Source organism: Kribbella sp. NBC_00382 (assembly GCF_036067295.1).
In the GTDB taxonomy this organism is placed as follows: Bacteria; Actinomycetota; Actinomycetes; order Propionibacteriales; family Kribbellaceae; genus Kribbella.
In genome coordinates, this window is the sequence record NZ_CP107954.1 from 7,783,195 (window position 1) to 8,012,266 (window position 229,072).

At 66.7% G+C, this 229,072-nt stretch carries 207 protein-coding genes and 3 rRNA genes (2 of these 210 running past the window's edge); 96 read left to right on the forward strand and 114 right to left on the reverse strand.

The features are described from left to right. Positions 1-2,275 carry the 3' portion of an ABC transporter permease gene (locus OHA70_RS36510; protein WP_328325835.1) on the forward strand. 503 nt of this gene lie to the left of the window's left edge, so 2,275 of the gene's 2,778 nt are visible here — the last part of the coding sequence; the start codon falls outside the window, past its left edge; its stop codon occupies positions 2,273-2,275. Between the two features lie 293 nt (positions 2,276-2,568). Next, entirely contained in the window at positions 2,569-4,356 is a 1,788-nt protein-coding gene (locus OHA70_RS36515; RefSeq protein WP_328325837.1) for a glycerophosphodiester phosphodiesterase family protein, read from the forward strand. On the opposite strand, the gene OHA70_RS36520 is transcribed toward OHA70_RS36515, so the two are convergent. After that, on the reverse strand, positions 4,353-5,408 hold the full coding sequence (locus OHA70_RS36520) for a carboxylate-amine ligase (protein ID WP_328325839.1): 1,056 nt from the start codon (positions 5,406-5,408) through the stop codon (positions 4,353-4,355). The genes OHA70_RS36515 and OHA70_RS36520 overlap by 4 nt on opposite strands. 88 nt (positions 5,409-5,496) lie before the next feature. On the opposite strand from OHA70_RS36520, the gene OHA70_RS36525 reads away from it, so the two are divergent. Together OHA70_RS36525 and OHA70_RS36530 are read left to right on the forward strand one after the other, a co-directional pair. Continuing rightward, positions 5,497-6,234, forward strand: a complete 738-nt coding sequence (locus OHA70_RS36525; protein ID WP_328325841.1) for a HipA family kinase — start codon at positions 5,497-5,499, stop codon at positions 6,232-6,234. Next, the gene (locus OHA70_RS36530) at positions 6,231-6,638 is read left to right on the forward strand and encodes a DUF3037 domain-containing protein (RefSeq protein WP_328325842.1); all 408 of its coding nucleotides are present in this window, start codon (positions 6,231-6,233) and stop codon (positions 6,636-6,638) included. The genes OHA70_RS36525 and OHA70_RS36530 overlap by 4 nt, the downstream gene beginning before the upstream one ends. Positions 6,639-6,647: 9 nt before the next feature. Here OHA70_RS36530 and OHA70_RS36535 read toward each other — a convergent pair whose 3' ends face one another. The 3 genes from OHA70_RS36535 to OHA70_RS36545 form a co-directional block, all read right to left on the reverse strand. Then, positions 6,648-7,067 carry a GNAT family N-acetyltransferase gene (locus OHA70_RS36535; RefSeq protein ID WP_328325844.1) on the reverse strand — a complete coding sequence of 140 codons (420 nt, stop codon included), beginning with the start codon at positions 7,065-7,067 and terminating at the stop codon, positions 6,648-6,650. A gap of 30 nt (positions 7,068-7,097) precedes the next feature. Beyond that, positions 7,098-8,720, reverse strand: a complete 1,623-nt coding sequence (gene pgm / locus OHA70_RS36540; protein WP_328335284.1) for a phosphoglucomutase (alpha-D-glucose-1,6-bisphosphate-dependent) — start codon at positions 8,718-8,720, stop codon at positions 7,098-7,100. A gap of 75 nt (positions 8,721-8,795) precedes the next feature. Continuing rightward, positions 8,796-10,292, reverse strand: coding sequence for a fused MFS/spermidine synthase (locus tag OHA70_RS36545; protein ID WP_328325846.1), 1,497 nt, complete (start codon positions 10,290-10,292; stop codon positions 8,796-8,798). Between the two features lie 74 nt (positions 10,293-10,366). Here OHA70_RS36545 and OHA70_RS36550 point away from each other — a divergent pair, with 74 nt between their 5' ends. Together OHA70_RS36550 and OHA70_RS36555 are read left to right on the forward strand one after the other, a co-directional pair. Then, positions 10,367-11,056: a maleylpyruvate isomerase N-terminal domain-containing protein gene (locus OHA70_RS36550; protein WP_328325848.1), complete on the forward strand. Its 690-nt coding sequence runs from the start codon at positions 10,367-10,369 to the stop codon at positions 11,054-11,056. Between the two features lie 54 nt (positions 11,057-11,110). Beyond that, positions 11,111-12,097: a hypothetical protein gene (locus OHA70_RS36555; protein WP_328325850.1), complete on the forward strand. Its 987-nt coding sequence runs from the start codon at positions 11,111-11,113 to the stop codon at positions 12,095-12,097. Here the strand turns inward: OHA70_RS36555 and OHA70_RS36560 are convergent. The 4 genes from OHA70_RS36560 to OHA70_RS36575 form a co-directional block, all read right to left on the reverse strand. Continuing rightward, positions 12,062-12,427, reverse strand: coding sequence for an MmcQ/YjbR family DNA-binding protein (locus OHA70_RS36560; RefSeq protein ID WP_328325852.1), 366 nt, complete (start codon positions 12,425-12,427; stop codon positions 12,062-12,064). The two genes, OHA70_RS36555 and OHA70_RS36560, sit on opposite strands and share 36 nt — an antisense overlap. A gap of 68 nt (positions 12,428-12,495) precedes the next feature. Next, the gene (locus tag OHA70_RS36565) at positions 12,496-13,158 is read right to left on the reverse strand and encodes a response regulator transcription factor (RefSeq protein ID WP_328335286.1); all 663 of its coding nucleotides are present in this window, start codon (positions 13,156-13,158) and stop codon (positions 12,496-12,498) included. After that, on the reverse strand, positions 13,158-14,915 hold the full coding sequence (locus OHA70_RS36570) for a histidine kinase (protein ID WP_328325854.1): 1,758 nt from the start codon (positions 14,913-14,915) through the stop codon (positions 13,158-13,160). The genes OHA70_RS36565 and OHA70_RS36570 overlap by 1 nt, the downstream gene beginning before the upstream one ends. 572 nt (positions 14,916-15,487) lie before the next feature. Next, complete coding sequence (locus tag OHA70_RS36575) at positions 15,488-16,009, reverse strand: hypothetical protein (protein WP_328325856.1); 522 nt, start codon at positions 16,007-16,009, stop codon at positions 15,488-15,490. A 473-nt stretch (positions 16,010-16,482) separates the two neighbouring features. On the opposite strand from OHA70_RS36575, the gene OHA70_RS36580 reads away from it, so the two are divergent. Beyond that, positions 16,483-17,052 (forward strand): hypothetical protein, encoded by a 570-nt coding sequence (locus OHA70_RS36580; protein WP_328325858.1) that lies wholly within the window; start codon positions 16,483-16,485, stop codon positions 17,050-17,052. A gap of 247 nt (positions 17,053-17,299) precedes the next feature. On the opposite strand, the gene OHA70_RS36585 is transcribed toward OHA70_RS36580, so the two are convergent. Together OHA70_RS36585 and OHA70_RS36590 are read right to left on the reverse strand one after the other, a co-directional pair. Further along, complete coding sequence (locus tag OHA70_RS36585) at positions 17,300-17,803, reverse strand: hypothetical protein (protein ID WP_328325860.1); 504 nt, start codon at positions 17,801-17,803, stop codon at positions 17,300-17,302. Between the two features lie 153 nt (positions 17,804-17,956). Continuing rightward, positions 17,957-18,508, reverse strand: a complete 552-nt coding sequence (locus tag OHA70_RS36590) for a YceI family protein (RefSeq protein ID WP_328325862.1) — start codon at positions 18,506-18,508, stop codon at positions 17,957-17,959. Positions 18,509-18,649: 141 nt separating this feature from the next. Here OHA70_RS36590 and OHA70_RS36595 point away from each other — a divergent pair, with 141 nt between their 5' ends. The 3 genes from OHA70_RS36595 (at position 18,650) to OHA70_RS36605 (ending at position 20,354) form a co-directional block, all read left to right on the forward strand. Beyond that, a complete protein-coding gene (locus tag OHA70_RS36595) occupies positions 18,650-19,051 on the forward strand; it encodes a hypothetical protein (protein ID WP_328325864.1) in 402 nt (133 codons plus the stop codon). A gap of 185 nt (positions 19,052-19,236) precedes the next feature. Next, the gene (locus OHA70_RS36600) at positions 19,237-19,500 is read left to right on the forward strand and encodes a hypothetical protein (RefSeq protein ID WP_328325866.1); all 264 of its coding nucleotides are present in this window, start codon (positions 19,237-19,239) and stop codon (positions 19,498-19,500) included. 5 nt (positions 19,501-19,505) lie between these two features. Next, positions 19,506-20,354, forward strand: coding sequence for a class I SAM-dependent methyltransferase (locus OHA70_RS36605; RefSeq protein ID WP_328325868.1), 849 nt, complete (start codon positions 19,506-19,508; stop codon positions 20,352-20,354). On the opposite strand, the gene OHA70_RS36610 is transcribed toward OHA70_RS36605, so the two are convergent. The 4 genes from OHA70_RS36610 to OHA70_RS36625 all read right to left on the reverse strand — a co-directional run bounded on the left by OHA70_RS36610 (position 20,351) and on the right by OHA70_RS36625 (position 23,509). Continuing rightward, on the reverse strand, positions 20,351-20,758 hold the full coding sequence (locus OHA70_RS36610; RefSeq protein ID WP_328325870.1) for a cysteine/serine endopeptidase inhibitor: 408 nt from the start codon (positions 20,756-20,758) through the stop codon (positions 20,351-20,353). The genes OHA70_RS36605 and OHA70_RS36610 overlap by 4 nt on opposite strands. Before the next feature lie 36 nt (positions 20,759-20,794). After that, positions 20,795-21,541: a thaumatin family protein gene (locus OHA70_RS36615; protein ID WP_328325872.1), complete on the reverse strand. Its 747-nt coding sequence runs from the start codon at positions 21,539-21,541 to the stop codon at positions 20,795-20,797. A 123-nt stretch (positions 21,542-21,664) separates the two neighbouring features. Next, positions 21,665-22,183 (reverse strand): orotate phosphoribosyltransferase, encoded by a 519-nt coding sequence (gene pyrE / locus OHA70_RS36620; RefSeq protein WP_328325874.1) that lies wholly within the window; start codon positions 22,181-22,183, stop codon positions 21,665-21,667. A gap of 45 nt (positions 22,184-22,228) precedes the next feature. Continuing rightward, positions 22,229-23,509: an exonuclease domain-containing protein gene (locus tag OHA70_RS36625; protein ID WP_328325876.1), complete on the reverse strand. Its 1,281-nt coding sequence runs from the start codon at positions 23,507-23,509 to the stop codon at positions 22,229-22,231. 166 nt (positions 23,510-23,675) lie between these two features. On the opposite strand from OHA70_RS36625, the gene OHA70_RS36630 reads away from it, so the two are divergent. Further along, positions 23,676-24,338, forward strand: a complete 663-nt coding sequence (locus tag OHA70_RS36630) for a DUF6308 family protein (RefSeq protein ID WP_328325878.1) — start codon at positions 23,676-23,678, stop codon at positions 24,336-24,338. Positions 24,339-24,341: 3 nt separating this feature from the next. On the opposite strand, the gene OHA70_RS36635 is transcribed toward OHA70_RS36630, so the two are convergent. Next, a complete protein-coding gene (locus OHA70_RS36635; RefSeq protein WP_328325880.1) occupies positions 24,342-24,977 on the reverse strand; it encodes a hypothetical protein in 636 nt (211 codons plus the stop codon). A 17-nt stretch (positions 24,978-24,994) separates the two neighbouring features. Here OHA70_RS36635 and OHA70_RS36640 point away from each other — a divergent pair, with 17 nt between their 5' ends. Continuing rightward, positions 24,995-25,150, forward strand: coding sequence for a hypothetical protein (locus OHA70_RS36640; RefSeq protein ID WP_328325882.1), 156 nt, complete (start codon positions 24,995-24,997; stop codon positions 25,148-25,150). Here OHA70_RS36640 and OHA70_RS36645 read toward each other — a convergent pair. After that, positions 25,147-25,638 carry a metallophosphoesterase family protein gene (locus OHA70_RS36645; RefSeq protein ID WP_328325886.1) on the reverse strand — a complete coding sequence of 164 codons (492 nt, stop codon included), beginning with the start codon at positions 25,636-25,638 and terminating at the stop codon, positions 25,147-25,149. The genes OHA70_RS36640 and OHA70_RS36645 overlap by 4 nt on opposite strands. A 4-nt stretch (positions 25,639-25,642) precedes the next feature. Then, on the reverse strand, positions 25,643-26,626 hold the full coding sequence (locus OHA70_RS36650; RefSeq protein WP_328325888.1) for an oxidoreductase: 984 nt from the start codon (positions 26,624-26,626) through the stop codon (positions 25,643-25,645). Positions 26,627-26,799: 173 nt separating this feature from the next. On the opposite strand from OHA70_RS36650, the gene OHA70_RS36655 reads away from it, so the two are divergent. Next, positions 26,800-27,108 (forward strand): hypothetical protein, encoded by a 309-nt coding sequence (locus OHA70_RS36655; RefSeq protein ID WP_328325890.1) that lies wholly within the window; start codon positions 26,800-26,802, stop codon positions 27,106-27,108. Positions 27,109-27,159: 51 nt separating this feature from the next. Here the strand turns inward: OHA70_RS36655 and OHA70_RS36660 are convergent, their stop codons facing one another. Together OHA70_RS36660 and OHA70_RS36665 are read right to left on the reverse strand one after the other, a co-directional pair. After that, a complete protein-coding gene (locus OHA70_RS36660; protein ID WP_328325892.1) occupies positions 27,160-27,522 on the reverse strand; it encodes a hypothetical protein in 363 nt (120 codons plus the stop codon). Continuing rightward, complete coding sequence (locus OHA70_RS36665; RefSeq protein WP_328325894.1) at positions 27,519-27,737, reverse strand: hypothetical protein; 219 nt, start codon at positions 27,735-27,737, stop codon at positions 27,519-27,521. The genes OHA70_RS36660 and OHA70_RS36665 overlap by 4 nt, the downstream gene beginning before the upstream one ends. A gap of 290 nt (positions 27,738-28,027) precedes the next feature. Between OHA70_RS36665 and OHA70_RS36670 the strand changes: the two genes are divergently transcribed. Both OHA70_RS36670 and OHA70_RS36675 read left to right on the forward strand, forming a co-directional pair. Next, the gene (locus OHA70_RS36670; protein WP_328325896.1) at positions 28,028-28,675 is read left to right on the forward strand and encodes an RNA polymerase sigma factor; all 648 of its coding nucleotides are present in this window, start codon (positions 28,028-28,030) and stop codon (positions 28,673-28,675) included. Continuing rightward, positions 28,672-29,775: a CU044_5270 family protein gene (locus tag OHA70_RS36675; RefSeq protein WP_328325898.1), complete on the forward strand. Its 1,104-nt coding sequence runs from the start codon at positions 28,672-28,674 to the stop codon at positions 29,773-29,775. Before OHA70_RS36670 ends, OHA70_RS36675 begins: the two co-directional genes overlap by 4 nt. Positions 29,776-29,788: 13 nt before the next feature. On the opposite strand, the gene OHA70_RS36680 is transcribed toward OHA70_RS36675, so the two are convergent. The 8 genes from OHA70_RS36680 to OHA70_RS36715 all read right to left on the reverse strand — a co-directional run bounded on the left by OHA70_RS36680 (position 29,789) and on the right by OHA70_RS36715 (position 36,524). Further along, complete coding sequence (locus OHA70_RS36680; protein ID WP_328325900.1) at positions 29,789-30,250, reverse strand: hypothetical protein; 462 nt, start codon at positions 30,248-30,250, stop codon at positions 29,789-29,791. 34 nt (positions 30,251-30,284) lie between these two features. Next, positions 30,285-30,776: a hypothetical protein gene (locus OHA70_RS36685; protein WP_328325902.1), complete on the reverse strand. Its 492-nt coding sequence runs from the start codon at positions 30,774-30,776 to the stop codon at positions 30,285-30,287. Then, positions 30,763-32,070: a hypothetical protein gene (locus tag OHA70_RS36690; protein WP_328325904.1), complete on the reverse strand. Its 1,308-nt coding sequence runs from the start codon at positions 32,068-32,070 to the stop codon at positions 30,763-30,765. The genes OHA70_RS36685 and OHA70_RS36690 overlap by 14 nt, the downstream gene beginning before the upstream one ends. A 5-nt stretch (positions 32,071-32,075) precedes the next feature. Further along, positions 32,076-32,336: a hypothetical protein gene (locus OHA70_RS36695; protein WP_164592782.1), complete on the reverse strand. Its 261-nt coding sequence runs from the start codon at positions 32,334-32,336 to the stop codon at positions 32,076-32,078. 13 nt (positions 32,337-32,349) lie between these two features. After that, positions 32,350-33,030, reverse strand: coding sequence for a hypothetical protein (locus tag OHA70_RS36700; protein ID WP_328325908.1), 681 nt, complete (start codon positions 33,028-33,030; stop codon positions 32,350-32,352). Continuing rightward, positions 33,027-35,792 carry an FtsK/SpoIIIE domain-containing protein gene (locus OHA70_RS36705; RefSeq protein ID WP_328325910.1) on the reverse strand — a complete coding sequence of 922 codons (2,766 nt, stop codon included), beginning with the start codon at positions 35,790-35,792 and terminating at the stop codon, positions 33,027-33,029. The genes OHA70_RS36700 and OHA70_RS36705 overlap by 4 nt, the downstream gene beginning before the upstream one ends. Positions 35,793-35,905: 113 nt before the next feature. After that, a complete protein-coding gene (locus OHA70_RS36710; protein WP_328325912.1) occupies positions 35,906-36,304 on the reverse strand; it encodes a VOC family protein in 399 nt (132 codons plus the stop codon). 7 nt (positions 36,305-36,311) lie between these two features. Beyond that, on the reverse strand, positions 36,312-36,524 hold the full coding sequence (locus OHA70_RS36715; RefSeq protein ID WP_328325914.1) for a hypothetical protein: 213 nt from the start codon (positions 36,522-36,524) through the stop codon (positions 36,312-36,314). 162 nt (positions 36,525-36,686) lie between these two features. Here OHA70_RS36715 and OHA70_RS36720 point away from each other — a divergent pair, with 162 nt between their 5' ends. The 3 genes from OHA70_RS36720 (at position 36,687) to OHA70_RS36730 (ending at position 44,224) form a co-directional block, all read left to right on the forward strand. Beyond that, the gene (locus OHA70_RS36720; protein ID WP_328325916.1) at positions 36,687-39,809 is read left to right on the forward strand and encodes a PD-(D/E)XK nuclease family protein; all 3,123 of its coding nucleotides are present in this window, start codon (positions 36,687-36,689) and stop codon (positions 39,807-39,809) included. Further along, positions 39,802-43,419 carry a UvrD-helicase domain-containing protein gene (locus OHA70_RS36725; RefSeq protein WP_328325918.1) on the forward strand — a complete coding sequence of 1,206 codons (3,618 nt, stop codon included), beginning with the start codon at positions 39,802-39,804 and terminating at the stop codon, positions 43,417-43,419. Before OHA70_RS36720 ends, OHA70_RS36725 begins: the two co-directional genes overlap by 8 nt. Positions 43,420-43,591: 172 nt before the next feature. Next, positions 43,592-44,224 carry a LysE/ArgO family amino acid transporter gene (locus OHA70_RS36730; protein WP_328325920.1) on the forward strand — a complete coding sequence of 211 codons (633 nt, stop codon included), beginning with the start codon at positions 43,592-43,594 and terminating at the stop codon, positions 44,222-44,224. Positions 44,225-44,659: 435 nt separating this feature from the next. Here the strand turns inward: OHA70_RS36730 and OHA70_RS36735 are convergent, their stop codons facing one another. Then, entirely contained in the window at positions 44,660-44,857 is a 198-nt protein-coding gene (locus tag OHA70_RS36735) for a hypothetical protein (RefSeq protein WP_328325922.1), read from the reverse strand. 222 nt (positions 44,858-45,079) lie between these two features. On the opposite strand from OHA70_RS36735, the gene OHA70_RS36740 reads away from it, so the two are divergent. Then, on the forward strand, positions 45,080-45,706 hold the full coding sequence (locus OHA70_RS36740; protein WP_328325924.1) for a DUF6308 family protein: 627 nt from the start codon (positions 45,080-45,082) through the stop codon (positions 45,704-45,706). Here the strand turns inward: OHA70_RS36740 and OHA70_RS36745 are convergent, their stop codons facing one another. After that, on the reverse strand, positions 45,707-47,335 hold the full coding sequence (locus OHA70_RS36745) for an LLM class flavin-dependent oxidoreductase (protein ID WP_328325926.1): 1,629 nt from the start codon (positions 47,333-47,335) through the stop codon (positions 45,707-45,709). Between the two features lie 91 nt (positions 47,336-47,426). On the opposite strand from OHA70_RS36745, the gene OHA70_RS36750 reads away from it, so the two are divergent. After that, complete coding sequence (locus OHA70_RS36750) at positions 47,427-47,858, forward strand: MarR family winged helix-turn-helix transcriptional regulator (protein ID WP_328325928.1); 432 nt, start codon at positions 47,427-47,429, stop codon at positions 47,856-47,858. 4 nt (positions 47,859-47,862) lie between these two features. Continuing rightward, positions 47,863-48,786, forward strand: a complete 924-nt coding sequence (locus OHA70_RS36755; RefSeq protein ID WP_328325930.1) for a PLP-dependent cysteine synthase family protein — start codon at positions 47,863-47,865, stop codon at positions 48,784-48,786. Here OHA70_RS36755 and OHA70_RS36760 read toward each other — a convergent pair. Then, positions 48,763-51,831: a BTAD domain-containing putative transcriptional regulator gene (locus OHA70_RS36760; protein WP_328325932.1), complete on the reverse strand. Its 3,069-nt coding sequence runs from the start codon at positions 51,829-51,831 to the stop codon at positions 48,763-48,765. The two genes, OHA70_RS36755 and OHA70_RS36760, sit on opposite strands and share 24 nt — an antisense overlap. A gap of 109 nt (positions 51,832-51,940) precedes the next feature. Here OHA70_RS36760 and OHA70_RS36765 point away from each other — a divergent pair, with 109 nt between their 5' ends. From OHA70_RS36765 to OHA70_RS36785, 5 genes are all read left to right on the forward strand, one after another. Then, positions 51,941-52,516 (forward strand): NADPH-dependent FMN reductase, encoded by a 576-nt coding sequence (locus OHA70_RS36765; protein WP_328325934.1) that lies wholly within the window; start codon positions 51,941-51,943, stop codon positions 52,514-52,516. Between the two features lie 27 nt (positions 52,517-52,543). Beyond that, on the forward strand, positions 52,544-53,080 hold the full coding sequence (locus OHA70_RS36770) for a dihydrofolate reductase family protein (RefSeq protein ID WP_328325936.1): 537 nt from the start codon (positions 52,544-52,546) through the stop codon (positions 53,078-53,080). Positions 53,081-53,179: 99 nt separating this feature from the next. Then, positions 53,180-53,752, forward strand: a complete 573-nt coding sequence (locus OHA70_RS36775; RefSeq protein WP_328325938.1) for a hypothetical protein — start codon at positions 53,180-53,182, stop codon at positions 53,750-53,752. After that, complete coding sequence (locus OHA70_RS36780; protein WP_328325940.1) at positions 53,749-54,444, forward strand: hypothetical protein; 696 nt, start codon at positions 53,749-53,751, stop codon at positions 54,442-54,444. The genes OHA70_RS36775 and OHA70_RS36780 overlap by 4 nt, the downstream gene beginning before the upstream one ends. A gap of 102 nt (positions 54,445-54,546) precedes the next feature. Further along, entirely contained in the window at positions 54,547-55,275 is a 729-nt protein-coding gene (locus OHA70_RS36785) for a class I SAM-dependent methyltransferase (RefSeq protein ID WP_328325942.1), read from the forward strand. On the opposite strand, the gene OHA70_RS36790 is transcribed toward OHA70_RS36785, so the two are convergent. Next, a complete protein-coding gene (locus OHA70_RS36790; protein ID WP_328325944.1) occupies positions 55,272-56,642 on the reverse strand; it encodes an FAD-binding oxidoreductase in 1,371 nt (456 codons plus the stop codon). The genes OHA70_RS36785 and OHA70_RS36790 overlap by 4 nt on opposite strands. 269 nt (positions 56,643-56,911) lie before the next feature. On the opposite strand from OHA70_RS36790, the gene OHA70_RS36795 reads away from it, so the two are divergent. After that, positions 56,912-57,469: a dihydrofolate reductase family protein gene (locus OHA70_RS36795; RefSeq protein ID WP_328325946.1), complete on the forward strand. Its 558-nt coding sequence runs from the start codon at positions 56,912-56,914 to the stop codon at positions 57,467-57,469. A 34-nt stretch (positions 57,470-57,503) separates the two neighbouring features. On the opposite strand, the gene OHA70_RS36800 is transcribed toward OHA70_RS36795, so the two are convergent. After that, complete coding sequence (locus OHA70_RS36800) at positions 57,504-58,073, reverse strand: flavodoxin family protein (RefSeq protein WP_328325948.1); 570 nt, start codon at positions 58,071-58,073, stop codon at positions 57,504-57,506. A gap of 94 nt (positions 58,074-58,167) precedes the next feature. Between OHA70_RS36800 and OHA70_RS36805 the strand changes: the two genes are divergently transcribed. Continuing rightward, positions 58,168-59,199 carry an alpha/beta hydrolase family protein gene (locus OHA70_RS36805; RefSeq protein ID WP_328325950.1) on the forward strand — a complete coding sequence of 344 codons (1,032 nt, stop codon included), beginning with the start codon at positions 58,168-58,170 and terminating at the stop codon, positions 59,197-59,199. A 3-nt stretch (positions 59,200-59,202) separates the two neighbouring features. Beyond that, complete coding sequence (locus OHA70_RS36810) at positions 59,203-59,880, forward strand: DUF429 domain-containing protein (protein WP_328325952.1); 678 nt, start codon at positions 59,203-59,205, stop codon at positions 59,878-59,880. 52 nt (positions 59,881-59,932) lie between these two features. Here the strand turns inward: OHA70_RS36810 and OHA70_RS36815 are convergent, their stop codons facing one another. Together OHA70_RS36815 and OHA70_RS36820 are read right to left on the reverse strand one after the other, a co-directional pair. After that, complete coding sequence (locus OHA70_RS36815; RefSeq protein ID WP_328325954.1) at positions 59,933-60,628, reverse strand: hypothetical protein; 696 nt, start codon at positions 60,626-60,628, stop codon at positions 59,933-59,935. Further along, on the reverse strand, positions 60,625-60,978 hold the full coding sequence (locus OHA70_RS36820) for a hypothetical protein (protein ID WP_328325956.1): 354 nt from the start codon (positions 60,976-60,978) through the stop codon (positions 60,625-60,627). The genes OHA70_RS36815 and OHA70_RS36820 overlap by 4 nt, the downstream gene beginning before the upstream one ends. A gap of 167 nt (positions 60,979-61,145) precedes the next feature. Here OHA70_RS36820 and OHA70_RS36825 point away from each other — a divergent pair, with 167 nt between their 5' ends. Both OHA70_RS36825 and OHA70_RS36830 read left to right on the forward strand, forming a co-directional pair. Next, positions 61,146-63,281 (forward strand): sensor histidine kinase, encoded by a 2,136-nt coding sequence (locus tag OHA70_RS36825; RefSeq protein WP_328325958.1) that lies wholly within the window; start codon positions 61,146-61,148, stop codon positions 63,279-63,281. Next, the gene (locus tag OHA70_RS36830; RefSeq protein ID WP_328325960.1) at positions 63,278-63,925 is read left to right on the forward strand and encodes a response regulator transcription factor; all 648 of its coding nucleotides are present in this window, start codon (positions 63,278-63,280) and stop codon (positions 63,923-63,925) included. Before OHA70_RS36825 ends, OHA70_RS36830 begins: the two co-directional genes overlap by 4 nt. A gap of 4 nt (positions 63,926-63,929) precedes the next feature. On the opposite strand, the gene OHA70_RS36835 is transcribed toward OHA70_RS36830, so the two are convergent. Beyond that, positions 63,930-64,895 (reverse strand): helix-turn-helix transcriptional regulator, encoded by a 966-nt coding sequence (locus OHA70_RS36835; protein WP_328325962.1) that lies wholly within the window; start codon positions 64,893-64,895, stop codon positions 63,930-63,932. Between the two features lie 60 nt (positions 64,896-64,955). Here OHA70_RS36835 and OHA70_RS36840 point away from each other — a divergent pair, with 60 nt between their 5' ends. Continuing rightward, on the forward strand, positions 64,956-66,107 hold the full coding sequence (locus OHA70_RS36840; RefSeq protein ID WP_328325965.1) for an epoxide hydrolase family protein: 1,152 nt from the start codon (positions 64,956-64,958) through the stop codon (positions 66,105-66,107). 44 nt (positions 66,108-66,151) lie between these two features. Here the strand turns inward: OHA70_RS36840 and OHA70_RS36845 are convergent, their stop codons facing one another. Together OHA70_RS36845 and OHA70_RS36850 are read right to left on the reverse strand one after the other, a co-directional pair. After that, positions 66,152-69,187 carry a caspase, EACC1-associated type gene (locus tag OHA70_RS36845; RefSeq protein WP_328325967.1) on the reverse strand — a complete coding sequence of 1,012 codons (3,036 nt, stop codon included), beginning with the start codon at positions 69,185-69,187 and terminating at the stop codon, positions 66,152-66,154. Positions 69,188-69,190: 3 nt separating this feature from the next. Beyond that, positions 69,191-69,526, reverse strand: a complete 336-nt coding sequence (locus OHA70_RS36850) for an effector-associated constant component EACC1 (RefSeq protein ID WP_328325969.1) — start codon at positions 69,524-69,526, stop codon at positions 69,191-69,193. A gap of 232 nt (positions 69,527-69,758) precedes the next feature. Between OHA70_RS36850 and OHA70_RS36855 the strand changes: the two genes are divergently transcribed. The 4 genes from OHA70_RS36855 to OHA70_RS36870 all read left to right on the forward strand — a co-directional run bounded on the left by OHA70_RS36855 (position 69,759) and on the right by OHA70_RS36870 (position 75,188). Beyond that, complete coding sequence (locus tag OHA70_RS36855; RefSeq protein ID WP_328325971.1) at positions 69,759-70,112, forward strand: hypothetical protein; 354 nt, start codon at positions 69,759-69,761, stop codon at positions 70,110-70,112. Further along, the gene (locus OHA70_RS36860; protein WP_328325973.1) at positions 70,109-70,735 is read left to right on the forward strand and encodes a hypothetical protein; all 627 of its coding nucleotides are present in this window, start codon (positions 70,109-70,111) and stop codon (positions 70,733-70,735) included. The genes OHA70_RS36855 and OHA70_RS36860 overlap by 4 nt, the downstream gene beginning before the upstream one ends. Before the next feature lie 316 nt (positions 70,736-71,051). After that, on the forward strand, positions 71,052-71,966 hold the full coding sequence (locus tag OHA70_RS36865; protein ID WP_328325975.1) for an HNH endonuclease: 915 nt from the start codon (positions 71,052-71,054) through the stop codon (positions 71,964-71,966). A gap of 123 nt (positions 71,967-72,089) precedes the next feature. After that, positions 72,090-75,188 (forward strand): DUF3427 domain-containing protein, encoded by a 3,099-nt coding sequence (locus OHA70_RS36870; RefSeq protein WP_328325977.1) that lies wholly within the window; start codon positions 72,090-72,092, stop codon positions 75,186-75,188. Positions 75,189-75,215: 27 nt separating this feature from the next. Here OHA70_RS36870 and OHA70_RS36875 read toward each other — a convergent pair whose 3' ends face one another. Next, positions 75,216-75,971 (reverse strand): DinB family protein, encoded by a 756-nt coding sequence (locus OHA70_RS36875; protein ID WP_328325979.1) that lies wholly within the window; start codon positions 75,969-75,971, stop codon positions 75,216-75,218. A gap of 146 nt (positions 75,972-76,117) precedes the next feature. Here OHA70_RS36875 and OHA70_RS36880 point away from each other — a divergent pair, with 146 nt between their 5' ends. Together OHA70_RS36880 and OHA70_RS36885 are read left to right on the forward strand one after the other, a co-directional pair. Then, complete coding sequence (locus OHA70_RS36880; protein WP_328325981.1) at positions 76,118-77,092, forward strand: aldo/keto reductase; 975 nt, start codon at positions 76,118-76,120, stop codon at positions 77,090-77,092. A 103-nt stretch (positions 77,093-77,195) separates the two neighbouring features. Further along, positions 77,196-77,747 (forward strand): hypothetical protein, encoded by a 552-nt coding sequence (locus OHA70_RS36885; RefSeq protein WP_328325983.1) that lies wholly within the window; start codon positions 77,196-77,198, stop codon positions 77,745-77,747. A 237-nt stretch (positions 77,748-77,984) separates the two neighbouring features. Here the strand turns inward: OHA70_RS36885 and istB are convergent, their stop codons facing one another. The 9 genes from istB to OHA70_RS36930 all read right to left on the reverse strand — a co-directional run bounded on the left by istB (position 77,985) and on the right by OHA70_RS36930 (position 85,175). Continuing rightward, positions 77,985-78,704: an IS21-like element helper ATPase IstB gene (gene istB / locus OHA70_RS36890; RefSeq protein WP_328325985.1), complete on the reverse strand. Its 720-nt coding sequence runs from the start codon at positions 78,702-78,704 to the stop codon at positions 77,985-77,987. An 83-nt stretch (positions 78,705-78,787) separates the two neighbouring features. Then, positions 78,788-79,591, reverse strand: coding sequence for a Mu transposase domain-containing protein (locus OHA70_RS36895; RefSeq protein ID WP_328325987.1), 804 nt, complete (start codon positions 79,589-79,591; stop codon positions 78,788-78,790). A gap of 14 nt (positions 79,592-79,605) precedes the next feature. Continuing rightward, the gene (locus OHA70_RS36900; protein ID WP_328325989.1) at positions 79,606-79,911 is read right to left on the reverse strand and encodes a hypothetical protein; all 306 of its coding nucleotides are present in this window, start codon (positions 79,909-79,911) and stop codon (positions 79,606-79,608) included. A gap of 192 nt (positions 79,912-80,103) precedes the next feature. Next, a complete protein-coding gene (locus tag OHA70_RS36905; RefSeq protein ID WP_328325991.1) occupies positions 80,104-80,916 on the reverse strand; it encodes an alpha/beta fold hydrolase in 813 nt (270 codons plus the stop codon). 48 nt (positions 80,917-80,964) lie between these two features. Then, the gene (locus OHA70_RS36910) at positions 80,965-81,387 is read right to left on the reverse strand and encodes a DoxX family protein (RefSeq protein ID WP_328325993.1); all 423 of its coding nucleotides are present in this window, start codon (positions 81,385-81,387) and stop codon (positions 80,965-80,967) included. A gap of 80 nt (positions 81,388-81,467) precedes the next feature. Next, positions 81,468-82,313: an ABC transporter permease gene (locus OHA70_RS36915; RefSeq protein ID WP_328325995.1), complete on the reverse strand. Its 846-nt coding sequence runs from the start codon at positions 82,311-82,313 to the stop codon at positions 81,468-81,470. After that, complete coding sequence (locus OHA70_RS36920) at positions 82,310-83,275, reverse strand: ATP-binding cassette domain-containing protein (RefSeq protein ID WP_328325997.1); 966 nt, start codon at positions 83,273-83,275, stop codon at positions 82,310-82,312. The genes OHA70_RS36915 and OHA70_RS36920 overlap by 4 nt, the downstream gene beginning before the upstream one ends. 105 nt (positions 83,276-83,380) lie before the next feature. Next, positions 83,381-83,974: a PadR family transcriptional regulator gene (locus tag OHA70_RS36925; protein WP_328325999.1), complete on the reverse strand. Its 594-nt coding sequence runs from the start codon at positions 83,972-83,974 to the stop codon at positions 83,381-83,383. Positions 83,975-84,239: 265 nt separating this feature from the next. Continuing rightward, complete coding sequence (locus OHA70_RS36930; protein ID WP_328326001.1) at positions 84,240-85,175, reverse strand: LysR family transcriptional regulator; 936 nt, start codon at positions 85,173-85,175, stop codon at positions 84,240-84,242. A gap of 133 nt (positions 85,176-85,308) precedes the next feature. On the opposite strand from OHA70_RS36930, the gene OHA70_RS36935 reads away from it, so the two are divergent. The 5 genes from OHA70_RS36935 (at position 85,309) to OHA70_RS36955 (ending at position 88,469) form a co-directional block, all read left to right on the forward strand. Beyond that, positions 85,309-86,235, forward strand: coding sequence for an SEC-C domain-containing protein (locus OHA70_RS36935; protein ID WP_328326003.1), 927 nt, complete (start codon positions 85,309-85,311; stop codon positions 86,233-86,235). A 392-nt stretch (positions 86,236-86,627) separates the two neighbouring features. Further along, a complete protein-coding gene (locus OHA70_RS36940; RefSeq protein ID WP_328326005.1) occupies positions 86,628-87,035 on the forward strand; it encodes a hypothetical protein in 408 nt (135 codons plus the stop codon). A gap of 24 nt (positions 87,036-87,059) precedes the next feature. Beyond that, entirely contained in the window at positions 87,060-87,446 is a 387-nt protein-coding gene (locus tag OHA70_RS36945; RefSeq protein WP_328326007.1) for a VOC family protein, read from the forward strand. Between the two features lie 170 nt (positions 87,447-87,616). Continuing rightward, positions 87,617-87,787, forward strand: a complete 171-nt coding sequence (locus OHA70_RS36950; protein ID WP_328326009.1) for a hypothetical protein — start codon at positions 87,617-87,619, stop codon at positions 87,785-87,787. 130 nt (positions 87,788-87,917) lie between these two features. Continuing rightward, positions 87,918-88,469 (forward strand): L,D-transpeptidase, encoded by a 552-nt coding sequence (locus tag OHA70_RS36955; protein WP_328326011.1) that lies wholly within the window; start codon positions 87,918-87,920, stop codon positions 88,467-88,469. Here the strand turns inward: OHA70_RS36955 and OHA70_RS36960 are convergent. From OHA70_RS36960 to OHA70_RS37010, 11 genes are all read right to left on the reverse strand, one after another. Then, positions 88,454-90,139, reverse strand: a complete 1,686-nt coding sequence (locus OHA70_RS36960) for a SulP family inorganic anion transporter (protein WP_328326013.1) — start codon at positions 90,137-90,139, stop codon at positions 88,454-88,456. The two genes, OHA70_RS36955 and OHA70_RS36960, sit on opposite strands and share 16 nt — an antisense overlap. Further along, entirely contained in the window at positions 90,136-90,477 is a 342-nt protein-coding gene (locus OHA70_RS36965) for an ArsR/SmtB family transcription factor (RefSeq protein WP_328326015.1), read from the reverse strand. The genes OHA70_RS36960 and OHA70_RS36965 overlap by 4 nt, the downstream gene beginning before the upstream one ends. Before the next feature lie 5 nt (positions 90,478-90,482). Next, positions 90,483-90,677: a hypothetical protein gene (locus OHA70_RS36970; RefSeq protein ID WP_328326017.1), complete on the reverse strand. Its 195-nt coding sequence runs from the start codon at positions 90,675-90,677 to the stop codon at positions 90,483-90,485. 71 nt (positions 90,678-90,748) lie between these two features. Further along, on the reverse strand, positions 90,749-92,152 hold the full coding sequence (locus tag OHA70_RS36975) for an amidase (protein WP_328326019.1): 1,404 nt from the start codon (positions 92,150-92,152) through the stop codon (positions 90,749-90,751). Between the two features lie 76 nt (positions 92,153-92,228). Next, positions 92,229-92,999 (reverse strand): SDR family NAD(P)-dependent oxidoreductase, encoded by a 771-nt coding sequence (locus OHA70_RS36980; protein ID WP_328326021.1) that lies wholly within the window; start codon positions 92,997-92,999, stop codon positions 92,229-92,231. A gap of 27 nt (positions 93,000-93,026) precedes the next feature. Then, complete coding sequence (locus OHA70_RS36985) at positions 93,027-94,571, reverse strand: aldehyde dehydrogenase family protein (RefSeq protein ID WP_328326023.1); 1,545 nt, start codon at positions 94,569-94,571, stop codon at positions 93,027-93,029. After that, complete coding sequence (locus OHA70_RS36990) at positions 94,568-95,491, reverse strand: ATP-binding cassette domain-containing protein (RefSeq protein ID WP_328326026.1); 924 nt, start codon at positions 95,489-95,491, stop codon at positions 94,568-94,570. The genes OHA70_RS36985 and OHA70_RS36990 overlap by 4 nt, the downstream gene beginning before the upstream one ends. Next, complete coding sequence (locus OHA70_RS36995) at positions 95,484-96,446, reverse strand: ABC transporter ATP-binding protein (protein ID WP_328326028.1); 963 nt, start codon at positions 96,444-96,446, stop codon at positions 95,484-95,486. The genes OHA70_RS36990 and OHA70_RS36995 overlap by 8 nt, the downstream gene beginning before the upstream one ends. Next, a complete protein-coding gene (locus OHA70_RS37000) occupies positions 96,443-97,261 on the reverse strand; it encodes an ABC transporter permease (protein ID WP_328326030.1) in 819 nt (272 codons plus the stop codon). Before OHA70_RS37000 ends, OHA70_RS36995 begins: the two co-directional genes overlap by 4 nt. After that, on the reverse strand, positions 97,258-98,205 hold the full coding sequence (locus OHA70_RS37005; protein WP_328326032.1) for an ABC transporter permease: 948 nt from the start codon (positions 98,203-98,205) through the stop codon (positions 97,258-97,260). The genes OHA70_RS37000 and OHA70_RS37005 overlap by 4 nt, the downstream gene beginning before the upstream one ends. A 13-nt stretch (positions 98,206-98,218) precedes the next feature. Continuing rightward, a complete protein-coding gene (locus OHA70_RS37010) occupies positions 98,219-99,727 on the reverse strand; it encodes an ABC transporter substrate-binding protein (protein WP_328326035.1) in 1,509 nt (502 codons plus the stop codon). A gap of 170 nt (positions 99,728-99,897) precedes the next feature. Between OHA70_RS37010 and OHA70_RS37015 the strand changes: the two genes are divergently transcribed. After that, positions 99,898-100,647 (forward strand): FadR/GntR family transcriptional regulator, encoded by a 750-nt coding sequence (locus OHA70_RS37015; RefSeq protein ID WP_328326037.1) that lies wholly within the window; start codon positions 99,898-99,900, stop codon positions 100,645-100,647. On the opposite strand, the gene OHA70_RS37020 is transcribed toward OHA70_RS37015, so the two are convergent. The 7 genes from OHA70_RS37020 to OHA70_RS37050 form a co-directional block, all read right to left on the reverse strand. After that, complete coding sequence (locus OHA70_RS37020) at positions 100,648-101,658, reverse strand: hypothetical protein (RefSeq protein ID WP_328326039.1); 1,011 nt, start codon at positions 101,656-101,658, stop codon at positions 100,648-100,650. Positions 101,659-101,783: 125 nt separating this feature from the next. Further along, positions 101,784-102,284 carry a hypothetical protein gene (locus OHA70_RS37025; RefSeq protein WP_328326041.1) on the reverse strand — a complete coding sequence of 167 codons (501 nt, stop codon included), beginning with the start codon at positions 102,282-102,284 and terminating at the stop codon, positions 101,784-101,786. Positions 102,285-102,411: 127 nt separating this feature from the next. Then, a complete protein-coding gene (locus tag OHA70_RS37030; RefSeq protein WP_328326043.1) occupies positions 102,412-104,037 on the reverse strand; it encodes an amidase in 1,626 nt (541 codons plus the stop codon). Then, on the reverse strand, positions 104,034-104,333 hold the full coding sequence (locus OHA70_RS37035; protein WP_328326045.1) for a hypothetical protein: 300 nt from the start codon (positions 104,331-104,333) through the stop codon (positions 104,034-104,036). Before OHA70_RS37035 ends, OHA70_RS37030 begins: the two co-directional genes overlap by 4 nt. A gap of 151 nt (positions 104,334-104,484) precedes the next feature. After that, complete coding sequence (locus tag OHA70_RS37040) at positions 104,485-105,222, reverse strand: hypothetical protein (protein ID WP_328326047.1); 738 nt, start codon at positions 105,220-105,222, stop codon at positions 104,485-104,487. Positions 105,223-105,343: 121 nt separating this feature from the next. Beyond that, positions 105,344-105,661 carry a hypothetical protein gene (locus OHA70_RS37045; protein ID WP_328326049.1) on the reverse strand — a complete coding sequence of 106 codons (318 nt, stop codon included), beginning with the start codon at positions 105,659-105,661 and terminating at the stop codon, positions 105,344-105,346. A 237-nt stretch (positions 105,662-105,898) separates the two neighbouring features. Beyond that, entirely contained in the window at positions 105,899-108,571 is a 2,673-nt protein-coding gene (locus OHA70_RS37050) for an MXAN_6230/SCO0854 family RING domain-containing protein (RefSeq protein ID WP_328326051.1), read from the reverse strand. 458 nt (positions 108,572-109,029) lie between these two features. On the opposite strand from OHA70_RS37050, the gene OHA70_RS37055 reads away from it, so the two are divergent. Then, positions 109,030-110,283: an MFS transporter gene (locus tag OHA70_RS37055; RefSeq protein ID WP_328326053.1), complete on the forward strand. Its 1,254-nt coding sequence runs from the start codon at positions 109,030-109,032 to the stop codon at positions 110,281-110,283. Between the two features lie 72 nt (positions 110,284-110,355). Here OHA70_RS37055 and OHA70_RS37060 read toward each other — a convergent pair whose 3' ends face one another. Then, the gene (locus tag OHA70_RS37060; protein ID WP_328326055.1) at positions 110,356-110,541 is read right to left on the reverse strand and encodes a DEAD/DEAH box helicase; all 186 of its coding nucleotides are present in this window, start codon (positions 110,539-110,541) and stop codon (positions 110,356-110,358) included. A gap of 117 nt (positions 110,542-110,658) precedes the next feature. On the opposite strand from OHA70_RS37060, the gene OHA70_RS37065 reads away from it, so the two are divergent. Continuing rightward, positions 110,659-111,996 (forward strand): GGDEF domain-containing protein, encoded by a 1,338-nt coding sequence (locus OHA70_RS37065; RefSeq protein ID WP_328326057.1) that lies wholly within the window; start codon positions 110,659-110,661, stop codon positions 111,994-111,996. 95 nt (positions 111,997-112,091) lie between these two features. Here the strand turns inward: OHA70_RS37065 and OHA70_RS37070 are convergent, their stop codons facing one another. Further along, complete coding sequence (locus OHA70_RS37070; protein ID WP_328326059.1) at positions 112,092-113,066, reverse strand: zinc-binding dehydrogenase; 975 nt, start codon at positions 113,064-113,066, stop codon at positions 112,092-112,094. 129 nt (positions 113,067-113,195) lie between these two features. On the opposite strand from OHA70_RS37070, the gene OHA70_RS37075 reads away from it, so the two are divergent. Next, positions 113,196-116,036: a DEAD/DEAH box helicase gene (locus tag OHA70_RS37075; protein WP_328326061.1), complete on the forward strand. Its 2,841-nt coding sequence runs from the start codon at positions 113,196-113,198 to the stop codon at positions 116,034-116,036. Positions 116,037-116,238: 202 nt separating this feature from the next. Next, positions 116,239-117,351, forward strand: coding sequence for an SWIM zinc finger family protein (locus OHA70_RS37080; protein ID WP_328326063.1), 1,113 nt, complete (start codon positions 116,239-116,241; stop codon positions 117,349-117,351). Here OHA70_RS37080 and OHA70_RS37085 read toward each other — a convergent pair. Further along, positions 117,334-117,687, reverse strand: a complete 354-nt coding sequence (locus OHA70_RS37085) for an iron chaperone (protein WP_328326065.1) — start codon at positions 117,685-117,687, stop codon at positions 117,334-117,336. The two genes, OHA70_RS37080 and OHA70_RS37085, sit on opposite strands and share 18 nt — an antisense overlap. Before the next feature lie 112 nt (positions 117,688-117,799). Here OHA70_RS37085 and OHA70_RS37090 point away from each other — a divergent pair, with 112 nt between their 5' ends. Together OHA70_RS37090 and OHA70_RS37095 are read left to right on the forward strand one after the other, a co-directional pair. Further along, entirely contained in the window at positions 117,800-120,733 is a 2,934-nt protein-coding gene (locus OHA70_RS37090) for an AfsR/SARP family transcriptional regulator (RefSeq protein WP_328326067.1), read from the forward strand. Positions 120,734-120,859: 126 nt separating this feature from the next. Then, positions 120,860-121,822 (forward strand): glycoside hydrolase family 6 protein, encoded by a 963-nt coding sequence (locus OHA70_RS37095; protein ID WP_328326069.1) that lies wholly within the window; start codon positions 120,860-120,862, stop codon positions 121,820-121,822. Positions 121,823-121,833: 11 nt separating this feature from the next. On the opposite strand, the gene OHA70_RS37100 is transcribed toward OHA70_RS37095, so the two are convergent. The 6 genes from OHA70_RS37100 to OHA70_RS37125 form a co-directional block, all read right to left on the reverse strand. Next, positions 121,834-122,808 (reverse strand): GDSL-type esterase/lipase family protein, encoded by a 975-nt coding sequence (locus OHA70_RS37100; RefSeq protein WP_328326070.1) that lies wholly within the window; start codon positions 122,806-122,808, stop codon positions 121,834-121,836. Positions 122,809-122,904: 96 nt separating this feature from the next. Beyond that, complete coding sequence (locus tag OHA70_RS37105) at positions 122,905-125,802, reverse strand: CBM35 domain-containing protein (RefSeq protein ID WP_328326072.1); 2,898 nt, start codon at positions 125,800-125,802, stop codon at positions 122,905-122,907. Between the two features lie 44 nt (positions 125,803-125,846). After that, on the reverse strand, positions 125,847-126,722 hold the full coding sequence (locus OHA70_RS37110) for a carbohydrate ABC transporter permease (protein ID WP_328326074.1): 876 nt from the start codon (positions 126,720-126,722) through the stop codon (positions 125,847-125,849). Beyond that, complete coding sequence (locus OHA70_RS37115; protein WP_328326076.1) at positions 126,719-127,603, reverse strand: carbohydrate ABC transporter permease; 885 nt, start codon at positions 127,601-127,603, stop codon at positions 126,719-126,721. Before OHA70_RS37115 ends, OHA70_RS37110 begins: the two co-directional genes overlap by 4 nt. Positions 127,604-127,609: 6 nt before the next feature. Next, positions 127,610-128,968 carry an ABC transporter substrate-binding protein gene (locus OHA70_RS37120; protein WP_328326078.1) on the reverse strand — a complete coding sequence of 453 codons (1,359 nt, stop codon included), beginning with the start codon at positions 128,966-128,968 and terminating at the stop codon, positions 127,610-127,612. A gap of 12 nt (positions 128,969-128,980) precedes the next feature. Then, positions 128,981-130,579 carry a glycoside hydrolase family 13 protein gene (locus tag OHA70_RS37125; protein ID WP_328326080.1) on the reverse strand — a complete coding sequence of 533 codons (1,599 nt, stop codon included), beginning with the start codon at positions 130,577-130,579 and terminating at the stop codon, positions 128,981-128,983. A gap of 126 nt (positions 130,580-130,705) precedes the next feature. Between OHA70_RS37125 and OHA70_RS37130 the strand changes: the two genes are divergently transcribed. Then, positions 130,706-131,761 carry a LacI family DNA-binding transcriptional regulator gene (locus OHA70_RS37130; RefSeq protein WP_328326082.1) on the forward strand — a complete coding sequence of 352 codons (1,056 nt, stop codon included), beginning with the start codon at positions 130,706-130,708 and terminating at the stop codon, positions 131,759-131,761. Here the strand turns inward: OHA70_RS37130 and OHA70_RS37135 are convergent. Beyond that, positions 131,711-132,514, reverse strand: a complete 804-nt coding sequence (locus OHA70_RS37135; RefSeq protein WP_328326084.1) for a TrmH family RNA methyltransferase — start codon at positions 132,512-132,514, stop codon at positions 131,711-131,713. The genes OHA70_RS37130 and OHA70_RS37135 overlap by 51 nt on opposite strands. Positions 132,515-132,739: 225 nt before the next feature. Between OHA70_RS37135 and OHA70_RS37140 the strand changes: the two genes are divergently transcribed. From OHA70_RS37140 to OHA70_RS37170, 7 genes are all read left to right on the forward strand, one after another. Beyond that, entirely contained in the window at positions 132,740-133,726 is a 987-nt protein-coding gene (locus tag OHA70_RS37140; protein ID WP_328326086.1) for an ATP-binding cassette domain-containing protein, read from the forward strand. Then, a complete protein-coding gene (locus OHA70_RS37145; protein ID WP_328326088.1) occupies positions 133,723-134,547 on the forward strand; it encodes an ABC transporter permease in 825 nt (274 codons plus the stop codon). Before OHA70_RS37140 ends, OHA70_RS37145 begins: the two co-directional genes overlap by 4 nt. Before the next feature lie 140 nt (positions 134,548-134,687). Beyond that, a complete protein-coding gene (locus tag OHA70_RS37150; protein ID WP_328326090.1) occupies positions 134,688-135,878 on the forward strand; it encodes a hypothetical protein in 1,191 nt (396 codons plus the stop codon). Further along, the gene (locus OHA70_RS37155) at positions 135,875-136,774 is read left to right on the forward strand and encodes a hypothetical protein (RefSeq protein ID WP_328326092.1); all 900 of its coding nucleotides are present in this window, start codon (positions 135,875-135,877) and stop codon (positions 136,772-136,774) included. Before OHA70_RS37150 ends, OHA70_RS37155 begins: the two co-directional genes overlap by 4 nt. Then, positions 136,774-137,427, forward strand: a complete 654-nt coding sequence (locus tag OHA70_RS37160; RefSeq protein WP_328326094.1) for a hypothetical protein — start codon at positions 136,774-136,776, stop codon at positions 137,425-137,427. Before OHA70_RS37155 ends, OHA70_RS37160 begins: the two co-directional genes overlap by 1 nt. Next, positions 137,424-140,834, forward strand: a complete 3,411-nt coding sequence (locus OHA70_RS37165; protein ID WP_328326097.1) for a chromosome segregation ATPase — start codon at positions 137,424-137,426, stop codon at positions 140,832-140,834. Before OHA70_RS37160 ends, OHA70_RS37165 begins: the two co-directional genes overlap by 4 nt. A gap of 291 nt (positions 140,835-141,125) precedes the next feature. Then, positions 141,126-141,779, forward strand: a complete 654-nt coding sequence (locus OHA70_RS37170) for a hypothetical protein (protein ID WP_328326099.1) — start codon at positions 141,126-141,128, stop codon at positions 141,777-141,779. A 91-nt stretch (positions 141,780-141,870) separates the two neighbouring features. On the opposite strand, the gene rrf is transcribed toward OHA70_RS37170, so the two are convergent. The 5 genes from rrf to OHA70_RS37195 form a co-directional block, all read right to left on the reverse strand. Next, positions 141,871-141,988, reverse strand: a 5S ribosomal RNA gene (gene rrf, locus OHA70_RS37175). A gap of 154 nt (positions 141,989-142,142) precedes the next feature. Then, positions 142,143-145,264, reverse strand: a 23S ribosomal RNA gene (locus tag OHA70_RS37180). Positions 145,265-145,748: 484 nt separating this feature from the next. Further along, positions 145,749-147,264: ribosomal RNA gene (locus OHA70_RS37185) — 16S ribosomal RNA — on the reverse strand. Together the 16S, 23S and 5S rRNA genes form the textbook arrangement of a ribosomal RNA operon. A 795-nt stretch (positions 147,265-148,059) precedes the next feature. Continuing rightward, on the reverse strand, positions 148,060-149,376 hold the full coding sequence (locus OHA70_RS37190; protein ID WP_328335288.1) for a serine hydrolase domain-containing protein: 1,317 nt from the start codon (positions 149,374-149,376) through the stop codon (positions 148,060-148,062). 119 nt (positions 149,377-149,495) lie between these two features. After that, complete coding sequence (locus OHA70_RS37195; RefSeq protein WP_328326100.1) at positions 149,496-149,723, reverse strand: hypothetical protein; 228 nt, start codon at positions 149,721-149,723, stop codon at positions 149,496-149,498. A gap of 178 nt (positions 149,724-149,901) precedes the next feature. Between OHA70_RS37195 and OHA70_RS37200 the strand changes: the two genes are divergently transcribed. Continuing rightward, positions 149,902-150,225, forward strand: a complete 324-nt coding sequence (locus OHA70_RS37200; protein ID WP_328326102.1) for a hypothetical protein — start codon at positions 149,902-149,904, stop codon at positions 150,223-150,225. Positions 150,226-150,246: 21 nt separating this feature from the next. Here the strand turns inward: OHA70_RS37200 and OHA70_RS37205 are convergent, their stop codons facing one another. The 3 genes from OHA70_RS37205 to OHA70_RS37215 all read right to left on the reverse strand — a co-directional run bounded on the left by OHA70_RS37205 (position 150,247) and on the right by OHA70_RS37215 (position 152,051). Beyond that, positions 150,247-150,456 (reverse strand): KTSC domain-containing protein, encoded by a 210-nt coding sequence (locus OHA70_RS37205; protein WP_328326104.1) that lies wholly within the window; start codon positions 150,454-150,456, stop codon positions 150,247-150,249. Positions 150,457-150,508: 52 nt separating this feature from the next. Then, positions 150,509-151,462, reverse strand: coding sequence for a hypothetical protein (locus tag OHA70_RS37210; RefSeq protein ID WP_328326107.1), 954 nt, complete (start codon positions 151,460-151,462; stop codon positions 150,509-150,511). 202 nt (positions 151,463-151,664) lie between these two features. Next, positions 151,665-152,051 carry a helix-turn-helix domain-containing protein gene (locus OHA70_RS37215; protein WP_328326109.1) on the reverse strand — a complete coding sequence of 129 codons (387 nt, stop codon included), beginning with the start codon at positions 152,049-152,051 and terminating at the stop codon, positions 151,665-151,667. Positions 152,052-152,196: 145 nt separating this feature from the next. Here OHA70_RS37215 and OHA70_RS37220 point away from each other — a divergent pair, with 145 nt between their 5' ends. After that, a complete protein-coding gene (locus OHA70_RS37220; RefSeq protein WP_328326111.1) occupies positions 152,197-152,493 on the forward strand; it encodes a hypothetical protein in 297 nt (98 codons plus the stop codon). Between the two features lie 59 nt (positions 152,494-152,552). Here OHA70_RS37220 and OHA70_RS37225 read toward each other — a convergent pair whose 3' ends face one another. After that, entirely contained in the window at positions 152,553-153,371 is an 819-nt protein-coding gene (locus tag OHA70_RS37225) for a hypothetical protein (protein WP_328326113.1), read from the reverse strand. Positions 153,372-153,697: 326 nt separating this feature from the next. Between OHA70_RS37225 and OHA70_RS37230 the strand changes: the two genes are divergently transcribed. After that, a complete protein-coding gene (locus OHA70_RS37230; RefSeq protein ID WP_328326115.1) occupies positions 153,698-154,348 on the forward strand; it encodes a hypothetical protein in 651 nt (216 codons plus the stop codon). 272 nt (positions 154,349-154,620) lie between these two features. Here OHA70_RS37230 and OHA70_RS37235 read toward each other — a convergent pair whose 3' ends face one another. Then, the gene (locus tag OHA70_RS37235; protein ID WP_328326117.1) at positions 154,621-155,250 is read right to left on the reverse strand and encodes a hypothetical protein; all 630 of its coding nucleotides are present in this window, start codon (positions 155,248-155,250) and stop codon (positions 154,621-154,623) included. A 190-nt stretch (positions 155,251-155,440) separates the two neighbouring features. On the opposite strand from OHA70_RS37235, the gene OHA70_RS37240 reads away from it, so the two are divergent. Beyond that, entirely contained in the window at positions 155,441-156,271 is an 831-nt protein-coding gene (locus OHA70_RS37240; protein ID WP_328326119.1) for an aldo/keto reductase, read from the forward strand. Positions 156,272-156,298: 27 nt separating this feature from the next. Here the strand turns inward: OHA70_RS37240 and OHA70_RS37245 are convergent, their stop codons facing one another. From OHA70_RS37245 to nrdR, 3 genes are all read right to left on the reverse strand, one after another. Next, positions 156,299-156,724 carry a hypothetical protein gene (locus OHA70_RS37245; RefSeq protein ID WP_328326121.1) on the reverse strand — a complete coding sequence of 142 codons (426 nt, stop codon included), beginning with the start codon at positions 156,722-156,724 and terminating at the stop codon, positions 156,299-156,301. Between the two features lie 204 nt (positions 156,725-156,928). Continuing rightward, a complete protein-coding gene (locus tag OHA70_RS37250; RefSeq protein ID WP_328326123.1) occupies positions 156,929-159,841 on the reverse strand; it encodes a vitamin B12-dependent ribonucleotide reductase in 2,913 nt (970 codons plus the stop codon). 98 nt (positions 159,842-159,939) lie between these two features. Beyond that, the gene (nrdR, locus tag OHA70_RS37255; protein ID WP_328326125.1) at positions 159,940-160,419 is read right to left on the reverse strand and encodes a transcriptional regulator NrdR; all 480 of its coding nucleotides are present in this window, start codon (positions 160,417-160,419) and stop codon (positions 159,940-159,942) included. A 326-nt stretch (positions 160,420-160,745) separates the two neighbouring features. Between nrdR and OHA70_RS37260 the strand changes: the two genes are divergently transcribed. The 4 genes from OHA70_RS37260 (at position 160,746) to OHA70_RS37275 (ending at position 164,585) form a co-directional block, all read left to right on the forward strand. Next, positions 160,746-161,696, forward strand: a complete 951-nt coding sequence (locus OHA70_RS37260) for a nucleoside hydrolase (RefSeq protein WP_328326127.1) — start codon at positions 160,746-160,748, stop codon at positions 161,694-161,696. Positions 161,697-161,787: 91 nt separating this feature from the next. Continuing rightward, entirely contained in the window at positions 161,788-163,113 is a 1,326-nt protein-coding gene (locus OHA70_RS37265; RefSeq protein WP_328326129.1) for a Gfo/Idh/MocA family protein, read from the forward strand. Positions 163,114-163,219: 106 nt separating this feature from the next. Further along, positions 163,220-164,416, forward strand: coding sequence for a serine hydrolase domain-containing protein (locus tag OHA70_RS37270; RefSeq protein WP_328326131.1), 1,197 nt, complete (start codon positions 163,220-163,222; stop codon positions 164,414-164,416). Positions 164,417-164,426: 10 nt separating this feature from the next. Continuing rightward, positions 164,427-164,585: a GNAT family N-acetyltransferase gene (locus OHA70_RS37275; RefSeq protein ID WP_328326133.1), complete on the forward strand. Its 159-nt coding sequence runs from the start codon at positions 164,427-164,429 to the stop codon at positions 164,583-164,585. Here the strand turns inward: OHA70_RS37275 and OHA70_RS37280 are convergent. After that, positions 164,582-165,151, reverse strand: coding sequence for an SMI1/KNR4 family protein (locus OHA70_RS37280; protein ID WP_328326135.1), 570 nt, complete (start codon positions 165,149-165,151; stop codon positions 164,582-164,584). The genes OHA70_RS37275 and OHA70_RS37280 overlap by 4 nt on opposite strands. A gap of 45 nt (positions 165,152-165,196) precedes the next feature. Then, positions 165,197-165,712: a LysM peptidoglycan-binding domain-containing protein gene (locus tag OHA70_RS37285; RefSeq protein WP_328326137.1), complete on the reverse strand. Its 516-nt coding sequence runs from the start codon at positions 165,710-165,712 to the stop codon at positions 165,197-165,199. Positions 165,713-166,100: 388 nt separating this feature from the next. On the opposite strand from OHA70_RS37285, the gene lexA reads away from it, so the two are divergent. The 3 genes from lexA to OHA70_RS37300 all read left to right on the forward strand — a co-directional run bounded on the left by lexA (position 166,101) and on the right by OHA70_RS37300 (position 169,986). Continuing rightward, the gene (gene lexA / locus OHA70_RS37290) at positions 166,101-166,874 is read left to right on the forward strand and encodes a transcriptional repressor LexA (RefSeq protein WP_328326138.1); all 774 of its coding nucleotides are present in this window, start codon (positions 166,101-166,103) and stop codon (positions 166,872-166,874) included. A gap of 48 nt (positions 166,875-166,922) precedes the next feature. After that, positions 166,923-167,435 (forward strand): glutathione peroxidase, encoded by a 513-nt coding sequence (locus tag OHA70_RS37295; RefSeq protein WP_328326140.1) that lies wholly within the window; start codon positions 166,923-166,925, stop codon positions 167,433-167,435. Positions 167,436-167,691: 256 nt separating this feature from the next. Further along, a complete protein-coding gene (locus OHA70_RS37300; RefSeq protein ID WP_328326142.1) occupies positions 167,692-169,986 on the forward strand; it encodes a hypothetical protein in 2,295 nt (764 codons plus the stop codon). A 55-nt stretch (positions 169,987-170,041) separates the two neighbouring features. Here the strand turns inward: OHA70_RS37300 and ligD are convergent, their stop codons facing one another. The 3 genes from ligD to secD form a co-directional block, all read right to left on the reverse strand. Next, on the reverse strand, positions 170,042-171,103 hold the full coding sequence (gene ligD / locus OHA70_RS37305) for a non-homologous end-joining DNA ligase (protein ID WP_328326144.1): 1,062 nt from the start codon (positions 171,101-171,103) through the stop codon (positions 170,042-170,044). Positions 171,104-171,108: 5 nt separating this feature from the next. Next, on the reverse strand, positions 171,109-173,085 hold the full coding sequence (locus tag OHA70_RS37310) for an ATP-dependent DNA helicase (RefSeq protein WP_442913915.1): 1,977 nt from the start codon (positions 173,083-173,085) through the stop codon (positions 171,109-171,111). Positions 173,086-173,262: 177 nt separating this feature from the next. Continuing rightward, positions 173,263-175,560, reverse strand: coding sequence for a protein translocase subunit SecD (secD, locus tag OHA70_RS37315; protein WP_328326146.1), 2,298 nt, complete (start codon positions 175,558-175,560; stop codon positions 173,263-173,265). A 263-nt stretch (positions 175,561-175,823) separates the two neighbouring features. Between secD and OHA70_RS37320 the strand changes: the two genes are divergently transcribed. Beyond that, positions 175,824-177,011 carry a S8 family peptidase gene (locus OHA70_RS37320; RefSeq protein WP_328326148.1) on the forward strand — a complete coding sequence of 396 codons (1,188 nt, stop codon included), beginning with the start codon at positions 175,824-175,826 and terminating at the stop codon, positions 177,009-177,011. Between the two features lie 58 nt (positions 177,012-177,069). Here OHA70_RS37320 and OHA70_RS37325 read toward each other — a convergent pair whose 3' ends face one another. Both OHA70_RS37325 and macS read right to left on the reverse strand, forming a co-directional pair. Then, positions 177,070-177,699, reverse strand: coding sequence for a response regulator transcription factor (locus OHA70_RS37325; RefSeq protein ID WP_328326150.1), 630 nt, complete (start codon positions 177,697-177,699; stop codon positions 177,070-177,072). Then, positions 177,696-178,853, reverse strand: a complete 1,158-nt coding sequence (macS, locus tag OHA70_RS37330) for a MacS family sensor histidine kinase (protein ID WP_328326152.1) — start codon at positions 178,851-178,853, stop codon at positions 177,696-177,698. The genes OHA70_RS37325 and macS overlap by 4 nt, the downstream gene beginning before the upstream one ends. Before the next feature lie 238 nt (positions 178,854-179,091). Between macS and OHA70_RS37335 the strand changes: the two genes are divergently transcribed. Then, positions 179,092-181,470 (forward strand): immune inhibitor A domain-containing protein, encoded by a 2,379-nt coding sequence (locus tag OHA70_RS37335; protein ID WP_328326154.1) that lies wholly within the window; start codon positions 179,092-179,094, stop codon positions 181,468-181,470. A 75-nt stretch (positions 181,471-181,545) separates the two neighbouring features. On the opposite strand, the gene hflX is transcribed toward OHA70_RS37335, so the two are convergent. Beyond that, positions 181,546-183,036, reverse strand: coding sequence for a GTPase HflX (hflX, locus tag OHA70_RS37340; protein ID WP_328326156.1), 1,491 nt, complete (start codon positions 183,034-183,036; stop codon positions 181,546-181,548). 82 nt (positions 183,037-183,118) lie between these two features. Continuing rightward, on the reverse strand, positions 183,119-183,961 hold the full coding sequence (dapF, locus tag OHA70_RS37345) for a diaminopimelate epimerase (protein ID WP_328326158.1): 843 nt from the start codon (positions 183,959-183,961) through the stop codon (positions 183,119-183,121). Between the two features lie 30 nt (positions 183,962-183,991). Between dapF and OHA70_RS37350 the strand changes: the two genes are divergently transcribed. Next, a complete protein-coding gene (locus OHA70_RS37350) occupies positions 183,992-184,270 on the forward strand; it encodes a hypothetical protein (protein WP_328326160.1) in 279 nt (92 codons plus the stop codon). Between the two features lie 462 nt (positions 184,271-184,732). Next, positions 184,733-187,132, forward strand: coding sequence for an SIR2 family protein (locus OHA70_RS37355; RefSeq protein ID WP_328326162.1), 2,400 nt, complete (start codon positions 184,733-184,735; stop codon positions 187,130-187,132). 123 nt (positions 187,133-187,255) lie between these two features. On the opposite strand, the gene ggt is transcribed toward OHA70_RS37355, so the two are convergent. The 4 genes from ggt to miaA all read right to left on the reverse strand — a co-directional run bounded on the left by ggt (position 187,256) and on the right by miaA (position 191,413). Further along, entirely contained in the window at positions 187,256-189,130 is a 1,875-nt protein-coding gene (gene ggt / locus OHA70_RS37360; protein WP_328326164.1) for a gamma-glutamyltransferase, read from the reverse strand. Positions 189,131-189,229: 99 nt separating this feature from the next. After that, entirely contained in the window at positions 189,230-189,928 is a 699-nt protein-coding gene (locus OHA70_RS37365) for a hypothetical protein (protein WP_328326166.1), read from the reverse strand. Continuing rightward, the gene (locus OHA70_RS37370; RefSeq protein WP_328326168.1) at positions 189,916-190,452 is read right to left on the reverse strand and encodes a SigE family RNA polymerase sigma factor; all 537 of its coding nucleotides are present in this window, start codon (positions 190,450-190,452) and stop codon (positions 189,916-189,918) included. The genes OHA70_RS37365 and OHA70_RS37370 overlap by 13 nt, the downstream gene beginning before the upstream one ends. Continuing rightward, positions 190,439-191,413: a tRNA (adenosine(37)-N6)-dimethylallyltransferase MiaA gene (gene miaA, locus OHA70_RS37375; protein ID WP_328326170.1), complete on the reverse strand. Its 975-nt coding sequence runs from the start codon at positions 191,411-191,413 to the stop codon at positions 190,439-190,441. Before miaA ends, OHA70_RS37370 begins: the two co-directional genes overlap by 14 nt. Before the next feature lie 189 nt (positions 191,414-191,602). Here miaA and OHA70_RS37380 point away from each other — a divergent pair, with 189 nt between their 5' ends. From OHA70_RS37380 to OHA70_RS37395, 4 genes are all read left to right on the forward strand, one after another. Further along, positions 191,603-191,812 carry a hypothetical protein gene (locus OHA70_RS37380; protein WP_328326172.1) on the forward strand — a complete coding sequence of 70 codons (210 nt, stop codon included), beginning with the start codon at positions 191,603-191,605 and terminating at the stop codon, positions 191,810-191,812. A 76-nt stretch (positions 191,813-191,888) separates the two neighbouring features. Beyond that, positions 191,889-192,140 (forward strand): antitoxin, encoded by a 252-nt coding sequence (locus OHA70_RS37385; protein WP_328326174.1) that lies wholly within the window; start codon positions 191,889-191,891, stop codon positions 192,138-192,140. Between the two features lie 83 nt (positions 192,141-192,223). After that, positions 192,224-192,676, forward strand: a complete 453-nt coding sequence (locus OHA70_RS37390) for an NUDIX hydrolase (protein ID WP_328326176.1) — start codon at positions 192,224-192,226, stop codon at positions 192,674-192,676. 95 nt (positions 192,677-192,771) lie between these two features. Continuing rightward, positions 192,772-194,595 (forward strand): LamG-like jellyroll fold domain-containing protein, encoded by a 1,824-nt coding sequence (locus OHA70_RS37395; protein ID WP_328326178.1) that lies wholly within the window; start codon positions 192,772-192,774, stop codon positions 194,593-194,595. 108 nt (positions 194,596-194,703) lie between these two features. Here the strand turns inward: OHA70_RS37395 and OHA70_RS37400 are convergent, their stop codons facing one another. Both OHA70_RS37400 and miaB read right to left on the reverse strand, forming a co-directional pair. Next, a complete protein-coding gene (locus OHA70_RS37400; protein WP_328326180.1) occupies positions 194,704-195,471 on the reverse strand; it encodes a phosphotransferase in 768 nt (255 codons plus the stop codon). 1 nt (position 195,472) lies between these two features. After that, the gene (gene miaB / locus OHA70_RS37405; protein ID WP_328326182.1) at positions 195,473-196,954 is read right to left on the reverse strand and encodes a tRNA (N6-isopentenyl adenosine(37)-C2)-methylthiotransferase MiaB; all 1,482 of its coding nucleotides are present in this window, start codon (positions 196,952-196,954) and stop codon (positions 195,473-195,475) included. 101 nt (positions 196,955-197,055) lie between these two features. Between miaB and OHA70_RS37410 the strand changes: the two genes are divergently transcribed. From OHA70_RS37410 to OHA70_RS37430, 5 genes are all read left to right on the forward strand, one after another. Continuing rightward, entirely contained in the window at positions 197,056-198,600 is a 1,545-nt protein-coding gene (locus OHA70_RS37410) for an amidohydrolase family protein (RefSeq protein ID WP_328326184.1), read from the forward strand. Between the two features lie 122 nt (positions 198,601-198,722). After that, the gene (locus OHA70_RS37415) at positions 198,723-199,493 is read left to right on the forward strand and encodes an amino acid ABC transporter ATP-binding protein (RefSeq protein ID WP_328326186.1); all 771 of its coding nucleotides are present in this window, start codon (positions 198,723-198,725) and stop codon (positions 199,491-199,493) included. A gap of 64 nt (positions 199,494-199,557) precedes the next feature. Beyond that, the gene (locus OHA70_RS37420) at positions 199,558-200,478 is read left to right on the forward strand and encodes a glutamate ABC transporter substrate-binding protein (protein ID WP_328326188.1); all 921 of its coding nucleotides are present in this window, start codon (positions 199,558-199,560) and stop codon (positions 200,476-200,478) included. Positions 200,479-200,721: 243 nt separating this feature from the next. After that, entirely contained in the window at positions 200,722-201,372 is a 651-nt protein-coding gene (locus tag OHA70_RS37425) for an amino acid ABC transporter permease (protein ID WP_328326190.1), read from the forward strand. Then, positions 201,369-202,277: an amino acid ABC transporter permease gene (locus tag OHA70_RS37430; RefSeq protein ID WP_328326192.1), complete on the forward strand. Its 909-nt coding sequence runs from the start codon at positions 201,369-201,371 to the stop codon at positions 202,275-202,277. Before OHA70_RS37425 ends, OHA70_RS37430 begins: the two co-directional genes overlap by 4 nt. A 52-nt stretch (positions 202,278-202,329) precedes the next feature. Here the strand turns inward: OHA70_RS37430 and OHA70_RS37435 are convergent, their stop codons facing one another. Together OHA70_RS37435 and OHA70_RS37440 are read right to left on the reverse strand one after the other, a co-directional pair. Next, positions 202,330-202,701: a GntR family transcriptional regulator gene (locus tag OHA70_RS37435; protein WP_328326194.1), complete on the reverse strand. Its 372-nt coding sequence runs from the start codon at positions 202,699-202,701 to the stop codon at positions 202,330-202,332. After that, complete coding sequence (locus tag OHA70_RS37440; protein ID WP_328326197.1) at positions 202,698-203,549, reverse strand: hypothetical protein; 852 nt, start codon at positions 203,547-203,549, stop codon at positions 202,698-202,700. Before OHA70_RS37440 ends, OHA70_RS37435 begins: the two co-directional genes overlap by 4 nt. Positions 203,550-203,725: 176 nt before the next feature. Between OHA70_RS37440 and OHA70_RS37445 the strand changes: the two genes are divergently transcribed. The 6 genes from OHA70_RS37445 (at position 203,726) to OHA70_RS37470 (ending at position 208,501) form a co-directional block, all read left to right on the forward strand. Beyond that, the gene (locus OHA70_RS37445; protein ID WP_328326200.1) at positions 203,726-204,151 is read left to right on the forward strand and encodes a hypothetical protein; all 426 of its coding nucleotides are present in this window, start codon (positions 203,726-203,728) and stop codon (positions 204,149-204,151) included. Positions 204,152-204,171: 20 nt separating this feature from the next. After that, positions 204,172-204,600: a hypothetical protein gene (locus OHA70_RS37450; protein WP_328326202.1), complete on the forward strand. Its 429-nt coding sequence runs from the start codon at positions 204,172-204,174 to the stop codon at positions 204,598-204,600. Positions 204,601-204,613: 13 nt separating this feature from the next. Continuing rightward, positions 204,614-204,940 carry a hypothetical protein gene (locus OHA70_RS37455; protein ID WP_328326204.1) on the forward strand — a complete coding sequence of 109 codons (327 nt, stop codon included), beginning with the start codon at positions 204,614-204,616 and terminating at the stop codon, positions 204,938-204,940. A 455-nt stretch (positions 204,941-205,395) separates the two neighbouring features. Further along, positions 205,396-205,584, forward strand: coding sequence for a hypothetical protein (locus OHA70_RS37460; protein ID WP_328326206.1), 189 nt, complete (start codon positions 205,396-205,398; stop codon positions 205,582-205,584). A gap of 205 nt (positions 205,585-205,789) precedes the next feature. Continuing rightward, entirely contained in the window at positions 205,790-207,577 is a 1,788-nt protein-coding gene (locus tag OHA70_RS37465; RefSeq protein WP_328326208.1) for a sigma-54-dependent Fis family transcriptional regulator, read from the forward strand. 60 nt (positions 207,578-207,637) lie between these two features. Continuing rightward, entirely contained in the window at positions 207,638-208,501 is an 864-nt protein-coding gene (locus OHA70_RS37470) for an aminoglycoside phosphotransferase family protein (protein WP_328326210.1), read from the forward strand. Here the strand turns inward: OHA70_RS37470 and OHA70_RS37475 are convergent. Continuing rightward, positions 208,493-211,333, reverse strand: coding sequence for an ATP-binding protein (locus tag OHA70_RS37475; RefSeq protein ID WP_328326212.1), 2,841 nt, complete (start codon positions 211,331-211,333; stop codon positions 208,493-208,495). The two genes, OHA70_RS37470 and OHA70_RS37475, sit on opposite strands and share 9 nt — an antisense overlap. A gap of 191 nt (positions 211,334-211,524) precedes the next feature. Between OHA70_RS37475 and OHA70_RS37480 the strand changes: the two genes are divergently transcribed. Next, positions 211,525-214,455 (forward strand): S8 family serine peptidase, encoded by a 2,931-nt coding sequence (locus OHA70_RS37480; protein WP_328326214.1) that lies wholly within the window; start codon positions 211,525-211,527, stop codon positions 214,453-214,455. Positions 214,456-214,494: 39 nt separating this feature from the next. Here the strand turns inward: OHA70_RS37480 and OHA70_RS37485 are convergent, their stop codons facing one another. Further along, positions 214,495-215,868, reverse strand: coding sequence for a hypothetical protein (locus OHA70_RS37485; RefSeq protein ID WP_328326216.1), 1,374 nt, complete (start codon positions 215,866-215,868; stop codon positions 214,495-214,497). 42 nt (positions 215,869-215,910) lie between these two features. Further along, a complete protein-coding gene (locus tag OHA70_RS37490; RefSeq protein ID WP_328326218.1) occupies positions 215,911-217,200 on the reverse strand; it encodes an aspartate aminotransferase family protein in 1,290 nt (429 codons plus the stop codon). Between the two features lie 74 nt (positions 217,201-217,274). On the opposite strand from OHA70_RS37490, the gene OHA70_RS37495 reads away from it, so the two are divergent. Beyond that, positions 217,275-218,366, forward strand: coding sequence for an LOG family protein (locus tag OHA70_RS37495; RefSeq protein ID WP_328335292.1), 1,092 nt, complete (start codon positions 217,275-217,277; stop codon positions 218,364-218,366). 5 nt (positions 218,367-218,371) lie between these two features. Here OHA70_RS37495 and pdxY read toward each other — a convergent pair whose 3' ends face one another. After that, a complete protein-coding gene (pdxY, locus tag OHA70_RS37500) occupies positions 218,372-219,223 on the reverse strand; it encodes a pyridoxal kinase PdxY (protein WP_328326220.1) in 852 nt (283 codons plus the stop codon). Between the two features lie 95 nt (positions 219,224-219,318). On the opposite strand from pdxY, the gene OHA70_RS37505 reads away from it, so the two are divergent. The 5 genes from OHA70_RS37505 to dhaK all read left to right on the forward strand — a co-directional run bounded on the left by OHA70_RS37505 (position 219,319) and on the right by dhaK (position 224,455). Further along, the gene (locus tag OHA70_RS37505; RefSeq protein ID WP_328326222.1) at positions 219,319-221,100 is read left to right on the forward strand and encodes a hybrid sensor histidine kinase/response regulator; all 1,782 of its coding nucleotides are present in this window, start codon (positions 219,319-219,321) and stop codon (positions 221,098-221,100) included. Positions 221,101-221,185: 85 nt separating this feature from the next. After that, positions 221,186-222,046 (forward strand): class II fructose-bisphosphate aldolase, encoded by an 861-nt coding sequence (locus OHA70_RS37510; protein ID WP_328326224.1) that lies wholly within the window; start codon positions 221,186-221,188, stop codon positions 222,044-222,046. After that, on the forward strand, positions 222,043-222,819 hold the full coding sequence (locus OHA70_RS37515; RefSeq protein ID WP_328326226.1) for an HAD-IA family hydrolase: 777 nt from the start codon (positions 222,043-222,045) through the stop codon (positions 222,817-222,819). Before OHA70_RS37510 ends, OHA70_RS37515 begins: the two co-directional genes overlap by 4 nt. Before the next feature lie 2 nt (positions 222,820-222,821). Continuing rightward, a complete protein-coding gene (gene dhaL / locus OHA70_RS37520; RefSeq protein WP_328326228.1) occupies positions 222,822-223,463 on the forward strand; it encodes a dihydroxyacetone kinase subunit DhaL in 642 nt (213 codons plus the stop codon). Next, the gene (gene dhaK, locus OHA70_RS37525) at positions 223,460-224,455 is read left to right on the forward strand and encodes a dihydroxyacetone kinase subunit DhaK (RefSeq protein WP_328326230.1); all 996 of its coding nucleotides are present in this window, start codon (positions 223,460-223,462) and stop codon (positions 224,453-224,455) included. The genes dhaL and dhaK overlap by 4 nt, the downstream gene beginning before the upstream one ends. A 28-nt stretch (positions 224,456-224,483) precedes the next feature. Here dhaK and OHA70_RS37530 read toward each other — a convergent pair whose 3' ends face one another. The 4 genes from OHA70_RS37530 to OHA70_RS37545 all read right to left on the reverse strand — a co-directional run bounded on the left by OHA70_RS37530 (position 224,484) and on the right by OHA70_RS37545 (position 227,308). Then, a complete protein-coding gene (locus tag OHA70_RS37530) occupies positions 224,484-224,987 on the reverse strand; it encodes a DivIVA domain-containing protein (protein ID WP_328326232.1) in 504 nt (167 codons plus the stop codon). 4 nt (positions 224,988-224,991) lie between these two features. Beyond that, positions 224,992-226,113 (reverse strand): 23S rRNA (adenine(2503)-C(2))-methyltransferase RlmN, encoded by a 1,122-nt coding sequence (gene rlmN / locus OHA70_RS37535; protein WP_328326233.1) that lies wholly within the window; start codon positions 226,111-226,113, stop codon positions 224,992-224,994. 63 nt (positions 226,114-226,176) lie between these two features. Continuing rightward, positions 226,177-226,476 carry a SelT/SelW/SelH family protein gene (locus OHA70_RS37540; protein WP_328326234.1) on the reverse strand — a complete coding sequence of 100 codons (300 nt, stop codon included), beginning with the start codon at positions 226,474-226,476 and terminating at the stop codon, positions 226,177-226,179. 67 nt (positions 226,477-226,543) lie between these two features. After that, a complete protein-coding gene (locus OHA70_RS37545) occupies positions 226,544-227,308 on the reverse strand; it encodes a C39 family peptidase (RefSeq protein ID WP_328326236.1) in 765 nt (254 codons plus the stop codon). 260 nt (positions 227,309-227,568) lie between these two features. Between OHA70_RS37545 and OHA70_RS37550 the strand changes: the two genes are divergently transcribed. Next, complete coding sequence (locus OHA70_RS37550; RefSeq protein ID WP_328326238.1) at positions 227,569-228,603, forward strand: LLM class flavin-dependent oxidoreductase; 1,035 nt, start codon at positions 227,569-227,571, stop codon at positions 228,601-228,603. Here the strand turns inward: OHA70_RS37550 and OHA70_RS37555 are convergent. Beyond that, positions 228,593-229,072: the 3' portion of a GNAT family N-acetyltransferase gene (locus tag OHA70_RS37555; RefSeq protein ID WP_328326240.1), read on the reverse strand. Its footprint extends 129 nt past the window's final position; only the last 480 of its 609 coding nucleotides appear in the window; its start codon lies beyond the right edge, outside the window; it ends in the stop codon at positions 228,593-228,595. The two genes, OHA70_RS37550 and OHA70_RS37555, sit on opposite strands and share 11 nt — an antisense overlap.

Consider the following 229,072-nt stretch of genomic DNA (forward strand, 5'->3'; position numbering starts at 1 on the left):
GGCGCGCGGCGAGGTCCAGCCGATGCGGATCTCCGGGCTGGTCGAGTTCGGCGCGGTGTCCTCGATCGGCGGCGCGACGCTGGCCGGCTTCGAGCTACCGACCGCGCAGAAACTGTTCGACAAGCCGGGCAAGCTGGACCAGATCCTGTTGAAGGCCAAGAGCGGTACGTCACCGCAACAGCTCATCGACGCGGTGCAGAAGGTACTGCCCGAAGGCACGCAGGTGCGTTCCGCCGAGGACCAAGCCGCCAAGGACGCGGCCGGGACGAGCGGCTTCCTGGACTTCTTCCGGACCTTCCTGCTGGTGTTCGGCGGGATCGCCTTGTTCGTCGGCTCGTTCGTGATCGCGAACTCGCTGTCCATCACGATCGCCCAGCGCACGCGTGAGTTCGCGACCCTGCGCACGCTCGGCGCCTCGCGGCGTCAGATCCTCAACACCGTGGTGCTCGAGGCACTCCTGACCGGTGTGCTGGCCGCGGCGGCCGGGCTGTTCCTCGGCCTGGGGATCGCGACCGGGTTGTTCAAGATCTTCGACGCGGCCGGTTTGACGCTGCCCAACAACGGGCTGGTTTTCCGTGGCAGGACAGTCATCGTCGCGCTGGCGGTCGGCATCCTGGTGACCTTGCTGGCCAGCCTTCGGCCGGCCATGCGAGCGACGAGGGTTCCACCGATCGCGGCCGTTCGCGAAGGTGCTTCGTTGCCGCCGGGTCGCTTCCAGCGGTACCGCGGACTGGGCGCTGTGGTGCTGACGCTGGCCGGGGTCGCGCTGATCGTCGTCGGGTTGTTCGTCGACGGGCTGGCGACGGGTGCTCTGCTGACGTTGCTGGCTGTCGGAGTACTGCTGATCTTCATCGGGATCGCTCTGTTCGCGGCGCGATTGGTACGCCCGTTGGCGGCCGCGTCCGATCCGGTGGCTCGTGGGTCGGTGCTCGTGCTGACGATCCTCGCGTGGCCGCTGTTCTCCTTGCCCTATTGGCTTCTGCGGCGGGGGTACTGGGGTCCCGGGTCTATGTCGAAGCGGGTCGGCGGGTTCGTGCTGGGCGCAGTACTGAATCCGGTGCTGCTCGTGGTGGTGACGGCGATGGCGGTCCGGCGGCGGCTGAGTTCGTGGCAGCCCGAGTGGCCGGCCGAGTTCCCCGGCGTACTGATCGACGGGCCGGCGGCCGGCATCGGCGGGCAGAACAGCCGGCGCGATCCGCATCGGACCGCGTCCACGGCTGCCGCGTTGATGATCGGGCTGGCCCTCGTCACGCTGGTGGCGACGCTCGGCGCGGGCATCATCAAACCGTTCGAGGATGCCGTCGACCGGATCTTCAGCGGTGACTACGCGGTCGCGGCGCAGAACAACTTCAGCCCGCTGCCGCCGACGGTGGCCGCCGCGGTCGCCAAGGTGCCCGGAGTACAGGCGGCGTCGAGTGTGCGGGGCGGACAGGGCCAGGTGTTCGGCGACACGATCACGGTCACCGCGGTCGACGCGCAGGCGCCGTCGGTACTGCGCTTCGACTGGAAGAGCGGTTCCCAGGAGACGCTCGGGACGTTGGGCGCCGACGGCGCGATCATCAACGAGGACTACGCGGACGAGCACAATCTGCAGGTCGGCTCGACGCTCTCCATGACGACCGTTGGGGGCAAGACCCTGCCGCTGACCGTGCGGGGCATCTTCACCCCACCGGCGGGTGGCTCGCCGTTCGGCGACGTGACGATCTCGACGACATCCTTCGATGCGACCAACCCGCAACCGCTGAACATCTACACGTTCCTGAAGGTGGACGGCGGCGTGACGGCGGCGAACACCGCGGCACTCGAGAAGGCGCTCTCTGGTTTCCCGAACGCGAAGGCGCAGACGCGGGAGCAGTTCAAGGACGCCCAGTCGAGCGGCATCAAGAGCCTGCTCAACGTGCTCTACGTGCTGCTCGCCCTGTCGGTCCTGGTCAGCCTGTTCGGCATCGTCAACACGCTCGTACTGACCGTCTTCGAGCGGACCCGGGAGCTCGGCATGCTGCGGGCGATCGGCCTGACTCGTCGCCAGGTGAAGCGGATGATCCGGCACGAGAGCGTGATCACGGCGCTGATCGGAGCGGTCATCGGGATCATCCTCGGCCTCGGCCTGGCCTCATTGCTGGCTGCCCGGCTGGACGAGGTCGCCTTCGCGGTTCCGACCGGCCAGCTGCTCATCTTCGCCGTGGTCTCGGTGGTCGTGGGCATCTTCGCCGCCATCTGGCCGGCCCGCCGGGCAGCCCGGCTCAACCCGCTGGAGGCACTGCAGTACGAGTAGCAACCGGTGAGAGGCCGACGGCGAGTGCGCCGTGTCGGAGGTTCCGTTAGCGATAGCGGTGGTCAGGTGCGTGCCTCGTGGTGGCGCAGGGAAGGCCTCGATGTTTTTCCATCGTGGCCTTTTCTGCGCTGCCGCGAGGTGCGTGCCTGGGCGCCGGTAGCGCAACGGAACCTCTGACACGGCGCACTAGGGTCACCCGTCGGCCTCTTGTCGGCTACCTTCGCGAGGGCCGGGGTATCCCTGCAGCGGGAAGCATCGGCGCCATCCGCCCCTCCTACGCTAAGGAACCCGTCATGCGCCGCGCGCTGCTCTTTACTCTCGCCGCCGGACTGCTCGGCTCCTCTGTGGCCGCTCTGCCGGCCAATGCCGGTCCCACAGCCGGTCACCGTCGCGACTTCGACATCCAGGCTCACCGCGGCGGTCTCGGGCTGACCGTGGAGAGCACGATCGCGTCCTTCTCACGCGGCCTCGAGCTCGGCGTCAGCACGCTCGAGCTCGACGTCCAGATCACCGAGGACGGCTACGCGGTCGTCACCCACGACCGCCAGGTCACCGGCGCGAAGTGCAAGGACACCGCGCCCTACACGCCGGGCGATCCCGAGTACCCGTACGTCGGCAAGTTCATCAACACGCTGACCCTCAAACAGGTCAAGCAGCTCGACTGTGGCTCGCTGCCGCAGGCGGGTTTCCCCGGCCAGACGCCCGACCCGGGTGCGCGGATGCCTGAGCTGCGCGATGTCTTCGCGCTGGTCAAGCGCTTCCACGCCAACAAGGTCAAGCTCAACGTCGAGACCAAGGTCGAGGCGGGTTCGCCGACCCAGACGGCACCGCGCGAGCAGTTCGTCCAGGTGGTCGCTGCCGAGATCCGCAAGGCGCGGATCGGGCGGCAGGTGACGATTCAGAGCTTCGACTGGGGTTCGCTGATGCGGATGCGTCAGGTCGCGCCGTCGTTGCCGATCGTCGCGCTGACCAACTACGACTTCCTGCAGACCGGTCAGCCCGGCAAGTCGCCCTGGCTGGGCGGTCTCGACATCGACGACTTCGGTGGGGATCTGGTGAAGGCGGCAGCGTCGTTCGGTGCGGACGCGATCTCGCCGGTGCACGGGTTCCCGCAGGACGGGCGCGTGACGGATCCGGCGTACCGGCCGTATGTCACCGCGGATATGGTCCGGTCGGCGCATCGTGCTGGCATCAAGGTTGTGCCGTGGACTGTCGATGACCCGGCCACCATGCAGTCGCTGATCGACAAGGGTGTCGACGGGATCATCTCCGACTACCCGGACCGGGTTCGTTCGGTCGTCCGGTCGAACGGGTTCCGGCTGCCGGTCGCGTACGACGCTCCGGCGGTCCGCGCGCTGCCGTCGGCTCATGCGCACAACGACTACGACCACCGGCGGCCGCTGTTCGATGCGCTCGACCGTGGCTTCAACAGTGTCGAGGCGGATGTCTGGCTGGTCAATGGTGAGCTCCGGGTGGCGCACGATCTGCAGGACGCGGTGGCGGGTCGCAATCTCGAGAGTTTGTACCTTCGGCCGCTTGCTGACCGGGTTCGGGAGAACCATGGCGAGGTCTACCGGCACGGGCGCGACTTCCAGTTGCTGATCGACATCAAGAGCGACGGGCCTTCGACGTACGCGGCTGTCGATGCGGCACTGCGGAAGTACAAGCGGATCAGCACAGTCTTCGCCGGCGGGCGCACCTACCGCGGCGCCGTCACATCAGTGATCAGTGGCAACCGTCCGCTCGACGTGCTGAAGGCACAGAAGGTCCGGTACGCCGGGTACGACGGGCGACTCAGCGACCTGAACTCCAAGCTGCCCGCATCGCTGATGCCGTTGGTAAGCGACAACTGGTCGAACAACTTCACCTGGCGCGGTGTCGGGCCGTTCCCGGCGGCTGAACGCGCCAAGCTGCAGGAGATCGTCACTACCGCGCATGAGGCCGGCTACCGGGTCCGCTTCTGGGAGACGCCGGATGTGCCGGGCGCTGCCCGTGAAGCCGTCTGGTCGGAGCTGGTTGCCGCTGGCGTCGACAACCTCAACACCGATGACCTGCACGGGTTGGAGGACTTCCTCCGCTAGTCGGTCACTGCGGTGAGGGTGACGACGTCGAAGCCGTCCCTGACGGCCTGGCGTTGCTTGACGGCGCCGTTGCCCTCCCGGAGTACTCGCTGGATGGTCTCGGCGACCATGTCGGCCTCACCCAGCTGGTTGAGCGCCTTGGAGACATGGCGCTGCAGGAGGCCGAGTAGCTCTGACATGGGTAGCGGGCGGGCCTTCAAGACGTCCAGTCCGTTGTTGGTGATGCCGTCGCGTGCTGCGAGCCAGTAGGCGGCTCGTAGTACCTCCGGCTCCAGCTTCGGCCCTAGACCACCGTCCTCGAGTGCTGTCATCACCAGGGCGCGGATGAGAGTTGCCAGCAGCACCGTCTCGTCGACGGTCAGCGGTACGTCGCTCACGCGTACCTCGACTGTCGGAAGGTGGCTGGACGGCCGTACGTCCCAATAGACCATCCGCTCATCCATGATGCTGCCCGTCGCGACCTGCATGGCGACCAGTGCGTCGTAGTGCTCGGCGGACTCGAAGTACGGCGGCGGACCCGAGCAAGGCCAGCGCGACCACATGATCGACCGCCAACTGGAGAACCCCGTGTCGTGCCCCAGATAGACCGCACTGTTGGCCGTCAGCGCCAGCAGAGCGGGCAGCCAAGGCCGCAGATGGTTGCTGACGCGGATGGCCGCTTCCTTGTCCGGTACGTCGATGTGCACGTGACACCCACACACCGCCTGCTCACGAGCGAGCAACCCGTACCGGGCCTCCATCTCCTGGTACCGCGGCTTCCTGGTGATCAGCTGGGCGGCCAAGCCGACCGGAGGCGTGGCGATCGCCAGTAGCTGCGCACGCTCATCAGCGGCTGCCTCGGCGAGCTTCGAGCGGTCCCAGGTCAGCTGGACCCGCAGTTCATCAGCCGTTTGACACACTGGTGAGTTGATCTCGACCTGGGCCTGGGTGAGCTCCAGCTCGACGTCTACGCCTTCCGCCCCCGCGGCGACGGCCTTGCTGCGTGGCATCGGGTGACCACTGGCGGAGACCAGTAGCAACTCCTCCTCGACGCCCATGGACGGGTGGCTCAAGGTCTCTCCTCTATCGCTATGCCTTCGAGGTACCCGGCAGCTTCCCGGTGGAAACCAGGGCTGCCGGCCATGCACTAGGCTCGGGCGGGTGAGCCTGCCGATCGTGACTGCCACCAGGTATGTGTTGCCGTTACGTGAAGGTGGCTCGCTCCCAGGTGTTGTCGAAGGCAACGATCTCGGCACCTACGTGCTCAAGTTCCAGGGCGCCGGCCAGGGCCCTAAGGCGCTGGTTGCCGAGGTCATCGTCGGCGAGCTGTTCCGCCGGCTCGGCCTGCGGGTGCCGGAGCTCAAGCTGATGGAGCTCGACCCGGTGATCGGCAAGTCCGAGCCGGATCAGGAGATCCAGGACCTGATCGTGCGCAGCGCCGGCCTGAACCTCGCCGTCGACTTCCTGCCCGGCTCCTTCGGGTACGACGGCTCCAGCGGCAAACCCGACGAGGCCACCCAGGCGAAGATCCTCTGGCTCGACGCCTACGTCGCCAACGTGGACCGCTCCTGGCGCAACCCGAACCTGCTCGTCTGGCACAAGCAACTCTGGCTGATCGATCACGGAGCAGCGTTGTACTTCCACCACTCCTGGATGTCTGCGGAGAAGTTCACCGGGCTCGCGTACGACGCGCAGGACCACGTGTTCCGCGACGTGGCGCCTTCGGTACCGGCCGTTGACGCCGAGGTCGCGGCTGCGATCACTCCTGAGCTGCTGACCGAGGTGATCGCGCTGGTGCCCGACGAGTGGATCGGTCCCGACGACCGCGAGCGGTATCTGGGTCATCTGACCGCCAGACTCGCCGACCGGTCCGCCTGGCTGCCGGGTGGTGCGCGGTGAACCTAGCACCCTTCGACCCTGCACTGAACCTCGTGCCCTTCGACTACGTCATCCTGCGCGCGGCCCCCCGCATCCACCGCGGTGAGTTCGTCAACGTCGGCGCAGTGCTCTACTGCCGCTCGCTGGACTTCCTCGGCGCCTCCTGGGACGTCGACCCACTCCGCCTGCGCGCCCTGGACCCAGCGGTCGACGTAGACGTCGTCTGCGCCTCCCTGGAGCACCTCCGCGCGATCTGCGCCGGCGACCCAGCGGGCGGCCCCGCCGCCGCCACCCGAATCGGCGAACGTTTCCGCTGGCTGGCCGCACCTCGCAGTACGGTCGTCCACCCCAGCCCCATCCACAGCGGCCTGACCAACGACCCAGGCGCCGACCTGGACAGGCTGGTCGACGCCTTCGTCAGGTAGGGCTGCACGTCAGAGCGGATCCTTCGTCATGAACACCCGGCTGGTGCCGGGCGGGTCGCAGGGCACCTCGCCCACCACGCGCCAGCCGTGCTTGAGATAGAACCCAGGCGCCTGGAAGCTGATCGTGTAGAGCATGGCTGACCGGCACCCACGGCGTCGGGCCTCCTCTTCCGCTTGTCTCAGCACCTCACCACCGACGCCCTGCCCGCGCAGCTCCGCGGGCAGGTAGAAGAGATCGACGAACAGCAGCCCGAGCGAGGTCCGTCCGGTGAGGCCACCGATCACCCGATCCGTTCCCGGCTCGCGGACGAGCACGGTCAGCGGTCGCCGATCCTGGATCCCGGTCGCCTCGACATTGAACTCGTCGAGGCCGGCCGAGATGATCGCGGCTGCCGCAGGCTCTTCCAGGTCGGTGACGGAGATAATCATGCGGCCGACCGTAGCGACAGCCACCGACAATTAGGCCAGCGCTTGGGAGACCACCTCGCGGGCCTGGGCGAAGACCTCTTCGAGGTGGTCGGCACCCTTGAAGGACTCGCCGTAGATCTTGTAGAGGTCCTCGGTCCCCGACGGCCGCGCGGCGAACCACGCGGACTCCGTGGTGACTTTGAGCCCTCCGATCGCTGCACCGTTGCCGGGGGCGCTCGTCATCCGGTCGAGGATCGGCTCGCCCGCCAGCTCGGTCGCGGTCACCGCATCGGCCGAGAGCGCGGCCAGCTTGGCCTTCTGCTCCCGGCTGGCCGGCGCGTCCACCCGGCTGTACGCCGAGGCGCCGAACCTCTCCACCAGCTTCGCGTGCGCCTGCGACGGCGTCTCCCCGGTCACGGCGGTGATCTCGCTGGCCAGCAGGGCGAGCAGGATGCCGTCCTTGTCGGTCGTCCAGACCGTACCGTCGAAGCGCAGGAAGCTCGCGCCCGCGGACTCCTCGCCGCCGAAGCCGACCGAGCCGTCGATCAGACCGGGCACGAACCACTTGAACCCGACCGGCACCTCCCACAGCCGACGACCCATGTCGCCGACCACGCGGTCGATCAGCGACGACGAGACCAGCGTCTTGCCGACCGCGACCTCGGGTCCCCACTGCCGGTTCGCGAACAGGTACGAGATCGCGGCGGCCAGGTAGTGGTTCGGGTTCATCAGGCCGGCGTCGGGCGTGACGATGCCGTGCCGGTCGGAGTCGGCGTCGTTGCCCGTCGCGAGGTCGTACTTGTCCTTCTGCGCGACCAGCGAGGCCATCGCGTACGGGGACGAGCAGTCCATCCGGATCTTGCCGTCGTGGTCGAGCGTCATGAACGACCAGGCCGGGTCGATCCGCGGGTTGACCACGGTCAGGTCGAGGCGGTGCCGCTCGGCGATCGCGGCCCAGTAGTCCACACTCGCGCCGCCGAGCGGGTCGGCGCCGATCCGGACACCGGCACTCCGGATCGCATCGAGGTTGAGCACGGAGGGCAAATCGTCGACATAGTGACCGAGGAAGTCGTACTCCCCCGCCTGCGCCCGCGCCGCATCGAATTGAACCCGACGTACTTCGCGGTTGCCACCGGCGATCAACTCGTTAGCGCGGGCGGCGATCCAGCCGGTCGCGTCGGAGTCGGCCGGCCCACCGTGCGGCGGGTTGTACTTGATCCCGCCATCGCGCGGCGGGTTGTGGCTCGGCGTGATGACGATGCCGTCGGCACCTGCTCCCGCGCCGCGGTTGAGCCGCAGGATCGCGTGGGACACGCCAGGAGTCGGCGTCAGCCGGTCCGCGCTGTCCACCAGGGTCTGCACGCCATTGCCGGCCAGTACTTCGAGCACTGTCCGCCAAGCGGGCTCCGAGAGGCCATGGCTGTCCCGCCCGACCAGGAGTGGGCCACTGGTCCCCTCCCCTGCCCGGTACTCACAGATGGCCTGGGTGATGGCCAGGATGTGCGCCTCGTTGAAGGCGCCGTCGAGGGACGAGCCGCGGTGGCCCGACGTACCGAAGACGACCTTCTGGGCGGGGTTCTCGACATCCGGCGTGATCCCCTCGTACGCCGCGAGCAGCGCGTCGACGTCGACGAGATCCTCGGGCTGAGCGGGCTGGCCTGCGCGTGGGTGCATGTGCACATGCAACAAGCCTTCGGCGCGGATCACAACTCCACCCGTGGCGCGTCTCGCGGGACGGTTTTAACTGTCTCAGGTCGGGAAGGGCGTGAGGAGCTGGTCTACCGGCGCATAGTCATCGGTGAGCAACGGTGCGTCGCCGATGAACTGCCGCAACGCGTTGGGGTCGTCGATGTAGCCGCCAGCCGTGCCTAGCCGTTGCCGGATCGCAGTACCGGGCAACGGCTGGTCGGCGGCGAGCAGGACGAAGTTGCCGCCCTCCTGGCCGGAGAGTTCGGCCGGCTTGGCGATCAGTCCGACGTACGGGAATTCCGCGGCAACGGTACGAATTTCGGCCTTGAGGAATGCCTGCGGGCCGAAGTCGATGATGTTGATCAGCAGGAGCCCGTCCGGCTTGAGCATCCGGCGCTGGTCGGCGACGAACTCGCGGGTGGTCAGGTGCCAGGGCACGGCGACCCCGCCGAACGCATCCATCACGACCAGGTCCCGGCTGTCGTCGGGCTCGGACCGTACGCCGAGCCGCCCGTCGCGGATCTGGATGTCGAGCTCCGGGCCGGGCTTGGCGCCCAACTCGGCCTTGTCGAGCTCGATCACGCCGGGGTCGATCTCGTAGACCTTGTTGTTGGTCCCGGGCCTGGTCGCGGCGAGGTAGTGCGGCATGGTGAGCCCGCCGCCACCCACGTGCAGCGCCTGCAGCAGCCCTTTGTCGGGCCACCGGCTCTCGATCGCCGTCGCGAAGTCTTTCGTGTACTGGAACTGCAGGTAGGTGGGATCCGCGAGGTCGATGTAGGAGTGACGGAGCTGATCCAGGTAGAGGAGGCGGCCGCTCGCTCGCGCCGGGTCCTTCTCGATCCGGGCGCAGTGATAGGCCGTCTCGACCTCGCAGGGCCGTGGGGCGACCAGGGTCAGACCAGTACCGACCAGCGCCAGAGCCAGTGGGCGGGTAGCAGCCTTCAGACCGCGGAAGAAGATTGTGAGGGCGGCTCCAGCGAGGACCAGCAGGCCGCCGAGGCACAGCACGATCGTGCTCGTCGGGACCTTGGCCACGAACACGAACCCGGTCAGTACCGTGCCCGCGATCGCACCGACCGTCGCGTAGGCGGACAGGCGGCCGACGACCGTCCCTGTCTGGCTCAGCTTCGACAGTCTGAGCTTGGTCACCATCGGGGTCACCCCCGCGAGCAGTGAAGCCGGCAGGAACAAGGCGACTGCCAAGGCGAGGAAGACCGCCTCATTACCGCTACCGCGCAGCGCCTCGCCGGTCCATCGCACCACCGGCAGGATCAGCAGCACCAGCGCTCCGGCGAAAAGGATGATCGGCCCCAGCGTCCGAGTAGGAGGCGTGCTGTCGGCGAGCCGGCCGCCCATCGCGGCACCGGTCGCGATGGCCGCCAGGGCGACGCCGATGACAGCGGTGTTGGTCTCCAGAGTCAGGCCGAGGTACGGCGCCACCAGGCGCAGCGAGACGAGCTCGAGCACCATCACGGCGGCCGAACTGCCGAACGACAGGGCAATGGCGACTTTGTCGTTGATCGCCTTGGCGGGTGTCTCTAGGGCGGTCTCTTCCACTGCGCCACCCTAGCGGCCGTCGATTTCGTCGCCGACCGTTCGTCATCATGGAAAGATCCCCTTGAGGAGGACTCATGGACGCGACCACAAGTGTCGCCCTGTACGCCGGTACGCGGGCGCGGCTGACCGAGGCGATGCTGGGGTTCGGCCCCTCGGAGCTGACCGAACTCGTCCCTGCGTGCCCGGAATGGACCGTGCACAACCTCATCTCGCACCTGTCCGGCGCCGCCGCCGACTTCGTCTCCGGCAACCTCGAAGGCGCGCCTCGGCCTCCGTGGACCGCCGTCCAGGTGGACGGCCGCCGCTCGATGCCGCTCGCCGCTGTCCTGGAGGAATGGGCGACGACGACCGGGCCGGCGCTGGAGAAGCTGATCCTGAGCGGCGACACCACCCATCCGATGATCTGCAACCCGTACGTCGACGCCGGTACGCACGAGGCCGACGTCCACGGCCTGACCGGGATCGGGCGGCCGCCGCGGGAGATCTGGCTGGCGACGCTCGATTGGGTCTTCCCTGATCCGCGACCGGCGGACGACTCGCCTGGCACGCTGTCGACCGTGACGCCGGACGGTACGTATCAGCTGGGGGCCGGGGAGCCGGTGGCAGAGGTTCATACGGACACGTATGAGTTGTTCCGGGCAATCTTCGGGCGTCGTTCGGCGGCGCAGATCCAGGCCTGGCAGTGGACCACGCCGGCTGCGGCCGAAGCTTGGTCTTTGGAACTGCCGCGCTTGCGTCAGACCGAGGTCGATCTGATCGACTGATCTGCCTTGTGGATAAGGGCGAATCGGGCGCTCGGAACTCGTACCTTCCCTGGCATGAGCAAACGAATCGTCATCCACTGCGCAGACCAGATCAACTCCTCAGGCCCACTCTCCCCCGACGACCTGGCGCCAGCCGTGGCGGCGGCCGGCCTGACCAAATCGGGCAATCCGGCAGCCGCCGTCCGTGCTGCGCTGCGGCAGTCGCCCGTGATGGTGCAACTGCCCGACGGACGCTTCGACAGTGTCCGGCGAATGCTGGACGGCGCTGCTCTCACCCATCGGGTGCGCTATGCAACCAAGGGCCGGCAAGTCCTCTTCGCCGGCCCCGAGCTGGCACCACTCGACCTGCTACTAGTCCATGACGGTTCCTTGGCACTCTCCTCAGGCGATGCAGTCACAGCGTCCATCGGCGAGTTCGGCGGCTGGTGCGGCCCACCCGACTGGCTCCCCGACGTCCCCGCCGATTCCCTCCTAGCCTTCCGCCTCCGAAACGGCCGCCTCTGGGTCGAGCCGGTCCCCGACGAGCCTCCCCTCTCAAGCCCATCAACCGACCGCCTCCGGGTAGTCCTCAAGCGCCACCTGAGATCCACCGACGCCCTCGGCGAATGGCAAACCCGAAACACCCTGGCCACCCTCATCCTCCGCGTCCTGACCGAGATCCCAGACCTCCTCCTAGATCCCCTCCCACCCCTCGACGAAGTACTCCAACTAGGCCGCGAACACTGGCCCCCGACCTGGCGCCCCACCCCAACCAACCCGGCCGAGCCGCCCTACCCCGCCTCGCCCGGGTTTGCATCTAGTGGGCAGCGGATCGTGCTCGACGACCTGCCCGGCCCTCTGGTGGCGGCTCTGCGTCGGGACGCGAACAACCTCGGCGTCAGCCTCAGCGAGCTGACCATCTTGCTGTTGTCAGCCGCGACGTACCGAACCTCCATGCCGTGCCGCCATGACGCCGAGGAAGCCTGGACCTCGAGCCCGTCCTCCAGCGCACCGTCCAGCCGTGCGCTAGCTGCCGGCCTGATCGAGTCGAGCTACCAGTGACTTGGGGGCGACCTGGCGATAAGCGTCCTCGACGAGCTCGCCGAGCTGCAGCCAGTCGACGGCAGGAACGTCGAGGTAGACACCGAGCCAGCCGCGGTGCCCGACGTACGGCGGACGGAAGAAATGGTCCGGGTCGCTGGCGATCAGCGATTCTTGACTGCCTTCAGGGGCTGCGCACCAGAATCCAGTTCGGTCGTCGTGGTGCTGATCAGCGAACATCACGAACGTCTTCTTATCCCGGACAAACCACGTCGGCTCACCATGACTCAGCCGCTCCGTCGTCTCCGGCAGAGCCAGGCACAGTCCCCGCAATCGATCCAGCGCGTCCATTCCCGTCTCCTGTCCCTGTCCTACTCTCAGCGGCCGAACCCCGGCTCTCAGCGGCCCGGCCCTGGCTCTTAGCGACGAGGCCCTGGGGCGACCACGCCGGCTTCGTAGGCGTAGACGACTGCCTGGGCATGATCCCGCAGATTCAGCTTGGTGAGAATCCGGCTCACGTGAGTCTTCACGGTCTGCTCGGCAAGCACCAGGGTCGCCGCGATCTCCCGATTCGACTGTCCACGCGCCACCAGCCGCAGTACATCCGTCTCCCGAGGCGTCAACTCAGCCGCCGCCACAGGCAACACCGGCCGCACCTTCACAAAGTCTTCGACCAACCGCCGAGTGATCGACGGAGCCAGCAACGCATCCCCAGCCGCCACAATCCGGACCGCCGCCGCCAGCTCATCAGGCGAAGAATGCTTCAACAGAAACCCACTGGCCCCCGCCCGCAACGCCTCATACACATACTCATCAAGATCAAAGGTCGTCAACATGATCACCCGCGGCGGCTCCCCCGGCGCCACCCCGTCAAGAATCCGCCGAGTCGCCTCGAGCCCGTCCATCACCGGCATCCGCACATCCATCAACACCACATCCGGCCGAACCCGCCCCACCACCTCCACGGCTTCCGCCCCATCCCCTGCTTCCCCCACGACCTCCACCCCGTCCTGCGCCCCCAACAACGCAGCGAACCCACCCCGCACCACAGCCTGATCATCCACAACCACCACAGAAACCATCACCCCACGCCCTCCCCATCCGTCCGTTCTTCGGCGGACTGCTCGCCCAGCGGGAGCGCGACTTCTACCTGATATCCGCCGTCCGCGGTCGGTGCCGCGTGCACGCGACCGTCCAACAGGCCAACCCGTTCACGCATCCCCACCAGCCCGTGCCCACTCCCCGACGCGACCGTCCCCCGACCGCTAGCCACCGCCGCCCCCACACCGCCAGCCATCGGTCCATTCACCACGCTCACGATCAACTCCCCACCGACCCGTCGAACGCTCACGTCCACAACCCCTCCCGGCGCATGCCGCACCGCATTACTAACCGCCTCCTGCACCACCCGATACGCCGTCAACTCCACCGCAGGATCCACCCCCCGCCCAACCACACCACGTTCCCCCGCACCTCCTTCACCGGCACCCCGCCCGACCACACCGCCCTCACCCACGCCCCGCCCAAGCACCTCGTCCTCACCGGCGCTCTGCCCGAGCACCCCGCCCTCACCAGCGCCCCGCCCGACCGCATCGTCTGCACCTGCGCCCTGCCCGACCACACCGCCCTCACCAGCGCCCTGCGCCAGCACCCCGTCGGCACCCGTGCCCTGCCCGAGCACTCCGTCTGCACCGGCGCCTTGCCCAAGCACCCCGCCTTCACCGGCACCCTGCCTGAGGGCACCGTGACCACTCGCTGCGCCTCGGCGCGATCCACGCTCGCTCAGCGAAGTGTCTAGCTCCAACCGCACGTCGGCGCCGGCGCGCTGTGTTGCGGCGACCAGTTCTGGCAAGTCGGCCAGGCCTGGTTGCGGGCCTAGCTCGGCGCTTGCTCGTTCGCTGCCTGGGTCCTCTCGCAGCAAGCGAAGTACCCGCCTCATCTCCGTCAGCGAAGACCGGGCATCCTCGGCGATTCCGGCGAACTCGTCCCGCGCGTCATCCGCCAACCCGTTCAATCGATGCGGCGCGCTGTCCGCGCGAACCACGACCACCGACAAATGATGGGCAACGACATCATGCAGTTCGCGGGCGATCCGAGCCCGCTCCTGCAACCGAGCCCGTTGCCCCCGCTCAGCCGCGCTGATCTCCTCCTGCTCCACCAACTGCTGCCGCGCGACCGCGCGCGACCTCACCAAGTACGCCACCACCACAGCCACCGCCGACAACACAGCCATCGTCAGCAGCCCCGCCCACGACCCCCGCTCCGGCGCCAAAGCCATCCCCACCACACCAACCAACTGCGTAACCACCCACCACCCAGCCAACCCCCAGCGCGACGAGACCCAGCGCGCTGACGCCCAGCGCGTCGAGCCCCGGCCACCCCCGACCGTCAGCTCAGTGGCACCTCGCACACCGGTCAGGTCAACGGCACCTCGCGCACCGGTCAGGTCAGCGCCAGCGGCGCCTCGAGCACCGGACGTCAGGTCGGTGGCGCCTCGAGCGCTGGTCGTCAGGGCAGTGGCGCCTCGTGCGCCGGCGAAGGCCAGTACCAGTGAGTGGCCGAAGACTCCGGATACTGGCCAGGGCCACGCCTCGTCGAGGGATACCGGTACGCAGACGATTGCGGTCAGCACCGACGTGGCCAACGAAACCGGCAACGCCCACTGCGGCCGCAACCACACCAGGGCCAGCGCCAGCGCTCGCATCACCCCGAGCGCGAACGCGGCCCCGATCGGCAACTGATAGTGCTGCCCGAGGTCAGCGGTCGTCACCAGCAGCAACGCGCCGACCCCGACCGACGCCCAGATCCCACCTCGCCCTACCGGCCACCTCGAGCTCATCCCACGACCTTAATCACGATCCGGATCTGCATTCCTCCACGCGCCGACTCAAACCTGCTGCATCCCGCGCCCGGTCAGAACCACCAACTCCACCGCCGGCTTCACCTGCTACGTCCAACGCCTGCTCAACCTGCCGACTCCCAGGCCGGCTCACATCCTGCCGAGCCCAGCGTCTGCTTATGGATGTATCGCCAAACGGTGTTTCCGGTGCCTGCTGGTTGCACGGTTTCACTGCTGCTGCTTGCGGCAAGGTCGGTGGGGCGGCAAGTACTTCGGGAGTGGGCACGCTGGGAGGCTTTTACCCCCGGAACGGGCGATTTGGCTCCACGGACTCCGCGAAAACCCTCCCCGATAGGTGGGCCGAGGGTTGCCAGGTGGTGACCCGGCAGCAGTTCGAGGTCCCCGCAAGCGACTCGGGGTCGGCTGGCGGGTTGTTCAACCGCTGACGTGAAGCAGCAGGCCAGTGGTCAGATAACCCGCCACTGGCCAAGCGATACCTCAAGCAGGACGCTCGGGCAGCCCGTTGACGCGACCGCAAGTCGCCGGCTCCAACCTGCTACGTCCAGGAGTAGTCAGATCTGCTGGGTCCAGGAGTAGAAGAAGGCGGCGCCGGCGATGGCCAGCAGGATCGTTGCCGGGAGCACCAATCGGGAGGTGGCGGAGCCGTAGAGGCGGCGGATCGAGGCTGCTTGGAGGAGGGCCAGGCCGCGGAGCACGAAGGGGATCAAGATGATGATCGGGACGGCGACGGCGGCGTGTACTGCCCAAGCGCCGGCCTTGGTGGGGCCGCCCCACGTGTCCGGACCGAAGGGACCGTCCTCGACGAAGCCGAAGAACGGTCCGCGGACGACTGCGATCACCAGCATCATCAGCAGAAACCAGCTGAGCAGGCCGAGCACCAGGCTCACCAGTGCGTTCAGGACGGAGCCGGCAACTCCTGGCCGACGCAATCTGATCGGCTCCGCGGACCCCTGGAAGCCGGCGAGCTTTCGCCAGATCTGGTGAACCGCGTCAGCCCCGCCACCGAGCGACCAGACGATCGCCAGCAGGCTCACCGGCACGAGCCCAAGGTCGTACCCGATCGAACGGATCAACCGACTCACGATCGAACGACTCACGCTCGCGCGGCTGGCGGTCGTACGGCTCCCACTCGCGGAGCTCGCAGTCGCGGGGCTGGTGACCGCGTGGCTCGCTGTCGAGCGGCTGGTGGTCGCGGGGCTGGTGGTCGAGCGACTCGCGCTCGCGCGGCCCGTGGTCGAGGGGCTCGGGGGCGGGGTGGTTGGTGGGGTTGTCAAGGGTGGGCGACCGGATTCCGGTTCATCTGTGGTTGGTGCGGTGGGTCGGGCGGTGTCCGTCATGGCAGCTCCTCGGTCTCAGTAACTGAGATCGAGCCTAGAAATCAGCGGGCCCGGAAACATCCGGCCACGGAGCCAAACCGCTCCCCCTACCCCGGTATCGGGTCGACTGTGATCTAGGTCACAGTGACCACGGTCCGTGTCTCAGCGTTACACGGTCAGTGCCGGAGGGTGCGAGCGGCAGCGCCGCGCCGACAGGAGGTTCGAACAACATGCGCATTCGGAACCTGGCGGTGACCGCCACGCTGATCCCGGTCCTGATGCTCGCGGGCTGCGGCAACGACGACCCCACCGAGCTGGCAGCGTCGTCACCCGGCGCCCACAAGGCCGCCAAATCCGGCGTCGCCGACGCGGTGGCCAACGGCATGCAGCCGGCTGCCGAAGCGCCCGCCTCGACCGACCCGGTGGTCAACGCGTACTACGACTACCGCGTCGCGTTCGACGTGATGATGCGCAGCGGCGGCCGGTCCACCCAGCAACTCGCGCCGGTGATGACGCCGTCGATGTTCACCGCGATCGGCCAGCAGGCGAAGTACTTCCGCGCCAAGCGAATGCACAACACCGGCGTCACCAAGGTGCTGTGGGCCAAGCGCGTCCTGCTCTCCGACGGCGTGATCGTCCGCGCCTGCTACGACACCAAGCAAGCTCGAACGGTCGACAGCAAAGGCAAGAGCGTCCTTCCGGCCAGCACTCCGACGCGCTGGCTCGACCAGATGCGCGTCGAACTCATCCAAGGCCGCTGGGTCGTCGACGGCGGCAGCACCACGCCGCAAGCCTGCTGACTCCACGAGCAAGGGTCATCAGCAGCAGCCAACGACCCGAGCAAACGCAGGCAGTACCGCGGGCAGACATCTTCAACACCAGCTATCGCGCCGGATGAGCAGCGCCGGCGTCAGTTACCACTCGTACTACCCCGAAGACGTCTTCGGTCCGCTGCCTTCCTGGGCACACCTCGCGGTCCGGAGCCAACTCACAGCGCGGAGAGCAGCTACCTGCCCTCCGCGCTGTCTGTTTGCGAAGCCGCCCGGGTCAGGCGTGGCGGGTGGCTTGTTTGAGGAGTGATTCGACAGCCTCATAGAGGGCGTCATCGTCGGATGGGCCCGACCAGACGAGGACGCGAGCCTTGTCGCCGAGCTTGGCGGCGACCAGTTCCTGGGCCGGAGTGGGATCGCCTTGATTCAGGAGTACTACGAGCCGCCGGCCGTCTCGTTGCAACCGGTCGAGCAGCGGCGGCAGGGTGGAGCCCCGGAAGAGTCCCGGATCGCTCTTCACCTTCGTCTCGATCATCACGCCCCGGCCGCGGACCACCAGCAGGAAGTCGGCGCGATCGCGGGTGAACTCGCGATCGTGATAGACCCGCGCCTTCGGCCAGAGCCGTTCGAGGGCGGCATCCACCTCGGCGTCGTACCGGGCGGACAACCTGCTGACCTTGGAACTGGTACCGCGCGGCCGGAACTCCTCCGGCTCACGCAGACCTCGACGCCGGCGCCCGAACAGGGGCCTGAGCCAACGGTAGAACGGTGTGTCGATCATCGGCGGACCCCCTGGACCTGGATGACACTCAAGAAGAGTGTCCCCGGCCCCGAATGGGCCAACCACGCCCAGGCGGGGTCCGCCGATGATTGTGACAGCATTGCGACGAACCGGCAGGAGTGAGGGTGTCCGGCCGGCTGACGGCGCCGCGGATCAGGCGTTCTTGATCGCCGAGACCTCGATCTCGAGGGTGACCTTCTCGCTGACCATCACGCCGCCGCCCTCGATCACCGCGTTCCAGCTGACCCCGAAGTCCTTGCGGTTCAGCACGACCTTGCCCTCGAAACCGAGCCGGACGTTGCCGTAAGGGTCGACCGCGCGGCCGTTGTACTCGAAGTCGATGTCGACGGACTTCGTCACGCCCCGGATGGTCAGGTCACCGGTCACCGTGAAGGCGTCGTCGCCGGCCGGCGCGACCGCGGTGGAGACGAAGGTGATCTCCGGATGGTTGTCCATGTCGAGGAAGTCGTTGCTGCGCAGGTGCTCGTCGCGCTGGGAGTTGCGGGTGTCGATGCTCTTGGCCTGGATGGTGACCTGAGCGGTCGAGTTCTCCGGCTTGTCGCCGTCGACGTGCACCGAGCCCGTGAACTCGTCGAAGTTACCCCGGACCTTGGCGACCATCGCGTGCCGGGCGACGAAGCCCAGCCGGCTGTGCGCGGTGTCGATGGTGTAGTCGCCGGTGAGCTCGGAATAGTCAGTGGACATGCAGTCCGCCTCCAAATAGATAGTTCAAGTTTGCATATCAACACTGGCAGTATCGGGTTGATTCGTCAACCCGACTCACTGACCGGTTCGTAGCGGAGAATCGGCAGGCAGCCGAGACCCGTCGGCCGATCAGGAGGTCCAGTGAGTTCGACGCAGTGGAAGGTGCACTTCAAGTCGGCCCCGAGCGAGGTCTACCGGGCGATCAGTACGCCGCTGGGCCGGTCGCGATTCTGGGCGGAGTCGGCCAAGGAGTCCGACGGGGTGATCCATTTCGTCCTGCCCGGCGACCGTACCGACGACGCACCGATCGAGCGCGCCGTTCGCGAGCGGCTGTACGTCATCCGCCTCTTCGGTGAGCGCATCTCCTTCACCCTGAGCCCGGACGAGAGCCGCGGCACCGACCTCACCTTCACTCACGAAGGCGAGGCTGACCCCAGCACCTGGGTATCCCTGCTGCTCCGCCTGAAGGCCCACGTCGACTTCGGCGCCGACCTCCGCAACCACGACCCCGCCCGCACCGAGGGCTACCTGGATGGTTGCTAGAGGCAACTAAAAACGCCCTGGCCGGCTGATCTGAACCGACCGGGGCGCATCCGCACAGTCGAGCAACGCGGAAAACTGGCTTCCGGCTGCTGCATCAGTTGGCGGATTCGGGGCACTAAGCTCCTCAGCACGGGGCATACGCTGGACAGCAGGTCATGGGCAGGCCGCCACAGGGAGAGGTCGCGATGTCGGAGTTCAGAATCACCCACGAGATCCACGAGGTCCACCCGGACATCCGCGAGAAGCTCACCACCACGACGATCGAGGCGATCAACGAGTCCAGCTCGCGGTCGGCCGAGGACGCGGCCCTGGTCCTGCGCAACAAGCTCGGTGAGATCGGCGTCCACATGAGCGAGGAAGCCTGCCTCGCCGCCGTCGAGCGGATCCGCCAGGGCAAGACGCTGCGCTTCGAGATCGAACACGCGAACTCTGACGAGGCCGAGGCGTAGTACCGATGCCGAGTCCCGAGCAGATCCGGGACGGTCAGCGGGCAGCCTGGGCCAGGCTCTCCACCGGCTGGGAGAAGTGGGACTCGATCATCATGGACCAGCTCGGTCCGGCCGGTACGGCGATGATCGAGCGACTGGACATCGCCGCGGATCAGCAGCATCTCGACATCGCCTCGGGCACAGGTGAGCCGGGTCTGAGCATCGCGCGGCTGGCGCCGAAGGGACGCGTCGTACTGACCGACCTCGCTGCGGAGATGCTTGACGTCGCCGCGCGCCGAGCCGCAGCCCAGGGCGTCAGCAACATCGAGACGAAGGTGTGCAGCGCCGACGAGCTGCCGTTCGACGACGCCAGCTTCGACAGCGTCTCCGTGCGGTTCGGGTACATGTTCTTCCCCGACATGGCCAAGGCGACGGCCGAGTTCGCCCGCGTACTCAAGCCAGGCGGCCGTCTGGCCGCGTCGGTCTGGGTCAGCCCGGACGACAACCCCTGGACCTCGATCGCCATGCAAGCGATCACGACCGAGGTGGAGCTGCCGCCACCGGCGCCGGACGGACCGACCATGTTCCGCTGCGCCGCCCCGGGCTACGTCTCTGCCCTGTACGCCGACGCAGGGCTGCTCGACATCGCCGAGTGGGATGTCCCGCTCGAACTCGTGACGGATTCACCCGAGCAGTACTGGGAGATGATCAGCGAACATGTCTCCCTCGCCGTTGCCGCTCTGCAACAGGTCGACGACAAGGCGCGGGAGCGAATCCGCACCCACGCGATCGCGAACGTCACCGCCTTCGAGCAGGGCGCCAAAACCCGCGTACCGGGCCTGGCGCGCTGCATCGTGGGAACCAAGCGGGCCTAGGACCTGACGAACTTCCAGGTCAGCGGGATGTTGCCGAGGTTCGGATCAGCGAGTTGGCGGAAGGCCGGCTCGCTCAGGTCGATGTGGCCGGCGCCGCAGCTCGGGCACTTGTCGCGGACCGGGACCCGGATCGTCTTGCCGTTGTAGGTGACCTCGACGGAGACACCCGTGCACAACGGATCGTTGTTGGGGTTCGCCGTCGTCCAGTACGTGGACGAGACGGCCACCAGCAATTCGGTCGCGGCATTGATCTGGGTACCGCAGGCACCGTACCCGGCGTCGTTGTAGTAGGTCGCATTGCCCTGGATCGGCTGGTCGAAAGGAATGGCGTAGGCGGTTTGCGCAAAAGTCAGCGGAAGCACAATGGCACTGGCCAGGACGGCCAGTCTGGTCGGCATTCTCATGAACAGCTCCTGTCATCTTCGCGAAGCGGGCTGAGTTCAGACGGCATGGAAAGTCACGGTGAATCCGGTGCAATTGCGGCATTGTCGGACGGTTTGGTTGCCTTGCTCGGCATCCTGCTTCGACCAGGCATAGGCCTTGGGGCAATGCGAGCTCAGCGCGTCGCTGTATGGGGTGCGCGCGTCGCGGTTGAGATTCAGGCAATACGGCGTGACGCCGTTCGTACCGACGCGTTTGTTGGCCTGCGGGCAGTACGGCAACAGGTTCTCCGGGAAGCCCATCGTCTCGCACTCGGGTGAGCCTGGCGGAGCCTGTGGATTGTTGGCCCGGATGGTGATCGGCAGCGCGAAGGCGTTGACGTAGCTGACGTTGTACCAGGGCGCGAGCCCGTCGGCCTGGTCGAAGTTGAACTCGGCCAGGCTGGTCGGCTGCTCGCCGAGACTGCACCGGTCAGCGAACGGACCGCAGTCGCCGACGGCGCACTTGAAGGTGGATCCGGACTGGCCCGTACAGCCTTGCCGGCCGAAGAACTTGCCGCGCCAGTGGTTGGGCCAGGAGCCTTCCGGGATGGTGATCGTCGCGGACTGCCCGTTGGTCAGCGTGGGCAGCCCGGCGAAGTTGACCGAGTTGTCCGCGTTGACCGAGGACCCGATCCAGAGCGTCTGGCCGGACTGGTTCACGAACGTCACGGTATGGACGGTGGCGACGCCGGCGGCCTGGGAAACGGGTGCTGGTATTCCCAGGAAAAGGGCAAGCGTCAGCATTACGGCGATCAGCTTGGGCATATCTTCTCCGCATGCAGTGGGGGCGGTCGCGGCGAGATTGCTTCACCACCATGGCCGTCCCGATACAACGATGTCAATACCTCACAGCACGCACCGTGATCGCGCGATTACAGATTTCCCGGGTTAAGAAAGGAAATCCGCCGCGGTCAGCAGGGAAGTCAGCTCGATGCCGTCCGCGGCCAGCGTTTCGGCGCCACCCAATTGGCGGTCGATCACGCACAAGGCCCGGGAGATCTGAGCACCAAGCGCACGCAGCTCCTGGGTGGACGCAACGATCTGACCGCCCTTGGTGACAACGTCCTCGACCACGAGGACCTGGCGGCCGGCGATCTCGGCGCCCTCGGCGAGGCGGCAGGTTCCGTAGGGCTTGGCCTCCTTGCGGACGAAGGCACACGGCAGCCCGCTATGGCGGCCGAGCGCCGTCACGACCGGGATCCCGCCCATCTCGAGCCCGGCGAGCACCTCGGTCCCGGCCGGCACCAGCGGCACCAGCGCCTCGGCGATCGCGTCCAGCAACACCGGGTCCGCCTCGAACCGGTACTTGTCGAAGTACTCGGTCGCCGTGATCCCCGACCGCAGCACGAACTCCCCGGTCAGATGCGACGCCTGATAGATCCGCTGTCCCAGCTCCGCGATGTCCACGCCCCGCACCCTACCGACGCGACCAGGCCCCAGCGGCGACCGTCGTCAGCCCGCCTTCCGTTGCCCGCGGTCCGGCAGCATCCGGACGAAGTCCTCCACCGCGACGATCGGTACGCCGAATCCGCGCGCCGCTCGCGCCTTCACCGAGAGGCTGTCCACGTCAGCCGCAACCACGAAGGTCGTATCCGGCCGCACTGCCTCCTGCGGCACGAACCCAGCCGCCACCGCCCGATCCCACCAGACCTCCCGCGGCTCGACCATGTCCCCGGTGAACACCAACCTGCTACCAGGCGGAAACCCTTGTGCCCCAGGCCGAGCCGGTACGTCGTACTGCCCGCCGCTAGCCCGGAGCAAGGCGTCATCGACATCCGCCGCGCGTTGCCCGAGCATCACCGCAACCCGGTCGAGGTCCGTCCGCTCCTCCAGGCTGACCACTCCCCCGCTCCACAACGCGTCGGCCAGATCGGTGACGTAGACGCGATGCAACTCGTCCACCTCTGACCGCGTCAGCCCGAGATCCGTCGCCACGTGCACCAGCTGATCCGCCTCGGCCTCGTTGATCTCCCGATCGGCCAGGATCATGTCGAGCACAGCCAGGTACGAATCAGCTTGCGGTGGCTCCGGAACGCGCGGCAACTGATCGACCAGCCGACTCATCCAGCCATGCCGACCGCCCGCATGCACCGGTCGTACGGTCGCGACCCCATCCATACCGGGCAGCGCAGGCCAGGGCAGCCGACTGATCTCGTCGTACGCCCATTGCCACGGCGGAGGCGACGGAAAGGACCGCAGGTAGTGGCTGAAGAGCTGCGCCGTCGCCCGGGTGTCCGCGAGCGCCGAGTGCCAGCCCTCAATCGAGATCCCAGCCGCTGAGCAGCAAGCACCCAATGTCCGTTTGGCGCCCGGATGCAGATAGCCGGCCAGCGCCATCGTGCACATCGACCGCTCTGTGATCAGCGGCACGCGGTACCCGATTCGGTCGAACTCCGCCCGCAGGAAGCCCAGGTCGAACTCGACGTTGTGCCCGACCACCATCCGCCCGGCCAGCAACGACGCGAGCCGGCCCGCGATCTGGGCGAAGTCCGGCGCGGCCAGCACGTCGGCGGTGAGGATCCCGTGAATATGTTGCGGTCCCAGGTCGCGCTGCGGATTCAGCAGCGTCACCCATTCCCGCTCGAAGCGCCCGTGCGCGTCGAGCTGGACGACGGCGATCTCGATCACCCGGTGCCGATGACCGGGCGACAGACCGGTGGTCTCGGTGTCGATGACGGCATACATCCCCGGCGCCTCCTTCAGCGGCCCAGCCAACGTCACTGCGACGTCCATACCAACGTCACTGCCAACTGGGACAAGCCAATCACAGCCCACCGACAGTTTCCGGAGATCGCGCGGATCAGATGTAACGCGGCAACGATTCCACTCGATAGGCCGTATGGAAGCGCGGGGGGAAAGCCGGAAGGCGCCGCGTGCCGGCTATCACGCGGGGGGACCCATGCAACTCACCATCGACACCAGCCTGTCCAGCAGGCTGCTGCACATCGTCTCCGACCGAGAAGCGGTCGAGGACCTGCGGGCGTACTTCGAGGACGGCCCGCCGAACACCGGCTACCCGGGCCGCTGGTTCGAGCAGATCGGCTCGCCGGCCGACCAGGAGCTCAATCGCGACCGGCTCACCGCGGACGACATCGTCGCCTTGTCCGCGCTCAGTATCCGGCTCCCGATCACGGTCTCGGCACGGTTGCTCGGCGAGGACTCCGCCGAGATCAACGAGCTGCTGACCCAGATCCCGGCCGACGCGGACCTCTGGGACGTCGACCGCTCGGACCTGAGCCCGCGCTCGGCGGCGTACCGGCTGTTCACGAAGTTCCGTGCGATGGCGTGGAACGGCGGTGATCACGGCACGTCCGGCGTGACGGCGAGCAAGCTCCTGGCGCGCAAGCGGCCGCGGCTGATCCCGATCTACGACCACCAGGTCAGCCAGTTGGTTGACCTCGGCAAGGGCGCGAACTGGTGGATCTCGTTGCGCGAGGCACTGACCGACGAGGTCCGCGATCATCTCGAGCAGGCGCACCGGTCGGCTGAGCTCAGCCCGATGATCACGCCGTTGCGCACGCTCGACGTGATCCTCTGGATGCGCGCCCGCCATACCGAGTGAGTACTAGGCCGGCGGGATGTCGACGGCGATCTCCTCGCCCAGCTTCGCGCCGCCGATCAGGTCGAGGTCGTCGCCACTCCAGAAGCGGCCCGGGTCGTACCAGTTGATCCGCTTGCCGGACGGGAGGAGTCCCATCTCCTCGTACGTCATGGCGACGACCTCGGCGCAGTAAGCGCTCTCCAGCTTCAGGTCTCGCTCGCCTTGGCGGAACTGCGGGATCCGGCCGCGCAACCATCGTGATGCCAGCCGAGCCGTCGACGGGAACGGCGTACCGTCGAGGCGCGCGACGGTTCGTAGTACGGCGTCCTCGGTCTCCCTGGTGATCGGGTACTCGAGCTGCCGCAGCCAGGCGCGCTGCCCGTACTTGCGCGACCATGTGAGGACCGCGTCCCGCAGATCATGCAGCTGTACTCCGCGCTGATGCTGCCCGGTCCACACGTCGGGCAGCGAGCGGCCGAGCTCGGCGTGCCACATCAGCGGTGGCAGGTCCTCCAGTACGACCGCCATCCCGACGTGGTTCACCGGGCTGTTGGTGGTCAGCTGAATCGCCCGATCGGCCGCGCTCTCACCGCGGAACAGCCAAATGTCACCCGTTCGTGTCAGTTCCGTAGCGTCATCCAGTGCTATCCGTGTCTCCACGTCGCTAGGTTAGTGACATGAAGGCATGGAAGGTCGTAGGACTGGCAGGTCTCGTCGGCGTCGCCGCAACTGGCGTCGTCATCGCGCGAGGCGAGCGCAAGCGCAAGTCCTACACCCCTGAAGAGGTCCGCGACCGTATCAAGACCCGGGTGAAAGAAGCCGCAAGCGCCTAAAGCTGGTGCAGTACAACGTCTGTCAGACGGCCTGACTCGATCATGGCCGTCTGATAGGTGCAGTACGGCTGACTCCGACGGTCGGTCGGCGATCCCGGGTTGAGCAGGCGCAGGCCCCGTGGTGACGTGGTGTCCCACGGGATATGGCTGTGCCCGAAGACGAGCAGGTCCACGTCCGGGTAGGCGCGTTCGCAGCGCTCCTCGCGGCCTTTAGCTTGGCCTGTCTCATGCACGACCGCCACGGACAGGCCCTCCAGCGTCACCCGGGCGACCTCCGGCAACCTTGCCCTGAGCAACGGTCCGTCGTTGTTGCCCCAGCAGCCGATCACCTGTTTCGAGCGCTCGGTCAGCTCATCGAGCAGCTCGACGTTGACCCAGTCGCCCGCGTGGATCACCACGTCCGCTTCGTCGACCGCCGCCCAGACGGCGGCGGGCAGCTTCTTCGCGCGGACCGGTAGATGAGTGTCCGAGATCAGCAGCAACCGCATAGACCTACTGTTGCACGCCTTCGATCAGCTCTCGCTCGCGAGCTGGGCTCAAGCCGGCCTTGCGTTCGCGGTCCAGGCCGAGCTCGCGTTCCCAGGCCAGGGTGTCGACCAGGAAGTCCTTCCGCGGCCGATGCGTCAACCCCGCTTGGGTTGCCGCGGCGCCGCTGCGGTTCGACCAGCCCTCGTACCCCGGCTCGGTGATCCACATCGCGATCGACTCCGGGCCCATGTATTGCTCGACCTTCTGCTCCTCCAGCCACGTCTGCGGCGCGAGCACCACCGGCCCAGTGTGTCCGCCTACCTCGCGTACCAACGAGATCCACTCGCCGAACGGCACCACCGGCCCCACCGTGTCGAAGGTCCCCGTCGTACCGCGCTCAGCGTTGTCCAACAGCCAAGAAGCCAGATCCCGTACGTCGATCACCGACGTCGCCAGGTCAGGCGTGTCAGGCACGAGCAGCGGCTCCTCCGGCGCACGTGCCGCCCGAGCGACCCACGCCCCGCCCCGATCGCTCAGATCCCCCGGCCCGCCGATCAGCCCCGCCCGCGCGATCACCAGGCGATCCCCCACCGCCTCGACCGACGCCAGCTCGCAAGCCACCTTGGCCTCGCCGTACAGCTCCCGATCCACCACGTCCTGATCGGTTGCCTCCCGCAAGGGCGCCGACTCATCCGCTCCCGGTACGTCGAACGCCGCATACGCATTGCCCGACGACACATACGTCCAGTGCTTGGCGTCCAGGGCAGCCAACGCCTCCCGCACGAACCCGGGTTGCCACGACACCTCGAAGACCGCGCCCCACTCCTTCTCCCGTACTGCGTCGTACGCGTCCGGCCGCCCTCGATCCGCGACGACCAGCGTCGCCCCCTCCGCGACCCCGCCGCTCTCACCCCGCGCCAGGCACGTCACCGCATGCCCACGCGCGAGCCCTTGCCTCGCGAGCTCGCGCCCGAGGAACGCCGTACCGCCAAGAATCAGAATGTCCACATCCCCAACCCAAGCAGGCGCCATGGACAAAACCCACCCCCTCTGCCAAGGGCAGACAGCCACGCTCAGTGGCCTACCGTCCCCGCCGCGTCATAACTGTCCGTCACCACTTGCGGGGCGCGCAGGGCAGGCGCACTGTCGGCAGTAGGAGTACCTAGACACCAGGGGGAATCATGGCTGGTTTCGTTCAGATCATCGAGTTCCAGACCTCCAAACCGGATGAGGTCCGTGCGCTCGGTGAGGAGTTCCGCAAGAACCGGGAGAGCGATGACGGCGCCTCGCCGGTCCGGATGATGGCGTGTGCCGACCGGGACAACCCGGGCCACTACTTCAACATCGTCGAGTTCGCCTCCTACGAGGAGGCGATGGCCAACTCAGAGCGCGCCGACACCACCGAGTTCGCCAGCCGGATGATGGAGCTGTGCGACGGGCCGACGACCTTCCGCAACCTGGAGCTGCGAGAGGTCGCCGAGATGAGCTGACGGGCTGAACGGGGCCGGCGCCGGAGGGAGTTCGGCGCCGGCCCGTTCGGGTCAGACCAGGTCCGCGGCGCCGGATCCGGTCGTGGTCTGCCGGCCGGACTCGAACTCGTCCGGCCGGGGTTCGGGGGCCGGCTGCAGGGCCGGCCAGGGCTGGGGCGGCAGATCGGCGCGCTTGGGCAGCTCCGGATCCGGCCCCGGGTCGGGGTCCAGCCACTCGACCTCGGTGGCACCGTGGTGACCGTGGATCGCGATCACCGAGTCGATGCTGTCCCAGACGGTGGTGGTCGGATAGTCGCCGTACCAGCGCAGCGCGACTGCCTCGTCGGTGAACTGCACGCCCTCGGCGACAGGCCCCGTACCGCTCACCCCGGAGACGTCATGATGGCGGATCAGCCGGAAGCGACGAGCTGTCATTTCGGTGCGACCTCCCAGAGCCGTTCGCCCGGCAACGCGCGCCCGCCGGGATCGGCGTCGGGGATCGGTTCACTCGTCACCTTCAGGCCGGCGAACCGGCGTGACATGGCGGCGGCATAGCGGTCGGCCACGTCGGCCTCCGCCCGGTAGTCCGCGACGACGTGGTCCCCGAACCACACTCGTACGCGGCGACGTTGTTCCGGATCCGCGGGCATCAGTGCACCCGGCGTCCGGTCGAAGGCGTGCGACGGCCGCCTGTTGGTGTTCCCATCAGCGGCATCGAATGGCTGTCGTTCACTTCGATCACTTCCACTTCCCTGTGGGGATGGGTTCACTCGTAGTGACGAAGCTGCGCCGCCTTCATGACGCGAATCAGGCAGAACTTTTTTCGAGACCGTCCGGTACCGCCTCCGCAGTGGACTTTGCGCCTTGCTGCAACCCTGCTGCGTGGCAGTCTGGCGCGATGGGGCGGGAACCGGATTCGGCCGTGCGGGCAGAAGCAGGTATGCACCGACTCCGACTAGCGGTCCCCGCCGGCCCCTACCTGGCCGAGCCCGTCCCGCCTGACCCCGTCCCGCTTACTCCTCCCCTGCCATCCGACGGTGACCTCATCCAGGCCGGCGAGGCAGCAGAGGAGTTCGCCCGGCTGTTCGACCGGTACTCGGTCACCATCCACCGGTATGTCGCCCGCCGGCTCGGGACGACTGAGGCCGACGACCTGCTCGGCCAGACGTTCCTGATCGCCTTCGAGCGAAGACACCAGTACGTGGACTCAGCGGCGGGCGCGCTGCCCTGGCTGTACGGCATCGCCACCAACCTCATCCACCGCAGACGTCGCGACGAGGTCCGCCAGTACCGCGCCTATGCCCGTTCCGAGCCAGCGGGCTCCGACCAGCACGGTGACCCGCTCAGTACCGAGGTAGCGGCCCGAGTCGACGCGGCAACGGCGTCGCGTGCGCTCACCGGCGTACTGGCTGGTCTGCGGAAGGTCGAGCGCGACGTCCTGCTGCTCTACGCCTGGGAAGACCTCAGCTACGCCGAGATCGCGCTCGCACTCGACCTGCCGATCGGCACCGTCCGTTCCCGCCTTCACCGAGCCCGTCGAGCCCTCCGCTCCGCGCTCGGACCCGACTTCGAGGAGAACCCGTCATGACCGAGATCGACCTGCTCAAGCGCGTACGCGACGACGTACCAGCCCCCGACCCGCTAGCCCTGGCCCGCGCCCGCCAGCGCCTGTTCACCTCACCACCTGTACGCCACCGCGTCACCCGCGGCCGTGTACTGGTCGCCGGCGGCCTGGCCCTCACCCTGGCCGGCGGCTTCCTCATCGCCGACGTGGCCGGCAACGAGAGCAGCCCACTCCCCGGTACGGTCGCCGACGCCAGCACTGTCCTCGCCGACGCGGCTGCCCTTGCCGCGGCCGGTCCCGACACCACAGTCCCTGCCGGCCAGTACCGCGAGGTCACGACGCTGGTGGACCGGATCTACGAGTTCGGTCCGGGACACAAGTACCGGGTGACGACTCGGGCCAAGTATGTCGACTGGACGACAGGCGATCCCACCCGCAAGTACGTATCGACCTTCTATCCCTTGCTGAGCGTGCGTTTCGCGACCCCCGAGGCCAAGGCGGCCGCGCCGAGGTACGCGCCGTTCCTGCTCACCCACCCGAAGCCGAGCACGTACCGGGTCGCCTGCAACGGTGTCGGTCTCATCGGAGATACCTCCGCCCCGGTCTTCAACCCCACGTGCAAGCCAGGTTGGTCCTACCCGACCGCCGCCTTCCTGGCCCGCCAGCCCCGCGACCCGGACGCGCTGCTCGCGGTACTGCGCAACGACCCGCTCTTCGATCACAAACCGAACGCTCTCGAGCGCGCACGCGAGAAGGCGATGTCCAAGGACGAGATCGCCTTCGGCCGGATCACCAGGGTCCTGGAGTCCGGGTTCGCCCCCGCCAACCTGCGCGCCGCCCTGTACCAGGCCGCCCGCAAGATCCCTGGGATCCAGCTCCTGGGCGACGTGACCACCCTGGACGGCCGCCCCGGCCGAGCCATCGGCTACACCGGCGTCGGCCAGCGCCAGGACCTCATCATCTCCCCGACCACCGGCGAGAGCATCGGCTCCCGCCTGGTCACCAACAAAGAGGGCGCCGCCCTGGCCAAAGCAAACCAAACCGGCAACGAGCAGCCCGGCGACATCGAACACGAAACCGCGGTAACCGCCCGCCTGACCCACACCGCCCCGCGGCCGAACTAACCCCGGCCGGCCGTCACCCCATCCGCACCTCGGACACCCAGTCCCGCCACTGCTCAAGATCCGGCTCATCCATGCTGACCCCCGCCGGGAAGTAATGCGTCCCGGCGTCCGGCAGATAAGCCGCCACCAGATCAGTCACGTCATGGACCAACAGCATCGGCATCCCCACCCCGGTCTCAACCAGCCGCTCGAAAACCCCCCGAGCCTCGCCCTCACCACCCGAGACATCAACCTGGACCGAGTACGGATCAACAGCCTGGGCCTCCCCAGGCTCTTGATCCGTCAGCACATGCCAGTTCCGATGTACATGTACCTCCAGCCACCCCTCACCATCCGCTGCCCGAACTCGAAGCCCAACCTCCCCATCCCCAGCCGCCTCAGCAACCGGCCTCCCCTCAAGCAACTGGCGAAGCCGCCCAGCCACCTCCCCCACGCCCAGGTCAGTAGCAAGAAACACGCTGAACTCGTCCGACATCAGCCCTCCTCGAGTGGAGCTATGGGGTACCCGGTCATGGGTTCTTCGGGTCCGGCGACTCCGCTTGTCGCAGAACCCATGGCCCCCAGATGTCCACATCTTCTGCGTCGGGCGTCAGCCTTGGTTCGAAGTACTTGGTCGGCTGACCAGGGAGGTACGCGGCGACGAGCCACTCAACGTTGTGAAGCAGCAGCGCCGGGACGTCGGGCATCGCAGCGACGATCGCCTCAAAAGCAAGCCGTGCCTCCTCCGCCTGGAGCGCCTTGTGCGTCCGCAGCTGGACATCGACGGTCACCGGGTAAGCATCCATCGCCTGCAATACCCCGGCCTCTGGCCCCAAGTAGTTCGGTCCGACGAACAGCCCGTACGGCGCGTCGACGGTCCGCCCCTTCCCTACGTAGCCCCAGTCTCCGGTCTCGTCGTTGCGCCGCCCTTCTCCCCGGACCCCCAGGATCTCGGCCACCCGCGCCGCGACGGCGTCGACTCCGTCTTCGACCGCCAGAAAGATCTCGTCACTGTCCGACATCCACACTCCTTGAGTAGCTGATCAATCGTCCGTCGCCGAGGATCACGTGGATGAGCTTCGGCAAAGTGACTCCCGGTTGGCCGCGGCAGCGACGATACGCACGGTCCGCGGCATCCACGGACACGTTCGTCGGCCGGCCGTCGATCACGACGATGTCCGCCTGCTTGCGGGCACGCAGCATCGCACTCTTGAGGGCGTTCGCTGCCGAGCTCTCCGGGGTCTTGAACTCCACCGCCAGCCCCTCGTCCGTACCGGACTTGCGAACCATCGCATCTGGATTCTTCTTCCCAACCGACCCGTGGTCGGCCGGCCGCGCGTCCACTCGCCATCCTTCGGCCACCATCCGCTCGGCGATCTGCCGTTCCTCTGGGCTGAAGCTGTCCAACGGGTCGTGGGCGCCAGGAGCGAAATCGTCGCCAAGTGCGCGCGGGTGGAACGCCGGGTCGAAGTCCGGAACTTGGTCGAGCGCGACGTCGATCTCCGGCGCGTCGATCTGCAGCGAAGGCCGATCGCCGGCAGCCGCGAAGTCCGGCAGTTCTACGTCGATTATCACCGGGGGTGGTGGGGGTGGGGGTTTCTCTTCTGGGTAGGTGAAGGTGGCTGTGACCTTGTCGGGGGTGATGAGGATGGTGGCGGCGGTCCAGGATTGTTTGGCGTGTTCTTCCATGGACTTGAGGAGGTCTCGGGCGGCGGCTTCGAGTTCTACCTGGATTTCGTAGTCGCGGTCTTCGGGGGGTTCGAACTCCTCGAAGACCTCCAGCTCGCCGGTTTCGGCGACCAGGATTTCGAACTCGAGCTCCTCCGGCTGCTCGTACTCCTCGGCGTCCTTCTCCTGTTGCTTGCGGAGCTTTTCGAAGGCCTTGCGGGCGACTGTGATCAGTGGGGGTTCTTTGCCCTCGGCATCTTCCAAGGGTTTGAAAGGTAGCGAGAACCGAGTCACCCGGCCGAAGAGGTCTCGGGTGGCTAGGTCGGACGAGCCGCCGGTCACCCGGTTGCGGTCGGCCGACTGAGCGTCGGGGCGGTCGCTGGTACGGGGCGCGCCGACCAGGCGCTCGGCCCAGGACTTCGTCTTGGGCGGCGCCATCGACAGGTAGTGCGCGGCTTGCTCGCATGCGCGTGCTGCCGCGTCCAGCTGCTGTGCGGCGACAGTGGCCTGCCCCTGCGACGCCGCAATCGCCAGTGCCGCGTTCTCGCGACACCGCTCGGCCGTGCGCTGCAGGTGAGCCACCACAGCAGGTACTTCGTTCAGACACTCGACCAGTCCGCGCGCCACCCGCTGCAGGTCGGAGGGCATGCGTGTTAGATCTGGTCGGCGTAGCTCTTGCAGCCGGCCGAGGCGATCTCCAGTGCCTCGGCTGCCTGTTCGACCGCCTTGCCCGCCGCGTCGAGGATCTCGGAGATGTCGCGGTCGACCCCGGTCGCGGTACCGGCGATCAGACTCTCCACCTGGGCGCTGTGCTGGATGAAGCGGAGCTTGAACCCGGCCAGGCCGCCAGCTGCTTGCTTGGCCTCGGCGGAGACCTGGTGCAGCTGTTCCTTGAGCCGTTGTACGTCGGACACTTACTGCCTCTTCCTAGGAGTTGCGCTTCTTCGGCAGAACGATCGCCGTACCGGCCACTGCGGCCGGTACCAGCACCGCCAGCCACCACGGCAGTCCTGCTGCCATCAGGACTACTACCAGGGCTGCCCCGCTCCAGCCCCACCAGCGGGCGCCTGGCAGTCGCGGTAGACCCAGTAGTCGCGACGCGGCCAGCAGGGTGACCACCGCGATCGCAGCGGCCTCCAGGCCGACCAGGAGGGATCCCCTCGCTACCCAGACCAGTACGAAGCCGACCAGTACCTCAACGGCGCTGATCGTACGGCGCTTGCGCCGCTCCTGATCCGCCCGGGCCGCCTTGCGTACCTCTTCCAGCTTGTCGACGGTCTCCGCGAGCTGTTTGGTGAGCTTCGCGGCGGCCGCTTCCATGTCAGTCATACCGCGCATCTCCGGCAACGGGATGGAGGCGCGCTTGCCGTCCGGCGGCAGCCCTGCCCGCTGCAGGCTCTCGGCCGCCTTCTCCGCGAGCGTGTTGAGCCGAAGCTCCAGCTTGCGTCCCCGCTCGGCCATGGCGTCCGCCTCGGCCATTGCACTGGCCTCTGCCTTCGACCTGTTGGCAGTGAGCCGGTCCTGCGCCTGCTGCGCGTCCGCCCGTGCCCCCGCGACCTGCCGGAGCGCCCGGGCGTAGTCGGTCCACTGCTGCTGCTCAGTCTTCATCGCCGCACCAGCTCCAGGTACCGGTCGACCTCATCGGCCCGCAGCGGCGCAAACGGCACCACTACCTGCGCCTCCGGGTGCAGCCCGTCCCACAGCAGCGCACGGTGTGGCTCGGACGCCCACCGCACCAGCGGCCCAGCAACTGCCCGTACTCCGTCCTGCGGATGCCGCAGGAACACATGAGTCGCCACATTGGCCCGCCCGTACCCAAGTTGCTCAGTGCAGACATGCAGCCGGTTCCACCACCCGAACGTCACCAGCCCCTGCGCCGGCCCGTCCCGCACGATGTCCTGCAGCGCATTGGCCGGGCTCTCGAAGAACCCCTCCGCATGCGTCTGCATCTTCGGTACGCCGTGAAACCCGAACCCCAGCAAGTACGTAGTACCGCCCACGTGCCCGTCCCGCACCGTGTCCCGCAACGAGAACAGCCGCGGCACCACATCGGCGTGCTTGTCGACCGTCTCGACCTCGCAGCCGAGCTGCCGCAACGTCTCGACGAGCGCATCCTTGCCCTCAGCAACAACCGGCGCCGAGTCCGTGCCATCCAGGAAGATGAAGCGGGGCGGTACCGCAGCCGCCGCAGCCGCCGACACCGCCAGCCCGGTCAACACCCCCAAAGCATCCGCAGGCCCATCCCCCAGCACCAGCACCCCAGCGCCAGGCTCCGGCCGTACCTCCACCGCCACCGGCTCCTCGGTCACCGCGATCGGCAACCCGGTCCACGGCCGGCCGAGCTCAGGCTGGACAGCCGCGGCCGTATCGGTCAGTCGCGCCGGCTCGGCCAGATGGAAGATGCGCGGCGGGTGTGTAGTACCAGATCTGACCCACAATTCACGGCGCAGATCGTCGAGCACTGCCTTGTCCGCAAAGCTGACAAGCACGTGCTGGTTGTCGTCCGGCGATCCGAAGTTCGCGTTCAGCACCGCCTCGCCGCGGAACTGCAACTCCGCCGCGGCCGTGTTGCCCGTCCGCAGAATCGCCTGCGCGTCCGCAGGTGTCGTCTTCAACGCGATCCGGTACGGCACCTGCCCGAAGATCGAGTCGCGCCGCGTCGACAACCGCTTCACGCCCTCGATCGTCTGCGTCGCGAGCACCACATGCACCCCGTACGCCCGCCCAAGCCGCACCAGCCGCTCGAGCAGTCGCGCAGCCTCGTCAGCCAGCTCGTCATCGTCCTCCAACAGCACCTGGAACTCGTCCAGTACTGCGAGGATGCGCGGCGGCCGCCCCTCCCCCGGGGGCAGCTCGGCGATGTCGGCCACATTGCCATGCGACTTGAAGATCTCGCTCCGCCGCGCCAACTCGTCGGACAGATGCCGCAGTACCGCGAGCCCGAACGCCCGATCGCTGTGCACCCCAAGCACCCGCACATGCGGCAGCCAATGCTCCCGCTCGCCGGCCGGCCCGAGCGCCGAGAACTCCACCCCGTGCTTGAAGTCGAGCAGATACATCTCCAGGTCCGCCGGGTCGTAGCGCGCGGCGAGACCATGGATCAGTACGAGCAACAGGTTGGACTTGCCCTGCCCGACGGCACCGCCCACGAGGACATGCGGAAGGGCCGGGTTGCCGCTGCGCAATCGCACCAGCGCCGGCGTGCGATCGTCGTACCCGATGACCGTGCTCAGCTCGTCGGTGACCGGTTGCCACCAGGTGGATCTGTCCGGAAGTGTCCGGTTGAAGTCGATCGTGGGCAGTACCGCGATCTCCGCCATCTCGGCGACGACATCACAGATGCTCGCGGCAACGTTCGCGTCGAAGGCCGGATCGAGCTTCGCCGGTACGTTGGGCAGCTGCGAGAGCTCGACCTTCTCGTTGGCGATGGCAACGGGATCGAGCAGGTCGAGCAGCTGACGGGCGTCGACCTCGTGCTCGCCGGTACTGGCCGGGTCGTGGTGGACCAGGAAGCAGATCCCCCGATCCGCACCGGTTGCCGCGAGCCGCACCAGATCGCGCTGGGCCAACTGGTCGATCCCGGCCGGGTAGTCGAACAGCACGATCAGCCGGTACGGATCGGTGACCCGCCCGGTCTCGCGGACCAGGTCCTCGAAGTGCTTGTGTCCCAACTGTGCTTGCCTGCTGGCACGCAACGACGAGACGTCGACCAGCCCGGACAGCACCGTGTGCAATTGGTCCGCGGTATGCGTTGCCCTCGGCACCAGTTGCGGGTACTTCGTGGTCAGGTGCCCGAGCAGCCCCATCATCCCGGTCAGCCGCGGGTCGAACGCGTCGATCCGCAACCGGAACGGCTCGGCCGACGCGATCAGCCGCAGCGCGACACTCTGCAGCAGCCTCCGGGCCGCCTCGTTGCGATCGGCAGTCACCCGCCAGCCGTTGGTGCGCAAGAGGGGCGCGACTACCGGAGTACCGGCTTCCAGTTCTCCGACGCGAACGTACGACGGGGTGCCGGCGCCGATGTATTGGCGGTTCCGCCAGCGGGCGTCGTTGGGGGGAATGGATGCCAGTCCGGGTGCCAGCCGGTCGGCCAGTAGGCGCGCGGCCGGCTCAGCAGCGGCCAGTGCCTCGCTCGTGGCGGCCTCGACCAGACCTCGCGATTCGCGCCGCGCGGCCACGGTCTCGGCCTGGAGCTGGCGATGCAGAAGTACGGCGCGTTGGTGCTCGCCGCGAGTGAGCTGCCGCGCGTTGTCGAGCAACTGCCCGAGCGCGAACTGGAGGCCGCGGATCCGTGCCTCCAGCAACTCCGGAGCTACTGCACTTTCCGCAGGTGGTGCGGGCGTGCCTCCGTCGTCAGGCTGCTCCGTCACGAGCACCGTCCTTCCACCTTCGCCCCGCGACCAACCGAATGCCTTCGCCAACCATGTCACACCAGAAGTCCCGTGCGTCACTCCAGGCACCAGAAGTCTCACCAGCCGATCCCTTATCCCGGGGCGACGATCTCGAGCTCGTAGCCGTCCTGGTTATGCAGGAATGCGGCGTAATGCTGCGGACCGCCGGCGTACGGGTGCCGGTCGGCGAACATCAGCGTCCAGCCGTGCGCGGCCGACTCGATGACGATGGCGTCGACCTCGGCCCGGCTGGCCGCGTTCAGGGCCAGATGGTTCATCCCCGGACGGAGCCGATCGTGGGTGTCGGCGGACAGCGCGGGGCTCTGCTCGATCACGATGTACGAACTGTCGACACTCGATTTCCAAATGAACCCGCCGGGCCAGCCGTCACCGTCCTTCCAGCCCAACTGACGGAGCACCCAGCCCCAGTCGCTCATCGCGCGCGAAAGGTCCGGGACCCAGATCTCGATGTGGTGCACAGCGGCGGCCATCGGAGCATTATCTGTGCTCGTCGTGGTACGTGTCGTCGAACCGGCTCGTCACAGCCACCGAGACCAGTCCGGACAGCACCAACCAGACCAGCGCGGCGACCAGCCAGGGCCACCATTCCCGTCCCGCGGCGGCGTCGGCGACAGCCTTGCCGAACAGTCCGCCGGACGGCGCGAAGACCAGCACCAGCAGTACGCGGGCGATGCTGCTCTCCTTGGTCATTCCTTCATTGTCCGAGCCAACGCTGATCCCTGCTGAGCTGCGGGCGTTTCGTCCCACCACCCCCTCCTTTCGTCCCTTGTTTTCCACAGTCTTGGCCTGGGGTTCAGCAAAGTGTCTGCGGGTTGGTCTAGCGTCTGTTGCGACAGTCAGGAAGGGGCTTCGATGAGCGCGACCCGGATCGAGACGACGGCGTACGGCGCTGCCGCGCTGGCCAAGCTCGGCGAGGTCGTCAGCGCGCTCAAGGCCGGCGACCCGATGAAGCCCGTCACCTTGCTGCTGCCGAACAACCTGGCCGGCGTCACCGCGCGCCGTTTTCTGGCCCGGACGACGATCGGCGCCTTGTACCTGGCGACGTTGCCACGTCTGGCCGAGCAACTCTCCGGCGGCGCCCTCGCACCTCGCCGACCTGCCACCCGGCCGATCGTCGCCGCGACCTGGCGGACTGCCTTGTCCAAGGCCCCTGGCGTGTTCGAGGCCGTAGCCGAGCACCCCTCAACCATCCAAGCGCTTGCTGCAGCCCATCGCGAGCTGCGCGACCTCAGCGCTGGGGCGCTCGACAAGGTGTCAGCTGCTTCGACTCTCGGAGCGGATCTCGTCCGGTTGCATCGCCATGTGACGGACGAACTGCTGCCCGACTGGTACGACGAGACCGAGCTGCTGCATGCCGCTTCAGCCCGCTGCGAGCCTGGTGTGGTGGCCGAGCTTGGCGCATTGGTTCTGTACCTCCCACAAGAACTCACGCAAGCCGAGGCCGGCTTCGTCTCGGCGCTGGGTGACGCAGCCGCCGACCTGACGGTGATCGTCGGGCTGACCGATGTCCGCCGCGCCGACCGTGCTGTCCGGCGGTCGCTGGAGCGGATCGGGATCGACCTGCCGACGTCGATCTCCAAGAACTACCCGGTCGCGACCGAGGTGCTCAACGCGTCCGACGCCGATGACGAGGTCCGCTGCGTCGTCCGGGACGTCGTCGCGTCCCTGAAACAAACGCCCGCTCATCGCATCGCCATTCTGTACTCCGCCGCGACGCCGTACGCGCGACTGCTGCACGAGCACCTTGCGGCCGCGAAGATCGAGGTCAACGGGCCTGGGACCCGGCCAGTTCATGAGAGGGCGATTGCTCGGACGCTGCTCGAAGTACTGGCTCTGGTGGATCACGATCTGCCGCGTGCCGATCTGTTTCGCGCGCTGGCGAATGCGCCGACGCGTGACTTCACCGGTGAGCGGATTCCCGTGCCGCAATGGGAGCGGCTGTCGCGGGTCGCCGGCGTGGTGCGTGGTGAGGATTGGGACGAGCGGCTCAGACGCTATGTGGAGTCGGAGCGTCGGACGGCTGAGCAGGAGCAGGCGTCGGACGACCCGATCGCGGGGGTGATCCGGCGCGCGCAGTACAACGCGGGCAATGGGCAGAAGCTGCATGAGTTCGCTGTCGAGCTGCGTCGGCGGCTCTTCGGGGCCTCGGGGTTGGGGACCTGGTCGGAGCTCGCCAACTCCGTGCTCGGGCTTTTCCAGGCGCTGCTCGGAGATGCGTCGGCGCTACCCGTCGAGGAGCAGTACGCGGCGGTTGCGGTCGAGGGGTCGCTACGCGGGCTCTCAACGCTCGACGAGCTCGGCACGCCTGCCAGTCTGTCGGTGCTGCGGGATGTGCTCGATCTTGAGTTGCAGCAGTCGTTGCCACGCGTCGGGACGTTCGGCACCGGCGTACTGGTGGCGCCCTTGTCGGCAAGCGTCGGACTGTCGGTGGATGTCGTGTTCGTGGTCGGGCTGTCCGAGGATCTGTATCCCGGCAAGGTGCATGAGGATGCGCTGCTCCCCCACCGCGTGCGCGAGGCGGCGGCGCCCGAGCTTGCGTCCTTCCGCGATCGGCTGGACGCGAAGCAACGGCATCTGCTCGTCGCGTTCTCCTCTGGCGCCTCTCGGGTCGTCGCGTCGTTCCCTCGTGGCGATCTGCGGCGCTCGAGCCGACGGTTGCCGACACGGTGGCTGCTCGGCACCTTGCGATCGTTGACCGGCGACCACGCGTTGGCCGCGACGGAGTGGGACCAGGCGACGTACGGCGATCAGCTGCTGACGTCGGCGTCGTACGCGGGATCGTTGACCACGACAACCTTGCCGGCGACCGAGCAGGACTGGCGGGTGCGCGCGTTGACGGCGGGGCTGACGCTGACCGATGACGTGGTGGATCGGGCGCGCGTGTTGCTGCGTTCTCGTGGTGGCGACGACTTCACGCGTTTTGACGGGAACCTGTCCGGTGTACCGGGGCTGCCCGACTACGCACTTGAGGATCGGATCGCGTCGCCGACGTCGCTGGAGTCATATGCGAGTTGTCCGCACGCGTACTTCGTCGAGCGGTTGCTCAATGTCGAGCCGTTGGAAGCGCCTGAAGATCTGCTGGTGATCTCGCCTTTGCAGGTGGGCAACCTGATCCACAACAGTCTCGATGCCTTCGTCAACCGGTTGAGCGGTTCGTTGCCGGGCTTCGGAGAGCCGTGGACGGCGGAGCAGCGGTCGTTGCTGGTGGCGATCGGGGCGGATCTGGCCGACCGGTTCGAGGCCGAGGGGCTGACCGGGCATCCGCGGTTGTGGCAGCGCGAGCGGTTGCGAATCCTGGGTGACCTGCTGGTGCTGCTCACCGATGACGAGCGGTGGCGTGCTGAGCACGACGCTTCGGTGGTGGCGAGCGAGCTGCGGTTCGGGTATGACGGCGAGCCGCCGGTTGAGATCCCGGTGCCGTCTGGGCGGGTGCTGTTGCGCGGTTCGGCCGACAAAGTTGACCTGGGCAAGGACGGCACGATCTACGTCACGGACGTGAAGACGGGTGGCTTCTCGCGCTACGAAGCGATCGAGTCAGATCCAGTTGCCGCGGGCACGAAACTCCAACTCCCGGTCTATGCGTATGCGGCTCGCGCCCGGCTGGGTGAGCCGTCGACACCGGTCGAGGCGTCCTACTGGTTCGTCCGCCGCGGCGGTCGTCGCATCCCGGTCCCGCTGACCGCTGAGGTCGCAGCCCGGTACGTCGATACGCTCGACGTCATCGTGTCGTCGATCGCGGCCGGGTACTTCCCCGCCAAGGCGCCGGAGATTCCCGACTTCCTGTGGGTGCAATGCCCCTATTGCAATCCTGATGGGGTCGGGCACAGCGAAGTACGGGCCCGCTGGGAACGCAAACGCCACGACCCGACCCTCGACCGCCTCGTCCGACTGATCGACCCCACTGCCCTACCACTCGATCCGACTGCCCCGCCCGCTTCGCCTACGCCAGCCGAGGAGGTGCCGACCGATGTCTGAACTCCTCGATGCCGACGCCCGCGAACGCATCCGCACCGACACGTCCTCCACCCTCTTCGTGGAGGCCGGTGCGGGTTCGGGCAAGACACATGCGCTGGTCGAGCGCGTCATCACGCTCGTGCTGCGCGACGGCGTACCGCTGAGCACGATCGCGGCCGTGACGTTCACCGAAAAGGCCGGCGCGGAGCTGCGCGATCGGTTGCGAGTGGAGTTCGAGAAGGCACGGAAGGGTCCAGACCGAGCCGCAGCTGACGAAGCGCTGGACGATCTGGACTCGGCGTCGATCGGAACGCTGCACTCGTTCGCTCAGCAGATCCTGCTCGCGCATCCGATCGAGGCCGGGCTGCCGCCGCTGATCGACGTACTGGACGAGGTCGGCTCATCGGTCGCCTTCGAAGAGCGTTGGTCCGAGCTGCAGCAGCAGTTGCTGGACGACGACACGATCGCCGAACCACTGCTGCTCGCGATGGCGGTCGGCGTCGAACTGAAGCATCTGCGATCGCTGGCGCGGCTGTTCGGCAACGACTGGGACCTCATCAGCGACCGCGTTCTGGTCGACCCACCCGAGCTCGTCGCGATGCCCGACCTGAGCGGGCTGATCGCCGCGGCCGGCAAGATCGGCTCGACGATGCCGGGCTGCCTCGACACCGATGACCGAATGCTGGCGAAGGTCCGGCAGATCCACAACCTCGGCCTGACGCTCGAAGCAGCGACGGATCAGGAGACCCAACTCGCGCACCTGCAAGCCCTGCGCAGCCTGAAGGTCGGCCGGATCGGCCGCAAAGAGAACTGGCCCGACATCGCCAAACTCCGCGCCGACTGCTCCGAGGTCGTAGACGTCGCCGGATCCCTCGTCGAACTACTCCTAGATGCTTGCCTACGGCACCTTTCCCACTGGCTCGCGATCCGCGTCCTGGAGTCCGCCGAACTGCGCCGTGCCGAGGGCCGCCTGGAGTTCCACGACCTCCTAGTACTGGCTCGCGACCTGCTACGCCGCGAGCCCGCCGTGCGTTCAGCCCTGCAGGAGCGCTACCGCCACCTACTGCTCGACGAATTCCAGGACACCGACCCGATCCAGATCGAACTAGCGGTCCGCATCGCCGGCGGCGCGGACGCAGACGCCCCCGACTGGCGCGACGTAGAAATCCCCGACGGCAGCCTCTTCGTAGTAGGCGACCCAAAACAGTCGATCTACCGCTTCCGCCGAGCCAACATCGCCACCTACCTCACGGCCCAGGACCTCCTCGGCGACACCGTCACCCTCACCACCAACTTCCGCACCGTCCCCGGCGTCCTCGACTGGATCAACACGGTCTTCACCACCCTCATCACCCCCGAACCAGCAGCCCAGCCCACGTACCACGCCTTGGCTCCCCACCGCCCTCCCGCAAGCGTCACCCCCACCCTCACCACCGTCACTGACGAGCCGCCATCGACGCCAGCTTCACCCGACCTCAACACCTCACCGGCTCCGGTCCCCAATCCCAGCTCGGCTGCCCCGGTCCCCGACCACGCCTCTCCAGTCAGCGGCGACCAACTCTCCTTCCTCGACTTCACCGACGAGCCCAACGCGAGCGACTCCGGTGACATCTCCGACGAGCCCGGCCCGAGCGGCTTCGCCGTCAACGCCGATGCCGCAGGCGAGGCGAGCGCGGACGAGCCTGCGGAGACGGCACATCTCGCCAGCGTCACCCCACTCCGCCGCCACCTCTCCGCGGTGCCCACTCCGTCTGACGCGACCAACGAGACCCTCACCCCACTCACCAGCGACCTCAGTACCAATCAATCCAGCACCGGCCCAGCAGTAACAATCCTCGGAGCCGAGCCCCACGACGACCTCCCCCGCGCCCAAGCCTCCGTCCTCCGCGAACTAGAGGCAGCCGACGTAGCCGCCGTCATCGACCACGCCATCAACAACGCCTGGCAGGTCTACGACGAAAAAACCGAATCCTGGCGACCAGCCGGCGCCGGCGACATCGCAGTACTGGTTCCAGCCCGTACCTCCCTGCCGTTCCTCGAGGAAGCCCTCGACCGCGCCGACATCCCGTACCGCGCCGAGGCCAGCTCACTCGTCTACCAAACCTCCGAGGTCCGCGACCTCCTAGCCTGCGCTCGCGCCCTAGGCGACCCCAGCGACCAACTCGCCCTGGTCACCGCCCTTCGCTCACCCCTGTTCGGCTGCGGCGACGACGACCTCTTCACCTGGAAGCGATCCGGCGGCTCCTTCAACCTCACCGCCCCGGTCCCCGACGCCCTCCTCACCCACCCAGTCGGCGAGGCGATGGAGTGGCTCCGCCGCACGTACTACGCCTCCCGCTGGCTGACCCCGAGCGAAGTACTCGCCAAGATCGTCTCCGACCGCCGCATGCTCGAGGTCGCCGCCACCGGCCCACGCGCCCGCGACGCCTGGCGCCGGGTCCGCTTCGTCGTCGACCAGGCCCGTGCCTGGTCGGAGGTCGAGCACGGCGGCCTGCGTTCGTACCTCGCCTGGGCCGCGCACCAAGGCGAAGAGGCATCGCGAGTCGCCGAGGCGATCCTGCCCGAGACCGACGCCGACGCGGTCCGGGTGATGACGATCCACGCCGCGAAGGGCCTGGAGTTCCCGATCGTCATCCTCTCCGGCATGACCGCGGCACCGAACCGTCAACGCGGCGTACAGGTCCTCTGGCCCACCGACGGCGGGTACGCCGTGAAGCTCAAGTCCTCCGTCCAGACCGAAGACTTCGACCTGGTCCAACCGGTCGACGAGCAGATGGACGACTTCGAACGCCGCCGCCTGCTGTACGTCGCCGCGACGCGCGCCCGCGACCACCTCGTCATCTCACTCCACCGGTCGGGCAGCCGCCGCCACTCCAGCAACGCCGAACTCTTCGCCTCGGCCGACGCCGCCACCGCAGCCACCCCGACCCTCTTCACCGGCCCCGCGGTCACAGCGCCTGCCAACTCGGCCGACCACGCGGAGCAGGTACGCCCGCCGGTCAACCGCCAGGAGTGGGAAGCGCGCATCGCGGACGCCCGCCAAGCCAGCCGCAAACGCTCCGCCCAAAGCGCCTCCGGCCTCGAAGGCACCGGACCGGACGTTGCACTCCAGGGCGCAGACCCCGGCGCCGCCAAGGCAGCCCGCGACGTCGAACTCCCGTCCTGGTCCAAGGGCCGCTACGGCACGGCCATCGGCCGCGCGGTACACGGCGTACTCCAAGTCGTCGACCTAGCCACCGGCGCCGGCCTGGACGCCGCCGTCTCCGCACAATGCCTGGCCGAAGGCGTAGTCGAGTACGCCGACGTCGTCACCGCCCTAGTCCGCTCGGCGCTCGCCTCGGACGTCGTCCAACGAGCAGCCGCCCGCGAACACTGGCGCGAGTCCTACGTCGGCACCCTCCAACCAGACGGCACCGTCCTGGAAGGTTTCGTCGACCTCATCTACCGCGAGGACGACGACACCCTGATCATCGTCGACTACAAAACCGACGCCATTCCCGCCGAGGCCCTGGACGCCCGCATCGCCCACTACGCCCCCCAACTCCACACCTACACCGACCTCCTCCCCAACACCGGCCGCCCAGTCCTCCTCTTCCTGGCCCCCACCACAGCCCACGCCCACCAGCTCTAAACCCAGTTGCCCACGGCATCCGCGGACCGCCATCATCGGCCTATGACCACGACGAAAGCCCTTCTGCTCTTGACCTACACCGACCTTTCGGTGCGGGCCCAGCAGCAGACCGGCCGAGCGCGGAGGCCAATCACCTCGCAGTCGTGACCGCCTGGTTCGCAGGGCCGCGGTCGTGACCGCCGCCCTGGTCGCGGGGCTGCTGGCCGGCTATGGCATCGCCATGCCAGTCGGTGCCATCGCGACGTACCTCGTGGCCCTCACCGCCCGTACGTCCCTGAAGCTCGGCGCATCCGCCGCTCTCGGCGTAGCAACAGCCGACGGCCTCTACGCCCTCATCGCCACCCTCGGCGGCTCAGCCCTGACCCCACTCATCGACCCGATCACGGTCCCCCTGAAGTGGGCCTCAGTCCTGGTCCTACTAGCCCTAGCAACGCGCGGTGCCACCAAAGCCATCACCCAACACCGCCGCAGCCAATCCTCGGCGACCTCCGCCACCACACCACCCAGCCCACCCCGCGCGTACTTCGCCCTACTCGCCATGACGATGCTCAACCCCACCACGATCATCTACTTCACCGCCTTGGTCCTAGCCAGCCAAGACGCCACAACCCCAACCCACCTTGAACAATCAGCCTTCGTCCTAGCCGCCTTCGCAGCCTCCACCTCCTGGCAACTAGCCCTAGCCACCAGCGGCGCCCTCCTAGGCCGCCTCCTAACCACCCCCACCGCCCGCCTACTAACCGCCCTACTCTCCAGCACCCTAATCACAGCCCTAGCCCTACACCTACTACTAACCACCCTCTAGCCCAGAACGACCACCTCACCTCCCCCGCTGCCCCTTCCACCAAGCGGTATCCGTCTCCGCATCCTCCAACCGCCCCATCGCAGCCAGCACATGCTCAACAAACACCCGCGGCAACCGAACCTCATGCTCAACCAGGTAATGAGCCAGCCCGTCAGGCCAGTACCAAACCCCGTCCGTCAACTCGAGCGCCCCGTTCTCCACCCCACAGAACCGACACCGAGAAATCCCCCCAAACCCCCTGAACACAAACCCCTGCCCCAAATAATCGACAACGTCCCGCCGCTCCTCCCGATCCCACTCCCCATCCACAAAACCCCGAACGTCCGGCCACCCACCCCCAGCCATCGGCCCATCCCAATACCCGACCAGCCGCAGCCGTACCGCCCCACTACCGCCATTCGTCACAACAGACCTCCCAGCCCGAGCCACCAAGAGTCATCGATTGGCGCACGGCCAGATGCTCACCTGCCATCTGCGGACGTCTGTCAGCTTGATGACGCAGATGCTCAGGGACGGTGAGAACGTTCGGGCCCGGAAGGTGAAGGTCTGGCCGGTGCCGGCATGGCCGAAGCCGCCGTCGTTCGCGATCTGCGGACACTTCGTCAGCAGCGGGAGGCGACGGGTGCGGGACATGTTCGCCTCCGGGTGGTGATGGTTGGTGACTGAGAGTTTATGGGGCTCCGGGGGTGTTGTGGGGTGGGTGGTTACGGGGTGTGGATAAGTGGGATCTCACCCTGTGTGGTGGTGGGGGTGGGCGTTCCCCTACGATTCACCGCATCCGTGTAGTTCGGATTCGCGAATCGGAATGCCCAATCCGGCTGGCGGGTCTGCCACGAAGAGTGTGAGGGTGTGGCCATGAACATCGGTAGTCGGAAGATCGTCGTGGACGAGGCAATCGCACAGCTGCGGCTGTACGCCGAGACGAACGGCGCGGTGCTCAAGTACTACGACGGTCTTCCCGGGATGACGAACGTCGGTGGGTCCGACCCTGACCGGGTCACGCTCGAGGACCTGGCGCGGACGATGCTGATCGGGTCCGACCTGCGCCCGCTGGACATCGTCTGGCTGCTCGAGGTGGACGCGGACAAGGAGTTCGCCGCCGTACCGGTCGACGCGCGTCTCGAGGACGCCGCGCCCGGTACTCCGCTCTTCGAGGCCGCGACCGAGCTCGACGAGAAGTTCAGCGGCCACCGTGGTTTCGGGCACGCCAAGAAGGCCAAGCTGCTGCACCTCAAGCGGCCGTATCTCTTCCCGACCAGCGACAGCTTCATCCGGATGACCTACAGCGAGGCGTCGGCCGGCCCTGACTTCCTGGCCGCCGTGCACCGCGATCTGGTCAACCCGGCCAACGTCCGCGACTTCAAGCTGCTCCAGGTCCGCCTGATCGCCGAGCCGCCGACCTCTGCCGCCCGCGTGCTGGCGGAGGCCCCCACGCTCCGCCTGCTCGACATCCTCGCCTCGCTGCTGGGCGAGGCCAAGTAGCTACATCACGCCTAGTCGGGCCAGCGGTTCGACTAGCTCTTTCTCCTCGTACGAGAGGTGGGAGAGCAGGGTGTCGTCGAGGAGGTCTACGGCGGCTCGGAGGGTGTCGATGGTGCCGGAGCCGTCTACTAGGGCTACCAGCGCCTTGTCGACGCCTTCGAGGACGTCGTGGATGATCAGGTGCTCTTCCTGGAGGCGGTTGACCACTGGGGTCAGGGACGGGTCTGCTCGGCGCAGGCGGGGGAAGAGTGCTGCGTCCTCGATCGAGTGGTGTGTGGTGACCAGGCGGCAGTAGGTCTCGCAGTAGACGCCTAGGGTCCAGTTGTTCTGGCGCATGGTCATGGTGTTGATGTGGTTGCGCGCTTGGCCGACGCCTAGCGAGCCGGCGGCTACCTGTTCCACCAGGTCGCGGATCTGCTCGAGCTCGGCTCGCAGGTGGTCGTGTACCTGGATCAGGTGCTCGCCCGACGCCAACTGCTCCGGCGTGTAGACACGTGTGGGGTCCAGAGCAGGTCCGGTCGGCCGCTCCGACTCATCCAGCACCTGTACTCCGCTCCGCTTCGCGGAGGGCGCCGGCGTCGGCACCACGCTGAAGTTCGAGCCGGGGACTCCGGTGGTGCCGGTAGAGGTGGTCGCGCCAGCTCCAGCGGTGGTGCCGGTGGCGGTGCTGCCAGAGCCGGTGGTGGCGGCTCCAGTGGCGGCCGGGTGGGCGCCTGCGGAGGGGGCCGGTGAGGTGTTGGCCGCTGTGGTGGCGCGAGCTGCAACCACGGACTCTCGTACTGCGGGGGCGACCTCGGCGAAGCGGCGGATGTCTTCCGGGTTGTCTGAGGCGAGGATGTAGGTGCTCATGCCCTCGGTCAGGGTCAGTTCGGTGAGTTGGTCGATCCAGACGTCTTCCCCGCCCTGCAGGAAGCCGCCGCGGCCGTCGAAGCGGCCGGAGATGTTGTAGAGCCGGCGCACCGCTGACGGGTCACGGCCGGCCGCCACCGCAGCCTCGTCGATGAGCTTGTTGAGGGCAGGAAGCTCCTCCGGCGGCACATAGGCGCTAGAAGGCAGCCACCCATCAGCAAGCCGACCAGTGACCCCCAGCATCCGTGGCTTGTAGGCCCCCAGCCAGATCTGCACATCATGTGAAGGCGCAGGCCCCCGCTTAGCCCCAGCGACCGTGTAGTGCTTACCGGCCAGCCGGATACCGCCAGTACCGCCAGCCCAGACCTCGCGAATGATCGCAATGGCCTCCTCCAGCGCCTCAATGCTCTCCCCCGCCGTCAGCCGAGGCCCACCGTTGGCAGCAACCGCCTCCAGGAACCCACCGGCCCCCAACCCAAGCTCCACTCGCCCGCCGGTGATCCGGTCCAGCGTGGCGACACTGCGGGCCAGTACGACCGGGTGCCGCAGCGGCAGGTTGGCGACGTTGGTGGAGACCGACACGGACTGCGTGTGGGCCGCGATGACCGACAGCAGCGTCCACGCGTCCAGCAGCCGCGGCTGGTACGGGTGATCCTGGACGGTCACCAGGTCGAGCCCGACCTGCTCGGTCAGCTGCGCCAGCGCGATCACCCGCTCGGCGTCCTCGACATCCGGCGTCAGGAACGTGCCGAAGACCAGCTCGTGCCCGTAGTCCATCATCCACCTCTACCCTAAGTAGTTCGTGCCACGTAATATTGACCCGACGAACAAATTACTTCGTGCCACGAACAATCACAAGTGGGGAGCCGCCGTGAAGGAGACCCCGGGCGCCGCCAACGGGCTGGTCCGGTTGACGTTCCTCGTGCAGAACCTGTACGCCGAGGTCGGCCGCGACTGTGATCTCACCGCGGCCCAGGCGCAGATGCTGTGTTCCCTGGCGGACCGTTCGATCGGGATGGCCGAGCTGTCCGGCATGCTCTGCCTCGAGCGCTCCAGCCTGACCGGATTGGTCGACCGCGCCCAGCAACGCGGCCTGGTCGCCCGCGAGAACGATCCCCACGACCGTCGCGCGGTCAACGTCACGCTGACCCCGGAAGGCTCTAAGGCCCTCCACCGCTTCAACGACGAGCTCACCGAGCGTCTGGAGAAGCTGCTCGCCCAGCTCCCCGCCACCGAACGCGACAGGTTCGCCAAGACTCTCAGCCGAGTCATTGCCGACGCACCCGCCGTGTTCGCAGACTAGCCGGATGATCCTCACCAGTGCGCTCCAGGCGATCGGCAACACCCCACTGGTCCGACTGCAGCGCATAGTGCCGGACAACTCAGCACAGGTCCTGGTCAAGCTGGAGGGCGGCAACCCGACCGGCAGCTACAAGGACCGGATGGCCCTGGCGATGATCGAGGGAGCCGAGCGCCGCAACGAACTGCAGCCGGGCCAGCGCGTAGTGGAGTTCACTGGCGGGAGTACCGGCTCTTCGCTCGCCTTCATCTGTGCAGTGAAGGGTTATCCGCTGTCAGTCGTCTCGTCGGACGCCTTCTCGCCGGAGAAGCTCCGGACCATGCAGGCGTTCGGTGCCGACCTAGTAGTGGTCCCTAGCGACCAGGGCCGGATCACTCCCGACCTGTTCGTCCGGATGCGCCACGAGGTCGACCAGATCGTCGCACGCGACAACGCCTTCTGGACGGACCAGTTCAACAACGAGGACGCCCTGGACGGCTATGCGGTCCTAGGCCAGGAGATCCTCGACCAGACGGCCGGTACTGCGCTGCACACCTTCTGCGCAGCCGTCGGCACCGGCGGCATGCTGGTCGGCGTGGCACGGACCATCCGCCCACACCTCAACCGCATAGTCGCACTGGAGCCGGCAAGCTCTCCCGCTCTCACAAAGGGCTTCGGCGGCTCACACCGTGTCGAAGGCACTGCGACCGGCACCGTCCCACCCCTGCTCAGAGAAGGCGCCTACGACGAGGCCAGAGCAGTAGAGGAGTCTGAGGCCCGCGAACTGGTGAAGGACCTGTCGCGCAGGGAAGGCGTCTTCGCCGGTACTTCGTCCGCGCTCAACGTCCTCGGAGCGATCCAATTGGCGTCAGAGCTGGAGCCAGACCAGGCAGTCGTGACCGTAGCCGCCGACACCGGCCTCAAGTACCTAGCCGGCGACCTCTACCTCTGAGAACGCCTCTTCCAGCTCCAACCGGCTACCTGCCCTGTACTGCGTATCGAACCCGTCCGCACCAAGTACTGCCCGAGCAGCACCCGCAGCCCGGTCGATGTCAGCCTGCTCGGCCGCAGTACCCACATATCCCTCCGCAGCCCGTACCGTCGCCGCAACCCCCAACAGTCGAGCAGCCAGCGCCTTGTCATCGACGCATGCCGCAAGGCCCTCCAAGCTCCAGCACATCCCCCGCCGCGACTCGAACTCCTGCGAGACCCGGAACGCCTCCGCATGTAGTTCACGAGCGCGCATCAACGAACCGCGCTGCTCTAGCGCGTACCCAAGCTCCACCAGCAGAACCGACAGGTACAGCACCGGCTCGTCCTGCTTACGCACCGCATCGAGCATCGCCTGCAACCGCTGCTCAGCCACCTCCAAGTCACCCGAGCGACGAGCCCCGAACCCGAGTACGAGCTCCGCCAACACCTGGGTCGACCGGTGCCCCTGCTCTGTCGCCAACCGCAACGCCCGCTCGCCATAGGCCTCTGCCTCGGCATACGACCCCTGCCGCAGCGCAGTCCATCCGAGCCACCCCAGCTCCCCCGCCACCTCCGGCCAGAGGTCGAGCGACTCAGCCATCTCGAGCCCCTCGGCGTGCAGCCGCGCAGCCTCGTCGAAGTCGCCGTTCAGCTCCGCCAGAGCCCCAAGCCAACCAGTGGCCTGCAGCAGACCCCAGTGGTCACCCACTAGCCGGAACAGCCGAGCACTCTCAGCAGCATCGCTCTCCAGTGCCTTCAGGTCGGTACGGACATGCGCATGCTTCGCCCGAGCCACCAACACTGCCGCGATGCCCCACTGATCCCCGGCAGCCTCGAAGGCAGCCAGCGCATGCTCCAGCATCGCCAGGCAGGCAGCAAGGTCGCCGGAATCGCTTGCAGTAAAGGCAATCCACCATTCTGCCCGCGGACCAGCATCCCGGACCCACTCCCGCACAACAGCCGCACCGACGTCCCCCTGGGCATACATAAACCCAGCAAGCCAAGCAGTGGCCTTCGGCGACGACGGTAGAGCCTCCAGGGACCGCCGGGCCTCAGCAAACCGCCCGCGAAGGAACCAGTACCAAGCAAGCGCATCCGCGAGCCGCTCAGCCAGCAACAGGTCGCCATCACCCACAGCACCGTCGAAAGCGCTCCGCAGGTTGCCGGCCTCGTCATCTAGCCGCTGCAGCCATCTACTCTGCGAAGGCCCGGTCAGATAGTCACGAGCCGTCTCAGCAAACTCCGTGTAGTACAAGCGATGCCGCTGCCGCACTGCCTCCAGCTCATCAGCTGCACGGAGCTTGTCCACGCAGTAGGCCGCCACCGACTCCAGCAGCCGGTACCGCGGCTCGTCCACCCCATGCACCGACACAACCAGCGACCGGTCGACCAGCCGCATCAGCACGTCCAGGACATCGACCCCGTCCTCAGAACACACCTGCTCGGCCGCTTCCGCAGTACAGCCATCTGTCTGTACTGCGAGCCGCCGCAGCACTGTCTGCTCCGGGCCAGACAGCAGATCCCAGCTCCAGTCGATCATCGCCATCAACGTCTGCTGCCGAGGCGCAGCACCCCGATGCCCAGTAGCAAGCAACCGGAACCGATCATCCAGCCGAGCCACCAACCCCTGTACTCCCAGCGCCCGCACCCGCGTAGCGGCCAGCTCCAACGCCAACGGGATCCCGTCGAGCCGCCGGCAGAGCACAGACACCGCAGCAGCCGACTCCTCATCCAAGGAGAACCCACGATCCGCCGCAGCAGCCCTAGCCACGAACAACTGCACGGCAGCCGACCCATGAAGCTCAGACAGCTCAGCAGCCGGAGCAGGCACCTCTAGGGGCGGCACACTCCACACCGCCTCCCCCCTGAGCCCCAGCGGCTCCCGACTGGTCGCCAGCACGCGCAACCCTGGTGCAGCAGCCAGCAATTCGTCGACCAGCGCCGCAGCGGCCTCCACCACGTGCTCACAGTTGTCCAGCACCAAAAGCAGCTCCAACGACGCCAGCGCAGCAACCAGTCCCCCGGTCCCAGCCGAGTCCCGCAGATCCAGCGCAGCCTGTACTGCGTCCGCCAGCGACCCGCGCACGTCCAGCGCATCAGGAGCGACGGCCGCCAACTCCACGAGCACCACCCCATCGGGGAAGGCGAGCCCATCGGCTGCGGCGAGCGCCAGCCGGGTCTTGCCCACTCCCCCAGGACCGGTCAGCGTGACCAGCCGATCGGAGTACAGGCGGCTCTGGATGTCGGTGACTGCCTCTGTGCGGCCGACCAGCTCGGTCACGGCTGCCGGTAGGTTGCTCCGGCGCCTGGCCTGGGGCAGCTCCTGGGTCAGGATCGACTGCTGCAGCTCGGCCAGCTCAGGAGTCGGGTCCAGGCCGAGCTCGTCGGCTAGCAGCGTCCGCAGCTGCTCGTAGCTCTCCAGCGCCTCGCTCTGCCGGCCGGCGCGGTACAGCGCCTTCAGATGCACTGCACGGAGTCGCTCCCGCAGCGGGTGCTCCGACAGGACGTCAGCCACTTCACCGATGAGTGCGTTGTGATCGCCCCGCGCCAGCCGCGCTTCGAAGTAGTCCTCCGTAGCTGTCAGCCGCTGCTCGCTCAGCCGCGCCACAGCGGTCTCCACGAACGCCTCGTCCGCGAAGTCCGCGTACGCCGGTCCACGCCACAGCGCGAGCGCCTCCTCGAGCCTGCCGCGCTCAAGATGCGCAGCAAAGCCCAGTGCGTCGTACGAGCCGCTGTCGACCTTCAGCGAGTACCCAGCGGGCCCGGAGACGACCAGTGCGCGGCTACCCGGCTCCGCGTCCTCGAAGGCTCGGCGGAGCTGGGACACCTTCGCGGAGAGCGTCCCGGCCGGGTTGCCCGGCAGGTCCTCGCCCCAGAGGTCGTCGATCAAGCGGTCCGCAGGTACCGGCCGCCCCTCGTGCACGAGCAGGTCAGCCAACAGCGCACGCACCTTCAGGCCCGGGACGGTGACCGGCTCGCCACTGTCCGTCCAGGCCGTCACCGGTCCGAGCACCCCGAAACGCATGAGGCGCACTCTATTCCGGCGGGGCGCCAACAGACCGGAAAGAAACCGTAAACCCCCTCAGGCAGAGTCTTCCTCAACAGCAACGGACGGCAGGAGGAGGTGAGCAGGCATGAACCTACGACTCGCAGTGATCATCGGCAGTACCCGCCACGGGCGGTTCGGGCCGACAGTGGCCGACTGGTTCGCCCAGCAGGCGGCCAAGCGCGCCGACCTCGACATAGACGTCGTAGACCTGGCCACTGCGAACCTCCCCCAGACACTGCCCGACACCGACGAGCCCACGCCCGCCGCGGTCGCAGTACTGGCTCCACGGCTCGCTGCCGCGGATGCGTTCGCTGTGGTGACGCCGGAGTACAACAGCAGCTTCCCGGCGCCGCTGAAGACCGCACTGGACTGGTACTACGAGGAGTGGCACGCCAAGCCGGTCGCCATCGTGGCCTACGGCCGCGAGACCGGAGGCCTGCTAGCCGCTGCGCAACTACGGCAGGTCTTCACCGAGCTGCAGGCAGTAGCGATCCGCAACACCGTCACCCTGCCCTGCTACTGGGAGCAGTTCGCCGCAGACGGCAGCTGGCCCCGCCCCGGCTCCGGCTACGACGCCACCGCCAAGAACACGCTCGACCAGCTCGTCTGGTGGGCCAACGCACTCCGGGCCGCCCGCATCAAGCAGCCCTACCAACCCTGAAACCACGCAACAGAGAAAGGCAAGACCATGCGCAAGATCATCGAGTCCACCTTCGTCACCCTCAACGGCAGCATCTCCGACCCGCAGAACTGGAGCCCGCCGTACTGGGACGAGGACCACTTCGGCTACTCCGCGAAGCTGATGGAGAACGCCGAGGCCCTGCTGCTCGGCCGGGTCACCTACGAAGGCTTCGCCGAGGCCTGGTCGCAGCGCGACGGCGAGATGGCCGACATGTTCAACAACCTGCCGAAGTACGTCGCGTCCCGGACGCTGACCGACACCACCTGGAACGCCGAACTGCTCGAAGGCGATGCGGCCGAGGCGGTCCGGAAGCTGAAGGAGACCGACGGCGGCGACCTGATCAAGTTCGGTACCGGCTCGTTCTCGCAGACGCTGCTCGAGCACAAGCTGGTCGACGAGTACCACTTCTGGGTCTTCCCGGTACTCGCCGACGGTGACCAGCTCTTCGCGGAGTCGAAGGTCGGCATCAACCACCTCGAGCTGCTCGGCACCACCACCTTCAAGTCCGGCATCGTCGTCCACAAGCTGGCGCCGAAAGCCTGACGTACCGCGCGAACGCCCGGACCCCCGCGGGGGGCCGGGCGTTTCGTCGTTCCGGGATCGGGCACCGAAGTGACTTACTCAGAAGGGACTTGAGAACTGATGGGAACCGTCATCACCATCATCGTCATCGTCCTGGTGGTACTCGTCGCCGCGGCGGCCCTGTACACCTACCAGCGACGACGGACCGAGCAGCTCCAAGAGCGCTTCGGACCGGAGTACGAACGCACGCTCGAGCAGTCGGGCGACCGCAAGGAGGCGTTGCGCGATCTGCGCGGCCGGGAGCAGCGCCGGGCCAAGCTCGACGTGCACCCGCTCAGTGGCGAGTCTGCCGAGCGGTACCGCGCAGAGTGGAGTGGACTGCAGAAGGACTTCGTGGACGCGCCTGGTGACGCCGTCGCGCAAGCAGACCGGCTGGTACTGCGCATGATGCGCGAAGCCGGCTACCCGGTCGACGACTTCGACCAGCGCGCCGACGACATCTCCGTGGACCACCCGGAGGTCGCGCAGAACTACCGCCAGGCACACAGCATCGCTGTCGCCCAGACCCAGGGCCCTGTCGACACGGAAGACCTGCGGCAGGCAGTGACCGCGTACCGCCGCCTGGTAGTCGTCCTGCTCGAGAACCCCGCCGACCTGAACGGCCACACCGACACCAAGGAGCAGCACTCATGACCAACGATCCCCTGGACCCCGCCACCGCCCCTTACCCGAGCGCCGGCGCCCGTGACGCAGACACCACCCCGCCCTTCGACGTCGACCCGCGCAGCACGGAGCCCGGACACCCGGCACCGACTGCAGACTTCGGTACTACGGACGCCGACCGCCCGGACTACTCCGGCACTCCGGACGCCGAGTACGCCGGTACCCCGGACGCCAACTACTCCGGTACTCCGGACGCCCAGCGCCCCGAGTACTCCGTAGACCAGGTCGGCGACGACCAGGCGCCGCCGCACGCCACAGACCAGCCGCTTGCCGCCACGGACCAGCCCCTCGCCGCCACCGACGAGACGGCCTACACGACGGACGACTCGGCGTACCCCGCGGACGCCGACGCCACCCCGACCGCCAGGAACGTCGAGGCGACCACCCCGAGCGCCGACGAGCCCCTGGTCCCCACCTCGGAAGGCGTGGACTTCAAGGCCCGCTGGGACGTCATCCAGCAAGGCTTCGTCGACGACCCGAGGTCCGCGGTGACCGACGCCGACAAGCTGGTCGGCGACGTCCTCGACCGTCTCTCCACCACCTTCGACGAGCAGCACCGCACGCTCGAAGGCCAGTGGTCGAACGGCGAGCCCGACACCGAGGCCCTCCGCTCCGCCCTCCAGCGCTACCGCGCCTTCTTCGAGCGCCTGCTGACCATCTGACCGGCTTTGCAGCTTGATGCACCGGCTCTGCATGTTGATGCAATAGCGAACCATCCGCCCCGCTCCTGTCGTCCAATGGACATGAGCAGGCGGAGGCGGCAGATGATCTCGTGGGAAGAGGCCCAGTCGTTCGATCGGCTGGCCGCGGAGTACGACCGCCTGGGCGAGCTGAACAACGACCCGGTCGACGAATGGCTGCCATCGGTGCTCCCGGCTGACCCGCCTGACCAGCGGGCCGGCCGGGCACTCGACCTGGGCTGCGGCGCCGGGCGGCACGCAGTACTGCTGGCCGATCACTTCGAGCAGGTCGATGCCGTCGACCTGTCCGCAGCGATGATCCGGCTGGCCCGCAGGAAGCGCTCCCGACCCAACATCTGCTACCTGGAGTCCGGAGTCCTCGACGTCGAAGGCAGCTACGACTTCATCGTCAGCTCAGCCACCCTGCACCACGTACCCGACCTCCCTGCAGCACTGGCCCACATCAAGAGCCTGCTGGCTCCAGGCGGGCAGGCCGTACTAGTGGACGTCGTATCCCCACGCGCGGCCAACCCACGCTGGTGGCTGTTCGGCGGAGACCTCCGCCGACTAGCCCGCAACCTGGTACGCCGTGGCCGCGCCGAGGCCTGCGAGATCTTCAAGCTGTCCACCGGCGACTGGCTCGACCACCGGGTCAGTGATCGGTACTTGAGCCGCCAGCAGTTCGAGGAGATCTACTCAGCCGTCTTCCCCGGCGCGACCTTCACCCGGGTCGGAAATGCCCACGCCATGCGCTGGCGCAGCGCGGCACCCACCACTACCGACCGGGGCGCCGCGCAACGTAGTACAGGCTAGGGAGCGATGTTCTGGTTGAGGTGGAAGAGGTTGTTCGGGTCGTACTTGCGTTTCACCTCCACCAGCCGCTCGTAGTTGCCCTTGTAGTTGTCAGCGATCCGGGCCTGGTCGTCCCCGGCCATGAAGTTGATGTAGCCGCCGGACTCCGACAGCGGCGAGACCGCGTCGTAGTAGTTGCGCACCCACTCGACCCCTGCGTCGTTCTGCGCCGGGTCCGGCCACATGCCCGCGATCACTGTCGCGAAGTTGGCCTCCCGGTAGGCGAAGGCGGTCGCATCCGCCGGTACTCGGTGGCAGGCGCCGTCGATCGGGTAGATGTGCACTGTGGAGTTCACTGCCGGCAGACCGGGTGCATGCTGCAGGTGGGCCTGGATGGCTTCGTCAGTGAGCTCAGTGACGAAGTTGGCCTTCCAGTAGTGCTGCAGACCCGGCGGTACGAGCCCGTCGAAGGCAGTGTTCAGCGCTGGGTACGGCATCGGCCCTACGTGCTCCGCGACGACCGGAGCGAACTGCCGGAACTTGTCGACCTCCTGCTCACCTTGCGCGGGATCGCCTGCCCAGCAAGCCACTATGAGCGTGAATGCCTCGCCGTGCCGGTCCTCCGGGATGAAGGGCAGCGGTGGCGCTAGCTGGAACGCAGGGAAGCCACCTAGCTGCTCCGGAGCGTCCTTGATGAGGTCCCTGAACCCTGCCAGCACAGCTGCTCCGTCGGACATCTCGAACAGCATCGGACCGCCGTAGACGGTCTCCACCTGAGCCAGCCGGAACTCCAGCGCGGTGACGACGCCGAAGTTGCCGCCACCACCCCGCAGCGCCCAGAAGAGGTCCTCGTGCTCCTTCTCGCTGGCTGTCAGGAACCGGCCGTCCGCGGTGACCACGTCGGCCGAGATCAGGTTGTCGCAGGACAACCCCAGACCACGCGCCAGGTACCCGATGCCGCCACCAAGCGTCAGGCCGCCGACACCCGTGGTCGAGATGATGCCGCCAGTGGTCGCCAGCCCGAAGGCGTGGGTCGCCGCATTGAAGTCGCCCCAGGTCGCGCCGCCGCCGGCACGCGCAGTACGGGTGACCGGGTCGACCCGGACGTTGCGCATCGGGCTCAGGTCGGCCACCACGCCGTCGTCGACGGTACCGAAGCCAGGCACGCTGTGTGAGCCGCCACGGACCGCCAGGTCCAGGCCGTTGGCCGCGGCGAACCCGACGGTCGCCATCACGTCGCCCGCGTTCTCGCATCGCACGATGACCCGCGGGTGCTTGTCGATCATCGCGTTGTGGACCTTGCGCGCCTCGTCGTAGCCCTCGTCCGCATCGGTGATGACGGGACCTCTGGTGCGCTCCTTCAAGTCTTCGATCGTGTACTCGCCCATGACTCCTCCACGGTCCAGCGGGCTTTCCCACGTTGTCGACCGGCGCGCGTCGCCGCAGCGCCGACCAGACCGGCGAGCCACCAACGAACGCAATGCGAGAAGTCCCACCCCAGAGAGCATCGAATTCACGGACGGCTGCCAGACCTCCCCCTGACATCCCCGTTCCCCCCGACCCTCCGCCTCGCCCCAGGCATAGTCAACCCCTACCGATGTCAGAAGCCGCCGGGCGGCTCCGACCAGTGGCCGACAGCAGATCAAAGGAGCGGAACATGCGGAAGATCATGTACTACGTCCACCAGTCGCTCGACGGCTTCATCGAGGGGCCGAACGGCGAGTTCGACTGGCCGGTGCTCAGACCGGAGCTCGGCGCCTACTCGATGAGCCTCGCGCAGCGTGCCGACACCTTCCTGTACGGACGGACCGTCTGGGAAATGATGGCGTCCTACTGGCCGCACGCGTTGTCGATCAACCCGGACGACCAGCACTCGATCGAGTTCGCCCCGGTCTGGGCCAAGACCTCGAAGCTCGTCCTGTCGCGGACCCTGGAGAGCGCTCCCCACGGCGCCGAGGTGATCCATGACGTCGAGCAGCTGCGCGGGATCAAGGAGCTGCCCGGCAAGGACATCCTGCTCACCGGCAGCGCCAGCGTCGCGGCCGCGCTGACCGAACGCGGGCTGCTGGACGAGTACCACGTGATCGTCCACCCCGTCGTACTGGGCGGCGGCAAGCCCGTCTACCACCCGGTGGCCGAGCGGCTGAACCTCCGACTCAGCGACACCCGTACCTTCGACAACCGCACAGTCCTTCTCCGCCACGACCTCGCCTGACGACCGCTCCTCGTCGTACCGGCGTACCGGGTGCTCAGCCCGCGGTGAGCGCTCTCTGGGCGAAGAGTTGTCGGGCATCAGCTCGCACTCCGTCGCCTTCGAGAGCCTCGCCCGGGCGGTTGCCATAGGCAAGGAGCTGGCCGCCCCAGCGCATCCCGAGGTAGTCGGCGCTGAGACGTAGCGTGCCGAGCAGCGGCTCGACCTGGCTCGGATCGTCCGCGGTGTGCGCCGTGACGGCCCAGAGAGTCTTGCCGCGCATCCGGTCGAGGAAGTCCGCTCCGGGAACGCGCATCCACGCCGTCCAGTAGTCCAGGTAGTGCTTCACGCTCGTCGAGACCGAGTACCAGTACAGCGGACTCGCGATCACCAGATCCGTCGCCGCCAGCGTCGCGTCGAGCAACTCGCGCTCATTGCCGGTCGGCTCGGGATAGACCCCGGCACCCTCGTGCCGCACATCGCGGAACGGCTCCAGCGGCGACTCCGTCAGCCGCACCCACTTCTGCTCGACCTCAGGCGCCAGCCCGGCGGCAGCCAGCCTCGCCAGCGCCTCGGTGTTGCCACCCGGCCGAGTACTCCCCAGCAGAAACAGAAAGCTCTCCGTCATCATCAACTCCATGCCCGTGCATTTATTGCATGAGCCTACAACCTGCATGCGCCATACGTCGAGGGTGCTTGGGTTCGGCCTGCACTATTGGGATATGAAGCTGCCGTGGCTGGGTTTCGTCGCTCTGGTGCTGTCCGCGGCGGTCGGCTGCTCGTCGACCCCGACGGCCGACCCGACGCCCACTCCACCGCCTGCCAGCACGGCCACACCAACCACGCCCACCCCGAGCGCACCCACTCCAAGCGCGGCAACGAGCAGCACTCCCCCGGACCCGGTCTCGCTCCAGGCGCTGATGGCGAAGAAGTACGACGGCCGGGACCTCCGCCTCGGCCGCGTCATCACCCGTACCGACGCCTACACCCGGTACTTCGTCACCTACGCCAGCGGCAAGCTCCGCATCTCCGGCATCCTCAACGTCCCCACCACCCCCGGCCGCCATCCCGCGCTGGTCCTCAACCACGGCTACATCGACCCCGCCGTCTACACCAACGGTCGCGGCCTGATGCGCGAGCAGGACTACCTCGCCCGCCGCGGCTACGTAGTACTGCACACCGACTATCGCAACCATGCGCAGTCGTCGAAGGATCCGCAGTCCGAGGTCAACCTGCGGATCGGCTACACCGAGGACGTCATCAACGCGGTCCTCGCTCTCAAGGCGTCCCCGTACGTCGATGCGCAACGGGTCGGCCTCTTCGGCCGGTCGATGGGCGGCGGCATCACGTACAACGTTCTCGTCGCGCAACCCGGCCTGGTCAAGGCCGCCATCGTCTATGCCGCGGTCAGCTCGAACGCCGTCGAAAACTTCGACCGTTGGACCCGCCCTGCAGCCGCGACCGCCGCCGCGATCATCCGCGCCCATGGGGATCCCGCGAAGAACCCGACCTTCTGGCGCAACCTGTCAGCCGTCAACTTCTTCGACCGCATCACCGAACCACTCCTGATCCAGCAGGGTCTCGCCGACTCCACCTGCCCACCCGTCTGGGCGTCACAAACCCTTGCTGCGTTGAAGAAGGCCGGCAAGCAGGCCACCCTCTACACTTACCCCGGCGAGGAACACGCCTTCGCCGCCGCCTGGCCGACCTCGATGGCAAGATCCGTTGCCTTCCTCAAGCAACAAGGGGTGTAGTCAGTGACCCGAGTCCTCGGCGTCGACGCCTGCAAGGCGGGCTGGGTCGGCGTACTCCGTACCGCCACCGGGGTCACCGCCTTCGTCGCCCCCACCATCGACCTACTCGTCAAGCAGTTCGATCCACTCGATGTCGTCGCCATCGACATGCCGATCGGGCTGCCGGACACCGCGCCCCGCCAGGCGGATCTGCTCGCCCGCGCCGCGATCGGCCGGCTCTCCTCATCCGTCTTCACAACGCCGGTACGAGCCGCCCTGCAAGCACCGACCCACAGCGAGGCGGTCCTGATCAACCGCGAGCTCACCGGCCAGGGACTGTCGATCCAGGCGTACGGACTGCGCGCCAAGCTCTTCGAGGTCGACGAGTGGATCGGCCGAGCCACCACGCGAGTCGTCGAGGTCCATCCCGAAGTCAGCTTCGCGTACCTCGCAGGTGCACCGTTGACCGTCCGCAAGTCCACCTGGGCAGGCGCCGAACGCCGCCGCGCCCTCCTCGCCGCTGCAGGCATCTCCCTGGCCGGCGAACTCGGTCTCGCAGGCCTGGCGGTCGGCGTCGACGACGTACTGGACGCCGGTGCCGCAGCCTGGTCCGCCCTCCGAGTAGCCCAAGGCGAAGCCGTCTCCCTCCCCAACCCACCAGAAGTCTTCGCTGACGGGCGGCCGGCCGCAATCTGGGTCTGACAGGACTCGTCCAGCTCGATCATGAGCTGGACGAGTCCGACACCTCTGCCCTTCAGGGCAAGGCCGGCAGGTCCCATTCGTCGTTGCGCAGTTGAAGAATCGCCCACCCCACCGCGGCGAACCCGACTGCCTGCAACCCCCACCCGACCAGGTCGAGCGTGTGGTTAGGAACGATGACCGCGGCAACGAAGTGGATCGGCTGCGACACGATCACCGCGACCGCTGCCCAACGCGCGATCACCTGCGACCGCCACAGCGCGACACCGAGCAGGATGGTGCCGAGCACGTGCCCGAGTACGAAGAACACACCGGCGATCGCGGTGGTCGGATGCGCCGCCTCGGCGATCCGGGTGATGCTGCCGGCATCGAGTCCGGCGTGCGCGCCCGACCAGAGGAGCTGGTCCTCGCCGATCAGCCAGCCGAGCGCGAGATAGCCGGGGATCAGCAGGGCGAGCGCGACGATCGTCAGCTTGGGCGCACGACGGCGGGTGAGCTTGCCTGCGGCGAACGCGGCCGGTACCAGGGTCAGTACGGCGAGGAAGCCGAACCACAGCACCGCCGATCCACGTCCCGGTTCGGCGATGACCTTCGCGGCCATCGTCTTGGCGTCGTCGACCGTGTCGTAGGGCAGTACGAACCGCAGCACTGCGACCGCGGCCGGCCCGATCGGCAGGACGATCGCGGCTGCCAGTCGGCTGATCCCACGGGTATCCGCGACTGTCGTAGTACGGGCTGCTGTGGTTGTCATCGCACACCCGCCAGCTCCCGGGCGGGCACCAGCAGGAGCGCGATGCCGGCCACGGTCAGTACGACGATGATCGCTGCCGCAGCCACAGCGGCCGCGGGAACGTCACCAGCGAAAAACGCCGGTACTGCGCTCAGCGCCGACAACACCCGGAGAACGATCAGCGGCACCACAGCCCGCCGAGCCCCACGCCAGGCGAACCCCACCAGCACCAGGCTGACCAGACCCAACGCGGCCCCGATCAACGCGATCGACATCGGCGGGTGCTCCCCGTCCGTCAGCAACGGACCCGCCAGATCCCCCACCGATAACAGCCCCAGCAAAACCAGCCCAGTCCGAAACGTCCGAGACATCGTCAAACCTCCCCTGTTGGTCGACCCGATCGGGCCGTTGCCACCACAGTCGCGGCCGGACCGGCCCGGCGCCCGGGCGTGGATTCACCAACCGGCAGGAGGTTGCCCGCCCCTCCCGGGAACCCATTCCCGAGACACCGGGACCCACGAACGCGCACACTGACCCCATGACGGGAGCCCCAGACCACCCACGCCACACGGGCCCCGGCACGTCTGCGCCCGCCAACTCCGCCCCGCCCCCGCCCCTGCTCACCCCCAGCGACGCGGCCCCGAGCCCCACCCCACAGCCCGCCGCGCCTCACCGCCTTTCCCGCGCCGGTGGCGAGCCGGAGGCTCGGCGCTGGCGCGGACCGCTCGCCGTGGTCCTGGGCAGCTTCGGCACCCTCGAAGTACTCGTCGGGGTAGTTCTGGCGGTGGTGGTCGGCTGGTCGTTCGATACCGCGCTGGACAGCTTCCTGGTCACCAACGGGCTGATGGGCCTCACCTTCGCAACCTGCGGCGCCGTGATCGCCTGGCATCGCCCGGCCAACCCGATCGGCTGGCTCTTCCTCGCCGACGGCATCGGCCACGCGACCACCGCGGTCGGCGCTCCCCTGTCCCAGCTGCTCTACGACAACGCCGCACCTCTCGAAGTACAGCGCCTGCTCGCGACCATCATCTCCTGGTCCTGGCCGTGGTCGATCGCCTTGTTCCTCCCGCTGGCTCTGCTCCTGTTCCCCAACGGCCACCTGCTCTCGCCCCGCTGGCGACCCGTTGCCATCGGCATCATCGTCACCGCACCCTTCTTCGCCGTCGAGATGGGTACCGGCCCCGGCGCCCTGTTCGACGGCGGCCCGAACAGCTACCTCCAAATCCCGTCGTACGACAGCCTGCAACCGTTGTGGACAGCAACCGAGATCCGTGGCCTGATCGCCTACGCCCTAGCGATCGCCAGCCTCGTCATCCGCTACCGCCGCGCCGACGAAACCGGCCGCCGTCAGCTCCTCTGGTTGCTCCTAGCAACCGTGCTGATGATCCTCGTGATGGCCCCCTGGGCGTTGATCACCGGTACGCCGGTGTTCGTCCTGCTCGCCATCCCCCTCATCCCCGTCGCCGTCGCGGTCGCGATCGTCCGCCACCAACTGCTCGACATCCGCCTGGTCGTCTCCCGCGCGCTCACCTGGGCCCTGCTCTCGATACTTGCCGTCGGCGCCTATGCCGCCCTGGTCGCCATCACGGACTCCTTCATCTCCACCCGCTTCGGCCGCTCCGCGATCGTCACGGTCCTCATCGCCCTCCTGATCGCACCCGTACTCCCCCGCCTGCAACGCCTCGTTGACCAAGCCATGTACGGCGACCGCCGCGACCCCGCCCGCGTCGCATCACGGGTCGGCGAGGAGCTGTCGTCAGGCGTGGCCGGCGGGATGCCCGGCGTCGTCGAAGCGGTCCGCTCCGCGCTACGACTCCCGTACGTCGCAGTCGCCGTCGACGGCTCGCTCTTGGCATCCGCCGGGATCGCGGGAAACGTAGTACCGGTGAACTTGTCCTATGGCGGTACGACGGTCGGCTCGTTGCTGGTCGGCCTGCGATCGGGGGAATCCGGCCTGTCGCAGACTGATCGCAATGTGCTCACGCTGGTCGCAGTACCGCTTGCTGTGGCTGTTCACGCGACGTCTCTGTCATCGGAGTTGCAGGCGTCTCGGGAGAGGCTCGTCGCCGCCCGCGAGGAGGAGCGTCGGCGGCTGCGGCGAGACCTGCATGATGGACTCGGTCCAACGCTGACCGGCGTTGCTTTCACCGCAGATGCCGCGGCCAACCTAGTCTCCGTCGATGCGGTCAAGGCGTCAGAGTTGTTGAGTACTTTGCGCACGGACACGCGTGCCGCGATCGCCGACGTACGGCGGCTGGTCGACGACCTCCGCCCGCCGGCCTTGGACGAACTCGGATTGGTTGGAGCCTTGCGACAACGAGCAGACGCAATGTCCTGGCGCGCAGACGGCGCATCCGTCTCGGTACAGGTCTCGGCCGACGGCCTGCCCCCGTTGCCGGCCGCGCTCGAGGTCGCGGCGTACCGGATCGCCACCGAGGCGCTCACCAATGTCGTGCGGCACTCGCGAGCGACAACCGCCGTACTGACCCTGCGCTGCGACTCATCGCTGGAAGTCCTGGTCACCGACGACGGCCCACCGAACGGCGCCTGGCGCCCAGGCGTAGGGCTCCAAGCCATGCGCGAACGGGCAGCCGAACTAGGCGGTACCTTCAAAGCCGGCCCCACGCCCACCGGCGGCCAAGTCCACGCCACCTTCCCCATGGCCACGCCGTGAACGCGGTCCGTGTGGTGCTGGCAGACGACCACCCAGTAGTCCGCGCCGGCCTCGCCGCCCTACTCTCCTCACTCCCCGGCATCGAGGTAGTCGGCGTAGCCTCCACCGGCCGCGAAGCCATCCGCGAGGTCGTCACAAACCATCCCGACGTCGCCGTCCTAGACCTACAAATGCCCGACCTGGACGGCTTCGCCACCACCCGCGAACTAGCCCGCACCGCCCCCGATGTCGCGGTACTGGTCCTGACCATGTTCGAAGACGATGACTCAGTCTTCGCCGCCATGCGCGCCGGCGCCCGCGGCTACCTGGTCAAAGGCGCCGAGCAGGACGAGATCGCCCGAGCCATCCGCGCGGTCGCAGCAGGCGAAGCCATCTTCGGCCCCGGCGTAGCCCGCCGAGTCCTCTCCTTCTTCACCGCACCCCCCGCCCCCGCCGCGGACCCCTTCCCCGACCTCACCTCCCGAGAACGAGAAATCCTCAACCTCCTAGCCTCCGGCCTCTCCAACACCGCCATCGGCACCCACCTAGGCCTAGCCTCCAAAACAGTCGCCAACAACGTCTCCACCATCTTCACCAAACTCGCAGTAGCCGACCGCTCCACCGCCATAATCCAAGCCCGCAACGCCGGCCTCGGAAACCCGTGATCGGCTACTCGATCGCGCGGAGATAGCGCTCTCCGACGAGTTTGAGGTGCTCCACCAGGCCTGGTGGAGCAGTGACTTGGAAGTCGAGGCCGAGCATTCCGATGTACACGGCAACTACTTCGAGGCTCTCCGCGCCGGTGATCAGCACGCAGGTGTTGTCGTCTACCGGCTCGACGATTCCGACTGCGGCGTGGATGCGGGACAGTACCTCGTCGGCGGAGGCGAAGACGGTGATGCGGGCGTGGACCTTCCAGCCGGTGGACGCGACGTCTCGTAGTACGAAGTCCATGTAGTCGTCCTCCGGCATCGGCCGGGCCTTGTACCGCCGCCCGGTCGCCATCCGCAGGTCCATCCAGTCGACGCGATATGTGTGCCACTCACCAGCATCGTCGCGCGCGACCAGGTACCAGTACCGCTGCCAACTCACCAGCCTGTATGGCTCCACCAGCAACGGCAATTGCGGCTCCTGCCCCGGTACCACGTAATCGAACCGCAGATAGTGCTCATCCCGGATCGCTGCCGCGATCGTCGTCACCACCACCGGATCGACCTCCGGATCCGGCACGTTGGACCCGGTGTTGTCCGGCCCCTTCGACAGCGTCGTATGGATCGCGTTCACCTGCCGCCGAAGCCGATGCGGCAGCACCTGCTCGAGCTTCGCCAATGCCCTGCCGCTGCTCTCCTCCATCCCCGCCACTCCGGCGCCCGTCCGCAGCCCGACAGCGACAGCAACCGCTTCCTCGTCATCCAGCAGCAACGGCGGCAGCTTCGCCCCCACGCCCAACTGGTAGTACCCAGCCGCACCCCGCGTCGCATCCACCGGATACCCCAGCTCACGCAGCCGATCGATGTCATTGCGAATCGTCCGCGTACTGACCCCCAACCGCTCCGCCAGCTCGGACCCGGGCCAGGCCCGCCGCGACTGCATCAGGGCCAGCAGCGACAGCAATCTCGAGGAAGTTTCCCGCATCTTCGAAATGATAGTTCAATTGGGAAGCTAACGTTCCTATATGGCTTCTACGGTAAAGCCATGAACAACAACGGCAGCTCCCCCGCAGACATCCGCTCCTTCCGCGTCGAGATCGCCCAGGCCGACCTGGACGACCTGAACACCCGCCTCGCCAACACCCGCCTCCCCGAGGCCGCCCCCGGCGACAACTGGGACCTCGGTACTCCGAACAGCTACCTGCGCGAGATGGTCGACCACTGGCAGACCGGGTTCGACTGGCGCGAGCAGGAAGCCCGGATGAACGAGTTCCCGCACTACCTGACCGACATCGACGGCCAGACGGTCCACTTCATCCACGTCCCGTCGGCCGAGCCGGACGCCACCCCGCTGCTGCTGGTCCACTCGTACCCGGGTTCCTTCATCGACTTCCTCGACATGATCGGCCCGCTGACCGACCCGGTCGCCCACGGCGGCAAGGCATCCGAGGCCTTCTCGGTCGTCATCCCGTCGATCCCCGGCTTCGGATTCAGTACCCCGCTGGTCGACCGCGGCTGGACGATGGCCCGCGTGGCCCGTACCTTCGACGCCTTGATGCGCCGCCTCGGCTACTCGTCGTACGGCTCGCACGGCAGCGACGGCGGCGCGATGGTCTCCCGCGAACTCGGCCTCCTGAACCCCGAAGGCTTCCTAGGCCTGCACGTCCTCCAGCTCTTCTCCTTCCCGAGCGGCGACCCGACCGAGTTCGAGAAGTTCACCCCCGAGGACTACGCCGCCCTCGAACACCTCCAGTGGTTCCAGTCCGTCGGCGGCTACAACGCCATCAACTCCACCCGCCCGCAAACCGTTGCCGTCGGCATCTCCGACTCCCCCGTCGGCCAACTCGCCTGGAACGAACTCTTCAACAGCTTCGGCAACGGCACCAGCCTGGTCACCCAGGACCAGATCCTGACCGAGGTCTCCCTCTACTGGTTCACCAACACCAGCGCCGCCGCCGGCCGCTACCACTACGAGGAAGCCCACGCCGGTACCGAACCAGCCATCAACAACGCCCCCACCGGCGTAGCCGTCTTCGCCGACGACTTCAAAACCATCCGCCCCCTAGCCGACCGCGACAACACCAACATCGTCCACTGGACCAACTTCAAGGAAGGCGGCCACTACGCCTCCCTAGAACGCCCAACCGACCTCACCACAGACCTCCGCACCTTCTTCACCACCCTCCGCAACGCCTGATCCACCCAGGAGAGCGGGGCACCTGACCAGGTGCCCCGCTCTGGCTATTTGCCGAGCGAGATCGCCCCGACGGCCTTCGGGATCGTCGCGTCCACGATCAGCACGTTGTGCTCGAAGTCGTACCCCGAGACATAGATCCGCTGGTTGTCGCGGCTCACCGCAACCTGCCTCGCCAGCCCACCGTCGCTCTCGGCCGTGCCGACCTTCGCACGGTTCTTGGTGTTGATGACGGTGACCAGGTCCTTGAGCTCCTGGCCCTCCGACGACGCACCCAGTACGACGTACCGGCTGCCGTCGTCGGTCAGTACCGCGTCCTTCGACCGCCCCGGCAGCGGCACCGCCGTCGGCCGCGGACTGTCGACGTTCGTGTTGACCACGGAGTACGAATCCTCCGACAGCACATAGAGCGCGTCGTCATCCTGGTCGACGCTCAGGTCTACCGGCTTCCCGCTGATCTTGTACGCCGAACGCGACGGCTTCAGCGTCGCCGCGTCGATCACGGTGACGGTCGACCCATCGTGATTCGCCACGTAGAGGAACTTGCCGTCATGCCCGGTCGCCAGCGCGGACGGAGTGGACCCACCGCTCACCGGCCCACCGACGGTGGTCAGCTTCTCGGTATCGACCACCGTGATCGTGGCCGCCTTCTCACTCAGCACGAACAGCCGATTCGTCTGCCGGCTCCACGCCAGATCGACAGGCTCGAATCCGACCGGGATCGGCGCACCCTTGACCGTCCAACTGTCGACGTCGATCACCGAGACGGAGTTGGACCTGGCATTGGCCACGTACAACTGACGCCCATCCGGAGAGAGCAACACGCCGGCCGGACCTTCCCCGACTTTGAGCGCCTCGCCCTCTTGCCGTTGCGAGGTGGTACTGATCTTCAGGACCTTGCCGTTCGCCGAGTCGACCGCGTAGAGAACATTGTTGCCGGGCGCAACCGCAACAGCCACCACCACCGGATACGTCGGCCCCCGCGGATCGACGATCACGATCGCCCCACCCAGTACTACGGGCAGCATCGCCGCAATCCCCACGATCGCCCACCGCCGACGACGCGCTCCGTCCGAGAGCTGCCCGGTCTCAGCGGCCTCATCGCGCCAACGCCCGACGATCACCACGACGGCCAGCAAGGCCCACACGGCAAGGAGAACCGTGAGCGCCCGAGTCCGCTCGGGGAATCTGGGCAGGCCGCCGTAGACCCCGACCCAGAGCGGGAAGCCGGCAAGCACCCAGCCGGCGAGGAACGTCCGGCCCCGTCGCATCAGCACAGCGAGCAGCGGCCCAGCTAAGGCCAGTACGGCGCCGAGGATCTGGACAGCCGCAATCGGAAATGGCACGCCCTCCCTGAACCGCAGGCTGGCGTTGTAGGTCAGATAGAACGTGATCCACAGTTGGATGAGCGCTGCCACCCCGCCCAGACCGACCATCGTCCAGGCCCGCCAGCCGCGCAACCGCCGTACGTCGAGCGACAGCTCACCGCGGAAGTGGTAGAGCGCCACAGCGCCGGCAGCGATCGCAGCCGCTTGTCCCTGGTACGGATACAACGGGTACACCGCATAGAGCCTGTGCGTATCGACGCCGAAGCCGGAGAGCTCTTTCGTCAACGTCTCGAGCTGCATCACCAGGCTGACCGCTCCAACGACCGTGGTTCCGGCGACCAGGGCCAGGCCGAAGCGGTACTGGAGGGCGATGACCAGACAGGCTGCGACGGCAGCGACAACGCTGTACCAGAGCGAGACTTCATCCAGACGATAGACGCTGAATGCGCGGCCGGCCCCGGGGACCAGGTAGAACGCGGCCAGCACGCTGAGCCAGTAGATCGGCGCGGGCACTGTCGCCGGAACCAGCCGGGCGTTCAAGAGGCGAACGAGCTCTTTGAAGAACCCGCCGCTGCTGACCTTCGGCCCCGCCGCCTGCTCCGGCTGCCGCGTTGTGCTGGTGCTCGGCACCTCGCCGATTGGCGCAGCCACCGCCGGCTGCCGAGCCGTACGAGTGGTCCGGCGACTCGACACTCCATCCACTGTCACGCCCTCGGGCATCGAGACGACCGACATCGGAGCGGCCGGCGGCGTCACAGCTGGCGCTGGTGCTACAGGCGTCGACCCAACAGGCCTTGGCGCGAGAGGCGTCGGCGGCCCAGGTGCGTCGAGGGCCGCGCGGGCTGCTGCCGAGACGGATCGACTGTCGTCGTCGACGAGTTCCTCGAGCCGGCGGGTCGCAGTACGGCGTACCAGCTCGTTGCCGGACCGCCGCAATTCCGCGAGCCCACCCACCGCCGCTTCTCTTGCCCTCGGCAACGGGTTCTCCAGCGCCGCCGTCAGATGCGCCGGCAATGTCCAATGCACATTGGCCGCGATCACCGTCCGGCCCTCAACCTGATCCAGCTTCTTCGGCCGCTGATTGGGCTGCTCAGCAGTCACCCGGTCGTACACATAGCTGTAGAGCTCGTCGACCGTGATGTCCCCATCACCGTCGATATCCGCAGTACCGTCCCGCAAACCCTCGACCAGATGCCGGGTGAAGACAGACTGCGCAGCCTCCCCATGAATTGTGCTGCCTTCAAACGCATACTGCGTCGAATCCGACGCCGTCAGCACCGTCCGCCCGCGCCCACCCAGTGTTTCCAGATGAACCGCTGAGTCCGACTTGGCGAACTGCTGCGTCTCGTACGAACCGCTGTAGCAACAGTCCAGGATGAGAATCTTCTGCCGGGAAGGACTCTCGGACATCGCCTCGTCGATGAGGTGAGCCGCCAACGCAGTGAACCTCAGAGAATTGCGCTTGGTGTTGGACATCGCCAGGTGCAGCCGGCCGTTGTCGTCCTTGAGCCCGTGGCCGGTGAAGTACAGCAGCGTCAGATCGTCACGCCTGCTCCCCGCGTAGAACTCCGCGATCGCCTCGCCCACCGCATCTCGCGAAGCGTTGACAAGCGTCCGTACCTCGAAACCCGCGATCTCACGATCCTCGAGCACCCGCGCGAGCGCCTCAGCGTCGTGCGCTGGAGTGGTCAGCCTCCTGAGCCCCGTGTCCTCGTACTCATACGTCGCGATCAGCAACGCCAACCGACGCACCATGCGTCACTCGTCCGCGTGCTTGATCAGAAATGCCTTGAGCAACTGCTCGCGCTCATCAAAGCTCGGCCGATCCAACTCGATCGAGTCATCCCCGAACTTGATACTGATCCGCTGAGGCCCAGTACGCCGCCCAAGCCAGTCCCGCAGCACCGCGATCAGCGTAGGAATCATCCCGCCGGCCCCCACCAACGCCACAGCGATCGCCCCAACCGCCGCCGCATCCCCCTTGCTGTTCTCAGGCGCCTCCCCGACCACCAGCCGAGCCTCCAACTCCCGCCCAACCAACTCCCCCCGAAGCTGCCGAGCGAGCCGATCAACCCGCTCCTCGTCATCCCCCACCACAACAACCTCAACCCACCCCACGCCATCCCCCACAGTCCGCCCCACCTAGTAACCCGCCCCCGCGTTCCGCCCCACATAATCCTCGCCCAACAACCCACCCACAAGCACCAACATCTAACAGCGAGTGATCAGCAGCCACCGAGGCCACGCCGCCCTCCTGTGGATAACCTCCAGGGCGTCCACCTCCACTCGGCCTATTCTGATGAAGCGTTCAACCGAGAGGACCTCCATGGACAAGGAAACCCCGTACCTCCTCCCCGACGGTCAGACCGCCTGGGTGATCGCCACCGAGGAAGCCTCCAAGCACCTGCACGACATCCTGCAGATGTACCGCGGTGGCCAGACCGAACCCCTCATCTTCGGCGACTCCGGCCAGCCAGAGGCCGTCGTCATCCCGTGGGAGGTCTGGCGAGCACTGGTCGCCCAGTCCACCGACGAGGAAGGGTTCGACGCTAGCTACTCGGTGTTGCGCCACCGGCTCGCGAATCCGGCGGGACCATCGATCCCGTACGAGGACGTCGCCGCCGAGCTCGGAATCGATCTCGATGAGGACATCGACGATTCCGACCTGAAGCCGCGATGACGCAGTACCGGCTCCTCGTACGACCGGAGGTAATGCAGCAGCTCGCCGAACTGCAACGCGCCGCCGCGTCCCAGCCGACTGGTGGTCTGCGTGACCGCGAGTTCCGCGCGCTCAGACTCGGCCTTCGAGCCCTGGCCAACGGCGACGAAGAGAGCTTCAACGGAAAACGCCTCCGCGACGCCACCCACGACCTCAGCGACTGCGCAGAAATCAAGCTCTCCGTGATCCCCGAGTCCCGCGGCAACCAGGAACTCGGCCCTTCCCACCGCCTCCTGTACCGCGAATTCGACCCCGAAGACGGCGGCCTCCCCTACCGCGAAGTGATCTCCTTCGAACCCCGCAAAGACGACCGCCCCTTCAAAGTCGCCGCAGCCCGCCTAGACCGCCCCCTCGGCTTCAAGCTAGACACTCTCCACGCGGCCCCCACCACACACCCAAACCACGGCCCAACCTCCCCCACCACCGCGTCCCCCGTCCGCCAACCCCTCCCCCCAGACCTACGCAAAGCCCTAGCCGCCGCCTCCGACGTAGCCCCCGCCCGAGGCGCCGTCACCGCGCAGCCGTCGACGCAACCCACCTCAACTCCCCGGCATCGCAGCGACCCACCCACCCACGAACGCTAGCCACCTCCCTACACCACCGCTGCAACCGATCGCCATCATCTCGACTCGCATCCACCGCTGGTGCTTCGAGGACAGAGACGACAGAAGCACATGGCGTCCCGAAGGTCATCGCAAACCATCTGCGCCTCCATGTCGATGCTGAACGATCCGTCGACCGATCCATCCAACATCTCAACAGCCAACTGCTTGCCACCGGCACCGCCCGAGTAGGCCTAGCCCCGACGCGACCCCACCCTCTTCGTAGACTGTGAAGGGCTTAGAGCCGCTTTGCCTAACTTCACCGCTACCGATTAACGAGCCGAGGAGGCCAGCCGGGATGCAGATTGGCCTGACTGAGGAGCCGTCGTTCGATGGTCAGTTGCGCAAAGCGGCGATGGAGTGGCTTGATCAAAAAGAGGGACGGTTGGTCACCCGGGCAGAACTTGCCGAGTTCCATTTCAATGGCGAGCGGATCCCGTTGATCGATCGTGGCCGCGGCATCCGCAAGCCTGCCTCGCTCGACGCGGCGCTCTCCATGAGCACTACCTTTACCAAACCGGGAGCGGAGCCTCCGTACGCCGACGCAGAGGGGCCAGACGGCCTCCTTCGATACAAGTATCAAGGTGACGACCCCGAGGCGTTGGACAACATCGCGCTGAGGCGCTGCTTCGAGCAGGGGCTGCCACTAATCTGGTTCGTCGCCATTGAGCCAAGCAAGTTCCTTGCCAGGTATCCCGTCTACCTCATCCGCGATGAGCCTCTGCAGCTCCAGTTCACCGTTGCGCTGGACGCAGCACAACGCCATCTGCCACGCGGTGATAACGCGGACGAAGACACCCGCGCCTACGCGACCCATCTGAGTCGTCTGCGACTTCACCAGCCAGTCTTCCGCGCACGGGTGCTGGAGGCATATAAGCATCAATGCGCAGTTTGTCGTCTGCAGCACACAGAACTTCTGGATGCAGCGCACATCCTTTCCGACCTTCATCCGAACGGCAAACCTGTAGTGCCAAACGGCCTGGCGCTCTGCAAGATTCACCACGCCGCCTACGACCAGAACATCATCGGTATCCGGCCTGACCTCGTCGTTGCAGTCAGACCCGACATCCTGGTTGAGATCGACGGCCCGATGCTCCGTCATGGAATCCAAGAGATGGCCGGTACTCGGCTCAGCGTCCCGAATCAGCGGGCCGCCCGGCCCGATACCGAGCGCCTAGATGAGCGATACAGCGCCTTCCTCGCCGCTAGCTGACGTCAGACGGCCGTTACGCGGCACCAGAGCCTCGGGCAGAGGGTCCAGCAACACGCTCAGCGACCGGTGAGTCCAGACAATGTCGGAGCGATCTGGCAGGCTCCTTCGCGAGGTGGTGACTGGATGAAGCCAGGGATCTATGACGCGCTCGTGACTGACGGTCTGCTTGGAGCCTTGAACCAAGCAGAGGGGCTCGCGCCCGCGCTCGAAAACATCGACGAGGCAGACCAACCCGAGGTTTTGGCTCGGCATGTTCGCGACGCCGTACTGCGAACGCTCGGCGCGACTCGAGACCAGGGCGAGCGAGTGGCGCTCGTCAACGACCTCCTCAGCCGACTCGCCACACAGAACGACGCGTTGCCTGATGCAAGTCCACGCCGACTACTAGCGCTCTATCCACCAGCAGGCCCTGGTGTCTATCAGCCCGGCGACACCCGCCCCAGCACACCGCTGTCGGACGCGGCTCTCCTCACGAACGCCCACGGCGAGCCCGCGCTCGGCTCCGAACTGCGGTCTGAGATCGATACCTCAGACGAGGTCGACCTTCTCTGCGCCTTCGTCAAGTGGTACGGACTGAGGCTGCTCGAGCCGGAGCTACAACGCCTACGTCAGCGAGGGGCACCGTTCCGTGTGATCACCACGACCTATATGGGAGCGACCGACCGCGCTGCACTGGATCGGCTTGTCCGGGACTTCGGTGCCGAGGTAAAGATCCAGTACGACGTACTTCGTACGCGGCTGCATGCCAAAGCCTGGCTCTTCCGTCGCAACACCGGCTTCGACACCGCGTACGTTGGCTCGTCGAACCTTTCTCGCGCAGCACTCCTCGATGGAGTCGAGTGGAACGTTCGCCTGTCTCGCATCGGCACCCCCAGCTTGCTCAACAAGTTCGGCGCCACATTCGATACGTACTGGAACGACTCGACCTTCGAGACGTACGACCCGGAGCGCGACCGTGATCGACTAGACGACGCGCTTGCCCAAGCGAACAACCGCAAGACGTCAGATCGCGTCACGATCTCACTCGCCGGCCTCGAGGTACGGCCGCGCCCGTATCAAGCCGAGATGCTCGAGGCGATCGCGGTTGAACGTGAGGTACATGATCGACACCGAAATCTCGTCGTAGCGGCAACAGGCACAGGAAAGACCGTCATCGCTGCCCTCGACTATCGGCGCCTTCGCGATGCCGCGCTGGACAGTGGGAAACTGCCTCCCTCGCTGCTGTTCATCGCCCACCGGAAAGAGATTCTTCAGCAATCTCTTCGGACCTACCGAGAGGTGCTGAACGACGCATCGTTTGGCGAGGAGTATCACTCAGGCACCCGCCCTGAGCGCTGGGATCATGTCTTTGCGTCGGTACAAGCGCTCACCGCTTACGACGTCACCACCTTGCCGCCGGACGCCTTTGACGTCCTGGTCGTCGACGAGTTCCACCACGCCGCAGCACCGACCTATCGCAGACTGCTTACGCACCTCAAGCCGCAGGAGTTGCTCGGTCTTACAGCGACGCCAGAGCGTACCGATGGCTTTGACTTGCAGTCCTATTTCGACGGTCGCACCGCTGTCGAGCTGCGGCTCTGGGACGCGCTGTCAGACGACCTTCTCTGCCCGTTCCACTACTTCGGCATTGCAGATGGCACCAACCTCGCCGACGTGCAATGGAAGCGTGGCCGATACGACGAGCAAGAACTCGAAGGCCTCTACACCGGCAACGACAGACGTGCAGCCATCGTCGTCCGAGAGTTGCAGGACAAGCTGACTGACGTCCATGCGATGCGCGCCCTCGGCTTCTGCGTCTCCGTCGCCCACGCCGAGTACATGGCCAAAGTATTCCGGGAAGCAGGCATTCCAGCTTTGGCTGTGTCGGGCAAAACCCATCCCGCTGACCGTGACCAGGCCCTACGTGATCTGAGGGACCGCCGGGTCAACGCCCTCTTTGCTGCCGATCTGTTTAACGAAGGTCTGGACCTCCCAGAGGTAGACACGATCCTCTTCCTCCGCCCGACCGAAAGCCCAACCATCTTCCTGCAGCAACTCGGTCGCGGACTGCGCCAGGCGCACGGCAAGCCCGTCCTGACGGCTCTCGACTTTGTCGGACACCAACGCAAAGAGTTCCGGTTCGACAAGCGATTCAGAGCCCTCACTGGGCAGACCCGCAGAGGTCTCCAGCGGCAGGTTGAACTCGGCTTCCCCTTCCTGCCGTCTGGATGCCAAATCGTTCTCGACAAGGTCACCCAGCAGACTGTTCTCGACAACCTGCGTACCCAGGTGGTCGGGCGTTGGCCCGAGATGACCAGCGAGCTCCGTTCCCACGGCGACCAAGATCTGGCGACCTTCATCCGAGAGTCTGGCGTCGACATCAGCGACATCCTGCGCAACGGCAAGAGCTGGACCACGCTCAGACGCAACGCCGGCCTTCCCACTCGCGAAGGCACAGCCCGCGAATCCACTCTTCTCCGTCGCGTACGCGCTCTGGCCCACGTGGACGACCCCGACCGTATGCGCACCTACACCCTGCTCTTGGACGACACCTCGCCGGCCTATGCCGAACTGAACGACGCGCAACAGAATCACGCTCGCATGCTCTTCTTCTCACTCTGGCCTGATGGCGGAGGCTTCGACTCGTACGACGCAGGCCTAGAGGCTCTTCGTTCAGAACAGGCACTCCGTGACGAACTGATCCAGGTCATCGACTACTCGATGGATCGTGCCCGCCACCGAACCATCGAGCTCTCTGGCCAACTCCACGGCATCCCGCTGCGGGTACACGCTCGCTACCAACGCGAAGAGATCCTCGCGGCCCTTAGCTACGCCAGCCTCCAGCGCCGCCCAAGCAGCTTCCGCGAAGGCGTCCTGTCCTCAAAAGACACCGGCATCGACGCCTTCTTCGTCACCCTCACCAAGTCAGAAGCGGACTACTCCCCCACAACCATGTACCGCGACTACGCCATTAGCCCCACGCTGTTCCACTGGGAGTCCCAAAGCACCACCTCAGTAGCCTCAGCAACCGGCCAGCGCTACCTCAACCACCGCGCCCAAGGCTCAAACATCCTCATCTTCGCCCGCGAAAAGAAGCTCAACGAGCTAGGCACTTCGCCGTATCTCTTCCTGGGCCCAGCCACCTACACCACCCACACCGGCGACCGCCCCATAGCCATCACCTGGCGCCTAGACCACCCCATGCCCACTGACCTCTTCCAATCGGCCTCAGTCGTCGCCTAGCCGGGCTCGAAGACTGGCGTGGGCGGGTCAGGTGTTGGCCTCGAGGGTGGTGAGGTCGCGTACGGCGTAGCGGTGGTGCTCGGCCTCTTCCTTCAGTACTACCTTCAGGCAGCGGCGTACGACGTACTCCTGGTCGGGGTACATGTCCGCCGGTTTGCGGGTGCAGACTCGGTCTAGTTCGGCCTCGGTGAGGGCGTCGACGACCTGACGCATCTTGGCCATGCGGGTGCGGCGCGCTGCGAGGACTTCGTCGAGGGTTGGGGTGGCTTCGATGGTTAGGCCGAGTTTTGCCATCTCGGCAGCGGGTGTCCCGCCGGCGGGGAAGCCCAGGGGGTGGTACGGGGAGTCCTCTTCTAGTACGCAATTGCCTAGCCAGGCGTCGCTGGCGAAGAGGAGGTGGCGGTGGGTTTGGACGAAGGACCACTCGCCGTCTACTTGCTCGTACAGCTTGTCCTCGGGTAGGAGTCTGGCGCGATTGAGGGTCGCCTCCCAGAGAGCTTCGATGGCGTCCCAAGTAGTCCGGTAGTCGTCGGGAGTTGCGGCCTCTCGCGCTAGGGCGCGTGTTGGGTGGCGGTGGTCCAGTTCGGACTCGACGTAGGCGGTTACGTCGATGTCGTTGACGACTAGGCGCTTGAAGTCGCCGCCTAGGGAGATGTCGGTGCCGTAGCAGTCGACGATCTTCAGGTTGTTGACTTCGCAGTCGCGGATCTCGAGGCCGGCTAGGTCGCTCAGGTGGATGCGGGCGCCACGGAACTGGTCGGTCTGGAGGTATTCAGCAGCCATCGCAGCAGTCTCGCGCACCCGGCCGGTAGGCGCCATGTTGGTTCGGCGTCGGCGGTACGGCGTACGGGGACTTAGAAGACTGAGTGATCGAACTGAGTGGATTCTTCTGTTGGAAATCTGGGCCTGGGCGAGGGAGGTTGGGAGATATGGAATTCACTCAGCTTGGGCGTACGGGGTTGTCGGTCAGTCGGATCGTGTTGGGGACTATGAATTTTGGGCCGCATACGAGCGTGGAGGACTCGCACGCGATCATGAGTGCGGCTCATGAGGCTGGGATCAACTTCTTCGACACTGCCAACGGGTATGGGCGCGCGATCTACCCGGGGCGGACGGAGGAGATCGTTGGTGAGTGGTTCGCGAAGGATCCCGCCAACAGGCACAAGACGGTGCTGGCCACCAAGGTCTATGGGGACATGGGCGAGGGGTGGCCGAATGAGGGCAAGCTGTCGGCGCTGAACATTCGGCGGGCGCTGGATGCTTCGCTGAAGCGGTTGCAGACGGACTACATCGATCTGTACCAGTTCCACCACGTCGATCGCGCCACTCCGTGGGAGGAGATTTGGCAGGCGATGGAGGTTGCGGTGCAGCAGGGGAAGATCCTGTACGCCGGGAGCAGCAACTTCGCTGGCTGGCATATTGCGCAGGCGCAGGCCGAGGCGGCTAAGCGGAACTACACCGGCCTCGTCAGCGAGCAGTCGATCTACAACCTCATCGTGCGGGATGTGGAGCGCGAGGTGCTGCCGGCGGCGCAGGAGTTCGGGCTCGGCGTGATTCCGTGGTCGCCGTTGCAGGGTGGGTTGCTGGGCGGCGTACTTCGGAAGGACGTCGAGGGCGTCCGTCGGCTCGAGGGCCGCGCAAAGGAGGCCGTCGAGAAGATGCGGCCGCAGATCGAACAGTACGAGGCGTTCGCGGATGAGCTTGGGCATGCACCGGGCGACGTCGCGCTCGCGTGGTTGCTACACCAGCCGGCCGTGACCGGTCCGATCGTCGGACCGCGCACGATGGACCAACTCGAGTCCGCGATCCGCGCCGTCGACCTCAAACTCGACGACAAGGCCCTCGCCCAGCTCGACGAAATCTTCCCGGGCTACAAGACAGCTCCCGAGGATTACGCCTGGTAAGTCATTGCACGTCGGGTGTGGCGCAGCGTTCGCCACACCCGACAACGGTTCGCCGGGGTGGCCCGGGTGGGCGATCGCGGCGGCGACTTGCGAGAGTTGGGTCATGCCGAAGAGCCGCGGTCGCAAGAAGCCGAGCAAGAAGCAGTCTCGGGGGCATCTCCATGCTGTGCCGGACCAGCCGGTCGGACGTGAGTTGCTGGACGGCTTCTCTGAGGCAGACATCGATGACCTGCAGGATGCGGTCGAGCGGCGGATGTTTGCGATGCCGTATGTCGGTACGCGGATCGGCGATGACGAATTCCCGGAGCTGGATCCGGACGACCCGAACGAGCGCGGCATCTTGATCAAAGGCGAGCATCCCGCGTACCACGACGCGCTCGTCGACCCTGACTTCGATGGTGAGATCGACGGCGTGAGCCCGCGACGGCACCTGCTGATGCACGAGATCGTCGCGAACCAACTGTGGGACAACGAGCTGCCCGAGGTCTGGCAGACGGCGCGCAGACTTCTTGCCCTGGGCCACGACCGGCATAACATCCTGCACGCCCTTGGAGAAGTGTCCATGAGGCAACTGCAAGCCAGCTTGACGGAACAGCGGCTCTTCGACCGCGAGCAATACTGCGCCGATCTCAATCAGCTTGGTCGCGACATCTAGGGACGTGGAGCTACGAGGGCCAGGTGGTTAGGACGGCTCTGGCGAAGGTCACGCCTTCCATCGCTTGTCCGCCAGCCGATGGCGGTGAGGATGTCCGTGATCGCGCTGTTGCCGTCTTCCCTGTGGCTGCGGAGGTTTCGTCCGACACCGCTTGTTGGCGAGTTCTGACACCGCCGGGCACGTGTCGGTGCCGCGAATGTTGGTTTGCGTCGACACCGCTTCCTCGCCCGACGGGTGTCAGGTTGTCCGCTGCTTTGTGGCTTGGGCCAGATGGTAGGAGTCGGTGCCGGTCTCGAGGATGGTGCCGCCGAAGGTGAGTCGGTCGACGATGGCTGCGCATAGCCGGGGGTCGGTGAAGGTGTTGGTCCAGCCGCCGAAGAAGTCATTGGACGCGATCGCGACCGAGGCCTTCTCCTCACGCTCGGTGAGGACCTGGAAGAGGAGTTCCGCGCCGCGGCGGTCGAGTTGCATGTAGCCGAGTTCGTCGATGCACAGCAGGTCGACGCGGCCGTAGCGGGCGATGGTCTTCGCCAGCGTCATCTCGTCGGCGGCCTCGACGAGCTCGTTGGCAAGCTGGGTCGCCAGGGTGTACTTGACCCGGTAGCCGGCCATGGCGGCCTCGGTGCCGAGTGCGATCAGCAGATGGGACTTGCCGGTGCCGGAGTCCCCGATCAGACACAGCGGCTGTCCCTTCTGGACCCATTCGCACTTGGCGAGGGTGTGGATCACGGCGGGATCGATGTTGGGGTTGGCGTCGAAGTCGAAGGCCCGCAGGGACTTCTCGCGGGGGAACTTGGCGGCCTTGATCCGGCGTTCGGACCGGCGTCGGGCGCGATCGTCGCACTCGGCAAGCAATAGTTCGGCGAGGAACCCGCGGTAAGACATCTGCTCACGCCCTGCCCAGTCGGCGTAGTCGGTGAAGGAGTTGCGATGGTGGGCATTCGCAGCATCCGGCACGCTTGGTCGATCGCGGCGTCGGCTGCTTCTTCGGTCATTCCACGGCGCTTGGTCGTCACGGTGCGGCTCCTTCGTTCGGGGTGTCACGTCGGCTGGCCAACAGCTGGTCGTACTTCTCCACGCTCGGCAGCGGCCGAGTGTCGGCCGGGATGTGGGCGCGGAGCCGGCGCTCGGTCAGCGATCGCACGGCAGGGGATCTCGCCTTCTCCGCGTGCCCTGTCGCCGCTCATCAGGGACTGGTGGTCCGCTGTCGTGTCGTCGGCTCCGCCATCTGCTGTGTCGTTGTACTTGCGCGCTTCCAACGCGACAGCGTCCGCGGTGAGCGCGCCTGCACGCAGCGCCGTCGCGAGTCCGGCGACGACGTGGTCGTGTGGAAGGTGCCGGTGCAGCATCAGGACCTCAATGAGGACACGGGTGCCGTCGGCGTCACCGTGGGCCTTGCAGGCCGCGGCCCACCAGGCGTCGTGAACGGGCGTGAACCGCCCGGATGCCCTGGCCTGCTCCAGCGCTTTCGCACCGGGTAGCGCGCCCGGTTTGCGGAGGAGGACCTCGAGATAGTGGTCCAGGTCGACCCGGGTCGAGCCCTTGGTCATGAGCCGTTCGTGGCGGGCGACCTCGGTCCTGCCGTCGAACACGACCAGGTCGCTGGCGTTCAGGAGCACCCGGGTTTGACGGCCGACCATGCGCACGGGCACGGAGTACTTGTTCATCCGGACCGTGACCTGGGCGTACCGGTCCACGCGCGGGGTGAACCAGCGGCCGGTCTCGAACGGCTCGGTCGGAAGGGGCGCGAGGAGTGGCTGCTCGGTGGCGAAGTGTTCCCCGACCGTGCGGGCGCGGGACCCGATCCGCCGGGCATCGTCGGCCTCGTCCCAGGCGTCGACCACAGCGTTGAGCTCGTCTAGGGAGTCGACCTCGGGGATAGGGACGAGGTGTTGCGTCGGAACCAGCCGATCTGCCCCTCGATGCCGCCCTTCTCGTGCGCACCTTGGATTCCGGGCTGGCAATAGAAGGCTTCGATGCCGTAGTGGGAACGGACGGCGGTCCACCTGTCGGCCTCGACCCGCTGGCGGGAGAACCCGATCACGCTCGCGACGGCGGCCTTGAGGTTGTCGTAGCGGATCTTCCCGGTCGGCACCCCGCCGAGCACGTTGAAGGCGTGGACGTGACCCTCGAAGAAGGCTTCCTGCCCAGCCGAGGCACTCACCCTGTGCACGGCCTTGCCCGAGTAGGAGAGCCGAAGGCTGAACAGCGCGCAGGTTACGAGCTCGCCGCGCAGGCGGATGGCGACGTCGCCGAAGTCAACCTCGGCCTCGCGGCCCGGGAGGTGCTCTTGCGGGATGAACGCGTTGGCAGGTACGACCGACGACGGAGCCGATGAGCAGCGAGTAGGCCAGGTTCAGTGTTCGCTGCTGAAGAACCGTAGCAACAGCGGGCCGACGGTGTGTGGGTCGACGACGTGATCCGGCACCTCGAGGGTCTCCCGCTGGGCGTGGGGTAGTAGGTCTGCGAGCTCGTCGGCTGCGCGGTCGAAGAAGTCCGAGGGCAGGCCTGCCATGTAGGGGACCGTGATCGGTCCTCCGGTGGTGACCAGGACCGGTTGGGTGACCGTTGCCAGTCGATCGGCCGGCAACTGGTAGCGGTTGAGGAAGACGCTGTCGTGGACCAGCGTGGGCGCGAGGGCGACCGAATCCGCCCAATGCGCCGTCTGCTTGCCTGCCGCTTTCCTGGCCGCGATGTTGTCGTCGGAGGCGCCGCTCAAGCGCATGAACAGTTCGAGAACCTCCTCGTCTCGCCCGGCGTCGAAGGCGCGTCGGGTGTCCGCGACGTACTCCTCGAATCGCTGGCGGATGTCGTCCCCGACCGCGTAGGGCACCTCCCACACGGCGATCGTGTCGATGGCTGACCCGGCTGCGGCGGCTTCCAGCGCCAGCGCGCCACCAGAGGACGCCCCGAACAGGTGTGCCGAGCCGCCCGCCTCCGCGATCAACGCATCCAGGTCCTCGATCTCCCTTTCCGCGGCGTAGGGCTCGGTGAAGCCGCTCGCCCCGCGTCCCCGACGGGCATAGTTGTAGACCGTGAAGCGCTCGGCGAGAGCAGGTACCAAGGAAGCGTTCTCGGCTCCGTCGTCCAGTGCGCCGCCTACCAGGACGACAGCCGGGCCGCTTCCCTTCCGGTCGTAGGCGATGGCGGTGCCATCGTCTGATGTCACGCGAAAGGCCATCTCGTTCATCTCACATCTCCGTTCGAGAGGTTTGTCTCATCGCCTGAGCAGCGTGCCGACGATGGCCTCGGTGCGCGACCACCGCGCCCTTGCGATCACGGCCGCCACGACGAGAAGGGCGAGCGCCAGCCAAGGGCTCTGATCGAGCACGAATTGATCCGTGATGACAGCACCGGTCAGCAATGCCGCCAACCCGAGACTGGCCAGGCCCGCCAGAGCCGGGATCAGAAGTCCAACCCCTCCCGAGACCTCCAGCGCTCCGACCAGGTACCGGAGCCACTGGCCAGCCCCGATGTCGGCGAACATGTCCACCCTGACCGGGTCGCCGGCGAGCTTCGAGATTCCGCCGCCGGCGATGATCGCCGCCAGCGCGACGTGCAGAATCCAGACCCCGATGCTGATCGCCCGCCCGGGTGTGTGCGCAACGGTTTCCGAGTTGTTCTTGGGGATGGTGCTCATTCGACTCTCCTTGTCGTGTCCGGGCCGGGGCGTTGGCCGGGTTGTCGGAGTTGATTTCGACCCAGTGCTCGTAGCGGCATCTACTTCTTGTTGCGGTAGAGGACCATGGTGATGGGACCGAACACCGCGACGAGAAGTACGGACGAGACGAGCACCCAGCCGATCTCCCCGGCGGGCACCGAGCCGTGCATCAGGCCGCGCACCACGGTCGCCAGGTGGGTGATCGGGTTGACCTCGACGACCGCCTGCAACCACCCGGGCATCGTCTTCGGGTCCACGAATATGTTGCTCACGAACGTCAGCGGGAACATCAGCATCATGCTGAACCCCGCCACCGAGTTCGGCGTGCGCAGGATCAGGCTGAGCATCGTCCACAGCCACGACAGGCAGAACGAGAACACCAGCAGCAGCACCACCGAGAGCACCACCCCGACGGCGCCACCCTCCGGCCGGAACCCTAGGACCAGGCCGAGCGTGATCACGATCGCCGACCCGATCGAGTAGCGCACCAGATCGCCGAGCAGGGCGCCGACCAGCGGGGATGGTCGCCACACCGGAAGTGACCTGAACCTGTCGAACACCCCCTTCTGGATGTCGGTGTTCAGCGTGATGCCGGTGTTCATGGTGATCATGACGTTCGCCTGCACCAGGATGCCGGGCAGCAGGAATTGCAGGTACTCCTGAGTCGACCCGGCGAGCGCGCCACCGAACAGGTAGGTGAACATCAACGTGAACATGATCGGGAACATGGTCACGTCGACGAGCTGCTCGGGCACGTGCTTGATCTTCAGGAGGGCGCGCCAGCCGAATGTCAACGAGGTGCTCACCGGACCGGGTCGGGGCGGGCGCTCACCGGCCGACAGCACACTGCGCAGCGCGTCCTCGGTGACCGGCGCCGACGCCTGCTCCGTGGACGTGGCATTCATGCGGCATCCTCCTCGGGTGTCTCCTCGGCGGCGTGTCCGGTCAGGGCGAGGAACACCTCGTCCAGGCTCGGCTGACCGAGCGCGAACTCGGTGACGTCGATGCCGCTGCGGGACAACTCGGCCAGGGAATGGGCGACCCGCTCGGGGTCGGAGATCCGCGCGGACAGCGCGGCCGGGTCAGCGGACGGCTCGACCGGCACCTCGAGGACGCCGGCGAGGACCCGCTCTGCCTCGGCCCGCTGCTCGGGCGCACCTAGCCGTACGTGCAGCGAGCCGGCGCCGACCGATGCCTTGAGCTCGCCGCTCGAGCCCTCGGCGACCACCTTCCCGTGGTCGATCACCGCTATCCGGTCAGCCAGCTGGTCGGCCTCGTCGAGGTACTGCGTGGTCAGCAACACGGTGGTGCCCTCGGCAACCATGCCCCTGACGATCTCCCAGACCTGGTTCCTGCTGCGCGGGTCGAGCCCGGTCGTGGGCTCGTCGAGGAAGATCAGTTCGGGGGTGACGACCAGGCTCGCCGCGATGTCGATGCGCCTGCGCATCCCGCCGGAGTACTTCTTCACCTGCCGGTCGGCCGCCTCGGCAAGACCGAACGCGTCGAGCAGGTCGGTCGCCCGCTCCCTGCCTCGGCGGCGTGAGTAGCCGAGCAGCCTGGCGAGCAGTAACAGGTTCTCCACCCCGGTGAGGTCCTCGTCGACCGACGCGAACTGCCCGGTGAGGCCAACCCTGCTCCGCACCGCCCGGGCGTCACGCACGACGTCGTAGCCGAGCACTTGCGCCTCTCCGGCGTCGGGGTGCAGGAGCGTGGCCAGCATGCGGATCGTGGTGGTCTTGCCCGCCCCGTTCGGACCGAGCACGCCGTACACGCCCCCGGCGCTCACAGCCAAGTCCACACCGGCGACCGCGTGGGTCTTGCCGAAGCTCTTCTTCAACCCTCTCGTCTCGATCGCGAGCTTTCCCATCGGTTCGATTCCCTCTCCCGGTGTTGCGAACGGATTGGTTGAGCACTAGCCAAGTTTGACTACTTGGCCAAAGTACACGAGGGGGAAACGACTAGTCAAGGTTGATTAGAAGCGCATCTTGAGGGGATCGGGGACCGTTCGCCACGAACCCGGATCGTCGGCCATGGTGTAGGCGCCCTCAGACAGTCGTTTGCTCAGGCTCTTCGCCCACTCCAGTTCGGTGCGTGCGTGTCCCGCCCACAGTTCGGCCTGATCGCGGACGTGTTCGGGAATGTCGGGGTTCGGGTTCTCCCGCCACTTGGCCTGCTCTACGAGCTCCGCTTCCAGGCGCGCGACCCGCTCGTTAACGTGCGCGATGGCATCTGTCCTGGTCAGCATGGGCAACATGGCGATAGACGCGTCGAGCATGGTGGGGTCATGGGTGCGCCGCAGACCGTCGCGGACCAGTTCGACTATCTCGTCACGTCCCCGAGCTGTCGCGCGGTACAGAACGCGATCCGGCCCGGAATTGCCCGGCTCGGCGTGCTCGGTGAGGAGGCCATCAGCCGCCGCCTTCTTCAGCGCGTGATAAATCGAGCCGGGCTTGATCTTGGCCCAAATCTCCGCACGCCAGTTCTGCAGTTCGGACCGCACCTGGTAGCCATGCGCGCCGCCGGAGAGGTGCACGACACCGAGTACCAGGAGCTTCGTCGCCGACATGCGCCCACCTCCGCTCAATCTGCTCGGACTCGCTCCGCTTGCGAGCCCGCCAGGGTGTGTGTCAACTCCCACCAACACTAGGGTGCCCTCCTGGTCCGGGTGGTGTCAGCACTGACCTACAAACGGTGCTGGTGGAGACCTCCAAAGCCATCCCTGGATTGTGCGGCGTGAGCTGCCAGGAGGATGAGCCTGGCTTGAGTCTCGTAGACGTTCGTCGAGGCCTGCGGCATCTGTTCGGCGAGATGCCACCACAGGGCGAGCGAGGCTATCGGGCGCGTACTGCCGTCCCGCGCCTGGGCTCCGGGTGGGCCTGGCCCTTGGAGCCGGCAGTCGTGGGAAGCATTCCGATCAAGGCGTCGGCGGCCAGGGAGGCAGCTGTACCTGTGGGGATGGCTACTGAGACTTGCCAGGAGTCGGCTGAGTTGGGGGTTAGGGGGACGGTGATGTGGTCGCCTCGTTTGGCGGCTATGCGTTCTGGGACTAGGGCTACGCCTAGGTTGTGGCTTACCAGGGCTAGGAGGGTGTGGACGTCGTTTACCTCGATGGTTACGGGGTGGCTGACGTTTGCAGCGGAGAAGGCGTGGTCGGCGATTGCGCGGGCTCCCCAGCTGGGGTCGAAGTCTACGAAGGACTCGCCTGCTAGGTCTTGGAGAGTGACCGTGGGGGCTTTGGCTAGGCGGTGTTCTGCTGAGCAGACCATGACCATGTCTTCGGTGGAGAGTGGCCGCAGATCTAGGCCGTCGATGGGGTGGCCGGCGGTGGCTACGAAGGCTACGTCCAGGCGGCCTGAGGCTAGTTCTTCGAGCATGGGGGTGGATCCGCCTTGGCGAACCTCGATTTCGACGGCGGGGTAGGCCGAGCGGAACTTGGCTAGGAGGGCGGGGACGTCTACGACGCCTAGGCATTGTTCTAGGCCGACTGTTAGGTGGCCGCGGAGTAGGCCTTGTACTGCGGCTACTGCGTCCTTGGCTGCTTCGGCGGCGGCTAGGGTGCGGCGGCCTTCGCAGAGGAGGGCTCGGCCGGCCTCGGTGAGTTCGACGCTGCGGGTGTTGCGGACGAAGAGAGAGGCGTGGAGTTCGCGTTCGAGGGCGCGGATCGAGGCGGACAAGCCGGACTGTGAGATCGACATCGCCTCCGCGGCACGGGTGAAGTGCTTCTGCTCGGCGACGGCGACAAAGTGCTCGAGATGCCTCAGCTCCATGACTCAGAAGTATAGGTGATCGATTCCGGCGGATTCTTCAGTCCCGGATGTCAGCGCCTCGCCGGGATAGCGGTCTTCCACAGGCTCGAAGGAAGCTCCGGAATCAAGGCGGAAAGTCCATACCTTCCCTGGCATGACGAACCTGAAAACTCACGAAGGACACAGCGGCTGGCCCAGTGGGCACTTGGCAGAGAGGTTGGACGCCGCACAGGCGCATCTATTGGAAGACAAGCCCGACGAGGCCATCGCGATCTGGCGGCAACTGGTCAGCGAGGGAGGGGAAGCAGCTGACTGGGGGCACATCGAGATCGCGGACTATCTCTTCAGCAAGGAACAGGAAGACGACGCTCGCGACGAGATGCGTGCACTGATTTCGGACCGAGCGCAGCCTGGCGTTCCGTGGCTGTTGGCAGCAGGACTGCTCGAGGATCGCGGGCAGTTGCACGAGGCACACTTCTGGTACTGCGCGGCCGCAGCCGCGCTCCCGGCACCTGAACGAACGGCCGCTGGCGAGCGGACCTTCAGCGAGGCGTGGGCACACGCCACTAGTGACGATTGGTGGGTAGAGGTTCGAGCAGGCCGGCGCCGGACCAGATGGGCGATCGGTATCCCACTAGACGACGATGATCTGCTTGCGCGGATGGGCTACGACGAGGCTCGAGAAAAGGTCCTTGGTTTGAACCAGCTCCTGAACTGGCCACAGGTAATAGATGGCACGTTCCAGTTCAGGAGTCGACTTCAGTTCGACAGTCTCGGGGGCGGGCGACGGACATTGTCTACGCCCTACGACGACAGGTACTACAAGCGTGCTGAGCGCTCGCTGCGAGAGCACGACAGCGGCCGAGTACTGCTCCTACCGCGTCAGGACGACGTGCTGTTGCCGCTTACCCAAGCGGCCTTTCGCGCTAGAAGCATGTTCGAGCTGGTGTCCGTCACTAGCCGGTGCGAGCTCGGCGACGCCATCGAGTGGCCACCGGGGCGGAATCAGACTTGCTGGTGTGAGTCGGGGACTAAATACAAGAAGTGTTGCGGCGGGCCGCTTCCGGCATTTCAGGCATGAGAACAGCTGGCTGGCTACCCGCCTGCCGGCGAGGCGATACGTGTCGTCCTGCAGGTTCGGCGGTAGCCAGCTGACGCGGACGCACGAGTCCGCGATAAGGGCCGTGGGATCTGGCGGCATGTGAGAGGCGAAGGAGCGGGCAGGCGTTCCGTGGGCAAGACGGGACTGGCGGCGTTGCCCGGCAGCACAGTCGCCCGGACGATAGGTGCGCGCAGCAACCAGGGTGCTTTTGCAAAGTGGGCGACGGAGGAGGCCACGCTCGGGGTGGGTGGGAGCTAGGGCCGTGTGAGCGACGGAGGAGCGAGCGAGGCACAGGCGTGGGGATCTCCGTGCGCAAGACGGTAGATGGGTTGGTGCGTGGGGGTGGGGGTTTTGGTCGGTAGGGTGGGGTTATGGCTGATGAGTACCGCGTTGAGGTTGAGTTGGATGACGCTGAGCATGGGTTGTCGTTCTTGGAGCGGTTGCGGGCGGTTGATCTTGATCATGCGGCGGAGAAGCGGCTTGGTGGGCAGGTGACGGTGACTCGGGATGGGTCTCGGTTGCTGATTTATGCGAACACCGAGGCGGATGCTCGGGAGGCTGAGAAGACTGTGCGCGAGCTGGTTGCGGATGATCGGCTGAGTGCTGATTTCACGCTGACCCGGTGGAGCCACGCTAAGCAGGAGTGGGTGGATCCGAGTACGCCGGTGGATGAGGCGGGTGCGCCTGAGCCGAGCTATGAGGGTGTTGAGACGCCTGATCCGCGGTACGTGGTAATGCAGGCCTACAAGCCGGAGTTTCTGCGCGATCTCGGGCTCTAGTCGGGCCGGCAAACCATGAAGCCTGTGCTGCGGCTGGTTGATGCGGTGGTGGTCCGGGTGCCCGATCTGGACAGCGGGCTGGCGTTCTATCGAGATGAGCTTGGGCACGCGTTGCTGTGGCGCAACGACGACATCGGGCAGGCTGGGTTGGCCTTGCCCGAGAGCGAGACCGAGATCGTCCTGGCGACCGGGTTGGACTATGCGCCGACCTGGCTGGTCGATGATGTCGGCGAGGCGGTGGCGGCGATTGTTGCGGCCGGTGGCGAGGTGCGGAGTGAGCCGTTCGACGTACCGGTTGGGCGGTGTGGGGTGGTTGCCGATGCGTTCGGCAACGAGCTTGTGCTGATTGACCTGTCGAAGGGGCGGTACGAGACCGACGGCAACGGTTCGGTGACGGGTGTTGGGGACTGAGGGTGCGGGACCTCTAGCGGTATTAGCCTCGGCGGGCAGTCGTGTACGGCGGGTCTTCGGGTGATGACGGTGCGCCTCTGCGACTCTGGGAAAGCCGACGGAAGGGGAATCGTGTCTCGAGGGCGTGGTTTCGTTGCTGGTGTCGTTCTGCTTGCCGTCACGGTGACGGGATGCTCCGATGTGGCGGCCGATTCGGGAGCGGCGGGTACGCCGAGCGCTGGCGCGACGTCCACGAGCCCATCGAGCAGTACGCCGGCCAGCGAGACACCGAGCACGCCCAGCGGGACGCCGAGCACCCCCAACGCATCAAGCACACCCAGTACTTCAAGCACACCAGGTAATTCGAGCACACCTGGTACTTCGAGCACGCCCGGTACTCCGAACACGCCAAGCACCCCACCAACCGTCAACCCCACGCCCAAGCCGGCCGTGAAGCCGAAGCCTCGGCCCGTTTCGGCGTACGCGAAGCAGGTGGAGGCCAAGCTTGACGCGCTGGGCTACCCCGTGGGCGACGTCGACGGGGACATCACCAAGCGGGCCAAGCAGGCCTTGTGCGCCTGGCGGGAGACCAACGGGATGCCCGTCAGCCGTGGCGGGCTGACCGGCGCGGATGTGCGATCGGTGCTGACGGCAACCAAACGGCCGGCGGCGACCAAGGAGCCGGGCATCTACGTCAACAAGACCTGCCTGGTGCTCTACCAGATCGTCGGCAAGGAGATCCGCCGGATCGTCTGGGTGTCGACCGGCGGACCGGGGTACGAGACGCCGAACCGTACCGGCAAGGTCTGGCGCAAGTGGGCCGGCGCGCACGAGAGCAGCCTGTACGACGACGCGTTCATGTACGACTCCCTGTACTTCCTCAAGGACCGCCCGGGAATCGCGCTGCACGGCAGCCGGGTCAACTCGTTGATCAAGACGTACCCGGCCAGCCACCGGTGCGTCCGGGTGATGCGGCCGCAGATCCACCACATCTTCGAGGAGACCCCGATCGGCACCAAGGTCCAGGTCTACGGCGAGTACTGACCGGAAACCACAATGCCCTCGCGATGCAGATGACCGCGGGCAGCGGCGATCGCGTCGGGAGTGCTCGCAAAGACCCGTCCGGCGCTGCGCAGATGAGCGATGGCGTCCAGCGCATCCAGCGGCTGGTGGTGATCCGGCTGGATGCCTGAGATCAGTACCACCATCCCCCGGTGTTCGAGCCTCTCGATCGCGTCCTTGAGCACCAGCGCGCCAGTGGCGTCGATGACGCTCACCGACGACATCCGCAGGATCACCACCGATACGTGAGCCACCTCGGACAGTTCGAGCAGGAACCGGTGCGCCGCGAACAGCAACGGCCCGTCGATCCGGTAGGCCACGATGTGTTCGTCGAGCAGCGCCCGCTCCTCCACAGTGTGGTCCCCCGGCAGATCCGGATGCAGCGGCATCTGGCGAAGAGTCGCGCTGCGAGCGACCGCACGCAGAGCCAGCGCGCCGGCCACGACCAGCCCGAGGATGACCGCCTTCACCAGGTCCAGAGCCAGCGTCGCCACAGCCGTCAGGGCAAGTACCAGAGCATCTGATCTAGTAGCCCGGGCCATGGCTCGGACGGAGCCCACCTCGACCATCCGCACAGCTGTCGCGAGCAGTACCCCGGCCAGTGCGGCGACAGGGATCCGCCCGACCAGTGGAGCGGCGGTGTACACAATGGCGGCCAGCACGGCAGCATGCACCAGCGCCGCCAACCGCGACCCAGCCCCGGACCGGACGTTGACCGCTGTCCGCGCGATGGCACCAGTAGCGGGCACTCCCCCGAACAACGGCACCACCAGGTTGGCCAGGCCCTGCCCGAACAGTTCACGATCAGGATCGTGCTTGTGGTTGACGCCCATGCCATCAGCCACCGCAGCGGACAACAGCGACTCCAGAGCGGCCAGCGCGGCCACGGCAAGCGCAGGACCGGCCAGCGACCAGAGCACGGAGACATCCAGGAAACCCAGCGACGGCGCGGCGAGGCCCGCCGGCAAAGTACCGATCCGTACCACCGTCAGCCCGGCCACCTCAGCCAGCACCGTGGCCGCGACCACCGCCAGCAAGGAGAACGGCAGCGCGGGCCGCAGCCGGCCGCCGACGAGGATCATCAGCGCGACCGCAGCCGCCATCGCCGCCGCCGTCCAGTGCGGGTGCGCCGCGAAGGCCGCCACCGATCGGGCCGCGATCACGACCACTTGGTCGCCGTCAGGCGTCGGCACTCCCAGCGCGGATGGCAGTTGCTGCAGCCCGATCACGCAGGCGATTCCGATCGTGAAACCTTCGACCACGGATGCGGGTACGAAGGCCATGTAGCGACCAGCTCTGGCGATCGCCAGGCCGATCAGGATCAGCCCCGCCAGCATGCCGACCGCCAGTACGCCGGACGCGCCGTGCGTGTGCATGATCGGCACCAGGACCACCGTCATCGCGCCGGTCGGCCCCGAGACCTGAAAGCCAGATCCCCCGAACACCGCGGCAATCGCGCCGGCGATCACGGCCGTCGCCAGGCCCGCGGCGGCGCCGAGTCCCGAGGAGATGCCGAAGCCGAGCGCGAGCGGCAACGCGACGACCGCGACGGTGAGGCCGGCCATCAGGTCGCGGCGCGGCTGACGCAGAGTGGATCGGAGGTCCGATCGGGTCGGGAGCAACGCGAGAACGCGCTCTCCAACCGCGCTCATCCGACGCTGGATTCGGCTTCGCGCAACTCGGCGAGCAGTTCGTTCTGCCCGGCAATGAGGTCGGTCAGGATGCGGCGCGCGACGCGGAGCAGCTCGGCGACGTCGCTGCTGGCGATCTGGTACATGACGGTCGATCCCTCCCGGTGCGAGGTGACGATCCCGTACCTCCGCAGTACCGCGAGCTGCTGCGAGAGGCTGGACGGCTCGATCTCGATGTCGGCCAGCAGGTCGCGGACCGGGCGCGGCGCATCCTGCAACAGTTCGAGCACCCGGATCCGGACCGGGTGCCCGAGCATCCGGAAGAACTCCGCCTTCGCCTGGTAGAGCGGGACCGCCATCCCGGTCACGCCCCGTCGCCCGGCACGACCAAGCCGTGCTCACTCGCGAGCCGCCGCAGGCTCTTCAACTCGCCGCTTCGGACGTCCATCGCGTAGTAGTCCTGCTCGCGCTCCGCCTCGTCGAACGCCCGCTGAGCAGCCAGGATCCGCTCGCTCAAGCCTGCGGCGAACTGGCTGACGTCCTCCATCGGGGTCTCCACGACTTCACTATGTAGTGAATTGAAGATGTTTGCAAGTCCTCATCACAGACAAAAGCCGGCAGACCGCAGGTCTACATCGAGGGCCAGGGGCGGTGGGGCGTCTGAGCGTCGACGTAGGCGGCCAGGCGGAGCGCTGCCAGGTCGTTGAAGCGGGGTGCCGCGATCTGGAGGCCGATCGGGAGACCCGTACTTGAGAAGCCGCAGTTGACCGTGGCGGCGGGGTGGGTCGACATGTTGTACGGGACGGTGAAGGCGATGTGTTCGAAGGGCTTCAGCGGGTCGTCGGTCGGGTAGGCGAGCTCGGCGGCGAAGGCGGTGATCGGCGCGACCGGCGACAGGATGAAGTCGTAGTCGGCGAAGGCGGTGTCGACCGCGACGGCCATCGCGTGCATCTGGGAGTAGCCGTGGAAGACGTCGAACGCGGTCAGCTCGCCAGCGGTCGAGACCCAGCGACGGATCTCCGGCAGGACCTTGGCGCTGCGATCGGGAGGGAGGGCGTTGATGTCGTACGCCGAACGCACGCGCCAGAAGTGGTCGAGGCCGTCGAGCATTTCGCGCGTGATGATCGGCGGGATCGGCTCGACGATGGCGCCGGCCTTCTCCAGCAGGGCCGCCGCGGCGGAGACGGCTGCGGTCACCTCGGGGTCTACCGGTAAGCCGAGGCCTGCGTCGAGTAGCAGGGCGATGCGGAGGCCCTGCGGGTCGAGGGGCGAGCTGTAGTCGTCAGCAGCGGGTGCTGGGCTGTCCGGCCAGGGTGGGAGGGACGTGTAGTCGCGGCGGTCGGGGCCGGAGATGACGGTCAGGGCTAGGGCGGCGTCGGCGGCAGTACGGGCTAGTGGGCCGATTGCTCTGCCTGGGTAGGGGTTGCCGACCGCTACTCGGCCGTGGGTGGGCTTGAGGCCTACTACTCCACACCAGCCGGCAGGGAGGCGGATGGAGCCGCCTATGTCGGTACCTAGGTGGATTGGGCCGTACCCGGCGGCCGCGGCTGCGCCTGCTCCGGCGCTGGAGCCTCCCGGAGTACGGGTGGGGTCCCAGGGGTTGCGGGACAGGTGGTGGAAGGTGGAGACCCCGGAGGAGAGCATGCCGTACTCCGGCATCGTGGTCTTGCTGAAGATGACTGCACCGGCTGCGCGGAGGCGGGCTGCGGCTGGGGCGTCCTCAGCCGCAGGAGTCAGGTCTGCCGCGGCTGTTCCTTGCGGGACAGGGGTGCCGCGGGTGGCGATGTTTTCTTTAACGGTCACCGGTACGCCGTCCAGGGGGCCGGCCGGTTCGCCGGTCCGCCACCTGTACTCCGAATCGCGGGCTGCCGCGCGGGCGGCCGTCGGGTCAGGGGCGTAGAGGGCGCAGAGCTTGGGTTCGAGGGAGTCGACTCGGGCGAGTACGTCCTCGAGCACCTCGACGGGTGACAGAGAGCCTTCCTGGTAACGGGAAACGAGCTCGACGGCGGTCAGATCGGCGAGGCGCTCAGTCATCGTGGTCAGGGCTCCAGACGAGTCGGTGGGGGCTGACGGTCGGTGGGCGGGCCATCTGCGGGCAGTGGGCTGACAGTCAGTTGGGTGGGTCGAAGCGGCCGTCGATCGCGGTCCAGCCGCCGTCGACGTGGAGGACGCTGCCGGTGACGAAGGAGGAGGCGTCGGAGGCCAGGTAGACGACGGCGCCGGCGAGTTCGTCGGGGGTGGCCCAGCGGCCTAAGGCTGACTTCTGGGCGTACGCGTCGTACCAGGCCTGGTTGGCCTTGATCTGCGCGGTGAGTGGGGTCTCGACGACGCCGGGGGCGATCGCGTTGACGCGTACACCGTTGGGGCCGAGCTCGGCGGCTGCGGTCCGGAGCAGTTGTACGAGGCCGGCTTTCGTTGCCGCGTACACCGATTGGCCGGGTTCGACGGTGGTCGCGCGGATCGAGCTGAAGCCCATGATGCTGCCCCGGCCCCGCGCCGCCATCGGTCCGCCGAACGCGCGGATGAGGTCGAACGACGCGCGCAGGTTGAGCGCGACCACTCGGTCGAACTCCCCGCCGGTGTAGTCGAGGATCCGCTTGCGGACATTGGTGGCAGCGGTGAAGACGAGGATGTCTACCTCGCCGAGCTCTTGGGCAGCTTTCATGACTGCCTGCTCGTCGAGAACATCCAGCTTGTACGCCGTAAGCCCGGTGCCGAGCGCCGTTGTCTCCGAGGCGGACTCGAGATCGCGGTCGGCGGCGGTGACGCGTGCGCCCTGGGCGGCGAGGGCTAGGGCGGATTCGCGGCCGATGCCACTGCCTGCACCCACGACGACCGCGTGCTTACCGTCCAGCCGGAACAAGTTCGCGTAGTCGGTCATCGGGGAACCTCCTCAGGAGTTCGCGATTCAGGGCTTCGGGGTCAACGGCTTCGGGCGGATGATCGCCATTCGGGTGGTGGTGAGTTCCTCGATGGCGAAGCGGGGGCCTTCTCGGCCGGTACCGGAGTCCTTCACGCCGCCGTACGGCATCACGTCGGAGCGGAAGCCGGGGACCTCGTTGACCACCACTCCCCCGACGTCGAGCTGATCGATCGCGGCGAACGCGATCTCCAGCGAACTGGTGAAGACGCTGGCGTGCAACCCGTAGCGGGACGCGTTGACGGTGTCGAAGGCGGCGGCGATGTCGGGCACGGAGCGGATGGCGATGACCGGGCCGAAGATCTCCTCGTCCCAGACGAGCTGGCCGTGCGGGAGATCGAGCAGCACGGTCGGCTGGATGACCGCGCCGCCAGAGACGGCGGCCGGCGTCGCGGCGGTGGAGGTCGCGGCGGTGGAGGTCGCGACTGTGGAGGTCGCGACTGTGGAGGTCGCCGTGGAGGTCTCGAGGTGGGGATGGGCGAGGGTGGCGCCGGCGGTGATGGCGTTGGCTATCCACGTGCGGACTCGGGTGGTGGAGCGTGCGTCGATAAGGGCTGAGACGCGGGTCGCGGGGTCGCGGGGGTCGCCGACTACGACCTGGTCGAGGCGTGGGGTGAGTTCGGCGAGGAAGGCGGCTCGGACGGACTCGACCACGATGACTCGTTGGACGCTGATGCAGGCTTGGCCGGAGGCGTAGTAGCCGCCTCGTACTACGGCATCGGCGGCCGCGGGAAGGTCGGCGTCCGCTGCTACTACCAGGGCGGAGTTGGAGCCCAACTCGAGCAGCACCTTGGTGGGCGCGGCGTCTCGGGCGATCTGGTGGCCGACGGCGGCTGAGCCGGTGAACGAGACAGCGCCGATTCGGCGGTCGGTGGTGAGCGTGGCGCCTACCTCCACGCCGCCGGTCACCAACTGCACGGCGGAAGCGGGCGCGCCGGCGGCGACCAGCGCCTCTCGTACCAGGTGAACCAGCCACAAAGTGGCGAGTGGAGTCTGCGGCGCGGGCTTGATGATGACTGGGCAGCCGGCGGCTAGGGCGGGTGCGAGTTTGTGGCAGGCGAGCAGGAGCGGGTAGTTGAAGCCGGTGATGCCGACGACCACGCCGATCGGCTTGCGAACCCAGAAGCCTTGGAGTCCGTCGCCGCTCGGGAGTAGATCGAGGGGAACCGTTTCGCCGTGGAGACGGGCGACCTCTTCGGCTGACGTCTCCAGGGTGAGGAGGGTGCGCTCGACCTCGACCCGGCAGTCGACGAGCGGCTTGCCTGTCTCCAGTACGAGGAGGTCGACGAAAGCGTCGCGGTGTTCGGCCACAGCGGAGAGCGCTCCCTGCAAAACCTTTCGCCTGACGTGGGAGGGCAGACGGCCGACTTCAAGACGGACAGAGAGCGCGTTCTCGAGTGCTTGCCTGGCCAGGTCGACAGTGCCGATGGGGGCTTGAGCGACCAGCGTTCCGTCGTACGGGAAATGGACGGGAGCGGTGGACGGCGTGGGGATCCAGTCGGAGCCGATCGGTAGACCTTCAGGGAAGTTCATTCGGCGGCTCCTTCCAGGAGGTCTGTGGTGGTGGCGCCGGCCAGGGCTCGCGGGAGGGTGGGAATGGCGGAGACGAGGCGGCGAGTGTACGGGTGCGTGGGGGTTGCGTAGACCTGGCCGGTGGGGCCGGTCTCGACGATCTCGCCGGCGTGCATGACCGCCACCCGGTCGCAGACGTGCTTCACCACTGACAGGTCATGGGAGACGAAGACGAGGGTGAGGCTGAGTTCGTCGACGAGGTCGGAGACGAGGTTGAGGACCTGGGCGCGGACTGAGACGTCGAGAGCGCTCACTGGTTCGTCGGCGATGAGGATGCGTGGGCGGGGCGCCAAGGCGCGGGCGATCGAGATGCGTTGGCGTTGGCCGCCAGAGAATTGATGCGGGTAGCGGTCGCCGGCGTCTGCGGACAATCCGACCGCCTCCAGAAGTTCGTGGACCCGGGCTACGGAGGCGGGATGGCCTTGTACTACGAGGGGTTCGGCGATGATGTCGCGGACTCGCATCCGCGGGTCGAGGGAGCTCATCGGGTCCTGGAAGACGAGTTGCAGGTTCTCCCGGAGGAACTTGAGGCGGCGCTCCGGGAGCCTGGTGATGTCGGTGCCTTCGACAACTACCTGGCCGGAGGTGGCGCGGTCGAGGGCGGCGATGATGCGGAGCAGGGTGGACTTGCCACAGCCTGACTCGCCGACGATTCCGAACCGTTCACCGGGCTGTACTTCGAGGCTGACACCGCGCAACGCGTGGACGGGCGGGGTTGCCTTGAGCAACGAGGTGCGAGCACGAGGGTAGTCGCGGTGGACGTCGACGACTCGGATCGCGAGGGCGCTTGGGTCGGCGATGGTCGCACCGTAGTTGGTCGAGGTCGGCCCCTTGGAAAGTCGGCCAGGCTCTTGGGTGTCAGCGGGGCGTGGCTCAGGCATGGGTGGACTCCAGGGCCGGAGCGGGGTGGTGGCAGGCGAAACCGCAGTCGGGGGAGCCTTCCCACGGTGGTGTCTCGGCGCAGATTTCGGTGGCGTGAGCGCAGCGGGTGCGGAAGACGCAGCCGGACGGGAACTGGCCGGCGGCCGGGACGTTGCCGGGGATGGTGGGCAGTCGGGCCTCGGCGGATTCCAGGTCGGAGGCTGCCAGCAGTCCCTGCGTGTAGCGGTGGCGTGGGTTGGTGAAGATCTCGGCGACCGGGCCGGATTCGACTACTCGGCCGCCGTACATGACCAGGACTCGTTGGCAAACGGTGGCGACGACCGCCAGGTCGTGGGTGATGAACAACAGAGCAGAGGAACGGGCAGCGACGCCCTTCATGATCAGGTCGAGGATCATCGCCTGCACAGTGACGTCGAGGGCGGTGGTCGGCTCGTCGCAGATCAGCAGCGCGGGATCGTTGGCGAGGGCAAGGGCTACGACAACTCGTTGCCGTTGGCCACCAGATAGCTGATGGGGATACGAGCGAAAGGTGCCGGGCAGGCCGACGCGTTCCAGAAGCTCAGTGGCAGCGAGGCGACCGGCACGACGACCCGACACCGTGTGGTGGATCAGCATCGCCTCGGCGACCTGGTCGCCCACTCGCATGGTCGGGTTGAGGGCGGTCATCGGTTCCTGGAAGACCATCGCCAGCGAGCTTCCCCGCACTCGCGACATCTTTCGCTCGTCGGCGCCGATCAGTTCGTGCGCGACGCCGGCCAGCCGGACGGATCCGGCCGCGTGGACGTCCTCGGGCAGCAGACCGATGATGCTCAACGCCGTCAGCGACTTCCCCGATCCGGACTCCCCGATCAGCCCGACTCGCTCCCCCGGCCCGACGGTCAGGTCCACATCAGCCACCAGCGTCTTGTCCCGCACGGTGACAGTCAGCCCCTGCACAGTGAGCACGTCATTCATCGCCGGTCCTCCAGCTTCGGATCGAACCGGTCCCGCAGCCCGTCCCCGAGCAGGTTGAAGCCGAGTACGGCCAGAGCGATCGCCACCCCCGGGAACACCGCCAGCCGCGGCGCGCTGAACAAGAACTCCTGGCTCTCCTGCAACATCCGCCCCCACGAAGGAGTCGGCGGCGGCGTCCCATAACCAAGGAACGACAACGCAGCCTCAGCCAGTACTGCGATCGCGAACGACACCGAAGCCTGCACCGTGATCAGACTCGTCACGTTCGGCAACACATGCCGCAACGCCACCGGAAACGGCCGACGCCCAGCAGCCCGAGCCGCCAGCACGTACTCCGTCCGCATCACCTGCAACGCCCCACTCCGAATGACCCGGGCGAACGAAGGCACCGTAGCGATGCCGATGGCAACCATCGCCGTCAACGTGCTGGCCCCGAACACAGCCCCGAACATGATGGCCAGCAGCAACGCCGGGAACGCCAGCAACAAGTCGTTGCCCCGCATCACGACCTCTGACACCCACCGCGGACTCATCGCAGCCAGAATCCCGACCGGTACGCCGATCACGGCCGCGACTCCGACTGCGACCAACCCGACGAAGAGCGTCGTCCGCGACCCGATCATGAGCTGGCTCAGGATGTCCCGCCCGAACTTGTCCGTCCCGAACCAATGCGCCCACGACGGCTTGAGCAGGCGGGCTGCCGGGTCGACGAGCGTTGCGTCGTACGGGGTCCAGACGAAGGACAGCAACGCGACCACCACGATCAGGCCGACGATCGCCAGGCCGACCACGAGACTCGGGTTCCAGCGCCTCATCGCGCCACCCGCAACCGGGGGTCCAGGGCGACGTACAGCAGATCGACGAGGAAGTTGACCACCAGGACGGCGACGACGAGCACCATGACCACGTCCTGCACGAGCAGCAGATCGCGATTGGAGACCCCGTCGAGCAGCAGGCTGCCGAGCCCCGGGATGACGAAGACCCGCTCGACCACGACCGCCCCGATCAGCAACGTCGCCAACTGCAACCCGAGCACGGTCACCACCGGTACCGCCGCATTGCGCAACCCATGCCGCCACAACGCGGGAAACGGCCGCAACCCTTTCGCCCGTGCGGTCCGCAGATAGTCCTCACGCAAGACGTCGAGCACAGCGCTGCGCACATACCGGGTCAGCACGGCACCCTGTACCAACCCCAGCGACAGCGCGGGCAGGATCAGCTGCTTGAGGAACATCCCCGGATCCGAGGCCGGCGGCGTCCACCCGTTGGCGGGCAGCCAGCCGAGCTTCACCGCGAACACCATGATCAGCAAGATCCCCGCGAGAAACGCCGGGATCGCGACTCCCAACTGAGAGAGAGCAGAGAGAGCAAGCCCAGAGAGCCGGCGATGCCGCGCGGCCATCACCGTTCCCGCGGGAGCGGCCAGTACCAGCGCGACGACCATGCCCACGACGACCAGCCAGAGCGTCACCTGGAAGCGGTCGGCGACTTGCGGGCCGATGGCAACCTTCGACACGTACGACGTACCGAAGTCGCCATGCAACAGTCCGCCGAGCCAATCGAAGTACTGGGTGGTCAACGGCCGGTCCAGGCCGAACTGCTGACGCAATGCGGCGACGGCCTCGTCCGATGCGTTCACGCCCAGCGCGACCCGGGCCGGGTCGCCCGGGAGTACCGCCATGAAGCCGAAGACGAGCACCGAGGCGACCGCGAGGCTGATCACCAGCACCGCGGCGCGCTCGGCCAGGCGAAGGATCATCAGGCCAGAACCATCAGGAGCGGGCGAGCCGGGTCAGGTCGAAGGACTCGGTGATCGCGTTGGTGGGCAGGCCGGTCAGGTTCTTGTCGGCGACCATCAGGTTCGGCAGCAGGAACAGCCAGTCGGCCGCCGCCTGCTCGGAGATCCGCCGGGCGGCCTTCTTCATGTTGTCGGTCTGCGCCGCCTCGTCACCGGAGTCGGCCGCGGCGAGCAGGCCGACCAGCGTCGGGTCGTCGTACCGGGTGTAGTACTTCGCGTTGAAGACGGCGCCCAGGTCGCGCGGCTCGACGTGCGCGATGATCGACATGTCGTAGTCGGCGTTCTTGAACACCGTGGTCAGCCAGGCCGCCGGGAACTCGAGCTGGTCGATCGTCACCTTCAGCCCGACCTGCTCCAGCTGGCTCTTCACCACCTGGCCGCAAGACGTTGCATAAGGCAACGTGGGCAGCCGGAGCCGAAGCGTGGTGCCGGCGACAGCCTTCAGGGCAGCCGTCGCCTTGGCCTTGTCGTACGGCGCGACACCGGTCAGGTCCTCGTACCACGGGTCGGTCGGCGGGACCATACTGCCGATCAGCTTGCCGCGCCCCGCGAAACACGTGTCCAGCAAGGCCTTGTGATCGATCGCCTGCCGGATCGCCTGCCGAACGGCTAGGTTCTTGAACACCGGCCGCGAGTTGTTGAACGACAGTACGACCTCGCCGTTGGTCGTCCCCTCGATCACCTGGTACTTGCTGTTGCTGGTGAACTGGGTCAGCGCCTCGGGCGCCTGGACTGTGCTGATCAGGTTGATCGTGCCGGTGAGCAGCGCATTGTTGAGCGCCGTCGGGTCCTTGAAGTACTTCAGCGTGACCTGGTTGAAGAACGGCTTCGTACCCCAGTACGCGTCGTTGCGCTGCAGCACGATCGAGTCGCCGCGCTTCCAGCTGCCGAACTTGTACGGCCCGGTGCCGACCGGGTCGGTGGCCAGCTTGTCGATGCCGGTCTGGGAGAACATCGCGCCGACCCGGGTCGTCATCCGGAACAGCCAGCCGTTGCTCGGCGTGGACAGCGTCACCTGCAACTGGGTCGGCGACACCGCCTTGGCCGACGAAACGACATCCATCGCCGACTTCAGCGAGGTGGTCCACGCCGTCTTCACCCGGTTGATGCTGAACACCGCGTCGGCGGCCGTGAAGGCGGCGCCGTTGGTGAACTTGGCGTTGTCGACCAGTTCGAAGGTGTAGGTCTTGCGATCCGGTGAGACGGTCCACGACTTGGCCAGGTCCGGCACGATCTTGCCGGCCTCGTCCTGCTTGACCAGCCCGTTGTAGACGTTTCCGAGCAATGCCTGCGGGATCGCGGCGCCATCGGTCGTGGTGAAGTCGAGGCTGGCCGGCTCGGCGACCAGGCCGACGGTGAGCGACTGGTCGCCGCCCGGCGAGGAGCCTGATGAAGTACCGGAGCCCGCTGAGCAAGCCGCGGCGCTGGCGGCCAGCACGGCAGCGCCGAACAGCGCGATCGCCCGGGTGGAATACGACTTCACGCGAACTCCTCTGACCGTCATGCGCGCATTTTGCCTGCCCACCGGCGCACCGGCCGCGGCGGATCGCCGGTGAGCACCGGACCCGTAACTGGTCAGACCAGTGGACTAGGTATCAATAGGCCACTAGGTTTGTCGCTACCGAACGGGCTGTCAAGCGATCGAGGTGACCGATGCCGAATTTCCAGCCGGTGCAGACGGTCCGCGCGTACCAGCGGATCGTCGAGCAGATCGAGGACGCGCTCGTCCGTGGCGACCTCTCCCCCGGTCAGCGGCTGCCCAGTGAGCGGGAGCTCGTCAGCCAGTTCGCCGTCAGCCGGTCGACCGTGCGCGAGGCACTCAGGGTGCTGGAGAGCAACGGCGTCGTTCGCTCGAGGCCGGGCGACCCGAACGGCCCGGAGATCCTGCCGTTCTCGCACGGACCGCTGCGCAAGCAGATGACCCGCCTGGCTCACCTCGACGAGTTGTCGCTGAGCGACCTGATCGCCTTCCGGATGATCATGGACGGCGCCGCGATCCAGCTCGCCTCCCGCCTGCGCACCGACGAGCAGCTCGTCGAGATGGAGCAGACGCTCGTCGCCATGCGGGCAGCGATCGACGTCGACTTCGCCGCGTTCAGCGAGGCCGACGTCGCCTTCCACGAGGCAGTCGCGCGGGTCAGCCGCAACTCCCTGCTCCAGACCTGCAACGAGGTCGTACGCGGCGTAGTACTGAGCCTGATCTCCGACAAGATCGCCCACGCGACCAACAGCCGCGCCCTGATGCTCGAATCCCTACGCCACCACACCGAGGTCGTCGAAGCGATCCGCGCAGGCAACGGCCAAGCCGCCGCCCGCCTAACCCGCCAAAACCTCTACGACTACTACGCCACCTACGTCCCAGCCCCCGACCGAGACCCCCTCCGAGCCCTGATCGACGACTGACTAGCGGCTTTTCGTGCCGCTGGCGCCCAATTTGCCGCCAGCGGTCACAAAACCCGCCATCGGCGTACGCCGATTCGCCGCGCGTCGCATCGCCGAACGGATCCGCCGGGCCAGCTCGTCGGGGCGGGCAAGGTCGGACCATGTTGCGCGGACTACCTCATAGCCGAGGTCGCGGAGGGCGTCCTCGCGGTGCTTCTCCCGTACCAGCGGCAGAGAGCCCTTGCCCGCGTACTTGAGCGCACCGTCGAACTCGATGATCACGCCCGACTCCGCGAAGAGGAAGTCGACCCGGCCCACCAAGCCACCCAGCGCGTTCCGGACTTCTGCCTGAAGAACCGGGGACGGCAGACCGAGATCCGCCATCAGTACCCTCAACCGGGATTCGCCGACGGACTCGGCCAGACCGTCTCCGAACTGCACCGCCCGAACCGCAGTACCGGTGCCGTTGTGGGACTTGAACAACTCGAGCGCATCCGTGAGCTGCGAAGTCGTCGCCAGTCCGATCCGGAGGGCCTCGTCCACCACCGACACCCCGACGGGATACGGGGTGTAGCGAATCGTCTCGACCACCGCTCGCGGGCCCGGCGTCAAGCACACGCCAGCCAACTCGACCGGATCCAGCACAGGTGGGCGAGCGGAGTGCTGGCAAATCGCAGTGCTGGATCTGCCGCAGCCAGACAGCTTGGTCAGGTGCACACGTCCGAAGTCGAGGTCTGTCACCTCGACTCCGTGCAACAGTGCAGCCGACTGATGGCTCACCACCGCACGACCTTCGAGGCGGTGGTAGACCGCTTTGGCCGCCCGACGATGGAGCCATCTCGTCTGCTCCCACTCGGGGCATGACTCGAAGTCATCGGGCAGCTCGGCATAGGCGCCCTGGCACAGCCGCACCCAGCGTCCGGTGCGGAGGCGCACTCGGATGTCGTTGTCGTTGTAGCCGGCCGCGAGGACACCCGAGCGATCGAACCAGCCGCCCCGCTCAGCGGCCGTTGTCACCAGTTTTCTGTTCATGCCATAGAAGGTGCCGCCATCGCAGCAGATACCGACGATCCATCAGAAACCTGTGGACGAACACTGTTTCTTGTACTGCTGACGTCCAATTTGCCGCCAGCAGTACAAAAAGGTGCCAGCGGCTGCTAGTCGGCGTGTTCTAGGACCCGGATTCGGGGGACTTTTAGTTCCTTGCGGGCGTTGGTGGGCCAGTCGGAGCAGAGGAAGCGGGCGACTGTTTCGGGCCAGGCGACTACTACTACCTCTTGGCTCTTGGTGCTGTTGACCAGGGTTTTGAGGGCTAGCAGGATCTCGCCGTGGGTGATGGAGACGTTGACTCGGCAGTTGTTGTGGCTGCGGAGTCTTCTGGAGCTGTGCTCGATGACCGACGCCAGGTCGAACTGGGGGTCGGCCAGGGCGGTTGCGGTTGTTGTGCGGCCTGGACTGGTACCCGCGGAGAGGCCGGCGACGTCGGCGAAGCTGGAGCCCAGCAACGCCATCGGACCGCCGAGGCCCTCGGTGGGATGACTGGAGACAAGGACGTGATAGTCCACCGTCTCCTCGTGCCTTGCATGCAGGGCGGCGACCCTTCTTGCGTCGCCCTCGCTCATCTCACGTTCGATGAGCACCACCACGTCGTACGTCATGCGTGGCTCCCTTCGCCACTTCCTTTGTAACCCCGCACGCCAGCCCGCGCAGGCATGATCGCCGGATCAGCGACAGAAAAGTCACAGAACTCTCATACTCGCCCGCTCGGGCACCGCTATCCGGGGCTCACTGCATCAGGTCGGGAACCTCCTCGGCCCGGATCCGGCCGCGATCCTGCCCGACCGTCCGCGCCCGTACTCCGCCCTGCGGGTCCTCCGGCCGCCGCTGATGCCAATCGGTCAGCGCCTGGTACGCAGCCGCGACGGCCAGCAACCGCTCCTCGCCGAAGGGCTTGCCACCCAGAATCGTCCCGATCGGGATCCCAGCCGTGCTGAACCCGATCGGCAAGGCCAGCTCCGGGAGCCCGATCGAGTCGAACGGATTGGGACTGGTCTGCACCACGACATCGCACTGCTCGAACAGGTCGTCCAGTACTCGTTGCAGCAACAGCACCTTCGCGCGCTGGCCGATCAGGTACTCGTCGGCGCCGAGCAATGCGCCCTGCAGCCAGCCCGTCACCGAGACGCCGAAGCCGCGCAGGTCGGCCCGCAGCATGGGGAGGAACGGTTCGCTGCGTTCGGGGAGGCGGACGTTGTTGAAGGCGGCGTTGGTGAGGACGTCCCACTCGTCGGGCAGGGTGACGTCGACGACGTGGAGGTCCTGCACGCCGGCCAAGGTGTCGAGGGCAGCTCGCCGGGCGGCTGCCACCTCGGTGGTTCCGGCGGTGAAGCCGGGGATGACGCCGACTCTGGTTTTCCATCGGACGCGGGGTTTGCGGTTTCGGAGTACGGGTGTGGCGGCGGTGATCAGGTCGGGGACGGGCGGGAGGCCTTGGGTGCGGGGGTCGTTGGGGTCCTCGCCGGCCATCGCGGTCAGCATGATCGCCGCGTCCATGGCGTCGCGGGCTAGCGGGCCGGGGTGGTCGCGGGTGTAGCTGAGGGGGACGATGCCGTGGAGGGAGACGCGGCCCATGGTGGGTTTGAGGCCGGTCAGGTTTTGCGCGTTCGACGGCGCGATGATCGAACCGCCGGTTTGGGTGCCGACGCTTGAGGTCGCCATCCGCGAGGCGACGGCGGTGGCCGATCCGGAGGACGAACCGCCTGGGTCGGTACTGGGGTCCGCCGGTGTCCAGGCGTTGACTGTCGTGATGCGGCCGTCTGGGGTGGTGGCGCGGGTGGTGGCTAGTGGGCCCATCTGGGTCTTGCCTAGGACTATGCCGCCGGCCGCTTTGAGTCTTTGGACGGCGGTGGCGTCGAAGGGTGGGCGGAACTTCTCGAAGAGGTACGAATTCGCCGTGGTGGGGATGCCGCGGGTGTAGTAGTTGTCCTTGATCGCAAGGGGAATCCCGTGGAGTGCGCCACCTCGTGATCGGCCGAGTGACTTGGCGCGGGCGAGGGCTTCGTCGGCTAGGACGAGGTTGAACGCCTGGTAGATGCCGTCGTACGAGCCGATGCGGGCGAGGTAGGCCTCGAGGAGCTTCTCGGGCTTCAGTCGGCCGGTGCGGATGAGGGTGGCGGCCTCGGCGATCGTCAGCTCGGTGACGTCGAGCTGGGCTTCCGGGCGGACGTTGCTGGGGACGCCGTCGAGAGTCGGAGCGCTTGTTGGACCGGCGTACGCGATGGATGGGAGGGCGATGGTGCCGACGGTTGTCACGGCGGCGAGCGCGCTGGCTCGGTGGAGGAAGGCGCGGCGGTCGACGCGCGTGTCCAGGGGTGCGTCTTGGGCGGTTTCGGCCGCGTCTTGGGTTGTCATCGGGCCTGCCGCTTGACGTCGATGGACGGGTAGAGCGACGGGGGCGAGAGCTGCTGGGCCAAGGCCGCCTGGTCGGTATCTGCGCCCGGTACTGCGAATTGGTAGGCGCCGAGTGGGACGACAGTCGTCCGGACAAAACTGCGCAGCCCGGCCAGCGCGGTGTCGCGGCCGGGGCTGCCCGTCTCCGGATCCGGCTGCGAGCCGGGGGGAAGCTGATCGAGATCGATGCCGATCGAGGCGAGACGCGCGCGGATCATCACGTCCAGCTCGGCATCCGTGGGTTGGCTCAACGTCACCGGAGTACTCCTCAGGTCTGCGGCGGAAACTGCAGACTTTTATGTCACGACATGTAGGTCGCCACATTTCCCCGAGGTCGCAACGGTGTTAAGCCTCCCGCCGCTGGCGCTTCGGCCTGGCCGACCTGCTCGTCCAAATCCGCCAAGCCAGCTAACCCGGCCTGCTGTCCCCGCTCCGCAGCAGAAGTAGCAAGGCCGTCAGTGCGAGGACGAGAAGAAGACCAATGGGGGCCATGACGGGCCAGCCGGGCTCGTGGCCTCGGCTGTTGGCCACCAGCGGGGTGACCAGAATCGGTAGGCACGTCAGGGCGACCCAGGTGAGCTGGCCGGGGACCGTGGCGTAGCCGACGGGGTGCCTGCGTAGCAGCAGGACCCCACTGGCCAGGGCCGCGGGAAGGAAGAAGGCCAGATCCAGTATGTGGACCGGATTGGTCGGGACCCTCCACTCGGTTGCGCTGGCCAACGGATCTCCCGCCAGCAGGTTCGGCACGATCTCGCTCAGCCAGAGGATCGCGAACGCCGCCGCGACGACGATCAGAAACCAGGCCGGCAGCGGCTCTGCCCGATCCCGGAACTGTTCTTTGACGGCAGCGGTATCCAGGGTCGACAAGCCGCCGATCAGCGCGAACAGCGAGAGACCGAGTACTGCGACCCAGAGCGGAAACATCGGTCCGAAGTGAATTGAGAACGCGTAGATCGCGTAGTTGTAGACGGTGAACGCCACAAAGCCCAGCCAACACAGGTAGGCCCGCGGGGATCCGCGCGACGCCCGCACCCCAAGCACGGCCATCAGGGGTGCGACGAGAACGAGGTTGACGATGTCCTGGGCGGTGGATGCGTCGGCAAGAACGGTCGTCTCTTGGCCATAGATACGGCTGGGGGCGGACAACCCGACGACGCTGCCTGCTGCTGCGAGACCTGCCGCGCTCACTGAAAGCCAGAGCCAGAGTTGGGGCAACTGCAGCGGAGGCAGGCGATCCGCTACCGATCCACCTGTCCGGCCGGTGAGGCTAGTCATCGTCGAGCGCTGACCGCTGCCGGCCTCCTCGGGTCAGATTGCTGCGGTCATCGGCGGCCGAGATCCGGTCGTCTCTCGATTCCACCCGGTCCAGACCGGCGGACATCCTTGCCTTGTGTCCAGGGCTGTAGTCGGCATCCCGAAGAAACGAGTCCAGGCTGGCGGCCCTGTCGCGCTCGTCGGCGACCGCGTCGCGGCGGTCAGCCGCCTTGTCGCGCTCGTCGGCGGCCGCCAGGATGGCTTGATTCTCCTGGTCACGGCCCGCCTGGGCGGATTCCCTGGCCTCGGCGGCTCTCTCACGGGTGTCCAACGCCGCCTCTCTCGAGTCTGCGTCGTGCTCGCGCTCATCGGCTCCAACTGAATCAACTGGCCGCGCTGAAGGTGTGGGTAGCTCGTCCATCGGCTTCCCTCTCATTGGCAACACGTGCTACCTGCAGGCCGCGAACTCGCTGCTCACAGTCACTGCCACTCACGCATTGCCCTCTGAGACTACGCCCGCAGCCGCCTTTCGGTGCTGGGCGGCATTTCCCCTGGGCTGAATTCGCAGTCAGTGGGTTGGCAGGGTGGCTCGGGAGTCGGGCGCCAGAGTGGAGAGGAGGTGCGGAGCGTCGATGAGGTTGAGGTTGGAGGGGTCCAGTAGGTGGGGGTGGAGGGCGTAGACCTCGGCGCCGGATTTGGGGTCGATGTCGCCGGTGATGACTGCGACAAAGTCGGCGCGATTGGCGGCGTCGAGGTCCCAGTACCGGTCGGGTTCCAGGCGGGCGGTGAGGCGGCGGGCGAAGTCGGTGATGGATTCGGTGTCGTTGCGGAGGTAGCCGACGATCGAGTTGTCGGAGCAGCGGACGACCACTTCGTCGGTACGGGCGGCGGCGTGCCAGCAGGAGAGTTCCCACAGGCTCACTCGATCGCCGGCGCCGTGGACCTCCTCGAGAGCCGCCGCCATCAGCGCGACATGACCGCCGTACCGGGCGATGTTGTGGCCGAAGCCGGCCGCGCTGAGGTTGACGTCGTACCAGCGGAGTTCCTTCGTCCGCAGGTCGATGCCGAACGGCAGCAGGATCTTCGCCGGCCCGCTCAGGTCGAACCGCTCCTCCACCGCCGCCGGATCGAACAATCCCGACGGCGTCCGCATCACTCCGACGAAGCCACGCTCCAAATGCTCGAATGCGACGTCGTTGTAGCTGAACACCGCGGGCAGCACGTACCGGCCCCCAACCCGCTGCACAGCAACAAGATCCAGGTCGACGAACTCGGTCGCGCCGAGCGGAAGCGGCGCCGACGTCAGATCGCCCGAATGCACCAGCGCGTCCTGATCGAACCGGTACCGCGTGTAGTCACACAGCCCGACGAACGCCCAGTCCTCGTCGAACACCGCGACCGACAGATCGAGATCCACCCGACGATCCTCCGGCTCGACCCAATGCAGGAAGAGCCGCAGCAGGTCGTCCTCCGGGATCGGTTGCGAACTCCCCCGCGTCATCCGCAGCAACGACGAGGACGCACTCCGCTCCGACCCGGGCGCTGCGATCCGGGCCAAATCCTCGTCCAGGAACGCCCTCCGCGCCCGCGGCAAAGCCGTTGCCCGACGCAACAACTCCCCCACCAGTACTGCGCCCAGCGCGGCGGCCAGCTCGGCCGGCAACGGCTCCCGCTCGTCGACGGCGGTCCAGACCCGTGTCGTCCCGCCGCGCGGAAAGAACAGCCGCAGATCGCCCGGCGGCGTACGGACCTGACCGAGGGCCGCCGTCAGCACCACCGGCGACACATCCGACACCGCGGTCGTGACAGCTTCGATCAAGGTCGCCTGCGAATCCGCCGGCACCGCACGAGCCAACTGCACCAACCGCCGCAACATCTCCCCCGGCCGCCCCCGCAACAACTCCAAAGCCAGGTCCGGCCGCCCGTAGGCGAAGGCCTGCTCAACCCGACTCGCAAACGTATTCATCGTGAGCCGGCTCTCGCTGCCCGCTCCCCCTGAACCGCCCGGCTGCCGTGCTGCGCCCGAGCGGCTTCGCCCGTCCTCCAGCTGGATCAGCGGATGACGCGCAGCCTCGCTCAAGATCGCCCGGGCCGCCGAGGTCGCTGCATCGAGTTTCGTCTTGCGTAGTACGGCGAACGCCAGCGCGGCGACGGGGTAGCGCGCGGCGAACTCGAACGGGTGCAGGTTCTCCGCGATCCGCTTCCATGCGCGCTCGTGCCGCAGCATGTCCTCGACGAGCAACTCGACCGGCAAGCGATCGAGCCGGCCCAGCACCGTACGCCGAATTGCCCGCGGCAACGATTGCCGTCGCACCGGCGGCGTCCGCAACCCCGGATCGGCCCCCATCAGCACGTACACCAGTCGCAGCGCGTCCGTCGCCGTCTGCACCAAATCGTCAACCAATGAAGGGAATCGCGGCATCAACTGCGCGAGCACGAGAGCCCGAGTCTCGCGCACCGGAATCACATCAGGCAGCCAGCCGGGATCTGCCTCGGCCAGCAACACCGCGAGGTCAGCCCGATCGGCCGCCGACAACGGCGCACGCCGACCCAGCAGGTCAGCCGCCATCCTCCGCACAGCATCCGCCGGCGCAAGCGACAACAACCGCAACCGATCCCCAGGCCCTGACGCCGACGCGGACCCACGGGCCGAAGCCGAGGCGGACCCGGAGGCAGACGTGGACCCGGAGGTCGGAGCTTCATCGGATGATGGTTCGAGGAAGGGGTCGTCGAGGTCGATGCGGCGTAGGCAGAGGGGGCAGGCGCTGAAGTCGGCGCCGTCCCAGCAGGACCAGCAGACCAGATGTGCGCACGGCGATACCGGGTGGACCGTCTTCACCTCGCCGCACAGGACGCACGGCTGCCCCGGCTCCTGCAGCAACCGGGCGAAGACGCGGTCGATGTAGAAGGTCTCGGTGTTGCCCGGCACGCTCTCGGGGAAGCCGCGGAAGAGCGGCACGTGGGATGCGTCCGCACCCGATTCCTGATCGAGCAGGTCGAGTACGGCTTGGCCGAGGCCGGCCAGCGCCAGCGGGCTCAGGCCTGCGCAGTGGCGATAGAGGTCGGCCGACAGCACCAGCCCGCGCTGGATGAGGTCAGCCTGCAACGCGGTCAGCCCGGCCTGGGTGCTCAACGGGTGACGAAGCCACTGCCAGGCGGATCGGCGTACCGGCGGGGTGAGCCGGGTGGCATCGACCAGCTTGCTGCGGCGCAGTAGCACTGCTGCCTGGAGATCAGGCATGGCAAGCCTCCCCGAGGTGCCCGAAGGACGGGCGAAAGCGTCACGGACATGAGCGCCAGGGGCGGAGAGCGGACGCGCTAGATGCCTGGTGAAGGAGAAGGAAGCACGTCCAGGAGCCGCCCCTGGCAATCAGAACGCTACCGGGCCCCACCGACAGTTTTTACGACGTCATCCGGGAAGAGGTCACCGGAGATGAAAGAGGTCCGGCACCAGGGTCGGGGCCGCCCCGCCCAGACCCCGGTACCAGACATCACCAGGATAGAGGCGTCGGACAAGGAGTGCTGCACCGGCTGCCACTTTTGACACTGATCCGCCCCTTCAAACCCTTGAATTCTGCACACCAGTGCCAGTGCTGGTACCGACCAGTCACCGTGTGCTCGATCACGCTGACGGACCGTCCACGCGAGGGAAAACCCTAGGCCTTACGGGACGGAGGTGTCGGGCTACGGATAGTGGTTATGTTCGTCAGTGTGGCGAATGCGGCGGTGGCGAAGGCTCGGTGGCGGGACGTCTTCGGCCATGCCGAGTTTCGCGCCCTGTTCCTGGCGGGCGTGCTGTCCGTCATCGGCGACCAGCTCGCCCGGGTCGCGCTGTCGGTCCTCGTGTTCGACCGGACCAACTCGGCCGGACTGACCGCTCTCACCTACGCCCTCACGTACGTTCCGGATCTGCTCTTCGGGCCGCTGCTGGCCGGATTCGCCGACCGCTACCCGCGGCGGCGCGTGATGATCATCACTGACCTCGCGCGGGCAGTACTGGTGGCTCTGATGGCGATCGATGCGCTGCCGCTGCTGGTGGTCATCCTGCTGCTGGTCGCACTGCAGGCCTTCGGCTCGCCGTTCAACGCCGCCCGGGCCGCGACCCTCCCGGTGGTACTGCCAGACGACCACTACGTGCTGGGCAAGGCCGCGAACGACATGGTCGTCCAGTTCAGCCAGGTACTCGGCTTCGGAACAGGCGGCCTCGCAGTAGTCGCTGTAGGCGCCTCAGGTGGCCTGCTGCTCGATTCCCTGACTTTCCTGCTCTCCGCAGCCTTCATCGCTTTCGGCGTACGCCATCGCCCAGCACCCGCCCGAGCGTCGGAGGGCGAGCCCAGGCGCAGCTACCTGAAGGACCTGGCCGCAGGCGCGTCTCTAGTCGCCCGTACTCCGAGCCTGCGGTCGCTGGTCGCGCTGGCCACCGTTGCCGGGTTCTACGTCACCGTGGAGGGCCTGGCCGTCCCGTACGCCGATGAGATCGGTGGTGGACCAGAATCCGCCGGGCTACTGCTGGCCGCCCAGCCTGCCGGCGCTGTCCTCGGGATGTGGCTCATCACCCTGTGGACGCCTGAACGCCGGATGCGATTCCTGGGGCCACTGGCGATCGCCGCCTGCGTTCCGTTGGTGTTCTGCGCGCTACAACCAGGTTTGCTCGTCACCATGGTGCTCTGGGCGCTGTCCGGCGCCGCCTCGGCGTACCACCTGCCCGCCAGCGCGAGCTTCGTACAGGCCGTACCGGACCATCAGCGCGGCCAGGCGTTCGGTGTGGCGAGCACGGCTTTGAAGAGCAGTCAGGGCCTCGGGATTCTGCTCGCCGGTGTCCTGGCCGAGCAGTTCAGCCCATCGCTTGCATTGGCTCTGATGGGTTCCGTCGGGGCATTGGCAGCGGTCGCGGCGGGCGCCGCCTGGCGGCGCGCCCGCCGAATTCCGGCCGAGTCCGTAAAATCCCGGTAAATCGAATCGTGAAACCCATGCCGGAGAATCAGTCCGGCGCTGCGTAAAGGAAGAGTAAAGATTTACTTTTCGTCACCAGTCGTTACCGCCACCGGTGGCGGGTACGAACCAGTCGTTGCCGCCGGTGAACCAGTCGTTGCCGGTCCCGGTGAACCAGTCGTTACCGCCCGTGAACCAGTCGTTTCCCCCGTGGAACCAGTCGTTACCGCCGGTGAACCAGTCGTTGCCGGTGCCGGTCGTGCGCGCTGCCTTGCTCATGGTTTCTCGACCCTTCGAAGAAGTGTTTGGCTGGATTGAATCCGGATACAGGGGTGACCTGCCGTGAACAGGCCGTTACGATGAATGCATAACCGCTCAGGTCGAACTGTGAGGCGCATGATGATTCTGATCGGTCGGAGCAGCTGGGTGCCACCCCGGCATTGGAAGCTCTGGTCGTTGCCGGCCGCCGCGCTGGGATATGTGATTGCGATTGATTTGATCGCGGTCACGATTACCACAGTCGCTGTGCGCTCGACCCTGACCGGACCCAATGCGGGGGTTACTTCGTCAGAATGGGCCGCGTTCGCCGTCCTGGCGGCCGCCTCGACGCTGCACTTGGAGTCCGCCCGCGGGATCGAGCGGCGCCGGGAGATGGCCGCCAACACGTCCCCGCACACGAACCTGAAGTGCCTGTGGGTCTTCGCCAGCCTGCTGTTGCTGCCGCTGTCGCTGGTCGTCCCGCTGATCGTCTGGTCGTACCTGTACTCGTGGTTCCGGGTGTACGGCCGGACCGTGGCCCACCGCAAGATCTTCTCCACGTCTTCCTACGTCCTGGCCAGCGCTGCCGCTGCCGCCGTACTGCGGGCGGGTGGGCTGATCGCCGAGCCTCGTGTCCCGACCAGTTTCTGGACCCTGCTCGTGGTGATCGCCGCGGCGGCGACCTGGTGGCTGGTCAACTACGCGCTCGTGATCGGCGCGATCCTGCTCGCCTCCCCGGAGGCGACCGCCCGCCAAGCGCTGGGCGAACTGTCCGACCAGCTGGTGGTCTGCGCCGGGCTGGGCCTGGGCGTGGCGATCGCGGCGGTGCAGTCGTCATACCCATGGGTCGTCCCGGTGCTGATGGTGACCGTGCTCGCGCTGCACCGCGACCTGCTGCTCCCGCAGTACCAGCGGGCGGCGGGTACTGACCTCAAGACCGGCCTGGCCAACCCGTCGTACTGGGCCAGTGCGGTGCCGGTGGAGCTCGCCCGCGCCGAGACGCTGCGCAGCACGGTCGGGCTGCTGATGCTCGACCTGGACAAGTTCAAGGAGATCAACGACACCTACGGGCACCCAGCGGGTGACCAGGCGCTGAAGGCGGTCGGTGACAGCGTCCGGGCCGAGGTGCGCCAGGGTGACCTGGTGGCGCGCGTCGGTGGCGACGAGCTTGCGGTACTGCTGCCGGGTGCCTCGGAGACCGAGGTGCTGGAGGTCGCGGAGCGGATCCGGGACCGGCTCTCCACGCTGACCCTCTCGGTCAGTACGACGGGGACGCAGAAGGCTGTCATCACCGGCGTACCGGCATCGTTCGGTGCCGCGGTCTACCCGGAGGTGGCGGTGACGATGGACCAATTGATCCTGGCCGCCGACAACGCGCTGCTCACGGCGAAGCGGGCCGGGCGCAACACGATCGTCTCCGCGCGACCGCTCCCGCCCGCCGTCGGCGAGCGTGCCGACCACCCGGTCGGCGACTGAACGTAGTACTGCCTCACTCAGCGACATGGGTCCGCCCTCCTCAAGGCGCTGGTGCAATTACCAGTGCCCTGAGGAGGGATTGGTCTAACCCATGGTCACCGGATCCTGATCAAAGCCTTACCTAGCAGTGACCGGGACTCGAGCGCGGTGTGGGCTTCGGCGAGCTGGTCGAGGGTGAAGGTCCGGTCGATCACGGGGGTCAGGTCGCCCTGGCTGACCCGTTGCAGGACGTCGGCGCTGGTGATGGTGGTCTTGAGGTTGCCGATCCGGAGGTCCTGGATGCCCTTGACGGTGATCCGGCGGCGCTCGGCTTCGGATGGGTCGTACTGCGCGAAGCCGCCGCTCGGGGCTCCGTGGGCGGAGAACCAGCCGCCGTCCTTCACGGTGCTGAAGGCGGTCGCGCCGAGCGCTCCCCCGGCGCCCTCGAAGGCGATGTCGATGCCTTCGTTGTTCGTTGCTTCTAGCACCAGCTTCTGCCAGCCCTCCACGCTGTAGTCGATCACCACGTCGGCGCCTTGAGCCTTGACGAGGTCGAGCTTCGCCTGGCCGCGCGCTGCCGCGATGACGTGGGCGCCGGCCTTGTGCGCGACCTGGACGAGGAGAACTCCCATGCCACCGGCGGCGGCCGTGATCAGGACCTCTTTCCCTTGCAGGTCAGGGGAAAGCTGCTCGAGAAGCAAGGTGGTGAAGCCGTCGCCCGCAGCTGCCACGGCCCTCTCGAGATTGAGGTCTTCCGGTACTTCGACCAGCCCCGCGACCGCGGCGACGCCGACCTCCGCGTGCGCGCCGAAGTCGACGGTACGGCCGATCACCCGACGGCCGATCCACTTCTCGTCGACGTCCGCGCCGACCTCGCGGACCGTGCCGCCGAACGAGTTGCCGGGGATGTAGGGCGGCGTCACGTCGAAGAATCCGCCGTGTTCCCCCTTCCGAATCGCCGTCTCGACGAAGATCAGGTCGGTCAGCTCGATGTCGACGAGCACCTCCCCAGCATCGGCGACTGGTACCGGCCAATCCTGTACTTCGATCACGTCGGCCTCGCCGAACTTCGTCACTACCGCTGCCCGCATCCGCCTGGCTCCATCCGTTGCCGTCCGCTGTTGCCTTGAGCCTGCAACCTCAACGTGAGTTCAGGTCAAGCTCGATCCCTGTGGACAACGGAATCTGAGATGTCGGTGGTGATCGGTAGGGTTCGTGGGGTGTTGGAGGTCACGTTCGTACCCGCCGACCCGCCGCGCGCGGGTCGCTTGGTGCTGTACGGCGACCTCGCAGCGGAAGGCCTGGTCGCACAGGAGAAAGTCGAGCTGGTCGTCCCCCGAGGAGACCAGATCCGCCGCACCCAGGTGCCCGCTCATGTGCTGTCAGCAGCCGATGGTCTGAGCTATTTGACTCAAGTGGTCGATGACCCATCGCCCAGCCGGCGGGCTTGGGCGGCTGCGGCTCTTGCGGGGGTTGGGTTGGTTGGGCGGGGGCGGTTGGTGCCGGATGTCAGTCCTGGTGGGTTCGGGGCTTGGCGGGTGGCGCCGTTGGATCCGGCGGATCATGGGTGGTTGCGGAGTTTGGCTGCGGCGATGCCGGCGGCTGGGCATGCGTTGGCGATCGAGGGGTCGCGGCCGCTTCGGTTGTTGGATCCTGAGCAATTGGTACGGGCGTTCTGGGATGCGTTGGCCGACACGTTGGTGCGGACGCCGGCCGCGGCTGTCGCAGTACGCGATGGTGCTGGTGCTTTTGCCGCGGTCGAGCCGGTTGCGTTGACGGGGTCGACGGCTTGGCTCGAGGAGACTGCGCGGAGCGAGGAGGCGGGTGCGCGGCTGGTGTTGCGGATCGAGCCGCCTGAGGATGACTCCGACTTCAGAGCCGTGCTGCAACTGCGCAGTGGGGTGGATCCGAGTCTGCTCGTGGATGTGGCCGACGTGTGGAACGCGCCTCCCGCAGTACTGGCTGCTTTGGGTGAGCGGGCCGAGACGGATCTCTTGCTGGCTTTGCGTCGTGGGGCTCGGGTCTGGCCGCCGCTCGGGGCTGCGTTGCGGGACGCGGCGCCTGCGGAGGTACCGGTTGGTGATGCGGCGCTGGATGAGCTGGCCGGGGACAGCGATGCGCTCGACGGAGCTGGGATCGAGGTGTTGTGGCCTGCGGAGTTGTTTGCGGGCGAGCTGGCGTTGCGGGGCGCTGTTCAGGCGACGCCGACGCCGGGTGCGGTGACCGGTCCTGACTTCAGCCTGAACGATCTGCTGGCGTTCCGGTGGCGGCCGACGCTGGACGGGCAGGAGCTGACGGAGGCGGAGGTCGCCGCGCTGGCCGAGGCGAAGCGGCCGATGATCCGGATGCGCGGGCGATGGGTGCGGATCGATCGGGACCTGGTTCGCAAGTTGCGGACCGGTGGGTCGCGGAAGCTTTCCGGCGCGGAGGCGCTGGGGGCCGCGTTGACTGGGTCGCTGGAGATCGACGGGGAGCTGGTCGCGTTCGACGCAGACGGTTCGCTGCAGGTGATGGTCGAGCGGTTGCGGACCGCCGAGCAACCTGAGCCGATGGCTGAGCCGGTCGGATTGCGGGCGACGTTGCGTGATTACCAAAAGCGAGGAGTTGCGTGGATGGCGCAGCTGGCCGAGCTCGGGTTCGGCGGGTGCCTCGCGGACGACATGGGGTTGGGCAAGACGATCCAGGTGATCGCCCTGCACCTCCAGCTGTCGCAACGTGGACGCGGGCCGACGCTGGTGGTCTGCCCGTCGACGTTGCTCGGGACATGGGAGCGGGAGCTGATGAAGTTCGCGCCGGACGTTCCGGTACGCCGGTACCACGGGGCTGGGCGGTCCTTGTCCGATCTGGTGGCTGACGAGGTGGTGCTCACGACGTACGGGGTGGTGCGTCAGGACCATCGCGTACTGGGTGAGATCTTCTGGGGACTGGCCGTTGCGGATGAGGCGCAGCATGCGAAGAATCCCTTGTCCAGAACGGCTCGCGCGTTGCGGACGTTGCCTGCGGCAACCAGGTTGGCGCTGACCGGTACGCCGGTGGAGAACCGGTTGTCGGAGCTGTGGTCGATCCTGGACTGGGCGGCGCCGGGGTTGCTCGGGACGCTCGATCGGTTCCGGCACGATGTCGCAGTACCGGTTGAGCGGTACCACGACGAGGAGGCGACGGCCCGGCTGGCGCGGGTGACGCGGCCGTTCCTGTTGCGGCGGAAGAAGAGTGATCCGGGGATCGCGCCGGAGCTACCGCAGAAGACCGAGCACGACGTCGTCGTACCGCTGACCGCGGAGCAGGCGACGCTCTATCAAGCGGTCGCCAAGGAGACGCTGGCCAAGATCGAGGAAGCCGAGGGCATCGCGCGGCGCGGGCTGGTTCTGAGCCTGCTCACGCAGTTGAAGCAGGTCTGCAACCACCCGGCGCAGTTCTTGCATGAGCCTGGTCCGCTACCTCGGCGCTCGGGGAAGCTGGCCGCGCTGGACGAGTTGCTCGACGTCATCCTCGCTGAGGGCGAGTCGGTCCTGATCTTCAGCCAGTACGTCGAGATGTGCCGCCTGATCGAGGCGCACCTCGCGGCTCGGCAGGTGCGGACCCTGTTCCTGCACGGCGGCATCGGGGTGAAGAAGCGTGAGCAGCTGGTCGAGCAATTCCAGGCCGGCGAAGCCCAGGTCTTCCTCCTATCCCTGAAGGCCGGCGGCGTTGGCCTGACCCTCACGAAGGCCACCCACGTCGTCCACTACGACCGCTGGTGGAACCCAGCCGTCGAGGACCAGGCCACCGACCGTGCCTACCGAATCGGGCAGGACAAACCAGTCCAGGTCCACCGCCTGGTCACCGAGAACACCCTCGAAGACCGCATCTCCACGGTCATCGCTGCAAAGCGCGAACTAGCCGACGCCGTCATCGGCTCCGGCGAAGCCTGGCTCAGCGAACTCTCCGACTCTGATCTGACAGAACTCGTCGAACTGTCGGCAACCCCAGCCAAGTCCGGCGCCGCCAGCGCCTACAACCCATCAGCAGTAGGCCGCACACCTACTACCCAGGCTCCCACCCTGGCGGTGGATGATGAATGATCGGACGCCGTGGCAGGGGTGGCGGGAGCGGGACGGGGAGAACGCGGGGTTGCCGGCGGCTAAGGGGGCTGGGGCTCGGCGGCCGTTTGGGGGGACGTGGTGGGGGAAGGCGTGGTTGGCGGCGTTGGAGCGGCAGGCTCAGCTGGATCCGAATCGGTTGGGGCGGGGACGGTCGTACGCACGGCGTGGAAGCGTCTTGGAGATGGTGGTTGATCCGGGGGCGGCGCGGGCTTCGGTGCAGGGCAGTCGGGTTACGCCGTATGTGGTGACGGTGAAGATTCGGGCGTTCGACGAGGCCGAGTGGGATGCGGTGCTTGATGTCGTGTCGGCGCAGATCGGGCGGGTTGCCGCGTTGCTTGACGGGGAGTTGCCGCCGGAGTTGGTCGATGACGCGCAGGCGGCGGGGCTTGAGCTGCTGCCGGATGCGGGTGAGGTGCGGACGGATTGCAACTGCCCGGACTTTGCCGTTCCCTGCAAGCATTCTGCGGCTGTCTGCTACCTGATCGCCGATGCGTTGGATGAGGATCCGTTCGAGCTGTTGCTTCTACGCGGTAAGCAGAAGGATGAGTTGCTGTCGGCGTTGAGGGCTCGGCGATCGGCGCCGGGTGAGGCGCCTACGCTTAAACCCAAGCCAGTCGGCGTTGTCGCCAAGGCGGCATTCGCCAGAACGCCTGGGCCGGTTCCGATTCCCGTACGGCCGTTGAACCAACCGGGCGCGCCTACGGCGGTACAGGTGCTGGATCCTCCGCGCCAATCAGGTGTCGATGGCAAGGACCTCGTCGCGCTGGCGACGGATGCAGCGAAGCGCGCGTGGGAGTTGGCGGCCGGTGATGGGGACGGCGGGCTCAGCCTGACCCGCGATCAAGACCTAGCCCGAAGAGCAGCTGGCCTGCTCGGTACGCCGGGCCTCGCCGACCTCGCCCATCGCGCAGGGCTGACGGCTCGGCAGCTGACCAGTTGGGCAGTCGCCTGGCGCGAAGCCGGCCCCGGCGGCCTCGCCGCGGCAACTGACCCACCGGCCACCAACACTCCGAGTGCGGTAGCCGAGAGGTCAGCCGGAGCGGCGGACTCCGATCCCGATCCGAGCGCTATCGCCGGGGCGCCGGTCGGGGCAGCGTTCCCTGATCCGAGTGCGATGGCGGAGGGGGTGACGGTGCTTGATGGTGTGGTTGAGGGCAACTGGATCACGGCGGAGCGGGCGCAGTTGCGGCTGGCGCCGGATGGGCTCTGGTATTTGTTCACCAAGCAGTTCAACGACTGGATGTTGAGCGCGCCGCCGTCACCGGACCCCGCGGAGCTACTCGGCGGCTCGTGAGGCGACGAACGCCTTGGTGAGGTTGGCGATCAGGTCGTACGGGATCGGCTTGGTGAGCGGGAACTTCAGGGTGGCCTTGCCGGACAGGTACGGCTTGATCTCCGTTGCCAGGTCGTCGGAGAGCGGCGGGAGCGGGTACAGGGAGATGTGGTTCTTCCAGCCGCTGAAGTACATCAGCGCCTTCCCATCCAGCGTGATCGTGGGGATCTGATAGCTGATCTTCTCCCCCGCGCCGGCCACTGCGCCGTGGATCGTCGACCGCACCTGCTCCAGGATCGTCTGCACCTCGGCCGGGAACGACGCGAGGTACTCGTCCACGCTCTGAAAGTCCGCCATCCCGCCATCGTGACCGGCCGCGGCCCGCTCGGCAATCACCTACCCTTTCGATCAGGATCGAATAGCTGGAGGCAGTTTGACGAGCGTCAGGGGGCGGAGCGCAGACTCTGGTATGGCCGATGGCTTCTGTATCGATCTGCTCGGGCCGTTGACGGTCCGGCACGACCGCGTTCCGCTCAGCGCAGGTCCGATCCGGCAGCAGGCGATGCTGGCAGTCCTGGCCCTGCACGCCAACCAGGTCACCTCCGCCGAGCAACTACTCGACCTGGTCTGGGACGAGAACCCACCGTCGAGCGGCCTGCGCGTCATCCCGACCTACGTCTACCGGATTCGCCAGACACTCCCACCCGAGGTAGCCCTCGAGCGAACGACAGGCGGCTACGTACTCCGGCTGCCACCCGGTGCCCTCGACATCGATCGCTTCGAGTCGGCGGTGAAGACTGCCAACCAGGCCGAGGATCCAGCCCTGTACCGCGATGCGCTCGCCCTGTTCCGTGGCGAGCCGCTGAGCGGATTGCCCGGCAACTACCTGGCCAGCCAGCGAAGGCGACTCGCTGAGCGGCGAGACGATGCCCTCAGCGAACGGCTCGGACTGGAGATCGGCGCCGGCCGCTTCGCGGACGTAGTACCGGAGTTGGCGGCTTTGGTTGCCGAGCGGCCGCTTGACGAGCGGTTCGCCGCGCAGCTGATGACGGCGCTGTTCCACAGTGGCCGGCGGGCTGAGGCGTTGGAGACCTACGCGCGCACCCGGTCGTTGCTGGTCGACGAGCTCGGGGTCGAGCCGGGGCAAGGCCTGCAGGCAGTTCATCAACTCCTCCTGCGAGACATCGGTGAGCCCCCGAGCGGTCGCGATGAACTCCCCTACAGCGGTGCGACCTTCATCGGCCGGACGACGGAACTCGAGGCAGTCGTCAAGGCCCTGCGACCGGGCACTCGTGGCGCGCCGCCGGTTGTCGCCATCGACGGGATGGCGGGGCTCGGCAAGACCGCGCTCGCCGTCCAGGCCGGTCGGCGGGTTGCGGCGCAGTACCCGGATGGGCAGTTGTTCGTGGATCTGCACGGTCATACGCCTGGTCGCGAGCCACTCGGCGTCGATCACGCGATCGATCATCTGCTGCGCGGTATCGGCGTACCGGCGGAGAAGTTGCCGTGCGATCCCGCGGACCGTGAGTCACTGTGGCGATCCGAGACGGCCGGGCTGCGGCTGCTGATCGTTCTCGACAACGCGCCGGACAGCAGGGCGGTGCTGCCCTTGTTGCCTGGGGCACCGACCTGCGCGGTGTTGGTGACGAGCCGGCGGCAACTGGCGAGCCTGGACAGCAGCCTGCGGCTCGGGCTCGACCTGCTCACCGACGACGAGGCAGTGGCGCTGCTGACGGAGTTGATCGGTACGGAGCGGGTTGCTGATCGCGACGCCGTGGCCGAGCTGGTGGAGCTGTGCGGACGGCTGCCACTTGCGCTCCGGATCGCCGGTTCGCGTCTCAGGCATAGGCCGTCCTGGCCGATCAGCCATCTCAACGAGCGGTTGCGCGCTAGGTTGCTGACCGAGCTCAGCGGCGACACCGATGGAGTGGGGCCGGCCTTCGCTGTGTCCTACGAGCAGCTCACCCGGGATCAGCAGCTGATGTTCCGGCGACTGAGTCTGATGCCGGCCAGGGACATCGACCGCTACGGAGCCGCCGCTCTCTGCGGGATGACGGCCACCGCGGCCGAGGACGTACTGGAGAGCCTGGTCGACGCGAGCCTGCTACTGCAGCCCAGGGCGGGCCGGTTTGAGTTCCACGATCTACTGCGCAAGTACTCGGCTCAGGTGATGACCACTGACGACCAGGCGGACGAGGCGATCAGCAGCCTCCTCCGGTACTACGTACGCACCGCCCGCCGCTCCGCAGCGCACCACCACGACCTACTGCCCGACTCCGTCCGCACGGATCCCGACGGGCCGGATGTGAGCCGGGATCTCGCCTGGGCCGATGCGGAGCGGGCCAACCTGGTCGCTGCCGTCGACCTGTCGGAGCGCCTCGGGCATGACGAGCTGACGGTGCCCCTGACCGTCGCGCTCGCGCCTTACCTGCACCGGCGTACTCGGCAGGACGAGCTGGACGTAGTACTGACTGCTGGCCTCGCCGCAGCCCAGCGGGCCGCCGACAGCGCAGGTGAGGCGCGACTGCTGTATCTGCGCGGCCACATCGGTCAGTTCCGCTGCGGCCCCGCTAAGGGCGTGTGCGACCTGCGACGAGCGGCAGAGCTCGCCAGCGACGAGTCACCGGCCCTGCAGTCGCACATCCTCGGCTCACTCGGCTACACGGTCGGCTCGCTCGACCTCCAGTCAGACTGGCCCGATCTGCTCCGCGAGTCGCTCCGGCTGGCTCTACTGGCCGACGACCAGCGCGCGACGGTCTCCACTCTCGGCCACCTCGCAGCACTGCACGCCAGGCAGTGGAACTTCGCCGTAGCCCTCGAGTACTACGAGCAGGCTCTCTCCATGGCTCGTACCCTGGGAGACGAGCGGCTGGAGCCAAACCTCCTCAACGGCATGGCCGGCTGCCACCTGGACGCAGGCAACGCCCAACCAGCGCTACAGGCAGCTCGTACCGCGCAGGAGCTCGCAGCGACCCATGCACTGGAGTTCCCGCTCAGCTACGCGCTCGGCCACCTGGGTGAGGCGTACCGGCAGCTCGGCTGGCATGCGCAAGCTGTGGAGACCCACCGCCGGGCAGTGGAGATCGCTGTCGACAACTGCACCTACCTGGACGAGGTAGACGCGCGCCTCAACCTCGGCCGCAGCCTGCTGACCCACAGCTGCCGAGACCAGGCCGAAGACGAGTACCAGCGTGTACTACGCCTCTGCGAGGACCGGGAGTACCCGCTGGGCATTGCCCAAGCCCTGACTGGCCTGGCCGACTGCTACCAGTCGCTGCAGCCAGGTGAAGCCCGTGAGCTCTTACTCCGGGCCTTGGCCGCAGTCAGCGACGGCGTCCACCCAGTACTGGCCGGCCGGCTTCAAGACCGCCTGGCCGCAGCCACCTCGGGCCGATCTGCCTAACCGCCGAAGCCGATCTGCATAACCGATCAATGTAAGTCATGGGATGTCCCGCTGTCAGTCAGCGAGATTTCATCGATCCGTCAGAGTCTCAGGACGTCCCACCTCCCCCGCCCCAGAGGAAACCGCATGAACCGACGGCACCTGATCGGCGCGGCAGTCGCGCTGGCATTCGTAGCCACCTGCACCACCGCCCACGCAGCACCCGCAGGCAGTCCTGTCGCGATGACGACTGGTTTCTATGTCGACCCGAACTCCAACCCGGCGACCTGGGTACGCGACCACCCGTCCGACACCGCCGCCGCAACCATCCGCACCAACATCGCGGAGAAGGCCGGTGGCCGCTGGTTCGGCAACTGGAGTGGGAACATCCAGCAGGCGGTGTCGCAGTTCGTCGGCGCCGCGGACACCGCTGACAAGTTGCCGATCCTGGTCGCGTACAACATCCCCGGCCGCGACTGCGGTGGCGACTCCAGTGGTGGCGCCGGGTCGCCCGAGGCCTACCGCACCTGGATCAGCCAGTTCGCGGACGGCATCGGCAACCGCCCAGCGGTCGTGATCATCGAGCCGGATGCGCTGGCCCAACTGGACTGCATCCCGGCCGAGGTGAAGCAGACCCGGCTCGACCTGCTCAAGTACGCGGTGAACGAGTTCGCGAGCAAGAACCCGAACACCTGGGCGTACATGGACGGCGGTAACGCGACCTGGATCGAGGCGGGCGAGATGGCGCGCCGGCTCAACCTGGTCGAGGTGAGCAAGATCCGCGGCTTCGCGCTCAACACGTCGAACTACTACACGACCGCCCAGTCCGTCACCAAGGGCAACGCGATCCGGGCGGCGCTGAACAGCCCGGCCCAGTTCGTGATCGACACCAGCCGCAACGGCAACGGCTCCAACGGCCAGTGGTGCAACCCGGCCGGCCGCAAACTGGGCGACACCTCACGCGACGGCAGCCACGTCTCCGGAACGGTCGACAGCCTGCTCTGGCTCAAGGTCCCCGGCGACTCCGACGGCGACTGCGGATCCGTCCGCGGCATCCCCGCCGGTACCTTCTCCCCCGTCCTCGCCACCAACCTGATCAGGGGAAGCTGACCCGCTCGGACTCAGGTCGCCGAGCGCAGCAGCTTGGTGAGTTCCTCGGTCAGGCGGGCAGCGATCTTCGCGTGCCCGTCGACCGAGGGGTGGACGCCGTCCGTGCAGTCGGCCTCGGTGATCCACCCGTCCGTACCGACGTACCGGAGCAGCGGATCATCGGCCGCCTTCACCGCCGCCTCGATCTCGCTCGCGTGCTTGCCGCTGAAGGGGCTGAGGGCAACGATCTTGCTGCTTCCGTACGCCGATCGCACCCGCCGCAGGTATTCCCCGTACTGCGCAGTACTCAGCGTCTCGTCGTTGACGCCCAGATTGAGTACCACCACGTCCGGCTGCTCGACCCGCTCGGCGGGCGACCCGGCGAAGTTCCACCCGAACGACTCGATCCCCGCCGGCACCTCCCCGTTCCCGGTCCGGACGACGCCCTGCCGACCAAATCCGACCTGGTACGCCGATGCGCCGAGCGCTCGCGCTGTCAGGTAGGCGAACGACTTGCTCCCGTCGGCGCCCTCCGACTCGGGGTGAGCGCTGAGCGACCGGACGCCTTGCGTGATCGAGTCGCCGTAGAACTCGAGTCGCGGCCCACCGGGTCGGCCGGCCAGGCGCAATCGGGTGTCGGCGTCGAGGACGAGTCCGGCGAAGACGACGGCGCAGCCGAAAGGCGGGTTCCAGCGATTGGCGTGTTCGTTCACGTCCTTGACGACGATCTCGACCTTGTGGACGCCTGCGTCGGTGGTCAATTCGATGACTGGGTGCTCAACGGCGTACAGGGTGGGTTCGCCCTCGTCGATCGTGACCCAGAGGTGCGGTGCGGTGGTGAGCCCGCCGATGTCGAACAGCGCCTGCACGGCGGTGCCGTTGAAGGTGAAGGAGATCCGCGATCCGGAGTTCACCGTGATCGCCAGCCCGGGCTGATGCCCCCACTGCCCCTCCAGCACGATCCGGGGATCCCCCGGCGCCACCACTTCGCCCGCTACAAACGCCACGCCACCACTCCCAGCTAGCCCGATTGACACCTCATCTTAAGTAGCCAGCCCTCCCGCGGCGGTCAGGGGCGCGGGAGGGCTGGGGGTTGGGGATCGTCAGAAGCCAGAGTTGCCGGGGCCTCGGTTGAGGGTGAAGCCGAAGGCGTTGTTGAGGCCGCCGGACGGCGTGCCGGTGACAGTGACGTAGTTGAAGGTGGCGGAGCCGGCGACCTGCAGGTCGATGCCGTAGGTGCCGGTGTTCTGGACCTTGACGTGGTCGAAGGTCATATTGGTCACGTTCTTCTGCCAGCTCATCAGGATGCCTTGGTACGTGCTGTCGATGATGTCGACGTCCTTGATCAGCACGGGCGTGGTGATCTCCCGCGCTTCGGCGTAGATCCACAGGCCGCCCTGACTGCTGTTCCAGTCCGTGTTGAAGCCGCCCGCCCGGGTGATCGTGTTGCGCTGGACGGACGTCGTACCGGAGAAAGGCTGGGCCGAGTGCCAGGTACTGATCGTGATCCCGGACGCGGTGTAGACGGTGTCGGAGAACAGGTTGTCCTCGATCCGGTTGCCGTTGCCGCCGTAGATCGCGGCGGTGTTGGCCAGCGCCGGCAGCGACGCGGTGTTGAACGTGAACGCGCAGTTCGCGACCGAACTGTTGAACGACCACATCGCCAGCGCATCATCACCGGTGTTGCGGAACACGCTCTGGTCGACGCGGCTGTTGCTGACCACGCTGCCGTCCCCGCTGAAGGTGTTGAGGTTGACGCCGTCGGCGAACATGTCGCGGATGCGCACGCCGGCCACGTACAGGCCGTTGGTCCCACTGTTGGCCCACAGGCCGACCTTCGAATGCTCGAGCCAGACGTTGTGGATCAGCGAACCGGTGCCGAAGTTGCCTTCCATGGCAGCGTCGGTGGTCACCGAACCGTCAGGGTCGCGGTAGCGGACGTCACCGGCGAAGTAGAAGTCGGCGAGCTGCACGTTGCCGCCCGTCGCGAAGAACCCGCCGCGGCCCGCGTTGCCGCGGATCGTCGAGTACCACATGCCGGCGCCGCGGATCGTCACGTTGTCGACGTTCACCCGTGCTGTCAGGTCGAACACACCTGCCGGGATCCACAGCGTCTTGCCCGCCGACTTGGCCGCGCTGATCGCCGAGTTGAACGCCGCCGTGTCATCACCAGAACCGGCCACGGCTCCGTACGAGGTGATGTCGACCGAGTTGGCAGGGATCGGGTAGGCAGGCGCCACGACCTCGGTGTCGATGAGGTCGACGGTGATCGGCGTGGAGGTGTCGTTCTGGAGCTTGATCACCGTGCCGGCCGGGTACGACGGAAGCGTGGACCGGACCTCGTCGTAGAACCGGTGACCATTGCCGAGGCCGGGGTCGTTGGGGAACGGGTAGTTGCCGTAGACCCAGCTGTACGCCGACGTCAGCGTGAGGTCCTTGACCTTGGCGCCACCCACATAGACCCCGAGCGGCGCCGTAATCCCGGTACCACCGGCATTATCCGGAATCGAGTACCTGACCACGATCGAGTTGGCCGCCTTGGTCAGCGTGAACTGCGTGTACTTGCCGGCGTTGTCCAACCGCACCGCGCGCCGGCCAGACGACTCGGATGCCACTGAGCGATAGGTGCGGTCAGGCCCGATCACCACGCCATTTGTGCTGCCGTTCTCCGCCTCGTACTCCGTATAGGGCACCGTCGCGCCACGCGTCGCCAGGTCAGTCGATCCGGGGACTGCGAGGTCGTCCAGCGCGACATTGCCGCTGTCACCTGCGTCGTACTGGTAGCCGATCAGGTTGAGGCCGGCGCGCAACGGGAGGGACTGCTGCACCGTTGCCCAACCACTTGCGGCAGGCAACGAAACCTGGCCGGCCTTCACGCCATTGGCGTAGACGCTGAGGGTCTTGGTGCTGCCCGTCGAGTTGCTGTACCTGAGGGTGGTGGCTGCATTGCCGGTGGCGGTGACGTTGACCGTGCGGATGGCGCGGCTGCCAGTCGCGGTGAAGCCGGTGACGTAGCCGGTACCGGCGTACCCGGCGATCGCAGTACCGACTGTGGCGCCGCCGGAGAGGAAGGAGCCTTCCAATGCTGCTCCACCGGAGGGCGGTGGGTCGGTAGGGGCGGCAACGGTGAGGTTGTCGAGGTTGACGTTGCCGGAGTCGGCGCTGTCGAACCTGTACGCGATGGTGTTGGTACCGGCGACCACTGGGACTGCCTCGGCCGCAGTGCCCCACGTATCCCAGTTGGCGGTGGCCGGGAGACTGATCTGCCTGACCTTGGTGCCGTTGGCGTACAGGGACAAGGTCATGGCCACGCCGGTGCCGTTGCCGTAGCGGAGGGTGGCAGTGCTGTTCCCGGCCTTCGTAGAGCTGACAGAGAACGTGGTGGCCGCGTTGCCCTTGTTCGCGTCGGTGTAGCCGCCTACGAAGCCTGAGCCGCTGTAGCCGGGGTGATCAGTAGCAACCACCGCTCCCCCGGACAGTGTCGCCGACTCAGCCTCGAGGGCGCCTTCGGCCTGTGCTGGTGCTTCGGTGACAGTTAGCTTGTCCAGGTTGACGTTGCCCGAGTCGGCTGCGTCGAAGCGGTAGCTGAGCTGGTTGGAGCCGGTGGGGAGCGATAGGGTCGTGTGTACGTCGCTCCAGCTGTCCCAGTTGGCCGATGCCGGCAGGGTGAGCTGCTGCACCTTCGTACCGGCGCGGTAGAGAGACAGGGTCTTGGCAGAGCCGGTGCCGTTCGCATATCTGAGGGACAGGTCGTAGCTGCCTGCCGTGGGAACGCTGACCGCGGCAGTGACCGCAGCAGCTCCCTTGTTGCCGTCGGTGAAGCCGCCGACAAAGCCCGAGCCGCTGTAGCCGGAGTGATCGCTAGCGACGACCGCACCTCCGGCCAGGGTCGCGTTCTCGGCTTCTACTGTCGCAGTGAAGCCTGCGGCCGACGCCGGTTGCGTCAGATAGGAGGTAGCCAGTAGTGCGGCTAAGAGAGTGACGAACCTCTTTTTGGGCATGGCTGTGGAACCCTTCTGTCAGGGTCTTGCGGGGCGGGAACTACCTAGCCTTTGACTGCTCCACCGAGCGCGTTGGACTTCAGGAACAGTCGCTGGAACACCAGGAACAGCGCCACCGGAATCACCGTCGAGATCGCGAGTGCCGCCAGGAACACATCGAGTTCGACGAACTTCTGCAGCGCGGGGAGACGGACGGACAGGGGTTGCAGATCGGGATCGGGCAGGACCAGCAACGGCCAGAGGAAGTCCTTCCAGGCCGCGATGATCGCGAACACCGAGACCACGCCGAGAATCGGGCGCGACATCGGCAGGACGACGGACCAGAACATCCGGTACGGTCCGGCGCCGTCGACCCGGGCGGCCTCGAAGACCTCCCGGGGCAGGTTGTCGAAGAACCGCTGCACGATCAGGATGTTGAACGCGTTCGCGCCGGCCGGCAGCCAGACCGCCCAGAACGTGTTGATCAGCGAGGTCTTCAGCAACGGCGGGTCGACGATCGTGAGATACAGCGGGACGAGCAGCACGACCGACGGGACGAAGAGCGTCGCGAGCACGATCCCGGTGAGCGCCTTGCCGTAGCGGGGTCGTAGTACGGACAGGGCGTAGCCGGCCGTGGTTGCCACCAGCAACTGGACGAACCAGGAGCCGGCCGCCAGGACGACGGTGTTGAGGAAGTACTTGTCGATCTCCACCCGCGTCCAGGCGGTGGAGAGGTTGGCCCAGTCGATCCCGTGCGGCCACAACGCGAGCGGCGCGCGCAAGGTGTCCTGGGTTGGAGTGACTGCCGCCTTGGCCAGCCACAGCATCGGGCCTAGGCCGACGGTGATCAGCACGGCTAGCAGGAGGACGTGCACTGACCGCGCAGTACGCCGTACGCCGGGGCGGCGCCAGTCCGACGACGAGAGGATGCCCCGGCTCATGAGCGGCTCCAGGATCGGGTCAGGCGGAAGTAGACGGCCGACAGGATGCCCAGGGCAACGGCCAGCATGATGCTGAGCGCAGTCGCGGCGCCGTACTCGCCACCGAGACTGTTCGCGAACGCGTAGTCGTAGATGAGCAGCAGGATCGTGATCGTGGAGTTCGCCGGGCCGCCGCCGGTGAACAAGAACGGCTCCAGGAACACCTGCGACGTTCCGACGATCTGCAGGATGAAGGTGATCAGCAGGACGCCCCTGAGCTGCGGCAGCGTCACATGCCAGATCTTGCGCCAGATCGACGCTCTGTCGATCTCGGCCGCTTCGTAGAGGTCAGTGGTGACACCGGTCAGTGCAGCGAGGTAGATGATGACTGTGCCGCCGGCTGCGGCCCAGGTCGCCTCGATGACGAGTGCAGGCATCGCACTGCCCGAGTCCTGCAGCCAGGAGACCGGCCCAATGCCTACTGCGCCGAGGATGGTGTTGAAGACGCCATTGGGTCCGGCGTCGTAGAAGAACTTCCAGAGCAGCACTGCGACTACCGGTGGGATCACCACGGGCAGGTAGGCCAGTGCGCTGTAGAGACCCTTGAAGCGGCGTACCTCGCTCATCAGGACTGCAGCGATGAGCGGGACCGGGTAGCCGAACAGTAGGGCGAGCAGAGCGAAGTACAGGGTGTTCTTGACCGCTGTCCAGAGCAGTGGGTCGGCCAGGACGTCCTTGAAGTTCTGCAGGCCGACGAAGGTCGCAGGGGTGACCAGGTTGGTCTCCTGGAAGCTCATCACCACGGCCCTGAGGATCGGGATCCAGGAGAAGACACCGAAGACCAGTAACAGCGGCAGCAGGAAGACCAGCGTGCTCAGGCCACTACCGCGACCTCTGTTCATCAGGGGCTACTTCCGGTCGAGGAGGGTCTGCGCCTCGGCGTTGGCGTTCTTGAGCAGCTTCGCGATGTCCGCGTCCTTGTTGGTCAGTACCGACTGCACGACCGGGTCGAGCAGCTTGTAGACCTCCTGCGTCGACCGGACCGGCTCGGTCACCAGGGGCTGGTCGAACATCTTGTCCGTGTACGGCTTCATCTGGTCGAGCGGAACGTTCACGTACTCCTTCACCCAGCCCAGCGACTCGTCGTACGTCGCCTTGTCGAACACGGGTAGCTGCGGCGCACCCACTGGCTGCTTGGAGGCGGCAACGGTCTTCGCATCGAGTACTGCGGCGTCCTTGTCGGCCAGCTTCTTCATGTAGAAGTAGTCGATCCACTTCACGGCAGCGGCCTTCACCCCGTCGTTGGCCTTGGCACTGACCGTCGCTAGCGTCCCACCGCCCAGTGCTCCGGCCTGGTCGTTACTGGCGAGCGGGATGGTCGCTACGCCATAGTCGACGGGCTTGAGCGCGTTCTGCGTGACCAGGGAGCCGTAGTTGCCTCCCCCGGACACGTACATCCCGATCTGGCCGGAGGCGAAGGCCTGGTTGATCCCTGCCCAGTCGTAGAGGAAGTTGGCGCCCATGCTGTTGTCCGACCAGCGCATGTCCTTCAGCAACTGCAGTACCGAGGTCATCTCCGGTGTGTCGAGCTGTGCCGTCGCAGTGTCGCCGTCGAGCTTCTCCGTCCGGCCGCCGAACGCATAGTCGAGCGTGGTGAGGATCCAGCCACCTGTGTTGTCGGTAGTCAGTTCGGCGTACCCGGCCTTGCCTGTCTTGTCCGCGATCTGCTTGGCGTCCGCACGGACCTCATCCCAGGTCGTCGGCGGCTTGTCGGGGTCCAACCCGGCCTGCTTGAACAGGGTGCGGTTGTAGTGCAGCGCCTGCCCGTACGCCGCGATCGGGACGGCCCACATCTTGCCGTCCTCGGCCTTGCCCGCCTTGGCGACGTTCTCGCTGAACTTGGTCGCGTACGGGAGCGCGGAGACCAGGCCGCTGATGTCGGCGATCTGCTTGCGCTCGATCAGGCCGCGGCCGTCGGTGAACGGGACGGTGAAGACATCGGGCAGCGTGCCACCAGCAAGCTGCGCGGTGAAGGTCGTCGCGGTCCAGTTGTACTCCTGCGGCACCACGTCGATCTTCGGGTTGTCCTTCTCGAACTGCGCGACCCGGGCGTCGAAGGCGGCGATCGCGCCCTTGTCGAGGCCGGGATCGCGGGCGACCGTCAGAGTGACCGGTCCGTCTGGGACTGCTGCTTTGTCGTCCGACCCGGAGCACGCGGTCAGGCTCGCGGTCAGGGCGACCACCAGGGCGATGGGAGTGAGCTTCATGTCGTGGTTCTCCTACTTCGTGGTCAGCCAGACGGCTGCGTCGGTGGGGAGGCACTCGCCGGCCAGGGCGGCGCTGGCGAGCAGGACTTCGCCGTACGGCGGGAGCTGGATCGGCTCGCCGCCCAGGTTGACCAGGCAGAGGAAGCGCTCTCCCCGGCTGAAGGCGATGACGTCTCTTGTGTTGAGTTCGTGCCAGGCAAACTCGGCGGGCAGCTCGCGGCGGAGGTGCAGCGCCGCGCGGTACAGGGCGAGCATCGAGTCAGGGTCGCGTTCCTGCACCTCGACGGAGTGCGCGCCCCAGTCCGCGGGCTGTGGCAGCCAGGGCGTGAAGCCTTGCGTGTTGAAGCCGAAGCTCGGGCCAGTAGTTGTCCAAGGCAACGGTACGCGGCAGCCGTCGCGGCCGGGGTCGGCGCCTTCGGAGCGGTGGAAGATCGGATCCTGCAAGGCAGCGAGGGGCAGGTCCTCGACCTCGGGCAGGCCGAGTTCGTCGCCTTGGTAGACGTAGAGCGACCCGGGCAACGCGGCCGTCAGCAGCGCGGCCGCCCGCGCCCGCCGTTGCCCTTGCGCCAGGTCGGTCGGTACGCCGAACCGCTTGGCCTGGAACGAGAACGAGCTGTCCTCACGTCCGTACCTGGTCGCCGGCCTGGTGACGTCATGGTTGGACAGCACCCAGGTGGCCGGCGCGTCGACGGGCTTGTGAGCAGCCAGAGTCGACTCGATCGACTCGCGTAGCTGCAAGGCATCCCAGGGCCGGCCCATCAGGTCGAAGTTGAAGGCGGTGTGCATCTCGTCCGGCCTGAGGTAGCGGGCGAACCGCTCGGGATCGGCCAGCCAGGTCTCGCCGACGAGCACCCGCGGTTCGGCGTACTCGTCAGCGATGGCACGCCAGGAGCGGTAGATGTCGTGCAGTTCGTCGCGATCGACGTACGGGTGCTCGGTGGTCTCGCCGTACTGCGGGAAGCTGGGATCCTTGACCGGCATGGTGGCCGAGTCGATCCGGATCCCCGCGACACCCCGGTCGAACCAGAACCTGAGGATCTCCTCGTGTTCGCGGCGGACGTCGGGGTGATTCCAGTTGAGGTCGGGCTGCTCGGGGGTGAAGAGGTGGAGGTACCACTCCCCCGGCGTGCCGTCCGGGTTCTTCGTCCGGGTCCAGGTGTCGCCGGAGAAGCTAGAGATCCAGTCGGTCGGTTGTTCCTCACCGTCCTTGAACCAGAAGCGTTCCCTTGCCGGTGAGCCCGGGCCTTCTGCGAGCGCCTCTTTGAACCATGCGTGCTCGCTGGAGATGTGGTTCGGGACGATGTCGATGATCGTGCGGATGCCTCTTTGCGCTGCCTCGGCGATCAATTGCTCGGCTTCTTCGACGGTGCCGAAGGCCGGGTCGATCACCCGGTAGTCGGCCACGTCGTACCCGCCGTCGGCGAGCGGGGAGAGGTACCAGGGGGTGAACCAGATGGCGTCGATGCCGAGGCTGCTCAGGTACGGCAGTCGCGACCGGACTCCGGCCAGGTCGCCAGTGCCGTCGCCGTTCCCGTCGGCGAAGCTGCGCGGGTAGATCTGGTAGATCGCCGCGTCCCGCCACCACTGCTCGTTGCTCACCTCTTTGCTCACCCTGACTCCGTTCGATCGTGATAGGTTTAGCGCTCCACCTTGGTGGGACCGTAAGGCCGTATCCGGGCAGGTGTCAATGGGCGAGTTGCACTCGTATCCTGGCCGCGACGATCGAGAGGAGCCCCTGTGCGGGTCACGCTGAAGGACATCGCCGACGAGGCCGGGGTCAGCATGATGACGGTCTCGAACGTGGTGAACGGCAAGCGCGCCCGGGTCTCACCGGACACGATCGAGCGGATCCAGCGGATCGTCGCGGAGCGCGGTTACGTGCCGAGCGCATCGGCCCGCAGCCTCGCCGCGAAGTCGTCGCGGCTGATCGGCTTGCTGGTGCCGGCGGCCGACGAGGACAGCCTGATGATCAGCCCGCACAACGTGGCGATCGTCGGGCAGATCGAGCGGGAGCTGCGCAAGGGCGGGTACCACCTGTTGCTTCGTGGGATCGCTGCTCCGGCGGAGGTTGCTGAGGCGTTGCAGTCGTGGAGCCTGGATGGGGCGGTGCTGCTCGGGTTCCTGGATGAGGAGATCGATCGGCTCACGGCGCGCGCGGTCGGCAAGGTGTCGTTGCTGGCGATCGACAGCTATTCGGGGAATCCGTTGACTACCGGAGTACGGTCCGATGACTACACCGGTGCGCTGCTGGCGGCTCGGCATCTGCTGGAGCTCGGGCATCGGGAGATCGTCTTCGCGGGGCCGTCGTTTACCGACGTTGGTGTGGTGCACGAGCGGTTCGCCGGCTTTCAGGCGGCCTTTGCCGAAGCGGGGTTGTCGTGGCAGGAGCGGTTGGTCACGGCGACGACGACGCATGCCAGCGGTCGCGAGCTCGGGCGGCGGCTGAAGTCCTTGCATCCTTCGGCCACAGCCGTGTTCGCGACCGCCGACATTCTGGCGATCGGCATCATGGAGGGGTTGGCGGAGAGCGGTTTCTCGGTACCCTCCGACGTCTCGGTGCTGGGGTTCGATGACCTTGACCTGAGCGCTTACGTGACGCCCAAGCTGACCACGATCGCGCAGGACATCCCGCGGAAGGCGGCGATCGCAGTACAGCTGCTACTGGGCACGATCGAGGGCAAGGAACATCCCGTCGACCCGATCACGCTGGAGGTCCGGCTGATCGAGCGCGGGTCGACGGCGTCACCACCCCTCCTTGCGGGCGCGGGCCTCGAAGAGCAGGATGCCGGCTGACAGCGCGACGTTGAGCGAGTCCGCCTGCCCGAGCATCGGGATGCTCAGGGTTTTGAACCCCTGCATGCGCCAGTCCTCGTGCAGCCCTTCGCCTTCCGAGCCGACCACAAACGCAGTTCTTCCCCTGTACTCCGGTACGCGGTAGCTGCCCGTTGCCGCGGGGTCGGCCAGGTGGACGTCGAACGCGTGCTGCCTGAGCCAACTCGCTGCCTTGGTGATACTCGTGAACTCGAGCACTGGCGTGGTGAGCACCATGCCGCGGCTGGCGGCGTAGACAGCGGGGTTGGTCAGTTTGGCCCGGCGGCTGGTCAGGATGAGGCAGTCGGCTTTGGCTGCGTCGACCGTGCGAATCAGGGTGCCGAGGTTGCCGGCGTACTCGACTCCGTCCGCGACCAGCACCAGCGACGACCCGCTGAACCGGACTTCCTCGGCTCGCCATTCGGGGAGCTGGGCAATGGAAACGAGCCCATCAGACCGGTTCTTTCGGCTGACTCGGGCCAGGAGCTTCGGTGAGATCCGGTAGACCTCTCGTGCTCTCGCAGCGATCTCGGCCGCTGTTTCTGGTTGGTCGCAGGCGTCGGGACAGTAGTAGAAGGTGTCGATCACGGTCGGGGTGCTGAGCAACTGGCTGTGCTCCCAGCTACCCTCGACCAGGATCCGGCCGGGGACGCAATCCTTGCGAACGGCGAGCAGGGCGCGGCCACGCGGGTGCTGCGCTCCGATCGGCAAGGCGTCGGGAAATGACGGTGCCATGGGGTGACTCCGGTGAATGAGAACAGCAAACCGTGACCGGGGACGCCTTCGTGGGCGTCCGCACCGGCCGGTGTGCTGGGGTCGGCTAGAGCGTTTGAGGACGCACTAGCCGAGCAGTCTCATCATGCTTCGGATGGTAGGGAACGCGGAGCCCGGCGTCATCCGCTTTTCTGCCGTGCAGAAAAGCCTCGGCGGGTTGTCGGCAGGGCGATCTAGGGTGAGCCCATGTCCAACGGACCTGCAGTCGAAGCGATCGATCTGGTGAAAGAGTTCGGCACGAACCGTGCCGTCGACGGGGTGAGTTTCGTCGTCCCCGAAGGAACGGTGCTGGGCCTGCTCGGTCCCAACGGCGCCGGCAAGACGACCACGGTGCGGATGCTGACGACGCTCAGCGTGCCCACCAGCGGAACCGGCCGGGTCGCCGGCTACGACGTGATCAAGGAACCCGCGGCGGTACGGCGCAGCATGGGCCTCACCGGCCAGTCCGCCACCATCGACGAACTGCTGACCGGCCGGGAGAACATCCGGCTGATCGGCAGGCTTTACGGGTTGCCGACCAAGTATCTGAGCAAGCTGTCGGACGAGCTGCTCGGGCGGTTCCTGCTGACGGATGCGGCCGACCGGGTGGCGAAGACCTACTCCGGCGGCATGCGGCGACGGCTGGATCTGGCGGTCAGTCTGGTCGCCGCGCCGCCGGTGTTGTTCCTCGACGAACCGACCACCGGACTCGACCCTCGCAGCCGCGCGGATCTGTGGGAGGTACTGCGCGGCCTGGTCCGGGACGGCACCACCTTGCTGCTGACTACGCAGTATCTGGAGGAGGCCGACCACCTGGCCGACGAGATTGTCGTGATCGACAAGGGCAAGGTGATCGCGGCCGGGACGCCGACCCAGCTCAAGGACGAGGCCGGCCGGGCCAGCGTGGTCGTCACGGTTTCGGAGGTGGCTGACCTGCCGCGCGCCGCCGAACTCCTGCGACAGCACGCACCCGAGGTGCATGTCGAGGAGGTGAGCCGGCGACTCACGGCGCCCGCGGCCGGCCTGGGCGATATGACCCGGATCGCGGGGGTCTTCGCCGACAGTGGGATCGACGTCGACGATCTCGGCCTGAAACGCCCGAGCCTCGACGACGTCTTCCTGCACCTGACCGGCCGCCGCGCCGAACCGACCGATACCAGCGAGACGCTGACCGAGCAGGAGGCCGTCCGATGACCGCCGTGATGACCAGGCCGCCGATCCACCAGCGCACCTTGCTGCAGCAGTCGCTGACCGTCGTCTGGCGCAATCTCCTGCACATCAGGCGGATGCCCGAGATGCTGCTGGACGTGACCATCCAGCCGGTGATGTTCGTCCTGCTGTTCGCCTATGTCTTCGGCGGCTCGATCGACGTGCCCGGTACGTCGTACCGGGAGTTCCTGCTGCCGGGGATCATGGCGCAGACCATCATCTTCTCCTCCGCCATCGTGGCCATCGGGCTCACCAGCGACCTGGAGAAGGGGATCGTCGACCGGCTGAAGTCGCTGCCGATCTCACGCTCGTCCGTGCTCGTCGGGCGGAGCCTCTCGAGCCTGATCCACTCCGGTATCGGCATCGTGGTGATGAGTGCGACCGGCCTACTGATCGGCTGGCGGATCCGCGACGGGCTGGTCAACGGCGTACTGGGCTACCTGCTCCTGCTGCTCTTCGGCTTCTCGATGATCTGGCTGGGCATCTGGGTCGGGTCGCTGATGCGCTCGGTAGAGGCGGTGAACGGCTTCATGTTCACCGTGATGTTCCCGCTCACCTTCGTTGCCAACACCTTCGCGCCGACCCAGGACATGCCCCGCTGGCTGCAGCTGATCGCGGAGTGGAACCCGGTGTCGGCGCTGACCGCGGCGTGCCGTCAGTTGTGGGGCAACGGGCTGGCACCTTCACCGGACGCCCAGTGGCCGCTGCAGCACCCGGTGATCGCGTCCATCGCCTGGTCGCTCCTCTTCACGGCCGTCTTCGCGCCTCTCGCCGTGGCCGCCTTCCGCCGCCGCTCGCGAGACTGACGCCCCGGGTGCCTCGGCGGCTCGCCCGGACTGTTTGTCCACAGACTGGCCGGGCGCCGATTTCGATCCGTCGGCCGGCGTCGATAAAGTCCGTTCTCTGACTGTCTTCGGGGGCGGTCGGGCCACGGGAGGAGAGCACGATGGACGCGACATTGCTGGATGCGGAGGCCGAAGCGGCTGTCCTGCGCGTCTATCGGCAGGTCTTCGCCGTGCTCGCCCGCGAGGCCGGCGCGATGATCGTCGACCCGGAGCTGCTGGATGTGGATCAGGCGATCCTGGATGCGTTCGCGGAGGCTGGTAGCGACGGGTTGACCGTTGAGCAGGCCACGCTCGCTTGCCGTGGGTGGCCGCATGAGGTGATCGTTCGGCGTTTCGAAGTACTGCGGCAGTACGGGGCGATCACGAAGCTGGTGGACCGGCCGAACGAGTTGCGGCACCGGGCGGCCTTCGCGCCGTACGTGATGCTGATGTTCCTCAAGCGGATGTCGGTGCAGGGTGGTCAGGCCGAGCTGCACCAGTTGCTGACGCTTGAGGCACACAGTGTGAGTGATCCGAAGGCTGTCGCGGAGCAAGGGCAAGCGTCGATCCAGCGGCTGACGAAGGTGTTCCGGCTGCTGGGGAACGAGCTGTCCATCCTGGTGTCGACCAGCACGACGGCACAGTTGCGGGAGAACGCGCAGCTCGCCTGGGGTAACGAGCGGCTGATCGAGCAGGCCGAGAAGGTGCACCGGATCGTGCTCGAGCGGTGGCCCGGGTTGCATCAGGTGTGCACTTCTTTGCGGATGTCGCTGGCTGCCTATGCGGATGCTGTGCAGCTGGCGGCCGGGCGGTTGGTTGAGCGAGCCGGTACTACCCGGGCGCTGGGATTGCTGCCGATCGAGACTTGGCTGACGTTTACGCGCAGCAGCGATACCGAAGTACTGGCTGGGGTGTTGGACGGGTTGCTGTTTGACGCGGCCGCGCCGGACTTCTCCCCCGAAGGAATGCTGGAGGCCGTCGAGTCCGGCCGACGAACCGGTACTGCGCGAATGGCGCCGCCTCGACCTTCCTCAGAAACGGACGCGCCGGAGTCCGCCGCCGCGACGGACCGCGAGGACCTACGCGCCGAGGCCGAGCGAATCCTCGCCGGCCGTTCTTCAGTCAGCATCGTGGACGTAGTCGACGACGCCGGCGACTGGGTCACCGCCCGCCGAGTCCTAGCCGAACTGACCGCCGCTCACCTCCACGACGAACTCGACTACGAACTCGTCTGGGGCGACGGCATGCGCATCGACCCCACAGCCGGCACCCCCTGGGCAACCGAAGGCTCCTTCCGGCGGGTGACCCGATGACGTCGGAGACGGTCGAAAGCGGCCGCTCATACAACGCCCTCTGGTGGGCAAAGGTCCAATCGGCCGGCCCTCTCCAGGTCTCCCCCGACACCCCCGCCGTCCCAGGCCTCACCCGCGCCGCCGAGCCCGACGGCTCCTCAGTCTGGATGCTCCCCACCCTCCCCGACGGCGCCGGCCACGGAGTCCTAGAAGAACTAGGCATGCCCCCGGTCGCCGTAGAAATGCCCAACGAGACTGCCCGAGTCCTAGCCATCTGCGTAACCTGCTGCTGGCAAGACCGAAGCACCTCCCCCTGGCCCGGCTCTGTAGGCACGCTCACCCAGGTGAAGGCCGTCTACGCAGGCCTCCGAGGCCGCCCCGAACAATCCAGCGACCTGACGTTGATCATCGGCAGCCTCCGCCGCCTACACGCCACCAACTGGCTGATCTGGAACGAAAAGCTCGGCGAAGTCCGCCTAGGCCCCCGAGTAACCACCTGGACCCCCACCGCCCAAACCACCCTCCGAGAACTCTGCCGAATCCTCCCCGACCCACCCCCCGCACTCCTAGCTGCACCCAAACAGCCTGAGGTCGCCCCCGACCCCCTCCCCACCGACGCGGACGCCCCCAACCCCGCCCCCTCGCCGGATGCGGCCCCCTCGATGGACTCCGACCCCGGTACCCCTGGGCCCGACCAACCCGACCCCAGCGCCTCTTCGGCCGACCACACCCCCGCCTCCCCCGGGCCCGCCGAACCCGAGCCCAGCTCAGCCATGCCCGGCTCAGACCTACCCGACCCAGAGCCCGACCCCACCACCTCCTCGGATGCCCCCACCACCACCTCCTCCGGGCCCGCCGAACCCGAGCCCAGCTCAGGTGCGCCCGGTTCAGACGGACCTGAGACGGAGGAGGACTGATGAGCGAGCAGCATGCTCTCTTCGACTCCCTGCTGCAGGATTTGAGTGATCGGAGCAGGGACGAAGTACTCGCAGCCTTTTCAGCCGTGCAGTACGCCGCCCACCCGGTCGCCGAAGTACAGCTGGCTGGGTTGCGGGATGTGACGTTGCGCCGGCAGGTGCAGAAGATGTTGAAGCTGATCGGCCGGACACTCGTCCACGTCGACGGCACGCACTGGACTTCCGGCTACGCAGACGACATCGCCGAGACCCTGACCGCGCAAGGCTGGCAACCACTCTCAGTCGTAGACCGCGCCGTCCTGGTCCTCGTCCTCGTCCACTCCGTCGCGATCCCCCGCAGCGAAGGCATCCTCACCGGCGACAGCTGGAAGTCCGCCCGCCCGACAACAGTCGACGAGCTCCGAACCACCAGGATCAGCAGCGAGGAGCGCCGCCTCGCCCTCCAGCGACTCCGCGCCGCCGGCCTGATCCAACTGTCCGGCGACCACTCCGGCGGCCCGAGCTACATCCCAGGCCCGCAACTCCAACGCCTCACCCCGGCCGCACGGCGTCGCCTGCAGGATCAACTGATCCTCGCGGCCGCCCCGTCGAGCCCGATCGCGGAGGCCATCCGCGCTCGCAAAGGCATCACCGAAGAAGAAGGAGCGGCATGAGCACCCCCACCCCGGCTGAGGACGGGCCGTACGACATCCTCGGCTCGAAGGTGCTGCTCGGCGTCCAGGTCGTCGACCTGTCCCGGCTGTCGACCCACCCGATCCCGATGGTCGGCCAAGGCCTCGTCACCGTCGCCGGCCAGGGCCCGGTCGACTCCAACGGCGCCGGCAAGTCGTCCTGGATCGCCGCGCTCTCACTCCTCCACGCCGACGACCAGTGGCGCCTCACCAGCGGTGCGCCCGGCGCCGCTGAACTGCTCTTCACCGCCGAAGCCGCCGGCCAGGAAGGCACCTGGTCCAACGTCGACCGCGGCTACATCGTCGGTGTCTTCTCCGACCCTGACCTGACCGAGCTGGCCGAGATCGAAGCGGCCGCCATCACCGTCTGGATCCGGATCAACCGCAAAGCCTCGTACCTCGACCTGCGCTGGAAGAGCGGCCTGCACGTCCCGTACGGCGTCACCGAGGCCGAACGCGCAGCCGGCGCCGACGCGCTCTGGGCCGCGCTCCCCCACTCCAACGGCCGCACCGACTTCCACGCCAACAAACTCTCCACAGTCCTGTACGGCGGCCAGGTCCGTTGCGTCTCCTTCCTCTCGACCTCCGTACGGTCCTCGCCCACAGCCAACCTCCTCGCGGAGCCCCTGAACGAGCTCGGCCCCGCCCGTATCTTCAACGCGATCGCCACCCTCACCGGTCTCGACCACGAACTGGAGCAAGAGCAGGCCCACCGCTCCGCCGAGCACACCCAACGCGAGGCGACCAAGCAAGCAACGGCCGACCTCCAGCGCTGGGAACAGGAGATGGCCACCGTCGAGGCGGGCATCCTGCAACGCGCCGCCGCCCGCGAAGCCCTCGCCTCTGCTCGCGAGTCCTGGCTGGCCCGCTGTGCCCGACACCTCGTCGACGGCGACGCGCGCAACAGCGAGATCCTCCAAGAGCTGGGCGTGCTCGACGAGCGGGTGGCCGAGCAGGAGGCGCGACGCGAGACTGTCGACACCGAGATCGAAGCGTTCGGCAGCGAGGAGAACCTGCTCCGCGACGTCCAACTCACCCGGCAAGAGCGCGACAAGCTCGACGCCCGCGACCGTGAACTGGATCTTGCCCAACGCTCCGTCCGCGAGCAGCTCGAGCGCCTCGGCCAGGAGCACCGCCGCCTGCTTGACGCTGGACGCTCAGCCGACGGACGCGACCTGGCAGCCGCCGCCGAGGAACAAGAAGAAGCCCGCGCAGTACTAGAGGAGCACATCGGGCGCGACCACGCCGCGCGCTCCTTCGTGGACCAGGCGACTGCTGACCTGCGCGAGGCCGAGAGCGGCCAGACCGTCTCAGCTCCCCAGCAGCAAGTACTGGCGAACGCCAGTATCGAGTGCGGCGCCCTCACCGACATCACCGAGCTCGCAACGGCCGATCGTGCCGAGTGGGAGCCACGGCTCGCGCCGTACCGGGAAGCCGTTGTCGTCGACGCGTCGGACGTCGCGATCGCCACGTCTGCACTGAGCGACGCCGACTACCCCGGCTTCCTCCTTGTACTTGCCAACCGTCCCGATGCCGCTGCCTTCAAGGGCGGGCCGGTGTCGGCAGACAAGCGGTTCAAGCTGGACGGGTTCTTCGCTGCTCTGGCTTCCCGTTCGGCCAAGGAGATCATCGACGAGCCCGCCGGCGTGGTCGCCGTCGGGCAGTTCGAGGAAGCCATCACCGGCCGTACCGCGCGGATCGAGGCCGCCCGTCGTCGCCTCGACGGAGCCGTCGAGGCACGCTCAGCCGCGTCGGCCGCCCTCGAGCAAGCTCGCGCACGAGTAGACCAAGCCGAGCGCCGTACTGCGGCCGCCCGCGCGCTCGGGACCGCTGCGGACGTACAGGAGCAGATCCTCGCCCTGCGTGAGGCGAACGACCAGCACGAGACCGATCGCGAGACCCTCGCACCCGCGCTGCAGGCAGCGAAGGAATCAGCCGAGGCCGCGGCCGGCCAGCAACTCGTCCGCGACGAGCGACTGAAGAACCTCGAAGCCACTCGCCGGGATCACGACCGCATCCTCGACGAGCTCGCCGGACGACGCCTCGTACTCCTGGAGGAGCAGACCGGACTCGACCTGGGCACCCGGACCACCGCGTGGGGCGGTAGCGCCGCGGAAGCGTCCGAGTTCCTGATCGCCTTGCCGGATGACGCCGCCCAGCGCCGTACGACGGCCGACTGGAACCACCAGGCCTGCACTCAACTCGACGACGTCGTACGCCGCTGCTTCCCGAATGCACGCTCGCGAGAAGAGATCCCGTCCGAGCTGTGGGAGATCCTCAACGGCGCCGACGGCTGGGCGAACGGCACTCTCGGCGCGCGGGTAGCCCTGGTACCGGCCTTGCAGCGAACGCTCGCGAGTCACCTCGCCCAGCACGAGACCTTCGACAGCCTCCAGCAACAGCAGATCGCCAGCCAACGCGCTGAGCGGAACGCCGCCCTGGAACGCGCTCGAGAAGGACTCGGCGAGGCCGAGAGCACCGCGCGGGCTCACCGCTCATCGCTCGCGGACGGCATCAAGGCGCGGCTGCGACTGGTCTCGGCGGAATTCGACCGGTTGGACCAGCAGTACGGCGGTTACGGCGCGAAGCTCGAGTACCCGGAACCCGACCCGCCGGCCGAGCCGGACAAGCCGTGGCGCTGGACGGTCACGCCGAAATGGCGTCGTTCCGAGGGCGGGCCGTTCTCGGCGTTCAACGTCAAGGGCAACACCGCGCAGATGGACGAGAAGGCAGTGAAGCTCGTGTGTGCCGCCGCGTTGGCGGGCGGCAGTGACCGTCCGTTGCTTCTGATCCTGGACGAGCTGGGCCGCAACCTCGGCTCGCAGCACCGGCGTGAGGCCGTCGCCCTGTTCGAGCAGATCGGCCGCGACCGCAACATCACGGTCATCGGAGCGCTGCAGGACGACATGGAGCGCTACGCCCTCTCCTCGTCTCGCCTGTACGTGAAACTGCGGCGCTCCTCCGACACCATGGCCTACAACCAGGCGCCCGTGGTGAAGGGCAACGAGGAGTACTCCGCCCGCGTAGAACTCCTCCGCGACTGGCTCGACTCCTACCGCGGCCCGCGCCCGACGCTGGAACTGGCAGAGCAAACCCTCGACACCGCCGACATCTCAGCCTCAGCGCCTGACTCAACCGTTCCAGCTGACCCCGCTGGCGTTGATACCCCCGCCCCGACTGCTGATGTGGCCCCTGCGAAAGCCGCCAAGTCAGCTGGCAGGCAGAAGTCAGCTAAATCGGTCAAGCAGCCAGCCAATGAGGACTCTGCCGTGCCCGCCGAGGCGGCAAGCGAGCACACCGAGGGCGCCGGCGATACCGCGGACACCGCAGTGGTTGAGACCGGCGAGGTGGCAGGCGGCGACAGCGAGGCGACCGGGGCGGCAGGCTGAACGGGCACGGCGAGCAGACCAGCTCTGCTCTGCATTGGAGGCCGACTGCCAGCTTCAGTCGGGCCGGGTGGCCTCGGTGTCGGTTTTGGGCGGGAGGCTGCGGAAAACCGACCCCGGTGGTCAGGCCTGACCTGTGGCTCGTTCACACTGGAGGGGTGTCGTGTCAGCAGAAGGGCGTTCCTGCCCACGCCCACTGTTCACACGGAGTAGGCGGAGCTCTGGCCAACCCCTCGTGGTTCGGCGTACCGTCCGTTGCACAGGTCCAGCCGACACCTGATCGGAGGGCGTGAGATGGCATCTTGGCTACTACGCGCCCAGTGGGCTCACCGGGACGAAACGGTCGAACATCGGGCACTCCGCGTCGGGCGCACCCTGACCGCGGTCGCCGTCGCGTTTCCGGAGGTTCACCTGTGGACGCAGGACGAGCGCTGGGGCTTCCACGTCCTCGAGGCTGACGCCTCCACGCCGCTGCAGGAGATGGTCGAGGCGACCACGAAGGTCCTCTCGAACGGCTCGAGTACCACCCGCCTGCACCTGCAGAGCGCCGGTGAACTCCCCTGGCTGTTCGACCTATCCATGGGCGGCACCCTCACGACGGTCTCGGACCAGCTCACCTTGCACTGGAGCGACGACGACGCCCTGATCCAGTCAGAGCGCTTCGCGCAGGTACTCCGCGCGGTCGTCACGATCTGGGAACCCGAATGGGCCAGCATCGCCGACACCGAACTGGCCGCGGCTGCCGGCGTCTTCCGCCGCGGCATCCCGATGATGGGCTGGCTCACCTACGTCCGCGGCCTGGTAGCCGGCGCCCCCGGCATCGACATCGACCTGACCCCGTTCGAACGAGGCACCCTCCTCCAGGCGCCGGTGGCACCCGCCGACCTGACCCCGATCCACATCTGCGCCGCCGCAGCCCTGGTCGGCATCTCCCCCGAAGACCTTTAGGCCCTACGCCCAAGAGGTGAAGGCCTAAAACGCATTAGAGCCGTAAACACATTAAGGGCCACCCGAGTGGGTGGCCCTTAACAGTGTGAATGTCCGGCGACGTCCTACTCTCCCACGACCTACCGGTCGCAGTACCATCGGCGCTGTCAGGCTTAACTTCCAGGTTCGGAATGGAGACTGGGTGTTTCCCTGACGCTATGGTCACCGTAACTCTATAGAAATATCAACCAACCACACTTCAGCCACTCACCGTTCCCACCTGGGAACGAGTGTTGCTGGGGGTTGACCGTATTTCGGGAACCGTATAGCGGACGCGTACATCTTCGCAGCAGATTGTCTGTCGCCACACACGTGGTGTGGTGTTGAGACAAGCCCTCGGCCTATTAGTACCAGTCAGCTCCACACCTTACGGTGCTTCCACTTCTGGCCTATCAACCCAGTGGTCTACTGGGGGCCTTACCCGATTAACTCGGTGGGAGACCTCATCTTGAAGCGTGCTTCCCGCTTAGATGCTTTCAGCGGTTATCACTCCCGAACGTAGCCAACCAGCCGTGCTCCTGGCGGAACAACTGGCACACCAGAGGTTCGTCCACCCCGGTCCTCTCGTACTAGGGGCAGCCCTTCTCAAGTCTCCTGCGCGCGCAGCGGATAGGGACCGAACTGTCTCACGACGTTCTAAACCCAGCTCGCGTGCCGCTTTAATGGGCGAACAGCCCAACCCTTGGGACCTACTCCAGCCCCAGGATGCGACGAGCCGACATCGAGGTGCCAAACCATCCCGTCGATATGGACTCTTGGGGAAGATCAGCCTGTTATCCCCGGGGTACCTTTTATCCGTTGAGCGACGGTGCTCCCACATGCCACCGCCGGATCACTAGTTCCGACTTTCGTCCCTGCTCGACATGTCTGTCTCACAGTCAAGCTCCCTTGTGCACTTACACTCGACACCTGATTGCCAACCAGGCTGAGGGAACCTTTGAGCGCCTCCGTTACCTTTTAGGAGGCGACCGCCCCAGTCAAACTACCCACCAGGCACTGTCCCTGATCCAGATAATGGACCTAAGTTAGACAGCCAGAACAACCAGAGTGGTATTTCAACGATGACTCCACCCGAACTGGCGTCCGAGTTTCACAGTCTCCCACCTATCCTACACAAGTTGTACCGACCACCAATACCAAGTTGTAGTAAAGGTCCCGGGGTCTTTCCGTCCTGCTGCGCGTAACGAGCATCTTTACTCGTAATGCAATTTCGCCGAGTCCATGGTTGAGACAGCGCCCAAGTCGTTACGCCATTCGTGCAGGTCGGAACTTACCCGACAAGGAATTTCGCTACCTTAGGATGGTTATAGTTACCACCGCCGTTTACTGGCGCTTAAGTTCAAAGCTTCGCCGGCCTAAACCAGCTAACCTGTCCCCTTAACGTTCCAGCACCGGGCAGGCGTCAGTCCGTATACATCGAATTACTTCTTCGCACGGACCTGTGTTTTTAGTAAACAGTCGCTTGGGCCTGGTCTCTGCGGCCATCAACGCTTCCACGGGCAAGCCGTGTAACGTATCCGGCCCCCCTTCTCCCGAAGTTACGGGGGCATTTTGCCGAGTTCCTTAACCATGGTTCACTCGATCGCCTTGGTATTCTCTACCTGATCACCTGTGTCGGTTTGGGGTACGGGCGGCTCTAACACTCACTACGAAGTTTTTCTCGGCAGCATGGGATCATCCACTTCCCCTGAACGGGTCCGCCTCGGTTCTCAGGCTATGAGAGACACGGATTTGCCTATGCCTCGCCCTACCACCTTGCCCGCGGATCAGCTTGCGCCTACCATCGCCGCGGATGGACTGCCCTCCTGCGTCACTCCTTAGTGCACCTAATACCAGTTCGGGTCAACAGCTCCGCCACTCCGTCCGAAGACATCATGGTTTCGCGGTTTTAGCATCACTAGGTTCGGTCGGGTCGTGTTAATGCCGGTACGGGAATATCAACCCGTTGTCCATCGACTACGCCTGTCGGCCTCGCCTTAGGTCCCGACTTACCCAGGGCAGATTAGCTTGACCCTGGAACCCTTGATCATTCGGCGGACGGGTTTCTCACCCGTCATTCGCTACTCATGCCTGCATTCTCACTCGTGCAGCATCCACAACTAGATCACTCTGCTGCTTCACACGCTGCACGACGCTCCCCTACCCATCCACACACCTGGACGCCCGAAGGCGCCGGGTACAAGTGTGAATGCCACAGCTTCGGCGGATTGCTTGAGCCCCGCTACATTGTCGGCGCGGAATCACTTGACCAGTGAGCTATTACGCACTCTTTCAAGGGTGGCTGCTTCTAAGCCAACCTCCTGGTTGTCTGGGCAACTCCACATCCTTTTCCACTTAGCAATCGCTTAGGGGCCTTAGCTGGTGATCTGGGCTGTTTCCCTCTCGACGACGGAGCTTATCCCCCGCCGTCTCACTGCCGCGCTCTCACTTACCGGCATTCGGAGTTTGGCTGATTTCGGTAAGCCGGTAAGCCCCCTAGACCATCCAGTGCTCTACCTCCGGTAAGAAACACGCGACGCTGCACCTATATGCATTTCGGGGAGAACCAGCTATCACGGAGTTTGATTGGCCTTTCACCCCTATCCACAGGTCATCCCCCAGGTTTTCAACCCTGGTGGGTTCGGTCCTCCACGCGGTCTTACCCGCGCTTCAACCTGCCCATGGATAGATCACTCCGCTTCGGGTCTAGAGCATGCGACTAAAGCGCCCTATTCAGACTCGCTTTCGCTACGGCTACCCCACACGGGTTAACCTCGCCACATACCACTAACTCGCAGGCTCATTCTTCAAAAGGCACGCCGTCACACCCACACAAGGTGAGCGCTCCGACGGATTGTAGGCAACCGGTTTCAGGTACTATTTCACTCCCCTCCCGGGGTACTTTTCATCTTTCCCTCACGGTACTAGTCCGCTATCGGTCACCAAGAAGTATTTAGGCTTAGCGGGTGGTCCCGCCAGATTCACACGGGATTTCAAGAGTCCCGTGCTACTTGGGAAAACACTCGGAAGTCACTGTCTTACGCCTACGGGGCTCTTACCCACTACGGCTCAACTTTCCAGAAAATTCGACTTCAACAGTGATTTATAACTCCCTGACCCCACGGCATTAAGATCTGAATGCTCCCACAACCCCATATACGCAACGCACGCCGGCTATCACACGCACATGGTTTAGCCTCATCCGCTTTCGCTCGCCACTACTCACGGAATCACTATTGTTTTCTCTTCCTGCGGGTACTGAGATGTTTCACTTCCCCGCGTTCCCTCCAGAACCCTATGTGTTCAGGCACTGGTAACTGGCTTTAGAATGCCAGCTGGGTTTCCCCATTCGGACACCCCCGGATCACAGCTTGGTTGCCAACTCCCCGGGGCTTATCGCAGGCTCCTACGTCCTTCATCGGCTCTTGGTGCCTAGACATCCACCGATTGCCCTTAGTAGCTTGTCACAAAAACGACAAAAAATTACTACTGAAGATGCTCGCGTCCACTATACAGTTCTCAAAATACGGGCAGGAAAACCAACCCAATCCACCACTACCCTCGGAAAGCATCCAAACCCAGGGAAAACACACCCAGACTCGAACACCATCACCAGGAGTTTGGTGAAGGCCGGCCCCAGCCACACAGCTACACCAGATCCGCAAAGATCCGGTGCAGTAGTGACCCAGAAAAACCGATCCAAGAAACCCTAAAGTTTCATTGGCCCGATTCCTCAGGACCCAACAGCGCGCCTCGACCTTTCACCCAACCCCACTCACGTTCCACGCTCACCCTCCGAAGAGAGTTCGCAGTACTTGCTCGATCAGTTGTGATCCCGGCCTAATGGTCAATGTTCCACATTCCGAAGCATCATCGCCCTAGAACGGACGTCTAGGAAACGACGAGTAGACAACCAGTCACTTACGTGGCCTGGCTGTCAATGCTCCTTAGAAAGGAGGTGATCCAGCCGCACCTTCCGGTACGGCTACCTTGTTACGACTTCGTCCTAATCGCCAGCCCCACCTTCGACGGCTCCCTCCACAAGGGTTAGGCCACCGGCTTCGGGTGTTGCCGACTTTCATGACGTGACGGGCGGTGTGTACAAGGCCCGGGAACGTATTCACCGCAGCGTTGCTGATCTGCGATTACTAGCGACTCCGACTTCATGGGGTCGAGTTGCAGACCCCAATCCGAACTGAGACCGGCTTTTTGGGATTCGCTCCACTTTGCAGTTTCGCAGCCCTTTGTACCGGCCATTGTAGCATGCGTGAAGCCCTGGACATAAGGGGCATGATGACTTGACGTCATCCCCACCTTCCTCCGAGTTGACCCCGGCAGTCTCCTATGAGTCCCCACCATAACGTGCTGGCAACATAGGACGAGGGTTGCGCTCGTTGCGGGACTTAACCCAACATCTCACGACACGAGCTGACGACAGCCATGCACCACCTGTATAGGACCCTTACGGACCCCCCATCTCTGGAGGATTTCCCTATATGTCAAACCCAGGTAAGGTTCTTCGCGTTGCATCGAATTAATCCGCATGCTCCGCCGCTTGTGCGGGCCCCCGTCAATTCCTTTGAGTTTTAGCCTTGCGGCCGTACTCCCCAGGCGGGGCGCTTAATGCGTTAGCTGCGGCACGGAGGACGTGGAATGTCCCCCACACCTAGCGCCCAACGTTTACGGCGTGGACTACCAGGGTATCTAATCCTGTTCGCTACCCACGCTTTCGCTCCTCAGCGTCAGGTAAGGCCCAGAGAGCCGCCTTCGCCACCGGTGTTCTTCCTGATATCTGCGCATTCCACCGCTACACCAGGAGTTCCGCTCTCCCCTGCCTACCTCTAGTCTGCCCGTATCGGAAGCAGGCTCGGAGTTGAGCTCCGAGTTTTCACTCCCGACGTGACGAACCGCCTACGAGCCCTTTACGCCCAATAATTCCGGACAACGCTCGGACCCTACGTATTACCGCGGCTGCTGGCACGTAGTTGGCCGGTCCTTCTTCTGCAGGTACCGTCACTCTCGCTTCGTCCCTGCTGAAAGAGGTTTACAACCCGAAGGCCGTCATCCCTCACGCGGCGTTGCTGCGTCAGACTTTCGTCCATTGCGCAATATTCCCCACTGCTGCCTCCCGTAGGAGTCTGGGCCGTGTCTCAGTCCCAGTGTGGCCGGTCGCCCTCTCAGGCCGGCTACCCGTCGACGCCTTGGTAGGCCATTACCCCACCAACAAGCTGATAGGCCGCGAGCCCATCCCCCACCGCCAGAACTTTCAACCCACCACCATGAAGTAGTGAGTGATATCCGGTATTAGACCCCGTTTCCGAGGCTTATCCCGAAGTGAAGGGTAGGTTGCTCACGTGTTACTCACCCGTTCGCCGCTCGTGTACCCCGAAGGGCCTTACCGCTCGACTTGCATGTGTTAAGCACGCCGCCAGCGTTCGTCCTGAGCCAGGATCAAACTCTCCGTTGAAATCTATATGTAACCCACCCGAAGGCAGGGAACAGACTACTTTGAGTGATCCTTTGATATCTCAGAAACAATCAAACTGACTTGAATCATAATTTCTCAAAGGAATCCGAACACAGACAAAGAACAACCCCACACCAAGAACCAGATAGGCCCCCAGTGATAGGAGATCGCCCAATGCCGTGAAACGGGATAAAACAAATTCGGCATTGACTTTCGGCACGCTGTTGAGTTCTCAAGAATCGGACGCACACCGCGCTTCACTCTTCCAAGTTCAGCTCCGGGGCAACCCGCCAAACATTACTGTTTCGTCCGCGGCCGGTCAAATCGGCCTCTTTCGTCCCAGTCTCTCCGTGACTCAGCGGCTGAACACCCGCCAGAGGCGTGTCTCAGCTACTAAGAGCTTCGGGGAGTTCGGAGCGACCGGCCGCTTTCGCGTCCCGCACTCGCTCCAACAAGAAGAACATTACTGAGATTCACGGTGAAGATGCAAATCGGGGGCCGGACCTTGGCCGAACCCTTGCAAAGCCTCTCCGGCCCACCCAGCGCCGTCCCACTCGTCACACCAGTCACCCGCGTCTCCGCGAGCCACACCTCCATGATGCCGCACCCGTTCAAGCCGGAGACAGCGAACGGGTGGAAGCCGGCGTACCGACTCCCACCCGTTCGAGCACTGCATCGTCCAGTAGACGCCTCTCGGCGAGTGGCCGCTCGTAGCGGCTAAGTGTGAGGCCCGGGGGTCTTGCACTGAACGACATCAGGTGTAACCCACTCCCCCACGAACCTATTCCCGGTCGCTCAGCCCACCCGTGAGCACTCGATCTCCTCGCCCTCTTGGACGAAGATCAGCCGGCCGTCAGTCAGCCGCAACTCGCTGCCCAGCCAGCGTGCGGCGTACCGGCCGTCCCCTCGCGAAGCGAACCTCAGCGCCGGCTGTCGCCCGAACACCGCCTCGAGTCCGCCGTCTGCCACGGTGACCTCCAGCGACAGCTTGCCTCCCAAGCGGTACGTCCCCGCGACGGCTTGGAGCTCCTCGTCGCTGACCTCACTCCGCTCACTGACCTCCGCCGGGTAGCCCTCCCACCCGTACGCGGCCGCGATCCGTGCGATCGCTCTGTCCACCAGGTAGCTGCCGCTGTCCCCATTCGTCATGACGGCTGCGCCCTGGCCCGTGTCCCGGTACGCGACCAGGTAGCACTTGAAGCCCTTGTTCGATCCGCCGTGCCCAAAACGTCTACCGCCATCGCCCAGGAACGCCCCGAGCCCGAGTGCCTCCATCGCGTCCCACGGATCGCCGATGGTGATCTGCGGTGTGAGCAGCTCCCGTGCCCGCTCCTGCGAGATGAGTGCTCCTGGTGCGCCCAGATACGCATCGCGTACGCCGTGTGCGAAGGCGGCGAGATCACTCGGAGTGGTCCAGAGCCCGGCGGCGGCCAATTCGGGATACGAGTGCCATCGGTCAGGTACCGGGCGTCCGAACTCGTCGTGAGCCGTCGCGGCACGGTGATGGAGCTCCTCGGGGAGCGGCTGGGCGTAGTCGCTACTCGACATGCCCAGCGGGTCCAGGACGAGTTCCCGCAGCAGCTGGCGGAACGGCGTACCGGTCACGTCTTCGAGGAGTTGCTGCAGGACGACGGTACCGCCGCCGGAATACCGGAACTGCGTGCCCGGGACGAGGTCCACGTGGACCCCGAAGGTGTTCGCCGGGCGTACTCCGTCCAGGATCTGTACTGCGGTCGGCAACTCAGCGCCTTGTGGATAACCCGGGAATCCGGGCACCGTCAGGCCTGCGCTGTGGCTCGCCAACTGTCGCAAGGTGACGATCGGGCGCCACTCGCCGGTCGGCGGAACCTGCCAGGACGTGAGCCGTTGATTGACGTCCTCGTCGAGGTCGAGCACACCGCGCTCGACCAGCCGGAGCATCGCGAGGACGGCTACCGGCTTGCTGATCGAACACGCCTGGAACAGGGTGTCGTCGGTGACCGGATCGTCGCGACCGGCCTCCATGACGCCGGCACTGCCTTGGTCGACGATCTCGCCGCCGTCGATCACCGCCCAGCTGACGCCTGGAACCTTGAACTCTTCCAGGTCATTGCCGATCTCGTCCCACAGCACGTCTGCCAACGCCGTCGCCTCCCCAGTCGGTTGCTTCGGAGCCTAGCCGGGCGTGGCGCGGACGGGGGACGCGGACAGCGCGGCTGCGGATGCCGAAGCATCCGCAGCCGCGGCCTAGGTCAGCGGGACGGTTGTGGTGCGTCGCAGTCGATCTTCGGATTGGCACCGATGTAGTTCAACGGGCCGGCGAGGATCGTGACGACGATCGTGCCGACCTTCGCGCAGCTGGCGTTGTCGTTCTTGAAGTAACTTCGCTGAGCGGCCGCGGCGAGACCGATCAACAACCACACGATCACAACGATCGTGATGACGCGAGAACCAGTCGTAGAGGCTCTACGAGTGCGCATGTCCACCTCCTGGCAAGAGCACACCCCCGTGGATCCACCCTCTGGTGCCCTTCAGTGACACAGCGAAAACGTCGGCGGCCGCTGTCGATTCCGGCGCCGGTCACTCGTCAGCCAAGTACACGCTCACCACGGGCGTTCCGCCGGCAGGGCAGTGCTGCCGGAAAAGAAGGGAAGCACCATGAGCAAGTACCTGTACCTGTACCGCGGTCCGGCCACGCCGATGGAGGACTTCACCCCGGAGCAGGGCGAGCAGCAGATGAAGTTGTGGACCGAGTGGATGGGCAAGGCCGCCTCGGCCATCGTCGACCAGGGCAACCCGCTGGCCCCGAAGGCCTCGGTGCGCGACGACGGCTCGGCCGCCGAACCGAGCGACCAGAACGGCTACACGATCGTCGAGGCCGACAGTCTGGACGCAGCCCGGTCCCTGCTGGACGGGCACCCGTTCCTGTCCGAGGGCAAGGGCCGTTTCGCCGTGGAGATCTTCGAGATCCTGCCGATGTAGCCGGGCCCGGAGGCGACGGGCTCAGACCTCGGCGAAATCGAAGTACGGCTTGATCTGGGTGTTGACGTAGTTGCCGATGCTGGGGGCGGCGAGCAGAGCGGCGTACGTCGGCTGCGGCACTTCGTAGTACTGATAAGTGCTGCCGTTCACATACTCCAACTCGAGCGTCCCACTGGCCACGTCATACCCCACCGACTTCACACTCGCCGAGTTCACCGGCCGTCGCCTCATCCACTCTGTCCCTTCAGATCTCGGCAGACGACAGTACGCCCGACGGCTCGAGTCAGCTGGTGAGATCTGTCAGATCCACCGCGTTGATCAGACTTGCGATGTCGGGATTGGAGTACAGATCCAGGCCCGTCAGTTCCTTGCTCGCCCCAGTTTGCCGAAGGAGCAGTTCGTCGCTCGCGTCGTTCACGATGGTGGTCGCACTCGCAGTCGACCACTGAACGCCGACCAATGCCTGCCTCGCGAAGCGCCCGGCGAGCACCGCCTCCACATTCAGCCGCCCGTACGCATCAGATCCCATGGTCCGGATCGCGACGACGCGTACGTGCGTGAGACCAGGAGCGACGGCTAGTGCCTCCTTGACGGTGACCAGCACATAACCGCAGACCATCAGCTTGTAGAAGTCGGCGAGCTCACGCTTCGTCAGCTTCTTCAAGGTGAGATTGCCCGCTGGAGTAAGGGCTGGTTTGCGTTCGGGAACCGCGCTCGGGGACGGAACCAGGACCACCACAGATGCCTCTGTTCCGGACACTCCGACGGGCGCCGCGGCAGCTTCATTGTCTTCGAAAGCTTCTCCCAACGTACCCACCACAATTTCCGGGTCGTTGTTCAGGAGCCGTTGCCAAAGGCTGTCGAGTTCAGTCTGATACGCGTAGGCGGCCCATTGATTGGCGTCGACGGCGGCCGCGATCTCCATCTCGGCTGAGGCTTGGGCTGTCCGCTTGGCGTCGGCACGGGCGGATCGATTGAATAATCCGATTCCAGCTAATGCTGCCCGCTGATGCCGCTTTAGCGTCGCGGCGGCATCGACACCCGCTGGTGGCGGAGCAAGTGGACGCTGCGCAGGCGGGAAGTCGGGTCGATGTAGCTCGAGGACCTGCTGAAGCGCTGCGGCCAACTCCTTGCCCTGTTCGATCTTCGCGGCCAGAGCAAGGCTGCGCGTGGCTGATCCTGAGGATGCCCGTTGCCTCGGGCGCGAACTGCCCCCGAGTGAGGTGTAGAAGCCCACGGGGCCGGCTCCGGAGGAAATTCCGGTTCCGCCGGCGCCAAAATGCACACGCGCGGCACGAGGCCCGACACTTGTCCGCAATCCTCTGCTGGACGCTCTTATTCTGACGCCTGGCGCCAGCTTCACAGAGAAACCCACGGGCTCACCCTATTGAGCAAAGCTGAATTTGTCTTCCCTTCGAAGGCTAAGAAATCGCAATCCGTTATCTTGCTTCATCCTGATCAGCGGTCCCCTCGCGAGGTCCGGCGACGGCCGCGACGGTAGGTCGGAGCCTCGCCAGCACGCGCGTGAGTTCACTGAGCATCGCGTTCAACTGGTCGACGGCTGCTTCATCCAAACCAACTGGCGCGTCCGTTTGATGGCCGATTGTCGCGGCGAATCTGGTCTTTGCTTCTGGTGAGGCTAGGTGGAGGGAGGTGTCGAGTGCCTCTTGGAGTTGGGCGCTTGGCACCATCTCGGGGCGCTTGCGCCATTTGGCCACGGTGCGCGGCGAGATGCCCAGGTGTTCGGCGAATGCCTCGCTGGTCAGCCGCATCGCCGCCTGTAAGGCGCGTGCGTGCCGGCCCGTCCAACGGTCGATGACTGTCATCGGCCCCGCTCCTCCCAGCTTTTTCTCGATCACTCTGTGCAATCAGATTACGTCGATCGAGTGAGCTCGTGGGTGCACCTTCGGTGACCTGTGGATACAGCTTCAGTTCATGGTGGGGCGGTACCGGGGAGCGTTGACTGTCGCTATGGACGAGATCAGCGGCAGACCCGCGACGATGCTCCGGCCACCGCCGCCACGAAGACATTTGAAGGTTGCCGCGGCGGCCGGGCCGCGGCGCTTCCACCTGTACCGGCATACCGACGTCTCAGGTGTGAGCGGCATCGGTGTCGTCGCCGAAGGCGTGGAGTGGTCCGACGGCACCGTCACCCTGCATTGGGGTGGCCGGTATCCGACCACCACCGTGTGGCAGGACGGAATCGACGCCCTGCTGACCATCCACGGGCACGAGGGAGCCACGGAGATCCGATGGATGGACGACTGATGAGCTCGGTAGGGCCGGCGTCTCCCCTGTTCCGGCGCCGGTCCTACCGACTAGACGGATCAGCCTTGGCCAGAAGGCTGATCGCCCTGATCATCGGCCTGCTCGGCCGGCTGATCGCGATGCCCGGACAATTCCGGTACTACGAGCGCCAGCGGGCTCTGCTCGCTGTCCCAGTGATGCTCGAGCGCCTCGATCGGGACGTCGTTGGCTGCCGCGGACAGCCGGGTGAGCGTGCCCAACAGGTCCACGCACTGGGCGACCTCGCCCGGATTGTTCGCCAGCCACCAGACGACGGCCGAGCCCGGCGTGGCCAACACGTCGTCGCGGAGATAGGCGCGTTTGTCCTGCTCCAGTTGACGTTCCAGGAGCAGCGTCTGCGCACGACGCTGAAGGGCGGTGATGTTCTGGAGGTGCTTGAGGTCGGCGTCGGACAGCTTGAGCCGTACCTCGGTGGCCCAGGTACGGACCTGGCCTTTCTCGTCGATGTCCGGGTCGCCGAGCAACGACGCGAGACGGTGCTGGTTCAACGCTTCCTCGGTCGGCTGCTGGCTTGCCGTCAGCGCCTTCGCCCTGCTGAGCAAGGCATCGACGGCGACAGCGCCGAGATCCGCATGCCGCAGACCGGTCATCACCGGCGACCACTGAACGATCGCGGAGAACTGGAAGTGGTAGTCGGGCGACGCCGACGGGAGCCGGATTCCAGCGACCGTACGGGTGGGCGGCGCGGTGAAGACAGGTTCGCGATCCACCGGTTTCGGGGCGGGTGGAGCGGGAGCCGCGACAGGTGCCGGCCTCTCCTGCTTCCACACCATCGCCATGCCGATCAGCACCAGCGTCGAAAACAGCGCGGCCAGCCAGCCCGGCAGGTCCAGGATCATCCCAAGAACAGAGGAAGCCGCAACCACAAGAGCAGCCGTCAACAGAGCTCGCTGAGTAGACGTCATCGAGGATCGCCTTGCTTGAGCGGATTGCCTTGACCGAAATGCCGGAGGTACCCGAGTCTCGCCACGGCTACGCGCCTTTCACCCCCGCGCTGATCACCTCACATCACCAGAGCCACAAAGAGTCTGCCATGCATCACACACCGTAGCCACGTGAAGCGTGTCGCCCACCCACGGGGCGACCTGCCCTGCGGTGACCTGCCGAGCGGCCTCCCTTCCGCGCGCCCGAACCCTCGACCCTCGCGCTGTCTAGGGTCGACTCTGTGAGCGCACCCTCCGACGGAGTCGAACGGCTGACAGAGTTCGCCATCCGTGCCCGGACAGCCGCCGCAACCAGCGGCACCGGCACCGGCACCGGCCAGGCTGCCGAGGCCGGCTCAGCCATTGACGCCGGCTCGGATGAGCACCGGCGGCTGCTTGCTGCGATGACGGATCGGCCTGCCAACGAGCGGTGGCAGCTGCTGGCCGATGCGATCGTGCGGGGTCAGTTGGCGGACGTAGTACCGGCAGACAACCAGCACCAACAGGCTGCACGTGCAGAACTGATCAATGCGATGGCGCACGAGGGCTGGGACGATCCGTCGTCTGGCTCCGTAGACGCGGCCGACGAATCCATTCGGGCTGCCGACGCTGCAACCAGCCGCATCCGGGAGCATTACGGCGTTCACACGCAGCCGTACCCCGCCGCCGAACCAAGCCGTAACGCGCCTAATCTGCCCCTGGCTGGGGATTCAAGTCGGTCGGCGTCAACAGCTGACTCAGATCAAGCCATCCGAGCGGCCCTCACGGGGCAAGCTCGCCCCGGCGCCACCCAACTAACTCGCCCCGGCGCCACCCAACTAAACCGCACTGACGGCCCCGGCGGTCACCGCCACCAGCCGACCACCACCCGCGACCCACTCCAGCGAGGCTGACGCCCCGCACTCCCGGTAGGCAAGCTTGCTCCGCTCCCTGAGAGCAGCGTCAGCACCGCGGATGGATTCGTCGGCCGCCTCTGCTGTCACCAATGGCGTCGGTGCCCGCGTACTGGGTGCCGCGACGGCAAGCGGCGTACCGGGTGGGGCTACCCGCGTAGTCCGCGCTCGATCGCTGGGTGCCGCGACGACAAGCGGCGTACCGGGTAGGAGGTGCACCCGCGTAGTCCGTGATCGGGTCGGCGGCGGCTAGTACTGGGTGTTGCGTGGGGTCAGCCGGCTAGGGAGCGGAGGGCTCGGCGGCTGGGGGTTAGGAGGACTGGTTTGTAGGGGCAGCGGGCGTCGGTGAGGGTTTCGTAGGCGCTGATGGCTCGGTTGGCGGCGTCCCAGCCTTGTTCGGCGGGGCTTTTGCCCAGTCCTCGGTTGCGGATCAGTGCGCCGTAGAAGGCGGAGCAGAAGACGGTGGCTTCGTACCAGCCGATCACTGTGCTGGTGCCGATGTAGGTGATGTCGTCCTGGAGGCAGTCGCGGATGGCGCGTTGCCATTTGCCGATGCCCGTTTTGCAGCCGTCGGCGATAACTACGCCGCTGGCGATGCCCCAGGAGCGGTCCAGGAACCAGTCGGCCAGAGCGGTCAATGAGACCTGGGTCTGGCCGTCGGTGGAGAGGAACGACGGCTCGTCGCTGTGGTCACCGTGTGCCATCACGTGCAGGACCGTCGACGGGGTGGTGAGCGCGGAGAAGGCCGTCTCGTGGTCGCGGGTCCGGACGAAGTTCACGTCGATCACCGGGCTGTTCCAGCCGGCGTTGATATTGCTCGTGATGCCCTGGACGAACGTCATCGAGGCGTCGAAGGAGCTGTCCAGGCCGAGGTCCACCAGCGTGATCAGTCTGTTCTTCATCCGCCCACCCCTCACGTGCTTTCCGGTCCCGCCGAACCCATGATGACCCAGCCCACCGACAATCCGCTGCCCGCGTCTCGGCTCTCAGTCTCGCCCGCCTGGACCGCCCGCTCCAGGGCCCGGGGAAAGGGGTTGCCGGCCCGGTGGATACGGTGATCGGCAGGATGTCGGCGGCTCGTCTGGAGGATCGATGATCAGCGTTCCAACTGTCACTCTGAGCAACGGAGCAGGGCTGCCGCGGATCGGGCTGGGGACCTCTCCGATGAACGACGCCGATGCCGAGCGCGCCGTCGTACAGGGTCTCGAGGTCGGGTACCGACTGGTCGACACCGCTGAGAACTATCGCAACGAGGTCGGCATCGGACGGGCTTTGAAGGCGTCCGGGATCGCCCGGGAGGACCTGTTCGTCACCTCCAAGTTCAACAAGCGGTGGCACAGCGTGGCGGGGGCGCGGACCGCGTTCGAGGCGAGTGCGGAGAAGCTCGGACTCGACTACCTGGACCTGCTGCTGATCCATTGGCCGAACCCGGACCAGGACCAGTACGTCGACGCCTGGCGCGGGCTGATCGAGCTGCGCGAGGCCGGGCTGGTGAAAGCCATCGGTACGTCGAACTTCAAGCCGACCCACCTCCAACGCCTGATCGACGAGACCGGCGTCGCCCCCGAGGTCAACCAGGTCCAGCTGAGCCCGATGTGGACCAAGGAGTCGGAGCGGGAGTTCCACGCGACCCACAACATCGTCACCGAGGCCTGGAGCCCCCTAGGCAAGGGCACCGACCTCCTGGACCACCCCGCGGTCACAGCAGTCGCCAAGGCTCACGAGAAGACGCCCGGCCAGGTCGTACTCCGCTGGGAGACGCAGCAGGACGTAGTACCGGTCCCCAAGTCCGCGAACCGCGAACGCCTTGAGCAGAACCTCGCCATCTTCGACTTCGAGCTCACGCCGGACGAGCTGGTCGCCTTGTCAGCCCTGGATGGCACTGGCAAGACCGCAGCCGACAGCGACCGATTCGGCCACTGACCGGCTACGGCTTGCCTGGCCGCCGGATCAGGTGGTGAAGGAGCCGGTGACGACCGAGTACGACTCCACGCCGTTCTTCGACGACCAGAGGCGGATGCGGACCAGGGTTCCGTCGGTGACGGAGAAGTTGCAGAACGACCAGCCCTGGTAGTCGGCGACCGTGGTGTCGTCGAAGCACTCGTGGGCGTCGTACCAGAAGCCGACCTGGCTCTGATAGAGCTGAATGGCAGCGCGAGCGCTGTAGCCGTCGGCCTGGTCGTCGTGCACGCCGAGCCATTCGCCATCGGTGCAGTAGACCGCCGCGCTGAGCCGCGAATTCGTCAGCTCCTTGGACTGATGGGCGTAGCAATTGGCCATCGTGTTGGCGTACGCCGGCGCAGCGGTCAGCGCTGATGCGACCAGCACCCCGGCGGCGCCGAGCGCGGCCGAGGTACGTCGAAGAGTTGTGGACATCGAGGCGGCTCCTGAGGACGACGGTCTTGATCGAATCGCGATCCTAGGCACCCAGCGGCCCCGAACGGACATAATCCACTGGCCAGAACCGGAACCTGTTCACTACCTGCCACCAGACGCGCTGCGGCCCCCGGGGGATGTGGGAAGTTCCCGGGGGCCGTGGCGCTATCAACGAGGGGTCAGCCAAGAGCTGACATCAGAGGGTCAGCTGCAACCCGAGGTGGAGCCGCAGCCTTCGCAGACGTAGCAGGAGCCGGAGGGGCGCATCTTTGTGCCGCAGGTGAAGCACAAGGGGGCGTCTACCGAGGTGCCGGTGATGAGTTCGAACATCTCGGCGGTCGTGCGGACCTCGGAGGAGGCCGGCTTGGCTGCCGCGGCGTCGATCGAAGCGTCGTGGAGCTCGACCTTTTCGGTGGCGGCCTCGACCTCCGCCAGGCCCTCGACGGACTTCAGCGACTCGGGCTCCGACACCTCGACCGGGGTCGGCTCGTAGGAGCCGGTGTCGAGCTGGCGGGAGCGCTCCTCGGCGGAGTAGATGCCGAGGGCCGAGCGGTCGTCGAAGGACAGGTGGTCCAGCGCCAGCCGGCGGAAGATGTAGTCCATGATCGACTGCGCCATCCGGACGTCCGGGTCGTCGGTCAGACCGGCCGGCTCGAACTTCAGGTTGGTGAACTTCTGGACGTACGTCTCCAGCGGAACCCCGTGCTGCAGGGCGATCGAGATCGCGATCGAGAAGGCGTCCATCACACCGGCCAGGGTCGAGCCCTGCTTGCCCATCTTCAGGAAGACCTCGCCCAGACCGTCGTCGGGGTACGAGCCGGCCGTCATGTAACCCTCGGCGCCGCCGACGCTGAAGGACGTGGTGCGCGACGGACGGGACTTCGGCAGACGCTTGCGGATCGGCCGGTACTCGACGATCTTCTCGACCACCGGCTCGGCCGCGGCAGCGTCGGCGGCGGCGCTGGCCTTGGCGGACTTGGAGTCCGACAGCGGCTGGCCGACCTTGCAGTTGTCGCGGTAGACGGCCAGCGCCTTCAGGCCGAGCTTCCAGCCCTGGAAGTAGACGTCGGCGATCTCCTCGACCGTCGCCGTCTCCGGCAGGTTGACCGTCTTCGAGATCGCGCCGGACAGGAACGGCTGGGCCGCCGCCATCATCCGGACGTGTCCCATCGGCTTGATCGCGCGCTCGCCCATCGCGGTGTCGAAGATCGAGTAGTGCTCGGTCTTCAGGCCGGGTGCGTCGACGACGTGGCCGTTCTCCGAGATGAACTCGACGATCGCCTCGATCGTCTCCTCGGTGTAGCCGTACTGACGCAGCGCCCGCGGCACCGTCTGGTTGACGATCTGCATCGAGCCGCCGCCGACCAGCTTCTTGAACTTGACCAGCGAGAAGTCCGGCTCGATCCCGGTCGTGTCGCAGTCCATCATGAAGCCGATCGTGCCGGTCGGCGCGAGCACCGAGGCCTGCGCGTTGCGCCAGCCGTTCTTCGCGCCGATCTTCAGCACGCCGTCCCAGGCGGCCGTGGCGTGCTTCTGCACGTCGGCGTCGATCTCGTGCACGGTACGGATCGCGTCGTTGGCCGCGGCGTGCTTGCGCATCACCCGGGTGTGCGCGTCCTTGTTGCGCTCGAAGCCGTCGTACGGGCCGACGATGCCGGCCAGCTCGGCGGAGCGCTTGTACGACGTACCGGTCATCAGCGAGGTGATAGCGCCCGCCAGTGCGCGACCACCGTCGGAGTCGTAGGCGTGCCCGGTCGCCATCAGCAGCGCGCCGAGGTTGGCGTAGCCGATGCCGAGCTGCCGGTACGCGCGGGTGGTGTCGCCGATCGCCTCGGTCGGGAAGTCGGCGAAGCAGATCGAGATGTCCATCGCGGTGATGATCAGCTCGACGGCCTTGACGAAGTTGGCCGAGTCGAAGGTGTCGTCGTCCTTGAGGAACTTCAGCAGGTTCAGCGACGCCAGGTTGCAGGACGAGTTGTCCAGGTGCATGTACTCCGAGCAGGGGTTGGACGCGGTGATCCGGCCCGTCTCGGGAGTGGTGTGCCAGTCGTTGATGGTGTCGTCGTACTGGATGCCCGGGTCGGCGCACGCCCACGCGGCGTGGCTGATCTTGTCGAACAGCTCGCGCGCGTCGACGGTCTCGATGATCGAGTTGTCGATCCGCGCCCGCAGGCCGAACTCGCCCTTCTCCTCGACCGCGCGCATGAACTCGTCGGTCACCCGGACCGAGTTGTTCGCGTTCTGGTACTGCACCGAGGTGATGTCGCGGCCGCCGAGGTCCATGTCGTACCCGGCGTCGCGGAGGACGCGGATCTTGTCCTCCTCGCGCATCTTGGTCTCGACGAACTCCTCGATGTCGGGGTGGTCGACGTCCAGCACGACCATCTTGGCCGCGCGACGGGTGGCGCCACCGGACTTGATCGTCCCTGCCGACGCGTCGGCGCCGCGCATGAAGCTGACCGGGCCGGAGGCGGTACCGCCGGAGGACTGCAGCAGCTCCTTCGACGAACGGATCCGGGACAGGTTCAGGCCGGCGCCGGAGCCGCCCTTGAAGATCAGCCCCTCTTCCTTGTACCAGTTCAGGATCGAGTCCATCGAGTCGTCGACGGCGAGGATGAAGCAGGCCGACACCTGCTGCGGGGAGGTGGTCCCGACGTTGAACCAGACCGGCGAGTTGAAGCTGAAGTACTGGTGCAGCAGCATCCAGGTGAGCTCGTGCTCGAACACCTCGGCGTCGGCCGGGGTGGCGAAGTAGCCGTAGTCCTCACCGGCCTTGCGGTAGGTCTTCACGACGCGGTCGAGCAGCTGCTTGAGGCTCCACTCCCGGTTGTCGTGGCCGACGGCGCCCCGGAAGTACTTGGTGGTGACGATGGTGGAGGCGTTCACGCTCCAGTAGTCGGGGAACTCGACCCCGCGCTGCTCGAAGACGGTCTCGCCGGTCTTCCAGTTCTGCTGTACGACGTCGCGGCGCTCCCACGTCACGTCGTCGTACGGGTGCACACCCTCGGTGGTGAAGATGCGATCGATGGTGAGTCCCGCGGGCGCGTTCTTGGCCCTGCGGAACCCGGCCGTCGACCTCTTGGTCGACCCCGAATGGCCGGTCACCGTCTCTGTCATGTTGGCTCCTCGCCTGTTCAATGTCGCGGTCTGTCGGGACCGCCCCGTTGATGGTGCTCTGCTACCGCTGGTGGTGCCGGTACTGCTGATTCCCCGATTTATGTCTGTATCGACGGCTCGGTGCCCTCGGGCTCCTTCTCGGCCCGGAGCAACGCGATCTCCGTCTCGAAGTCGTCGGCCGACTCGAACTGCCGGTAGACGCTGGCGAACCGCAGGTACGCGACCTCGTCCAGCTCCCGCAGCGGCCCGAGGATGGCCAGGCCGACCTCGTTGGCCGGCACCTCCGGCGAGCCACTGCCCTTCAACGTGTCCTCGACCTGCTGGCCCAGCCGGGCCAGGGCGTCCACGGTGACGGGCCGGCCCTTGCAGGCCTTGCCGACTCCTCTGATCACTTTCTCCCGGCTGAACGGTTCGGTGGCGCCGGAGCGCTTCACGACCGTGAGCTGCATCTGCTCGACGGTGGTGAACCGCTTCTCGCAGACCGGGCACTGCCGCCGGCGGCGGATCGCTCCGCCGTCCTCGGCGACCCGGCTGTCGACCACCCGGGAGTCCACGTGCCGGCAGTAAGGACAGTGCATGGCGGACCACTCCTCCCGTGAGCGTTCACCCCCTGCCTGGGGATGAATCTGTGGATCAGCTGGGGACAACTTGTGGATGACCTGTGAGTAACCAACCACTACCTGTGGATGACTTACAGGGGTGTAACTACTACATCTAGGGATGCTACGTCCGGCCGCCGACAGTTTGCAAGAACGTCCGGATCTCGCGCGCGTCTCCTTGTTCCAACACCCGCACGGGCCCGTGTACTCCCGCGTGGCGCCACCGCGAAGACCCTTTCGAGGAGCAAAATGCGCGGCCCGGACCGGCTGCGATCCGGCCGGCGGGATGGGCGAGGATAGGGCGCATGAGACCCGTCATTCTCGATGTCGACACCGGGCTGGACGATGCCTGCGCACTCCTCCTCGCCGCCCGGCACCCGGAGCTCGACCTCAAGGCGGTGACCTGTGTGGGCGGCAACGTCGGCCTCGACCAGGTCGTCGTCAACACGCTGACGGTGCTCGACGCAGCCGGCCGCCCGGACGTCCCGGTCGGCCGCGGCGCGGCACTCCCCCTCCTGCAACCGGTACGGACGGCACCGCACGTCCACGGCGTCGATGGCCTCGGCGACCTGGACTGGCCGCGCTCAGCCCGTACTCCGGACGCGCGGCACGCTGTGGAACTGTTGCGCGACGCGCTGCTGGAGGCTGCGCGGACCGGCGAGCTGGTGACCTTGATCCCGCTGGCGCCGATGACGAATATCGCGTTGCTCCTGCGGACCTACCCGGAAGCCGCCGCGGGATTGCGTGAGATCGTCTTCATGGGTGGCGCGGCCGGAATCGGCAATGCGACGGCGTCCGCGGAGTTCAACATCTGGACCGACCCCGAGGCAGCCGCCATCACGCTCGGTGCGGCGAGCGAACTCGGCATTCCGATCACGATGTACGGGCTGGATGTCTTTTACGACGTGGTGATTCCGCTGGACGAGGCGAAGGCGCTCAACGGATCGCCAGCGGCGGACCTGGCTCGGCGGATCATCGAGAAGCGCAGTGAGCTGTACAAGTTGGACGGCGCGAGTATCGGCGACGGCGGTGCGGTCTGCGCGGTGATCGATCCCGAAGGACTGACCACGCAACCTTTCCCGCTGCGGGTCGAGCTTTCCGGGAGCTGGTCGCGGGGGCGGACGATCGTCGATACGCGGGATTGGTCGGGCGACCTCACGACCGATCCGTTCGGGGTGGCGCCTCCGGTGGTACAGGTCGCTACTGCGGTGGATGGCCGGCGGTATGCCGACCTTTGGCTCGCGACGGTGCGGTAGCCGTCCGGTTTCGGTCAGCGGGTTGTTCTGACAAAGCGGGCGTGATTGCATGGCAAGCGTTTGCCAGAGCCGACCTCACGAGGAGTCTTTCGTGTCCGCAGCCGCTCAGGAACGTCGCCGGTACGCCGTGGTCGGATTGGGGGCCCGGGCGCAGACCTTCGTGAACGCGCTGGCCGGGCCGTACGCCGATCGCGCTCAGTTGGTCGGGTTCTGCGATCTGAACCAGACCCGGATGGCGGTGCACAACCGGTGGCTGGCCGAGAAATTCGGGGCGGCGGCGGTTCCGGAGTACGAGGCCGGTGATTTTGCGCGGATGCTGACCGAGCAGCGGGTCGAGACGGTCGTGGTGACGTCGATGGACCGGACTCATGACGATTACATCGTCACCGCGCTGGAGGCCGGGCTGGACGTGATCACCGAGAAGCCGATGACGATGGATCCGGAGCGTTGCCGGCGGATTCTCGCGGCGGCCGAGAAAGCGCCGGGATCCGTGCGGGTGGCGTTCAACTATCGCTACAACCCGGTGCACGAGAAGGTCCGTGAGGTGCTCGCGTCGGGCGCGATCGGCGAGATCGGGTCGGTGCATTTCGAATGGCTGCTCGATGTGCGGCACGGCGCCGACTACTTCCGCCGCTGGCATCGCGACAAGGCGAACGCCGGTGGATTGATGGTGCACAAGGCGACGCATCACTTCGACCTGGTGAACTGGTGGATCGATGCGGAGCCGGTGACGGTGTTCGCGGACGGGAAGCTGTTCTTCTACGGCGATGTGAACGGCAAGAAGCGTGGGCTGGCGCGCGATTACGAGCGGGCGGCTGGGGCGTCGGCCGCGGCTGATGATCCGTTTGCGATCAAGCTGGCGGCTTCACCGCAGTTGCGCGAGCTTTATCTGGAGGCCGAGCACGAGGACGGGTATCACCGGGATCAGAACGTGTTTGCGCCGGGGATCACGATCGAGGACGACATAGCGGTACTGGTCAGGTACTCGACCGGTGCGTCGCTGAGCTATCACCTGACCGCGTATTCGCCGTGGGAGGGCTATCGGATCGCCTTCAATGGGAGCGCCGGGCGGTTGGAGTTGCTGGTCCGGGAGAACACTTTCGCGACTCCGCCGGAGGACCAGCAGCACGCGACCGCAGTACAGCACGGCGACGCGAAGCCGGGTGAGACCGAGGCGCTGCTGACTCTGCATCCTTTGTGGGAGGCGCCGCAGACACTCCTGCACGGCGAACTCGGCCAAGGCCATGGCGGTGGCGACGCACGGCTACTTGAATCGCTTTTCGGCGACCCGGTTGAGGATCCGCTCGGCCGCGGTGCGGACCATCACGACGGCGCGCGCTCATTGCTGATCGGGCTGGCTGCCAACAAGTCGTTCGAGACGGGTCAGGTAGTACAGGTCTCGTCTCTGCTCGGGTAGTACAGCCTGCTCTACCTCTGATCGTGCAGGCTGCCGGATCGTTCGGGGCGGCGACACAGACAAGGCTGTTGGTGCAAGCAACAACCGCCCAGCAGGGAGTGTCGCCATGTCTTTCACCCACACCACCTCCACCCGTACTCCGCGGCTTCGCCGACGTACCGCGCTCGCCACGGCCGCGGTCACAGTCAGCCTGGTCGCGGCTGCCGTGGTGTCCGCCACGCCACCGGCCGTTGCCGACAGCAACCTTGTCGCGGGCCGGTCCGGCGATGTCGTACAGCAGGGTCTGAATCGGCTGGTCAAGGACGACAAGTTCCCGGGCGCGCTGGCCGCCGTACGGGATCGCGATGGGCGTACCCACAACTACACGGCCGGGGTCGCGGACTTGAAGACCCACGCGAAGGTGCCCGTCGACGGACAGGTCAGGATCGCCAGCAACACCAAGACGTTCGTCGCGACCGTCGTGCTGCAGCTGGTCGGTGAGGGCAAGGTCGAGTTGGACCAGCCGATCGAGAAGTACCTGCCGGGCGTGGTTCGCGGCAAGGGCATCGACGGGCACAACATCACCGTCCGCCAGTTGCTGCAGCACACCAGCGGCCTGCCCGACTACGACCAGGACATCGCTGCCGACTACCTTCCCCGGCAGCACACGTACTTCGAGCCGCGACAGCTGGTCGATCTGGCACTGGCTCACGGAGCTTCGTCTGCGCCTGGTACCGAGTGGAGCTACAGCAATACCAACTACATCATCGCGGGGCTGATGGTGCAGAAGGTGACCGGGCGTCCGCTCGGCGAGGAGATCACCAAGCGGGTGATCAACCGGATCGGGCTGCGGCACACCTACTGGCCGGCGGTTGGGGACCAGACGATCCGCGAGGCTCACCCGAAGGGCTACTGGATGACGGAGCCCGGCAAGCCTCTGGTCGACGTCACCGAGCAGGAGCCGTCGATGGCTTGGGCGGCCGGGGCGCTGATCTCTACGCCCAGCGATCTGAACAGGTTCTTCAGCGCGCTGATCGGCGGCAAGCTCCTCGCGCCCGCTCAGCTCGAGCAGATGCTGACGACTGTCGAGGCTCCGGACGCTGGTCCGCGTGGCGCGGCGAGGTACGGGCTCGGCATCCAGACCTTCAAGCTGAGCTGCGGAGGCTTCGCCTGGAGCCATGGCGGCGACGCGCCGGGCTACGAGACCCGCAACGCCATCACCACCGACGGCCGCCAGGCAACCGTCGCGGTCACCACCCTCCCGACCAGCCTCGAGCTGGCCACCGCCGTCGAGGATGTCGTCGACGCCGCGCTTTGTGACTAGATTCCCAGGAATGATCGAGCAATTCCGCACGGACCGTCTGATCATCCGGCGGTTCAGCCCTGCCGACCTGGATGGTTTCTGTGCCTATCAGGCCGATCCGCGGGTGCGGAGGTATGTGCCGGGTGATCCGATGGACGTCGGCGCAGACCAGCTGATCGTGGAGGCCTAGGAATTCCAGGGCAGCAGACGCTGGGTTCGTAGCTCGGCGAGCCCTGGGTCGACTGCGAGGGTGGTCGCCTGGTCGAACGGCCAGCGTGGAGTCGGGTCCAGCTCTGGATCCTGGTCCTGCGCCTCGAGCAGGTACTGGCGCAAGAAAGTTGGCAGGTCCGAGGCGATCGCATAGGCGAGGGTCTCGTAGTCGGACTGGTCGACGAAGAAGATTGCGTCGCCTGGGTGGTGGGATCGACTGGCGTCGAGGATGTAGTAGTCGCCACATCCGTCTCCAGCTACCGGGATCCAGCGGCGGTCGCGCCAGCTGGGCCTGTCCTCGATGTACGAGGAGATGTCGAGGAAATTCCTGCGGCCGGTGAGATTGGCACCGAAGAGGCCGCCTGGGCCGGCGAAGCTCCCGTTGCAGACCGAGAGCCAGCTTGTGAGTACTTCGGGGAGGTCGAAGCCGAGGTTCTCGCGGAGTCGGCTCAGATCGGCGGCTGTCGCTCCAGCCGGCGGCCAGTCGACGTCGGGCGGGAGATCAGCCTCGGCGATGAGCCTCAGGACGTCGTCGAATTCGCTCACCGCACGAGCGTCGCCGATGGCCGGGTCAAGCGGTGGCCGTACGGGTCAGCGGATGGGGATTTGGAGGGTTTGGCCGGGGACTACGTCGGTGGGGGTGTTGAGGTTGTTGAGGTCGGCGATCTTTTCGACTACCAGGGCGGGGTTTTCGGTGGGGTTGGTTTCTTGGGCGATGGACCAGAGGGACTGGCCGGCGCCTACCTGGACCTGGATGGTGTGGTCGAACTGGGGTTGGGGGTCCAGGACGCCGGCTACTCGGAGGCCTAGAACTGCGATGGCGGCGCCGAAGATCAGGACTGAGAGGGTGGTGAGGAGGAGTTTGCCTCGGCGGGTCAGTTGCAGAGCGGAAGGCTCGATGTCTTCTGACCAGGCGGCGCGGCGGGTGGTGCGGGTCGCGGGGCGGGGCTCGCGGAGGAGGTCGGTGCCGGAGCAGGCGCGAACCGGGATCGGCTCGGTGGTGGTGCCGGGGATGCGGCGGCGCCGGCGGGTTTCGCCGGGCTGTGTCACCTCGGGCGTCATCACATCTGTTGTCAGGGCTCCTGACGCCAGTGCCGCTGTGCTCATCGGATCCTCCAGACTCGATTGATACATCTCCCACCCCGCCGCCCCGCACTTGTCACGGGCCAACTTCGGTGTTGATCTCTGTCTACCTGGGGGCTCCGACAGTTTTCGTCGGGACCACCTCCAGCGACCAACCCGAACACCTGTTCGATCGAACGCCTGTACGAATGATTAACCGAACCACCCGCAGGACGCAACCATTTCCAACCAGGACACGCCGCAGAAATTCCCGGCCGCCGGGGCTCTATAACCTGACACGCGAACAAACGTGCGAACCGACACGCCTTCGAACAGATGTTTGAAGAATCTCAGGATTCGGTCTACGGTCTTCTCAATCGACAAAGCCTGGCCGGTGCCCTACCACCGGCCCGACCCGAGGAGAAGCCTGACCATGGCCAGGACGCCGAGCGGTTCCAGCAAGGACGATCGACCTGTCGCGGGAGCAGCCGCCAAGACGGTCTCCGAGCTGCCCGACGGTCCGGCCGACGCGACCGGTCTGACCCCTCGGCAACGCCGGGTGCTGGACGTGATCCGTGATTCCGTCGACAGCCGCGGCTACCCGCCGTCGATGCGCGAGATCGGCGAGAAGGTCGGCCTGACCAGTTCTTCCTCGGTCTCCCACCAGCTGAAGGTGCTCGAGCAGAAGGGCCTGCTGCGCCGCGACCCGAACCGACCGCGCGCGATCGAGGTCCGCTACCCCAACGAGGTCGCCGACGTGGCCCGCCGGGGTTCGGTCGGCGCCGTCCGGCAGACGTCGTACGACGAGACCGGCGCGGGCGACGCGCACCCGGACGCGGTCTACGTCCCGGTGGTCGGCCAGATCGCCGCCGGTAACCCGATCCTCGCCGAGCAGGACATCGAGGAGGTCTTCCCGTTGCCCAGGGCAATGGTTGGCGAAGGCACCTTGTTCATGCTGAAGGTCAAGGGTGAGTCGATGATCGACGCGGCCATCTGCGACGGCGACTGGGTGGTCGTGCGGCAGGAGCAGACCGCGGAGAACGGTGACATCGTCGCCGCCATGATCGACGGCGAGGCGACCGTGAAGACGTTCAAGAAGACCGCCACCGAGATCCTGCTGCTCCCGCACAACCCGGCCTTCGAGCCGATCGACGGCAAGGACGCGGTCATCCTCGGAAAGGTCGTAACAGTTCTGCGGCGTGTCTGACATCTCAGACGGCGCGCGGACTCGCGCGTGTCGTGTCAGGATTGAGTTATGACGACTGTCTATGACTTCAGCGCCACCCGGATCGAAGGCAATGAACAGTCTCTTTCCGATTTCCGCGACCAGGTGCTCCTGGTGGTGAACACGGCTTCGCAGAGCAGTCAGACGCCGCAGTACACCGGACTCCAGAAGCTCTACAAGACCTACCGCCGACAAGGGTTCTCGGTCCTCGGGTTTCCCTGTGACCAGTTCGGTCACCAGGAGCCCGGCGACGAGATCGAGATCGCGAACTTCGTGTCGACGATCTATCACGTCACGTTCCCGATGTTCGCCAAGATCGACGTGAACGGCTCCAAGACACCGGAGCTGTACAACTGGATGAAGCGTGAGCAGGGCGGACTGCTCGGGGGCCGGATCAAGTGGAGCTTCACCAAGTTCCTGATCGGCCGCGACGGCGGAGTGATCGCGCGCTACGCGCCGACCGCGACGCCGGAGAAACTGACGGACAAGATCGAGGCCGCGCTTGCGGTGCCGGCTCCGAGCCGGCGCGAATCAGGCGACTGATTCACCGGCGGTAGCTGGCATCGATTCCGGGACACCCCTGGAATCGATGCCGTTCTTTTGTCTGCGACAGTGAGTCATCCCCCGTCGCACTGCAAACCAGAAAAGCACTCCCAGCGGCGGCACAGCCATGCCGTCAGCCGGCTCACTGATCGTTTGGACAGTCTTACGGTCATGTCCGAAATAGGTGGCCGCAGCCTGTAGACGTTCCGGTCAAGACCGCTTTATGGTCGGTGGAACCGTCGCAGGGAGAACCGCCATGATTCCGCGCCGCCGCCCGCTTCAGCGCGCCCTGAAACTGCTCGCAACCCTCGCCATCCTCAGTACCGCCGCCATCCCGCTGACCGCCCAGGCGACCCAAGCGGCGTCACCCGATCCGGTCAAAGACCTCGGCGCCCCGCTCAGCTCATTGACCGTGATGGAGGGCGCCTTCGGCCATGAGCCCGACGGGCGCGACGTCGTTTACGCAGTACCGGCCGGTGAGAACGCGGCGCTCAACGTCGTCGACCTGCACAGCCGCGAACTCCTCCGCGCGATCCCACTTCCAGGGGCAGCCGGCGCGTGGGCGATCACCGTCGCGACCGACGGCAGCGTGTACGTCGGCAGCTACACCAACGCACACCTCTACCGGTACCGCCCCGACACGCACACGGTCACCGACCTCGGCCAGCCGATCCGCGGCGAGACCTCCATCTACGGCCTCACCTCCGGCCGCGACGGGGCGGTCTACGCCGGAACGTTCCCCAATGCCCATGCCTTCAAGTACGACCCGGTTGCCAACAAGGTCACCGACTACGGCTCGTTGGACCCGGTGCAGCAGTACGTCCGCGCCACCGTCTACGACCCCGACCACAACGCGCTGTACGCCGGCCTGATGACCCCGGTGGCCAGGCTGATCCGCATCGACCTCAACACCGGCGCCAAACAGGACGTCACTCCCCCGGGGCTGGTGGCGAAGGACTTCCAGGACCTCGACTACGCGGACGGTCGCGTCTTCGGCAACGCCAGCAACCACCTGATGGTGCTCGACGCGACCACCCAGCAGCAGATCACCTACACCGACGCCGCGACCGGTACTCCGGTCAACGACTACCCGATCGGCGCCCGCGGCGTCTCGAACGCCGGCCCCGGCGGCGTCTACTTCACCAACAACATGGCGCTCATCCGGTACGACACCGCCACGGACACGGTCGGCCGGGTGCCGTCCGGCGTCCAGCTCGCTCGCGGTGCTGCGATCGGCTACGGCTGGTACACCGAGAACGGCCGGCCGATGCTCTACGGGCTGGGCGGCAACTACTCCGGCGGTACTTGGCGCTACGACCCGCAGACCGGAGTACTGGATCAGTGGACGTCACCGTTCCAGTACGTGGGCGCCCCGTTGATGCACACGATCGCGGACCCGGTCACCGGCAAGATCCACGTCAACGCGTTCCTCAACGGTTCCACGACCAGCTACGACCCCAAAACCGGGCGCGCGACGCTGACCGCAAGGCAAGGGCAGGTCGAGGGCTGGAACTGGGACTCCACCAAGAACCTGTATGTCGGGGTCTATCCGTACGGCCAATTGTCGATCTGGAATCCGAATGCCCCCGAGAGCCCGGCCAATCCACGGGTGCTCTTCCAATTGGTCGACAGCGATCTGCAGAACCGTCCGGTAGCAGTCGTTCCGAAGGGCGATCGCGTCTATCTCGGAACCACTCCCGGGTACGGAGAGTACGGCGGCGCCCTGACCGTCTACACCATCTCGACCGGCCACCTGTCCGTCTTCCGCAACGTCGTCCACGACGAGACGATCGCCTCGGTCCTGCCCGTCGGGTCACAGGTGTGGGCCGGCTCGAGCATCGACAGTGGGCAGGGCACGGACCCACGAACCACTGAGGCGCACTTGGTCAAGGTCGACCCGACGAGCGGCGCGGTGAGCGTGGACGTCGTACCGGTGCCAGGCGCGGCCAGTATCACTGAGCTGAGCATCGGGCCGGACGGCAACATCTGGGGTCTGGCCGACGGTACGGTCTTCGTCGCCAACCCGACGACGGGCGAGGTCATCCGCCGGATCCCCGTCTTCAACGGCAAGACCGGCTCGGCAGACGGTGCGTTGTCATGGCGTGATGGCTACCTGTACGCCGTAACGGGCAGCCGACTGTTCGTCGTGGACAGCCTGAGCGGCACCACGACCGTCATCCGCGATCGTGGCCTCTACCGGCTGACCCAAGCGCCGACCGGCATCTACTACATGCTGCTCCGGCCGGATGGTTACACGAACCAGACCAACCTCGCGTCCTACACGCCGCCGGCCGATCCCTGCCCCCATTCGGATCTGCGGCCGACCGTGTGGACCGGCAACATCGACAGCCATGTGGTCAATCGCAACCTGCGGTACGGCTGCACGCTCATCGATGAACTGCCGAATGCCGAGGCCGATTGGCCGAGCCATAAGGCGTACGTCACCGCCGTCGGCAGCAAGACGAGCCAGTTGGTGCAAGCCGGCTCGATCACCTACGCCGAGGGCTACGACATCCTGGCAGCCGCCAACCGCTCAGCCGTCGGGCGCTAACGCGTCGGACGTCAGGCGCCAACGCGTCGGGCGCTAGTCCTCCGAGATCGAGGAGCTACCGAACGACCGAGTCCGGATCGATGTCCAGCCGGAGCCCTCGCCAGACGGGATGGCGGAGGCGGCCGTCGCCGGCCCAGCCGGAGTAGGTGACCTCAGCGACCAGGAGCGGGTCGAGCCAATGCGCGGCCCGCCGGTCACCGCCTGGGATGGTGGAGGTGTCGAACGGCGAGGTGTCGATCTCGAGAGCGGCGAGTTCGGCACCCAGCACCTCCAGCATCGCGAAGTCGAGCCCGGAGCCGACCTTGCCGATCAGCACCAGCTCCCCGCCCGGCGAGTCGTAGGCACCGCAGTACAGAGAGCCGATCTTGCCTTCGCGGTTGCCTTCGCCGGGATGCCAGCCGCAGAGGATGACGTCGCGGGTGAGTACCGGCTTGATCTTGATCCAGTCGGAGCTGCGTTTGCCTGGTAGGTACCGCGATTTGCGTCGCTTGGCGACGACGCCCTCCAACCCTTGTGAGGACGATAGGTCGAGCGCCTCGTCCGGATCGGAGTACGCCGGTGGGATCTCCCAGAACGGGTCGCCGAGGTCGAGCGAGTCGAGCAGCGCCCGACGATCATCATATGTTGCCTCTAGCAACGACTCACCGGCGTACCGGAGTACGTCGAAGACCCGGACCGAGACCGGCACCTGGTTGATCAACTGGGCCAGATGCCGCGGATCGCGCACATGCATGCGCCGCTGCAGCAATCCGAACGACGGCGCGCCGGACTCGTCGAGCGTGACGATCTCGCCGTCCAGTACTGCGGGCAGCTCCAACCCCGGCGCCTGCGCGAGCCCGAGCAGCTCCGGATAACCCCCCGACACGTCCCGGCTGTTGCGGGACCACAACCGGCAGCCGGTCTCGTCGACCTCGGCGATCACCCGGATGCCGTCCCACTTCAACTCGTACGACCAGCCCGCCCCGGACGGCATCGTCCCGAGCGCCGCCATCATCGGCAGCACCGGAGGAACCGTCCCAGCCATCGGACGTGTCACCCGATCCCCTGCAGTCGCGAGCAGGTGCTCGGTGAGGTGCCGTGCCGAGTGCCGCGCAGCACGCAGGGGATCGGGTGACACGTCCGCTAGTCCTGGAGTCTCTTCAACGCGGCGAGCACCTTCTCACGATCGGCGGTCGGCCACATCGGGGGCAAGGAGGCGCGCAGATAGCCGCCGTATCGAGCGGTAACGATGCGCGGATCGAGAATCGCGACCACACCTCGGTCCGAAGTCCGGCGGATCAACCGGCCGGTCCCCTGCGCGAGCAGCAAGGCGGCGTGCGTCGCGGCGACGGCCATGAATCCGTTGCCGCCCGCCTCGTCGACTGCCCGTTGACGCGCCGCCATCAACGGCTCGTCGGGGCGCGGGAACGGCACCCGGTCGATGATCACCAGGTTGCAGGTCGAGCCCGGTACATCGATGCCCTGCCACAGCGACAGCGTCCCGAACAGCGACGTCTCGGGGTCGTCCACGAACTCCCGCGACAACTCCCCCAGCTGCGCATCGCCCTGGCACAGCACCTTCAGGTCGGTCGCCTCGCGGACGGCAGCCGTCGCCGCCTCGGCCGCACGCCGGGACGAGAACAAACCGAGTGTCCGCCCACCCGCGGCGGTGATCAGGTCGACGATCTCCTCGAACTGCTTCTTGCCGAGCCCGTCGCGATGCGGCGGCGGCAGGTGCTTGGCGACGTACAGGATGCCTTGTTTCTCGTACTCGAAGGGCGAGCCGACGTCGAGCCCACGCCACGGCAGCGGCCCGGTCTCCGACTCGGTGTCGACGGAAGGCATCTCGTCGTCGCCAACAAGCTTGTCCGAAGGCCGCAGCCCCACCTGCCGGGCGATCGCGTCGAAGTCGCCGCCGAGGGTGAGCGTCGCCGAGGTCAGCACGACGGTTCGGTCCTTCAGCACCAGCTCGCGCAACAGACCCGCCACAGTGAGTGGGGCGATCTGCAGCTGGCGGCCGAATCGTTCCCGATCGACCATCCAGACGACATCCATGTCGTTCAACGCCGCGACCCGCTCGGCGACGTCGAAGATCTCCTTGACCGCACCCTTCGACTGCCGTTTCGCGCCGTCGGGGTCGTCGTCCTTGTCGTCGGACTTCTTGTTCAGATCGGAGTAGACCGACCGAGCTGCGTCGCGAACGAGCGCGGCCGCCTCCAGTACTACGCCGTTGGCCGCCTCGATCCGACCCTCGCGGGTCTCGTCGAGCGCGGCCCGGAGAGCGTCCGACGCATCGATCAGGTCGTCGGCCTTGTCGTCGTCGATGAATCGGCGAGCGCGTTTGGCAGCTCGCTCGACCATCTGCGGGGACAGCTCGTCGCCGGCCGCGCCGGTGACTCTGGCCGGCAGCTCGTGCGCCTCGTCGACGATCACCACGTCGTGCTCGGGAAGCACGGTGCGGTTCTCGAACGCGTCGATCGAGAGCAGCGCGTGGTTGGTGATCACGATGTCGGCCTTGCGCGCCTGCTCCTTGGCCTTCTCGGCGAAGCATTCCTCGCCGTACGGGCACTTCTGCGCTCCGAGGCACTCACGGGCGGCGATCGCCACCTGCTGCCAGGCCTGGTACTGATGTGAGGGCGCGTGGTCGCGGTCGCCGGCCTCGCCGTCGATGAGCTGCTGCTCGGCCCAGTCGCGCAACTCGAGCACCTGCTGGCCGACCGGACCGGCCGGCGGCATGTCGATCAGCATGCCGTCGTCGTCGGGGGCGCCCTCACGGATGCGGTGCAGGCAGGCGTAGTTGTTGCGGCCCTTCTGGATCGCGTACGACGGGCGGCGCGGGAGCAGCTTCTCGGTGGCGTCGAGCAAGGCCGGCACATCCCGGTCGACCAGCTGCGACTGGAGTGTCAGGGTCGCCGTCGAGACGACCACCCGGCGGTCCTCCACCGCGTGGATCAAGGCAGGCACCAGATAGCCGAGCGACTTGCCCGTCCCGGTCCCGGCCTGCACCAGCAGATGCGATCCGTCGTGCATGGATCCGTTCACCGCTTCGGCCATCTCGACCTGGCCCGGACGCGTCTGTCCGCCGATCGCGGAGACCGCAGCCTCCAGTAGTTCCCGCACATCTACACCCACCGCATCACCCTAGCCGCAGCCAACGACATTCTTCGAAGCCGGATCGCGAGGCCTGTGGACAACCAGTTGAGCGGGCGGCCGCAGGTTTAGGGAAAGCGAGGGGTTGTCGGTGAGCGCGTCGATGCGGGTGGGGGGAACGGGAGGCCGCGAGGTGGTGCGGGGTGGTCAGACGACGGCGCCGCGGTCTGGTTCGGCGTCGCGGTCGCGTTGTTTGACCTTCGGGCGGGGCGGGGGCGCCGGGTAGCGCTTCTCCAGCTCGACCAGCAGCGGTGCTGCAGTGAGGTTGGAGGAGTAGGTGCCGACCAGGATGCCGAGCAGCAGCGCGAGCGCGAAGTCGCCGAGCGATTCGCCTCCCAGGAAGAGCAACGCGGTCAGGATGAACAGCGTGCTGATCCCGGTGTTGATGGTGCGCGGCAGCACGTTGATGATCGCCGTGTCGACGACCGGGCCGAGGCTCTCCGTCGAGCGCGCGTTCCGCGTCTCCCGGATCCGGTCGAAGACGACGACCGAGTCGTTCACCGTGTAACCGATGATCGTCAGCATCGCGGCCAGGAAGATCCCGTCGACCGGTTTGCCGGTCCAGGCGAAGACGCCGACCACGACCGCGACGTTCTGCAGCAGCGCCAGCACCGCACCCGCCCCGAAGGTCCAGCGGAACCGGATGGCCAGGTACGCGAGCTGTGCCAGCAAGGCGACGCCAAGTGCGATCAGCGCCTTGTCACGCAGTTCGCTGCCGAGCGACGGGCCGATGCTCTCGTTGCGGATCAGGGTCGTACCGCCGCCGATCTCGGAGATCGAGCCGCGGATCTTCTCGGCCTCGTCATCGCTGATCGTGCCGGTACGGACGGTGATGTCGTCCGTCCCCGAGGACTGGACGATCGCGTTCGGGTAACCCGCCTCGGCGACCGCGACCCGGGCCTGGTCCGGGCTGATCGGCTGGGCCGTGCTCACCTCGAGCAACCGGCCGCCGGTGAACTCGATCCCGAGGTTCAGCCCGCGGATGCCGACGCCTGCCACGCTGACGATGATCGCGACCGCGGTGATCACCAGCCAGCGGCGGCTGTGCTTCATCAGCGGTGGCTTCTTGGCCTCCAGCCAGGTCCGCACCCGGCCGTGCCCGGCGATGCCGCTGAGCCCGGGCCGGTTCAGCACGAACTTACGGGAGACGACGAACTCGGCCAGCACCCTGGTGATGACGAGCGCCGACAGCATGGACGCGATCACACCGATGCTGAGGGTGACGCCGAAGCCGCGGACCGGCCCGGCGGCCAGGAAGAACAGCAGTCCGGCCGCGAGCAGAGTGGTGATGTTGGAGTCGGCGATCGCGGACAAGGCGTTGTCGAAGCCGCTGCGCAGAGATCTCCTCAGCCCATCGGTCCGGCCCCCGATGTAGTCCTCGCGGGCTCGCTCGAAGACGAGCACGTTGGCGTCGACCGCCATCCCGATCGCGAGCACGAAGCCCGCGAGGCCGGGCAAGGTCAGGGTCGCGCCCATCAGCGTCAGCGCGGCGTACGAGAGACCGGCGTAGGCGATCAGGCCGAAGACGGCCATCAGGCCGACCAGCCGGTAGACGATGGTGATGAACAGGGCGGTCAGCGCGACGCCGATCAGGCCGGCCAGCGCGCTGGCCTGGATCGCGTCCTTGCCGAGCGACGGGCCGACGACGCGCTGGTCGATCACCTTGACCGGGACCGGCAGCGAGCCGCCCTCGATCAGCGCGGCCAGGTCCTTGGCCTCTTCCTCGGTGAAGCTGCCGGTGATCGTGCTGGTCCCGCCGCCGATGCCGATGTTGCAGAGCTGGCTGCCACCGCTCGGGTCGACCTGTGGGGCGCTGATCACCTCGTTGTCGAGCACGATCGCGACCTGGCGCTTCGGGGTGTTGACGGGCTCACAGGCGGCCTTGCCGGTGATGTTGGCCCAGATCTTGCCGCCGTCGTCTTTGAAGTTCATCTGGACGAACCAGCCCTGCGCGACCTGCTGCGGATCGATCAGGCCGTCCGCGCCACTGATCTTCTCGCCGGTCATCGCGGGCTTGGCCAGTCGCAGGAAGCCCGGACCGTTGTCGCTGGGCAGGTACAGCTCACCCGCCGCGGGCGTGGCCGGCTTGGTCTCGACCACGTCGAGCACCTCGTGGAAGGTCAGCTGGGCGGTCTTGCCGATCACCTTCGCCGCCTCGCGCGGGTCCTGTACTCCCGGCAGTTCGACGATGATCCGCTTCTCGCCCTGCCGGCTCACGCTCGGCTCGCTGACCCCGAGCGCATCGATCCGGCGCCGTAACACCTCGAGCGACTTGTCGGTGGTCTCCTTGTTCGCCTTGACCGTCGGCGAGTCGCTCGCCTCCAGGACGATCTGCGTTCCTCCGCGCAGGTCGAGGCCCAGTTCGGGCTTGGCCGTCAGGACGACGTACGTGGACGCCGCTAGGACGAGGAACGCGAACAGAGCGCGAACCAGGGACGACTTCACTTTGGAGCCTCCGCAGAGTGTTGGCACCTGTCAGTACAGGTGTCGTGACACAGAGCTATCCACTCGGGTGTGGAAGGCACAGTGTACGAACGCGCACAAGGGCTGTCACCGCAGTGCCGTGGCAGTAGTGGGCTGCCTGATTGATTGACGGGTCAGGTGAGGAAGCCCTAACTTCACTCGCACTCACTCCGTAGTCCCTCGTGGACCGAGTGTGATCACCCCTCCGCCCCGGTGGGTGATTCAGAGTTCCCCAGGAGGAACCCGTGCGTCGAAGCATCCGTCTGACCCTCGCCGCCGCCATCGTGCCAGCGATCGCCTTGACTACCGCTCTGAGCAGCGCCAGCGCCGCTCCCGCGCCCGACCCCAGCGGCCGGATCATCCTGATCCAGCCGGCGTCCGCCGACCCCGGTGTCACCCCGGTCAAGGACACGTACATCGTCGAACTCAAGCAGGGCAGCCAGCTCGCCAAGATGAAGCTCGGCTTCACCCCGCAGCGCCAGTTCAGCACCGCGGTGAACGGCTTCAGCGCCAAGCTCACCGCCGCCCAGCTCGCCGCTCTGCAGAAGAGCCCCGACGTCGTCGCCATCTCGCAAGACGTGTCCTACAAGGCGATCGACACCACCCAGACCAACCCGCCGTCATGGGGTATCGACCGGATCGACCAGCGCAACCTGCCGCTGTCGAACTCGTTCACCTACACCCGCACCGGCAGCGGCGTGAACGCGTACATCATCGACTCCGGGATCGACGCCGGCCACCCGAACTTCGGCGGCCGGGCGACCTTCGACTTCAACGCGATCGACTCCAACAACACCGACTGCCTCGGCCACGGCACCCACGTCGCGGGCACCATCGGCTCCACGTCGTACGGCGTCGCCAAGGCGGTCCGTCTGCACGGGGTGAAGTGGCTCAACTGCGCAGGCAGCGGTACGGCGTCCGGTGCGATCGCCGCCGTCGACTGGGTCACCGCCCACGCGGTGAAGCCAGCCGTGGCCAACACGTCGTGGAACTTCCCGGCCAACACGACGCTGGAGACCTCGCTGCGCAACATGATCCGGTCCGGCGTCTTCCTGGCCACCTCGGCGGGCAACACCGGCGCCAACTCGTGCAACCTGCTGCCGCGCAAGATCGAGACCGCCCTGGTCACCGCGGCCTCCGAGCGCAACGACGCCCGCGCGTCCTACTCGAGCACCGGTGCCTGCGTAGACGTCTACGCGCCGGGCTCGGCCATCATCTCCACGCTGCCCGGTAACACCACCGGCTCCTACAACGGCACCTCGATGGCCACGCCGCACGTCGCCGGCGTCGCTGCCCTCTACCTGCAGACCAGCCCGTCGGCCGCCCCGGCCACGGTCAAGTCCTACATCGAGAACAGCGCCACCCCGAACGTAGTCAGCGGTGGCACGACCGGCGGCACCGTCAACCGCCTGCTGTTCAGCAACGGCCTCTAAGCCCCTGCCGAGGGTACGCCGTACCGGCTCCGCCCCGACCGGTACGGCGTACGCGGGGCTACTCGTCTATTCCGTTCTCGATCGCGTAGCGGACCAGCTCTGCGCGGTTGTGGAGCTGGAGCTTGCGCAACGTGTTCTGTACGTGGTTCTCGACTGTCCTGTGCGACAGCACCAGCCGCGTAGCAATCTGTCGGGCCGTGAGCCCTCGCGCTACCAGGCGTAGTACCTCTGTCTCGCGCTCGGTCAGCTGCGGCACCTCTGGCCCAGCTCCCAGCCGCCGGTACTCCCCCAGCAGCAACCCGGCCAGTCCTGCGCTGAATACGGCGTCGCCTTCGGCAGTACGGCGTACTGCGTCGTCGAACTCGTCCACTGATGCCGACTTGACCAGATACCCCGAGGCGCCGTTCTTCACAGCAGCCAGTACGTCGGCCTGCTCAGCGCTGGCCGACAGGACGAGTACCCGAGTGTCCGGGAGCTCCGCAGTGATCTCCCGGGTCGCATCGACGCCGGAGCCATCGCCCAGCTGCAGGTCCATCACAACCACGTCAGGCCTGGTCGCCAGGGCGATCTTGACCGCGCTCGCCACGTCCGACGCCGTCGCGCAGACGTCGTACCCACGACTCCCCAGGTCCCGAGCGACGCCTTCCCGCCACATCGGGTGGTCGTCGACGATCATCACCCGGGTCATAGAACACTCACCTTCATCTCCCACTCGGTACCTTCGCCCGGCGCCGTCCGGACCGTGACCTTGCCGCCCAGATCGGCGATCCGGCCGCGAATCGACTGGCTCACTCCGAGGTGTCCGCTGGCGTCGAGCCGGTCCGGAGTCGTCCCGACCCCATCGTCGCGGATCGACAACAACACCTCGGTACCCAGGTCCTCGACCACCACCCACGCCTGCGCGTCCGGCCCGGCGTGTTTGCTCACGTTGCTCAACGCTTCCTTGACGACGGCCACCAGCTCGGTCGCCCTCGCCGTCGGCAGCAGCACCTGACCAGCCGGTACCACCACGTCCACCCGAGTCGTTGCCAGCGGCAAGAGCAACATACAGAGGTCGATCCGGCCGCGATCGCCGGTAACGGCCCGAGTCGCCATCAGGGTGCGCAGGGCAACCTCCTGCTCCGCGGCCAGCGCAGCCAGCTCGACCGCCTCGCCACCGATCGCGTTGCCCCGCCGCTGCACCTGGGCGAGTACCTGGAGCACACCGTCATGGATGGAGCGGCTGAGCCGGAGCCGCTCGGCAGTCGCGCTCTCCGCCGCGATCGCGTCGCGCAGTCGCGTCGTGGCCCGGCGCATGGTGCTGGCGGCGTACCCGACGACCAGGCCGGCGACGAGCAGCAACTGGACGTTGCTGAGGATCCTGGCTGCGTTGTCGACGCCCCGGAGCGAGAGCAGGGCCAGGCTGATCGTCGCGGCGCCGAGCAGGCCGCCGTCCCGACCGCGCGAGATGGCCAGCGCGAGCACCGGGCCCGCTGCCCAGACGGAGGTCAGGACCGAGGCTCCGCCCTGGATGTCCCGCAGCGGCTGGGCCAGCAGCGTCAGATACATACAGCCGACGGTGACAATCAGATCAGCGAATGCCAGTCGCGTATTGCGACGGCCCCAATGCCGGCTGTAACCAATGGACGCAATGACCGTCCAAACACCCATCACGGCCAGTTGAATGACCGCGCCGGACGGCCGCGCAATTCCGTCCCAGCGGCTCCAGACACCGAAACAGGCGAATCCCCAGGTGATCCCCCGGAAGACCACCAGCGCCCGCCACAACGGCAGCATCAGGTCGACCACCTCGCCGTCCGAGCGAGCGGTGTCGGCGCGCAGGCCACCCCGGGACAAGTCCATAGCGCACAGTCTGCCAATCGCCGCCCTCGCGACGCTGCGTCGCCCTACTCCAGTGTGTTGAGTGGTCTTACTCATTGCGTGCGCGCATGTTTCCCCGCTGTTGCGCGGAAAATTCTGCCAAACCACTTCAGCAACGCTGATTTTCCCCGTACTGTCGCGCAGAAGTACACGCTCGGGGGAGCCATGAACACGTCGCGTCACCACGCGCGGCGTGCTTTTTCAGTACAGGGAGGGAATCGTGCGCAAAGTATCCGCCGGGCTGTTCAGCCTGGCTCTGGCGACGACGTTCGGCTTGAGCATGGCCTCAGCCGGCAACGCCGCCCAGCTGCCGGCTGGGGCCGCCGCCGCACCGTCGGTGAGCGAACCCGTAGCCACCTCGGACGAGCTGCCGAACCCGGCCGAGGACAAGCGCCGCGACCTGCGTGAGGAAGCCCTCACCAAGGTCCTGAACGGAACCGCCAAGGCCGAGAAGCGCGGCGCCAGCACGGTCGTCAAGCTGGGCAAGAAGGACGCCGGGGTCAAGGGCAGCCTGAAGGCCGGCAAGACCGCCACGGCGGCCAAGGCCAAGGTCGACCAGTACGTCGAGCTGAGCCGCGAGAAGACCGACAAGATCTTCGTCGTCCTCGCCGAGTTCGGCAACGAGCGGCACCCGAACTACCCGGACAAGGACCAGGCGCCGGCCATCCCCGGCCCGGCCACCTTCGAGGGGCCGCTGAACAACCAGATCCCCGCGCCGGACCGAGCGGTGGACAACTCCACGGTCTGGCAGGCCAACTACGACCAGCAGCACTACCAGGACCTGTACTTCGGCAACGGCAACTCCGTGAAGAAGTACTACGAGAAGCAGTCCTCGGGTCGCTACAGCGTCGACGGCGAGGTCACCAACTGGGTCAAGGTCAAGTACAACGAGGCCCGGTACGGCCGCTCCAACGGCTACCCGTGCGCCGGCAACGTCTGCAACAACACCTGGGCGCTCGTCGCGGACGCGGTGAACCAGTGGGTCGTCGATCAGAAGGCGGCCGGCAAGACCACCGCCCAGATCAAGGCCGACCTGGCGACGTTCGACCAGTGGGACCGTTACGACTACGACGGTGACGGCAACTTCAACGAGCCCGACGGCTACATCGACCACTTCCAGATCGTCCACGCCGGTGGCGACCAGGCCGATGGCGACCCGCAGCAGGGTGAGGACGCCATCTGGTCGCACCGCTGGTACGTCGGTGTCACGGGCGGCCCGGCCACCAACCCGGCCGGCGGCGCGCAGATCGGTGACACCGGCCTGTGGGTCGGCGACTACACGATCCAGCCGGAGAACGGCGGCATCAGCGTCTTCGCGCACGAGTTCGGCCACGACCTCGGTCTGCCGGACCTCTACGACACCTCCGGTGCCGCGGTCGAGAACGGCGTCAACTGGTGGTCGATCATGGCGCAGAGCCGGGTCAGCAAGCCCACTGACGGCGGCATCGGCGAGCAGGCTGCCGACTTCGGCGCCTGGGAGAAGCTGCAGCTGGGCTGGCTGGACTACGAGATCGTCGCGGCCGGCCAGGACCGCAAGCTGGAGCTCGGCCCGCACGAGTACAACTCGACCAACCCGCAGGCCGTCGTGGTGACGCTGCCGAAGAAGCCGGTGACCTCGCCGCTGCAGCCCCCGGCTGTCGGCGCGAAGAGCTGGTGGAGCGGCAGGGGTGACAACTTCAACCGGACGATGAGCCGCCAGGTCGTGGTCCCGGCCGGTACCACCTCCCTCACCTTCCAGGCGAACTATGACACCGAGGTCGATTACGACTACGCCTATGTCGAGGTGAACGACGGGACCGGCTACAAGGCGATCCCCGGCAACATCACCAACCCGGCGACGGGCAACGGCATCAACGGCGCCAGCAACGGCTGGAAGCCGGCCACGTTCGACCTGTCGGCCTACGCCGGCAAGACGATCGGCCTGCAGTTCCGCTACGCCACGGACTCGAACACCGGCGGATTCGGTATCCACCTGGACGACATCAAGGTCACCAACGGCGCCACCACGGTGCTGACCTCGGGTGCCGAGACGTCGCCGGAGGGCTGGACGCTGAACGGCTTCAGCTCGGTGGGGTCGACGCTGACCACGCTGTACGACAACTACTACATCGCCTCGCACCGCAACTACGTCTCCTACGACGAGAACCTCAAGACCGGTCCGTACAACTTCGGTTGGGCCAACACGCTGGGCGACAAGGTGGAGCACTTCCCGATGCAGGAGGGTCTGCTGATCTCCTACTGGGACACCTCGGTGGACGACAACAACGTCAACGTCCACCCCGGTTCGGGCGAAATCCTCCCGATCGACTCGCACCCGACGCCGATCAACCGTCTCGACGGTGGCCTGTGGCGTCCGCGGGTCAGCGGCTACGACGCGCCGTTCGGACTGACGAAGGCCGACTCGTTCACGCTCCACCTGAACGGCCAGGCCAGCTACATCCGCGGCCAGGCAGCTCAGCCGCTGTTCAACGACAGCCTGTCCTACTGGGACGCCACGCAGCCGCAGAACAGCGTCAAGGTGCCGAACAACGGCGTCAACATCCGCGTGACGTCGCGCGACAACACCTCGATCAAGGTCCGCATCTCCAAGCGGAGCTGATCACCGCACGACACAAACCAGCGGCCCCGGGGATTCCCCGGGGCCGCTGGCCTTTGTTCTAGCTGGTACTACGGATCAGGCGGTGACCGCGTACTGCGCGAGATCCCCCGCCAGGTCCGCGTGGACCCGGGCCGTCATCCGCGTGCCGTCACCGGTGTGCTCCAACTGGTCCACCGCGCCCTCGGAGTGGATCCGCGAGACCAGGTCGCCCCGGTCGTACGGCAGCAGCAGCTCGACCGCGACGTCCGGGCTCGGCAGTGACGCCTCGACCAGAGCGCGCAGCTTGTCGATGCCGTCACCCGTGTGCGCGGACACGACGATCGCGCCCGTCTCCCGGTGCAGGATCGGCGCGAGCGCCATCGGGTCGGCCAGGTCGCCCTTGTTGATCACGATGATCTCCGGGACGTCCGAGGCGCCGATCTCGGTGAGCACCTCGCGGACCGCGTTGATCTGCGCGATCGGGTCCGGGTGGGAGCCGTCCACCACGTGCAGCAGCAGGTCCGCGTCCGCGACCTCCTCCAGCGTCGAGCGGAACGCCTCGACGATGTCGTGCGGCAGGTGCCGGACGAACCCGACGGTGTCGGTGAACGTGTAGACCCGGCCGTCACTCGTGGTGGTACGACGCGTGGTCGGGTCCAGGGTCGCGAACAGCGCGTTCTCGACCAGTACCCCGGCGTTCGTCATGTTGTTGAGCAGCGAGGACTTGCCGGCGTTCGTGTAGCCCGCGATCGCGACCGACGGGATCGAGTGCCGGCGACGCTCCTGGCGCATCGTCGACCGGGTGCCCTTCAGGTCCTTCAGCTCACGCCGCAGCTTGGCGATCTTGGTGTTGATCCGGCGCCGGTCGGTCTCGATCTTGGTTTCACCAGGACCACGACCACCGATACCGCCACCTGCCGCACCGACGCGGCCACCGGCCTGGCGGGACAGGTTTCCACCCCAACCACGCAGCCGCTGCTTCATGTACTGCAGCTGGGCCAGCTCGACCTGAGCCTTGCCTTCCTTGCTCTTCGCGTGCTGCGCGAAGATGTCGAGGATCAGCGCGGTCCGGTCGACCACCTTGACCTTCAGCTTGTCTTCCAGGTTGCGCAGCTGGGCGGGCGCGAGCTCGCCGTCCGCGATCACCGTGTCAGCGCCGAGCGACGCGACCAGGTTGCGCAGGTCGGCCACCTTGCCGCTACCGATGTAGGTCGCGGGGTCCGGCTTCTTGCGCCGCTGGATCACGCCGTCGAGCACCTCGGAACCAGCCGTCTCGGCGAGCAGCTTCAGCTCGGCGAGCGAGTTCTCGGCGTCCTCCGCGCTGCCGTCCGTCCACACGCCGACCAGCAGCACGCGCTCGAGCAGCAGCTTCCGGTACTCGACCTCGCTGATGTCCGTCAGCTCGGTCGACATCCCCACCACGCGCCGCAGCGCCTGGCGTTCCTCGAGCTCTAGGCCCTCGGTGTTCTCCTCAGCGGAGTAGTCGTTCTGGTAACCCGACGAAGTGTCCTCGTCGTCGAGCACGTCGTCCTGGAGCAGGTCGAGGTCGACGTCGGTCTCTTCGTATGCGTTCGATTGGGTCGTCATATACCTTCCATCGTGGCACGGCTCACCCACACAGGCGAGCCGATTACCTTTCCAACGACCCCGCGGCGCGCTGAATTCCCGTTCAGGCAGGCAGCCAGGCCCGGTCGAACTCGCCGCGGGCGTGGATGACGGCCGGGCCGGTGAGTTCCAGGTGATTGTCTTCGCGCCAGTTCACGGTGACAGAGCCGCCCGGTACGCCGATGAGGTACGTGACCGGGGTGGCCTGGCGGGCGGCTCGGGCGGCGGCTACTGCGACGGCGCAGGTGCCGGTGCCGCAGGAGCGGGTCTCCCCCGCGCCTCGCTCGTGAACTCGCATCTCGACCTCGTTCGGGCCCTTGCGGACTACGAACTCGATGTTGACGCCTTGGGGGAACGCGGTTGCCGGGGACCAACCGGGCTGGTCGCAGAGGTTGCCGGGCTCGTCGAGCGAGTCGACGAAGGCCACGGCGTGGGGGTTGCCCATGTCGACGTGGATGGCGGGCCATTGGTGGCCGTTCGCCTCCACGACGATGCCTGCGGGGCCGGGGAGGGTGGGTTCGCCCATGTCGACGGTGATGGTGCCGTCGTCGTTGAGCACGACCTCCTTCACCCCGGCACGGGTACCCACCCGGACGGGCTTCTCGCCGACCAGGCCGGCCTCAGCCAGGTACCGGACGAAGACCCGGACGCCGTTGCCGCACATCTCGGCGATCGAGCCGTCGCCGTTGCGGTAGTCCATGAACCAGTCGCCGCCGTCCTCGACGTACGACTGCTTCGACCCCTCGATCACCCGCAGCACACCGTCCGCGCCGAGCCCGGCATGCCGGTCGCACAGGAACCGGACAACACTCGCATCCAGATCCCCGTGCACGGAGCCGTCGGGATCGGGCAGCAACACGAAGTCGTTCTCCGTGCCATGCCCCTTCAACCAGGGGAAAGTGCTCATAGGTAGATCGTACGGGCGTACCGTTTCCGCATGGGTGAGCAGGTGGTCGCGTACTTCTGGGAGCGCGAGGACGCGGATCAGGTGGCCGGGCAGCTTCATGCCGTCGTGCGGCGGGATCGGTTCCAGGGTGAAGACGACGATGAGGACCACCCGTGGATGGTCCTCGTGCCGGCTGACGCCGATCTCGCAACGGTCGAGCCGCTGGTCACGCAGTACGACGGCTGGCTCGACGCGGGTGATGCCGGAGCACCACCGCCCGTCGAGCCGCCGCCGTTGCCTACTGCTCCTAAGAGGTTGAACCGCAGCTAACTAGGAGGTCAACCTAGATGCCTGCTCCGGCTGCGGCGCGGCGCGAGGTCGATCCCCACGCTTGCCGTTGGACCCCTTGGTGAGTTGAAGTCTGTTGACGCAAACCGCCTTGGAGCGGAGCGAAGGTTCAGCGCAGCAACCTTGACAGTTCTATCTCAATCAGGACATAGACCTCAGGACGCGTCGAGCCTCCTGCGCCTCTCGTGCTGGTATGCACTCAGAAAAGACTCGGCCTTATTGACGACCAACTGCCCGATTCAACTAGTCTCAGTTGACCCGATGGTCACCGGTCAGGTCGCATCTCGCCTCGGTCGCCGCGGACGTGCCCCTGATTTTGGTTGGCAGAACCATAGTTGGAGCGAACTGTTGCTGCGCAGTAGCTGATGCCAGCCCGAGGGCTAGACAGCACCAGTGCCTTGCGTCAGGATCAGAGTAAGGGGAAGTACCAATTAGGTGGGGAAAATGCCAAAATCCATGGTCGAACTTGCTCGATGGGCCGAGCCAACATCGACGGTATTGCTTTTAGGCGCAGGAGTATCTGTGCCTTCAGGCGCGCCGAGTTGGACACAGCTCCGCGATAAACTGGTTGCCCGGCTTCGACCTAACCTCTCTGTGCCTGGAGATTTGCCTCTCATAGCTGAGATATTGGAGCGCGAAGTAGGGCGCCGAGCGCTAGTCGAGCAAACAATCCGTCTAGTTGACGTCGACCCTGTCGGCGGTATCCGAACATTACCTAAATTTCCCTGGCGATCAATCTACACGACCAATTATGATCGACTGATAGAGAAATCGGCTGAAGACGCAGGTGTTCAGCACGCTTCAATCCGGTCGCGCTTCGACTTGCCGGAATTGGAGCATCGCGCAAGTCTGCCGATATTCAAGATTCACGGATGCATCAGTCAGGATCGAGTATTCGGGAATCCATCATCAATGATCATAACAAGGGGCGACTACCGCAAGGTGCGTTCCTGGAAGAGTGACCTACTGCGGCGCATGCAGACCGACATGGAGTCTGGTCGCGTCCTGATAATGGGTCAGAGTCTCACAGATCCACACCTTGACGAACTCATCGAAGACGTTCTCGCCCTGCAAGAAGAGATAGGACGGAGAGACAGGGCCGCCGTATTGTTACACAATGCACCCAAAGAAGTCGTCGACATGTTCGAGTCGCGCGGGCTTTCAGTAACTGAAGGCGACATCGACTGGTTCATCTCAGAATTAACAAAGGTTGACAGATCGCCCGGCGGCAAACCCGCCGCACTCATCGAGATCGACGAACCGTTACTTACCGATACATTATCGGCGATTACAATTGATATATCCCACGCAGTCCGCATTGAGACCCCCGCTAGAAAGATGTTTAGCGGAGCACCTGCTTCTTACTACGACATTACCCATGAGCGAACTTTTTTGCGCGATGCTGTATCAGAAATATCCTCACGCCTAGATAGAAATAGTGTTGCAGTGGTTGTTGGTCCAGCCGGGTTTGGCAAGACGACCCTTGCACGACAGGTCGGTCTGAACTGTCGCGACCAAGGCCTTCACGTCTGGGAACACAGGACAGACTTACCACTCGACATCAATGAATGGAGGATCGTAAATCGACGGATGGAAGAGACGAACCAGGATGGCCTTCTAATCCTCGATAATGTGACGACCTATCAACGATCGGTCAATGAACTGCTTCGCATGCTGGCACGTTCGGCCGAATGGCGCCTTAAAGTACTCGTCACCGCTGAACAGCATCGATGGGGCCGTCTTATCAAGCATCAAAAACTACTTGACCCACAGCCGCTCCAGGCACAGCGGCTGTCGAAGGCAGAGATTAACGGCTTGGTCGATCTTGCAAGACGAAGCGAAGAAATCCGCCAGGTCATTCCGGATGAATATTTCTCACTATCCCCCAAGCAGCAGACAACATTCCTTCAACGCCAGTGCGCATCGGATGTATTCATCTGTCTCCGTAACATCTTCTTTAGTACAGGCTTCGACACCATCGTGTTGGAGGAATTCGCCACGCTGGAAGGCGACCTACAAGAAGTTTATAAACTTGTAGCTGCCTTAGAAGCCATTTCCGGCGGAAGCCATCGGCAGCTCATTCTGAGGATGCTCGATCTCGACTATCGTCAGATTTCCGAGGTCTTAGAGGACCTCAGTGGCCTGATGGGTGAGACCTACAGCAATCTAGCTGACGGAATTTTCATCTGGCGCACCAGGCACCCGGAGATCGCCGACATAATCACTCGCTACAAGTACGCCGACCCCGACGATCACCTCGCATTGATCAAGGATCTAATCGCCAACCTACGTCCAACAATTGATATTGAGAAGAATGCTATCCGCGGGCTGTGTAACAGCCCACTCGGGCTAGATTTTATTCGCGACGATGCCGCAAGGCTAGAAATCATCGAACAGTTGGTTGGCATGCTCCCGCAAGACCATGTTCTACGTCACAGGCTCGTTCGCGAGTTCGTACGATCAAACGCGTTCGCTGAGGCTGAGCAGGTACTCGAAAAGGCGATTAAAGACGTCGGAATGGATCCACCGCTGCTGCGATATCGAATCGATTTGCATCGATTGCGAGCCACGGAGTCCTCAAACCTCTTGCCAGAAGACAGAGAGGCACTCTTGCGATGGGCTTGGTCGGAATGCAAAACCGCCTTAGATTACTACTCCGACAATTGGTACACTTATAGGAGTTTGACGGAAGTCGCCACCGACTGGTACTACATGACCGGAGACTACACGTGGCTCGACACTGCACACGTAGAGATCATTGCGGCTCAAGAGCGCCTATACGAGCCTGAGCTAAATGAATACTCGACTCGCATCGAGAGGCTGAAGCGTGACATCTCGAAGTAGTACATCATTACATGTCACGGCACGGTCAACGTATTGCGCGCCATATTTCAGTCTTGCGCCTGCTCAGTTCCTTGCAAGAGAACCGGGAACTGAGCAGGCACAATTATTCCCTATGTTGGCCGACTAACGTGGCCAGAGCTGGTTGACCGTGCCGGCCGCACCGCCACCGCGGCGTTTCGGCTCGGCTGCGGCGAGATAGCCGCCTTGAGGCAGTACTTCGAGCGCCGCGACCGCACCGATCTCGGCGGCCGAAGTGAGCGCGTCACCCGATGGGACCAGCGTGTGTCCGTAGGGCTTGAGCGCAGTCCCGTAGGCGTCGATGAACGGCGGCTCGGCGCTCACGGTCACCGTGTTGCGCTGCGAGGCGCGAGGGGCGGCAATGGCGTCGGGCAGCGTCATCCCCCGGTCCAGCCGGTTGGTCAGCGTCTGCAACACGGTCGTGATGATGGTCGAGCCGCCTGGCGAGCCGAGCGCGAGGAACGGCTTGTTGTTCTTCAGCACGATCGTCGGCGACATCGAGGACCGCGGCCGCTTGTTCGGCTGGATCCGGTTCGGGTCGGCCGGGTCCGGTACCGCCGTGAAGTCGGTCAGCTCGTTGTTCAGCAGGAAGCCACGGCCCGGGACGAGGATGCCGGAGCCACCGGTCTGCTCGATCGTCAGCGTGTACGAGACGATGTTGCCCCACTTGTCCGCGGCCACCAGGTGCGTGGTCGACAGGCCTTCGGTGTCGGCCTTGTCCTCGTGCGCGATACCGGCCGGGCAACCGGAGTACGAGCCGTCCGGCGAACCAGGCTGCAGCGGCTTGACCGATGCCTTGGCCGGGTCGATCTGGCAGGACCGCTCAGCGCCGAAGCCCTTGGAGAGCAGCTCCTTCTGCGGTACGTCGACAAACGCCGGGTCGCCGACGTACTTGCCCCGATCGGCGAATGCGAGCGCTGATGCCTCGAGGTACGAGTGCAACGCCTGCGGGGTCGACTGCGTCGACAACTTCAACGGGGCAAGGATGTTGAGCGCCTCGCCGACCGTCGTACCGCCGGACGAGGACGGCGCCATCCCGTACACGTCAAGGCCGTCGTAGCTGACCTTTGTCGGCTCCCGCTTGATCACCTTGTACTTCGCCAGGTCGGCCGTGGTCAGGTGGCCGGGCATCACCGGCAGCGTCGCGCCCGGAGCCTTCGGCGGCGTCTGGACGACCGTCTGGATCTCCTTGGCCAGCGCGCCGCTGTAGAAGGCCGACGGGCCCTTCTTGCCCAGCAGCTCGTACGTCTTGGCCAGATCCTTGTTCTTGAACACCGACCCGACCAAGGGCGCATCCCCGTTGGGCAGGTACAGCGCGGCCGTCGGCGTGATCGCCGAGAAGCGGGCCTTGTTGTCGAGCGTCTGGTTGCGGAAGGTCTGGTCGATCACGAACCCGCGATCGGCCAGGTCCGCGGCCGGCTTCAGCGCCTTGCCCAGCGACAGCGTGCCCCACGACTGCAGGGCGGAGTCCCAGGTCGCGAGCGTACCCGGGATGCCGACCGAGACGCCGGACGTCACCAGGTCGGGGAAGAACGTGTAGGGGTTGCCGGTCGCCGGGTTGATGAAGGCGTTGGCGGGCATCGTCGCGGGCGCGGTCTCGCGGCCGTCGATCGTGTAGACCTTGTGCTTCTTCGCGCTGTAGTACACGAAGTAGCCACCGCCGCCGACACCGGCGGAGTAGGGCTCGGTCACACCGAGCGCGGCCGCTGTCGCGACGGCCGCATCGACGGCGTTGCCGCCGCGGCGCAGTACGGAGACGCCGATGTTGGTCGCGTCGGCGTCCACGGAGGCGACGGCGCCACCGAAGCCGACCGCGGTGGCGTACTTCTTGGTGGGCTGCGCTGCGTGCTCATCGGTCTGGGTCGCGGCAGCGCCGCTGGAGGTGGGGCCGGTCAGGGCGGCTGCAGCACCGCTCGCTGTCAGGCCACCCAGGACGAGCGCACCCGCTGTCAGGGTGGCGGCCAGGCGTTTCGGGGTCACGGGTCCTCCGCAGGATCGGCGTACAGGGACAGGCCCTTGCCTACCCGCTCAACCGCGTGTCCGCCAGTCGTGGCGCGTCCGTCTTGTCAGTTGAACTCGTCAGTTGAGCGTGCAGGAGGCCATGAAGCGGCGGAGCAGGTCGTCGTTCCAGTCCTTGTTGCCGGCCGGCAGCTGGACCAGCAGCCAGCGCTCGCCGAGCAGCACCTGGCCGGTCTCGCGGCCGTCGCTGGTTCCGAGGTGGAAGACCTTGCCGGCGGACTCGGACACCCGGATGCCGTCCAGGCTCCGGGCCGCGTCGATCGCCTGGACGTCGAGCCCACTGTTCGGTTCGAGCTCCGCGGTCCGCGTGGTCGGCGGGGCCAGCTGGACATGGTTGGCGTCGACCGGCGCCCGCAATGCCCAGCCTTCCGGCGCCAGCGAGCAACTGATGTTGTTCCAGGCTCCCTTGTTGGCGACCAGCGTGACGGCGGCGCTGAAGGTCGACATCGTGCCTTCGTCGGCTTTCGGGCTCGCGGCGGGCGTCGCCATCGAACGGCCGGCGTCGGCAGCCGCCGCCGGCTCATCGGGACCGCCTGCGACCTCCGACTGGCCTGTCCCCCACCACTTGACCTGGTTGCCCACGGCCAGCACAGCGGTCGTCGCCGCGGCGATGCACAGTACGCCGGTGACGCGACGGCGCGCCCTGATCCGGCGCAGCGCCCGGCGGCCACGCGCCACGTCCGCGTCCACATCAGCTGCCGGCAGCCCGTCGACCGCATGGTCGGCGAACTCCGCCAGCAGCTTCTTCACGTCGTCCACTTGTCCGTACTCCCCGTCGCGGGATCCGTGGCCGGGTCGTCGGCCATCAGATCCTTCAGTCGTTTCAAAGCTTTCGCGGTCTGACTCTTCACGGTGCCCTCGGTGCACTCCAGGATCCGGGCGCAGGTGGAGACGTCGAGATCCTCGAAGTACCGCAGCACCAGTACCGCCCGTTGCCTCGGCGCCAGGTCCAGCAGCGCCTTGCGCACGGCCAGTGTGTCCACCGGATCCGTCTGCTCGGACAGCCGCGGCTCGAACGTCTCGGCGGTCACCACCTCGGGGTGGCGGCCGGCCCGGCGACGCTCGTCCAGGAAGGCGTTGACCAGGATGCGGTGTGCATACGGCCCGGCGCCTTCGTGCCGGATCCGGTGCCAGTGCACATACACCCGCGTGCAGGCGGTCTGGACCAGATCCTCGGCGGTGTGCACATCCCCCGCAGTGAGCAACATCGCCGTTCTCATCAGTCTGCTGCGGTCCGCGATCACGTACTCGCGGAACTCGGCCTCACGGTCACCCCCTCGCATCGACAGCCCCCAGGCCCTCTTCCACCTCAACTACGCCGGCGGGGGTCGGATGGTTGCCTCTGATCGCCTGAATTGCCTGGTCTACAAGGTCGGGCGCATCCCAAGGCAGCCAGGTGATCCGGGGATCCTTGCGGAACCAGGAGTCCTGTCGGCGGGCGAACCTGCGGGTGGCCTGGGCGGTCCGCTCCCGCGCCTCGGTCTCGGAGAGTTCGCCCCGCAGCAATGCGATCACCTGCGAGTAGCCGAGCGCGCGATTCGCCGTACGTCCGTCCAGCAAGCCCTTGCCCAGCAGGTCTTTCACCTCGTCGACGAAGCCGTTGTCGAACATCCGGTCCACCCGGCGGTCGATCCGCTCGTCGAGGACCGGCCGCGGGACGTCGAGCCCGAGCTGGACGGCGCCCGGGTAGACATAGGTGTGCTCGGGCAGCGTTGCGACGTACGGGCCGCCGGTGATCTCGATGACCTCGAGGGCGCGGACGATGCGACGGCCGTTGCTCGGCAGGATTTGCCCGGCCGCTGCCGGGTCGACCTCGGCCAGCTTCTGGTGCAACGCGCCGGAGCCGTGTTCCTCGAGCTCGGCCTCCAGCCGCTCCCGTACTACGGGGTCGGTGCCGGGAAACTCGAAGTCGTCGAGGATCGCCCTGACGTAAAGCGCCGACCCACCGGCCAGTACCGGAACCACCTGACGCCGCAGACAGTCGTCGATCGCCGTCCGGGCCAACTGCTGGAACTCGGCCACCGTCGCGGTCTGCGTCACGTCGAGGATGTCGAGCAGATGATGCGGTACGCCGGACCGCTCCGCCGGTGTGATCTTCGCCGTACCGACGTCCATTCCGCGGTAGACCTGCATCGCGTCGGCGTTCACCACTTCCCCCGGCAACTGCTTGCACAGGGCAACCGAAAGGTCGGATTTTCCGGCCGCCGTGGGACCGACGACGGCGACGACGAGTGACTCGACCATCTCCTTAGTGTGACAGTGCGGGCCCCCGGGCCTGGCGACCGGCGTGAACTCTGGGCCAAGGAACGGGCACCGGGCTTGTGGGTGACCCCCTGTGTTCGGTAGGAACGGGGGCAAGAGTTACGGTCCGGACCGCATCGGCGATTCGGGGGGCCGAAACACATCGCAGCACCTGACTCGGGAGGAACAAACGTGTCGAATCCGTTCGAAGAAGAGACCGAAGCAGCCAAGGACGCGGTCGAGGAGAACGTCGACCAGGTCGACGCCCTCAAGCGCAGCGGCGGCGACGTCGAGGTCGGACCGAACAAGAGCGGCGGTGACGTCGAGTTCAGCGGCGACGGCGGCGAAGAGGGCACGGACTCCGGCGGCGACGTCGAGACCGAGCCCCGCGATCTCGCCTGACCCGCCTCCCACACCTGGGGCCCTGTTGGTGGGAAGATCACCGCTAGCTGTCTGTTAGTAGTTCACTACGCTAGGAATGGGAGCCCCCGAGATGGGCATCTTCGACAAGTTCAAGGGCAAGGCCGAGGACCTCAAGGAAAAGGCCGGCGACCTGGTCGACCAGCACGGCGACAAGGTCGGCGAGGGTCTCGACAAGGCCGGCGACTTCGTTGACGAGAAGACCGGTGGCAAGTACGGCGACAAGATCGACCAGGGCGTCGACAAGGCCAAGGACGGCCTCGACGGGCTGGACGGCCAGGACGACGACATCGCCAACAAGCCTGCCTGAGCTTTTCACCCGAGGGCCGCAAGGGGATCCCCCTTGCGGCCCTCGGTCTTTTCTGTCCTGGCGGGCGCCTAGGGTTGGCCGGTATGGATCGGTTTCAGGTGATTCCCGCGGCCTATGTGGTGTTGCGGCGTGGCGACGAGGTGCTGTTGTTGCTCAGGGCCAACACCGGCTACATGGACGGCTTCTGGGCGACGCCGGCCGGGCACGTCGAGCAGGGCGAGTCCGTACTGGCGGCAGCGATCCGCGAAGTGCGGGAAGAGGTCGGGGTGGAGATCGCCCCGGCCGACCTGGTGCCCGTCACCGCGATGCACCGGACCGGTGGCAACGGGTTGCCGATCGACGAGCGGGTCGACTTCTTCTTCACCACCACCCGCTGGACCGGCGAGCCGCGGCTGATGGAGCCGGGCAAGGCGGCCGGGCTGGACTGGTTCTCACTCGACGAGCTGCCCGATCCGGTCGTACCGCATGAGGCCCGGGTGCTCGCAGGTCTACGCGGCGGCGCTCTGCCTGCGGTCATCGCGCAGGGTTTCGAGTAGTTCGTCTGGCGTTCACGTTGGTTAGGACAAAGGCGTTCTAGAGTGCCAGACGATGCGCCGGGCGTGAGGCACCGGCATCTAGGCCGGAGGCACGGATGGGCGAGCAGTTCGATGGGACCAGCAGGCGGCGGATTCTGCAGGCGGGAGCTTTGGGCGCGGGGGTTGCGGTCGCCGGGGTGACCGGCGTACCGACGGCTTCAGCTACCGGCGCCGGCGCTTCGTCGAGCCGGCCCGATGTCGAGGACACCCGCTTCACGCTGGCCGTCGTACCGGACACGCAGTACATGTTCGACGAGGACCGGGGCGACTCCGCGCCGCTGACCGCGACCTTCGAGTACCTGATCGACCAGCGCGGCGTGGACAACATCGTCTTCACCGCACACCTCGGCGACGTCACGCAGAACGCGCAGGCCCGGGAGTTCGCGCAGGCCGACCCGGTGTTCGCGGTGATGGACCGGGCGCGGATGCCGTACAGCGTGCTCGCCGGCAACCACGACATCGACGGCAGCAAGGACGACCAGCGCGGCGATTCGCCGTACCTGCACGTCTTCGGGCCGCAGCGGTTCAAGCGGATGAGCACCTACGGCGGCTCGACGCCCGACGGCTACAACTCGTACCACGTGTTCCGCGCGGGCGGCCGGCAATGGTTGCTGCTGGCAATGGATTGGCGGCCGTCCGACGCCGGCTTCGCCTGGGCCCGCAAGGTGATCGCGGACCACCCGGCGCTGCCGGTGATCCTGACCACGCACGAGATCGTGTACGCCGACGACGACCAGGGCGTGGCGTACTTCTCCGATCACGGCAACCGGGTCTGGGACCAGCTGATCAACAGCAACGACCAGATCTTCCTGACCATGAACGGCCACTACTGGCCGCCCGGCCGGACGATCCGGAAGAACGCCGCCGGGCACGACGTGCACCTGCACATCACCAACTACCAGGACCGGTACTACGGCGGCGGCGCGATGATCCGCCTCTACCACTTCGACCTGGTCCGGAACACGATCGACGTCGAGACGATCAACCCGTGGATCCTGGCGCAGAAGCCGGCGCGACGGTCGCTGCTGGCCGAGCAGGAGGTCGAGCTGACCAGCGACGTCAACCGGTTCAGCCTGCCGATCGACTTCGCCTCCCGCTTCGCCGGGTTCGCGCCCGAGCCGGTACGTCCCGCGCGGCCGGCCGCTGAGCTGGTGATCCCGGGAACCGTCGCGTACTGGCGGCTCGACGGGCCGGTCGGCTCGCGCGTCGTCGACCACTCGGGGCGGGGCAACGACCTCACGCCGGTGGTGTTGCCGGGGAGCGCTGCGGACAGCCTGAAGGCGTCTGCCGAATTCCACCCGGACCAGCCGGGTCATGCGAGCTGGGAGTTTGGCGGCGGCAGGAACCCGAATCGGGGCGCCTACCTGCGGACGGCGGACAACGCGCCGCTGAACCGGCTGACGTTCAAGGGCGGCTACACGATCGAGGCGTTCGTGAAGCTCTCCGACGACGGTGGGGATCACTCGTGGGAAGGGCTGCTGAGCCGGCTGGGTACGGGCGCTGACGCTGGCAAGACGGGGAGCGACCCTTCCGAGCCGGTCGTCAACCTCGCCTTCTCCGGTGGGCGGGAGCTGCAGTGGGCCGTCTACCCGCTGGACAAGAACGACACGTTCACCAACTGGGGACATGAAGAGGTCGCGGGTCGCTGGTTCCACCTCGCGGTGGTCAACGACGGGCGGCACACCACGCTCTACATCGACTCTTCGGAGTTGCTGCGCAACCCGTCGACCCGCTCCAACGGCCTCTCGACTGTCGGCAAGCCGTGGCTGCTGGGCGCCAACCACTACGCCAACAAGATCGAACAGTCCTTCGGCGGCCACATCGGCGAGCTGCGCATCGTCGACCGCGCACTCGACCTGGACGAGTTCCTGAACGCCTGAGGCTGCCGCGGTTTGCGCTGTTGGGCCAGGGCGGCCGGTGGTTTTGGGCCGGCTGGCGGGTTTTGGTGCCGCTGGCGTGATGCTTCACGCCAGCGGCACCAGAACCTGCTAGCGCATCTGTGAGCGGATCAGTTCTGCCTGGGCTGGGAGGAGATCCAGTTCCGCCTGGGTCAGGGTGGGGTTGCGGCCTCGGGCTGCGAGGGCAGCGTCGAGGCCTGGGGTCAGGTCGATGGAGTTGGCCAGGTAGACGGCGAGGGACTCGCGGAGCATCTCGGTCAGGGAGGCGAAGGCGGGGTCGAGGGCTACCTGGGCGAAGATGATCGCGGTCATCGCGAGGTCGAACTCCGGTGAGCCCTCTTCTGCATTGCGCCAGTCGATGACGACCGGGCCGGCCGGGGTGAGGATCACGTTGTACGGGTGGAGATCGCCGTGCACGACGACGTTGCCGCGGGTGCCGCTCGGCGGTGGGATCGCATGCAGGCGGCGGTGGAGGTCGGCGTGCATGAGGCCGAGGTCCGATGGTGAGATGTCGCCGGCGATCGCAGCATCGGCAAGCGTCGGCCCGGTGAGCCGTTCGATCACCATGTCCGGCCCGTCGACCTGACGCACAGCCGGTACCGGGTAGTCGTACTTCGCCACCCAGGTCATGTACTCCGCTTCATCCCGCACCGGATGCCCATCCCGATACCGCCGCAACACCCACGCCTCGTCGATGGCATAGACATCAGCATCCCGCCCAGCCGCAAACGGCTCGGCCCCCTCCGGCAACAACCCGCCCGCGCGACCTGCGGGCGCAGCCTCGCCCGACTCCGGGGCAAGCTCACCTCTCCCCGACTCCGGGGTGAAGGGCGGCAGCGGCTCCGGGGTGTCGGCCAAGTCAGTTGACCGCGCAGCCGCCGGTCGCCGGCTCTAGCGGGGCCGGGGCGCCGATGGGGGGCATGCCGAGCATGACGCCGGGGGTGCCGTCCGAGGTTGGGGCGTCTTGGGCTCGTTGCCAGGCGTCGCCGGCGCGCGTACGGCGTACTGATCCGAAGACGTCCGCGACCAAGTGGTGCGGGGCCGCGTAGGTAACCTCGACCGTTGCCATGTCGCCGGGTCGTGGCTTCTCGACGCCCTCGGGCAACGTGAAGTGGACCAGGCGGTTATCGCGAGCGCGGCCCGACAACCGATGCGTGGCGGCGTCCTTGCGGCCCTCGCCCTCGGCGATCAGCACCTCGACGGAGCGGCCGACGATCTTCTTGTTCTCGTCCCAGGCCATCTCGTCCTGCAACTCGACCAGCCGCAGATACCGCTCCTGTACGACCTCGTGCGGCACCTGCTCCTCCATCGACTCGGCCGGCGTACCAGGACGCTTGGAGTACTGGAAGGTGAAGGCCCCCGCGAAGCGTGCCTCGCGGACCACGTCGAGCGTGCCCTGGAAGTCCTCCTCGGTCTCACCGGGGAAGCCGACGATGATGTCGGTCGTGATCGCGGCCTCCGGCATCGCGGCCCGGACGTCGGAGATGATCTTGAGGTAGCGATCCCGCCGGTACGAGCGGCGCATCGTCTTGAGGATCTGGTCCGATCCCGACTGCAGCGGCATGTGCAGCGACGGCATCACGTTCGGCGTCTCGGCCATCGCCTCGATCACGTCCGCGGTGAAGTCGCGCGGATGCGGCGAGGTGAACCGGACCCGCTCCAGCCCTTCGATGCCACCGCAGGCCCGCAGCAGCTTCGAGAACGCGTACCGGTCGCCGAACTCGACGCCGTACGAGTTGACGTTCTGGCCGAGCAGCGTCACCTCGAGCACGCCCTCGGCGACCAGCGCCTCCACCTCGGCGAGCACATCGCCCGGGCGGCGGTCCTTCTCGCGACCGCGCAGCGCCGGGACGATGCAGAACGTGCAGGTGTTGTTGCAGCCGACGCTGACCGAGACCCAGGCGGAGTACGGCGACTCACGCCGGGTCGGCAGCGTGGACGGGAAGACGTCGAGCGACTCGAGGATCTCGACCTGCGACTCCTCGGCGATCCGGGCCCGCTCCAGCAGCACCGGCAGCGAGCCGATGTTGTGGGTGCCGAACACCACGTCCACCCAGGGCGCCTTCTTGGTGATGGTCGCGCGGTCCTTCTGCGCGAGACAGCCACCGACGGCGATCTGCATGCCGGGGTTCTTCGCCTTCGCGGGCGCCAGCTGGCCGAGATTGCCGTACAGCTTGTTGTCGGCGTTCTCCCGGACCGCGCAGGTGTTGAAGACGACCACGTCGGCGAGGTCGCCCTCGGGCGCGCGGACGTAACCGGCGGTCTCCAGCAGGCCCCGCAGACGCTCGGAGTCGTGGACGTTCATCTGACACCCGTGGGTGCGGACCTCGTATGTACGCATAACAGCCACCAAGAGTACGTGCCTTGGTGGGGTTTCCCCTACCGGGGATCGGGGCCTTGCAACCCCTGACCGCGCGACCCGGGTAAACAACAGTGGAGGGCATGAACAGTTCCCGTCGTCAGTTCCTCGCCCGTACCGCCGCCGGAGCCGCTGTGGTGGCCGGCAGCGCCTTCACCGCCGACCACGCGGTCGCCCTCAGTTGGCCGTCCACCACGACTCGCACCCACCGGATCACCGCGCTGACCGACGTCACCGTCATCAACCCTTCGACCGGTCGGCGCGACAAGCACCAGACCGTACTGATCAGTGGCGATCGGATCATCGGGGTCGGCCGCCTGCCGGTCCCCCGCGGCGCCACCGAGATCAACCTCAGCGGCAAGTTCGTCATCCCCGGCCTGGCCGACATGCACGTCCACTCCCTCGGCGACGAGCACGTGTCGCCGCCGCTGTACCTGGCCAACGGGCTCACCACCGTCCGTGAGATGGCCGCGCCCGACCCGGTCGTCTACGACTGGCGCGACCGGATCGATGCGGGCACCCTGCTCGGTCCGCGGATGGTCGTGGCCAGCCAGATCATCGACGGCGATCCGACCTTGTGGGATCCCAACCTGCTCCATGTGCTGGTCGTGCACGACGAGGCCGGCGCGCGTTCCGCAGTACGGCAGGTGAAGGCTGAGGGGGCCGACTTCGTCAAGGTCTACTCGCGGCTGAGCCCATCGGCGTACCGGGCGATCCTGGACGAGGCGCGCCGGCAGGGGCTGACCGTGCACGGCCACGCTCCGGACCAGGTCCCGATCAAGGAGGTCAGCGACGCCGGCCAGCGCAGCATCGAGCACATCCACTCGCTGGGGCTGTCGGTGTCGAGCCGGGAGGCTGAAGTCCGGCGGATGCAGCAGGCGATCGCGATCAAGACCGGTGACTACAACGGCTGGTTCCGGCAGATGCACCCGATCGAGTGGATCGCCGCGAACACCTTCAGCCGGGCTCGCGCGGCCGACGTCTTCGGCACGCTGCGGCGCAATCGGACCCGGGTCACGCCGACGCTGACCATGCACAAGGTGCTGGACATGCCCGACTTCACCGGGCCGGACCCGGCGACACGGAAGTACCTGAGCGAGGACTCGATCGGCACCTATGACTATGTGATCGAGAATCTCTACAAGGCGAACCGCGACGCCGAGGAGATCTCGCATCAGCGGCAGATGTGGGAGTACCGGCAGCGCTTCGTCCGCGAGCTCTTCGCCCACGAGGTCCCTGTGATGGCCGGCACCGACACCGGTACGCCGTACATGGTCCCGGGCTTCGCCCTGCACGATGAGCTCGAGCTGCTCGTCGGCGCCGGTGCCACCACCCAACAGGCCCTGTACGCCGCAACGGTAGAGCCGGCCAAGTTCCTCGGCATGGCCGCCGACCTCGGGTCCGTTGCGCCGCGCAAGCTCGCCGACCTCGTCGTCCTCGACGCCGACCCGCTGCAGGACATCCGCAACACCCGGCGGATCCACACCGTCGTCACCCGCGGCCGGATCATCTCCCCGGCCGAGCGGGCCCGCATGTTGGCCGACGTGGAGGCTGCCGTCAAGACCCCACCCGCCGCGACCGCACTCGCTGCAGGTGGTTGTTGCGGAACCGGCCGTCCCGGACACTAACGCCCAGACTCGAGCTGGCTGTGACGACTCCGTCACAGCCAGCTCTCACTTATTGCAGATCGTTACCACCGTGGGACCGGGGATCCGTGCGGGTCACCCTCCGGCTCCGCTAAGTTCTCGCCATGAGCGATTCCTCCGCCGTCGACACAGTGACGACCACAGGTCTCGTCGCCCTGACGAACGTGAACAAGCATTTCGGCGACCTGCACGTGCTGAAGGACATCAACCTGTCCATCAACCGCGGCGAGGTGGTGGTGGTGATCGGCCCGTCCGGGTCGGGCAAGTCCACCCTCTGCCGGGCGATCAACCGGCTCGAGCCGATCGACTCGGGCACCATCACGCTGGACGGCCAGCCGCTGCCCAGCGAGGGCAAGGCGCTGGCCAAGCTGCGCGCCGACGTCGGCATGGTGTTCCAGTCGTTCAACCTGTTCGCGCACAAGACGATCCTGCAGAACGTCACCCTCGGCCCACTGAAGGTCCGCAAGAACGACGCGAAGGCCGCGGAGCAGCGCGCGATGGAGCTGCTCGAGCGGGTCGGCGTCGCGAACCAGGCGTCGAAGTACCCCGCCCAGCTGTCCGGTGGCCAGCAGCAGCGGGTCGCGATCGCCCGGGCGCTGGCGATGGACCCGAAGGTCATCCTGTTCGACGAGCCGACCTCGGCCCTCGACCCGGAGATGATCCAGGAGGTCCTCGAGGTGATGATCGACCTGGCCAAGCAGAGCATGACGATGGTCGTGGTCACCCACGAGATGGGCTTCGCGCGCAGCGCGGCCAACCGGGTCGTCTTCATGGCCGACGGCGAGATCGTCGAAGAGGCCAGCCCCGAGACCTTCTTCACCAACCCGACCTCGCGCCGTGCCCAGGACTTCCTCGGGAAGATCCTCAAGCACTGACGAGACGCCCGGCGGGCCCCCTGGGCCGGCCGCAACTGCAGTAAAAACACACGAAGGGGATCCCATGAGAATGCGCAACGTGGTCGCCACTCTCGGCGTCGCTGCGCTCGCGCTGAGCGTCGGCGCCTGTGGCAAGGACGACACTGCCGCAGGTGGCGGCGGTGGCAGCACCACCGGTAGCTGTGGCGAGCCGCACAAGTTCACCGTGGCTCCGGCCGCGGATGTGGCCGGCAGCGCGACCTACACCAAGATCAAGGCCCGCGGGCACGCGGTCGTCGGGGTCAAGGCCGACCAGCCGAACCTCGGTTACAAGGATGCCAACGGCAAGCGCTGCGGCTTCGACATCGAGATCGCCCAGATGGTCTCGGCCCAGCTCGGCTTCGACCCGGCGCAGATCGAGTACAAGGAGATCCCGTCCGCGAACCGCGAGACGGCGATCGCCGGTGGCGAGATCGACTACTACGTCGGCACCTACTCGATCACCGACAAGCGCAAGAAGCTGGTCGGCTTCGCCGGTCCGTACTTCATCGCCGGCCAGGACCTGCTGGTCCGCAAGTCCGACACCTCGATGGACGCCGGCAAGGACGCGCTGAAGGGCAAGAAGGTCTGCTCGGTGACCGGCTCGACGCCGATCCAGAAGGTCAAGGACGAGAACCTGACCGAGGCGAGCAACATCTCGGAGTTCAAGACCTACTCCGAGTGCGTCTCCCAGCTGCTGGACAAGAAGGTCGACGCGGTCACCACCGACGACGCGATCCTCAAGGGCTACGCCGCGAACGCGCCGGACGACCTGCGGGTCGTCGGCAAGCCGTTCAGCACGGAGAAGTACGGCATCGGCGTACCGCTGGCCGACAAGGCCCTGCGCGAGAAGATCAACGCGGGCCTCGAGACCGCCGGCACCGACGGCACCTGGAAGTCGATCTACGACGAGACGCTGGGCAAGTCCGGTTCCGCCGGCACCCAGCCGCCGGTCGAGAAGTACTGATCCACCCTGCAGTCCAGGGCGACCCCGGGTTCGCTTCCGGGGTCGCCTTGGTGCACTACGTCGGGAGTTCTTTGAGTGATTGCGGTGTCCAGGTGCGTGCATCGCGGTGCTTGAGGAGCGTCCTCGATGCGGAGCATCGTGGATGCTTCGCAAGTGCCGCGAGGTGCGTGCCTGGGCGCCGCAAGCGCCAAAGAACTCCCGACGTAGTGCACCAAACTGTCTGAACTCTTCTGGAAGGTCACGATGCTCTCGGTCCTCACCGACAACTGGGAACTGTTCCGGGACGGCTTCTGGACCACGATCAAGCTGTTCGTGGTGTCCGGTCTGCTGAGTCTGGTCCTCGGAACCGTGCTGGCCGGGTTCCGCGTCTCCCCGGTGCCGGCGCTGCGTGCCATCGGCACCGGCTACGTCAACATCCTGCGGAACACGCCGCTCACGCTGGTGTTCGCGTTCCTCGTCTTCGGCGCACCCAAGATGGGGATCGAGCTGCCGTCGTACTTCTGGTCGGCGATCGTCGCGCTGACCGTCTACACCTCCGCCTTCGTCTGCGAGGTGGTCCGATCCGGCATCAACACCGTCTCGCCGGGCCAGTCCGAGGCCGCCCGGGCGGTCGGGATGACCTTCCTGCAGGTGCTCGGCATCGTCGTACTCCCGCAGGCGTTCCGGGCGATCCAGCCGCCGCTGATGAGCGTGATGATCGCCCTGCTGAAGAACACCACCATCGCGGCCGGCTTCTCGGTGCTCGAAGCGGGCGCCATCCCGGCGGCGATCGCCGAACGCGGTGAGAACCAGATGCTGACCCTGGTCTGGATCACCATCGGCTTCCTGATCCTGATCATCCCCCTGGTCTTCCTGCAGCGGTGGGCCGAGCGACGGACGGCGGTAGCGGCATGAGCGCCGTGCTGTACGACGTACCGGGCCCCCGGGCGCGGGCGCGCAACATGATCCTCAACGTCGTCGTCGTGGTGGTCCTGCTGGCCGCGGTCGCCTGGATCGTCTACCGGCTGAACGACACCGGCCAGTTCCAGAGCCGGCGCTGGGCGCAGTTCCAGTACAAGTCGATCCAGGAGCAACTGCTCACCGGTCTGCTGAACACGCTGAAGGCCGCCGGCCTGGCCGCGGTGCTGGCCTTCCTGTTCGCCGCCGTGTTCGCGGCCGCCCGGATCAGCGACCACAAGTGGGTCCGGGTCCCGGCGACCTTCGTGGTCGAGCTGTTCCGGGCGATCCCGGTGCTGATCCTGATGTTCTTCTTCTACTACGGGAACCTTCAGTTCCATCTGGGCCTGGGCCCGTTCTGGGCGGTCGTCTTCGGCCTCACCCTCTACAACGGCTCGGTCCTCGCGGAGATCTTCCGGGCCGGTATCAGCGCTGTTCCGAAGGGCCAGCGCGAAGCGGCGTACGCGACCGGCCTGCGCAAGAACCAGGTCGTCCGGCTGATCCTGCTCCCGCAGGCGATCCGGGCGATGCTGCCGGCCATCGTCAGCCAGCTCGTCGTCCTGCTGAAGGACACCGCGCTGGGCTTCATCATCACGTACAACGAGCTCCTGTACGTGGCGAAGCAGATGGGTGGGCGGCTCGAGTTCGGCTTCCCCTACATCCCGACGTACATGGTGGTAGCGGTCGTCTACATCGGCCTGTGCTCGCTGCTGTCGATCCTGGCCCGCTACCTCGAAGGCCGCACCCGCCGCAGTCGCAAGATCGCGCCCGGCACGGATGTCCCCCCGGCGGCCCCGCTGTCCGACGGCTTCTCCCGCGAAGGCAACGCGTTCCCCGACCTGGGTGGCAAGGACTCCAACTGACCCAGCACTCCCCAAGAGCCCCGTACGCCTGGCGTACGGGGCTCTTGACCTTTCACCCGCCGGCGCGGCGGACGGCTTCGAGAGCTGTCTGGTCGTCGATGCCGAGTTGGCGAGTGTGGTGGAGGTAGGTGGTGGCGAGCTCGTCGAGGCGCTGGCGCTGCTCCGTCTTTGCGAGCCGGGGTGGGGTGTCGGCGACTCGGGTGCCGCCGCCTCGGCGCGAGGTGAGCAGGCCGTCGGCTTCGAGCTCCCGGTACGTACGGGCGACCGTACCGACGGCGAGGCCTAGGTCGCGGGCCAACTGGCGCAGCGGCGGGAGGCGGTCGCCGGGAGCTAGTACGCCGGAGTGGATCAGGTCCGTGAACTGCTTGCGGAGCTGCTCGTACGGCGGTGTCGGGTCCGACGCGGAGACGACGAGTGTGGTCACACGGAGGTCCTCTGGACATGCGGCTGGCCGCTGGGCTGCAGGACCGCGGTCGCGCTCCAGACCAGCAGCGCCAGACCACCGGCGGCCGGCACCAGGAGCGCCCAGCCGATCGACTGCCATGAGGTCGGGACGCACTGCATCGTCGTCAGCGTCATGATCGCTACGAACGTTGTTCCTAGCAATGGAACAGTGATCAGTACGCCGCAGGCGCCGGTGATGGCGGTGGCCGAGAGCCGGCGAGCGTGGTCGTCGGCGACGAGCTCCCCTGCGGCGTCGACCGGTCGCGGCCTGCCGACTACGCGCCGGATCCCTACTGCGGCTGAGAGCAGACCGAGTACCACCGCGATGCCGAGCGGGACGGAGTAGAAGGATCCTGGCCAGGGGCTCTTGGTGGCGGTCATATCGCCGCAGGTGCGGGAGAGGGCTCGGCCGGCACGACCCAGGCTGTCGGCGGACGCTACCGAGGTTGTCCAGAGCAACAACGCCAGCTCGACGATGCCCGCGACGGCAACCGATGCAGCGAGACGGCGCGGGAGGTAGTTGGCCGCTGAACGGGTTTCGACTGCTGCCCGGCGTACCGGCCCTGCAGGGCGAGGCGTCCGCAACTCCCCGAGAACCACGCCGAGCACAACCCCCAGGCTGAACACCGGCGCCGCCAACAGGAGTCCGCGGTCCGGCCCGAGCGTCCACGCGACGACGCCCCCGGCGACCAGACCAACTCCCACCCCGGCCCACCGCCACAGCCCCGCTGAACGCAACCCGACCTCCGGTGCTGCCTTCAACGGAACGAACATCAACGTGATGAGCACCAGGAGCACCACGACTACCCCGAGAACCGCGACGGACATCTCTTCCCCCTTGTATCAACCACCTGACACAAGAAGGATGCGACCTCTATCCGCCTTGTGTCAACTAGCTGATACAAGGCGGGTGACGTTCAGTAGCTGTTGGTAGGCGCGCGGTAACACCTGCTTGTCAGGCTGCGAGCAACAACACGACCACCTACCTCGGGGAGATGTTCAAGATGTTGCGCCTGACAACTACTACAGCCGTTGCCGTGGGCATCGTTGCCTTCGGCATCGGTGCGGGGCCGGTGCACGCCGTCGCGACGAGTACGGGGGTGCGGCCGATGTGTTCGGAACCGCCGGTGATGAAGGTCTGGTACGACGCCGACCAGACCGGCTCCTGGGCCAACGCCTGGCTGGAGAAGCCGCCCTCCTGCAGCACCAACAGATGGGCGCACATCGCGCTCCGGCTCTACTGCATCGAAGGCACGCCGAAGAAGCTGCTCGCGAACAAGGCGAACAGCGGTGAGGCCGCCGTCGAGACCGCCTGGACGCTCCTGCCGAAGACCTGCACGAAGTTCCGCGCATACGGCGATCTGGCGAACATCGCCGGCATCGTGCACTCCGACGTCTGGTCCTGGCGCTACGGCTACCCGCCCGCGTGAACCCTCAAAAGGAGCACATCATGTCCAGAACTTCCCGCAGGGCAGTCGCTCTGTTCGCCATCGCCGGTACCGTCGCCGCCGTCACCAGCCTGCCCGCCGCGGCCGACGAACGCTACATCGGCAAGCTCTGCTCCACCGTCGAGGTGGACGAGGCCGGCAAGCAGTTCTTCACAGTCTGCGACACCCAGTACGACAGCACCAGCATCGAGAACCACCGGATCCACTACGTCACGCTGAAGCCGGTCAAATGCCCGGTCCGGGCGAACTGGTGGCGCTTGCGCTCTGCAACCAACGGCGGCACCACCGACACCGTCCAGGAAGAACACGACGGCTGCGCCACCCTGACCACCGTCACCTCAGGCCCGAAACGAGCAACCACCTCCGCCACCATCACCCTCTGGACCTCCCCTCTCAAACTCACCGAAACCGCCTCCTTCCGCCCCCTCTGAAAGGCGAAGCCCCATGCACAAATCCCTAACAGCCCTCGCCGTTCCGACCTTCGCCCTAGCGACGATGCTCGTGCCACCTGCACAGGCATCGGCTACCTCCACCGGCTGGCCAGAGAACTGCAGCTACGAACGAACCGGCGCCGCGACAGCAGAAGCCTCCTGCTGGGCCGGCAGCGGCTTCTACCGAGTAGTCCTCATCTGCCGCTCGATCGGCCAGCCTCCCAAATGGTTCTACGGCAACTGGCAAACCCCCTCCCCCCTCCACCACTCCAAAGGCTCCTGCCAAGGCGCCCGCACCCTCTCAGCAGACGACGTAGGAATCGAAGAAAAAGCCGACTGACCGCCTACTGCCACCCCTCACCGAGACCGCGGCTGTCGACCGACGATCTGTAAATGGGTGGATTTCTTGAAGTTCTGAAACCGGCGTACGACTTCAACGGACGAGCGAAGAGGCGAACCTACTGGCTTGGTCCTGGCCGGCTGGTTCGCCGCCTTCATCCTGCCCGCAGCCATCGCCGACCACCTAGACCCAACCCTCACCAACAGCTGGAGTTCGTGATGTTCAGCGTGTGGTCGTCGCGTTAGCCGGACCGCCACCACTCACAAACCTCAACTGATCGCATCGGGCCAAGCATGCGCAGGCGTGCTCCGGGGTGGAACGGCAGGTTTGTGAGTGGTGGCGGTCCGGGCCTGCCGCCCAACATCACGAACTCCGGCTGTAGCACTAGGCGAACTGGCCCTGGGTGGGCATGCGGGCGGCAAGCTTGGAGGCCGCCCATCTAAAGCGGAGGTACCGTGAAGCTCCACGACGGTGCCGATCCGCGCATCATCTGCGAACCGTATTTCGGGCAAGCACTATCTGACACCCTAGGCAGCAACGTCACCCAGCAGCACCACGACTTCTTCGACGAGGCCGTCTTCTCAACCGGCCGCGACAGCATCCTGTGGCCAGGCTGTGGTGTCCACTTCCGGTGGGACCGCTGATCCGCAGGATCGTCCTCTAAGTCAGCTACAAACGCACCGCGCAACGTAAGGCCCGACACTCTGCTGAACCACCGCGGCAGTAGCTCTTCTCCGTAGTTCTTCTCTGTAGTTACCGATCTCACCGCGGCTGGGACCTTGCGCTTGTCTCGATCTGAGACAGAGTGGGAAGGCGGACGCACCTTGAGTGATGGCCAGGGAGGCCGCTGTGGAACGAGCGCACTGGACCGAAGCACCTCGGACTGGCCGGATGTTGCGGCAGGCCAGGGATACCTTCTTGTCGTCCGGCGATCTCGAGCCCGGGCTGGTGCGCGAATCGATCCAGGCATCGTGGTTGCGGTCGTCCCGGCTGCGGGTGGACGCCGAGACCGTCGACCCCAGCTACCTGGGTCTGGAGGGGCCGACACCGCTCGCGCTGTCGGCTGCTCCGGTCCTGAGCGCCCTGGCCGACGAGCTCGCGAACGAGTCGGTCAGCATCATCCTGACCGACCAGCACGGGCTCGTACTGCAGCGGACCTGCCCTGATCCGTCGCTGATCAGGCAGCTCGACCGGGCGTCCCTGTCCCCCGGCTTCAGCTACGCGGAGGAGCAGGTCGGTACGAACGGCATCGGGACCACCTTGGAGGCCGGCGTCCCAACGATGGTGACGGGGAGCGAACACTTCACCGGGCCGCTCGGTGATTTTGCCTGTGCGGGGGCGCCGATCCACCATCCGGTGACGGGCTCGCTGCTCGGCGTACTGGATCTGACGTCGTCGGTGGCACACTCGAACGCTTTGCTGATGTTCTGCGCAAGGTCGACGGCTCAGAAGATCGAGCAGCAGTTGCTGACCAGGTCGGGCGCGAAGGAGTTGGCGCTGTTCCGCGACTACCTGGCCGCATGCCAGCACTCCAGCAGCGGGGTGATCGCGCTCAGCGGTGACCTGGTGATGATGAACAGCCAGGCGCAGCAGCGGTTCGACCCTGCCGATCAGACTGCTCTCCTGGCCCGCTCGCGCGACGCTGCGGGTTCCTCCGAGCCGTTGACGCTGGTTGCTGATCTGCCGAGTGGGCTGGTGGCTCGGCTGGACTATCGGCCGGCGTTTGCCGGTTCGAAGTTCGCTGGTGGGGTGTTACGGATCCAGGTGCAGTCGGGGTTGGACGCGACTACTGGGGCGGCGCGCAACGTAGTACCGGTGATGCCTGGGCTTGCTGGGCGCAGTGCTACTTGGCAGCGGGTGTGTGAGGCAGTGGACACCAGTCGGCGCAACGGCTCGTGGGTAGTGCTCGAAGGCGAAGGCGGTGTCGGCAAGATCGCGTTGCTGCGCTCGGTGAACCAGCTACGCAATGGCAGTGGGCTCTTCCGGGTCATGGATGCATCCGAGTGCGGCCCTGGGTGGCTGGACACGGTTGCTGATGAGTTGTCGGCCGGGGCGGGATCACTGGTCATCCGCCGCGCGCATCTGCTCGACAGTGATTCGGTGAGTGGGCTGTCGGAGCTACTGCTCGAGCGCGCAGACCAGCAGAGCGAGTTGTGGGTCGCACTGACGGTGCATAGCGAGCCGCGCAACCCTGACGTGGATGCGCAACTGCTGCCGCTCTTCTCCCACACAGTGCAGGTACCACCCCTGCGGCACCACCTGGAAGACATGCACAAGCTGGTACCGCACCTGCTGGGCCGCCTCAACCGCGCGAACAACCTCAGCATCTCCCCCAGCGCCCTGGCCCAGCTGATGCGACTCCCCTGGCTCGGCAACGTCGAGCAGCTCCGTCGCGTCCTCCTGCGCATCGCCCAGCAACGGCGCTCCGGCACCATCGACCTGGACGACCTGCCCGGCGAGTGCCGAGCCATCACCCGCCGCCGCCTCAGCCAGCTCGAGTCCCTCGAGCGCGACGCCGTCGTGAAGGCCCTCGTCATCCACCGCGGCAACAAGGACAAGGCCGCCAGCGATCTGGGCATGTCCCGAGCCACCATCTACCGCAAGATCCGCGACTACGGCATCAACCTGACCATCTGAAAACTGGCCATCTGAAAACGCTTTGCCACGCAGCTCGGCCACGCTGGAGACTTGGCCGGGATGAGTGACAACAGCGCTTCAGACGGTCGTGCGGGCATCGACGTAGGCCTGGTTCGGCGATTGATCAAGGCCCAGTTCCCGCAGTGGGGCGACTTGCCGATCACGCCGGTCAAGGTCGACGGGTGGGACAACCGGACCTATCGGCTCGGCGACTCGTTGACGGTGCGGCTCCCCACGGCTGCTGGTTATGCGCCGGCTGTGGACAAAGAGGATGAGTGGCTGCCTCGCCTGGCGCCGCACCTGCCGGTCGCGGTGCCTGAGCCGGTCGGCAAGGGTGTCCCTGGCGAGGGATACGCCTTCAACTGGTCGGTTCGACGCTGGCTGGATGGCGAGACGGCGTCGGTTGAGCGCATTGAGGATCTGACCGGCTTTGCTGTCTCCGTGGCTTCGTTCATCCGCGCGTTGCAGCGGTGCGACGCTACTGGTGGGCCGGCGGGTGGGGCGCACAGCTTCTTCCGGGGCGCGCCGCCGGTGCATTACGACGATGAGACTCGGCGTGCGCTGGTCACCTTGGCCGACAAGGTGGACGTCGCGGCTTGTACCGAGGTGTGGGAAGCGGCGATCGGATCGTCCTTCGCCGGGCCGCCGGTGTGGTTCCACGGGGACATCGCGCACGGGAATCTGCTGGTCGCCGACGGAATGCTGTCGGCTGTGATCGACTTCGGTACTTCGGGAGTCGGCGACCCCGCTTGCGATCTGGTGATCGCGTGGACTCTCTTCTCGGGCAAGAGTCGCGAGGCGTTCCGGCGTACGGTCGCGCAGGACGCGGGGACCTGGGCGCGGGCGCGCGGCTGGGCATTGTGGAAGGCCCTGATCACGGACGATCTGTACGTCGTCGAGCAGGTGCTGGCCGACTCAGTCTGAGTTGACCAGGTCCGCGCGGGAGGACGCGTTGAGTTTGCGGAGGACCTTGGCGACGTGTTGCTCGACTGTGCGGGGTGAGAGGAACAGGGCGTCGGCGATCTCCCGGTTGGTGTGGCCGCGGCCGAGTAGGCGGGCCACCTCCTGCTCGCGCGGAGACAGCTCGGCGCCGTAGCCGCGGCGGCCTCGGCGGGAGGGTGCGGCGATCCCGTGGTTGCGTAGCTCGTGACGGCAGCGGGCAGCATCTCGCAGCGCGCCCAGGCGGTCGAAGGTCTCTGCCAACTGGGCGAAGGCGTCCGCTGGTTCCTTCAGGGCAAGCCTGCAATGCGCTGCCCGCTCGGCGACCAGTGCGGCGAAGTACGGCGCCGGCAGGGCCTCGTACTGGAGCTCTACCTCTCTATACAGCCCAACCGCCCGCCTGTAGTCGCCTTCGTACTCCGCGAGCTGCGCCCGCCCGCAATGCAGCGCCACCCGTGCCAGTGGCGCCTCCAGGCCGCTCGTGCAGTCGTCCAACTCCCCCAACAGCTTCCGTACCTCGTCATCCCGTCCGTCGGCGAGCAAGACCGCCACGGCCGTCGGTACCAGCTCGCCTGCCCAGGACCACACCTGTTTGCCACGCAGGAGATCCAAACCGCGGTTGACCGTCGATACCGCCGCCTGGAGCTCAGTACGGGAGAGCTGCATCCACGCAAGCAGACCGAAGCTGCCCAACGCGATCGGGGCGATGGCGTTGGCCGGTTCGTCGATCCCGGTGGCGCCCAGGTATGCCTCGGCCTCGGCCCATTCACCACGCGCGACGGCCAGGGATGCCAGTACCAGGGACAGCTCGCTGGTGAGCGGGAACAGGTCGCGGTACTCGTCCAGTAGCTGACTCGCGCGCTCGTCGAGCCCGGACCACTCACCGGTGAACCAGTCGACTCTCGCTTGGGTAGCGCGCGCAGTACTCACGACGAAAGGTGCTCCGCAGTCGGTAGCGAACTGGAGACCGCTACCAAGGAAGTCGGCGGCTTTGGCGTAGTAGCCGATCGACATGCACGCGTCGGCGAGGTTGCAGTGCGCCCTGGCCAGGTGTCGCAGCTCTGCCCCACCGGCCCGGTCAGATCCCAGCTCCGCGACCTCAGTCAGGACGAAGGGATCACCGGCGTGCAGTCGCGAGGCCAGCAGGTTCGCCCGCAGTGAGGTGATCAGCACTGGATCGGTGGCCCGGTCGAGGCGCTCGTCGGCCCGCTGTGCCCACAGCCCGGTCTCGTCGAGTGCGGACGCCCCCAGCCAGCATTGGGCCAGGACGGCGATGGCTCGCGCCTCCAGGTCCGGCCGGTCGCCCAGGTCTCCAAGGGCTCTCTCGATCTCGGCCCGGCCGGCCGCGATGCCGCCCGCCGCCCGGATCATCAGCAGGCCCGCGTAGAGGCGCACCTCGCCGCGGATACCCGGAGACAGGCGCTGGTCGGTCAGTAGTCGCTGCAGCGTGTCCATCGGGTCCCGCTGATCCAGGCCCGTGTAGGCCACCGACCCCAGCTTCGACGCGAGTCGGTCCACTGCCTCGACGCACAGGTCGGGCTCGGCAAGAAGGCGCTGCAGCAGCCGGGTAGCAGTCGAGGCGTCGCCGATCTCTCCCGCCCTATCCGCTGCAGCCTCTCCGAACCGCCGCCAGTCCTGCGTACGGCCCGCTAGCCGACTGTGCTCGGCCAGCTGGAGCAATGGCTGTGGAGTGGCCTCGGCAAGGGTTTCAGCGATCCTCCTGTGCAGTGCCTGCCGGTGCGGACTGGGCAGGCTGTCGTAGACCGCCTGCCGACCTAGAGCATGGCGGAAGTCGTAGCGGCCGTCACCCGAGTCCCGCAGGACTCCTGCTGCCAGTGCAGACGTAAGCGCCGCATCCACGGCGTCCTCGGCCAAGCCGGTCACCTGCCTGAGCAACTCACCCGTTGCCGGAATCCCCAGCGCTGCCGTGGCATAGCTGACCTCCCGAGCCTCCTCCGCCAGCCCGGAGAGCCGTTCAGCCATCGCATCCCGCAGCAGGGCCGGTACTTCGACATGCTCGAGCGCCCGCCGCGCAGTACCCCCGTCGACCGGCAAGGGCAGCGTCCGTACCGCCTCCTCGATCACTGCGGGGATCCCGGCCGTCCGGTCGTACAGCAACTCGGCCAGGTCAGCCGCGATCGCCTCCACGCCCAGTACTCCGGCGGACAGCGACCGTACTCCGGCAAGGTCCAGCGGCTGCAACGTGAGCACAGCGCTCGGCAACCCCACCGGCGGCCGGTACTCCGCCCCCAGCGGCGGCCCCGAGGTGAGGTCCTCCCGTCGGTACGTGACCAGGATCGACAGGTTCTCCGGCGGATCCGTCATCAGGAATCGCAACAGCTGGCGCGACCCGTCATCCGCCCAATGCAGATCCTCCACCACTAGCAGGGCCGGACCGGCAGCGGCCAGCAGCTCGCGGATGGCCCGGAACACCTGGTGCCGCTCGGTCGCTGGGTCGGCAGCGGGCCAATGCGCGTCGGGGAACCGGTCCGCGAGCTCGGGCAGGAGGGGGCGCAGTACCGAGGTCAGCCGACTCAGCGGAGTACCGGAGTGGCGTGGATAGCTCCTTAGCGCCTCCACGACCGCGCCGTACGGGAAGGGCTCTCGCAGCGGTTGGCAGTAGCCGACCATGAGGTGCCTGTCGCGCACGTCAGGCTCCCGGAGCAACTCGCTGACCAGGCGGCTCTTGCCGATCCCTGCCTCGCCCTCGACCAGGGCAACACCGGACCGGCCCGCGGTGGCGGCCAGCAGGCGTAGCTCATCGCCGCGGCCGACCAGCACTGGCGAACTGGTCCTGGTGATCGGTGCTCCAGCCATCTGCGCTCCCGTGGATGTGGGGGCGAGCCTACGTCGGGAAAGGGATTTCTGTGAGGGTCGCGACACCAATAGTCACGTACCCCTACCTACTACTGCCCGGATTGTTCCCGCACCGGCCCGCCACGACAGTGATCGGACCGGCTGCCCCAACTCACTCCGCCCTGGGCGGCCGGGGACCGAACGGAGAGCTCATGAAACTCGTGCGGACAGGGGCCTACGGGGCCCTCGCGTGCCTGGCGCTCGCAGTAGTTGCCCCACCGGCTCAGGCGGCCGCCCCACCGCCGGCGCCGAGCCCGACCATCCGGGGCGCCGGTGCTCCCGGCACCATTCCCGGCAGCTACATAGTCGTGCTGAAGGACGGCGCCCGCGCAACGGCGTCCAACCTGGCTTCTAAGTACGGCGGCAAGGTCAAGCTGACCTACACCACCGCACTGCGCGGCTTCTCGGCCTCGTTGACCGAAGCGGAGGCGCTACGACTCGCTGCGGACCCGGAGGTCAAGTACGTCGAGCAGGACGGCAAGGCCCACGCCACTGACCGGCAGGCCAACCCGACCTGGGGACTCGACCGGATCGACCAGAAGACCCTGCCGCTCGACCAGGGGTACACCTATGCGACCAAGGCGGCCAACGTCACGGCGTACATCGTCGACACCGGCATCTACAAGCAGCACTCCGAGTTCGGCGGCCGGGCCACCGACGGCTACGACTTCATCGACAACGACGCGATCGCCAACGACTGCAACGGGCACGGCACGCATGTGTCCGGCACGGTCGGCAGTACGACGTACGGCGTGGCCAAGGGCATCTCGCTGGTCGGCGTACGGGTGCTGGACTGCCAGGGCAACGGCGAGTGGTCGCAGGTGATCGGCGGGATCGACTGGGTCGCCAAGAACGCGAAGAAGCCGGCCGTCGCGAACATGAGCCTGTCGGGCGAGACGAACTCCTCGGTCGACGACGCGGTCAAGCGCGCGGTCGCCGCGGGCGTCACCTTCTCCATTGCCGGCGGCAACAACAACGGCGGGGACGCCTGCAGCTACAGCCCGGCCCGGACGCCGGAGGCGATCACCGTCGGCGCCACCGACAACCAGGACAACCGGTCGAGCTTCTCCAACATCGGCTCCTGCTTGGACATCTTCGCCCCGGGATCGGGCATCACCTCGACCTGGAACAACGGCGGCACCAACAGCATCAGCGGTACATCGATGGCGGCGCCACACGTCGCAGGTGCCGCGGCGCTCTACCTCGCGGGCAACCCGTCCGCCACGCCGGCCGCTGTCGCCTCGGCGCTGACCAGCAACGCCAGCGCGGGCGTGGTGAAGAACGCGGGCAGCGGCTCCCCGAACAAGCTGCTCTACACCGGCTTCATCGGCGGCGGCGACCCCGAGCCGCCAACCTGTGCGGGTGGCTCCTCGACCGAGGACGCAGCCATCCCCGACGCAGGCGCCGCGGTCTCCACGTCGGCCACGATCAGCGGCTGCGACGGGAACGGTACGTCGAACACCAGCGTCAAGGTGGACATCAACCACAGCTACACCGGCGATCTCCAGGTCGACCTGGTCGGGCCGTCGGGCGCTGTCATCAACCTGCGCCGGGCCGGCGGCATCGGCTCCCCCGACGGACTGCACCAGACCTTCACCGCCAACACCTCGGGTGAGACCCGCAACGGCACCTGGAAGCTGCAGGTGAAGGACGTCTACCGCTTCGACACCGGCACCCTCGACGGCTGGTCGCTGAACTTCACGCCGTCGGCCGCCAACTACGAGGGCGACACCGTACCGGTGAAGTCGTCTACCCCTGGCGCCAACTTCGCCGGTGGACAGGACGCGACCGTCAGCGAGTTCCCGTCCATCATCGCCGGACTGCGTGAGGGCGGCACCCGTCCGCAGGGCCAGACCTGCACCGGTACGGCGATCGCGCCGCGCAAGATCCTGATCGCGGCACACTGTGCGGACGCGGTCGGCGCCAAGAGCTTCCTGTACGGGCTCAACGACCTCAACGCCGGTGGTGGCACCCGGGTCGGCGTGGTCTCGTACACGAAGCATCCGAAGTACGTGAACTTCGACCAGGGGTACGACGTCGCGGTGGTCACCACGAACGCGGACATCCCGGTGCCCGGCGGCAAGTACGCGTCGTACGCGACCTCGGCCGACAACGGTCTGGAGAAGCCGGGCGTCACGGCGCAAGGCTTCGGCTACGGCAAGAAGGACTTCGACGACACCACCCGCGACGTCACGCTGGACAAGGCGTCGCTGCCGATCGTCGACGGCTCACAGGTCTGCAACGGCGTCGGCGCCGGCTTCAAGCCCGCGACGATGATCTGCGCCGGGTACGCCGACGGCCGGGTGTCCATCCTGCCCGGGGACAGCGGCGGTCCGCTGATCGTCCAGGGCAAGGTGATCGGCGTCGCCTCCTGGAGCCGCTCGGACTTCAAGTGGTACAGCGTCTACGGCCGGCTCACCAACGACATGGGCGACTGGGTCAAGACCCAGGTCGGCGACGCGCCGCCCACCGGCGACTTCGGCGTCGCCGTCTCACCGTCGTCGGTGAAGGTTGCCCCAGGCAAGTACATCTCGACCACGGTGACCAGTACCGCGGGATCGAGCGGTGCGGAGAACCTGAGCCTCACCGCGTCGGGTCTGCCGACCGGTGCCACGGCCACCTTCCAGCCGGAGTCGATCAGCTCGGGCAATGCCGCCAAGCTGACCCTCGAAGCCGGCGCCGGCACACCCGCGGGCAACCACACCGTCGTGGTCACCGCAACCAACTCCGCCGGCAAGACGGCCACCGCCAACGTGACCCTGACGGTCGAGGGCAGCCAGCCCCCGACAGGCGACGTACAGGTCACCGCTACGCCGTCCAGTGGGTCAGTCACCCAAGGCCAGCTGGCCCAGACGGTGGTCAAGGCCTCCGGTGGTACGGGCAACCTGACTCTCACGGCCACCGGCACTCCGGCTGGTACGCAGGTCTTCTTCAACCCCACCACCATCGCCCAGAACGGTACGAGCAACGTCTGGTTCTTCACCAGCTTCCAGACGCCGCGGGGCACCTATGCCATCACTGTCACGGCCCGCTCGGCCGACGGCAAGACCGGCAGCACGAAGTACAACCTCACCGTCCGCTAGGACGGCCTGACGGGCTCCCGCTTCACAAGCGGGAGCCCGTCAGGGCAGTAGTTCGAGAACCTTGGCGATGATCGTCAGCGCCGGAGTGGCGATGTCGGCCGCCTTGCTCACGGTGGTCTTGATCCGCTCGAGTTGCGTGCGGGTCTTGCCGCCGTCGGGCGCTCCGGTGTCGAGCTCGCCGGCCACCTCGTTGATCAGCTGCGCGACCTGCTCGCGTTGCTCGTCGGTCAACTGCTCGCTGGTCAGCACGAGTCGCAGCAGACCCGCGAGGTCGGTACCGGCGCCGTGGCTGTTCTGGAAGTCGGTGATGACCGTGTTGACGGGCCGGTTGATGAAGGTCGTCTGGCCGTGGAAGTTGAAGTTCTCGGTCATCGCCTGTCCTCCGCTGTGGATGAATACGGTGGCGCCTTTGAATTCGAAGCCTCCGGCGGCGGCCGGGACCACCTCGGCCCGCAGCCGCTGCCCGGCCGCCATCAGACTCTTCCGTAGGGCCAACCGGGCCGGCAGATTCTCGCTGACGCCCTGACCCTCGTCGTTGAGAATCCGGGACAGGTCCCCGAGGAGCTCCCGGAAGGCTCCCAGATCGGCGTTCCGGACCGGAAAGACGAAGCGGTCACGACTGTCGCCGCCGCGCAGCTGAAGCACCAGGCAAGGTAGGTCTCCCGGCCGCACCCCGAGCTCGCGGGCCACCTCGTAGGCGCCGAGCTTGTCGTACGGCGTCCAGTTCAGCCAGCGCAGGGCCGAGAGCATCCGGTACAGGTCGGGGTCGAGGCTGTCCTTCCAGTACCGCTTGACCGTGCGCCACTTCTGCGGGCGCTCGAGGACGGAGATCTGGAACAGCTCGCCGGACAGGGCGTTCAGCTCGTCGAAATGCGTCCGGACGAAGGTGGCCAGCTCGACATCGGCGTCGGTGTAGAGCAGTACGCCATGAAGCTTGGTGGTCTTCGCCGTCTTCAACTCGGCGTACTGGAGCTGGGCGAACACCTGCGTCGGGTTGGGCGCCGGCAACAGCTCGTACATCCCCATCGGCGGGTGCTCGATGCAGAGGACCACCACGTCATCGTCCAGCAGACCGGCCGCCGAGACCGTCTCATCGAGCTCGAACACTTGGCCGGTGGCCGCATCCTCGAGCCAGATCTGGAGCAGCTCCAGGTCCTCGAGCGGATCGGCCACCAGCCCGGCCGCTTGCGCAGCGGTCAGGGCGGTGGCCGTCAGCTCGCGGATCGACAGGGCCTCGCCGACCTCGACAGAACAGGCGACGGAACCGACAGTCTGGTCGAGCTTCTCCCAGCGCTGCCTCGCCGGCGCCGACCGGTCGAAGACCTCGCTGTCGGCCATCAGCCAGGCGATGTCCTCGCCGAAGGCCGAATAGCCGACGAGGTCACCCTCGCGTACGGCGACGTACAGGCGCATCCGCTCCCCTGACGTGATCGGCGCCGGACCCCCGGCGGTTGGTCAGCGTAGCGTGTTGAAGGAGTCCCGGAGGATCTCTATCGCCTCGGTGGTTTCTTCTTCGGTCAGGGTCATCGGTGGGGCCATCCGGAGGACGTTGCCGTAGAGGCCGCCCTTGCCGATCAGCAGGCCGCGGTTCATCGCTTCTTGCTGGAGCTTGACGGTGGTGGGCGCGTCCGGCTTGCCGTCGGCCGGGTTGATCAGCTCGGTGGCGAGCATCAGGCCCTTGCCGCGGACATCGCCGAGTTCGGGGAACTCGTCCGAGATGCCACGAAGGCCGTCGAGGAGCTGGGCACCGCGCTTGGCGGCGTTGGCCTGCAGGTCGTTGTCGACGAGGTAGTCGATCGTCGCCTTCGCCGCGCTGGTGGAGATCGGGTTGCCGCCGAAGGTGGACAGGCTGTTCGCGCTGAGGCTGTCCATCAGCTCGGGGCGTGCGACCACACCACCGATGGCGAACCCGTTGCCGAGACCCTTCGCGAACGTCATCGCGTCCGGTACGACGTCATGCGCCTGAATCCCCCAGAAGTGGTCGCCGGTCCGGCCCCAGCCGGTCTGCACCTCGTCGGAGATGAAGAGGATGCCGTACTCGTCCAGCACCTCCTTGAACGCGGCGTACAGGCCGTCGGGCGGGGACGAGAAGCCGCCGACCCCCTGGATCGGCTCGACGATCATGCAGGCGACGTCGCCCGCAGTACCGGTGTCGATCACGTTGCGCAGATCGTCGACGCAGACCTTGATGTACTCCGCGTCCGGCAGGTCCTTGAAGGGGCTGCGATAGCGATAAGCGCCCTGCACGTACTGGACGTTGACCGGCGACAGGCTGCTCGCCGACCAGCCACGGTTGCCGGTGATCGCGACCGTGCCGAAGCCGCGGCCGTGGTACGAGTTGCGCATCGCCAGCACCTGGTTGGAGCGGCGTTTCTGAGTGGCGAACAGCATCGCCGCCTCGTTCGCCTCTGTGCCGGAGTTGGTGAAGAACACCTTCGCGTCCGGGATGCCGGACAGCTCGGCGATCTTCTCGGCCAGCTCGATCTGCCGCCGGATCAGGTAGACGGTCGAGGTGTGCGCGATCCCGGTCGCCAGCTGCTCGCGAACCGCGTCGGAGATCTCCGCGATGTCGTACCCGATCGCGTTGGTCAGGATGCCGGCGAAGAAGTCCAGATACTCCTTGCCCTCGCCGTCGGTGACCCGGCGGCCGGATCCCTTGACGATCTCGATCGGCTGCTCGTAGTACAAGGCGAGCCAATCCGGCATGACGGCCTGGTGACGCTCCCACAGCTCCGCATGTGTCATGACTTATGCCTACCTCATCCAAGAGCCGACCGCTATCAGGGCCCGGCGGTGGCCTAGGGTAACTCCTCGTGACAATGCCGAGTATCGCTCACCTTGACATCGAGTCGCTGCGGCATTTCGACGAGGTGATCGCCGCCGGAGCCAGCTCGATGGCCGGCTGGCGGGTGCAGTCGGTGGATCTCACCGGGCGGACGGCGGTACTGCTCAAGCTGTCACCGATGGGCTCACTGTTCCTGGGCTGCCCGATGGAGGAGACCGCGGCCGACTGGGTGCGCGACGGCGGCGGCCTGATCTTCCCGACCATCCCGGAGCTCCCCTTCGACCCCTACCGAGGCAGCCTGTACGACGCGGACGAGCTGTATGCGGGGCTCTCCTCGGGGTACGAAGCCACCCCGGATGCCCAGATCTACGCCTGGTCGAGGCAGTACGACGAGCGCGGCGACACCAGTCGCACCCTGGCGGCCGCGTTGCACGACCACTCGATCGCCGACTCGCTGCACGAGTTGCCCGACGGCAGACCGTGGATCGGCGTGATGGGCGGCCATGGGATCGCCCGTACCGACCCGACGTACCGGTCAGCCGTCCTGCTCGGCCGCACGCTCGCCCGGGCTGGGCTGACCGTCGCAACCGGCGGTGGCCCCGGTGCCATGGAGGCGGCCAACCTGGGGTCGAGCCTTTCGGCGTACGACGATGCAGCGGTCTCCTCCGCCCTCGACATGCTCGCCGGTACGCCGTCCTTTCGCCCGTCGATCGCCGACTGGGCTATGACCGGTCTTGCCGTCCGTAAGGCTTTCCCGGGCGACGGTGGAGTCTCCATCCCGACCTGGTTCTACGGGCACGAGCCGCCGAACGTCTTCGCGAGCTCCATCGCCAAGTACTTCTCCAACGCCCTCCGCGAGGACGTCCTGCTCAGCCGGGCCCGCGGCGGCATCATCTACCTCCCCGGAGCCGCCGGTACGGTCCAGGAGATCTTCCAGGCCGTCACCCCCAACTACTACGGCGACGCGGTGATGCAGACCCCGATGATCCTGGTAGATGTCGAGCACTGGTCACGCACGGTCCCCGTCTGGGACGTCCTGGGCCGCCTGGCCGCCGGCCGACCGATGGAGTCTTCGATCCACCTGGTCGACTCGATCGAGGAAGCCGTCGACCTGATCTGCTCCTAGTTCTCTCAGGCGACGCGGGACGGCGTGAACTGCATCTGCGGGTTCGCGTACGCCTCCTGCGACTCGACGAGCTGCAGCTCGCGCTCGCCCGACTCGTGCGTGCGGGTGAGTAGGTCGAAGACGCTGGAGGTCGTCCGGGCAAGTGCATCCGCGAGATCGCCCGTACGGCGGTAGTGGGCCGTGAAGAGCGCAGCCGTCACGTCGCCCGAGCCGTTCGCCTTCATCGGGATGTACGGGGTCTGGACTAGCCAGGCGCCGCTGTCGTCGACGGCGAGCATCTCGATCGTGCCGTCCTCGCGGTCGGGCCGCTCGACGCTGGTGACCAGCACCGTGCGCGGTCCGGTGGCCCGTACCAGCTCCACCGAGGCCAGCGTGGACTCCAGGGTGTCCGGCTCAGTACCGGTCAGGAAGCCCAGCTCGAACTGGTTGGGCGTGATGATGTCGGCGGCCGGTACCACCCGATCGCGCAGCAGCACCGGGATGGCCGGGGCTACGAAGCACCCGGACTTCGCATTGCCCATCACCGGGTCGCATGAGTAGACCGCTGCCGGGTTGGCCTTCTTGACCCGCTCCACCGTCTCCAGGATGACGTCGGCGATCCCCTCACCGCCCTGATAGCCCGAGAGCACCGCATCGATCTGCGGGAAGACGCCACGCTCCTCGATGCCCAGCAGGACCTCGCGGACGTCGTCCGGGCTGATCATGGGTCCGCGCCACTCGCCGTAGCCGGTGTGGTTCGAGAAGTTCACCGTGTAGACCGGCAGCACCTCCACACCGATGCGCTGGAGCGGAAAGACGGCTGCGGAGTTGCCCACGTGGCCGTAGGCGACCGCGGACTGGATGGAGAGGATCTTCACCGCTCGATCATGTCACTTCCGCCTGGCGCCAGACCCTCGGCCCGGCTCCACCGTCTGTGCTACACAGGGACCTGGGTGGCCGAAGGGAGCCGGCGATGACTGTCCACGACAGACCTGCGTCGTCACCGGCCGCGCGTGCCGAGGCGCTGAACGCAGTGGCCGAGGACCTTGCCGGTGAGCTTCAGCTGCAGCCCTTGCTGGAGCGCATCCTGCAGCGCTGCACCGAGCTGATGGGCTGCGACGCAGGCTCGATCTCCAGCGTCGACGAGGCAGCAGGCACGTACCGGAAGCAGGCCGACATCGGCATCCGCTGCCAGTCCGGCCGGGTGTTTCCGCTCGGGGAGGGGATGACGGGCGAGGTGGTCCGTCGCCGGGGACCGGTCTGGTTCGACCGGTACGACGATGTCGTCGGCGGACACATCAGCGACGAGGACCGGGCGACGCTCAAGAGCGTGATCGGCGTACCGCTGGAGTGGCGCGGGCGGATCATCGGCGCGTGCGTCGTCTTCTCCCGGGACGCCGGGCGCCGGTTCGAACGCGCCGACGCCGACCTGCTCCGGGTGTTCGCCAAGCACGCGACCATCGCGCTGGTGAACGCCAACTCGTACGAGGCAGCGGAGGAGCGAGCCCGGCTCCAGGCCGCCTCGGCCGAGCGCGGGCGGCTCCTCGACGAGGTGCACGACCTCCTCGCCCAGGGACTCGTCGGCATGATGTCCGGGCTCGAACGCGCTGAGCAGCTCGCTGGTGGAGAGCTGGCCGGCGAGCTCAGGCAGGCTCAGGAGTCGGCGCGGGACACTGTCTCCTCGATCCGCCGGGCGCTCCTCGGCGCGGGCAGCTCCCCGCTGGAGGGCCACAGCCTCGACGACGTACTACGTTCCGAACTCGCCTGGGCATCCCGGGCCCGAGCAGTCGACGCCCGACTAGTAGTCGCCGGTACACCGGTAGCGCTCGACCGTGCCCTGGCGCAACGGGTGTTGAGCGTTGCCCAGGAGGCGATCACCAACATCGTGCAGCACTCACGTGCCAAGACCGTGCGGGTCGGGCTGGCCTACGAGTCGGCCTCGCTCTCGCTACTCGTCCAGGACGACGGGCAGGGGTTCGCGGCTGGGCAGGGGCTGCGGGAGCCGGATGAGTTCCGTACCGGCCTTGGGCTGCGACGCATGGTCGAGTTGGCGCAGGGGGCCGGGGGTTCGCTGTCGCTGGACTCCATGCCTGGCTGGGGAACGAGTATCCGGGCCGTGTTCCCGTATCAACGGGCGGTGGTGGCTAGCGACGTACGGGTGGACGTACTGGTGGTTGCTGCTCAGCCGATGCTGCGGGCTGGGCTGTCGCGGCTGCTTGCTTGGTCTGAGCCGCCGTTCTCGGTAGTCGGCGAGGCTGCTTCGACAGCAGAGGCGCTGGAGGCAGCGGGGAGGCTACGGCCGGCAGTGGCCGTTGTTGCTGTCGATGAGGGCGCGCTGGGGTTGATCCGTGCGCTGGTGGAGGGCGAGCATGCGCCTGCGGTGATCGCGGTCTGCCGGCCTGGCGATGACCAGGCCGTGGTCGATCTGCTGCTGGCCGGTGCGCATGGATGCGTGGAGACCTCGGCCGATGGCGCTGCGTTGGCGGGAGCTGTTGCCGCAGCTGCTCGCGGGGAGTCGATCGTGCCGCACGGTGAGGTGTGGGAGGGCCGGCTGACCAACGTGGACGGGCTGACCGCTCGCGAGCGGGAGGTCAAGGCCCTGATCCAACAGGGGTTGGGCGATCGAGCGATCGGCGAGCAGCTGGTGATCTCGGTCAAGACGGTGGAGAAGCACGTCAGCGCAGTACTGCGGAAGACCGGCGCGCGTAGTCGCTCGGAGCTGATCGCCGGGTCGCACGGGCGGCTGAACCGGTAGGGATTTCCCCCAGTGAAGACGGGGGATTTCCTCGCTGACACCGGGTTGCGCCTCTTCTAGCGTTGCGGCTGGAGGAGGTGCCGCGATGGCGGTTGTCCCGCTGAAGGAGATCGTCGATCGAGCGCTGGCGGAGCGGTACGGCGTACCGGCGATCAACATCGTCAACGACCTGACCCTTGAGGCCGTGCTCGCGACCGCGGTCGACCGTCGCTCGCCGATGATCGTCCAGACCTCGGTCAAGACCGTGCGGTCGATCGGCTCGGACGTATTGATGGCGATGTGGCGCGGGATGACAGCGGGCATCGAAGTACCGGTGACGCTGCATCTCGACCATTGCCCGGATCGCTCGGTGATCAGCGACTGCCTGGCCAAAGGCTGGAACTCGGTCCTGTTCGACGCCTCCGCGTTGCCCGTCGAGGAGAACCAGCGGCAGACCATCGAGGTGGTCCGCGAGGCGCACGCCGTCGGCGCCCATGTCGAGGGCGAGATCGAGTCGATCACCGGGGTCGAGGACGGCATCGGTTCCGATGCGGAGGCCAAGCGGCAGACCCTCGAGGTGTCGCTGACCTTCATCAAGGAGACCGGCGTCGACGTCTTCGCGCCCTCGATCGGCAACGCGCACGGCATCTACTCCAGCGCGCCGGAGCTCGACGGGCAGCGCGTCACCGATCTCGTCGAGGCGACCGGCATCCCGATCGCACTGCACGGCGGCAGCGGGATGACGGACGCGCAGTTCCAGGACTTGATCGCCCGCGGCTGCGCGAAGGTCAACATCTCCACGGCGCTCAAGATCGCCTATATGAAGGCGAATCTCGACTATCTGCGCGACGCCGAGGCCCGGGACTCATGGGATCCACCGTCGCTGTTCCGGCACGTCCGCGCCGATGTGGTCACGCTGGTCGACGGCCTGGTCGACCGGTTCGGTAGTACGGGGAAGGCATGGTGAGCGCCCTCATCTTCGACGTCGACGGCACGCTGGCCGACACCGAGCGCGACGGTCATCTGCCGGCTTTCAACCAGACCTTCGCCGAGTTCGGGCTGCCGGTGCACTGGTCCGAGGACGAGTACGCCGAGAAGCTCCGGATCGGTGGTGGCAAGGAGCGGATGGCCAGCCTGCTCACCCCGTCGTTCGTGGCCGAATCCGGGTTGCCTGAGGAGTGGGAGGCACAGGCGAAGGTGGTGGCGCGGTGGCACCGGCGAAAGACTGAGCTGTACACCGCCAGGGTCTCTGATGGCGCCCTGCCCGCCCGGCCCGGAATCGTGCGGATCGTCGAGGAGGCGTACGCCACCGGCTGGCAACTCGCCGTCGCGTCGACCTCTGCCGAGGCTTCCGTCCGGGCGGTGCTGGAGCATGTCGTCGGTACTGCTCGGGCTGCTGACTTCACTGTCCTTGCCGGCGACGTCGTACCGCGGAAGAAGCCTGCGCCCGACGTCTACCTGCTCGCTCTCGAACGGCTCGGACTGCCGGCTGAGCAGGCGATCGCGATCGAGGACTCGCTCCCCGGGCTCACGGCGGCCCATGCCGCGGGCATCGCCTGCGTGGTGACCGTCAACGGCTACACCGCTCATGAGGACTTCGCCGAGGCGGCCTTCGTCGTCGACTCGCTCGGCGACCCGGAGCTCGAGCCGATCACGGTGCTGGCCAATCACAGCGCCGCCTCCCCCGGCGCCTACGTCACCCTGGCCGACCTGGCCGCTGTCATCCATCGGAGGCACTGATCATGGCTGATTCGCTTCCCGAGGTCGAGAGGGTGGTCAAGACGATCGCCCGGACGGCCGTGGACAACGAGAAGTACTTCGGCGATCTCGACGCGGTCGTCGGGGACGGCGACTTCGGCTACTCGCTCGCACGAGGCTTCGAGATCGTGCTGACCGACTGGGACGGCTTCGACCGTACCGACAGCTCCACCTTCCTCAAGAAGATCGCCGTCGTCATCACCAGCCGTATCGGCGGTACGTCCGGACCGATCTGGGGCACGGGATTCCTGCGCGCCGCCACCGCCGCGGCCGGCAAGACGGAGCTGGACGGACCGACCGTGGTGGCCATGCTGCGCAGCGCGGCCGAGGGAATCATGGCGCGCGGCGGCGCCAGCCTCGGCGAGAAGACCCTGCTCGACTCCCTCGTCCCCGCGACCGACGAGATCGAGCGTCAAGTTGCCCAAGGCAACGACACGCTCACCGTACTCCGCGCTGCCGCGACCGTCGCCCGGACCACGGCCGACGACACGGCGAAGCTGCAGGCCCGTCGCGGGCGGGCCGCCTACACCGGCGAACGCAGCATCGGCAGCGTCGACGCCGGTGCGATGGCGGTCGCCGTCCTGTTCGAGGCATTGGTGCAAGAGTGGCAAGGAGGCCCCTCGTGAAGAAGTTCGTCAACGACCCCAAGAACTTTGTGCCGGAGATGCTCAAAGGCATCGCGCTCGCCAATCCGGACACGCTCAAGTACGTCCCGGAGTACAACCTGATCATGCGCACCGACGCGCCGAACCCGGACAAGGTCTCGGTCATCCAGGGATCGGGCTCCGGCCACGAGCCGGCGCACGTGATGGTCGTCGGCAAGGGCATGCTCGACGCCGCTTGTCCGGGCGACGTGTTCGCCGCGCCGCCGATGGACTACGTGCTCGAGACCAGCAAGCTGCTCGCCTCACCGAAGGGCGTACTGCATCTGGTCAACAACTACACCGGTGACCGGATGGCGTTCGACATGGGCCGCGAGATGGCCGAGGCCGACGGCGTCACGGTGAAGACGTTGATGGTGGACGACGATGTCGCGGTGTCGGACTCGACGTACACGGTCGGTCGTCGTGGGGTGGCCGGCAACTTCTTCGTCATCAAGGCGGTCGGCGCGGCGTCGGAGTCCGGCGCGGACCTGGACGAGCTGGTCCGGATCGGCGAGAAGGTCAACTCGGTGACCCGCACGATGGGGATGGCGCTGACGTCCTGTACGCCGCCGGCCAAGGGCAGCCCGCTGTTCGAGCTCGGCGACGACGAGATGGAGATCGGCGTCGGCATCCACGGCGAGCCCGGCCGCCGCCGGGAGAAGCTCGCCGACGCCAACACCATCATCGACGAACTACTCGAAGCCGTCGTCACCGATCTGCCCTACGAACGCGGCGACAACGTCGCGCTGATGATCAACGGACTGGGCGGCACCCCGATCAGCGAGCTCTACATCCTGTACGGGCGTGCGCACGACCAATTAGCCGGGCGCGGCATCACCGTCGGCCGCAGCTACGTCGGCGAGTACTGCACCTCCCTCGACATGGCCGGAGCATCCGTCACCCTCGTGAAGCTCGACGACGAGATCACCTCGTTGCTCTCGGCACCTGCGGAGGTAGCCGTTCGAGTCTTCTGAGGCCTCGGCCAGCCGATTGGGGTGCGGTTCAGTCTTGGCCGGTGAGCCAGCGTTCGGCTTGGTCGAGCCAGTTGTCGACCTCTTCGACGTCGTAGCCCTCGGCCAGCCGGACCGGGGTGAACTGCACCTTGCGGATCTGCCGGATCGTCACCGGCCGCTCGACCGGGTCGCCGTTGACAGTCGCCATCACCCGATCGACGAAGGCGTCGACCTGCTCGACGTCGTACCCCTCGCGGAGCCGCACGGCGGTGAAGGCCGGCTCCTCCCGGTGCTGCGTGCTCGGCGTCCGCCGCGCGACCGGCCGGTCCGGCATCCACTGCTCGGCATCGGCCAGGAAGTCGTCGACCTCGTCGGCCGAGTACCCCTGTCCGAGCAGCGGAGTACGAAGTACTGCGCCTCGCAGCTCCGGCACCGTCACCGACGGAGCAGTGGTGCGGTTGACCGTCGCCAGGATCCGCTCGACCAGCGCATCGACGTCCGCACGGTCGTACCGCTCGCCGAAGCGCTTGACGGCGAACTCCGGGCGGAGCACGCGGTCAGTCCTTGTTGGCGGCGGCGAGCTGGCCGCAGGCGCCGTCGATCTCCTGGCCGCGGGTGTCGCGGACGGTGGTCGGGATGCCGCCGGCCTGCAGGCGACGGACGAACTCGCGCTCGTCGGCCGGGTCGGAGGCGGTCCACTTGGAGCCGGGCGTCGGGTTCAGCGGGATCAGGTTGACGTGCACCCAACCCCAGTCGCCGCGGGCGGCCAGCTTCTCGGCGAGCAGGTCGGCCCGCCAGGCGTGGTCGTTGATGTCGCGGATCATCGCGTACTCGATCGAGACGCGGCGCTTGGTCTTCTCGGCGTAACCCCAGGCGGCGTCGAGTACCTCGTCGACCTTCCACCGGTTGTTGATCGGGACCAGCTCGTCGCGCAGCTCGTCGTCCGGCGCGTGCAGCGACAGCGCCAGTGTGACCGGGATGCCCTCGGTCGAGAGCTGGTTGATCCGCGGCACCAGGCCGACGGTCGACACGGTCACGCCACGGGCCGAGATGCCCAGACCATCAGGGGAAGGCTCGGTGAACCGGCGTACGGCGCCGATCACGGCCTTGTAGTTGGCCATCGGCTCGCCCATGCCCATGAAGACGATGTTGTTGACCCGGCCCGGGCCACCGGCGATCTCGCCACGAGCCAGCGCGCGGGCACCGTCGACGACCTGCTCGACGATCTCCGCGGTGCTCATGTTGCGGGTCAGACCCGCCTGGCCGGTCGCGCAGAACGGGCACGCCATCCCGCACCCCGCCTGCGATGAGACGCACATCGTGGTGCGGTCCTTGTAGCGCATCAGCACGGACTCGACCAGCGAGCCGTCCAGCAGCTTCCACAGCGACTTGCGCGTGGTCCCGTTGTCGCACTCCATGTCACGGACCTTGGTCAGCAACGGAGGCATCAACTCGGCGACCAGCTTGTCGCGCGTCGCGGCGGGCAGATCGGTCATGTCCGCCGGGTCATCGGTCAGCCGGGCGAAGTAGTGGTTCGACAACTGCTTGGCCCGGAACGCGGGCTCGCCGAGCGCGGTGACCGCGGTCCGGCGCTCCTCCCCGGTGAGGTCGGCCAGGTGCCGCGGCGGCTTCTTGGCACGGCGCGGCTCATCGAAAACGAGCGGGAGGGAGGTAGTCATCGCCTCCCATTGTCGCGCGGCCGCTGGCCGATTCACAAATTCACATCCCCGACGTGCCGGGGATCACAGCTCGGTCGCGTCGGCCTTGCGGTCGGAGTGGCCGAGCTGGCGGTCCGGCGCGATCCGGTCCCGGACCAATTGCTTCAGCAGCGGCAACTCGATGAACCCGCCCTCGGCCTTCCGCGACCAGAGCAGCTCACCCTGCAGCGAGATGTCGAAGATCCCACCGGTCCCCGGTACCAGCGCCACCTCCCCCAGCTCCTTCGGGAAGGTCGTCAGCAACTCCTGCGCGGTCCACGCGGCCCGCATCAACCACCGGCACTGGGTGCAGTACTGGATCTCCAACCGAGGCTCTGTGCTCACGGCCTCAACCTACATTTCGCACTGCATGGGCCGACGCGGCGACCGGAGTCGCCGCGTCGGCTCAGGGTCAGGCGGAGTAGCCCTTCGGCGGGATCAGGGTGGCGAGCTGGTTGAAGGTGAGCCAGTACGTCGCCGGGCCGAAGCCGGCCGGGTCCGCGATCAGCACGGTCGAGTCACTGGTGTCGTAGCCGATCACCGTGAAGTAGTGCCAGATCGTGTAGTTCGGGTAGCCCGGCGGGTGGTTGCTGGCCGGGGCAACGATGTTCGCGACGATCGCGTAGCCGCGGTCGATGTCGTACTGGATGTCGTACCAGAGCAGGTCACGCTGCGCCTGCGTCGGCGGATCGTTCGGCATCTCCTTGGTCTCGTAGTACCCGGTGTTCAGCCGGTTATTGAGCACGCCGGTGACCAGGCCGATCCAGTCGGTGCCGTCCTCGTCGGTGCCGAGCTGGTTGGCCAGCTCCTGCTGGCTCGGTGCGGACATCCGGGCCGACAGGGCGATCCGGGTGGCGGCCGGACCACACCAGTAGCCGGTCTGCTGGTACTGGAAGTCGATGCTCAGCGAGCGCAGCGTCTGGGTCGAGTGCCCGAGCGTCGGCACCTTCTTCGCCGCTGCGGCCGAGTTGGCGGCCAGCGCGCCGCTGGAGAACGCAGTACCGGCCTTGGCAGCGCCGGATTGGGTGGTAGCCGCCGGACCGGGTGCCACTGAGGCCGATGCGGCCATCGGAATCGACACACCGGCTATCAGGGCCAGACCGCATGCCGCGGCCTTCAACTTCATCGTCGTACGCCTCCCGAGCCTCACGGGCGGCTGGAACAGATCACTGTTCATGTGAGCTCCTCAAGCCCTCGACGCGGCGGCCTCCGTGGCCGTCGCACATGTCAGTGGATTCCTCCCGGCCGGGCTTGTAAACCCACGCTCCGGGCATGAACGAGCACACTCAGCGACTGCCAGCGCGGTGTTTCCGCAGGTCAGAGCGTTGTCAGCAGGTTTCCGCAGCGTTTTGAGAGCGGTGAAAATTTCACCGCCGATTTCGACTCAGATCGAATCCGACGGGGAATGGGTCTCTGGGCGGGGCAGTTGGACTCTGCATGGACTCACTCGCCGGTACTGCGCTCGCAGGGGTTCCGCTGTCGGTTTTGGACCGGTCCCGGACGCGAGCGGGCGAGACGGAGGCCGAGACGCTTCGCGGGACCGTTCGACTCGCGCAGCAGGTCGAGGAACTCGGGTACCACCGGTTCTGGGTGTCGGAGCATCACAGCGTGCCGGGCGTGGTCGGTTCGGCTCCGACTGTGCTTGCGGCGGCTGTCGCGGCGTCTACGTCTCGCATCCGCGTTGGTACTGGTGGGGTGATGCTTCCCAATCACCAGCCATTGGTTGTGGCGGAGCAGTTCGGGGTACTGGAGTCGCTGTTCCCGGGGCGGATCGACATGGGGCTCGGGCGGTCGGTCGGCTTCACCAACGGGATCCGGCGGGCGCTTGGCGTCGAGAAGGATGCGGCGGAGGACTTCAGCGATCAGGTACAGGAACTGCTCGGCTACTTCTCAGGGACGCAGCAGAGCCATCCGCAGGTGCACGCCCGTCCCGGTGAGGGCCTGACCGTACCGCCGTTTGTGCTGGCGATCGGGGAAGGCGCTGTGCTGGCAGCCTCGCTCGGACTCCCCCTGGTGATCGCGGGGGTCAAGGGCGAGCAGGAGCTCTTGAGCCTCATTAATCGCTACCGCACCGACTTCAAGCCTTCTGCTTGGGCGGGTGCGCCTTACGTAGTACTGGCCGCGACAGTGGCCGTGGCTGAGACTACTAAGGCGGCCAGGCGACTACTGCTGCCTGAGGCCTGGTCCAGCGCCTACTCACGGACCCGTGGGGTCTTCCCGCCGTTGCAGGCGCTCTCTACGGTGCTCGGGATCGACATGACCGAGAAGGAGCGCGGGTTCTTCGAGTCGTCGCTGAGCGGGCAGATCTACGGAACGCCCGCCGAAGTGGACAGCGCGCTGGGCGGGCTGGTGCAGCGGACGGGCGCAGACGAAGTACTGGTCACTACGAACACGTACGACCGTGCCGACCTGGTGGAGTCCTACCGCCTGTTAGCTGAACTCGCCGGGCTCAGGAGTCTCGCTAGCCGCTGATCCGCTCCTGGAGACGGTTGCGGACGTCGGGCCACTCGTCGGCGAGGATCGAGAAGACGACGGTGTCGCGCCATGAACCGTCGGCCAGCTTCATGTGCCGGCGGAGGACGCCTTCGCGCGTGGCGCCGAGCTTGGCGATCGCGGCCTGCGAGCGAGTGTTGGCGAGCCCGGTCTGGATCTTCACCCGGCCGAATCCACAGTCCTCGAAGGCGTGCTGAAGCAGCAGGAGCTTCGCCGCGGGGTTGACCTTCGTGCCCCACACGGCCGGCGCGTACCCGGTGAAGCCGAGGTGGGTGCGCTCGTTGTGCAGGTCGACATCGGCCAGGCTCGACGTGCCGACAACGGTGCCCTCGGCACCCAGCTCGCTGTCGGCGGCCAGCCGGACGACGTACGCGACGCGGTGAGCGGCTGCCGGGATCCAGGTCTCGCGCATGTGCCCGACGCTGGTCGGCATCGCGGCCGGACCGCC

What these genes read in the sequence shown, in the direction of transcription:
- miaB (WP_328326182.1), bottom strand. Translation starts at nt 196,954, where the DNA reads ATGCGTACATACGAGGTCCGCACCCACGGGTGTCAGATGAACGTCCAC.
- OHA70_RS36840 (WP_328325965.1), top strand. Translation starts at nt 64,956, where the DNA reads ATGAACAACAACGGCAGCTCCCCCGCAGACATCCGCTCCTTCCGCGTC.
- OHA70_RS37050 (WP_328326051.1), bottom strand. Translation starts at nt 108,571, where the DNA reads ATGCCTGATCTCCAGGCAGCAGTGCTACTGCGCCGCAGCAAGCTGGTC.
- OHA70_RS36555 (WP_328325850.1), top strand. Translation starts at nt 11,111, where the DNA reads ATGAGCAAACGAATCGTCATCCACTGCGCAGACCAGATCAACTCCTCA.
- OHA70_RS36865 (WP_328325975.1), top strand. Translation starts at nt 71,052, where the DNA reads ATGCAGATTGGCCTGACTGAGGAGCCGTCGTTCGATGGTCAGTTGCGC.
- OHA70_RS36790 (WP_328325944.1), bottom strand. Translation starts at nt 56,642, where the DNA reads ATGGGCGAGTACACGATCGAAGACTTGAAGGAGCGCACCAGAGGTCCC.
- OHA70_RS37025 (WP_328326041.1), bottom strand. Translation starts at nt 102,284, where the DNA reads ATGACGTACGACGTGGTGGTGCTCATCGAACGTGAGATGAGCGAGGGC.
- OHA70_RS37135 (WP_328326084.1), bottom strand. Translation starts at nt 132,514, where the DNA reads ATGGCACCGTCATTTCCCGACGCCTTGCCGATCGGAGCGCAGCACCCG.
- OHA70_RS37325 (WP_328326150.1), bottom strand. Translation starts at nt 177,699, where the DNA reads ATGACCCGGGTGATGATCGTCGACGACCACCCGATGTGGCGGGAAGGC.
- OHA70_RS37270 (WP_328326131.1), top strand. Translation starts at nt 163,220, where the DNA reads ATGTCTTTCACCCACACCACCTCCACCCGTACTCCGCGGCTTCGCCGA.
- OHA70_RS36860 (WP_328325973.1), top strand. Translation starts at nt 70,109, where the DNA reads ATGACGCAGTACCGGCTCCTCGTACGACCGGAGGTAATGCAGCAGCTC.
- OHA70_RS36795 (WP_328325946.1), top strand. Translation starts at nt 56,912, where the DNA reads ATGCGGAAGATCATGTACTACGTCCACCAGTCGCTCGACGGCTTCATC.
- OHA70_RS36670 (WP_328325896.1), top strand. Translation starts at nt 28,028, where the DNA reads ATGCACCGACTCCGACTAGCGGTCCCCGCCGGCCCCTACCTGGCCGAG.
- OHA70_RS36875 (WP_328325979.1), bottom strand. Translation starts at nt 75,971, where the DNA reads ATGGCTGCTGAATACCTCCAGACCGACCAGTTCCGTGGCGCCCGCATC.
- OHA70_RS37295 (WP_328326140.1), top strand. Translation starts at nt 166,923, where the DNA reads ATGACGACTGTCTATGACTTCAGCGCCACCCGGATCGAAGGCAATGAA.
- OHA70_RS37245 (WP_328326121.1), bottom strand. Translation starts at nt 156,724, where the DNA reads ATGTCCACAACTCTTCGACGTACCTCGGCCGCGCTCGGCGCCGCCGGG.
- OHA70_RS36680 (WP_328325900.1), bottom strand. Translation starts at nt 30,250, where the DNA reads ATGTCGGACGAGTTCAGCGTGTTTCTTGCTACTGACCTGGGCGTGGGG.
- OHA70_RS37065 (WP_328326057.1), top strand. Translation starts at nt 110,659, where the DNA reads ATGATGATTCTGATCGGTCGGAGCAGCTGGGTGCCACCCCGGCATTGG.
- OHA70_RS36615 (WP_328325872.1), bottom strand. Translation starts at nt 21,541, where the DNA reads ATGCCCAAGCTGATCGCCGTAATGCTGACGCTTGCCCTTTTCCTGGGA.
- OHA70_RS36690 (WP_328325904.1), bottom strand. Translation starts at nt 32,070, where the DNA reads ATGCCCTCCGACCTGCAGCGGGTGGCGCGCGGACTGGTCGAGTGTCTG.
- dapF (WP_328326158.1), bottom strand. Translation starts at nt 183,961, where the DNA reads ATGAGCACTTTCCCCTGGTTGAAGGGGCATGGCACGGAGAACGACTTC.
- OHA70_RS37110 (WP_328326074.1), bottom strand. Translation starts at nt 126,722, where the DNA reads ATGAGCCGGGGCATCCTCTCGTCGTCGGACTGGCGCCGCCCCGGCGTA.
- OHA70_RS36645 (WP_328325886.1), bottom strand. Translation starts at nt 25,638, where the DNA reads ATGCGGTTGCTGCTGATCTCGGACACTCATCTACCGGTCCGCGCGAAG.
- OHA70_RS37420 (WP_328326188.1), top strand. Translation starts at nt 199,558, where the DNA reads ATGAGAATGCGCAACGTGGTCGCCACTCTCGGCGTCGCTGCGCTCGCG.
- OHA70_RS37225 (WP_328326113.1), bottom strand. Translation starts at nt 153,371, where the DNA reads ATGATCCTGGACCTGCCGGGCTGGCTGGCCGCGCTGTTTTCGACGCTG.
- OHA70_RS36550 (WP_328325848.1), top strand. Translation starts at nt 10,367, where the DNA reads ATGGACGCGACCACAAGTGTCGCCCTGTACGCCGGTACGCGGGCGCGG.
- OHA70_RS36715 (WP_328325914.1), bottom strand. Translation starts at nt 36,524, where the DNA reads ATGACCAAGGAGAGCAGCATCGCCCGCGTACTGCTGGTGCTGGTCTTC.
- miaA (WP_328326170.1), bottom strand. Translation starts at nt 191,413, where the DNA reads ATGGTCGAGTCACTCGTCGTCGCCGTCGTCGGTCCCACGGCGGCCGGA.
- OHA70_RS37370 (WP_328326168.1), bottom strand. Translation starts at nt 190,452, where the DNA reads ATGCGAGGGGGTGACCGTGAGGCCGAGTTCCGCGAGTACGTGATCGCG.
- OHA70_RS37140 (WP_328326086.1), top strand. Translation starts at nt 132,740, where the DNA reads ATGTCCAACGGACCTGCAGTCGAAGCGATCGATCTGGTGAAAGAGTTC.
- OHA70_RS37485 (WP_328326216.1), bottom strand. Translation starts at nt 215,868, where the DNA reads ATGCGCCTGTACGTCGCCGTACGCGAGGGTGACCTCGTCGGCTATTCG.
- OHA70_RS37160 (WP_328326094.1), top strand. Translation starts at nt 136,774, where the DNA reads ATGAGCGAGCAGCATGCTCTCTTCGACTCCCTGCTGCAGGATTTGAGT.
- OHA70_RS37200 (WP_328326102.1), top strand. Translation starts at nt 149,902, where the DNA reads ATGAGCAAGTACCTGTACCTGTACCGCGGTCCGGCCACGCCGATGGAG.
- OHA70_RS36660 (WP_328325892.1), bottom strand. Translation starts at nt 27,522, where the DNA reads ATGACAGCTCGTCGCTTCCGGCTGATCCGCCATCATGACGTCTCCGGG.
- OHA70_RS36880 (WP_328325981.1), top strand. Translation starts at nt 76,118, where the DNA reads ATGGAATTCACTCAGCTTGGGCGTACGGGGTTGTCGGTCAGTCGGATC.
- OHA70_RS37285 (WP_328326137.1), bottom strand. Translation starts at nt 165,712, where the DNA reads ATGAGCACAGCGGCACTGGCGTCAGGAGCCCTGACAACAGATGTGATG.
- OHA70_RS37475 (WP_328326212.1), bottom strand. Translation starts at nt 211,333, where the DNA reads ATGGCTGGAGCACCGATCACCAGGACCAGTTCGCCAGTGCTGGTCGGC.
- OHA70_RS36940 (WP_328326005.1), top strand. Translation starts at nt 86,628, where the DNA reads ATGGCTGATGAGTACCGCGTTGAGGTTGAGTTGGATGACGCTGAGCAT.
- OHA70_RS37145 (WP_328326088.1), top strand. Translation starts at nt 133,723, where the DNA reads ATGACCGCCGTGATGACCAGGCCGCCGATCCACCAGCGCACCTTGCTG.
- OHA70_RS36665 (WP_328325894.1), bottom strand. Translation starts at nt 27,737, where the DNA reads ATGCCCGCGGATCCGGAACAACGTCGCCGCGTACGAGTGTGGTTCGGG.
- rlmN (WP_328326233.1), bottom strand. Translation starts at nt 226,113, where the DNA reads ATGACTACCTCCCTCCCGCTCGTTTTCGATGAGCCGCGCCGTGCCAAG.
- OHA70_RS37440 (WP_328326197.1), bottom strand. Translation starts at nt 203,549, where the DNA reads ATGTCCGTCGCGGTTCTCGGGGTAGTCGTGGTGCTCCTGGTGCTCATC.
- OHA70_RS37060 (WP_328326055.1), bottom strand. Translation starts at nt 110,541, where the DNA reads ATGAGCAAGGCAGCGCGCACGACCGGCACCGGCAACGACTGGTTCACC.
- OHA70_RS36930 (WP_328326001.1), bottom strand. Translation starts at nt 85,175, where the DNA reads ATGGAGCTGAGGCATCTCGAGCACTTTGTCGCCGTCGCCGAGCAGAAG.
- OHA70_RS36935 (WP_328326003.1), top strand. Translation starts at nt 85,309, where the DNA reads ATGACGAACCTGAAAACTCACGAAGGACACAGCGGCTGGCCCAGTGGG.
- hflX (WP_328326156.1), bottom strand. Translation starts at nt 183,036, where the DNA reads ATGACGACCCAATCGAACGCATACGAAGAGACCGACGTCGACCTCGAC.
- macS (WP_328326152.1), bottom strand. Translation starts at nt 178,853, where the DNA reads ATGGACTTGTCCCGGGGTGGCCTGCGCGCCGACACCGCTCGCTCGGAC.
- pgm (WP_328335284.1), bottom strand. Translation starts at nt 8,720, where the DNA reads ATGCACCCACGCGCAGGCCAGCCCGCTCAGCCCGAGGATCTCGTCGAC.
- OHA70_RS37195 (WP_328326100.1), bottom strand. Translation starts at nt 149,723, where the DNA reads ATGCGCACTCGTAGAGCCTCTACGACTGGTTCTCGCGTCATCACGATC.
- OHA70_RS37105 (WP_328326072.1), bottom strand. Translation starts at nt 125,802, where the DNA reads ATGCCCAAAAAGAGGTTCGTCACTCTCTTAGCCGCACTACTGGCTACC.
- OHA70_RS36740 (WP_328325924.1), top strand. Translation starts at nt 45,080, where the DNA reads ATGAACATCGGTAGTCGGAAGATCGTCGTGGACGAGGCAATCGCACAG.
- OHA70_RS37150 (WP_328326090.1), top strand. Translation starts at nt 134,688, where the DNA reads ATGGACGCGACATTGCTGGATGCGGAGGCCGAAGCGGCTGTCCTGCGC.
- dhaL (WP_328326228.1), top strand. Translation starts at nt 222,822, where the DNA reads ATGGCTGATTCGCTTCCCGAGGTCGAGAGGGTGGTCAAGACGATCGCC.
- OHA70_RS36785 (WP_328325942.1), top strand. Translation starts at nt 54,547, where the DNA reads ATGATCTCGTGGGAAGAGGCCCAGTCGTTCGATCGGCTGGCCGCGGAG.
- OHA70_RS36515 (WP_328325837.1), top strand. Translation starts at nt 2,569, where the DNA reads ATGCGCCGCGCGCTGCTCTTTACTCTCGCCGCCGGACTGCTCGGCTCC.
- OHA70_RS36685 (WP_328325902.1), bottom strand. Translation starts at nt 30,776, where the DNA reads ATGTCGGACAGTGACGAGATCTTTCTGGCGGTCGAAGACGGAGTCGAC.
- OHA70_RS36760 (WP_328325932.1), bottom strand. Translation starts at nt 51,831, where the DNA reads ATGCGTTTCGGGGTGCTCGGACCGGTGACGGCCTGGACGGACAGTGGC.
- OHA70_RS36855 (WP_328325971.1), top strand. Translation starts at nt 69,759, where the DNA reads ATGGACAAGGAAACCCCGTACCTCCTCCCCGACGGTCAGACCGCCTGG.
- OHA70_RS37030 (WP_328326043.1), bottom strand. Translation starts at nt 104,037, where the DNA reads ATGACAACCCAAGACGCGGCCGAAACCGCCCAAGACGCACCCCTGGAC.
- OHA70_RS36995 (WP_328326028.1), bottom strand. Translation starts at nt 96,446, where the DNA reads ATGAATGACGTGCTCACTGTGCAGGGGCTGACTGTCACCGTGCGGGAC.
- OHA70_RS36630 (WP_328325878.1), top strand. Translation starts at nt 23,676, where the DNA reads ATGCAACTCACCATCGACACCAGCCTGTCCAGCAGGCTGCTGCACATC.
- OHA70_RS36560 (WP_328325852.1), bottom strand. Translation starts at nt 12,427, where the DNA reads ATGGACGCGCTGGATCGATTGCGGGGACTGTGCCTGGCTCTGCCGGAG.
- OHA70_RS36605 (WP_328325868.1), top strand. Translation starts at nt 19,506, where the DNA reads ATGCCGAGTCCCGAGCAGATCCGGGACGGTCAGCGGGCAGCCTGGGCC.
- OHA70_RS36700 (WP_328325908.1), bottom strand. Translation starts at nt 33,030, where the DNA reads ATGAAGACTGAGCAGCAGCAGTGGACCGACTACGCCCGGGCGCTCCGG.
- OHA70_RS37275 (WP_328326133.1), top strand. Translation starts at nt 164,427, where the DNA reads ATGATCGAGCAATTCCGCACGGACCGTCTGATCATCCGGCGGTTCAGC.
- OHA70_RS37355 (WP_328326162.1), top strand. Translation starts at nt 184,733, where the DNA reads ATGCCAAAATCCATGGTCGAACTTGCTCGATGGGCCGAGCCAACATCG.
- OHA70_RS37410 (WP_328326184.1), top strand. Translation starts at nt 197,056, where the DNA reads ATGAACAGTTCCCGTCGTCAGTTCCTCGCCCGTACCGCCGCCGGAGCC.
- OHA70_RS36825 (WP_328325958.1), top strand. Translation starts at nt 61,146, where the DNA reads ATGACGGGAGCCCCAGACCACCCACGCCACACGGGCCCCGGCACGTCT.
- OHA70_RS37095 (WP_328326069.1), top strand. Translation starts at nt 120,860, where the DNA reads ATGAACCGACGGCACCTGATCGGCGCGGCAGTCGCGCTGGCATTCGTA.
- OHA70_RS36820 (WP_328325956.1), bottom strand. Translation starts at nt 60,978, where the DNA reads ATGTCTCGGACGTTTCGGACTGGGCTGGTTTTGCTGGGGCTGTTATCG.
- OHA70_RS36920 (WP_328325997.1), bottom strand. Translation starts at nt 83,275, where the DNA reads ATGGGAAAGCTCGCGATCGAGACGAGAGGGTTGAAGAAGAGCTTCGGC.
- OHA70_RS36710 (WP_328325912.1), bottom strand. Translation starts at nt 36,304, where the DNA reads ATGGCCGCCGCTGTGCACCACATCGAGATCTGGGTCCCGGACCTTTCG.
- OHA70_RS37395 (WP_328326178.1), top strand. Translation starts at nt 192,772, where the DNA reads ATGGGCGAGCAGTTCGATGGGACCAGCAGGCGGCGGATTCTGCAGGCG.
- OHA70_RS36590 (WP_328325862.1), bottom strand. Translation starts at nt 18,508, where the DNA reads ATGTCCACTGACTATTCCGAGCTCACCGGCGACTACACCATCGACACC.
- OHA70_RS37120 (WP_328326078.1), bottom strand. Translation starts at nt 128,968, where the DNA reads ATGAAGCTCACTCCCATCGCCCTGGTGGTCGCCCTGACCGCGAGCCTG.
- OHA70_RS36965 (WP_328326015.1), bottom strand. Translation starts at nt 90,477, where the DNA reads ATGGCGGTCCCGCTCTACCAGGCGAAGGCGGAGTTCTTCCGGATGCTC.
- OHA70_RS37260 (WP_328326127.1), top strand. Translation starts at nt 160,746, where the DNA reads ATGAGACCCGTCATTCTCGATGTCGACACCGGGCTGGACGATGCCTGC.
- OHA70_RS37510 (WP_328326224.1), top strand. Translation starts at nt 221,186, where the DNA reads ATGGCGGTTGTCCCGCTGAAGGAGATCGTCGATCGAGCGCTGGCGGAG.
- OHA70_RS37385 (WP_328326174.1), top strand. Translation starts at nt 191,889, where the DNA reads ATGGGAGCCCCCGAGATGGGCATCTTCGACAAGTTCAAGGGCAAGGCC.
- lexA (WP_328326138.1), top strand. Translation starts at nt 166,101, where the DNA reads ATGGCCAGGACGCCGAGCGGTTCCAGCAAGGACGATCGACCTGTCGCG.
- OHA70_RS37165 (WP_328326097.1), top strand. Translation starts at nt 137,424, where the DNA reads ATGAGCACCCCCACCCCGGCTGAGGACGGGCCGTACGACATCCTCGGC.
- OHA70_RS37415 (WP_328326186.1), top strand. Translation starts at nt 198,723, where the DNA reads ATGAGCGATTCCTCCGCCGTCGACACAGTGACGACCACAGGTCTCGTC.
- OHA70_RS36765 (WP_328325934.1), top strand. Translation starts at nt 51,941, where the DNA reads ATGAACCTACGACTCGCAGTGATCATCGGCAGTACCCGCCACGGGCGG.
- OHA70_RS37020 (WP_328326039.1), bottom strand. Translation starts at nt 101,658, where the DNA reads ATGAACAGAAAACTGGTGACAACGGCCGCTGAGCGGGGCGGCTGGTTC.
- OHA70_RS37300 (WP_328326142.1), top strand. Translation starts at nt 167,692, where the DNA reads ATGATTCCGCGCCGCCGCCCGCTTCAGCGCGCCCTGAAACTGCTCGCA.
- OHA70_RS36815 (WP_328325954.1), bottom strand. Translation starts at nt 60,628, where the DNA reads ATGACAACCACAGCAGCCCGTACTACGACAGTCGCGGATACCCGTGGG.
- OHA70_RS37490 (WP_328326218.1), bottom strand. Translation starts at nt 217,200, where the DNA reads ATGACACATGCGGAGCTGTGGGAGCGTCACCAGGCCGTCATGCCGGAT.
- OHA70_RS37240 (WP_328326119.1), top strand. Translation starts at nt 155,441, where the DNA reads ATGATCAGCGTTCCAACTGTCACTCTGAGCAACGGAGCAGGGCTGCCG.
- OHA70_RS36675 (WP_328325898.1), top strand. Translation starts at nt 28,672, where the DNA reads ATGACCGAGATCGACCTGCTCAAGCGCGTACGCGACGACGTACCAGCC.
- nrdR (WP_328326125.1), bottom strand. Translation starts at nt 160,419, where the DNA reads ATGCACTGTCCTTACTGCCGGCACGTGGACTCCCGGGTGGTCGACAGC.
- OHA70_RS36610 (WP_328325870.1), bottom strand. Translation starts at nt 20,758, where the DNA reads ATGAGAATGCCGACCAGACTGGCCGTCCTGGCCAGTGCCATTGTGCTT.
- OHA70_RS37155 (WP_328326092.1), top strand. Translation starts at nt 135,875, where the DNA reads ATGACGTCGGAGACGGTCGAAAGCGGCCGCTCATACAACGCCCTCTGG.
- OHA70_RS37055 (WP_328326053.1), top strand. Translation starts at nt 109,030, where the DNA reads ATGTTCGTCAGTGTGGCGAATGCGGCGGTGGCGAAGGCTCGGTGGCGG.
- OHA70_RS37350 (WP_328326160.1), top strand. Translation starts at nt 183,992, where the DNA reads ATGGGTGAGCAGGTGGTCGCGTACTTCTGGGAGCGCGAGGACGCGGAT.
- OHA70_RS36725 (WP_328325918.1), top strand. Translation starts at nt 39,802, where the DNA reads ATGTCTGAACTCCTCGATGCCGACGCCCGCGAACGCATCCGCACCGAC.
- OHA70_RS36980 (WP_328326021.1), bottom strand. Translation starts at nt 92,999, where the DNA reads ATGACCGACTACGCGAACTTGTTCCGGCTGGACGGTAAGCACGCGGTC.
- OHA70_RS37170 (WP_328326099.1), top strand. Translation starts at nt 141,126, where the DNA reads ATGGCATCTTGGCTACTACGCGCCCAGTGGGCTCACCGGGACGAAACG.
- OHA70_RS36735 (WP_328325922.1), bottom strand. Translation starts at nt 44,857, where the DNA reads ATGTCCCGCACCCGTCGCCTCCCGCTGCTGACGAAGTGTCCGCAGATC.
- OHA70_RS37215 (WP_328326109.1), bottom strand. Translation starts at nt 152,051, where the DNA reads ATGACAGTCATCGACCGTTGGACGGGCCGGCACGCACGCGCCTTACAG.
- OHA70_RS37505 (WP_328326222.1), top strand. Translation starts at nt 219,319, where the DNA reads ATGACTGTCCACGACAGACCTGCGTCGTCACCGGCCGCGCGTGCCGAG.
- OHA70_RS37015 (WP_328326037.1), top strand. Translation starts at nt 99,898, where the DNA reads ATGCCGAATTTCCAGCCGGTGCAGACGGTCCGCGCGTACCAGCGGATC.
- OHA70_RS36990 (WP_328326026.1), bottom strand. Translation starts at nt 95,491, where the DNA reads ATGCCTGAGCCACGCCCCGCTGACACCCAAGAGCCTGGCCGACTTTCC.
- OHA70_RS36975 (WP_328326019.1), bottom strand. Translation starts at nt 92,152, where the DNA reads ATGACTGAGCGCCTCGCCGATCTGACCGCCGTCGAGCTCGTTTCCCGT.
- OHA70_RS37390 (WP_328326176.1), top strand. Translation starts at nt 192,224, where the DNA reads ATGGATCGGTTTCAGGTGATTCCCGCGGCCTATGTGGTGTTGCGGCGT.
- OHA70_RS36925 (WP_328325999.1), bottom strand. Translation starts at nt 83,974, where the DNA reads ATGTCGGCGACGAAGCTCCTGGTACTCGGTGTCGTGCACCTCTCCGGC.
- OHA70_RS36625 (WP_328325876.1), bottom strand. Translation starts at nt 23,509, where the DNA reads ATGGACGTCGCAGTGACGTTGGCTGGGCCGCTGAAGGAGGCGCCGGGG.
- OHA70_RS36835 (WP_328325962.1), bottom strand. Translation starts at nt 64,895, where the DNA reads ATGCGGGAAACTTCCTCGAGATTGCTGTCGCTGCTGGCCCTGATGCAG.
- OHA70_RS36745 (WP_328325926.1), bottom strand. Translation starts at nt 47,335, where the DNA reads ATGATGGACTACGGGCACGAGCTGGTCTTCGGCACGTTCCTGACGCCG.
- OHA70_RS36655 (WP_328325890.1), top strand. Translation starts at nt 26,800, where the DNA reads ATGGCTGGTTTCGTTCAGATCATCGAGTTCCAGACCTCCAAACCGGAT.
- OHA70_RS37220 (WP_328326111.1), top strand. Translation starts at nt 152,197, where the DNA reads ATGGACGAGATCAGCGGCAGACCCGCGACGATGCTCCGGCCACCGCCG.
- OHA70_RS37430 (WP_328326192.1), top strand. Translation starts at nt 201,369, where the DNA reads ATGAGCGCCGTGCTGTACGACGTACCGGGCCCCCGGGCGCGGGCGCGC.
- OHA70_RS37495 (WP_328335292.1), top strand. Translation starts at nt 217,275, where the DNA reads ATGCCGAGTATCGCTCACCTTGACATCGAGTCGCTGCGGCATTTCGAC.
- OHA70_RS36780 (WP_328325940.1), top strand. Translation starts at nt 53,749, where the DNA reads ATGACCAACGATCCCCTGGACCCCGCCACCGCCCCTTACCCGAGCGCC.
- OHA70_RS37080 (WP_328326063.1), top strand. Translation starts at nt 116,239, where the DNA reads ATGGTGGTTGATCCGGGGGCGGCGCGGGCTTCGGTGCAGGGCAGTCGG.
- OHA70_RS36565 (WP_328335286.1), bottom strand. Translation starts at nt 13,158, where the DNA reads ATGGTTTCTGTGGTGGTTGTGGATGATCAGGCTGTGGTGCGGGGTGGG.
- OHA70_RS36845 (WP_328325967.1), bottom strand. Translation starts at nt 69,187, where the DNA reads ATGGTGCGTCGGTTGGCGTTGCTGATCGCGACGTATGAGTACGAGGAC.
- OHA70_RS37090 (WP_328326067.1), top strand. Translation starts at nt 117,800, where the DNA reads ATGGCCGATGGCTTCTGTATCGATCTGCTCGGGCCGTTGACGGTCCGG.
- OHA70_RS37545 (WP_328326236.1), bottom strand. Translation starts at nt 227,308, where the DNA reads ATGAACAGTGATCTGTTCCAGCCGCCCGTGAGGCTCGGGAGGCGTACG.
- OHA70_RS36720 (WP_328325916.1), top strand. Translation starts at nt 36,687, where the DNA reads ATGAGCGCGACCCGGATCGAGACGACGGCGTACGGCGCTGCCGCGCTG.
- OHA70_RS37235 (WP_328326117.1), bottom strand. Translation starts at nt 155,250, where the DNA reads ATGAAGAACAGACTGATCACGCTGGTGGACCTCGGCCTGGACAGCTCC.
- OHA70_RS36960 (WP_328326013.1), bottom strand. Translation starts at nt 90,139, where the DNA reads ATGAGCGCGGTTGGAGAGCGCGTTCTCGCGTTGCTCCCGACCCGATCG.
- OHA70_RS37450 (WP_328326202.1), top strand. Translation starts at nt 204,172, where the DNA reads ATGTCCAGAACTTCCCGCAGGGCAGTCGCTCTGTTCGCCATCGCCGGT.
- OHA70_RS37455 (WP_328326204.1), top strand. Translation starts at nt 204,614, where the DNA reads ATGCACAAATCCCTAACAGCCCTCGCCGTTCCGACCTTCGCCCTAGCG.
- OHA70_RS37425 (WP_328326190.1), top strand. Translation starts at nt 200,722, where the DNA reads ATGCTCTCGGTCCTCACCGACAACTGGGAACTGTTCCGGGACGGCTTC.
- OHA70_RS36950 (WP_328326009.1), top strand. Translation starts at nt 87,617, where the DNA reads ATGCTCCGATGTGGCGGCCGATTCGGGAGCGGCGGGTACGCCGAGCGC.
- OHA70_RS37085 (WP_328326065.1), bottom strand. Translation starts at nt 117,687, where the DNA reads ATGGCGGACTTTCAGAGCGTGGACGAGTACCTCGCGTCGTTCCCGGCC.
- OHA70_RS37005 (WP_328326032.1), bottom strand. Translation starts at nt 98,205, where the DNA reads ATGATCCTTCGCCTGGCCGAGCGCGCCGCGGTGCTGGTGATCAGCCTC.
- OHA70_RS37250 (WP_328326123.1), bottom strand. Translation starts at nt 159,841, where the DNA reads ATGACAGAGACGGTGACCGGCCATTCGGGGTCGACCAAGAGGTCGACG.
- OHA70_RS36870 (WP_328325977.1), top strand. Translation starts at nt 72,090, where the DNA reads ATGAAGCCAGGGATCTATGACGCGCTCGTGACTGACGGTCTGCTTGGA.
- OHA70_RS36910 (WP_328325993.1), bottom strand. Translation starts at nt 81,387, where the DNA reads ATGAGCACCATCCCCAAGAACAACTCGGAAACCGTTGCGCACACACCC.
- OHA70_RS36800 (WP_328325948.1), bottom strand. Translation starts at nt 58,073, where the DNA reads ATGACGGAGAGCTTTCTGTTTCTGCTGGGGAGTACTCGGCCGGGTGGC.
- OHA70_RS36885 (WP_328325983.1), top strand. Translation starts at nt 77,196, where the DNA reads ATGCCGAAGAGCCGCGGTCGCAAGAAGCCGAGCAAGAAGCAGTCTCGG.
- OHA70_RS37470 (WP_328326210.1), top strand. Translation starts at nt 207,638, where the DNA reads ATGAGTGACAACAGCGCTTCAGACGGTCGTGCGGGCATCGACGTAGGC.
- OHA70_RS36535 (WP_328325844.1), bottom strand. Translation starts at nt 7,067, where the DNA reads ATGATTATCTCCGTCACCGACCTGGAAGAGCCTGCGGCAGCCGCGATC.
- OHA70_RS36770 (WP_328325936.1), top strand. Translation starts at nt 52,544, where the DNA reads ATGCGCAAGATCATCGAGTCCACCTTCGTCACCCTCAACGGCAGCATC.
- OHA70_RS36585 (WP_328325860.1), bottom strand. Translation starts at nt 17,803, where the DNA reads ATGATCGACACACCGTTCTACCGTTGGCTCAGGCCCCTGTTCGGGCGC.
- OHA70_RS36570 (WP_328325854.1), bottom strand. Translation starts at nt 14,915, where the DNA reads ATGAGCTCGAGGTGGCCGGTAGGGCGAGGTGGGATCTGGGCGTCGGTC.
- OHA70_RS36985 (WP_328326023.1), bottom strand. Translation starts at nt 94,571, where the DNA reads ATGAACTTCCCTGAAGGTCTACCGATCGGCTCCGACTGGATCCCCACG.
- OHA70_RS36580 (WP_328325858.1), top strand. Translation starts at nt 16,483, where the DNA reads ATGCGCATTCGGAACCTGGCGGTGACCGCCACGCTGATCCCGGTCCTG.
- OHA70_RS37445 (WP_328326200.1), top strand. Translation starts at nt 203,726, where the DNA reads ATGTTGCGCCTGACAACTACTACAGCCGTTGCCGTGGGCATCGTTGCC.
- OHA70_RS36805 (WP_328325950.1), top strand. Translation starts at nt 58,168, where the DNA reads ATGAAGCTGCCGTGGCTGGGTTTCGTCGCTCTGGTGCTGTCCGCGGCG.
- OHA70_RS37550 (WP_328326238.1), top strand. Translation starts at nt 227,569, where the DNA reads ATGGACTCACTCGCCGGTACTGCGCTCGCAGGGGTTCCGCTGTCGGTT.
- OHA70_RS36600 (WP_328325866.1), top strand. Translation starts at nt 19,237, where the DNA reads ATGTCGGAGTTCAGAATCACCCACGAGATCCACGAGGTCCACCCGGAC.
- OHA70_RS37205 (WP_328326104.1), bottom strand. Translation starts at nt 150,456, where the DNA reads ATGAGGCGACGGCCGGTGAACTCGGCGAGTGTGAAGTCGGTGGGGTAT.
- OHA70_RS37115 (WP_328326076.1), bottom strand. Translation starts at nt 127,603, where the DNA reads ATGAACAGAGGTCGCGGTAGTGGCCTGAGCACGCTGGTCTTCCTGCTG.
- OHA70_RS36755 (WP_328325930.1), top strand. Translation starts at nt 47,863, where the DNA reads ATGATCCTCACCAGTGCGCTCCAGGCGATCGGCAACACCCCACTGGTC.
- OHA70_RS37000 (WP_328326030.1), bottom strand. Translation starts at nt 97,261, where the DNA reads ATGAGGCGCTGGAACCCGAGTCTCGTGGTCGGCCTGGCGATCGTCGGC.
- OHA70_RS37070 (WP_328326059.1), bottom strand. Translation starts at nt 113,066, where the DNA reads ATGCGGGCAGCGGTAGTGACGAAGTTCGGCGAGGCCGACGTGATCGAA.
- OHA70_RS36640 (WP_328325882.1), top strand. Translation starts at nt 24,995, where the DNA reads ATGAAGGCATGGAAGGTCGTAGGACTGGCAGGTCTCGTCGGCGTCGCC.
- OHA70_RS36915 (WP_328325995.1), bottom strand. Translation starts at nt 82,313, where the DNA reads ATGAATGCCACGTCCACGGAGCAGGCGTCGGCGCCGGTCACCGAGGAC.
- OHA70_RS37480 (WP_328326214.1), top strand. Translation starts at nt 211,525, where the DNA reads ATGAAACTCGTGCGGACAGGGGCCTACGGGGCCCTCGCGTGCCTGGCG.
- OHA70_RS36775 (WP_328325938.1), top strand. Translation starts at nt 53,180, where the DNA reads ATGGGAACCGTCATCACCATCATCGTCATCGTCCTGGTGGTACTCGTC.